This window comes from Pseudomonas sp. RIT-PI-AD, assembly GCF_025642785.1.
In the GTDB taxonomy this organism is placed as follows: Bacteria; Pseudomonadota; Gammaproteobacteria; order Pseudomonadales; family Pseudomonadaceae; genus Pseudomonas_T.
On the sequence record NZ_JANZKU010000002.1, the window covers coordinates 57,672 to 288,357 of the forward strand.

Consider the following 230,686-nt stretch of genomic DNA (forward strand, 5'->3'; position numbering starts at 1 on the left):
ACATCCTGATCACCGGCACGTCGCGGGGCATCGGCCTGGGTCTGGCGCGCGCCTTCCTCGACGAAGGTGCGCGGGTCCACGCCGTCGCCCGCGGCGAAAAGGGCGCGGACGGGTTGCGCGCCCTGCAAGCTCGCCACGGCGCTCGCCTGCGTTTGCTGTTCGACGACCTCGCCGAGCCGGCGACGGACGAACGGGTCCTGGCCGCACTGGGCGACGAGGCGCTGGACTTCTCGGTGTTCAACGCGGGTATCCAGGGCCCCGCGCATCAGGATCCCGCGCGGGCCGAGGGCACGGAGATCGCCACGCTCTTCATGACCAATGCCATCGCCCCGCTGCGCCTGGCGCAGCGCATCGCCCCGCGGGTCAAGCCGGGTGGCGTGGTCGCCTTCCTCAGTTCGCAGATGGGCAGCGTGTCCCTGGCCCGTGCCGGCGACATGCCCCTGTATGGCGCGAGCAAGGCCGCCTTGAACAGCCTGCTGCGCAGTTGGTCCGCCCGCTGCGCGCCGCTTCCGTACAGCCTGCTGGCGCTGCATCCGGGTTGGGTCCAGACCGACATGGGCGGCGGCGCCGCGCCGCTCAGCGTCGAGCAAAGCGTGGAAGGGCTGATGCGGGTGCTGCACGCCCAGACAGGACGCAACCGCTGCGAATTCTTCGACTACCAAGGCGCACGGATGCCCTGGTGAGCCCAGGCCGTCAGACGGCTGCCATCGGCTCGACTGGACGGGCCGCCGCCATTTGTATAACAATGAGAGTAATTATCATTTGATAGCTCTCCTCGCGCCTCCATGCCCACCCACACCTTCACCCTGCAACGGCTCTACACCGATCACCATGGATGGCTCAAACTCTGGTTGCGCAGCAAACTGGGCAACGCGGCGGATGCCGCCGACCTCGCCCAGGACATCTTCCTGCGCCTGCTGTCCCGCCGCGAGCTGGGCGAGATCGGCACGCCGCGAGCCTTCCTGCGCACCGTCGCGCGCGGCCTGGTGATCGATCACTGGCGCCGCGAGGAACTGGAACGCTCCTACCTGGAAAGCCTCGCCCACCTGCCTGACGCACAGGCGCCGTCCCCGGAAGAACGTGAGATGGTCCTGCAACTGCTGGAGAACATCGCCCGCCTGCTCGAGGGCCTCAAACCGCGGGTGCGCACCGCTTTTCTCCTGGCCCAGTGCGAAGGCCTCGGCCATCGGCAGATCGCCGAACACATGGGCATCTCCCTGCGCAGCGTCGAGCGTTACGTCGCCGAAGCGCTGTACCACTGCTACCTGCTGCGCGCCGCCGAAGAAGCCACCTCGTGAGCCTGCGTTCGCCCCCGCCCGACGACGCGCGGATCCGCCAGGCCATTGCCTGGTCGGTGCGCCTGCGCTTCGCCGCGGGCGATCCGCAACTGCTGAGCGCCTGCTCCGCCTGGCGCGCCGCCGATCCGGGCCATGAGCAAGCCTGGCAGCGGATCCAGGCCCTGCACGGCGAACTGGACGGCAGCTTCCGTGCCCTTCCCTCCTCCGTGGCCACCTTCGATACCCTGGAGCAAACCGCCCAGCGGCTGGGGCGGCGCAAGGCCTTGAAGCTGCTTTCGCTCGGGCTCACCGGCGTCGGCGCCGCCTGGCTGGCGCGCGACCTCACCCCCTGGCCACGCTGGACCGCAGACTACGCGACCCGCACCGGCGAACGCCGCACCCTCGACCTAAGCGATGGCACCCGGCTGCTGCTGAACACCGACAGCGCGGTGGACGTCCGCTTCGACGCCCGCCAGCGCCTGCTGCGCCTGCGGCGGGGCGAAATCCATCTGAGCAGCGGTGCCGACCCTGCCGGCGACCACCGGCCCCTGCGCGTGCAGACCGAGCACCGGCTGTTCGAAGCCCTGGGGACTCGCTTCCTGGTTCGCCAGGACCGCGACGCCACCCGGCTCAGCGTCGAGCAGGGCGCCGTCGCCATCCTGCCCACGGGGGCCGACCCTGTCCGCCATATAGCCGAGGCCGGCCAGCACTATCGGGTCGACCCTTCCCGGGTCAGCCCGCTCGACCGACTGCCCATGGAGGCCGGGGCCTGGACCGAAGGGCTGATCGTGACCCGCGACATGCGCCTGGCCGACTTTCTCGCCGAGGTGGCGCGCTACCGCGACGGCCACCTGGGCTGCGCCGACGCCGTCGCCGACTTGCGCCTGTCCGGCGTCTATCGCCTGGACGACACCGACGCCCTGCTGGCGCTGTTGCCGCGCAGCCTGCCGGTACGCGTGCGCGCCCATACCCGCTGGTGGGTGACCGTCGAAGCACGTGTGTGAAAAAGAGACGTGGAAGCTGGCGGGTTTCTTTCGCTCGTCCGGCATAGAGGTCGATCTCTTCATTTTCTTCCTCGACCCTTACGGAAACCCACCATGACCGGACCGCTGTCCCGCCCGCGCCTTCCCACTCCCCCGACAGCCGCTTCGCCGCTGGGCCTCGCCGTGCGCGGCGCCTTGCTGTGCATCGCTCTGGGCGGCCTCGCGCCGCTGCCGGGCTGGGCGCAGCCGGGCGCCGACCACGCCACGGCGAGCCACGCCTACGCCATACCCGCCGGCTCGCTGGACGAAGTGCTGAACCAGTTCGCCCGGGCTTCGGGGATCAGCCTGTCGGCCACCCCGGAGCAGACCCGCGGCCTGACGTCCGCCGGGCTGCAGGGCGATTTCAGCGTGGAAAGCGGCCTGCTGCGCCTGCTAGCCGGGACGCCCTTGGAAGCCGTGAGCGAGGACGGCCAGCGCTATTTCCTCCGCGAGGCTCCGGCCGACGGTGCCCTGGCGGTGCCGGCTACGGAAGTCTCCGGGCTGGCCATCGGCAACGCGCTGGGCAGCATCGACGGCTATCTCGCCACCCACAGCAGCGTCGCCACCAAAACCAGCCTGCCGCTGCTGGAAACCTCGCAGTCGGTCTCGGTGGTGACCCGCGAGCAGATCGACGACCAGGCCTCGAAGACCGTGCAGCAGGCCATGCGCTACACCCCGGGGATTTTCACCGGGCAGATCGGGGCGTCGAACCGTTACGACTACGTGGTGATGCGCGGCTTCGCCGACGGCAGCGTCGACAATATCTACCTCGACGGCCTGCGTTCCATGGGCGACAGCGGCACCTTCAGCTCGATGCAGATCGATCCCTACTTCCTCGATCGCATCGACATCGTCAAGGGCCCTTCCTCGGTGCTCTACGGGCGCAGCCTGCCGGGCGGCCTGGTGGCCCTGACCAGCAAGAAACCGCTCTACGAGCCCTATCACCAAGTCCAGGCCACGGTCGGCAACCTGGGGCAGAAAGGCACCGGTTTCGACTTCAGCGGCCCGTTGGACGACGACAAGCGCATCGCCTACCGCCTGACCGGGCTGGCACAGAGCGCCGACACCCAGTTCGAGCACGTGGCCGGGGAAAAACGCTATGCCATCGCGCCGAGCCTGGCCATCGACTTCGACGAAGACACCACGCTGACGCTGCAGGGCTACCTGCAACGCGACCCCGAGGGCGGCTACCACAGCGGCGTGCCCGCCGATGGCAGCCTGCATACGCGCAACGGCCAGCGGATCTCGGAGCGCTTCTTCGACGGCGAGCCGGATCGCGACACCTTCGAGCGCGACCAGCGGATGCTCGGTTATCAGCTCGAACACCGCTTCGACGACGTGTGGAGCGCCCGACAGAACCTGCGGGTACTGGACTCCAGCGTCGAACTCGAACAGATCTACGGCTACAGCTGGACCTCACCCACCAGCGACCTGTTGAACCGTTACTACTCCGGCGGCAAGGAAGAGCTGCGCGCCTACAGCCTCGATAACATGGTCCAGGCCGATTTCTATACCGGCGCCGCCAAGCACACCCTGCTGTTCGGACTCGACTACCAGCGGCGCAAGACCGACGTGCTGTGGACTTCGGGCAAGGCATCCGACCTGAACGCCTTCGACCCGCACTACGGCGACAGCGCCGTGACCTTCTACCCGGAAAGCCGCTATACCCGCCGCCTCGACCAGACCGGCCTGTACCTGCAGGACTTGGTCGAGCTGGACAACTGGCGCTTCTCCCTGGGCCTGCGCCAGGACTGGGTGAACATCTCGGTGGAGGACCGCACCGCCGATAGCCGCAGCGACGAGGACCGGCAGAAGTTCAGCAGCCGTGCCGGCGTGCTCTACCGCTTCGACAACGGCGTAGCGCCCTACCTGAGCTATTCGGAGTCGTTCAACCCCAACGCCTATTCGGACGTCGCGGGCGATCCGCTGGAGCCCACCGAGGGCAAGCAGTGGGAGGCCGGGGTCAAGTTCGAGCCGGAAGGCGGGCGCAGCCTGTTCACCGCCGCCCTGTTCCATATCACCCAGGAAAACGTCGCCTCGAAGAAGCCCCAGGAGAACTTCTACACCTCCTTGGGCGAGATCCGCTCCCAGGGGCTGGAACTGGAAGCCCATAGCCAATTGACCGACCGCCTCAAGCTGCTCGGCAGCTATACCTTCACCGACATCACCTACAGCCGGGCCGCCGACGGCAACCAGGGCAACACGCCGAACCAGGCGCCGCGCCACATGGCCTCGGTCTGGGCCGACTACGACTTCGCCGCCGGGCTGCTCGACGGCCTGAGCACCGGTGCCGGGGTGCGCTACGTCGGCAAGAGCTGGGCGGACAAGGAAAACACCGAGCGGGTACCCTCCTACACCCTGGTCGACGCGGCCGTGCGCTACGACCTCGGCAAGCTCGGCCTGAGCGGCCTGGAGGCGCGCCTGAACGCCAACAACCTGCTCAACGAGAAGTACGTCGCGTCCTGCTATAGCCTGGACTTCTGCTACTTCGGCGAGACCCGCAACGTTACCGCCACCCTGAGCTACGCCTTCTAAGGCCTATACGAAAAGTCACCGAGCGCAGGTACTTTCCGTACAGCGCCTGGCGAAAGGCTCGCCGCCCCTGGCACGATGTGGGGGCGGCTCGGCTGGAGTCCGATTCGATGCGTTTTCTCCTGGTGCTCCTGCACCGCTACCTGGGCCTGGCCACCGCTCTGTTCCTGGCCATGGCCGGCCTGACCGGCAGCCTCCTGGCTTTCCAGCACGAGCTCGACGCCTGGCTCAACCCCTCCTTTTACCGCACCCTCGCCTCGGCCGAGGCGCTGCCGGCGCCCGTGCTGATCGAGCGCCTGGAGGCGCGCGAGCCGCGCTTCAGGATCTGGTACATGGAGTACCCGGAGGCGCCCGGACACAGCGCGATGGTGGCCTTGGCGCCGCGCATCGACCCGAGCACCGGGGCCGCCTATCCGGTGGAACACAAGGTGGTCTATCTCGACCCGGCCGATGGGCGCTCGCTCGGCGAGCGTCACTGGGGCGCCTGCTGTTTCCAGGCGGAAAACCTGGTGCCGTTCGTCCTGGAACTGCACCACAACCTCAGCCTGCCGGGCAATTGGGGACTCTGGTTGATGGGACTGGTGGCGATGCTCTGGGTACTCGATTGCCTGGTCGCGCTCATCCTGACCTTTCCCCGCGGCACGCCATTCCTCGGCAAGTGGGCCAAGGCCTGGAAGGTCAAGCGCGGCAGTCGCTACCGGTTCACCTTCGACCTGCACCGCGCGGGCGGCCTCTGGCTCTGGCTGCTCCTGCTGCCGGTGGCCGTCAGCAGCGTGGCGATGAACCTGCCGAGCCAGGTGTTCAAGCCGGTGGTCTCGCTGTTCTCGCCGATAACCCCGAGCGTCTACGAAGCCCGCGGGCAACTGCCGCGCGACACCCTGGGCGACACCCGTATGGACTTCGCCGCGATTCATGCGCGGGCACTGCAAGAAGCGCGACGGCTGGGCATTCCGCAGCGGCTCGGCGAGCTGTACTACAGCACCGAATACAACTTCTTCGGCGCCGGCTTCGGCGACCACCACGGCGCGGGCGGCAGCGCCTGGCTGTTCTTCCATGGCACCGATGGCCGCCTGCTCGGCGAGGAGATCGCCGGGCGCGGCAGCCTGGGCGAGCGGTTCTACCGCTTGCAGTTGCCGATCCATGGCGGCGGCATCGCCGGTTTGCCCGGGCGCATCCTGATCGCCGTACTCGGCCTGGCCATCGCCGGCCTGTCGATCACCGGGGTCTACATCTGGTGGCGCAAGCGCGGCGCCCGCCGTCACGGCGAGGCCCGGCGGCGCAATGCCATCGAGCCCAGCCGCGATCAGGCGTCGCGCAACTGGTAATGCACGAAGAGGTTGGCGAAATGCCGGCCATGCAGCGGTTCGGCGCGCCCGTGCAGAAGCCGCGCGCCCTCGTAGAACACCATTTCGCCGGGTTCCAGCAGCACCGAATGCATGCGTCCGAAGTGATCCTCGATCTGCAGCGGCCAGGGCTGGTCGACGTCCTGTGACACGTTGACGATGGCGCTGGCGATGTGGGTGATGCCGCGGTCGCGGTGCATCTTGAGGGTGGCGCTGTTCAGGTAGCGGCGGATGCCGTAGACGAAGGTCGGCGTGACGAAGTCGCCGATCCAGGCTTCCATCAGCGGTTGCAGGGTGGCATGGATGTCCTGCTTGAGCGCCTCGTCGAGGGGCACCAGTTCGCTGGGGGTCGCGCCGGGAGCGGCTTCGATGAACCCCTTGACCGACTCGCTCTGCACTTCGCCGGCGTGCTCCCGGTAAAAGCGCTCGATGCGCGCGAACAGCGTGGCCGGCACCGCGAGCTTAAGGAAACCCGAAGTCGTGCGCGGCGGCAGGTATTCGTTGGGGGTCTTGCGGAACATCTTGCCCTTGCCCTTGTTGCGGAACCACTTGGTCAGGATGACCTTGTAGCCCTTCTCCACCGGCATCCCCCAATGCATGCTGTCCGGATTCGGGCTGCCGTCGGCGCGCAGGCTGTTCCAGATCACCGCGTCGCCCTGCTTCGGACGCACCTCGCAATCCAGCTCGGTGAACCGGGTCGAGCCGCCTTCGCGGGTGCTGTTGAGGAAGATCATGAAGGTCCAGGTGCGCTGGCCGGCCTTGGCAGCGTAGGTCTCGAATTCCGGGCTGTTCGGCTCGAAGTAGTCGGTATGCGCCTTGAACTGCTGGCCGATGTCGTAGCGCTGCGCCTGGATGGTTTCCGACCAGCTCGAATCGATGCCCATCACCTGGCAGATGCGCCGGTCCACGTCCCGCGCCAGGGGATGGTCGAGCATGCCCAGGTCGCAGGTCCGGCTGGTGCGGTAGCCGGCGTACTCGCCGCTGTCGTTGGTGGTGGTGGAGGCCCGCAGGTGATCGTTGATCAAGGTGATCAGGGTCAGGCATTCGGCTTCGTCGAGGAAGCCGGGGAGCATGAACAGCTCCAGCCGGTCGCTGGGATAGCGCACCGCGAAGGGAATCTCGACGCGGTCCGGCGCCTGGGTCAGCTCGGTCTCCTGCGGAGGCTGCACCGCCTTGGGCGGGACCGGGGTAGGCAACGGACGCAGGCCCAGGGCATCGGCCACCAGGTCCGGGGCGAATTCATGTTCGATGAGAATGTCGTACATCCCCTCCTTCGAGCAGCCGCGCTCGATATTCAGGGCGATCCAGGCCTTCCAACTGTCGTCGAATTCGGTTTTCAGCATGAACGGGGCTCCTAGCGCATCGCCGCACAGTATCGCCCGATCCGCCTGCCCAAGGCGACAGGCCTCGGGCAGATCCTCGGGAGGTGCGGCGTAGCGCCCGCCCTAGAGCTTGAATCGGGTGACCAGCTGGTTCAGCGCCACCGCCAGGCGCGACAGCTCGCTGCTCGCCGTGGAGGTCTGGCTGGCACCGGTGGAACTCTGGATCGACAGGTCGCGGATACTCACCAGGTTGCGGTCCACTTCACGGGCGACGTGGGACTGCTGCTCCGAGGCGGTGGCGATCTGCGAGTTGCGTTCGTCGATCAACTCGATGGCCCGGGCGATTTCCTCGATGGCATTGCCCGCGTCGTCCGCGGCGGTCTGGGTGCTCTGGGTCTGCGCGCTGCTCTGCTGCATGGCCGCCACCACCGCCTCGGTGCCGGTCTGGATGGCGGAAATCATCTGCTCGATCTCCAGGGTCGAGGTTTGCGTGCGATGGGCCAGGGCCCGCACTTCGTCCGCCACCACGGCGAAACCGCGGCCCTGCTCGCCCGCCCGCGCCGCCTCGATGGCGGCGTTCAGCGCCAGCAGGTTGGTCTGCTCGGCGATCGAGCGGATCACACTGAGCACCTTGCTGATGCTCTGCGCTTGCTCGGCGAGGCCCTGGATCTGGGTGGAGGTACCCTCCACCTGGTCGGACAACCGGCGGATCGCTTGCAAGGTATCGCGGACCCGCTGGTTGCCGATGGCCGCCGAGTCGGTGGATTGCCGGGCGGCCTCGGACGCGGAGGCGGCGTTGCGGGCCACTTCTTCCACCGCCGCGCTCATTTCGTTCACCGCCGTCGCGGCCTGTTCGATCTCGGCGTTCTGCAGGTGCAGCGAGCGGCTGCTTTCCTCGGTGATCGAGGTCATCTGTTCGGCCGCCGCCGCCAATTGCCCGGAGGAATCACTGATCTGGCGGATAGTGTCCCGCAGGTTGTTGCGCATGGTGCGCAAGGCCGCCATCAAACGCGACGCCTCGTCGCGGCCGGTGACTTCGATCTCCCGCGACAGGTCGCCCTTGGCGATGCTTTCGGCCACGCGCAGGGCCGCCTCGATCGGCTGCACGATGCTGCGGATCAGCAACCATGCCAGGAGAATGGTCAGCAGGATCGCCGCCACGCTCATCACCAGCACGAACACCTGGCTGCCTTGATAGGTGGCCAGGGAATTCACCCCCGACTGCTTGGCGCCCTTGGCGTTGTAGTCGCGCATGTTGTCCAGGGCGGCCTGGGCCGCCTGGGCCCGGCCGCGCTGTTCCTTGTTGGCCCACACCATCGCGTCCGCCTTGAGGCCTCGCTGCTCGAGGTCGAGGAGATGCCTCAACCCCTCGGTGTAGTTCTTCATGGCGGCTTTGATGGTGGTGTAGTTCTGCCGATCGCCCTCGTCGGAGATCAGGTTCTTCTCGTATTCATCCAGCAGCCGATTCATGTTGGCCTGGGCCTTGTCGATCCTCTGCAGCGAGGTCTGCCGTTCCGCCGGGTCTTCCACGGACAGCAGGCGCAGGCTTTCCAGGCGCATTTCCAGCAAATTGATCTGGACTTCGTCGATGTTCTGCACGCTCGGCAACCAGTTGGTTTCCACATCCTGCTCGCTGCCGTGCAGGTCTTTCATCTGCAGCAACGAGAAGATACCCAACACGATCACCATGAGCGTGATGAGTGCGAAACTGATCGAAGCCCTGAGCGTGATATTCAAATTGCGGAGATTCATCGGAGCAGGTCCTCTACGGTGGATTCCTTGATCCTAGATGAAGTGTGGCGGTTCGCCTGCTTTTAGCCGTGCATCTCCAGCGCCGCCGGGGACTTCCGGGCGGCGGCCGGCCGATCCGCTCCACGGGGCGCCGCGAGACACTAGCCGGGAGCCGTGGGATACCAGCGCGGCGTATAGATCCACTCGCCGCCGCCGTCCCGCGCGAACCCCGTGGTCGTCGAGGAGCCGACGATCACCAGGGTGCGCATGTCCACCTGCTCCGGGCGTAATGCACCCAGGCGAGTGGCGGTGAGGGTTTCCCCGGGGCGCCCGACGTCGCGGCCGAGCACTACCCGCGTGTCGTCGTCGCGATGGCACCGGAGGATCTCCAGCGCCCGCCCCAGTTGCCAGGGGCGCGCCTTGGAAATGGGGTTGTAGAAGGCCAGCACCAGATCCGCCGCGGCCGCATGTGCCAGGCGTGTTTCGATCACCGCCCAGGGCTTGAGGTTGTCCGACAGCGACATCACGCAGAAGTCATGGCCCAGCGGCGCGCCGGCGCGGGCGGCCGTGGCCAGGGCGGCCGATACGCCGGGGAGGATGCGCAGGTCCACCGCGTGCCAGCGCGGGTCGCGGCTTCCGTGGAGCGCTTCGAGCACCGCGCTGGCCATGGCGAACACACCGGGATCGCCCGAGGAAATCACCACCACCCTGCGGCCTTCGGCGGCGATTTCGAAGGCATGCCGGGCCCGTGCCAGTTCCTCGCGATTGTCGCTGCCATGCAGCCTCTGCCCGGGGCGGAAAGGCCCGGCCATCTTCACGTAGGTCTCGTAGCCGAGCAGATCCTCGGCTTCGTCCAGCGCACGGCGCGCCGCCGGCACCATGAGCCCGGCGGCGCCCGGCCCCAACCCGATCACCGTCAAGCGCCCACGGGCCCGACCGATGCCGAAAGGGTCGACCGGTTGGTCGCTCAGGTACAGGCGCACCTCGGGGGTTGCATGGACCAATGGCGGCAAGGCTTGATCGTCGGCGAGGAAACGCAGCGGAACGGCCAGCTCGCCGGCCGCCCATTCCAGCGCGGGAACGTTCGCCTGCGCGGGGGCGGCGACCAGGCACGCCAGCGCCGCAAGCGCGAGTCCGGCCTCGGCCAGCGCCCGCCGGACCTGATCGGCGGCGATCGGGGGCGACACCCGGGCCACCACCGTGCGGGGGTGGATCAAGAGTTCGTCGCGACGGCCATCGCGCAGCCGGGGCGTGACCCGGATGGTCCGCGACGCCGCCTCGGCCACCGGCAGTTGCGCCGCCTCCAGCCAAGGCGCCTGGCCCTCGATGCGAACGCTCGCGCCGCCGAGCAGGTCGGCGACGAACCGCTTGCCTTGCTCCAGGTCGGCCAGGGCGTACCCGGCGGGAGGGTTCAGCAGGCAGGTGCCGAAGCGCAGTTCGCCGCTGGTGGTGATCGCCGGCGCCACCGCGAGGGCGGACGCCAGGGTGCGGGCCAGCTCGTTGACGCCGCCGAGCCCGCCCAGCAGCGGCACCACCGCGCTGCCGTCCTCGGCCACCGCCAGCACCGGCGGCTCGGCGCCCTTGCGTTCGAGCAACGGGGCCAGGGTGCGGATGACGATGCCGGCGGCGCACAGGGCGATGATCGGCGTCGCCTCCAGGTACAGCCCGCGCAGGGTCTCGCCGAATTCGGCGTAGCCCAGGTCGGCCCCCTCCACCCGCCCCGAAAGCCCGAGGACCCGTGCGCCCGGCACCGCCGCCTGGAGACGCCGCGCGGTCGCCAGGCCAGCCTGGCCAAGCAGAATGATCGCCGGTGGCGGAAACGCCCTGGAGTCTCGTTGCATCAGCCTTGCCACCGTTCGCCGGGTATCACGATCATCGAAAAATAAGGCGAGGCCATGGGGTCGACCTCGTCCAGGGGAAGAATGCGCTGATTGACCATGGTCGCGCGCTCGACATACAGCGCGCGCTCCGCCAGGCCCAGCTCGGCGAGCACCCCGCGCACCTTGGCGAAATTGCGCCCCAGCTTCATCACCACCGCCGCCTCCGCGCGCCCCAGTCGCTCGCGCAGCTCCGCCTCCGGCAACACGCCGGAGAGCACCGACAGGCTTTGGTTGCGATACACCAGCGGCGCCCCGAGCACCGCCGCGCTGCCCAGCATGGAGCAGACACCGGGAACCACCTCCGCCGGGTAGCGGCCGGCCAGGCGGTCATGCAGGTACATGTAGGAACCGTAGAAGAAGGGATCGCCCTCGCAGATCACCGCCACGTCGCGGCCGCCATCGAGATGCTCGGCGATCGCCAGGGCGGCGGTGTCGTAGAAGTCGGCGATGATCCGCTCGTAGCACAGCGGCGGTTCCAGGGCCTCGGTGGTCACCGGGTAGACCAGCGGCAGGCGCGCCTGGGCCTCGCGCAAATGCGCCTCGACGATGCCGAAGGCGTTGCCGCGCTTGCCGCGGGCGACGAAATAGGCCACCACCGGCGCGGCTTGCAGCAGGCGCAGCGCTTTCAAGGTGATCAGTTCGGGATCGCCGGGGCCGACGCCCAGGCCGATCAGGCGGCCGCGGGACGCCATCATTCGCGCTCCGAGGCCAGGGCGTTGACCGCCGCGGCCGCCATCGCGCTGCCGCCCCGGCGGCCACGGACGGTGACGAAGGGCACGCCACGGCTGTCGGCGGCCAGCATGGCCTTGGACTCGGCGGCGCCGACGAAGCCCACCGGAAAGCCGAGGATCAACGCCGGCCGCGCCGCGCCGGCGTCGAGCATTTCCAATAGATAGAAGAGCGCGGTCGGCGCATTGCCGATCACCACCAGGCTGCCCGCCAGGTGCTCGCGCCAACGCTCCAGGGCCACCGCCGAGCGGGTATTGCCGCATTCCATCGCCAGCTCGGCGATGCCCGGATCGTGCAGGGTGCAGACCACCGGGTTATCCGCGGGCAGGCGCGCCCGGGTGATGCCTTCGGCGACCATCCGCGCATCGCAGAGGATCGGCGCGCCGGCCGCCAGCGCCGCGCGCCCGGCCGCCCCGGCACCTGGCGAGAACAACAAGTCGTCCACCACGTCCACCATGCCGCAGGCGTGGATCACCCGCACCGCAAGCTTTTCCAGGTCGGCGGGAACGTCGTCCAACCGGGCTTCGGCGCGAATGATGGAAAACGACTGGCGATAGATCGCCTGGCCGTCGCGAATGTAATCGATCATCGGGGCGACTCCGTGGACTCGGCCAGCCCGAGGGCGGCCTCTTCGATACTCAGGCTACGCGCCAGCGCCTGACCGAAGCCCGGCTGGCCGGCGACGCGGCGGAACAGGTCATAGCGTCCGGCGGCGACCGCCAGCAGCGTGAAAGGCGCCACGTGGGCGGCGGCGCAGGCGCGCGGGCAGGCGCTCAGGTGTACGCCTGGCAGCGGTCGTCCGGCGGGCCAGAGCTGCGCCAGCCGACGCGCGTCGGCCTTGCTGTCGGCCAGGCCGCGGGCGCAATCCACCGAGCCGCTGCAAGCGATCAGCCGGGTCGCGGGCTCGCCTTTGGCGCACGCCAGCCCCAACCCGGTCATGGTTTGGAGGACTCCCAAGGCGCGCGCCTCCGGCACATTGGGCAACAGCAGGCTCTGCCAGGGCGTCAGGTGCAGGCTGCCATCGCCGAGGGCCTCGGCCAGGTCGGCCAGGCCCAGCAGGCACTCGGCCCGCAGGCGCCCCAGGTCCGCCACGCCGCCGACGGTATGCAGCCCCGGCTGGCGTTGCGGGCGCACGCCGATATGGGCGTCCACGGCGGCGGGCACGCGGCGCCAGGCGTTCAACCACCCGCCCCGCATCAGCGGAAAAGGCAGGCGCGCCCGCAGCGCCTCCAGCAACGCGTCCGGCGACCAATCCTCCAACACATGGCGCATGCGCGTGCGCTGGGCGTCGGCTCGCTCAAGGAACAGGTCCAGCAAGGCCACCAGCAGCGTCTCGGCTTCCGTCACCGGCAGTGCCGCGAGGGCGGCGGGCGCTTCCGCCGACACCGGTACGCAGCCGGCGAGGCCGAAGGCCAACAACGGTTGGTCGTCGTGGCCGGGGATCGCGGCGAACCAGATGTCGTGGGGATGCTCAAGCATCGCCATGCCCTCGCCGCCGTCCAGGGACAATGCGAACTTCGGCGAAAGACCATGGAAGCGCGGGTGGGCCTGCACGCAGGCGAGCAGGCGCTCGGCCAGTGGGCGGACGTCAAGGCAGGCCGTCGGGTCGAGGCCCGCGGCCGGGCTGAGCAGCAGATTGCGCACGTCGTCGGCGCCGGCCACCCGCGGCCCGAGGCCGGCGTCCAGCAGGCGGGCGATCAATTCGTCGGCATGCTCGGCACGCACGCCGCGGATTTGCAGGTTGGCCCGGTTGGTCAGTTCCAGCGTGCCGCTGGCACAGGCCAGGGCCGCTTCCGCGAGAGCCCGCGCCTGGGGCGCCGGCAGCCGGCCACCCGCCAGGCGTACCCGGCAGATGCCGCCATCCCGCGCCGGAACGATGCGCAGCAGGCCGGGGCACGCCGAGGGACGCGGGGCGGGAAAACGGCGAGCGGTAGGGGTCTGTTCGTTCAAAGGCCTGTCCGGTTGGTTAGCGCGCCGACCGGACCGGGCAGGGCCCCGTGGGGAACCCCGTCGGCATCGGTACACCCCGCCCGATGTTGGTACATGCGACCCTGTTCGCCGGCAGGTCTCCTGGCTCGCAGGTCGTCGCCCGTGCGCGCCTTCCCGGACCGGCCAGTGGCGGATTGCGCATGGACTCGCTGCTTACAGTTGCGGGGGCAGCCACGGCTCGATCCCGTGTTCCCTCGCGCATCCCGCCACCTCCCGAGAGGCGGCCGCCGGCCTTGCCGAGCGGACGGATACGCGGCCCCGAAGGGCACCGGCGAACGGGTATTATGCCCGCTTTGTCGCACGCCGGGAAAAGCTTAGCGGCCCGGTGGAGCGCTACAGGCGAATCGAGGAGAGGCGGATGGCGCCCTGGTTGACGGTGGTGGGGATCGGCGAAGACGGCTATGGCGGGCTCGGCAAGGCCGCCCGCCGCGCCTTGCGCGAGGCGCGGGTGGTAATCGGCGGCGAGCGGCACCTGGCCCTGCTGCCGCGCTGCATCGCTGCGCAGCGCTTGCCCTGGCCCCGACCTTTCGCATTGACGCCGGTTTTGCAGCGCCGCGGCGAAGCGGGAGTCTGCGTGCTGGCCAGCGGCGACCCGATGTTCTACGGCGTCGGCGCCAGCCTGGCGGCGCAATTGCCCGCGGCGGAAATGCGCGTGCTGTCGGCGCCCTCCTCCTGCGCCCTGGCCGCCGCCCGGCTCGGCTGGGCGCTCCAGGACGTGAGCACCCTGTCCCTGGTCGGTCGTCCCTTACAGGCCCTGCATCCGCGCCTGCATGACGGCGCCCGCCTGCTGATCCTCAGCAGCGACGGCCACAGCCCGGCCGCCGTAGCCGGCCTGCTGACGGCGCGGGGCTACGGACCGAGCCGACTGAGCGTACTCGAACACCTGGGGGGCGAACGCGAGCGGCGCCTGGACGGGCGAGCCGAAACCTGGGGCGAAGTACAGGTCGCGGCGCTCAACGTACTGGCGGTGGAGTGCCTGGCGGGCGCGCAGGTTCCGCGCTTGCCCCTCGGCCCCGGGCTGCCCGACTCCGCCTATCGCCACGACGGGCAATTGACCAAGCGCGACGTGCGCGCGATCACCCTGGCGCGGCTGGCGCCGGCCCCGGGCGAGCTGCTCTGGGACGTGGGCGCCGGTTGCGGCTCCATCGGTATCGAATGGATGCGCAGCCATCCCGCTTGCCGCGCCCTGGCCATCGAGGCGAACAGCGAGCGGCAGGCGCTCATCCTGCACAACCGCGACGCCCTCGGCGTGCCGGACCTTCGCTTGGTGGCCGGCCACGCGCCGGAGGCACTGGCCGACCTGCCGGCGCCGGACGCGGTGTTCATCGGGGGCGGCGTCAGCCTTCCCGGCGTGCTGGAAAGGTGCTGGGAGCGCCTCAAGCCCGGCGGCCGCCTGGTGGCCAACGCAGTGACCTTGCAGAGCGAGGCGCGCCTGGTCGCCTGGCGCGAACGCCATGGCGGCGAACTGAGCCGCATCGCCCTCGCCCAGGCCCGCCCGCTGGGCGACTTCGACACCTGGCGTCAGGCGCTGCCGATCACCCTGCTGGAAGCGACCAAGCCGTGGAGTCCCCATGAGTAGCGACCTCGGCACGGCACCTTCGGCGGTAGCCAGCGGCAGGCTCGGAAAATCCTTCGAAGGCCCGGCGTTCATCGGTCCCGCCCACGGCATGGGCCCTCGCCGGTCCAGGGCGGGCCTTGCGCTGGAGGGCAGCGGGCTCGAAGCCAGGCCAAGAGGGCAACGGACTCCGGCGCACGGTCTTCTAGCGAAGCCATGCGGACCGAGCCCGAGACGCCTGGAGACGCTCGCCCTGGCGCGGCCCGGCTCCATCGGCACGCAGGCCAGCAGATGAGCCGGCGCATCCTGCTGCTCGGTGGAACCGGCGACGCCCTGCGCCTCGCCCACCGCCTGGGCCCCGGACACCTCTACAGCCTGGCGGGTCTCGGCCGGGTGCCCGACGACCTCGCCTGCGAGATCCGGGTCGGCGGTTTCGGCGGTGCCGAGGGACTCGCAGGGTTCCTGCGACAGGCCGGCATCGACCTGCTGCTGGACCTGACCCACCCCTACGCCGCCCGTATCAGCGCCAACGCGGCCCAAGCCGCGCAGGTCACGGGCGTGCCGCTGTGGGCCTTGCGGCGCCCGGCCTGGCACGCCCGCGAAGGCGACGATTGGCGGGACATCGCGGACTGGGCCGAATTGATCGACGCGCTAGACGCGTTCCAGCGTCCCTTCTTCACCCTGGGCCGCGAACCCCTCGCGCATCTGGACGGCATTCCCGGCCACCAGTATTGGACCATCCGCTGCCTCCAGGGCCAGCCTCCAGGCCCTCGCTACCGCGTCCTGGGCGATCGCGGTCCCTTCGAGCTGGACGCCGAACGCGTGCTATTCCAGCACGGCGATTTCGACGTGTTGATCAGCAAGAACAGCGGCGGCGCCTCGACCGAACCCAAACTCCAGGTGGCGCGGGAATTGGGGCGGCCGGTGCTGATGCTGGCTCGTCCTCCTTTGCCCCTCGCCGACCGGACGTTCGAGGATATGGAGAGTCTCTGGGGCGCATTGCAGGCATGACTGTGCGTGTCCTCACAGCCCTGATTCCACATAAAAGCTAGAATCCCTGCTCCCAGGGAGGACCTATGCAAACAATCGCTGACATACAGACTTATCCACGTAGACCGACGCGAGTTACTCAATACAAATATTCTTTAAGCGCCCCACAATTTTCTCTTTGGAAAAGCGGTATGGAAGCGTCTTTACGCAGCCAAGCCGATTGAAAAAAATACGACAACATTGTCAATGATATAGCAGCCACCTATAACAGGCATTTCCAGGGTCCAGGTATTTGCGAGGCGGGGCTTTTTGTTATCCCTTACATAGACAGCAGACTATTACGTGCGCTCTTATATACAGAGACGGGTCCCGCTGCATGGCAAGATGCTTGGAACACAAGACCCATGCAAATTGGCAACCCTGGCAATCTTGGTATAAATGACGTTTTAAGCAAAGATAAATTCACGGGCGAAAATATGAAACTTATTCTCCCCGGGGAATATCGCTATATAAGCCATGACAGCATCAGAACACGCCCAAGAGAAAATATAATAGCGGGCACCGCCTATCTATTAATGAGAGCCTGCACTTTCGCTACCCTAACCTTAAGGGAAGAAGGCCAGGTGCGTGAATTCACCATCACGCACGAATACTCCAATCTTGAAAAAATTTCCAAGGCGGCCGGCACCACGGTAGATACCCTTCGCACACTCAATCCGGGGATCAACCCTAAGGCACTGAGAGCCGGGCAAAAACTCTACTACGTTCAAGCAATCAGAAAACGTGTCTATACTCAATGGAGCGGCTGGATTTCAATTTCATTGCATCCATCTATAATGTCAACGGAGATGCGACTTACAAAGACAAACTCGAATTTTTCTTTAACGCCATTTGCACAGGAATCTAAGATGCCTATAACCTCAAAAATATTTTTCTTGTTATTTTTTAGCCTTCCAGGTTTTGCTCACAGTGAAAACCTAGAAACTGACTTCTTCGAAGGTCGTTACCACGGGCAAGGACGCGGATGTGGTGGGGTACTGACCATCCGCGCAAAAAATATTTCCTGGCATTCGGATGCACTTAATTGCGAAATAACAAGCTACACCACCTCTGAAGAACAACACGATGACTATCATCACCACATCATTTATCACATAAAAGCCAAAAACAAGGCCTGCCGCCTGCATGACATAAAACTTGGGCACGACAAATATTTCCCTAATTATGTTGGTGGTTGGTATACGAGCGGTTACTTCACAGCCAAGGCATTCGAGAACCGCCAAGATCCCGCTAGCGCAAGCTATGCATGCGTACTCATAAAAGATTTCAACTCCAAGAACAACCCTGAACCTAGATATCTACCGATTTCGGAGTAGGTCGGCGTCTCAGCCATTAATAACATCAACCTGTCTGCTCAATGTAGAATATCTAGTAATGCGTAATCGTTTAACAGACCTGGCCAGATCAACAGAATAACTATGCAGACCCTCATGCTTTTAAAAAGCTTATAGCCAACACAGTGAGGCATGCATGATTTTTTCATGAAGAGCTTAAAGAATGTTTGCTCATAAATTTATTTTTGTGTTAGCACTAGGCCGATATACTTATAGCTTGGCCGGAAACGATAGTTTGAACGCCAATTTTTCGAGGGCCGTTATTATGGTCAAGGCCGCGGTTGCGGCGGTGTGTTGATTGTGAAGTAATGAGCTACGGCACGATGGAGGAAGAGCATGACGCCTATGATCATCCATTGTCTACCGTATCAAACACAAGAATAAAGTGTGTCGCTTGCAAGCCCTTTAGCTGCTTCATGACGAGTGCTTTCCGAACTATGTGGGTGGCTGATATGCGAACGACTACCTTACTGCAAATGAATTCAACAGTCGCCATGAAGCCAATAGCGCAAGTTATGGATGTGTAGTTCATGAAGGATTTCAACTTAAAGAACAACCCCAAAACCAAAACCATGATACTTAGCAATGTATTCAAACAGCTTTTTCATTGGGCGATATCAAAAGGAAACACTACTACACTAATTTTCATAGGCGTAATGGGCTTTGCAGGGACAGCTACCCCCAAGGACGACGCGCCGAACACCAGTCTTTTTGAAGGCCGTTATCACGGGCAAGGGCGCGGCTGTGGCGGCGTATTGACCATTCGCTCAAAGTATATATCTTGGCATTCGGAAGCTTTGAGCTGTGAAATAAGGAGCTACACAAACTCAGAAGAAGAACACAATGGTTATGGCCATCGTATTATTTACCGGATAAAGCAAAAGAACAAAGCGTGTCGCCTGTATGCCATCGAGCTGGGGCATTCAGATCAATACCCTAGCTACCTATTGGGCTGGTATATTACTGGTTTTTTCACGCAGAAAGAATTCGATGATCGTCAAGAGCCTGCCAGCGCCCGCTATGCTTGCGCGCTTATCAAAGACTACAACCCACACAACAACCCTGAACCTACGGATTTGCCGGTCGCAAAATAGCGACTGCTCAATAAGCGGTTCTGTACGAATGCCTGGCCGCTTATCAATATCCCAAATGAACGCTTTCAAGCTCACGGCGATGAGAAAGATACAAGGAAACTTGGCGCCATTGGCGAGACTGATATTCCCTACGCCGAACTTACGTTCGTCCAGCTCGGCCCATCGCAGTTCGACTTCCAGCAATACGTTCAATAAACGCGGGTGAGCGAACGGGCTTGCTCCATACATGGGTGTTCCATAGGTGTAATAGCCAGCTTCCCCAGGCGCCTGCGGTAGGGGGAAATAACTTTGCCGTCTTGATAAGGAATGTTTCCCCTAATTCTTCCCTGTAGAGATGAAAGACGATTAAGGTCAAACCCCTCTCCACAGTCAAACGGCGGCTGCGCTTCTGTGAAACGGTGCACTGTGCGCTGCGTCGCCCTTCTAATCCAATGACCGGTATTCCGCGCCGAGCCGCTCTGCGAGAAGTCGACCGCGTCCCAACCGAATCGGCCCGCTTTCGATGTCGATCAGCAGGCTCGGACAACAGGGGATCAGTTGAGCGGGCAGGTGCCGCAAGCGGCCGTCGGTGAAGATCAGCAGGCGTTGGCGTTCGGTGGGCCTCTGACGCTGGCGGCGCACCAGCCAGTCATGGGCCTGCCGCAGGGCGTCCTCCAAGGGTGTGCCGCCGCCCGCGCCGAGTCGGATCAGCCAAGCCTGCAGCCTGGCGGACGCCGGTCGGTCCAGCCAGGACCAGCGGGCGTCCCGCCCACCGGCCTGCAACACGGCGAGACGTACCCGCTGGCGGTATGCCTGTTCGAACAGTCCGCTCAGCAGCGCCTTCGCTCGGCCGAGGGCGCCGTGGCGACCTGTGCTGGCGGAGGCGTCCAGGATCACCACCCAGAGCGCCGGGGAATCCGCACGGCGCGGCGACCGGATCAGGTCGGAACGCTGGCGGGGCCGACCGCCGGCCAGGGTCGCCGGCCAGTCGATGCGGCCGCGCAGGCCTACGCCGGAACGCGCGCCCTGGGTTCCGCCCTGGTTCTCCCCGGGTCGTTGTCTGGCATCCGCTCCGGCCAGGGGCGCGGAACGGATGCTCAGGTCTTTTTTAGCCAGGCGGGCAACTCACGGGGAGCGGCCGGCGCAACCGGCTGCGCCGGCAACTCGCCCCATTGGCCCTCGCCCGTCGAGGCCTTCGAGGGCCGGTCGGTGGCCTGGGGCGGCGGCGCAAGCGCCTGGCCGCCATCCGCGCCGGGCTGGCCGCGATGGGCCAGGACGAAAGCCTCCACCGCGTCCAGGTCCTCCTGCGCCATGCGCTCGGCCCCGCGCCAGGCCGCATGGGCCCGTGCGCCTCGCAGCCATACCAGGTCCGCGCGCAGCCCCTCCACGTCGGCGTCGAAACAACGCTGGGCGATGCTTTCCAGGCTGGCGTCGTCGAGGGGGATCCCGGCCAGCCGTGCACGGGCCTGCGCACAGCGTGCGATCAACTCAGTCTGGCGCGCCTGCCACAGGGCCAGGAACGCGTTGGGATCGCTATCGAATGCGAGGCGACGCCGGACAATTTCCGCGCGATCCGGCGGAACGGGCGATCCCTCGAGGCTCACCTTGAAGCCGAAGCGATCGAGCAACTGGGGACGCAGCTCGCCTTCCTCGGGGTTCATGGTACCGATTAGCACGAAACGCGCCGGGTGCCGATGGGACAGGCCGTCGCGCTCCACCAGGTTGACGCCGCTGGCCGCCACGTCCAGCAGCAGGTCCACCAAGTGGTCCGGTAGCAGGTTCACTTCGTCGACGTAGAGCACACCCTCGTGCGCCTTGGCCAACAGGCCGGGGGAAAAGCGCACCTGCCCTTCGCCCAGGGCCGCGTCGAGATCCAGGGTGCCGACGATGCGCTCCTCGCTGGCGCCGAGCGGCAGGGTGACGAAGCCGCCCCGCTCCAGCAGGTCCGCGACGCCCCGCGCGAGGGTCGACTTGGCCATGCCGCGAGGCCCTTCGATGAGCACCCCGCCGATGGCCGGATCGATGGCGGCGAGGCAGAGCGCCAGCTTCAGGTCATCGGCAGCGACCACGGCGGCGAGGGGAAAATGCGGAATAGACGACATGGAGGGTCCTGGGTATGGCGAAACGGGAATGGTAGCGAAGGCCGCCGGGCTCGGCACCTTCTCGATAGCGGTCGGTGATTGAAAGGCTCGAATCGATGCAGTAAGTTGGTCGGCATCACGGAGATCGCCATGCCGCACGCCCCTTCCCATTCGTCCTTCACCCGCCCGGTTGCCGTATGCAACGTGCCGGCGTGCGCGCGGGTCGGGGCCGGGCTTGGTTATCCGTTCTTCGGGTATTGGTTTAGCCACGGCGCCTGATACCCCCCAGGCGCCCCAGCATCCGGGTCGCCGCCAGTGTTTTCGAACCCCCGGTCGGTTACCCGACCGGGGGTTTTGTTTTTTCGCGCCGAATCCCGGCGCATTTTCCAGGAGCATCGCATGACCACTTACCGCCGCTATTACCCCCGTTCCTTCGCTAGCGGGCGATTTAGCCGCTCGACCGCCGACCGCTCACCCTCGAACCGAACACCTAGTTAGTGACCGGCGCGCACCGCGCGCCGGCGGGAATCCCTCATGAACGCTTCCGTCGCTCCTCTGCTGTCCTCCGCTTCCGCACAACCGATAGAGCCGCCGCACACCGCGTCGAATCGAGACACCCTGCCCCTGCCCAACCCCGCCGAGCTTCGCCAGCGGCTTCCGCTATCCCCCGCCCTGGCCGCGCGGATTCGCACCGATCGCCAGGCCATTCGCGCGATTCTCGACGGTCGCGACGAGCGCCTGCTGGTGGTGGTCGGCCCCTGCTCCCTGCATGACCCCGATTCCGCCCTCGAATACGCCGAACGCCTGGCCGACCTGGCGGAGCGGGTTTCCGACCGGCTGCTGCCGGTAATGCGCGCTTACGTCGAGAAACCCCGCACGACGGTGGGCTGGAAAGGTTTGCTCTACGACCCTCACTTGGACGGCAGCGACGACCTGACCGAAGGCCTGGCGCTGTCCCGCCGACTGATGCTGCAAATCCTCGAGCGCGGCCTGCCGCTGGCCAGCGAGGTGCTGCAACCCCTGGCCGCGGGTTACTTCGACGACCTGCTCGGCTGGGCCGCCATCGGCGCGCGAACCAGCGAATCCCAGGTGCATCGCGAGCTGGTCAGCGGCCTGGACCTGCCGGTGGGCTTCAAGAACGGCACCGACGGCGGCATCGCCATCGCCTGCGACGCCATGCGCTCGGCCGCCCGCCCGCATCGGCATTTCGGCATCGACGCCCTGGGCCGTCCGGCGCGGGTGGCGACCGCCGGTAATCCGGACACCCACCTGGTGTTGCGCGGCGGCCACCAGGGCCCCAATCACGACGCGCGAAGCGTGGGCGAGGCCCGCGAAGGCTTGCGGCGCCAGGGCGTCCCGGCGCGGATCATGATCGATTGCAGCCACGCCAACAGCGGCAAGGACCCGCTGCGCCAGCCGGAGGTGTTCGCCAGTCTGCTGGAACAGCGCCTGGCCGGCGACCTGTCGCTACGTGGGGCGATGCTGGAAAGCCATCTGTTCGACGGCTGCCAGCCGCTTTCCGGCCCCCTGCGCTACGGCGTGTCGATCACCGATGGCTGCCTGGGTTGGGAAGCCACCGAAGCGCTGCTGCTGGATGCCGCCCGACGCTTGGGCGGCCGGCGCGGTTAGGTTCATTGCTCCTCGATGTCCAGCAGCAGGTTCTCCAGGCGCTCGCGGTACTCGCCGGGCTGCTCCCAGAGGCCGCGCTGCTGGGCCTCGACAAGCCGTTCGGCGATGTCCCTCAAGGCGTCCGGGTTGTGGTGCTGGATGAACGCGCGGGTGTCGTCGTCCAGCAGGTAGGCATCGGCCAGCAACTGGTACTGGTGATCGTCCACCAACTCGCTGGTGGCGTCGAAGGCGAACAGGTAGTCCACGGTGGCTGCCAGTTCGAAGGCGCCCTTGTAGCCGTGGCGCTTCATCCCGGCGATCCACTTGGGGTTGGCGGCGCGGGCCCGCACCACCCGTCCCAGCTCCTCCTTGAGGGTGCGGATACGCGGCCGGTCGGGCTGGCTATGGTCGCCGTGATAGCTGGCCACCGGCGCGCCGCCCAGGGTTTCGGCGGCCGCCAGCATGCCGCCCTGGAACTGGTAATAGTCGTTGGAGTCGAGCAGGTCGTGCTCGCGGTTGTCCTGGTTCTGCACCACAGCCTGGAGCAGCCCGAGCCGTTGGGCGAAATCCGCCCGCGCCGGGCTGCCGGCGTCCTCGGCGCCGTAGGCGAAGCCGCCCCAGTTCAGGTAGGCCTCGGCGAGGTCGGCGCGGTTCTGCCAGGCGCGCTCTTCGATGACCCCCTGCACCCCGGCGCCATAGGCGCCCGGCGCGGCACCGAAAATCCGCCATCCCGCCTGGCGCCGCGCGTCGTCCGCGCTCGCGCCTTGCGCCTGCAATCGCGCGCGTTCGCTGCGCACGCGGGCCGCCAGCGGGTTGAAATCATCCGGTTCGTCCAGCTCGGCCACCGCTTGCACCGCCGCGTCGAACAGGCGGATCAGATTGGCGAAGGCATCGCGGAAGAATCCGGAGACCCGCAGCGTCACGTCCACCCGCGGATGATCGAGTGCGCCAGGCGGGAGGATTTCGAAATCCTCCACCCGCTGGCTGCCGGCCTGCCAGACCGGCCGCACGCCCAGCAGCGCCATGGCCTGGGCGATGTCGTCGCCGCCGCTGCGCATGGTGGCGGTGCCCCATACCGACAGGCCGAGCTGACGCAGGGGTTCGCCGTGGTCCTGCAGGTGGCGCTCCAGGAGCAGGCGCGCCGACTGCAAGCCGAGGCTCCAGGCGGTGGGGGTCGGCAGGTTGCGCACGTCCACCGAATAGAAGTTACGCCCGGTGGGCAGTACATCCAGGCGCCCGCGGCTGGGCGCGCCACTGGGGCCGGCCGGGATGAAGTGTCCCTCCAAAGCCTGTAGCACGCCGGCGATCTCCGCAGCGCCGCACGCGTCCAGGGCCGGGGCCACACGCTCGCATACCTGCCTCAGTACCGCCGCGCTGGCGGTCCAGCCCGGCTCGGCCTGGCCGTCGCCGCGGATCAGCGCCAAAGCCAGCTTTTCCAGGCGCTCGCGGGTGTCGCCGGCACTGCGCCAGGCGCTGTCATCCAGCGCATGCAACACGGCGGGACGCGGCCCCTGCCAGGGTTCGGCCATCTCGCAATCCAGGGGATCGAAGCCCAGCGCCAGGTCGTCGGCCAGGGCGCGCAGCAGGCTGGCGTTGCCGCCCCGGCCATCGGCCCGGGGAATGCGCACCAGGGCCAACAGGGTGTCGTCGCGCAACGTCCCCTCCGGCGATTCGCCGAAGATGTGCAGGCCGTCGCGGATCTGCGACTCCTTGAGGTCGCAGAGGTAGGTATCCAGTTGCGGAAGCCAGCTATCCGGATCCTCGCTGAGCTGGAGGCCCAGCTCGCGATCCAGGTGGGTCTCGCGCACCAGGGCCAGAATCTCCCCGCGCAGCCGTTCGGCCCGGCGTGGGTCGAGCAGGCAGGCGTCGTAGTACTCGTCGGCGAGGCGTTCGAGGTCGCGCAGCGGGCCATAGCTTTCCGCGCGGGTCAGCGGCGGCATCAGGTGATCGACGATCACCGCCTGAGTACGCCGCTTGGCCTGGGCGCCCTCCCCCGGGTCGTTGACGATGAACGGGTAGATGTTCGGCCAGGGCCCGAGCACGGCATCGGGCCAGCAGCCTTCCGAGAGGCCGACGCCCTTGCCCGGCAACCACTCCAGGTTGCCATGCTTGCCGACGTGCACCACCGCGTCCATGGCGAACACCTGCCGCAGCCAGAAGTAGAAGGCCAGGTAGCCGTGAGGCGGCACCAGGGCCGGGTCATGGTAGATGGCGCTGGGGTCGAGCTGGTAGCCACGGGCCGGCTGGATACCGACGAAGGTCAGGCCGAAGCGCAGCCCGGCGACCATCATCCGTCCGCCACGGCACATCGGGTCGGCCTCCGGCTCGCCCCAGCGTGCCTGCACCGCCAGGCGATTGGCCTCGGGCAGGCGCTGGAAATGCTCGCGATACTCGGCCATTGCCAGGCTCTGCCGGGCCGGACGCTGATCGAGGCTGTCGAGGTCGTTGCTCACGCCGCCGAGCAGCTCCTGGATCAGCGCGGTGCCGTTCTCCGGCAGGCCTTCGACCGGATAGCCCCGGTCGCGCAGCGCGCGCAGGATGTTCAGCGCGGCGGCCGGCGTGTCCAGGCCGACGCCATTGCCGATGCGGCCGTCGCGGGTCGGGTAGTTGGCCAGCACCAAGGCCACCCGTTTGTCGGCGTTCGGCAGCCGCGCCAGGCGACACCAGCGCCACGCCAATTCGGCGACGAAGGCCATCCGGCCGGTATCGGCCCGGTAGCAGACCACGTCGCTCTGGCTGCGCTCGCTGCGCCAGGCGAGGTCCTTGAAACTCACCGGACGGGTGACGATGCGCCCGTCGAGTTCGGGCAGGGCGATGTGCATCGCCAGGTCCCGGGCACCCAGGCCCTGGGCGTTATCCAGCCAGACCTGACGGTTGTCCAGAGCGCAGATGGCTTGCAACACCGGCACCGGACGCCGGAACGGCGAGCGCCCCGGCGCTTCCGGACTGGACTGGGCGAACCCGGTGGTATTGACGATCAGCGCGGCCTGCGCCTCGTCGAGCAGCGCTTCCACCTCCGCCAGGCAGGCCGCTTCCTTGAGGCTGGCGACGGCGATGGGCAGAGGGTCGAGCCCCTGGGCCTGCAACTGGACGCAGAATGCGTCGATGAAAGCGGTGTTCGCCGCCTGCAGGTGGGTACGGTAGAACAGCAAGGCCACCACCGGCCGCTCCGCCGCCCATTGGCGACGCCAGGCCTCCAAGGTCGGTCGCGCGATCTCCGGGTGGTAGAGCGCCACCCGGGGCAAGGCCCGCGGGGCCTCCCAGGGATAGTCGCGGCCGAGCCAGCGCGTGGCGAGGAATCGGTAGAACTGGCGGGCATTGTCCAGGCCGCCCTGGCGCAGGAACTGCCAGGCCCGTTCGGCGTCCCCGGCCGGCACCGTGCCCAGGGCGCTCAGCTCAGGGTCGGGCCGGTCGTCGCCCGGCACCAGGATCAGTTGCACACCGCGCCAGCCGAGCTCCACCAGACGTTCGATGCCGTAGCGCCAGTAACCGATACCGCCATGCAGGGACAGCATGATCACCCGCGCATGCTGCAACACCTCTTCCACGTACAGGTCCACCGAGGCGTGGTTGCGCAACTGGCCGGGGTTGGCCAGGCGCAGGCTCGGATAGTCGTCCGGCAGGTCCCGCGCGGCCTCGGCGAGCAGCGACAGGTGCGAATCGCCGCTACAGAGCACCACCAGTTCGGCGGGGGTCTGGGCCAGGTGAGCGATGCCGTCGTCCGGCACGAAGCCACCCGGCTGGGTGCGCAGCAGGTGCATGCTTCAGCGCCGCGCCATGCTCAGAGCGCCGCGCGCAGTTCGGCGGCGATCGCCGCGCGGTCCAGTGCCTGGCCGATCACCACCAGCCGCGTGGTGCGGGGCTCGTCGGTGCGCCAGGCGCGGTCGAAATGCTTGTCGAAGCGTTTTCCGACGCCCTGGATGAGCAGGCGCATGGGCTTGCCGGGAATCGCCGCGAACCCCTTCACACGCAGGATCGCGTGACGCCCCACCAGGGTCGCGAGGGCATCGAGTAGACGCCGGTCGTCGACCTCCGGCAGGTCCAGGTCGAAGGAGTCGAATTCGTCGTGATCGTGTTCTTCGTGGGGTTCGTGATCGTGATGGGTGGCGCGGCCGTCGATGTGGCGCTCGGCTTCGGCGTTGAGCCCGAGCAACACGTCCAGCGGCAAATGCCCCTGGTGGGCCTCGACGATCTTCACCGCCGGCGGCAGTTCCCGGACCACTTCGGCGCGGACCCGGGCCAGGGCATCGGCATCCAGCAGGTCGCTCTTGTTCAGGATCACCAGGTCGGCGCTGGCCAACTGGTCTTCGAACAGCTCGTGCAGCGGCGACTCATGGTCGAGGTTGGGGTCCTGGCGACGCTGCGCGTCCACTTGGTCGGGATGGGCGGCGAAGGTGCCGGCCGCCACCGCCGGGCTATCGACCACGGTGATGACCGCATCCACCGTGCAGGCATTGCGAATTTCCGGCCACTGGAACGCCTGGACCAGGGGCTTAGGCAGGGCGAGGCCGGAGGTTTCGATGAGGATCTGGTCGAGGTCGTCGCGGCGCGCGACCAGTTCGCGCATCACCGGGAAGAATTCTTCCTGCACGGTGCAGCACAGGCAGCCGTTGGCCAGTTCGAAGACGCGCCCGGCGGCTTCTTCCTCGCTGCAGCCGATGGCGCATTGCTTGAGCAGGTCGCCATCGATGCCCAGCTCGCCGAACTCGTTGACGATCACCGCGATGCGTCGCCCTTGCGCGTTGTCCAGCATGTGCCGCAGCAAGGTGGTTTTGCCCGCGCCGAGAAAGCCGGTGACGATGGTGACGGGAAGTTTGCCCAGAGTTTTCATGTGCGGCGCGGTCCTTTCTGAACGAAGCGGATCGGGCGGGCATGCCTGACGAGCGCGCGCAGCGGAGACCCGCGCCACGGATTCGCCACCGGATCACCCCGCCCGGTTTGTCATCGGAGGCCGTGCGGACACGACCGTCGAGGCAGGTCTCCTGGCTCACGGCTTGCGCGTTGCGCGCCTGTCCGCCTTCCCACGGTGGAACCGCAGTGGCATCCGGACAGGCCTGGGCCGTTCACAGTTGCGGGGGCAGCCGCGGCATGACCGCGTTCCCTCCTGCGGCGAGCGCCGCGCTCGAGCGCGGAACCGGCCTGCAGGCCCGGGCCGCAGCCCGGGAAACCTCGAACCGGCAAGGCTACGCAGTGCCCCGATACAGGTCAATCGCCGCGGTTGACGCTCGCGACGCATTCATGCTGTTCTAGAAAGCTGTTCCAGGTGTCTCGCGCCGTCGCGCGCGAGGTGAAACGGGAAGCCGGTGCGCGGGGTTCGACCCTCGGCAAGTCCGGCGCTGCCCCCGCAACGGTAAGCGAGTGATGGGATCGAACGTCCACTGTGCCCCTGGCATGGGAAGGCGATCCCGGTGATCGGCCGATGGTCGAAGCTCGCAAGCCCGGAGACCGGCCTGGAGCTCTGTTTGGCAACCCGCGGTGGGCGGGCGCGAGCTGAAGCCGGTCCGTTCCCGACGTCCGGCTTTCGTGCGTTCCCCCTCGTCGCGCCCCGCTTCGTCGAAGAAGGAACGTCCGTCCATGTCCAGCAGCACCCTACTCCAATCCACCGCCGCGCTCCCCCTGTCGCAACGCCTGCCGCTCGCCATCGGCAGCTGCCTGCTCGGTGCGCTGCTGATCTATTTCGCCGGTTTCTCCCATATCGATGCGGTGCACAACGCCGCTCACGACACCCGCCACAGCACCGCCTTCCCCTGCCACTGAGGACGTCGACATGTTCAAGCGTATCGCCCAGACCGCGGGCCTGGCGGGCCTGCTCGCGGCCATCCTGCTGACCTTGCTGCAAACCCTGTGGGTCACCCCGCTGATTCTCCAGGCGGAAACCTACGAACAGAGCGAACCCGCCGAGCACGTCCACGACGGCGTCGCCGCCCACGAGCACGAGCCGGAAGCCTGGTCGCCCGAGGACGGCTGGCAGCGCACGCTTTCCACCAGCGGCAGCAACCTGGTGGTAGCGGTCGGCTTCGCGCTGATGCTGGCGGGCCTCTACAGCCTGCGTACCCCGCTGCGTCTCTGGCAGGGCCTGGCCTGGGGCGTGGCTGGTTTCGTCACCTTCAACCTGGCGCCGGCCGCCGGCCTGCCGCCGGAACTGCCGGGCACCGCCGCCGCCGACCTGCTGTCGCGCCAGTACTGGTGGATCGGCACCGCCAGCTCGACCGCCGTGGGCCTGGCCCTGCTGACCTTCGGGCGCTCCTGGGGGCTGCGGATTCTCGGCCTCGTCCTGCTGGCGATCCCGCACCTGATCGGCGCGCCGCAGCCGGATGTCCACGAGAGCCTGGCGCCGGAACACCTGGAGCGCCAGTTCGTGTTCGCCTCCCTGGCCACCAACGCGCTGTTCTGGCTGGCATTGGGGCTGATCAGCGTCTGGCTGTTCCGCCGTCCCAGCGCCCCCGACGCGGCGTGAATCCATACGTCGCCGGCCTAGGCTGCCGGCGCGGCTGCGATCCAGCGGAACTGCGTGCGCTGCTGGATCGCGCGCTGGCCGAATGCGGCCTGCACGTCCGCGACCTGGCCGGCCTCGCCAGCCTCGACCGCAAACGCGACGAGCCCGGGCTGCTCAGTCTCGCCCACAGCCTGGGCCTGCCCCTGGCGTTCTTCGAGGCTGGCTTTCTGGCGACCTATGCCGACCGCCTGCAACGACCGTCGCAACAAGTGCTGCGTGAAGTGGGCAGCGCCGGGGTCGCCGAAGCCTGCGCGCTGGCCCAGGCCGACGCGCTCGGGCTGGCCCCGGCCCGCCTGCGGCTGGAGAAGCGCAACAGTGCCCGGGCCAGCGTGGCCATCGCCCGGGTAGCCACGGAAGGAGATGCGCCGTGACCGTGTATTTCATCGGCGCCGGCCCAGGCGATCCCGAACTGATCACCCTCAAAGGGCAGCGGCTGATTCGCAGTTGCCCGGTGATCCTCTACGCGGGTTCGCTGGTGCCGCGGGCGGTGCTGGAAGGTCACCTCGCCGAGCGCGTGATCGACACGGCGCCCTTGCACTTGGAGCAGATCGTCGGCCATCTGCTCGAAGCCCACCGGCGCGGCCAGGATGTGGCGCGGGTCCATTCCGGCGACCCTTCGCTGTATGGCGCCATCGGCGAGCAGATCGAGCACCTCCGCGCCGCCGGGATTCCCTACGAGATCGTCCCCGGGGTCACCGCGACTTCGGCTTGCGCCGCCTTGCTAGGGGTCGAGCTGACGCTACCGGACGTGGCCCAGAGCCTGATCCTCACCCGCTACGGGCAGAATCGCTCCATGCCCGAGGGCGAGCGGCTGGCGGACTTGGCGCGCCATCGCACCACCCTGGCGATCCACCTCGGCGTCAGCCATCTGAAACGCATCGTCGAAGAGCTCATCCCCCACTACGGCGCTGATTGCCCCGCGGCCGTCGTGCATCGCGCCAGTTGGCCGGACCAGGATTGGGTGACCGGCACCCTGGCCACCCTCCCGGCCTTGAGCGAGGCCAAGGGCTTTCGCCGAACGGCCCTGATCCTGGTGGGGCCGGTACTGGCCGCCGAGGCCTTCGGGCGCTCATCGCTCTATAGCGCCGATCATCGGCATCTCTATCGGGGCGGCGACGAGTCCTGAGGGGCTGGCCGACGGCACAGCCGATAGCGGTTCGCATCGACCTTGCCGCGGTTGTCCTCGATCACCACACGCATGTCGAACGCCTCCAGCCACTGGTTGAAGCGGCTGGCGAACAAGCGCTGGCGAAAGCGCGGATAGGGCTCATCGGTGGCCAGCCAGGCATGCACGGCGGGCAGCGTGAACGACCAGTCGAAGGGTTCGCAGACGAAACCCGCGTCGCGCAAACGGGCGACGAGGTCCTCGTCGCCCTGGCTCAGACGGCGGCACGTATCGAGGAAAAGGGCGAGGGTATCTCGGTGGGGTTGCTCGGGCATGGACGGAGCTTAAGGTGCCCCCGCCCGAAAGGCGAGGCCATGGCTGGCTTCGCCCTCGGGCTTATCTCACTGGGCGCGTGCCGGCGGGATATTCCCGGGGATGCTTTCGCTGGTGGTGCCGCTTCCGGTGGTCTTGCCATCGGTACCATCGGTGCCGGAACCGGAGTTCTTGTCCAGGGTGATCTTGTTCTCGTGCTCCATCACCGTACCCTGCTCGGTGTCGTTGCCCATGGGCTGGGCATTCAGAGTGTCGTCGGTGCGGGGCGTGGTGGGCGAACCCGCGCCGGGACCTTCCGCCGCGCCGGGAATCGGCGATTGGGCATGGGCGGTAGAGGCCAGGCCAACGGAGACGAGCAGAGCGAGAATCGAGACAAGGTTTTTCGAAGGCATGATGACTCTCCAGTGGATGTACCTGCAGTGGAGAACGAAGGGTCGACAAGAGTGCCGATGTACCGACGAGTGGGAGGTGTGCTCACGCTGGGGCTCGCCGGTTATGGCCAAGCGTTGAAAACCCTCGTCGTCGTTCTTGCTCGCCGCTGCGCCGGTGGACCCGGCCGGGCTGTCGGTATCACAAGCTGAAGCCTTAGTGCCTCTGTTCCTGCTCGATCAAGGACACATTCGCGAACAGATCGAACGGGCAGAAATCGAAAGTATCGGAACACCAAAGATGAAGAGCCGATATCGAGGGCTACTTCAGTTTCCATGTCACCTATGACTCACCGGCAACTTCCTGGTGTACAGGAACAATGGCGGCATTATCGAAATGGACAGTTGCATGCCCTATCGATTTGCCGATCTCCAATCGCTGCAGAATCGAATAAGAGCTTCGACTGGAAAGTCGGTATCGCGCGCGAGTGAACTCACTGAGCGTATAGGCTGCGCCCATTGAACCCGTCCCTCGCCCAACGCTTGAAGCTTGCCAGAGCATAGAAGGCGGGCTACCAACACCCTTCTATATGTGCGCCAACACCCGACAAGCTCCCTCTCCATTGAGATGGAGCTTGTCGGGCCGAAATAACCACGAATCAGCTCGTGACAGAGTTCAAGGAGTCGGCTTGCTTTCGAAAAGTTCTGCGCATCGATCGCAGGCATAGAGCCAGACTTCTCCGCCACAACTGATCTGGCCGGTGGCACCGGCGCGGATTTGCCAGTCGCAGGAGCGGCCTTCGTAGGTCACCACACCTTCGATGTAACAGGGCGCGAAGTTGTAATGGTCGTGCAGCGTCTTGCTGTCCACGAGCTGGGCCCGGGTGAAGAAGTCCTGCACTTGCTCATTATCCAGATCGACGTCGGTGGCCCGGCATCGCTGGACATTCTCAGAGTTGAAATCCTCGACGTAGAAATCCTTGGCCTTTCCAATATCCAGCCCTTGGGCCGTGCAGGCCGACGGCGCGAGGCCGAGCGCCAAGGCTATGGTGAGTGGCTTCATTTCCATGTGGCGGTGCTCGCTTCTCCGGGACTCTTGTAGGACACGTCGGGATGCCGGTAGACATCGCTCGTAGTCAGGCTGAAATGTCGATACAGCTCGCTCACCAACCATTGCAGTGAGTTGTTCTGCTGCGCCGTGACGGCCTCGAAGCGAGTCGCATCCAGGCTCTTGCCCACCAGCTCAATGCCCACCGAGTCGCTGTTGATCGGGTAACGCTCGGGGTAATCCTTCTGACGTTCATGAGCGTCGAGCGCCTTGATCTGCTGCCTCCAGCCCATCGCAAGCATGCTGGCCATGGCCACGCTGTCGCAGTTGCTCTTGTTGATTTCTAGGCATTTCGACCTGATCAATTTACCTACGTGGTAACAGCGTCGATGCACGCTGGCGGTCTGGTAGATCTGGCCGTTCTTGTCGATGAGAAAATGCGCGCCGTTGCCGCCACTCTTGTAGCCGTTGAAGGTGTTCTGGGCAGTCGAGGAATCGGTCTGATGAACAACGATGGCGTGCACGCCCGCCAGTTCGCCATGCTCGATTCCGGTGAAGCGCATTTGGATGACCTGGGCATCGATCAACATGCCGTCTTTATCCAGGCTGGACATACCTGTCTCCTTGAGCGAGTGCAAAGCCGTCCATGGCTATAGCACATCGTTGGTCATCCTGCCCCAGCGTCGGCTTATGGCTTCATCCGTTCGGTGATGGTCGGCGTTACGGCTTCCACAGCGTGGTGCCACCGTTCAGCGTCCGGTCGAGGTAGGTCGCCGCGCTGATCAAGGCGAGGTGGGTCAGGGCCTGGGGGGTGTTGCCCAGGTGGTGGCCGTGCTTGTCGAATTCCTCGGCGTAGAGCCCCAGGGGGTTGGCGTAGCGCAGCAGTTGCTCGAACTCCAGGTGCGCCTGTTGGGTACGGCCGGCGCGAGCCAGGCATTCCACGTACCAGAAGGAGCAGGCGGCGAAGGCGCCCTCCTCGCCGGCTAGGTTGTCCGAGGGCGTGTCCGCGGTGCGGTAGCGATAGACCATGCCGTCGCGCAGCAGGTGCTGTTCGATGGCGTCGAGGGTGGACAACCAGCGGGGATCGGTGGCGCTGACGAAACGCACCAGCGGCATCAGCAGCATCGACCCATCCAAGGCATGGCTGCCCAGGCTCTGCACGAAATGCTCGCGCTGCGGATCCCAGAAGTGCTTCCAGATGTCCTCGTGCACCGCGGCCCTGGCGGCATCCCAGCGCCCGAACGGGGCCGGCAACGAGCGTTTCGTCGCCAGGCGGATGGCGCGGTCGAAGGCGACCCAGCACATCAGCCGCGAGTGCAGGAAGTGCTGCTTCTCGCCGCGCATCTCCCAGATTCCCACGTCCGGCTCGTTCCAGCTCTCGCAGAGGGCGTCGACGATCCGTACCACATGCTGCCAACCCTCATGGGAAATGGCCTCGCCGTATTTGTTGGACAGATACACCGCGTCCAGCAGTTCGCCGTAGATGTCCAACTGGACCTGTTCGTAGGCCTGGTTGCCGATGCGGACAGGCTGCGCCCCGCCGTGCCCGCGGAGATGCGCCAGGTTTTCCTCGGGCAACTCCTGCCGCCCATCGATGCCGTAGAGGATGCGCAGTTTGCCGGACGTTTCGCAGCATTCGCTGACCTGCCGGCGGATCCAGCGCATGTAGGCGTTGGCTTCGTCGACGTACCCCAGGCGCATGAACGCGTAGACGGTGAAGGACGAGTCGCGGATCCAGCTGTAGCGATAGTCCCAGTTGCGGCTGCCGCCCGGCGTTTCCGGGAGGCCGAAGGTGGCGGCGGCGAGGATCGCGCCGCTGCGCGACGTCAGCAGCTTCAGCGCCAGGGCCGAGCGATTGACCATTTCCCGCCAGCGGCCGCGGTAATTCGAGCGACCGATCCAATCCCGCCAGAAGGCCTGGGTTTCCTCCAGACATTGCACGGAGCCGTCGACCCTGACCCGCGCATCTTCGTCGGCGCCCAGCACGAAATCCGCGTGTTCGCCGTGGCCCAGGCGAAAGTGGGCGATCGCCGAGTCTTCCTCTACCGCCAGCGGCACGCTGGAAGCCAGGCGCAAGGCTGGCTGGTCGGCGGCGTCGAAGCGAACCGACCGGGAATCTCCCGCCATCGCCGCGCGGGTATGGCTGCGCCCGTAATCGTGGCGGACCCGGCAACGCAGGCGTATCTCCGCCGTGCCCTGGACCACCTCTACGCGCCGGACCAGGCGCGGCAGGCCCGGCGCGTCGCAGATCGGCATCAGGTCGGTGATCACCACCACCGCCTCCTCCGCCAGCCAACGGGTCTGTAACACATTGGTGTCCGGCACGTAGATTTGCTGGCGGCGCGCCTCGGTCAGTACCGGCGCCAGTTCGAAAACCCCGGCGTCGGGGGTATCCAGCAGGGCGGCGAAAATCGACGGGCTGTCGAATTCCGGCCAGCACATGAAATCCACGCTGCCGTCGTCGGCGACCAGCGCCGCGCTGCGGAGGTCACCGATGATCCCATGGGCTTCGATCGGTCGTTGCTGCGCCGGCTCCGGGTCGGACGCGCCGGAGGATTGCCCATTGTCCTCAACCATTGTTACGGAACTCCGGGTAGAGGCACATGCCACCGTCGACGAACAGGGTGGCGCCGACCACGTAGTCGGAAGCGTCCGATGCCAGCCAGACCACCGCGTTGGCGACGTCCTGCACGTCGCCTATGCGCCCGTAGGGGATCAGCTCGAGGAGCCGGTCGCCCTTATCGCCCTGGGTCTGCTCCGCGTTGATCGCGGTTCGGATGGCGCCGGGCGCCACGCCGTTGACCCGGATGCGCTCGCCTGCCACTTCCTGCGCCAGGGTCTGCATGAGCAGGTCGACGCCGCCCTTGGAGGCGGCGTAGTTGACGTGCCCGGCCCAGGGGATCCGCTGGTGCACCGAGCTCATATGGATGATCTTGCCGGCGGCGCGCGACACCTCGGGCCGTACGCCCTGGCGCTTGAATACACGGATCGCCTCGCGGGCGCAGAGGAACTGCCCGGTCAGGTTCACCTGGATCACCGCGTTCCAATCCTCCAGGCTCATGTCGGCGACGGGTGCATCCTTTTGCATGCCCGAGTTGGCCACGAGGATGTCCAGGCGGCCGAAGGCATCGAGGGTCTGCTGGAACAGATGCTGGACCGCCCGCTCGTCCGAGACGTCGCCGCCGATGGCGATGGCCTTGCCGCCCGCGGCGACGATATCATCCGCCAGACGCTGCGCCGGCTCCGCCTGGGAGTGGTAGTTGATCGCCACCGCTGCGCCATTGTCGGCCAGCGCGCGGGCGCATTCGTAACCGATACCCGAGCTGGCGCCCGTCACCAGGGCCACCTGGCCGTCCACTCTGATCTGCATTGTCGCCTCCGATAAATGTACGGGCTTGAACAAGCAGACTGGCCGCTTCCAGCGGGAGTTCAGCCGCTCCGTCCGGGGCGCGGCAATCCGCCCTCTAGGCAGCGCCGAACCCATACGGCCAGCATCGGTCATCTACTAGAGCCTTTCACTTGCTTCATGGAGTACGAAGACGTGACCCGTGCCAACCCGAGCGGCAAACCGCCCGCCCATTTCAACCTGCTGGTCGGCACCTACACGGCCGGTGCGAGCGAAGGCATCCAGGTGTTCCATTTCGACGACGCCGCGGGGCGCATAGGCGAACTGCGGTTCACCGCGCCCTGCAGTAACCCCTCCTGGCTGACCCTCAGCGCCGACGGCCGCCAGCTCTACGCGGTCAGCGAGGATGGCGGAGAATCCCCGGATATGCCTGGGGAGCGCCGCGGCCAGGTGAGCCACTTTCAGTTCGACGCGGCGAGCGGCCGGCTCGACCTGCACGGTAGCCAAGCCTCGAAGGGCGACCACCCGACCCACTCGAGCCTTTCCCCCGACCAGCGCTACCTGTTCGTCGCCAACTATTCTGCCGATGCCGAACCCGGCTCCCTGGTGGTGCTGCCGGTCGCCGCCGACGGCACCCTGGGCGCGGCCCGGCATGTGCACCGGCACCCGGTAGGCAGCCACGGCGATGCCGAACGCCAGGCCCATGGCCACGTCCATTGCGCACGGATCAGCCCCGACGGTTGGCACCTGTACGTCGCCGACCTCGGCGCGGACCGGGTCTTCGTGCACCGCTACGACGTGCACCACCCCGCCAATCCGTTGCAGACCGCCGGGCCCGCGTCGTTCCAGGCGCCGACCGGCAGTGGCCCGCGCCATCTGGTCTTCAGTGCGGACGGCCGCTTCGCCTACTTGACCCTGGAACTGAGCGGCGAAGTCATGGCCCTGGCGGTGGAGCGCGGCGAACTGCGCGCGATACAGACCGAACGCCTGGCACCGCCGGGCTTCGGCGGCGCGGTGGCCGCCGGCTCCCTGCACCTGTCGGCGGACGGCCGCTTCCTTCACGTGCTCGACCGTGGAGACCATAACCATCTGGTGGTTTACCGGGTCGATCCCGCCAAGGGCACCCTCGAATGCCTGCAACGACGCAGTTGCGAAGGACGCGAACCGCGCGAGATGGCCCTATCGCCATCCGGTCGCTTCCTGCTGCTCGCCAATCAGGGCAGCGATCGAATCCATGTGCTCGCCCGCGACCCCGAGAGCGGGCGGCTCGGCGAAACCCTGCAAACGGTGAGCGTCGGCGCCCCGTCCGACTTCGTATTCGTGGCCCTTCCATGAAAAACCTCGAAACGCCTCTACTCAAATTCGCCCTCTATGGCGCCCAGAGCAGCATCGGCAGCGCGCTGCTGGTGCAACTGCTGAACCGCCAGCACGAAGGGGTCGCGATCCTCAGCGACCTCAATGCGCTGACCGCCCGCCCCGGCTTGCGCGCGAAGTCGGGCGACCTCTTCGACGCGTTGAGCGTGAGCGAAAGCGTGGCCGGCATGGATGCGGTGATCGCCGTGCTCAGCAGCCCGCGCCTACCCGCCGGCGACCAGCAGGATGACAGCCGCACGCCGCGCCGCCAGTTGGAGGCCATCGAAGCCCTGGCCCTGGGCATGCCCCGGGTGAAAGTCGACCAGTTGCTGCTGATCGGCGATTTCGCCTGGCTGGATGGCCCCGCCCAGCTGGGCGACCTCGCCGAGCGCGTCCAGGACGCCCTGCAGCGCAGCACGCTGCGCTGGACCCTGGTCAACGCGCCGGCAGTGCAGGACGGCCTGAGCATCGACGACTTGCGCAGCCCTGGCGAGACGCCAACCGAGCAGGTACGCCAGGAACTGCTGAGCTTCGCCGCCTGCGCGGTGGACGAACTGGAAAACCCGCAGCACCTGGGCAAACGGATGAACGTGCGCCTTTGAGGTGACACGCCCTCAGGGCGACGCACCTTCCCGGTCGTCACCCTGGGCTCAGCCTCTCCGGCACGCCGAGAACGCCTTCAGTCGTGCCGAGCGGTACCGGGGCGCGTGATCGCTCGGCTCGACGCCCTACACGCGCGCTCCGTTGCCCTGCCCCGACCGTGCGGGTAGACGCGATCGGCATGCCCTTCGTCTACCGGGGTTCTGGTGGCGCCTATTCGCCATGAATCACGGCGTTCCCTCTGCATCCACCGCTACCGTCGCGGGGCAAGAGCCGTGCCGAGGCCAGCCTATCCGCCCGCGGCCTGGGCCCATGCCAGGAAAAGGCCGAAGCCGTACAGGCCGAACAAATGCAGCGGATAGAACCCGTAGCCCCAGCGGCGCACGGGGGGAACGCGAAAGGTCGGGCGCCGCCGCAACAGCCAGAGGCCGAGGCAGGGCCCCGCCAAGGCGCTGGCGGCGACCAGTAGCATGAAGGGCTCGAGGACGGGCGGCTCGAGCCGCGCCATCTCCCGCAGGTTGGGTGCCAGGCTCAGGGCGCTCGCCAACAGCCAGGCGGCCGCTCGCCCGTGCAGGCCCATCCAGATCGCCGCAGGCAAGAGCGCGCCGCACAGGCCATACATCAAACGCTCCTCGCCGAGCACGCCGGCGACCAGCACGGCCGCGCCGGCGAAGGTCAGGGCGAGTCGCGTGCGGTATTTCAGGCCCCAGGCGATGACCAGCCCGAGCGCCAGGGTCGGCATGACGTTATAGGGGTGACCCAAGCCGGTGTAGCGCTGGTAGGGCCACTCGGAAAGCGCCGCGAACACCAGCATCCAGCCGAGATAGCGCGCATGGCGGGCATTGGGAAAAGCGCCGCCATCGTCCCGCTCGACGTTCGCGGCGATGGCCGTGCAGAACAGTGGGAAGGCCAGCCGCCCCGGTACGAACAGCCCGTTCAGGTCGGGCCAGAGATAGCGCAGGTGGTCGAGGAACATGGTCGCCATGGCCAGCCACTTGACTAGGTCCAGGGCACCGTCGCGCGGCTTCAAGCGGCGCCACGCCCGGCGGCGGGCGGCGCAGGCGGAACATTCGCTGCCTGCGCGCCCTCGAACGCGCTGAACCGGGGTTTCGTCCCGTCGGTCACAACGCAGAGGTCTACATCCACGAGAGGAGTACACGACATGATCGATTCACTGTATGGGGGCGTCGCCGGCCTGATCATCCTGCTGCTGGATATCTGGGCGATCGCCAGTGTGGTGCGCAGTTCGAGCAGCACCGGCGCGAAGACCCTCTGGGCACTGTTGATCTTGATCTTCCCGGTGGTCGGCCTGGTGATCTGGGGCTTCGCCGGTCCCCGCGGCGTCACGCCCGCGAGCTCGCCCGAACACAGTAAATGAAAAAGGGCCGGCCTGTCCCAGCGCCGGCCCTGGCGTTTCCGCCTACAGCGCGGGAGCGGACAGATCGAAGCTGGAGTCACGCAGCGGCTCTTCTACCGTGGGAATGGCGGAGCCGGTGGTGAGGATCACCTTGCGGCAATCCTCCTGTTTCTTGTTGAACAGCTCGTAGCCTTTGGCCGCCTGCTCCAGCGGCATACGGTGGGTGATGATCGCCTCGGGGCTCAGGCGCCCCGCCTCGATGTGTTCGAGCAGTTCGGGCAGGTACTTGTGGGTATGGGTCTGGCCCATCTTGATGGTCAGCCCCTTGTCGAAGGCATCGCCGAACATGAAGGCATGGATGAACCCGGCGTACACCCCCGGCACGCTGACCGCGCCGCCACGGCGCACGGCGGCGATGCACTGGCGCAGTGCCTTGCCGCTGCTGCCTTCCAGCTTCAAGGTGGTCAGCACGGTTTCGGTGGTGCTGCCCTTGGCTTCGAAGCCCACCGCGTCCACCACGCCGTCGACGCCACGATGACCGGCGGTCTGCTCGGTGATGAGCTGCGCCGGATCGTCTTCCTCGTCGAAATTGATCGGGATGACGCCATAGGCCTGCCGCGCGTATTCCAGACGATAGGCATGGTGGTCGACCATGAAGATCTGCTCCGCGCCGAGCATCCGCGCGCAGGCGGCGGAAAGCAGGCCCACCGGGCCGGCGCCGAAGATCGCCAGGCTGGAACCGGGGCCGATGCCCGCGTTGATCACCGCCTGCCAGGCGGTGGGCAGGATGTCCGAGAGGAACAGGACCTTCTCGTCGGCCAGGGTGCTGGGCACCTTGAAGGGGCCGGCGTTGGCCTTGGGCACGCGGACGAACTCCGCCTGTCCGCCAGGCACGCCGCCATACAGGTGGCTGTAGCCGAACATCGCGGCACCCGAGGGGATGGCCTTCTTGTTGAGGATCGCGCCACGCCCCGGGTTGGTGGTTTCGCAGGCGGCGTACAGCGACTGGTCGCAGAAGAAGCAACTGCCACAGGCGATCACGAAGGGGATCACCACCCGGTCGCCGCGCTGCACGGCACTGACCCCGGAACCCACCTCCTCGACGATACCCATGAACTCGTGGCCGAAGATGTCGCCATGCTCGACGGCAGGAATCTTGCCGCGATACATGTGCAGGTCCGATCCACAAATGGCGGTGGCGGTCACCCTGAGAATGATGTCGTCGGGTGCCTGTAGCACCGGATCGGGAACGGTGTCGACACGCACGTCGTGGACACCGTGGTACGTCAATGCACGCATGAAATTCTCCTGTGATTCGTTGGGTCGGACTGGCGCTCTCTAAACAAGAAGGGCGCAACCCCTATTGGTTCAGCGCCAGCGGACGGGTGGCATGGGATTCAGCCTTCCCCGCGCAGGAAACGCTGGTGATAGGCGGGGATCATGTCCAGCGCGTAGCGCGCCGCCTGGTCGAGCACGCTGCAGCGGTCGCCGGGAAAGCGTTCCTTGCGGGTGAAGACGTGCAAGCGCTCCCCATTGCGAAAGCCCCAGGCGAACCACAGGGTGCCGGGGGGAATGCCGTCCTGGCCTTCGGGACCGGCGATGCCGGTGTTGGCGATCACCAGGTTGGCGTCGCTGTCGTGCAACGCCCCCACCGCCATTTCCCAGGCCACTTCCTGGCTGGTCAGGTTGAAGCGATCCAGGGTTTCCTGGCGCACGCCCAGCAGGCGTTTCTTCGCCTCGGGCGAATAGACCACGTAGCCGGCATCCAGGCAGGCTCCGCAGCCGGGGATGGTGGCCAGCAGGGACACGATGGAACCGGCGGTGCAGGACTCGGCAGTGGTCAGCACCAATTCGTGGTGCTGCAGGTAATCCATCACGCGTTGGATGGCGTTCATGAAGGCTCCTTGCAGGGATCGCGGGGTCGGCGAGGCATGCCCTCAGGCGCGCTCGAGCTTGCGCGCGATCTTGTCCTTGGTCAGTACCCGCTCGCGGCGCAGTTGGTTGAGCTTGTCGTCATCCAGGTTCGCCGCGCGCTCGGCCTCCACGATGGTCTTGTCGAGGCGCTGGTAGCGCTCCAGCAACGAGCCGAACTCGGCATCGGTCCGGGCGAGGGTTTTCAGCGCTTCGCCGAACTCGGGGAAATCCTGGGCGAGGTCATGTTGGACGGGCATGTTTCGGGCCTCCAGCAGAGCCGCGGGTGCGGTAGGGATGTCTTTAGTAAGTGAGGCCACCGACCAGGCAGAGTTTCATTTTTCCACCCCGCGCGGGAGCGACCCTGGCGCCCGTCATGCGCAGCGACGACCCTCATCCCGCCGAAACTTTTCCGCATCGCGTCAAGTCCGTCCCCTAGACACCCCGACTCACAGAAGGAACCCGTCCATGACAGACTCCAAGCAAACCCTTCCGCCGCAGCACCAGGACCACCAACCCGGCCTGGAAAGCCAGATGACCCCGGCCCCGGCCTATCGCGCCGAGGATTACCGGGCGGCCGGAAAGCTGGCCGGCAAGGTAGCCCTGATCACCGGGGCGGACAGCGGGATCGGCCGCGCGGTGGCGGTGACCTTCGCCAAGGAAGGCGCCGACATCGTCCTGCTGTACCTCGACGAGCACGACGACGCCGCCAAGACCCGCCGCGACATCGAAGGCCTGGGCCGACGCTGCCTGAGCTTCGCCGGCGACGTGGCCGGAGCGGCGTTCTGCGCCAAGGTGGTGGAGGAAACCCTGGGCACCCTGGGCCGCCTGGACGTGCTGGTGAACAACGCCGGCGAACAGCATCCCCAGGAGAGGCTGGAAGACATCAGCGAGGAGCAATGGGAAAAGACCTTCCGCACCAACATCTTTTCCATGTTCCAACTGACCAAGGCCGCCCTGCCGAAGATGAACAAGGGCGCGAGCATCATCAACACCACCTCGATCACCGCCTACAAGGGCAACCCGATCCTGCTGGACTACTCCTCCACGAAGGGCGCCATCACCGCCTTCACCCGCTCACTGGCGCTGAACCTCGCGCCCAGGGGCATCCGGGTCAATGCCGTGGCGCCGGGACCGATCTGGACGCCGCTGATCCCCTCCACGTTCACCGCGGAACAGGTAGCCAAGTTCGGCGCCGATACGCCCATGGGGCGCCCCGGCCAACCGGAGGAACTGGCACCGGCCTACGTGTACCTGGCCTGCGACGACTCGTCGTACGTCAGCGGTCAGGTCATTCATGTGAATGGCGGTACCGTGCTCAACGGCTGAGGCGCCGCGTCGCCATCCGCTCCCGCCGGAAGACCGCCCGTGCGGCGGTCCTTCCCGGGACCGGCGCATCGACCGCACCCGATTCAATAGTCCTTGGCGATGGAAACCACGTTCGCCAGGTGGACCTCCGTCAAGCTGCAGGGCATTTCCTCGGGCTCGGGAATGCCGGTCAACTCGCTGATCAGCGCCCAATGCTGGTCCAGCTCGCCATTGATCGCGGCCATGCGGGTGATCATGCGTTTGCTGGCGTCGCGTACCACGCTGTCCTCGCTGCGCAATAGCTCGAAGGACATGGCGGTCATGGCAGCGGTCAGGTGGGTCAGACTGCGGGCGGTCAGCGACAGCAAATCGACGAGCGACTGAGGCTTGGCAGTTGCATTGGCATCCATTCGAACAGGCTCCTGCAATCCATGGGGAAAGTGCGGAGGCTAGTCGAAAAAACCGGAGAAGTCCCCTTTCGCCGTGCGTGATGGAGGCTAACGTCATCGACCCGGCATGGGCGGGACGCGGACCGGTGCAGGCGAACCGCGGATTCGTCCTTTGCCGGGAGCGGAAGCCCGCTCCCGGCGAGGGGCGTGCCTATCGGCGTTTCACTCCGTGACCGGCGTGAAGATCGTGAGCGCCAGGGGCGGCAGCAGCAGCGAGAGCGATTGAGGTTGGCCATGGCTGGCTTCTTCCTGGGTGTGCACCCCACCGCCGTTGCCCAGGTTGGAGCCGGCGTAGCGCTCCGCGTCGCTGTTGAACAGCTCGCGCCACAAGCCCGGCAAGGGGACGCCGATCCGGTAGCCCTCGCGCGGCACCGGCGTGAAGTTCGCCACCACCAGCAACGGCTTGCCGTCGGCGCTCCAGCGCAGCCAGGCGTAGACGCTGTTCGCCGCGTCGTCGCCGATCAACCATTGGAAACCTTTGGCGTCGCCGTCCAGTTGGTGCAGGGGCGCATGTTCGCGGTACAGCCGGTTGAGGTCGCCCACCAGCTTCTGCACCCCCAGGTGCTCGCCGTATTGCAGCAGGTACCAATCCAACTCGTGGTCATGGTTCCACTCGCGCCACTGGCCGAACTCGCAGCCCATGAACAGCAGTTTCTTGCCCGGGTGGGTCCACATGAAGCTCAGGTAGGCGCGCAGGTTGGCGAACTTCTGCCAGCGATCGCCCGGCATCTTGTCGATCAGCGAGCGTTTGCCGTGCACCACCTCGTCGTGGGAGATCGGCAGGATGAAGTGCTCCGAGAATGCGTAGAGCAGCCCGAAGGTGACTTTGTCGTGGTGGAAGCGCCGGTTGATCGAGTCCTCGGCGAAATACTGCAGGCTGTCGTGCATCCAGCCCATGTTCCACTTGTAGGCGAAACCCAGGCCGCCTTCCTGGGTGGGCCGGCTGACGCCCGGCCAGGCCGTGGACTCCTCGGCGATCACCAGCGCGCCGGGCGCTTCCACCGCGACCACATCGTTGAGGTGGCGGAGGAAATCGATGGCCTCCAGGTTCTCCCGGCCGCCGAAGCGGTTCGGCACCCACTCGCCCTGCTTGCGCGAATAGTCGCGGTACAGCATGGAGGCGACGGCATCCACCCGCAGGCCGTCGATGTGGAAGTAACGCAACCAATACAGTGCAGAGGCCAGCATGAACCCGTGCACCTCGGTGCGGCCCAGGTTGTAGATGTAGGTATCCCAGTCCTGGTGAAAGCCCTCCATGGGGTTTTCGTATTCGTACAGCGCGGTGCCGTCGAAGCGACCGAGGCCATGGGCATCGGTGGGGAAATGCGCCGGTACCCAGTCGAGGATCACGCCGATGCCGGCCTGGTGGCAGGCGTCGACGAACGCCGCGAAGTCCTCGGGCTTGCCGAACCGTGAGCTGGGCGCGAACTGCGACAGCGGCTGATAGCCCCAGGAGCCGCCGAAGGGATGCTCCATGATCGGTAGCAGCTCGATATGGGTGAAGCCCAGTTCGGCGATGTAGGGGACCAGGCGTTCGGCGAGCTCGTGCCAGTCGTAGCTGCGGCCCTCGTTGCCCCCCTCGTGGCGCCAGGAGCCGGCATGCAGCTCATAGACCGACAGGGGCGCGTCATGGGCCTGGCGACGGGCGCGCCCCTCCATCCACGCGCTGTCGCGCCATTCGTGCTGCAAGGGGCCCGCCACCACCGAACCGGTGGCGGGCGGCAACTCGGTGGCACGCGCCATGGGATCCGCCTTGAGGGGCAGGATGCCGTCGCGGCTGAGAATTTCGTACTTGTAGACCTCGCCCGCCTCGAGCCGCGGGATGAACAGCTCCCAGACGCCCGAGTCGTGACGCAGGCGCATTGGATGCCGACGGCCGTCCCAGTTGTTGAAATGCCCCACCACCGAGACCCGTCGCGCATTGGGTGCCCAGACGGCGAAGCGGACGCCCGCCACGCCGTCGAGATTCATCGGCTGCGCGCCCAGGCAATGGCCGAGGTCGCGGTGGTTGCCCTCTCCGAACAGATAGAGATCAATATCGCCGAGCAGGGCGCCGTAGCTGTAGGGGTCTTCGGTTTCCTGGACCCCGCTGGCCCAGCGGATGCGCAGGCGATAAGCCTGCCGGCGAGCCAGGCGACCGCAGAACAACCCGGGGATTTGCGGTTGCTCCATCGGCCCGAGCACCTCGCCGCTCTCGCCGTCGATCAGCTCCACCGCCAGGGCGTTCGGCAAGTAGGCGCGAACCACCACCCCCTCGCCTTCGCGGTGTTGGCCCAGCACGGCGAAGGGATTGGGGTGTTCGGCGCGCGCCAAGGCGTTGGCGTCCGCTGCCGAGATACCCAAGGCATGGCCGCTGGAGAATTCCTGTTCGTGTTTCATTACTTTTTCGCCCCCGATAGATGCTGTAGCAGTTCCACCAACCCTTGTAACGGGACACCGATCCAGGTGGGACGGTGGGCGGCTTCGTAAACGATTTCGTAGGCTGCCTTTTCCAGGCTGAACAATGCGAGGGCAGCACCCTCGCCGTCCCGTTCGTGCCAGGTGTGCGGCAGGTCGGCGGCGGCCAACCGGTAGGCCTCGAGGAATGCGTTGCGGGCATCGCGCCGGTAGGTCTGGGAAATCAGCGCACGCGCTTGCTGGGCTTCCGGCGATTGGTCGGCGCCCTGGGCATTGCGCATCGCCATGGCTGCCGCGTAGTCGATGGAACGCAGCACCCCGGTGACGTCCTTGAGCGGGCTGTGCTTGGCGCGGCGCTCGGCCAGCGGCCGCGCCGGCTCGCCCTCGAAGTCGATCAGGTAGGCGTCACCCTGAACCACCAGGACCTGGCCCAGGTGCAGATCGCCATGCACCCGCATGCGCAGGCCGCCGGCGGAACGCTTGGCCAGCTCGTCCACGTAATCCAGCAGGCGAGCGCGGCGGCCTTGCAGGGTCTGCAGCGCCTCGCGCTCTTCCGGGCTCAAATGAGCCTGTTGCGCCTCGGCGGCATCCAGGGCCTGTTCGACCTGGGCACGGATGCTGGTGGCCCAATGCGCGGTGTCGGCTTTCTCGCTGAGCTCGACGCCGAAATCCGGGTTGTCGGTCTCCGCCGCCAAGGCGATGTGCATTTCGCCGAGGCGCTGGCCGAGCATGGCGGAGAAGCCTTGCAGCTCGCCCAGGGCGCCGAATTGGTTTTCCTGGTTGGAAACCCCGGCGCTCATCTGGTCGCGCACTGCCCTTTCGAGGGTGTCCTGGGTCCACTGCCAGGCATCGCCCTGGTTGTTCAGGTAACCCTGCAGGATCATCAAGGCATGGGACTCACCCTCGGCATCGAGCCGGCGGACTTCCCCGAGCACCGGCGCAATGTGGGCGAAACCACGCTCAGTGAGGAAGCCGCCCACTTCGAGTTCCGGGTGGATGCCCGGGAACACCCGGCGGATCAGCTTGAGCACCATGCGGCCACCGATGACCACCGAGCTGTTCGACTGCTCGACCGACAGGTACTTGATTTCCGCGTCGTCCGCGATGTCGTACTCGGCCAGCTTGGCGCTGGGCAGGAAGTGCAGCTCGCCGTCGGCCAGGGGCAGCACGTCGCCCTTGCGCAGTTGCCGCACGACGTTGCGCACGAAATCCTCGAGAGTGAAGGCATCGGTCATCAGGCCGACCTGGCGGCCACGGCGAACCCGCGCCAAGGCCAGTTGCTGGGGCAAGACGCTGCCCGGTTCGTCTTCGGTGACGAAGCCGAGCGGCAACTGATACCGGTCGCGCTGTTCGCCCTGCTGCACTTCGACTTCCGCCAGCAGCAGAGGCCGCTTGGCATCGCCGAACGGCGTCGCATAGGCCACCCTGACACTTTTCGCCTGGCCGTCGGTGCCGGAGAACCAGCGCCGCTTCGGCAGGTAGGCCGGCAGGGATTCCTGCTCCAATACACGCCGCGAGGCCGGCGCCAGCAGGTCTTCCAGGCCGCGCTTGAGGACCAGGGTCGACAATTCAGGCAACCGGTCCACCGGCTCCACGTGCCAGCTGGGCATCTGGCTGGCGTCCGCGAGGAGGAACCAATAGAAGCCGTAGGGCTGCAAGGTCAGCAGGTAGGAAAGCTGACCGATCGGCGGGAAGGCGCTGCCGCCCACCATTTCCACCGGCACCTTGCCGGCGAAGGCGGACAGGTCGAGCTCGACCGCCTGGGCCGCGCGGGACACGTTGGCCACGCAGAGGATGGTGTCTCGCTTGCCGTCGACCCCGGTGTATTCGCGCAGGTAGGCGAGAATGCGCCGATTGGTCGGCGCCAACATCTTCATGGTGCCGCGGCCGAAGGCCTTCTGCTGCTTGCGCACGGCGAGCATGCGCCGGGTCCAGTTGAGCAACGAATGCGGGTCGCGGGCCTGGGCTTCGACGTTGATGGTCTGAAAGCCGTAGAGCGGGTCCATGATCGGCGGCAGCACCAGGCTGGCGGTGTCCGCGCGGGAGAAACCGCCATTGCGGTCCACCGACCACTGCATCGGGGTGCGCACGCCATCACGGTCGCCGAGAAAGATATTGTCGCCCATGCCGATTTCGTCGCCGTAGTAGAGCGTCGGCGTACCGGGCATGGACAGCAGCAGGCTGTTCAGCAGCTCGATCCGGCGACGGTCCCGCTCCACCAGCGGTGCCAGGCGGCGCCGGATACCCAGGTTGATCCGCGCGCGTCGATCCGCGGCGTAGTAGTTCCACAGGTAGTCGCGTTCCTTGTCGGTGACCATCTCCAGGGTCAGCTCATCGTGGTTGCGCAGGAAGATCGCCCACTGGCAGTTGCTGGGGATGTCCGGCGTCTGCCGCAGGATATCGGTGATCGGGAACCGATCTTCCTGGGCGATGGCCATGTACATGCGCGGCATCAATGGGAAATGGAAGGCCATGTGGCACTCGTCGCCGAGCACGCTGACCGCGCCGTCCTTGTCCGTCACCTCGCGCCCGCCGAAATACAGCTGGGTATCTTCCGGCCACTGGTTGGCCTCGGCCAGCAGCATGCGGTCCGGGTAGTTGGCATCGATCTCGGCGCGGATCTGCTTGAGGACGTCGTGGGTTTCCGGGAGGTTCTCGTTGTTGGTGCCGTCGCGCTCGATCAGGTAGGGAATGGCGTCCAGGCGCAGGCCGTCGATGCCCATGTCCAGCCAGAAACGCATGATCGAGATGATTTCCTTCATCACCTGCGGGTTATCGAAGTTCAGGTCGGGCTGGTGCGAGTAGAAGCGGTGCCAGAAGTACTGGCCGGCCACCGGGTCCCAGGTCCAGTTGGACTTCTCGGTGTCGAGGAAGATGATTCGGGTGCCATCGTATTTCTGGTCGCTGTCGGACCACACGTAGTAATCGCGGGCCTTGGAGCCTTTCTTCGCCTTGCGCGCACGCTGGAACCAGGGATGCTGGTCGGAAGTGTGGTTGATCACCAACTCGCAGATCACCCGGATGCCGCGAGCGTGGGCTTCGGCGATGAAGCGACGGGCATCGGCCATGTCGCCGTAATCCGGATGGATGCCACGGTATTCGGCGATGTCGTAGCCGTCGTCGCGACGCGGGGACGGATAGAACGGCAGGAGCCAGATGGTGTTGACGCCCAGCTCGGCAATGTAGTCGAGTTTCTCGATCAGGCCGGGGAAGTCGCCGATGCCGTCGTTGTTGGAGTCATAGAACGACTTCACATGCACTTGGTAGATTACCGCGTCCTTGTACCAGAGCGGGTCTTCGATGAAGGCTGCGGGCTTGCGTGTACGGGGCGCTTTCTTGGTTCTTTCCATCGTTGAGGTCCTGTCGGGGCGATTCATCGCACCGTCTCCTGCCGCGTTCCATTGATGGCTGCAAGGCAGCCGCTCATACCCTTTGTTGCGAACTGATCCGCCAGATGCCGAAGGGCTGATGCCAGGGCTCGATACGCATCCATTGCGTCTTGCCATACCAGGTCCAGGTATGCCCGGTCATCAGGTCTTCGCCCTGGGTCTGTGCGTCGTTGGGCAGGCCCAACTCCCACAGGGGTAATTCGAAATGCGCTTCCTGGGCGTTGTGCGGGTCGAGGCTGACGGCGACCAGGATGAAATTCTGCAGATCGGCGGTGCGTTTGCCGAAGTAGAGGATGTTGTCGTTCCAGGCGGTATAGATCTGCAGGCCCAGGTGGGTCTGCAAGGCCGGGTTCTGCCGCCGAATCCGATTGAGCTGGGCGATCTCCGCCACGATGTTGCCGGGCGCGTTGTAGTCCCGCGGCCGGATTTCGTATTTTTCCGAATCCAGGTACTCCTCCTTGCCCGGCACCGGCTCGGCTTCGCACAGCTCGAACCCCGAATAGAGGCCCCACAGGCCGGAACCCATGGTGGCCAGCGCGGCGCGGATGAGAAAGCCGGCGCGCCCATTGTGCTGGAGGAAGAACGGGTTGATGTCCGGCGTGTTGACGAAGAAGTTCGGCCGGTAGCAGTCGCGCAGCGGCGGCTCGTTGAGCTCCTGGAGATAGTCTTCCAGCTCCGCCTTAGTGTTACGCCAGGTGAAATAGGTGTAGCTCTGGCTGAAACCGACCTTGCCCAGGCGCGCCATCATCGCGGGCCGGGTGAAGGCCTCGGCGAGGAACATGGTCTCCGGATATTGCCGACGAATGTCGCCGATCATCCATTCCCAGAATGGCAGCGGCTTGGTATGGGGGTTGTCCACGCGAAAGATCTTCACGCCAAGTTCGACCCACCCGGCCACCACGTCGCGCAGGGCACGCCACAGATCGGGAATGGCATCCTCGGCGTAGAAATCGACGTTGACGATGTCCTGGTATTTCTTTGGCGGGTTCTCCGCGTAGCGGATGGTGCCGTCCGGCCGCCAGGCGAACCAGCCCGGATGTTCCTTCAACCAGGGGTGGTCCTGGGAACACTGGATGGCGAAATCCAGGGCGATTTCCAGGCCGTGATCGGCCGCGGCGCGGACCAGCTCGCGGAAGTCGTCGAAGCTGCCCAGTTGTGGATGGATCGCCTCGTGCCCGCCCTCCTCGCTGCCGATGGCGTAGGGGCTGCCGGGATCGTCCGGGCCCGCGTGCAGGGCATTGTTGCGGCCCTTGCGGTGGGCGCGGCCGATGGGATGGATCGGTGGGAAATAAAGCACGTCGAAGCCCATGTCGCGGATCGCCGGCAGGCGTTCCAACACGTCTCGAAAGGTGCCGTGCCGCTGAGGATCGTCGGTCTGCGAGCGCGGGAAGAGTTCGTACCAACTGGCGAATTGCGCCAGGGCGCGCTCGACGTCCAGGGGATATTCCGCGCTTCGAACCCGGTGGGCATGGGGATCGACCAGGGCCATCAGGCGCGCGGTGTCTTCCTCGAGGAACAAGGCGACCCGCTCATCGTCGTCGGCCAGGGAGGCGAAGCGCTGCAACAGGGCATCCAGGCGGGGCCGCGCCTCACCTTCGGCACGCTCGCGGGCCTCCGCCAGCAGCAGGTTGCCCTCCTGCAGCTCGAGGGCAATGGGCACGCCGGCCGCGTGTTTCTTGCTCAATTCGTAGCGGTAGGAACCGAAGCGGTCCCACCAGGCCTGTATGGCGAACCGGTAGCGGCCCACGCGCGGCGCCTGGAAGCTCGCCTGCCAGGCGTCGTTGCCCAGCTCCCGCATGTCGACGCGTTGCCAGGCCGATGGATTTTCTCCGCTGGATTCGTCCTCGAAGCGCCACAGCACCGCGGCGGCGAGCTTGTCGTGACCGTCGGCGAAGATGCACGCGTCCACCACGATGTCCTGGCCGACGATGGCCTTCGCCGCGAAACGGCCCTCATGCAGGCTGGGCATTACCGATTCGATGGCGATGCGCGGCAATTCGACCGCGCGCTCAAGGCTGAGATGACCAGGCTCGAACGCCTCCTTGCGTGCAACTTCTTCGGTAAAACGGGCAACAGACATCGGGCAGCGCTCCTTAGGCCTTGTGGGCACTTTCGAGTATGAGTCCCTTGCCAGAACGGACCGATGCCACCGGAGATGGCCTGTTCACCGAACTGGATGGAAGAAGAAAACGCCATACGATCCAGCGGTATGGCGCCCTGTTAATTCCGAACGAAGGGGTTGTCAAAAGTTCAGGCGAACGCGGCGGCAGAGCCGGCGCAGCGCGTGCCGGCCATGCGCCTGTGCATGCCGGACGAGGCCCGCACGATCAACGACTGGCGGTTTTCCTCGAGGCGCGCGATGGCTTGGCTTTCTCGCCCTTGCCCTCGGGTTCCTTCTTCTCGGGCTTCTCCTCGGCCTTGCTGGCGCTCTTGCGCGCGGGGCGTGCGCTCTTGCCGCCGCTCAGGCTGCGTTTGAGCAGCTCGGTGAGGTCGATGACATCGGCGCTCTGGCGCGGATCCTCCTCGGGCCCCTCGACGCTTTCGATCTTGCCCTCCTGTGCCTTGCGCTCCACCAGGGCCATGATCTTTTCCTGAAAGGTATCGTGGTAGAGGCTGGGGTCCCAGTCCTCGCTCATGTCCGCGACCAGGCGCTTGGCCATTTCCAGTTCGCGTTTGTTGAGGTCGCCCTTATCGGGAATGTCCTTGAGTTCGAGGGCTTCGATACCGCGGACTTCGTTGCCCCACCGCAGGGTGAGCAGCATCAGGGCATCGCCCTGGGGCATCACCGCCGCCAGATGCTGGCGGGTGTGCAACACCACGTTGGCCACCGCCACCTTGCCGCTTTCCACCAGCGTCTCGCGCAGCAGGGCGTAGACCTTGCCGCCGCGCTTGTCGGGCGCCAGGAAGTAAGGGGTGTCGATGTAGGGCAGGTCGATCTCGGAACTGTCGACGAAGGCCAGGATGTCGATGGTCTGGGTGGATTTCGGGTGGGCGGTGCGGATCTCTTCTTCGCTCAGCACCACATAGCGGCCCTTCTCGTACTGCACGCCCTTGACGATGTTGTCCTTATCGACGTCCTTGCCGGTGACCTTGTTGATTCGCTTGTAGCCCACCGGGTCCATGCTGCGCTTGTCCAGCCAGTCGAAGTCCACGCCCTGTCGGTCGAGCGCGGACACCAGCGCCACCGGGATATGCACCAGACCGAAACTGATCGCGCCTTTCCAAATCGCCCGTGCCATATCTGTGCTCCTGTGACCATCGTTGTTTTTCGAATCAGAGACGGACGCCATCCCGGTAGATCACGTCGCCATCCGGGGTGATGTCGGCGATCTGATCGAGCATGTTATCGGCCAAGGTTTCCGCATCCGCCTCGCAGACGCAGCCGGGTGCGACGACCCATAGGACATGGGCCTCGGCACCGGGGTACTTGGGCTGATATTCGATCAACCCGACATAATCGCGGCCGCTGCGCATGGCATCGGTCCAAGCGGTGTGGTGGACGAAATCGCGAAACATGATCGCTCTCCTGATACGGCGCTTCCCTACTCTGAACCTCGCGGCAGAGAAAGGGTTCGCCCGTCAGGGTTCGTGTCGGTCCAGATGCTCGACACAGCGCGGCACCAGGAAAAGGATGGTCAGGGCCAGCAGGGTACTGAGGATGGCCGTCACTTCACGCCCCATGCCCACGGCGATGCCGATCGCGGCGGTCAGCCAGATACCCGCCGCGGTGGTCAGCCCCTTGACCTCGGCCAGGTTCTCGCCGTGCTTGAGAATGGTGCCCGCGCCGAGGAAACCGACCCCCGCGACGATACCCTGGACCACCCGGCTCATCGCATCGCCCTGGGCGCCGATTTGCATCGGGACCAGCACGAAGAGTGCCGACCCCAGCGCCACCAGCATGTGCGTGCGAACTCCGGCCGCCTTGCCCTTCTGGCTGCGCTCGAAGCCCAGCAGGCCGCCCAGCAGGGCCGCCAGAACCAGGCGGATGACGATCTGGGTCGCCTCGGTGAGACTGGGAAGGTCGGAAAATTCCGCAATGAACGCGTCTCTGATTTCGTCGGTCCAGGTGCCCATCGGCATACTCCGTCGTTCGGCAGGTGGCCTTCGACCTTCTGTCATGAAAACCGGGCATGAAGAAAGGGCCCGGAAGCCCGATGCGAAGGCGCGAAGATGAGGTCTTCATTCGGACAGAAACGGACGAAAGGAGGTTCATCCCGTCAGATCGATGCGTCGACGGGGGAACCAATGCTCGCAAGGGGGAGGTCTAGACCTTTACGACGTATCCGCAACGCCAAGCGCGGAGGTAACGAAGATGGACGCTGAAAGCTATATCCTGTTGATGCTCGCCGGTTGGTTATTGATTTCCGCCGCCATGCTCTGGGGCATGTTGCGAATGGCACGCAGCCATGCCCAGCGCGCTTCCCTGGCCCGCCACTCCGACTCCGTCGCGGAACAGCCAGCCGAACAGCCCGTCGAGGCGGTCCCGGCGACGTTGGATGCAACCGAGCGCAAGGCTCCCATAAAGACTCCCGCACAGAAAAGCCGGAAAGGCTTCAAGGAAAGGTTTCACCTTGAGTGGCCTGGCCATCATCGGCACGTTCCGCATTGATAGCGAGCGGCGCTAGACCCGCACCAAGCGTCAGCGACTGACGCTCAGGCAAGGCAACGAACTGGCGAAGAAGCGAATTTTGCGTCTGTAAAATGAGCATTCCGAGCCTGTTTAGCATCGCCAAGCGCCAGGCACTTCCGTACAGCGCCTAGGCCTCGACCCTGGCGAGCGCCTTGCCCTCGAGTGAAAAACTGTAGCGATGATTGGCCTCGTGCAAGATGAGGCCATGGCTGCTCAGGCGGCAAATCACCTGCCTCACGCCCCCCAAGGATAGGGGTACGCCCGCCTCGACCAGATCGTCATGCAGCGCGCGAGCGGACGCCCCGCCGTTCTCCAAGGTGGCCCGATGCAAGGCTTCGAGAATCTTCAATCGCGGCAGGCTGGTCTTGAGTCCCGCTTCTCGCAGTCGCTCCTTCAACTGCCGTTTACATTCGTTTTCCATGCTTGCGCTCCTTCGCCCATCCCGTTCTGCTTCGGTCGTCTTTCGCCAAGCGGGTGTGGCCAGGTCATTGTTTTTTGGACGACTCTATCGGTCTAGACGAACCAAGCCCTACGAAATACATGGGTTAGCGAATGGACTTCGCCTGAGCGGGGTCGCAGCCCCTCATCGATTCGAAGCACGCCAGCCGCCGATGCGAGGGCATCGCCCATCCCGCTCACCGTCGAGCAACCTCCGGCTCAGCCATTTGCCGTTGCCCGCGTACCGCCCCTCCGCTGGAAAAGGAAATCCCGTCGATTGCCCGTCTCCCCCGAGGCTTTCATCGCGCGCCTGCTCCCAGCCGTCCAAGGCTGGGGCGGATGCCAGGGGCCGGACCGATTTGGTGGGCCGCCTGATTTCGGATAGCGTGGGCCACTCATAGGATGAGGAACCGGAGAAGCCATGCACCCGATCGCTGCCATTGCGTGCCAACGCGCCTCCTTCGATCTCCCCCGCGACGTCAGCTATCTGGACGCTGCCGCATGGGCTCCATTGCCCATCCAGGTGCGTCGGGCTGGCGAAACCGGACTTCTCACCAAGAGCCAGCCATGGGCCTACTCCCGCGATGTCGTGCCGGTCTGGGCCGAGCGCGCGCGTTCCGCGGCGGCCGGTCTGATCGGCGCGCAGGTCGACGACATGGCGATTCTCGGCTCGGTCAGCCAGGGCATGGCTACCGCGGCCCTCAATCTCGCGCCCGCGGCGGGCGGCCGGGTCTTGCGCATGGCGAACGAATTTCCCTCGCTGTGCCTGGCGTTCGACCGCTTGGCAGGCGCGCGCGGCCTGCTCGTAGAGGAAGTACCGCGCCCGGCGAACGGGGACTGGACCGCCGCGCTGCTCGCGGCCATCACGCGACCCGCCGCGGCGCCGTTGGCGGTCGCCACCCTGACGCCGTTGCATTGGACGGATGGCGCCTCGGTCGACCTCGAGCGGCTCGCACCGGCCATTCGCGCCACAGGAGCCGCGTTCGTCGTGGATGCCACCCAGGCGGTCGGTGCCCAGGCTGTCGACGTCGCCAGGCTGCAACCCGACTTCCTCGCGTTCCCCACCTACAAATGGACGCTCGGTCCCTACGGGATGGCGCTCCTCTACGTCGCGCCGCACCGCCAGGAGGGGCTGGCGCTGGAAGCCAACAGTGGGAACGGTCCTTCCGCCATCGGCGCCCGTCGCTATGACCGCGGCGAGCTGTACGATCCGGTCGCGCTGCCGATGGCCGCCACGGCCCTGGAGCTGGTCGCCGAGTGGGGCGTCCCGGCCATCGCCGCGCGCCTGGGCGCGCTGACCGACGCATTGGCCGAAGGCCTGCAGGCCTTGGGCTTCCAGGTGGCGCCCCGCGCCTCGCGGTCGGCGCAGATGATTGGCGGTCGCCTGCCCGGCGGCCTACCCCATGACCTGATCGACCGGCTGCGGGCCGAAAAGGTTTTTGCCAGCCTGCGCGGCGACGCCTTGCGCCTCAGCCCGCACGTCTGGGTGGACGAAGCCGACTGCGGCCGGGTGCTCGACGTGCTGGAGCGTCTCCTCCGGGACGATTAGCCCGTCGGCGGTCAGGATGTTCCTGTGAGGGCGTCCTGGCGGGATTGGATGGAAACCGCTCAGGCCGGGCAATCGCAGAGAGCGGACTTGCGTGCCGGGGAGCGCGCCGACACACGCCATTGCCGGCCGGGCCTTCGGGCTCGCCATGCCTTCAGCCGGGGCCACGATCGTCGAAACGGGACTGGGTCTCGAGCAGCCAGTTCATCACCTGCTCGACCGGACCCGAGCGTCTGTGCCGGGGCGTCACGACGTAGAAGTCCGAGTTCCCCCTCAAGGATTCGGCGTATACCCGTACCAAGCGACCCTCCTGCAGATCCTGCGTCAGGAAGAACCGGGTGGCCAGGGTGATTCCCTGCCCTGCTATGGCCGCCTCGATGGCATGGGAGGTCTGGCTGAAGCGCACGCCTTTGGTGGAGAACGACGAGGTACCGCCGAGGACGCGCTCGATGAATTCGGGCCAGAAATTGTGGGTGTCGTGCAGCAGGATGAAACGCTCGAGCGCCTCGACGCGCCGGGGTACGCCCAGCGTTTCCAGAAGGAGCGGACTGCAGACCGCGATGATCTCCTGCTCGAACAGCAGCTCGGCATGCAGGCCGGGACCGAAGGGAGGCTTTCCATACCGGACCGCGATGTCGACACCGTCGGCCTGGAAATTGGAAAGGCGCTCGGTCGCCAGGATGTGCAGGTCCAGGGAGGGATGCCGCGCCATGAAGTCGGGCAGGCGGGGGATCAGCCACTTCGATGCGAAGGTAGGCGTCACGCTGATGGTCATGCGCCGGGGCTCGGGGCGCAGGCGGCCGGTCGCCTCCGCGAGGATCTCGAAGGCCCTGGCGATATCGGCACAGTAGGCTCGCCCGCTGCCGGTCAGAGCCAGCGAACGCGGCAGTCGGTCGAACAACTTCAGGCCGAGATCGAGCTCGAGCCCACGGACCTGTTGGGCCACCGCGCCCTGGGTCACACCGAGCTCTTCCGCCGCCAGGCGGAAATTGAGATGGCGAGCGGCGGCCTCGAAGGCTCGAAGGGCATTGAGGGAAGGCAGGCGTCTCTTCGGCGAAGTCATACAGTAGTTTTTCTACATCAAAACGAGTTTGAAACTGGTTCGAAGCCGGATCCCGCAGATGTTACATATGAGTGCCTATCGAGGATACCGGCATTTCCGGAAGCTTAGGGAGGCACTATGACTGTAGAAAAAGTGGCGATTATCACGGCGGGCGGCAGTGGCATGGGAGCGGCCGCGGCACGGCAGCTCGCCGCCGATGGCCATCGGGTGGCGATCCTGTCGTCGTCCGGCAAGGGCGAGGCCCTGGCCGAGGAACTGGGAGGACTGGGGGTGACCGGCTCCAACCAGTCCAATGGGGACCTGCGGCGCCTCGTCGACAGCACCCTGGAAAGATGGGGCCGCATCGACGTGCTGGTGAACAGCGCCGGGCACGGCCCGCGTGGGCCCATCCTCGAGTTGACCGATGAGCAGTGGCACACGGGCCTCGATGTCTACCTGATGAACGTGATACGCACCACCCGCCTGGTGACGCCGATCATGCAGAAGCAGAAGTCCGGGGCGATCATCAACGTCTCCAGTGCCTGGACATTCGAACCCACGGCGATGTTTCCCACTTCCGCGGTGTTCAGGGCAGGCCTGGCCGCCTTCACGAAAATATTCGCGGATACCTATGCCGCCGAGAATATCCGCATCAACAACGTCCAGCCCGGCTGGATAGACAGCTTGCCGGCCACCGAAGAAAGGCGCCGGGACATTCCCATGCGGCGCTACGGCAAGAGCGAGGAGATCGCCGCGACCATCGCCTTCCTCGCCTCCGACGGCGCCGCCTACATCACCGGGCAGAACATCCGCGTCGATGGCGGCCTGACCCGGTCCATCGGATGAAGAGGACTGCCTATGCGGCCTTTCTGCTGCTCGGGGTGATCTGGGGCAGCAATTTCATTTTCGTGAAATGGGCCGTCAGCTCGATTACCCCGGGGCAAATCGTTTTATGGCGGGTCATCTTCGGTTTCCTGCCCGTGTTCGGGTATGCGCTCGCCACCCGGGCGCTACGGCTAGCGCATTTGCGATACAGCCATCACTTCCTGGCGATGGCCTTGCTTGCGACGGCGATCTATTACCTCGCCTTCGCGCAGGGTACGGCCCTGCTCCTCTCCAGCGTCGCGGGCATGTTGAGCGGCGCGATCCCGTTGTTCACCTTCGCCTGCGCCTGGCTGCTTCTGCGCGAAGAGCCCCTCAGCCGCCGCTCGGCCCTGGGCGTCGCCCTGGGTTTCCTCGGTGTGCTGCTGATCGCGAGGCCCTGGAGCGGCGCGGACCAAGTGAACCTGGACGGCGCGCTTTACATGGCCGCGGGCTCGCTGAGCGTGGGTTGTTCCTTCGTGTATGCGCGCAAGTTCATCAGTCCGCTGCAATTGCCCGCGGCGGCCCTGACCACCTACCAGATGGGTTTCGCCACCCTGGCGTTGCTGCTGGTGACTGAATTCGAGGGCATGGCGGCGGTGTTCTCCGACACCCGCGCGTGGATCGGATTGGTCTTCGGGCTCGGCTTGCTGGGCACCGGGCTCGCCTACATCATCTATTACTTCATCGTGGCGAAACTCGGCGCGGTCGCTGCGTCCAGCGTCACCTACATACCTCCACTGGTTGCCATGGCCATCGGTGTGCTGGGCGTGGGTGAACGGCTTGACGGGCGGGATCTGCTCGCCATGGCCCTGATCCTGGCCGGCGTGGCGATCTTGCAACGCGCCCGGCCAAGGAGGCCCCAGGCGGCGCCGGAATGAGCGGCGCCGGGATGACGCGGCCAGCGGGTCCGATCGCGCCACCGGGCGGCGCAGGCCGCCGGGAGCCGCCCTCCTCCCGCTGCCCTCGCCCTGGGTTGCGGGCCCGTCACCGGATCGCCTGCACGAATATTCCAGAAATCCACGGCGCCTTGGGCGAGACTCTATGCTTTGCCGGTATCGCCGAACCGCCTGGAACCGCCATGGGTACGTCTAATTGGGTCGATCTGAATAGAGATGCCGAAACCGGCATCGAGCTGGTCCGCGCGCACTTCGAGGGCCATGCCTACGACCCGCACTTTCACGAAAGCTACCTGATCGGCTTCACCGAGCAGGGTATCCAGCAGTTCCACTGCCGCAACGTGCTCCACAGCAGCCGTCCGGGCCAGGTGTTCCTGCTGGAGCCCGGGGAAATCCACGACGGTCACGCGCCGGACCGGGACGGCTTCACCTACTCGATGCTCTATCTGGATCCGCAGTGGATCGAGCGCGAGCTCCGGACGCTGTTCGAGGACGCACCGAGCGACTGCCAGCCGACCTTCACCCAGACGCTGGGAGACGAGCCCGCGCTGAGGGACGTCATCGCCGAGGCGTTTCGAGCCTTGCAGTCCCGGGAACTGCGCATCGTCCGCCAGGCCACGCTGGACGCGCTGCTGGGCAGCCTGTCGCGGCACCTGCGCTGGAAACCGAGGCACGACGCCTTCGACCCGCGCCACCCCGTGGTCGCCTTTCGCGCGCGCGACTACCTGCACGCGCACATGGACCAGGACCTCGGCCTGGATGACCTGGCGCGGGCCTGCGGCGTGGATCGTTTTCGTCTGTCGCGGGCGTTCAAGGCGGCCTTCGGTCTGGCGCCGCACGCCTATCTGGTGCAGCTACGGCTGGCCAAGGCGCGCCGCCTGCTGGCGTCCGGGCATGCGCCCAGCCTCGTCGCCATGGCCCTGGGGTTCGCCGATCAGAGCCACATGGGCCGCTGGTTCCGGCGTGCCTATGGGCTGACACCCGCCCACTACCGCAAACGCTGCTCGAACCTTCCAGACGCCTGAACGGGCGGTGGCGACAATCGATCACCCGAAATCGTTTGGAGCCTGCCCATGCCCCCCATCCCGATGCTTCCGCACCTTCATGAACCGCGCCGGCAAACGCCGAGGGCGCGGGATGCCGCGAGGGCGCCACGATGAAGCAGCTGTTGCCGTTCGCCTTGTTCGCCTTCGTCGCCTCCATAACCCCCGGCCCCACCAACATCCTGATACTGAGCAATAGCGCACGCTTCGGGCTGGCCGCGACCTTGCCGCTCGTTTTCAGCGCCTGCGGCGCGGCCGCGCTCATCGTGTTGCTGGTGGGCCTCGGAGCCGGCGAGTGGCTGCTGGGACATCCTCAATTGCAGCAAGCGATGGCCTGGCTCGGGCTGGCTTGGCTGATGTACCTGGCTTGGCAGATCGCCAACAGCCCGGCCGACCCCATCGAGGCGGATACCGATGCCAAGCGCCTCGGACCGGCCGGCGCGGCCGGTTTGCAACTGGTCAATCCGAAAACCTGGATGATGGCCTTCGCCGTGGTGAGCCTGTTCGCAGGCGCCGGTTCGACTTCGATTGGCTACGGGACCTACGCCCTGGTATTCCTGCTGATCTCCATCCCCTGCCTGAGCGCCTGGGCGCTATTGGGCCGAGGCGCCGCCAGGTTCCTGCGGGCAGGGTCGCGCATGAAGGCGTTCAATGTCGCCATGGCCCTGCTGCTCGTCCTCTCCGCCGTCATGGGCGTATGGAAAGCCGACTAGCGCCTTGGGCCATCCACGGCCTCGTCCGCGCGCGCTGTGCGCCCCTGAGCTTCGTTCTGCAGGGCTTCGATCTCCACCTCCTGCATCGCAGGCTTGGAGCGATACCTCGACGGCGCCCGCGCGCCTCGACTAAATTGCTCCCGATCACCCAACGACCCTGGGATGCAGACAGGTCCAGGAGGACCCGCATGAGCCGTGTGCAAACGGAAGAAAGCCACCGAATCAAATGGGCGACCCTGTCCCATCGCGATGGCCAATACGAAGTCGTCACTCCCGCCGGCGTGCAGCCAGGCGGTTTGCTATCGGTCCAGGAGGATTGGTCGTTCTTTCTCGAGGGCCGTCTTTCGTTCGAGTTTTCCACTCCGGATTATTTCTCCGACGCCGACATCGGCCACCTCACGATCGGTATCGGCAGCATCACGGACCCCGAATCCGGCAAGCCGTCCCTGCAAGGAAAAGGCATCGTCATCGGCAACTTGACGGAATATGGATGCAACGGCAGTTGCACCCAGACCGATCATCCGAACACCGTGGCCATCGAGAGTTACTGGGCGACGGGCAATTGTGTCCATGGCCAGGACACCCAGTACCCGCTCGAACTGCAAAACGACGTCGGGTATCGAGTCGAGATTGGCGTATCCCCTGTCAGCGAGACCATCCGATACACCCTGTGGACCAAGACCCGCCAGCGCAAATGGAAAAAGCTGTATACCGCCCATATCCATGACCCGTTCTTCGCCAACTCGGGGAATCGCGCAGGCTGGTGGATCGGCGAGGTATTTTCCGTGCATGCATGGTCGGTCAAGTTCCGCACTATCGACTGGAGCTTCGTCTGAAGCGCGGCGATGAATACGCCCATTGCGCGTTCATCGTTGCCGACGGCGACTGCGGCCTTCGCGGTTCCTGCCCGGTTGCCGCTGCCGGGCTGCGTTCCGCGGGGAAGACCGGCGAGCGGCCATTTCGTCGAATCCGTGCATGAAAGGCAGCAACGGTGCCAGCGTGCTTCGGGATCGGCTGCGCACCCGACACTCCGGATGCGCAGCCGTCGGGTCGTCACATCGGACGGCGGGCGGAATCCCGACCGTCGTCCGTTGCGTATCAGAAGCGGAACGCTGCTGCCCGATGCCTCAGCGACTTCCCATGTCATCTCACGAACCGATTGACGTAGTCCGCACCGAGCCCGATGCGCTCGTAATGTGCCCGGCAGCTTTCGATCTTGGTGAACACATCTTCGTAGCCGATCGCGCTGCCCTGGTCGTCGAGATACACGTAGCCGCCGGTCGCATGGAAGAGCGTGATCATTTCCTTCACGTCCTCCGGCACGAAGAGCGTATGGATCTCGCCCGGCGGTTCGAAGGCATAGCCGCCCGCCTCCGCCACCCAGTCGTGCTCGAGGTAATACCAACGGCCCTTCAAGGGAAACGCGTGCACCGGCCCCGTGTGGTGGTGCACCGAAAGCACGCCGGAACGCCTTACCCGCAACAGGTTGATGAAATATCCCTGGGTCGCATGCAGCATGATGGGCTTGAAGCTGACACCTTCGGACTGCGGCACCCACAGATGGTCGTCGTCCTCCATTCCGCTGATCATGTTGGGCAGCACGAGCCCGTCCGCGATGTGGTAGTGGCGTGGATGGGCGAACGCGGCGGGCTCGGGCAAGCCATTGTTTCGGTTAATCACTGGATCTCTCATGGGGTAAGTACCTTTCTTTTTATGTGATGCGTCATGTCATCAGCCATCCACCCGCGACATCGATGACCTGGCCGGTGACGAAACCTGCTTCTTCGCGTGAAGCGAGGTAGAGGCACAGCGCGGCGACTTCGCGCGTCGTGCCGAGCCGCTTCAACGGTGTCTGGGCGACGTACAGCGCGTTCGCTTCGGCGCCCGCAACCGCGACCATTTCCGTATCGATACGCCCCGGCGCGATCGCGTTGACGGTGATGCCGAACGGTCCCAGCTCACCTGCCAGCTGTCGCGTGAGGCCGATCACCGCGGCCTTGGTCGCCGCGTAATGCAACGCGCAGACATCCAGGTAGGCCTTGCCCGCGACGGATGACATCGACACGATGCGGCCGAAGCGTCGGCGCTTCATCCCGGGAACCGCGAGCTTCGAGAAGTAGAAGAGGCTGTTCAGGTTCACATCGACCACGCGACGCCACTCGTCGATGCTGATTTCATCGACGGGCAAGCCGCGGCCGTGGGTTTTGGGCGATATACCCGCGTTGTTCACCAGCGTATTGATCGACCCAACCAGCGATTCGGCGCGCACGAACGCGGCTTCGCAGGATTCGAAGTCCGCTATGTCGGCCGGAACGAAATGCACGCGGGCGTACTCCTTGCGCATAGCGTCTTCGGCGGCGCGCCCGAGCGTTTCGTCGCGGTCTACGTAGACGACGTGGGCGCCGCCCTCGAGGAAGGCCCGCACCATGGCCAGCCCTATTCCCCTGGCGCCGCCGGTGACCAGAACGCTGCGGTCGGCGAACGGCATCGGCATTCCGACCTCGAGTTCGCTCACAGCACGACCACCATTTTTTCCACCTTCTGGGGATGCTCGATCGAGTAGTCCATCATCGCGGGCAGCGTATCGAGCCCGTTGGAAACCGAGATGATCTGCTCGACCTTGCCAACGTTACGCCTCAGCAAGGCAACCGCGTCGGCGAAGAGGTTCGAGCTGTTGCGTGAGCCGATGATGTCGATCTCCTTCGCCACCACGGTGCTGATGGGTATCGGCAGGTCCTTGCCGGACATCCCGATCAGCACGTAGCGCCCGGCCGCCCGCAACACCTCGATACCCAGCTTGATGGCGGGCTCCACCGCGACCGCGTCGATGACCGCGGTCACGCCTCCTTCGGAGTACTCGCGGATGACGCGCGGATCGTCCCGCTCGGGGTTGAACACTTGGTCGGCGCCGAGCGCCGTGGCTTTTTCCAGGCGCGACGGCATGACGTCGGAGACGATGACCCGCGCGCCGAGGTCTTTGCAGGCGAGCAGCGTGGCCAACCCGATGGGCCCCGCCCCCAGGACCAGGACGATGTCTTCAGCTTGGATGCGCCCGCGCCTCACGGCCTGGACCGCGATGGACAGCGGCTCGGCGAAGGTCGCCACGGCGGCCTCCAGGCCATCGCTCGCGTGCATGAGGTACTCGGGCACCACCACCCGCTCTTGGAAGGCACCGGGTCGGTGGACGCCGAAAATGGCCAGGCTCTCGCAGCAGTTGTAGCGACCCTGCCGACAGGCATAGCAAGTGCCGCAGCGGAGCAGCGGCTCGATCACCACCTGGCTTCCTTCGGGGAGCTTGACTTGGCAATCGGGGCCGTAGCGCAGAATCCTTCCGCAGAACTCGTGCCCTTGGACCATCGGCAACCGGGCGTAGGGATGATGGCCGAGGTAGATGTGGTGGTCGGATCCACAGATGCCCACCGCACTCACTTGCAGCAGAACCTGCCCGGGTCCGACTTCCGGCTCTTCGATCTCGGTCAAGGTCAATTGCCGGGGCTTTTCGGTCACATAAGCTTTCATGCGTCTGCCTCTTGTTGTTATGGCCTGATGATGCGCGGATGGCGCGTGATGTCAGCCGAGCGATTCAGCGTTCGCTGCAAGAACGGGATTGGGGCGAAACGTGTAATAGAGCCCTTTCACGCAGATCGCCGAAGCCGCCAGGCCCGCGGGCACGGCGAGGGCCAGAAAGATTCCCTCTGGTTGCCAGCCCCGCGACAGCAGGATGCCGCCCATCGACGCGCCAACCACCCCGCCGAAGCGCCCGACTCCCAGCACCCAGCTCACGCCGGTGGCACGGTATTGGGTGCGATAGAACTGGGTCGCGAGAATCACCGTCTGCACTTGGCAGCCCATGGCGAAACCCGCAAGGAAAACCAGCATTTCCTGGACGGATACGTCATTCAAGGGATGGAAAGCGATGGCGATCATGCAAAGCGCGGAGGCGGCATAGGACAACGAGATCACGATGTAGCCGCTCATCCGATCCATCAGCCAGCCCATGACGATATTGCCCAGCGTACTGCCCGTGAGAAACAGCCCGGTTACGATTGCAGCCTGCGTCACGGGCACGCCCGCCTCTATCATCATGGTGGGGAGCCAGCCGGTCACCGTATAGACGATGATGAGTCCCATGAAATACGTCAGCCACAACATGAGGGTGCCGAGCGCATTGTTATTCGAAAACAATGCGAAAACCGGCGAGGATGTTTTGTATTGCGGATTCACACTTTCGGGCAGTATGAAGTTCGCGTTGGTGAAATCGACCGTCGAGGAAATCTTTCTGAGGATTCGGGCAATGTGCTCCGCGGGCGCATTACGACACACCAGAAAGCGAACGGACTCCGGCAGGACCCAAATCAAAAAGACCGCGCATATCAATGGCAGCACACCGCCGATGACCAGCAAGCTTCGCCATCCAAACGCCGGGACAACGCTGGAGGCGACGAAACCGGCCGATGCCGAACCGATGGAAAGTCCACAGAACATCAATGTCGACAGGATCGACCGGCGCCGATGCGGGACATACTCGCTCATCAGCGTGACCGCGTTCGGCAATGCCGCGCCGAGTCCCAGCCCGGTCACGAAACGGAAGAAGGTCAGCGCGCCAAGCGACCAGGCCACCGCGCTGGCCAATGTCATCAAGCCGAAAAGCAGAGTCGAAATCACGATCACTTTTTTGCGACCGAATACATCGGCGAGTGGGCCGGCCGTCAATGCGCCGAATGCCAGCCCCAGCAAAGCGGCGCTCATCACGGGCGCGAGCGCGGCTTTCGACACCTGCCATTCCGCGATCAGCGACGGTGCGATATAGCCCATCGCGGCCGTATCCAGCCCGTCGATGAAAACGACCAAAAAGCAGAGAACGAGAATCTTCCATTGAAAGGCTGAAAAACGGTTGCTGTCGAGAAAGTTCTCGACGTCGATTGTTTTTGTGTTCACCGACGGCCTCCTTATAATTCTTGAATGGCGTGAGCGGTTTTACTTGTTGTTCTACAACTATCTTTCAGATCCCCAGCAAACCTGGTTATCCGAAAACGAAGGTATGTTCCTTGTAGTCAACCCATGAACTTCGAACGCGTTTCAGACGAACGCCTACATGCAGCAACTTGTAAAAGACGATTCCTCCATTCTGGTTCATGGACTGATCATGGAATCCCTCCAATACCCTGAGAAGCAAAACTTCCTAAACACCCCATTCCGCAACGATTAACACGGGAGATGTTCGGGCTTGGCAGCGATAAGCGTCGGCGATAAGCCGACACCGGGCCCGCCGCACGTCCGGAATAACGCATGCCCTTGCTTGCCTTTTCGACGGCCGTCCCCGCGAACGCCGTTGGGGCCGATTTGCAGTTAGAACCGATGAAGGGAGAGGCCCTTCGCCCCTCATCCGAGCGATCGCGCGGCTTCGCTGGAGGTCGTCTCCGGCGGGCATTCTCGACATCCACGATGAACGCATCCGCCCTTTCTGCGCTCGGCCTGGCAGGCCTGTCGGGGCGGCTATCGAATACGAACGATGCGCTGCGTGCGGCCCCCTTCCGCTTCATCAGAGGACTCCTGCCAGTCGAAGCCTTTCGATATCCGAATGTGGGTAGCCAAGCTCCCGCAGGATCGACTCGGTGTGCTGGCCGACGCTGGGAATGGCATCCATGCGCGGCTCGAACGCATCGTTAGCCCCCGGCGGCAGCAATGCCCGGATCGAGCCGGCGGCGCTCTGTACCTCGGTCCAGCGGCGACGCGCCTCCAACTGGGGATGCCTCCAGACGTCATGCATGTCATTGACCCGCGCGTTGGCGATGGGCGCGCCGTCGAGGCGCTCGATCACTTCGCGCGTGGTGAGGCGGGCAAATGCCTCGACGATGATCGTGCGCAGCGCCTCGCGGTTGTCGGAACGGTTGGCATTGGAGATGAAGCGCTCATCGACCAGTAGCGAGGGTTGCGAAATCACTTTCTCGCAGAACAGCGCCCACTCGCGTTCGTTCTGCAAGCCGAGCATCACGGTCCCCCCGTCACCCACCGGAAAGGGTCCATAGGGATAGATGGTCGAATGCGCGGCACCGGCCCGGGCCGGCGGCTTGGCCTCGTCGTAGGCGTAGTACAGCGGATAGCCCATCCATTCGACCAGGCTCTCCAGCATGCTCACGTCGATGCGGCTGCCCAGGCCGGTCTTGGTCCTGAGCAGCAGCGCGGACAGCACGCTCGTGTAGGCATACATGCCGGCCGCGATATCGGCAATCGAGCAACCGGCCTTGGCCAGTTCGTCCGTGCCGGGACCGCCGGTGACCGAGAGGAATCCGCCTTCGCTCTGGATCAGCAGGTCGTAGGCTTTCTTCTGCTCGTAAGGGCCGCCTTCGCCATAGCCGGAAATGTCGCAGACGATCAGCCGCGGAAACCGGGCGTGGAGCTGTTCGAAGGACAACCCCATGCGCGCCGCCGCACCCGGCGCGAGGTTCTGGACCAGCACGTCGGCCTTTTCCAGAAGCTGCTGGAGAATGAATTCCGCCCCGTCCTTCTTCAGGTCCAGCGCCAGGCTTTCCTTGGAACGATTGGTCCAGACGAAATGAGAAGACAGGCCCCTCGTGCGCGTGTCGTAGGCCCGGGCGAAGTCTCCACTACCCGGACGCTCGATCTTGATGACCCGGGCCCCCAGGTCCGCCAACTGGCGAGTGCAGAATGGCGCAGCGATAGCATGTTCCAGGCTGACGACAGTCAGACCATCCAGGGGCCTGGGATGATTTGCCTCAGATGCCATCTTCAGAGCTCCGGTGACGGTGAGAAGAGGATGTCAGCCGCCGGATGCGCACGATGATTCTCGGCCGCCCATGGCGGGCCTCGATGTCATGGAACGGCATGCCCGTCGCCTGAAATCTCGTTGTTGTCGGGCAATCATGCGAGAGGGTCTGGTGTTTTGAGAATTTGCGTTTACTAAATGGAGCGTTCTGAATAATTTAACGCCACGACGCACAAGAGCCCCCGCCATGCACCTGGATCTCACCGACCTGCGCCTGTTCATCCATATCGCCGAAGCGCCCAGCCTGACCCAGGGTGCCAAGCGCGCCTTCATGTCCGCCGCCGCAGCCAGCGTGCGGATCAAGGCCATGGAATCCCAGCTCAACACCCTTCTGCTCTACCGGGACAGCCGGGGTGTCGAGCTCACCGACGCTGGCCAGCGGTTGCTCAAGCACGCCAGGCTGATCATGCGCCAGGTCGGTTATCTGAAGACCGAGTTCGACGACTACGGCGCCGATGCCTCCGGGCATATCCGCATTTTCGCCAATACCACCGCGGTCACCGAATTCCTGCCGGAAATCCTGGCGGGCTTTCTGGCCAGGAGTCCAGGCGTCACCGTCGATCTGCAGGAACGCATGTCGCGGGATATCGTCCGCGGCGTACTCGAAGGCTCGACGGACCTGGGCGTTATCGCCGGTCCGGTCACCGCCACCGGGCTGCAGGTGATCCACTTCAGCACAGACAAGCTGGTTCTGGTGGTACCCAAGGGTCATCCCCTCGACAGTTCCGCGCCCACCCGGCTGGTCGAGGCGCTCGAATACCAGCACGTCGGCCTCCACGCGGGCAGCACCCTGCAGGAGTTCATGACCGAACAGGCGGAACGACTCGGCCGGCACCTGACCTGGCGCATACAGGTGGCGAGCTTCGAGTCGATCTGCCGCATGGTCGAGGCCGGCGTAGGCATCGGCGTGATTCCGGAATCGGCCGCACTGCGGCACATCAAGACCATGGACCTGTCGATCGTCCCCTTGGACGAGCCCTGGTCGGTCCGCGAGCGAAGCATCCTGGTACGCGAGCTCCAGGCGTTACCAGGCTGCATCCGGGCCTTGGTCAGCCTGATAACCGCTGGGAACGCCGCCCCGTCGACTCCGTAGGACGCCGGACCTGGCCAGCCTCCCCTACGCCGATGCCCCAGTTCGAACGGCAGCTGTGCCATGTCGTTTGCCAAACCCGTCGCTGCGGCCCTCCCCCACTTTGCTTCGCGCGTCCGGTCCTTGACCGCAAGGCCGATGTCGGACGTGCGACCGCAAAAGTCCGCGGGCCAGGCGCAGTTGGTCGCGGCTTTTTCTCGCTCGATGACGAAAGCGCGTGCAAGGCTCTAGGCGAAAAGTCACCGAGCCCAAGTCGGTTTCGGACAGCGCGTGGCGCCGTGGATTACCGATGTTCAATGCAAATATGGCCCATTCAGGGTGCTGAAACGGTCATTTGCGATATACTTCATTGTCTCCACTTGAATTCAGCAGCCTTAATGTTATCCGAATGAATAGAAACGAACGCATCGCACGCGCCATCCAGCTCAGTGGCAAGCCCAAAGTCGAGATCGCCAGGCTTTGCGAGGTGGCACCGTCCGCCGTTACCCAATGGGTCACCGGCGAGAGCAAGACCCTGAAAGCCGAAAGCGTGTTCGCCCTGGCGAAAGCCACAGGCTTCAGGGCCGAATGGCTGACGTTCGGGACGGGGCCCGAGAGATCCACTGAGACCGGGCATGAGCACGCCCAAGGGGAACTGATCGGACTGGTTTCAGCCTGGGATGCGGACACTCCCCTGGAAGACGATGAAGTCGAGCTCCCCTATTACGCGGAGGTCGAGCTCGCTGCCGGGGACGGGATGAACGAGGTGGTCGAGATCGCCGATAGAAAGCTGCGTTTTTCCAGGCAGACATTGAAAGCGGCCGGTGTCGAGCCGGAGTGCGCCGCAGTCGCCCGGGTCAAGGGAAGGTCGATGGAGCGCCTCATACTCGATGGCGCGGCCATAGGCTTCGATACCAGTTTCACCCGCGTCGTCGATGGCGAAATCTACGCCTTCAACCAAGACGGCCTGCTGCGGGTCAAGTACCTGTACGCGCTGTCTGGTAACGCCGTGCGGATTCGCAGCGAGAACCATGAAGAGTATCCCGACGAATTCCTCACGGCCGACCAATTCAGGGCCGTCAACATGCTTGGGCGGGTGTTCTGGTGGTCGACCGTACGCCGCGCACCGCGCCGCTAGCCGATAAGCCGTCACACCCGGACGCGCCGTGTGCGAGCTTTTCGTTTCACGCCAGGCCTCGGGGCCACTGTGGTATCGCGCTTTCCACCTACCGCGCAAACAGCGCCAGGCGGTTGCCAAGGCCCGGCAGTGCCTCGAGCGCACTGTGTTCGCAATGGTCGAAACCCACGTTCGGCGACGGCCTTGCGCCGCGTGGGCCGGAAGATCGGTTCCCGGTGCAGGTCCCTCCGCACGATCCAGGCCGTGCAGAGGGACATCCGTCATCGCACTCGGGCGCTGCCGTCCTGCGGGACATCCTCCTGAAAACCGCCCCCTAACGCACCGATCAGCACGATGGACTGATCGACCCGCTGCCCCTCCAGTTCCACCAGTTGGCGGTCGGCCTGCAATAGCTGCTGCTGGATGTTCAAGGTGAACAGGTAGCTGGCATCGCCGGACTCGTAACGGTGCATGGCGATGTCGAAGGCGGTCTGCGCCATGTCCCGCGCCTGTTGCTGGGTGCGCGTCTGCATCGCCAGGGCTTGCAGCCGGGTGACGGACAGGCCCACTTCGTGCAACGCATCCAGCAGCGTCTGGTTGTAGCGGGCGATCATCGCGTCGTAATCGGCGTTGCCGGCCTTGAGGGTCGAGCGCAGGCGGTCGGCGTCGAAGATCGGCAGCGAGACGGCCGGGGCGAGGCCCCAGAAGCGGCTGGCCGATCCGAGCAAATTGTCTCCGCTCAGGGCGTTCACGCCGGCGGACGCGACCAGATCGACGTTGGGATAGAAACGGGTCTTGATCGCCACGATGTCGTGGCTGGCGGCCTCGACCCGCCAGCGCGCGGCGATGATGTCGGGACGCCGCCCCAGCAGTTCCGCCGGCACCTGCGAAGGCAGGGCCAGCGGCCGCGCCGCCAAGGAGGCGGGCCGCTCGATGTCCAGGGCGCGGTCGACATCCTTGCCGAGCAGCGCGGCCAGTTGCAGCGCAGCGACCTTGACCTCCATGCCGGCGCCTTCCTGCGCGGACCGGGCGCTGGCGTGCAGGCCACGCGCGGAACTCAGCAGGGACAGGTCGGACTGGCCCAGCCGGTGGGCTTGTTCGGTCAGCTCCAGCAGTTTGGCGGTACGCTGCTCGTCGCGCCCGGCCAGGTCGGCGACCCGCCATGCCTGCGCTAGCCGGTTGTAGGCTCGCACGACGTTCACCGTCAGCGCCAGGCGCGCGGCGTGGTAGTCCACTTCGGCGGCGTGGGCTTCGCTGACGGCGGCGGACCAGGCGGCACGCCGGCCGCCCCAGAGGTCCGGTTCCCAGGCCAGGTCGAAGGACAGCGAACGCAGGGTGGCGTAGTTCTGCCCCTGTCCGCTGTCGTTCTGGCTGCGCGACTGGCGGGCACGGCTGACGCCGCCTTGAGCGTCGATTCTCGGGTAGCGGTCGGCATTCGCGCCCTGCACCTGGGCATTGGCCTTGGCGACGCGCGCGCTCACTTCCTGCAGGCCTGGGCTGTTGGCCAACGCTTCCTCGACCAGGGCGGTGACGGCGGGATCGCCCAGCGCGTTCCACCATGGGCCGTCCGGCCATGCGGCGGGCGACAACTCGACGTCCCGAAGGGCGCGCGCGGCCTGGAGGCTGTCGGCGGACGCCAGCCGCCCCTGCGGGGTGATACCCGAATAATTGACGCAGCCGGCCAGCAGCAGCGGCACCAGCAAGGCGGGCAGCCGCGACCTGGAAAGTCGATGCGACATGGTTGCTCCTGTCGATGGATGGGGATGAGTCATGCCAGTGCCTCCCGCGCGACGGGTTGCGCCGCCCTATGCCGGGAACCGATCAGCACGTAGATCGTCGGCAGGATGAACAGCGTGAAAAGCGTACCGATCAGCATGCCGACGACGATGACCAGGCCGAGGCCGAAGCGGCTGTTGGCACCCGCGCCACTGGCGAACAGCAGCGGCGCCAGGCCGACCACCATGGCGGCCGTAGTCATCAGGATCGGCCGCAGGCGAACCTGCGCCGCGTGCTGGATGGCTTCGAGCCGGCCGAGCCCTTCGTGCAGCTGCATCTTGTTGGCGAACTCGACCATCAGGATGCCGTGCTTGCTGATCAAGCCGATCAGCGTGATCAGCCCGATCTGGGTATAGATGTTCAGCGAGGCATAGCCCAGCGCCAGCGGCAGCAGCGCGCCGCAGATCGACAGCGGGACGCTGATGAGGATGATCAGCGGGTCCACCAGGCTCTCGTACTGCACCGCGAGCACCAGATAGATGGCGATCAGGGCCATGGCGAAGGTGAACACCAGCGCGCCGCCTTCCTGCACGTACTGCCGGGCATCGGACTGCCAGTCGTAGGTGAATCCGGCCGGGAAGTCCGCCGCCCGTTCGTGGAGAAAGGCGACGGCATCGCCGACCGAGACGCCCGGCGCGGGGATGGCCTGGAAGGTGGCCGAGTTCTGCTGGTTGAACTGGGTCAGCGCGTTGGGCTCCACCTTGACGCTCAGGCTGGCCAGGGTCGAGAGCGGGATCGGCGTGCCGTGCCGGTCCTTGACGAAGTAGCGCTTGAGCGCGTCCGGCGTCAGCCGGTCGGCGGGCAGCGACTGCGGGATCACGTCGTAGGCGCGTCCGTAATAGGAGAAGCGGTTGACGTAGCCTTCGCCGATCAGGCTGTTCAGGCTGGCCCCGATGTCCTGCATGCGGATGCCCATGCTGTTGGCCTTGGCACGATCCACCCTGACTTCGACCACCGGATTGTTGAAGTCCAGGTCGCTGTCCACCACCGCGAACAGGCCGCTTTCCTGCGCCTGCTGCTTCAAAGAGGCCATGACTTCATAGACCGCCAGGTGGTTCTGGTCGCTGCGGATCACCATCTGTACCGGCAGGCCGCCGGTGGAACCGGGCAGCGGCGGCAACTGGAAGACGAAGATACGGGTGCCTTCCACTTCGTTGACGCGCTGCTGCAGGTCGGGCTGGATCGCATCGGCGCTGCGCTCGCGCTTGTCCCAGTCGAGCAGGTTGACGCCGCCGACACTGTTGGCCAGCCCGTCGGAGCCGTTGGCGATCCAACTGCTGTAGCCCTCGGAGATGGAGTCGAGCTGTTCGTGCAGCTTGGCCGCATAGGTTTCCAGGTAGGCGAGGTTGGCGTGCTGGGGTGCCTTGATCGCGGTGAACAGGATGTTCTGGTCTTCCGGCGACGCCAGTTCGCTTTGCGCGGCCCGGTACAACCAGGGCAGCGATATGACCACGGCCAGTGCCAGCGCCAGGCTGATCCAGCGGCGGTGCAGGGAATGGCCGAGCAGGTTCGCGTAGCGTCCCGACAGGCGCTGGAAGAAACGCTCCGCCTTGACCGCCATGTAGCCTTCGTTGCTCTTGGCCTCGAGCAGCCGGGTGCTCATGATCGGCGACAGGGTCAGCGCGACGATGCCGGAGATCACCACCGCGCCGGCCAGGGTCAGCGCGAACTCCTTGAACAAGGCGCCGGTCAGCCCGCCCATCAAGCCGATGGGCGCATAGACCGCGGCCAGGGTCAGGGTCATCGCCACCACCGGGCCGGCCACCTCGCGGGCGCCGAGCAGCGCGGCCTCGAAAGGCGACTTGCCTTCCTCGATGTGCCGATGCACGTTCTCCACCACCACGATGGCGTCGTCCACCACCAGCCCGATCGCCAGCACCATGGCCAGCAGCGTCAGCAGGTTCAGGCTGAAGCCGAACGCCTGCATGAGCATGGCCGCGCCGAGCATCGACAGCGGAATGGTCACCAGCGGGATCAGCACGGTACGCAACGTGCCCAAGCACAGGTAGATCACGGCGATGACGATGATCACCGCCTCGATCAGGGTGCGCGCCACTTCGTCGATGGAGGACTGGATGAACTTCGCCACCTCGAAGGGGATTTCCACCTTTACGTCCGGCGGCAGCGTCGCCTCGATGGCGGGAATCAACTGGCGCACCCGCTTGACGATGGTCAGCGGGTTGCCGCCCGGCGCCGCATCCAGCCCGACGAACAAGGCCGGCACACCGCTCATCGAACCGCTGGTCTCGGTGGCGGCGGCATTGAGTTCCACCGTGCCCACGTCGCGCACGCGGATGATCCGCCCGCCCTGGTTGGATAGCACCATGTCGCGGAAGTCATCGACGTTGCCCAAGTCGGTGTTGACCTTCAGGTTGCTGATGACGTACTGGCCTTTGATCTGGCCGGGCGCGGCCTGGAAGTTGTTGGCACGGATGGCGTCGGCCACGTCGGCGCCGGTCAGGCCATAGCCGGCCAGGCGCGCGGGATCCAACCACAGGCGCATGGACAGCTTCTGCTCGCCCATGACGCTGATCTTGGCCACCCCTTCGATGCCTGCCAGCATGGGCTGGACCACGCGCGAGATGTAGTCGCTCATGTCCGGCACGGACTGGCTGCGACTGGAAAAGGCGATGTAGGCCACGCTGGTGAACGCCCCCGAGGTGCGCTCGATCACCGGGTCGTAGGCACCTTCCGGCAACCTGTACTTAATCTGGTTGACCTTGGCCATGACTTCGGTCAGCGCGGCAATGGAGTCGCTGTTGAGCTGCATGCGCACCGTCACCAGGCTCTTGCCCTGGGTCGAGCTGGACGACAGGTAGTCGATGCCCTCCACCGAGGCGACCGCCTGGCTGATCGGCTGGGTGACGAAACCCTGCATGAGTTCCGCCGATGCGCCCGGATACAGGGTCGTGACGGTGACGGTGGAGGTTTCCAGCGCGGGATACTGCTGGATGGGGAGCGAGAAGAAGGCGCGTGCGCCCAGTAGCAGGATGATGGTGCTGACCACCAGTGCCAGTACCGGCCTGCGCAAGAAGATGTCGGTGACATGCATGTCGTCGGCCCTCGCCCGTCAAATGCCGAGGGCGCTGGCGACAGGGCGTACCGCCATGCCGTCGCGCAGCCGCAACTGGCCCGAAACCACCACCTGCTGGCCTTCGCTCAGCCCCTCGAGGACCTGGGCCTGGCCGTCGCGGTGTTCGCCGATGCGCAGGTTGATCCGCTTGACCGTCAGCGCCTCGTTTTCCCCTGCACGGGCGACGAAGGCGAATTCGCCATAGGCGCTGTAGGCGACGGCGGTTTCCGGGATCAGCAAGGCTTCGCGGGCCGGCAATGCGACCTGCACGCGCGCATACATGCCGGGCCTGAGCTTGCGGTCGGGGTCGTCCAGGATCGCCTGGACGGAAATGGTGTGGGTGTTCTCGATCCTCGGATCGATCGCGCTGATGCGGCCGCTGAAAGCGACGCCGGGCCAGGCATCCACTTGCACGCTGACCCCCTGGTCCTGGCGAATGCTGCCACCCTCCTGTTCGGCCACGGTGAAGTTGACCCGCAACTGGCTCAGGTCGGTCAGGCTGGTGATGGGCGCGCCGGGATCCAGATGCTGCCCCAGATCGACCTGCCGCAGCCCCAGGGTGCCGTCGAAAGGGGCCTTGATGTACTTCTGCGCGATGACGGCGCGCAGATGCTCCAGCGCCGCGCGGGCCGTGTCGTGCTGGACCTGTGCGTCCTCGAAGACTTGCCGGCTGGTGCCGCCCGTGGCGAGCAATTCGCGCTGGCGTTGCAGGCGCGCGCTGGCGGCCGTGAATTCGGCCTGCAACTGGGTGAGCTGGGCCTGTTCCGGCCCGTCGTTGAGCCGTGCCAGCACCTGTCCGGCACGGACGCTCTGGCCGGAATCGAACGACAGATGGATGACGTTGCCCGCGACCTCGGGCGAGATCAGCACTTGCCGTCCCGCCTCGATCTGGCCGATGGCGTCCAGCTGCGGCACGACCGATACGCGCTGGACCCGGGCCAGCGCGACGCTGGTGGCGCTGGAGGGCGGCGTGCCGGGTGCGGACTGCGCGGGTTTCAGCCATGACCACAACAGCACGGTCGTCAGGACGGCGGGAACAGTGAGCCGTGAGGCCACTTTCAAAGAACGCGATTGCATGAGGACTCCAAAGTCATAGAGAAGAAATCGCATGCCGTATCCGCAGGGCGGATTCGGCTCGGTTCACCCCGTGCATGGCGGCAAGCACGGGTATTTTAATTATTACAGTACGCAAACATACGTACATTTAAGGCAAAAAAATCCCTTGAGGACGGCTATTCCCGGCGACCACGAACGACTCGCGGTCAGCGGGGAGGCATGGCCATGTCCGGCGGCGAACACGGCAACGCGGCCGTGCGTATCACTTCACGGGTTAGAGCAGATGCTGGGCCGTGGTCTGGTCAGTCACCGGATCGTTTTCCAGGGCGCCGAGCAGCGAATCCAGCAGGCCCGGGAAGCGCCGGTCCAGATCCTCGCGGCGCAGCGACAGCAGGTTCTCGCGCCCATAGGGCCGTTGCCAGATCACGCCGCTGTCGCGCAGCACGCGCCAATGATGGGTCATGGTCGATTTGGACTGGCCTTGCAACAGCGAACCGCAGGCGCGTTCGCCCCCAGAGGCCAATGCCCGGACCACCGCAAGGCGCAGCGGATTGCCCAAGGCGGTGAGTACGTTTTCCAAGCGAATCTGTTCACAGTCGGGATGATTCGGAATCATGAAAAGTCCTGTCGTTGCATGCCGCAGCCTGCCTGCGGCACGGGATCAGCGTCACTTTGCCAGCGTGGCCGGATTTGGCCCAGCAGAACGGAAGGGGCGCCCGGCTCGACGCGCGCTCACCTCCGACAAGGCCGCCCAATCGAAATCGCCCTGTCCATGCGCCACGCCGTCGAGCAGGTTGTCCTTGAGCACGCTGGCGAACGGCAATGGCACCCGCGCCGCCTCGCCGGCCTCCAGGGCCAGGCGCACGTCCTTCAGGCCCAGCGCCAGCTTGAATCCGGCCGGCTCGAAGCGGCCTTCGGCCATCAGCCGGCCATAGCCCTGATAGACGGGAACCGCGAACAGCGTCGAAGTCACCAGGTCGATGAAGTCGGCCGGCGCGATGCCATGGCCGGAGGCCAGCGTCGTCGCCTCGGCGGTGGCCTCGATGGCCGCGGCGATCATCAGGTTGACCGCCAGCTTAGCCGCGCTGGCCTGCGCCGGGTCGTCGCCCAATCGCCAGGTGCGTTGGCCGAGCACGTCCAGCAGCGGCTGCACAGGGTCGAGGTCTTCGGGCCTGCCCGCCGCCAGGATATTGAGTTTTCCGGCCGCCGCCACGTCCGCGCGCCCCAGCACCGGCGCGGCGATGTAGCCCACCTGACGCGCCGCGTGCAGTTCGGACAGCCGCCGCGTCAGCGCCACCGACACGGTGGCCATGTTGAGATGGATCGCGCCGGGACGCAGCGCGTCGAGCACCCCTGCGGCGATGAACACGTCCTCCACGGCCGCATCGTCGGCCAGCATGGAAATCACAACGTCGGCCTGCGCCGCGTCCGCCGGATCGCCGACGACGTGCGCGCCCAATTCGAACGCCGGGCGGCTCGAGGCCGCACTGCGACTCCATACGCAAAGCGTGTGGCCGGCGCGTATCAGGTTGCTGGCCATGGGCAGGCCCATGGTGCCCAGCCCGATGAATCCTATTTTCATGTGTGATCTCCCGTCGTCAGTCATGAGCCGCGTTGCCGTGCATGTCAGTGGTTGCCGATCGGAGGAAAACGTCCTGCCGCTCTGGCCTTGCGATGGTCGGCCCGACCCCCTCGCGCGTCAGCGTCGAAGCACCGGGCACGTCCGGCGGGTAACCGCCGCGTTCGTCACTTCGATCAGGCGCCCATCGGCTTTGGCCTCCAGTAATCCTGATCAGCCTGCTCCCACGCCAAGGTGAAGGGAACATAAGGGTAGCCCGCACAGCCTCCGGCGCAGATCGATCCCAGCTCCCGCAAGTATTCCTGCGGTGCGCGTCAGGCCAGTCCCCTTCGGCCCGGTCGGCATCGGCATGAGCCGTCATCGCCAGTGGGTTGACGGCCAATGTGATGGCGATGGCTATGGCGAGCACCTTGGTCATGGGCATTCCTTCGGTCTTTTCGATGCCAAAACATCTCGCCAGCCTTCCTGGCCACCAGGCACTCGGAGCGAGTCGGCATCACCGCCTTAATTGTACATAAATATACGTACAATCGAACAGTACCTATTGTGGAATTCCCGGATATGGCGCTTCCACGCCGCCGCGACGGGTCGAAAGGCCACGTTTTCCGCCTTCCTTCCTACCGGCCCGGCCGGGCAGCCGCACGCCCTCCCTGGCCCACCTCGAAAGGACCTTCCATGCAATTCGGCATCTATTCCGTGGGCGACGTGACTCGTGACCCACCAACGGCACCACGCCCAGCGAAGCCGAGCCTATCCAGACGGTGATCCAGATCGCCCGCAAGGCCGAGGAAATCGGCATGGACGTGTTCACCACCGGAGAGCACCACAATCCGCCCTTCATCACGCCCGCGCCACCGGTCACGCTGGCCTACATCGCCGCGCAGACCCAGCGCATCATCCTGTCCACCGCCACCACGCTGATCACCACCCACAACCCGGTGCGCCTGGCCGAGGAACACGCGCGGCTGCAACATCTGACGGGCGGGTGCGTGGACTGATGCTCGGGCGTGGCAACAGTTCGCCGGCATATCCCTGGTTCGGCAAGCGCATCGGCGAGCCCGTACCGTTGGCACTGGAGAACTACAACTTGCTGCACCGCTTCTGGCGCGCGGAAGCCGTCGACTGACAAGGCCAGCACCGTACGGCATTGCAAGGCTTCACATCGACCCCGCGCCCGCTCGATGGCGTGCCGCCGTTCGTCTGGCAGGCCTCCATCCGCACGCCGGAGTTCGCCGAACAGGCCGCCTTGCAAGCAGTGGCCCACGCGAGTGGTGAGGCGGACGCGCGCTGAGCGCCACCGTGTCCGCCCGGTACGCCGCTGACGACCCCAGCAATGCAACAATGCGAGCAGCGTTTCCAGCGCAATCGACTCGGCGATCAGGCGGTTGCCTTCGTCGTCGGGATGCAGGTGGTCGCCGGCGTCGAGATCGGCACGCAGACGCTACGCGTCGTCCGGGTCGCGCAGCAGCACGTCGAGGTCGATGACGGCGGCGAATTCCTTGGCATTCGGCATCAGGCATTGACCTGTTGCCGCACAGCCTTTTTCTAGGGCGTGAAAAAATCTCGAACGGCGAATCCGCAAACGCACCCTTGAATGTCGTCAGCGTAACGCCCCACCAGCGGCACGCCACGCCCACTGGCGTGAGCCACCAACTCCATTGAGTTGATATCGATTTTGCATCACTCGAAATTCAGCAAGCTTAAATAATCATTAAGCGAGCTTGACTTGGTATTTCAGCATGCTTAACATACGACCTACCTAGCACGGTGTCCTGACCCCTTCCGGGCCAAGCTCTTTAACAATTCGGAATCACCCAAATGCGCATACCTTCGGCCGTATAGCGATAAGGCCGAGAACGGCGGAGCGCATGCCCAAGAGGCCCACGGAAATCGGTACCCGCCGATCTCTCGAGATCCAGCCGATAAGGGCCGCATAACCGAGCCGGTATCCCGGTGCCCATTCAACGAGTGGTCAGCGGGATGTAGGCGCCTGCATCACCTTGCCGGCCAAAGAAGGCCATCAATCCAGAAATTAGGAGTTGGAAAATGCCCGTAAATATCAGCAACCTTACCCTCTCGGTCCCCGCGCCCCGGTCGGCTGAAAATCCCGTAGCCGTCTTGGTGTCGGGCGCCGAAGCGCTGGCGAAATACCCTCAATTCGTCGCGGCGCTGCCGGGCGGCTCCGTCCGCCTGTCCGCCCCAACGAAGGCGGCGACCACCGAAAGCGTCAAGCGCACCCGTTGCGAGTGGCGGGAAAACGATTACTGGTCTCTCGACAGCGCCCCTGATCATTGGAGCAAGCAGGAGATGATGCTCACCAAGATCAACAGCGAAGAGCGGGTCGTCATCGCCCAGGCGCATGTCAAGAACAGCGATCGGCCATTGCTCAAGGTGTTCTGGGACGCCGGCACCGTCACCATGGGATATCGCCTCAAATACAATGACAAAGACCCCCAGAACGTCGATTTACTGACCGGCGTGGAGCTGAACCAGACGTTCGAAGTCGTCGTACACCTGAGCTCCACCGGTGCGCTGACGGTTCGACCTTCGCTCAACGGCAAGGGCAAAGCCAGCGTCGAACTGCAACTCGACTCGTCCTGGACCAAACAGAAACTGGTGTTCCACGGAGGCATCTACAACCAGGTCGCCTACGATGACCACACCTCGCCCGACGATGGCACTGTCTGCGTCATCAGCCGCCTCACCCTCGCCCACGAATGACGTAAGCTGATTCACCGCGACGACAGCGGTTGGAACAAAAAAGGGCGATCCCCAGGGATCGCCCTTTTTCATATCCGCTCCGGCAACCGGCTCCATAGCCCTGCTCGCGGACGGCTTTCATATGGCTACCCATGCCGGCGCCTTGGGGATCGCTGCTGCGGCGTATACCTATGCCAAACGAAATGCACTCAGTGCTCGCTACAGCGTTGGCACCGGTAAAGTCGGAGACCTTGGCGGCTTCGCATCGGCGCTGATTCTGGGACTGGTTTCCCTGGGAATCGCTATAGAGTCCGTGTTTCGCTTGCTTCAGCCTAAGAATGTCGGATTCGGCACAGCCACGCTCATCGCAGTCGCCGGCCTCGCCCTCAACATCGTAAGCGCGTTACTGCTTGGTCACGGCCATAGCCATGATCATGGTCGTCACGGCGACGATAACAATCTCGGGTCCGCATACACGTGATGGCTGATGCCTCGACGTCCGTCCTTGCCATCGCCGCCCTGCTCGCCGGGCGCTATCTGGGCTGGGTATGGCTCGATCCCGCCATGGGTGTCGTCGGCGCCATTGTGATCGCGCGCGCGATGGGCCTGGACCCTGATGGGCGCGACTGCTGGCGTTCTGCTGGAGCAGACCGACGATCCTGTCGCGGAGGAAATCCGCGAGCGGGTGGAGCAGCCAGGCGACGCCAAAATCACTGACCTGCACGTCTGGCGTGTAGGTCCCGCAGCCCGTGCTGCCATAGTGAGTGTTGTGGGTGAAGCTACGACGAACGCAGATACATCCGCGAACGGCTGAAGCCGATACACGAGGTTAGTCATCTCACGATTGAATTTCGAGCGGCCTCGTCTCCTGCATAGCACCTCCCCCCGGTGCCTCGCCCTTACGTGGGTCCGATTGCTGCGGGCCTCACGAACGGAGGCCCTTATCCTCTCTCCCTGCAATGCGGCCAGGGCTGCGTGCGGATCAGTGCAGCACCTATTTGGCGATTCAGTGAGGTAACCAAGTCAATTGCCCTTCCTTGGCGGTCAATGTGGACGATCAGCCTAGGAGGGATGTCGTCAGCAGGATGACGTTTCTACGGCAACGCCGCCGAATCGGTTACCGTGGCGGCTCACCCAAGAAGAAGGTCGCCCGGGTATGGAAAACGTCTCCGCCCCAACTGCCGCCGTAGGCGGGGCATTAAGAAAAGCGATACGGCAGCAGCTTCCCGACGACCATGAGGGCGATATTTTCGTCAGGGTAGAAGGTGAGATGCACGGCGCCATCGGGAAAGAGGCTTCGTTTGCTGGCCGCATCATGCACCGGTCGGAGTACCAACCATGATCCTTTATACCGCCCTGGCCATCGCGCTGGGGCTGGCACTGTGCGCGATGATCGACCGGTTGCCTGCCAAGCGACTGCGTATCGCCACCTCGCTTGTATCTCTGGCATCTGGCGCAGGGATGGCCTTCATGTCACACACAGATGCTGGTTTCGCGTTCGGCATGGCCTTGCTCGGGGCAGGGATCGGCTCGCTGGCACCAGAGCGCCCTGAGCCCCCGAAGTGGCGTAGGCCTGACGGACCTGAATGACCGACTGGACCGCAACACGTTCAGCGCGCTTTTTTATCCCGCTTAGCATTTCGTCATGTCGATTTTCTTCGCCTCGGCCTGTGCCCCTCGTCGCCATTCGTTACCCAGCCTCCGAAGATCCTCACCGTTTCGACCTCTACCCTCCAGCACCTGGCGCAGCCGGTACCGTTCGAGCGCAGCGGCCTTCTCCCTTAGTTTATCTCCCGCTCCTCGCGGCCCAGCCTCGCCAGGTTGCACGCCATCGCGCCCTATCTCGTCTTCCACAGCTGATCGATCCGGGTTATGTAGCTCCCGCTCGTCAGTCATCCCCATTCCGGCGCCATCAGACCCAGGCCGTGGCGGTTCGGACGTCAATGTCATCTCCGATCAATCGATCCCTTCCGGTCACTATTTCCTGCCTTGTCCGGCGGCTGTGACACGCGTCTACGACAGCGCCGCCGAATCGGCTATCGTGGCGCACTTCAAGGAAGGAAGTCATCTGGACATGGAAAACGTCTCTGTCCCCATCGTGGGACCTGGCGGCATTACTGGCCGCCGTACCACCGTCGAGCTCTGCTGCCGCCCCTACACGACCGCAGCCATCAACCGAACGATCTTCCACGCAAATGGCGTCGTGAACAGCGAAGCTGTGTTCGCGGCTGAGCGCATGCTGGACCACATGGTGTCTGGGATGGCGCGAGCCGATAGTCGACCGGTGAAGGTGCACATCGCTGTTATCGGCCCGCTGACCGCCATTCAGGCCAACGCCCTCAATGACGCCAGTGTCTCCCTGAGCATGCAGGCAGGGACGCTCGTCGGCATCGCCAGCGGCGGGGCGCTAAAGCTGGTTCTTCCAGGCCCTTTCGGCACCAAGGTCGGCGGCTTTGCTGGAACCTCCCTGGGCAAAGCGACTCAATCGCACGTCCGCCGCAACCTGCCCTATTATCACGCCGGCGATTTGGTCATCAGCGCGGAAGGGGAAGCCAGCGGCGGCATCGGCCCCCAACACTCTTACGGCGCCTCGCAAATTCTCCAGCGGACTGCTTATGACGGTATATGACCTGCTGGCTTTCCCGCTGGTTGCTGCTCTGTATTGGGCGGCCACCTTAGCGCCACCTGGAGGCTGGCGCCTTATACTCTGCGCCGGCTACCTCGTCTGTGGCGTTGCTCTACCCTTCTTTCCTCATAACGAGCTCACCGCATCCTTATCGCTGGCGCTGTGCGTAGCTGCCGTGATCGCCTGCCGCCTTGAATCCGCCAAGCCGCCAGAATGGCGTAAGCCTGGCGATCCGGACTGAGCTACCCCGCGGCGCCCGGCCACAAGGCATTTAAGCGGCCTTTATCCCGCTCCACACTCTTTGCGGTCGATAAACGCAATACCACCGTTCGATGCGAGACTACATGGATGCGTTCGCCGTCGTGGGCTGGTGTGTATGTGGAATAACTACACGGACGGACTTGACCCTGCTCATTCAAGCCTCCTCGCGGTCAATCAAATAAATGCGTGTTCCATTTTTTGTTTGACCTACCCAATCAGGGCCTGGCCCGGGTTTTGAGTAAAACGAGTGTCCGGTGTCATATACACTTCTAGACCTAACACTCCAGTAGCTCTCCCAATCGGAGCACGCCATATCTACGCATTCAGCGGGCAGACCGCTAGCCTGACAATTGGCTTCTACAAATGCCTCTATCTCCTCATAAACTTCATCTGAAGTGAGATCAGGTCGGCTTCTCTTGTATTTCATATGACTCTTCCTAGATACATTCCAAGCCTGATTTAGGGTAGTTCGGTTTGTGTCACCTCCTATACCGACCGTAAATCAAACTCAGCTGACCACGCCATCGGCGGCATCATCGCCACCAGTTCCTCCTGGGTCGGCACAGCGCGGGCGTCCTTCCTCACCTCGGATAACCCACCCCTCAGCAGCAGTCGCACCACTCGACGCCCACCTGCCCTCGGCTCGGAATTCGGGTTGGTGCTGGTGGCCAGGTGCGCAGCGACAGTACGCCGTCGTAGTTGCGCTCGCTGGCGATGCCGTCCATCCAACGCTATACCGCCGCAGTCATCCGGCTAACCAACACTGCTTCGACCTCGGCCGGGTCCTGCGGCGTGAACGACAGTCGCGTCAGGTCCACGCCCATTGCGGCGATCGCCTCGAGACTGTCGCCTTCGCAAAGGAATTCGTCGTCCGTCAGTATCGTTTTCATGGTTTGAGCCCATTCCTGCTCGGGATGGGCGATCGATGCAGGCCGACATCGGCAACGCCGGTGGAGAACAACGGCATGGCGATCTGGATGATCGAGTCCGGCGCGGCCGCTAGGTAAGGAAAGGCACTGTCGTAGCCGAGCGGCGTCCAGTCGTTTACACGCACTGTAGACGAAGCCCTCTGCGGCGGTGATCGGCGTGACTTCGGCACCAGCATGCCCGCCTTTGTAGTAAGGCAGCCACGAAGAGCGTACCGGTTCACCGGCGTATTCGGCGCCTCCTGCCAGTGAGTCAGCCCAAGTCAAAGAGATATTTCGCTGTCGGCCTCGCCGGTACTGAGATTGTAGGAGCGCTAAAGCTGGCCAACCCAGCCACACCATAATGGTGGCGGCCGGGAAAAATGCCGCCGAGGGGGGGTAGCGGTGAATACCGAGTCCTTGAAGCGGGTCCATGGACTCTTGAGATCCTGCCGTGCGGTATCCAACGTCCGCACCCTGCGCTGCCAACGCACGTAGCGATGCCTGTGAGGTGGCCACCTGGGTGACGAGGACTAGACCGCGACGTTGGAACGACACCGATCAAGGCGTCTGATAGCATCTTCGCCGACTTTCAAAGGATTCCTCCATGGGCAGCATACCGACCTTCCATACCTCGCGACTCTTGCTGACGCCCCTTCAAGCTTCCGACGCCGCTGCCATCCAGCAGCTCTTCCCCCACTGGGAAGTGGTGCGTTATCTCGACAGCCGAGTCCCGTGGCCCTATCCCGATGACGGTGCCGAGCAGTATGTGCAGAACGTCGTGCTGCCTGGTATCAGAGAGGGCAAGGAGTGGCACTGGATGATCAGGCTTTCTGAAAAGCCCGAGCAGTGCATCGGCAGTATCAGTCTCTACGACCAGCCGAGAAACAATCGCGGTTTCTGGCTCTCGCCGCCCTGGCAGGGGCAGGGCTATATGCAAGAAGCCTGTGAGGTTATCAACCGTTTCTGGTTCGAGACGTTGCAGCGTCCGCTGATGCAGGTGCCCAAAGCCGTCGGCAACACCGGCTCTCGAAGGGTGTCGGAGCGCGAGGGCATGCGGTTGATTGAAGTGACGGAGGGTAATTTCGTCAGCGGGTCGCTGGCCAAGGAAATCTGGGAGCTGCGGCGGGAAGATTGGTTAAATCACTCCGGCGTTAGGTCTTGAGCCATAGAGCCCGCTTGGCGCAGCGACTTGCCCGGATCGCCGGTAAACAGAACCGCTCTCTAGCTGGCAGAAGCAGGATTACAGCCCTCGTTATGCCGATGGTCCAGGCAACGCCTATTTCCACTGCGTCGGAGGCAGCGTGCCATTGATAGTCGCCAATGGAGGCGCGCGTATCGAGGTACGCGCGACCTGATGGAACAGCGGGCAAGTCATCGGGCCAGCGCCGCCGGACCAGATACACCCGGGGAAGCGCTCGGCGCTTGCATTACCTAATTATTCCCACGCCTCGCGCGCAGAGCATGGGTTGATTCGCTTGGGCCTGGGCTACAGCAAGCAGGAGTATCCCATCGAGCACGCCCAATCGCCGATGGACCATATCGACGAGAAATGACCCTGATACAGCGCGGAGGAATCCCCAACACCAAGCTGCAAACCGGCTTGAAACTCTGAACGCGGTGGCCGTTTTCCCAAAATATTCCCAAAACAAAAAGGGCGACCCTTTCGGATCGCCCTCTAAGCCCCGCGCGACGCGGGTTTTGTTTGGTAGGCACAATTGGATTCGAACCAACGACCCCCACCATGTCAAGGTGGTGCTCTAACCAACTGAGCTATGTGCCTTCGTTGGACGCGCATTCTACGGAGCTGGCAAAAGGTGTCAACAAGTTTTTCGCTAACCAACTGAAAAAATAGCTTTTTTGCTGTTCGCCCCGGTGTTCCGAATTTCAAACGGAAGGCTGGCCCCGCTCTAACAAGTCGGGTAGCATCCTCGCATCCGTAAAAAATAAAGAACAGAGGTTGCAAAATGGCGCACACCGCTTATCCGCAGTCCTATTACGCCGCGTCCGCCAACCAAGCTCCCGAGCGGCCGGCGCTGGAAGGCGAAACCCAAACGGACGTGTGCATCATCGGAGCGGGTTATACGGGTCTGTCCACCGCGCTGTTCCTGCTCGAGCAGGGATTCAAGGTCACTCTGCTCGAAGCCGCCAAGGTGGGGTTCGGCGCCTCTGGCCGTAATGGCGGGCAGATCGTCAACAGCTATAGCCGCGATATCGATGTCATAGAACGCAGCGTCGGACCCAAGCAAGCGCAACTGCTGGGCCAGATGGCCTTCGAAGGTGCACGTATCATTCGCGAGCGGATCGCCACCTACGGCATTCAATGCGATATCAAGGACGGCGGGGTCTTCGCGGCGATCAACCCGAAGCAGATGGGCCATCTCGAATCCCAGAAGCGCCTATGGGAGCGTTACGGCCATACTCAGCTGGAATTACTCGACGCCACGCAAATCCAGCGCGTGGTGGCGACCGATCGCTACCTGGGAGGCATGCTGGATATGAGCGGAGGCCACATTCACCCCCTCAACCTGGCGCTCGGCGAAGCGGCCGCCGTCGAGTCCCTGGGCGGCGTCATCCATGAACAGTCGCCGGCGATCCGGATCGAGCGCAGTGCCAACCCTGTGGTGCATACCCCGAAAGGCAAGGTACGGGCGAAGTTCGTGGTGGTGGCCGGTAACGCTTATCTGAGTGGTTTGGTGCCCGAGCTGGAAGCCAAGTCCATGCCTTGCGGGACCCAGGTAATCGCCACCGAACCCTTGCCGGAGGCACTCGCGCATAGCCTGCTGCCCCAGGATTACTGTGTCGAGGATTGCAACTACCTGCTCGACTATTACCGGCTCTCCGGCGACAAGCGACTGATCTACGGCGGCGGTGTGGTGTACGGTGCCCGCGATCCTGCGGACATCGAGACGATCATCCGGCCGAAGATGCTTCAGACTTTCCCGCAGTTAAAGGACGTCAAGATCGACTTCGCCTGGACCGGCAACTTCCTGCTGACGCTGTCGCGCCTTCCGCAAGTGGGCCGCCTGGGAGACAACATCTACTACTCGCAAGGGTGTAGCGGCCATGGGGTGACTTATACCCATCTCGCAGGCAAGGTGTTGGCTGAAGCGCTCAGGGGACAAGCGGAGCGTTTCGACGCCTTCGCTGGACTGCCTCATTACCCCTTCCCCGGAGGCCGCCTGTTCCGCATACCCTTCACGGCATTGGGTGCCTGGTACTACAGCCTGCGCGACAGGCTGGGCGTGTAGGCGCCGCGCCCAACGGCAATCAATCGCCCAATTGACGCCTGGCTACCGCGGCCGCGTCGCCCTGGCCAGCCCTTTCCAGGGCATCCGCGCCCTGGAGCCAAATTTGCCGGTCGACATCCGCCGGCACCTTGGCGGGAGACTGAACCAGAACCGCCCAGTGGCCGGCATCGCTCCAGGCCGACGCGAACTTGGAAAAGCTCATCGGCAGGCGTCGCTCGGCACCGGCCCTGAGCCAGACAATACGTTTGATGCGGTCATAGCCGATCAATAGCGCAAATCGATTCGCGGCCATCCAGCCCTCGTTGAGATGAACCAGGACAGGATTGCCCGCCGCGACCTGCACGAACAAATCATCGAGATTCGGTTGCAGCGGATAGACCAACAAACCATGCCGGACAGCCTCATCCCTCATGCGCTGGCGCAAATCGCTTTCATCGCCCGGGAGGTGCAGGGGCCTTTCCAGCAAGCCCGGCGTGATCACTTCACCCTGGAAGGTCAGCAAGCTGGCAAGGCTCGCCGGAGCGCTTTGATAGGAACGCTGCTGGAAAAATGGTACGCCGGCCAGCTCCACCGTTTCGGGCAACGCGTGCAGCCTGGGGGATAACGCCGGCCCGGCACATCCCGCCAGAAGGATCAGCCCGGAAAGCAAACCGCCGCGAATCAATGCGTGAGGATTTTTCAACAGAAGCACGGTGCGCTCGCCTCGAAAGGTAATCGGTGCGCGATAATACTGGCGCCCTTCGCTTGGGTATACCAAGCCCGGCGTTCTCGACGGAAAACCGCCGGGCGGGTCGGGCGGTTCCAAAAACCGATAAGGAAGCGCGCCATTTACGAGCGGTAAACGAGCGCTCCATACCGATGTTGGCGAAGTGCGACGCGCAGGCACCTGCTCGAAAGGCCTGGGCCGGTTTTGCCTTCACTCGTTCAGGCGCAGGCTTCTGTACTGCGGGTCGGCGAGGATTTCCGCGTCGGTGAACGGCAACCTATGCCAGCGTTGACGGGAAAACGCCTCCGTTTGGTCGAGGAAATGGGGCGAGGCCGGGTTGGTCGACTGCGAGAAGGTCAGGAGCCCTTGCGCCTTGGGGCCCGAACTGTCAAAGGTCACCAGTTGGATGTAACTGCTGCCCCCGATCACTTCGCGCTGGCCCTGTAGGTTCGGGCGAGACTGAATGGCGTTGTAGACCCCCAACTCACCCTCCCCGCCTGGGATGGCCAGGCGACGGTTACCCCGCACCGCCACCTGCAATGCGCCTTCCTGTGCCCATTTGAGCGCAGGCGAGGCATCGACCTCTCGCTTGGCAATTTCCAGGGCGGCGCGCACCTGCGCGGCCACGTCGGTTTTCTCCAGCGCGATCCCCCGGGGGGTGCGCAGGGGGTCCTGTGGGTCGAAGGGCACGCGCCAGGCCTTTTCGATTTCCAGGAACCGTTCGGCGAAGGCCTGGAAATACAGCCAGCCTGGGCTGCCGTCCGCACGGCGGCTCCATTGCATGATCGCATCGCACGCAGAGTGCATGTCGCCCTTGTGGGCCGAACACAACTGGGAAAGGTCGGTCTCCAAGAGCTCGGCCAGATGGACCTGGTTGCCATCGACCAAGCCTTTGAGAAAGGCCTCGTCGAGCGGCGCGGCTTCATGGGCTGCCAAGCGCTGCAATGTGAAACGCGCGCGCATCCCCAGTTCGCCGCCCTCTCGGCTTTGCAATGGCGAGTAGCCCACCAGTGGCTCGGCGGGGTTGCTCAGCCAGGCGCTATCGTTGGAGTTCTGCACGAAGTCCCGCCGCTGCAAGACAGGCAGTCGGTTCGCCGGAACGATCCCGGGTTGCGCGGCGCCGGTCTCATGGCTCCATTCGCATTCGCTGCGGGAACCGTCGAGCACGGGCAAGCCCTTTTCCGCGAAGGCGGGATCGACGCAGGAGGCCAGCGCCGGCGGTGCGATCTCGGGCACTACCGAGGCATTCATGTAGAGCGCAGTACCCTGGTCGTCCACCGCCAGGGTGTTGACCCAGGGAATGCCCTGCACGCGTTCGACGGCGGCGCGGAAGGTCGCCAGGCTGTCGGCCTGGTCCATCTCCAGCCACTGCTGCAGCACACGCGTGTTATCCAGATTGGCATCGTGCAAGGCAAACGCCTGGTCCGCGCTCCAATCCAGCAAGCCCGGCCATTTCACCAACGGGCCGAACCGCGAAAGATAGATGTCGTGCTCGAGCGTGCCGAGTCGGCCGTCCGCCTCGCGCACTTCGATGCTCAGGGTACGTTTTCGCAGGGTCTCTGGTTGCCCCTCCACGCGATAGCGAGTCGGGTCGGTCGGGTCCAGTTGCAGGCGATGCAGGGTGAAATGACTGGAGGTATCCACCGTGTGGGTCCAGGCCAGGCTACGGTTGAAGCCGATGTTCACCACCGGCAGACCGGGCAGGGCCGCCCCCATGACATCCATGCGACCGGGAATGGTCAGGTGCAACTGATAGAAGCGCAAGGCACCCGACCAGGGAAAGTGCGGATTGGCCAGCAACATACCATGGCCGTTGCTGGAGCGCTCCGCCCCGATGGCCAGCGCATTGCTGCCACGCTGCAAGGCGAAGTCGTTCCAGTTGCGCGTGGCCAATGCGAATCCCGGGTCGGCTGTCGACACCCGGGCGTCCTGCCGTCCCGGCGGCGCCGCGGCCAGCATGGCCTGGGCGAACCGTCCGATGCCGCCCTCCACCAGCAGACGTCGCGTCAGGCCGACCAAGTCCCGTTCGGAAATCGGGCGAAGCCAGGCTTGCCCCCGGCAAGCGACCGGCTGTTCGACGAAGGGCGTCTCCCGCAGGTACCGGTTGAAGCCTTTGGCGTACCCGCTTAGCAAACCGCGTACCGGTTCGCTCTGGGCGTCCCAGAACGCCGCCAATGCGGCATCGCCGTTCAGCCAGCGAAAGAAGAAATCAGAGCTGACATTATCCAGCTCGGCGGAGGATTGCCCCTCGCGCCCGAAGAAGCGTGCCCGCTCGCCGCGGGCGGTGATCACTTCGTCGGCGAGCAGGCAAAGATTGTCCTTGGCGTAGGCATAGCCGATTCCATAGCCCAGCCCGCGTTCATCCGCGGCCTTGATGTGCGGTACGCCGTAGCGGGTCCATCGAATCTGCGTCGCTTCATCCGAGCCTTTCACCGGCGCGGCATACGCAACGCTGGCCGCCATCACACCCACTACGCTTGCCAGTATCCTGCGCACGCCTGCTTCCTTCCGCTCGTCTCGATCAAGGGGTCCGCCATGGGACCTTCGGTATCGCCGTCAACTGGCCAGCAAGGCCTCGGTGCCGACGCTCGTCGCAGGCAGCCCCTGGCGCCCGATGAAGGCGTAGAGCGATGCGGCGATTTCCTCGGCGCGAATCGGCAGCACCGACAGCAGGGTGTCGCTCAGGCCATGGCTGGCTTGGCAGAAGCCCTGCATGTAAACGGCGGCATTGAAGCCGGGAGCGGCCTGGATGCGGTAATCGCGGCCGACCTGATATTCGTTGAGGTAAGGCTCGACCGATTCGAGCAATTGGCGATGGGCCTGGCGCTCATAGCCGGTGGCGAGAATCACGGCATCATAGCGACGGGTCTCGGTCGCGCCGGTGGCCGTGTCGCGCAGGCTCAGGTCGATGCCTTGCGCCGAAGCCGTCGCCGCGTCCACCGCACACAGGCAGCGCACGGCATGGCGGTGCTGGCCGGATACCTTCTGCCGGTAGAGGATGCCGTAGATGCGCTCGATCAGCGCCAGGTCGACCACCGAGTAATTGGTGTTGTGGTACTCACGGATGAACCGCTCCCGCTCGGCACTTTCCTGGCCGAAGATGAGGTCGGTGAACGCCGGGGAGAAGATGTCGTTGACGAAGGGGCTGTCGTCCGCCGGTTTCAGCGAGGACCCGCGCAGGATCATGTCCACCTGCACCGAGGTGAACCCGTCATTGAGGTCGATGAATGCCTCGGCCGCGCTCTGCCCTCCCCCGATGATCGCGATGCGCATGGGTTTTCCCTGGACGCAAGGCTGCTGCGCCATGCGCTCCAGGTAATGGGAATGATGGAATACCCGCGGTTCGTCGCGCAGATGGGCGAAGGGCTGAGGGAATTTCGGCGTGCCGCCGGCGCTGACCACCACCGAACGGGTGCGCCTGACCTGTTGGCGACCCTGTGCGTCCAGGGAAACCACGCGCAAGTGCTCGACCTGGCCCGCGTTCACCTGGGGCTCGACGGCGATGGCCTGTTCGCCATAGCGGCAGCGATCAGCGAAGTGAGCGGCGACCCAGCGCAGGTAATCGTTGTACTCCATCCGGCAGGGATAAAAGGTGCCCAGGTTGATGAAATCCACCAGGCGCCCCTGCTTGTGCAGGTAGTTCACGAACGAGTAAGGGCTGGTCGGGTCGCGCAGGGAAACCAGGTCCTTGAGGAAGGAGATCTGCAGTTCGCTCTGGCTCACCAGCGTGTTGCCATGCCAACGGTAGTCGGCCTGTTTGTCGAGGAACAATACGTCCAGCGCACCCTGTTGGCGGGCGTGCTCGTCCAGAGCGATGGCCAGGGCGATATTGGAGGGGCCGAAGCCGATGCCGATCATGTCGTGGAGCGTATCGGCGGCGGAAGAAGGTGCCGGATTCATCTGCATGTCCTCGAGTACGGGGTCTCGCCGACAGCGCTCGCCCTCTCGGGAGCGCCTGCGGGCGTCGTGCTCGAAGTAACGAGAGGCCTGTTCGAAAATTTAGCGGCGGACGCTCCGCGTCGCTCAGCTTTCCCACTCGCGCATGCGCATGCGGCAATGCTTCATCGCGTTGACGATGTGCTTTTCCACCATGTCCTTGGATATCCCGAGCCGCTCCGAGATGACCGGGTGCGACAGGCCCTCGAGTTTGCGCAGCAGAAAGGCCTCGCGGCAGACGCCGGAGAGCTCCGCGAGCGCGCGATTGACCAGCGCCAGGCGCTGATCCCGGTACAGCGAGTGATGGGGCGAGGAGCCGGGACACTGGTCTTCGCAATCGAGAACGTCGATCGATTCGCTGGGCCGCGCCTGGTTGCGTCGATGCAAATCGATGGAAATATTGATGGCGGTGCGATAGAGGAAAGCACGGGGCTGTTCGATGACGACTTGACTCGATCGCTCAAGCACGCGCAAATAAGCGTCGTGGGCGACGTCCGCGGCCAGGTGACGGTCCCCCAGCGTCGTGGTAAGAAACTTCACCAGCTCCCGATAATAGTTATCCAAACCCGTTCTCCAGCGAATGTCACGTGCCCGCGAATGGCAAAGTACAGGCGATGCGTCCGACGACCAAGATGCTGGCAGTATGAAACCACTAAATTTATAATAATTCTCATCCACATTTAAAGCCCGATGTTTTCGCCCCCGTCGAAGATCGGACACATCACAGGTAATCGACCAGTCCGATGAACACCTCCTCTCCCGCGCCCGCCGAGAACGACGCCTTGGTCGAGGAGGCGGCTCGTTGGTGCATGCGCATCCACGCAGAAGATTGCAGCGCCCAGGAGCGGGAGGCCTTTCGATGCTGGCTGGCGACGAGCCCCGAGCATGCCCGCGAGTACCTCGCCATGCTGGAAATCTGGGAGATCAGCGCGTTCCTGGAACCGGGCCTGACAGCCGAACCCGCGGCCACAGCGGAATCCCGCATCGACGCCCCGCGAGCGAGCGGATCGCCGCGCCGCGCCTGGCACTCTTACGGGTTGGCCGCGGCCATCGCCTTGCTGGCGCTGCCCGCCGCCGCGTACCTGGGCTGGAACATGGGTTGGCTACCGGACGATTACCGCCGCTACCAGGCCGACATTTCCCAGCGTGAAGTGGTGCTGCCGGACGGCAGCCGGGTCGACCTGAACCTGGATACCCGCCTGTCCTTCAGCAACTACAAGGACCGCCGCAACGTGGCCCTGCAGGAAGGCGAAGCCTTCTTCACGGTCAGCCACGATCCCGCCCACCCCTTCGTGGTGGAGGCCGGTTCCGGCTCGATCACCGTCACCGGCACCCGCTTCAACGTCTGGACCTACCGGGACGACGTGGTGGTGACCGTCACGGAAGGCTCGGTGAAGGTCAACAGCGACCGCAGCCAAGGCCAGAGCAGCGGCCTCACCGCGGGCATGCAGGCGAGTTATGGCAGGGCGGACGTCCAGCCGCACATCGACTCGGCGAATGCGCAGGCGCTGGCCTGGCGCGAAGGCAAGCTGATCCTGGACGACCTCTCCCTCGCCGAGGCGCTGCCCCTGATCAATCGCTACCGCCGGCATCCGGTGGTGCTGGCGGACACGTCCATCGGTCGGATCAGGGTGGGTGGCATCTACAGCATCCACAACATCGAGGGCCTGATCGCCACCCTGCCCAAGGTGCTGCCGGTCAAGCTGGCCCAACTGGACGACGGCAGCACCCTGCTGAGCCGTCGCTGAAACGTTTTTCGCGCCTCGTGGCGCTGCCCCTTCCCGCCTCGCACCGGAGCGGGCGACACCAGTAAATTTATCCGCCACGCATGCGTTCCTCCTTGAGCATTGCGTGCCAGAGAACGTCGCTGTCTGGCCGGTCGAGCCTTTTCTATCCATGAGCGTCCTCCGCCGCCCTGTGTCACTCGCCATCTGCATCGCCTCGGGACTCCTGTTCCTGACCTGGCGTGCGTTTTCCCAAGCCGACTCGCACGCCACCGTCCAGGTCCGCCGCGGCGATATCGAAAGCAGCGTCACCGCGCTGGGCACCTTGCAGCCACGCCGTTACGTGGACGTCGGTGCCCAGGCCTCGGGGCAAATCCGCAAACTCCACGTCGAAGTCGGCGACCAGGTCGAGGAAGGCCAGCTACTGGTGGAGATCGACCCCGCCACCCAGCGCGCCCGGGTGGACGCCGGCCTCTTCTCCATCAAGACCCTGGAGGCTCAACTGGAGGAACAACGCGCCCAGCATGCGCTGGCGCGCCAGCAGTTGCTGCGCCAACAACGCCTGGCAGCCGGGGGCGCCACCCGCGAAGAGGATGTCCAGGCCGCCCAGGCGCAGGTGCGCTCCACCCAGGCGCGCATCGACATGTACCAGGCGCAGATCGGCCAGGCCCGCGCCACCCTGCGCAGCGACGAAGCCGAACTGGGCTATACGCGCATCTACGCACCGATTTCCGGCACCGTGGCGGCACTGAACGCCCGCGAAGGCCAGACCCTGAACGCCCAACAACAGACGCCGTTGATCCTGCGCATCGCCAAGTTGTCGCCGATGACGGTCTGGGCACAGGTTTCCGAAGCCGACATCGGTCGAGTCAAACCCGGCATGCAGGCCTATTTCACCACCCTGAGCGGTACCAACCTTCGCTGGACCGGCGCGGTGCGCCAGATCCTGCCGATTCCGCCGCGCCCCCTGGAGCAGATGAGCCAGGGCGGCGGCAGCCCAGCCGGCCAGAGCGGCAGCGGCCGGGTGGTGCTCTATACCGTGCTGCTGGACGTGGATAACGACGACCACGCGCTGATGGCGGAGATGACCGCGCAGGTCTTTTTCGTCTCCGGCCAGGCCAAGGACGTGCTCACCGTCCCGCTCTCCGCCTTGTCGCCAGCGGGCGAATCCGACAGCCAGCTGGCGCGGGTGCTCGACGCCGACGGTGAGGTACGCGCCCGGCGGATTCGCACCGGCCTGAGCGATCGCCTGTCGGTGCAGGTATTGTCCGGTCTGGAGGAAGGCGAACGCCTCCTGCTCAGCCCTTCCGCCGACCTGGACGGTTGAATGGACAGGTCGACCCCGGCTGCCGACAGCCTCGATCCGCAGGTTCCGCTCATCGCCCTGGACGACGTGCGCAAAGCCTATGGCGGCAAGGATTCGCCGCGCATCGAGGTGCTGCGCGGCATCAGCCTGTCGATCCATCCCGGGGAGTTCGTCGCCATTGTCGGCAGTTCGGGCTCCGGCAAATCCACCCTGATGAACATCATCGGCTGCCTGGACCGCCCCAGTGCCGGCACCTATCGCTTCGCCGGCCTGGATGTGGCCGCCTTGCAGAGCGACGAACTGGCTTGGCTGCGCCGGGAGGCGTTCGGCTTCGTCTTCCAGGGCTACCACTTGATCGCCTCGTCGTCGGCGCGGGAAAACGTCGAAATGCCGGCGATCTACGCCGGCACCCCGGCAGCGCAGCGCCGGCAACGCGCCTTGGCGCTGCTCGAGCGCCTTGGCCTCGCCGGGCGAACCGACAACCGCCCCCACCAGCTTTCCGGAGGCCAGCAGCAACGTGTCTCGATCGCCCGCGCCCTGATGAACGGCGGCTACATCATCCTGGCCGACGAGCCGACCGGCGCACTGGACAGCCACAGCGGCGCCGAAGTGATGAAGCTGCTGGACGAGCTGGCCGCGCAAGGCCACGTGGTGATCCTCATCACCCACGACCGGGAAGTCGCTGCCCGGGCCAGGCGTGTGATCGAGATCCGCGATGGCCTGATCATCAGCGACAGCAGGATCGCCCCGGACATGCCTGCGCCGAATGCCGCCCCAGCGGTTGGCGGCCTGCGCGAGCGCCTGGCCCGGGGCAGCACGACAGCCGGCGTTTGGCGGAACGAATTGCGCGATGCGCTCCAGGCGGCCTGGCGCGTCATGTGGTTGAACCGCTTCCGCACCGCGCTGACCCTGCTGGGGATCGTCATCGGCGTGGCTTCGGTGGTGGTCATGCTGGCGGTCGGCGAAGGCAGCAAGCGCCGGGTCATGGCGCAGATGGGCGCCTTCGGCTCCAACATCATCTACCTGGGCGGCTATTCGCCGACGCCACGCACGCCCGAGGGCGTCATCAGCCTCGCCGACGTGGGGGCCCTCGCCGGGTTGCCACAGGTCAAGATGATCATGCCGGTCAACGGGGCGCATACGGTGGTGCGCTATGGCAACGTCGACCACGTCATGTACACCGGCGGCAGCGGCGTCGACTTCCCGGCCATCCTCAATTGGCCGGTGGTCGAAGGCACCTTCTTCACCGCCCAGGACGAAGCGATGGCTGCGCCCGTGGCGGTGATCGGCCAGAAGGTCCGCGAACGGGTGTTCAAGGGGGTGCCCGACCCCATCGGGCGCTACCTGTTCATCGAAAACGCCCCCTTCCAGGTCATCGGCATCCTCAGCGGCAAGGGTGCCGCCTCGGGGGACTCCGACAGCGACGAACGCATCGTGGTCCCCTACTCCGCCGCCAGCATCCGGCTGTTCGGCAGCCAGGACCCGGAATACGTGATCATCGCGGCGGCGGACGCGGATCGCGTGCACGAAGCCGAACGGGCCATCGACACGCTCATGCTGCGTCTGCACCGCGGCGTGCGCGATTACCAGTTGACCAACAATGCCGCGCTGATCCAGGCGGAGGCCCGCACGCGCAATACCCTGTCGCTGATGCTTGGCGCCATCGCCGCGATTTCCCTGTTGGTGGGCGGGATCGGCGTGATGAACATCATGCTCATGACGGTCCGCGAGCGCACCCGCGAGATCGGCATCCGCATGGCCACCGGCGCCCGGCACCGTGACATCCTGCGGCAATTCCTCACCGAAGCGACGCTGTTGTCCCTGGTCGGCGGCGTGGTAGGCATCGGCCTGGCCCTGCTGATCGGCGGCGCGCTGTCCGTGGCCGACATCGCGGTGGTGTTCTCCCTCTCGTCAATGCTGGGCGCTTTCGCCTGCGCGCTGGCCACCGGGGTGATCTTCGGCTTCATGCCCGCGCGCAAGGCGGCCCGACTCGATCCCGTGATCGCCCTGAGTGGACAATGAGCGTCTTCATCAAGAAACCCGCCCCCCTCGCCCTGTGCCTGCTGCTGAGCGCCTGCGGCGACACGCCGTTGCGCCCCGCCAGCGGCGTGACGGCGCCGGAACGCTGGCAGGCCGCATCCACCGCGGCCGAGCTCGACAGCGCCCGCGACTGGTGGAAGCGCTTTCGCAGCGCGGAACTGGACGCCCTGATAGAACGGGCCCGCGCAGGTAGCCAGGACGTCGCCGCCGCCAGCGCGCGGGTACGCCGCGCACGGGCGGACATCCGGGTTGCCGGCGCCGCGTCCTGGCCGGAGGTGAGCGCCGACCTGCAGGCCGAGCGGGAACGACTGCTCAGCGGCACCGGCAATCGCGACCTGGATGCCAGCGAGGACGATCCGAGCATCGAGCTGTTCGACCTGTCCTTCAGTGCCAGCTACGAGGTGGATTTCTGGGGCGCCCGGGCGGCCTCGCAAGCCCGCGCCGAACAGGCCTGGCACGCCAGCGCGTTCGACCGGGCGGCCCTCGAACTGAGCGTGCTGGCCAGTGTGGCCGATACCTACCTGCGCATCCTGGCGCTGCGCGAACGCAGCCGTATCGCCGAGCTGGACCTGGACAATGCCCAGCAGGTGCTGCGACTGGTGGAGACCCGCCATGAGTCGGGAGCCGCCACGGCGCTGGAGCTCGCGCAACAACGCAGCCTGGTGGCACGCCAGCAACGCCAACTGCCCCTGATCCGGCAGGAACTGGAGGACACGCGAGTGGCCCTGGCCAGGCTGCTCGGCGAGCCCGTCCAGCGGATCGACCTGGGCACCTCGACCCTCGCCGACCTGCGCTGGCCGGAGATCGGAGCGGGCCTGCCCAGCGAACTGCTCGGCCGCCGCCCGGACATCGCCGCCGCCGAGGCCCGGCTGGCAGCCGCGGACGCCGACGTGCAGGTCGCCCGCGCCGCGCTGCTGCCCCGCCTGAACCTGGGCGCCAGCCTGGGCAGCGGCGCCGAGCGCGCCTCGCACCTGCTGCACAGCCCCTTCTATACCCTGACGGCGGGCCTGACCGCGCCGGTCTTCAATCACGGGCGCCTCGCCGCCCAGCGCGAGGGCGTCGAAGCGGAGCGCCAGGCGCTGCTGCACGAGTACCGTGGTGCCATTCTCGCCGCCTTCGCCGACGTCGAGACCGCCCTGAACGCGATCGAGGGCCTGGATCGCCAGCGGCACTGGCAGTCCCTGGAGCGGGACGAAGCCGAACGCGCCTTCCGACTGGCCGAGGAACGCTACCGCGCGGGCGCGGAAACCTTGCTCAACGTGCTGGAAACCCAGCGGACCCTTTATCAGGCACAGGACGAGCAGGTGCGCCTGCGTTTGGCGCGCTTGCAGGCCTCCGTGGCCCTTTACAAGGCCCTGGGCGGAGGCTGGAGGGAAGCGCCGCGGAAGGGCTGAGCCCCGCCCCGACTCAGGTCCGGCGATTGCTCAGGTTGCGCGCATACCAGGGCCGTCGCGGGGTGCGCCGCAGCAGCTCGGGCACCGAACGATCGCCGCTGAAGATGATGCGCAATGCCAGCTTCATGGTCTCGATTTCCATTTCCGCGGGCTGTTCCACCGCGCTGCCGGGATCGCCGCAGCCGTGGGTCGACGCGCCCAGCCAGGGATCGCCGACTTCGACCCAGCGTCCTGGAGCGAACCAAGGCACGCCGGCGACCTCGAGCCGCACCACTTCGCCCGGATGGTAGCGCTCGTGGGCGCGATACCAATCGTCCAGGCGGTCATCGATCCAGCCGTGGAAATACCAGAACACCGGGTTCACGTGGGAAGAGAACGGATCGCCGAGAAAGTCGTTCTCCGCATCGAACCAGCGAGGCGCGAAATCCGACGGGTCGCGATCGCCCATGACCGGCATGCCGTTAGCGGGGTCGCGGGTGACGCTGGCCCAGCGCATGTGCAGCCAGTCGTGCATGCCCAGCTCCATTTCCGAGCCGAAGGCGCCGAGGGTCAAGCGCGACAGGTAGCGCGGGTCGCGGTAGCGCGACTCCCAGACCTGGAAGTTGCTGTGAAAGGTCTCGGCGCTCTTGATGTCGTGCAGCCATTGGCTGAGATCCTCGTCGTCCGTCGCCACCCAGGCGGGCGGTACCGAGAAACCATCCTGGTTATCGTAGTAGCGGGCGAAGGCGCGGCGATCGTACTCCAGGGGTTGCAGCGGCAGCGGCAGGCGCCGCCACGATGGCAGCGCCTGCAGGCTGCGAGCCCTGGCCAGCATGTGCCGGTGCATGAAGAAGAAATCCACGCCGGAACCGTTGCGGTGCTTGATCGGGCCCCGTGCGTCCCGCTCCGCGCCGCGCGGGCCGGGTTGCCAGCCGATGCCGCGCAGGGCTTCGCGCTTGTCCTCGGGAAGACGGTGCCATTTGTCCCGCGTGGCATGCCAGAGCTGATGGAACAGGCGGTGCCGGGGCGAAATCAACCAGGCCAGCAACGCGGGATTCAGGCCGATGCGTTCCCGCGCCGGGGGGAAGGGACGCTTGCTGGCGACGAATCGGCAATCGGTCTCCGGCGCGCCCAAGGGCCGGTCCAAGCGACGGATGCGGCCGCTGAGGGTGCCGCTGCCGGCCTCGCCCCAGTCGTCCCAGACCTCGTCGAGCACCGCGCTGCATTCGTGACTCGGGGAGTCCGTCGGGCTGTCTCGGCCGATTAATTGCCAGCGCACCTCGCTGGCACTCGCCTCGGCCAGGTCGCCGAGCACCCGGTACTCCGGATCGGCGTCGCCGCGCAAGGTGGACGCCCGTCCCAGGCACCCGGTCAAGCCACGGCCCCGCGGCGCGATATCGAGGAACAGCTCGACCGGCTCAAGGGGAAGCCCCTCCAGGCCCGCGTCGGCGCCGAGGAAGCGCAGGCTCCAGATGCCGCGCAGCTTGTCCGCCAGGCGTATGGCATCGGTATCCGGCAGGTCGACACTGGCCTCGCCGGGGGTCACCGGTTCGTCCACCCGAATCAGCTGACGCGGCGTATAGACGGCCGCCGGGATCACCGCGCCCGTCAACGCCAAGCCAGCCATGAATCCCCGTCGCGATACCGCCATCGTCCTACCCGATCCAGCCCAGCCTGCGTTATCCAGCAAGGACGTTCCATGGGACGGCAAATTTAAAGGGCATGCCTCGCGACGCGGGACGGGCGACCGTCGCTAAATTTTCCCGTCGATGGCTCGTCACACCCTGACGAATGCACGGCCATGGGTTAAGGCCGCGCGCATTGCAACCCGCCCGGCACCGGACCCCAATGACGACATCGCGAACGAAAAAAGCGCTTTTCCTGGGCCTGGCCCTGCTGGTGGTCCTGGGGATCGCCGGCGCACTCCTGGCCTGGAAATACCCCTGGCTCGATCCCGACAGCCCCTCCCGGGAACAGGTGAAAAGAGCCCACGAACTGCAGGAGCGTATCCTTTCGTTCGACAGCCACATCACCGTGCCCCTGGCGTTCGGCAGCGAGGGCAACGAAGCGGACAAGGATGGCGACGACCAGTTCGACCTGGCCAAGGCCGGACGAGGACGCCTGTCCGGCGCGGCCCTCACCGTGTTCGGCTGGCCGGAGCTATGGAATGGCCCGAACGCGCCGCATCGGCCCACGCCCGGCTTCGTCGAGGAAGCTCGGCACCAGCAAGAGATGCGTTACCGGATCATCACCGGCATCGCCCGCGACTTCCCCCACCAGGTGGGCATCGCCTATACCCCGGACGACTTCCGTCGCCTCGCCGGCGAGGGCAAGTTCGCCCTGTTCATCAGCATGCTCAATGCCTACCCGCTGGGCGACGACCTCGACCAGTTGGATAAATGGGCGGCGCGCGGCATGCGCATGTTCGGCTTCAGCTATGTCGGCAACAACGACTGGGCCGACTCGTCGCGCCCGCTGCCATTCTTCAACGATTCGCCCGACGCCCTGGACGGGTTGTCGCCGATCGGCAGGCAGGCGGTCGGCCGGCTCAACGATTTGGGCGTGATCATCGACGTCTCGCAGATGTCCAGCAAGGCGCTGGAACAGGTCGTCGCCCTCAGCCGCGCGCCGGTCGTCGCCTCCCACTCCGCGGTACGCGCCCTGGTGGATATTCCGCGCAACCTCAGCGACCGCGAACTGCAACTGATCAAGAACAGCGGCGGCGTGGTGCAGATCGTCGGTTTTTCCAGCTACTTGCGCCCCTTGAGCCAGCCCAGCCGCGACAAGCTCGAAGCGCTGCGCGCGCGCTTCGGCCTGCAACCCCTGCCCAACCTGGCCATGGCGCTGATGCCGGGCGATCCGGCCATCGCCATCTGGCCGGAAAAGAAATTCGGCGAATACGCCAAGGCGCTCTATGGAATCCTCGACGAGGAACCCAAGGCCAGCACCCGGGACCTGGGCGACGCCATCGACTACGCGGTGAAAAAGATCGGCATCGACCACGTCGGGATCAGCTCGGACTTCAACGACGGTGGCGGCCTGGAGGATTGGAAGAACGTCGGCGACAACCGCAACGTCACCGCCGAACTGATTCGCCGCGGCTACAGCGACGCGGACATCGCCAAGCTCTGGGCCGGCAACTTCCTCCGCGTGTGGGGCGACGTCCAGGGGCGCGCCGCGCCCGTCGCGACCCCCTGACCCTTTCCGCCATCAAGAAGTAAGGAACGCCACCGTGGACGATCGGAGAAACTTTCTCAAAAAAGCCGGCCTGCTCGCCGCCGGCCTACAGCTCCAGGCCTGCGCCGCGACACCCGGGCCCCGGGACACGGGTTCGTCCGGCGCCGCGCCGACCTCGGCGGAGCGCTGGCAGCGGGTTCGCGCCGAGTTCGAGCTGGACGATCGCTACATCCACCTGGCGGGCTTTCTCATCGCCTCGCACCCACGGATCGTCCGCGAGGATATCGAGGCCCATCGGCGACGCATCGACCGCAACCCCGCCGAGGAAATGGATTACCGTTCCATCTGGCGCCACGAAGACGAGTCCCGCGCCTGGGCCGCCCGCTACCTCGGCGTGAAGACCTCGCAGATCGCCCTCACCGGCAGCACCACCGAGGGGATCGGGCTGGTCTACAACGGGCTGATCATCCGGCCCGGCCAGGAAGTCCTGACCAGCCACCACGAACACTACGCCACCAAGGGCGCGCTGCGCTTTCGCGCGGACAAGGACGGCACGCCCATCCGCACCATCCGCCTGTTCCAGGACCCGCACCGGGTGTCGGTGGACGAAGTGCTTGCCTCCGTAAACGCCAATCTCAGCCCGCGCACCCGGGTCCTGGCCCTCACCTGGGTGCACTCCGGCAGCGGGGTGAAGCTGCCCATCGGCGAGATCGGCAAGCTGGTCGCCGAGCGTAACCGCCAGCGCGACGAGCGGGACCGCATTCTCTTCTGCGTCGACGGCGTCCATGGCTTCGGCGTGGAGAACGTCGGCTTCGACGAGCTGAACTGCGACTTCTTCATGGCCGGCACCCATAAATGGATGTTCGGTCCCCGCGGCACCGGGATCATCTGTTCGCGTTCGGAAGGCATGGAAGCGCTGCATCCGACCATCGAGAGCTTTTCCGCCAGCGAGGATTTCGGCACCACCATGACGCCCGGCGGCTTCCACGCCTTCGAACACCAGTGGGCCCTGCGCAAGGCCTTCGAGTTCCACCTCGCCCTGGGCAAGCAGGACGTCCAGGCGCGCATCCACCAGCTCAATGCGGAGCTCAAGCAACACCTCAGGCAAGTGCCGGGGTTGAGCCTGGTCACGCCGGACAGCCCCGAACTGTCGGCCGGCTTCACCTTCTTCCGTCTGGCCGGCGTCGACCCGGAGCGAGTGGCCGAGTACCTAAAGACCCATCGGGTGCTGGCCGACGCCACGGATCGCGACGCCGGTCCGCTGGTGCGCATGGCGCCCGGCCTGCTGAACGACAGCGACCAGTTGGAACGGGTCGCGAGCCTGCTGAAGCGCGGATTCCCCGCCTGAGCCGAGCTTAAATTCGCTCCTCCGTAACTCGTCCTCAAACCAGTAGCGCGCGGCAGCCAGTCGCGCTGCCGCCCCGCCCTACAGCGGCGCCCCGCCGCTTCCGAGGAAGACCATGACCGCAGAACCCCGCAGCGCCGTCCGTGAACTGCTGAGTATCCTCAAGCCGTTCTGGCCGATCGTCACCCTGTCCATCCTGCTCGGCATCCTCGGCGGCCTCAGCGTCACCGCGTTGTTGGCGACGATCAACCGGGGCCTGCACAGCCAGGACGGTTTCGGCCCCGCGCTGATCGGCGCGTTCGCCGGGCTCTGCCTGCTGGCCCTGGCGAGCAGCATCGTTTCCGACATCGGCAGCAACTATGTCGGGCAGAAGATCATCGCCGGCCTGCGCAAGGACCTCGGCGCCAAGGTGCTCTCGGCGCCCATCGAGCAGATCGAGCGCTACCGCATCCATCGCCTGATCCCGGTGTTGACCCACGACGTCGACACCATCAGCGATTTCGCCTTCGCCTTCGCCCCGCTGGCCATTTCGCTCACCGTGATCCTCGGCTGCGTGGGCTACCTGGCCTTGCTGTCCTGGCCGATGTTCCTGATCACCGTGCTGGCCATCGGCCTGGGCTCGCTGGTGCAATACATCGCCCGCAACAAGGGCATTCAGGGCTTCTATGCGGCGCGCGAGGCCGAAGACGAGCTGCAGAAGCACTACCAGGCCATCGCCGAAGGCGCCAAGGAACTGCGCATCCACCGTCCGCGACGCCACGACATGTTCGTCCGCAAGATCCAAGGCACCGCCGACCGCATCTGCGACACCCACGTACGCTCGATCAACATCTTCGTGATCGCGAAAAGCCTCGGCTCGATGCTGTTCTTCGTGGTGATCGGCCTGGCCCTGGCGCTGCAGACGCTCTGGCCGGAGCGCGACCCCAGCGTGATGAGCGGCTTCGTGCTGATCCTGCTCTACATGAAAGGCCCGCTGGAGAGCCTGATCAGCAACCTGCCCATCGTCAGCCGCGCGCAGATCGCCTTCCGCCGCATCGCCGACCTGTCCGCGCGCTTCTCTTCGCCGGAGCCGCACCTGTTGTTGAGCGCCGACCCCAGCCCGCTGCGCACGCTGCATTCCCTGGAACTGCGCGACGTGCAGTACGCATTCCCCGAAGTCGAGGGCAGCGAACCTTTCCGCCTGGGGCCGGTGAACCTGGATATCGGTCGCGGGGAAATCCTCTTCATCGTCGGGGAGAACGGCTGCGGCAAGACCACGCTGATCAAGCTGCTGCTGGGGCTCTACACGCCCATGCAGGGCGAGGTGCGCCTCAACGGCAAGCCCGTCGCGGCGGAAGACCGGGACGACTACCGCCAGTTGTTCACCACCATCTTCGCCGACTACTACCTGTTCGACGAACTGGCCCAGGGCGAACATCCGCTTCCGGCGGATGCGGGAAAATACCTGGAGCGCCTGGAGATCGCCCACAAGGTGAGCATCCGCGACGGCGCCTTCAGCACCACCGACCTCTCCACCGGGCAGCGCAAGCGCCTGGCGCTGGTCAATGCCTGGCTGGACGAACGGCCGGTGCTGGTGTTCGACGAATGGGCCGCCGACCAGGATCCGACCTTCCGCCGCATTTTCTACACCGAGCTGCTGCCGGACCTGAAGCGCCTGGGCAAGACCATCATCGTGATCTCCCACGACGACCGTTATTTCCATGTGGCCGACCAACTGGTGCGCATGGACCGCGGCCAAGTCGTGGCCACCCCGGCGAACGCCGAACTCGACCTCACCTGCTGATCGATGCGACCGGCCACCCGGTCGCCCAAAGGACTGCGCCGATGCCCCGACCTCTTCCCCTTTTCATCCTCGCGGCCACCCTGGCCGGCCCCTTCTCCAACCAGGCCGAGGCGGCCGCTTCGCCGAAAGCCGGACAGCGGTTCCGCGACTGCAAGAACTGCCCGGAAATGGTGGTGGTGCCGGCCGGTCGCTTCGTCATGGGCGCACCCGAGGGGGAAATCGGGCGGGAGCCGGACGAAGGCCCCCAGCACGAGGTCGTCATCGGCAAACCCTTCGCGGTGGCCAGGTTCCAGACGCTCGCCAGCGAGTGGAATGCCTACCTGCGGGATACCCGGGTGCGCATCGGCGACGGCGATCCCAAGGATGCTCCCGGCTGCAAGGCCGGCAAACCGTCCTACGCCCAGGGTCCGAAACAGCCGGCCGTCTGCATGGATTGGAGCGAAGCCAACGGCTATGTCGCCTGGCTGGCGAAAAAGACCGGCAAGCCCTATCGCCTGCTCAGCGAGGCGGAACGCGAATACGCGGCCCGCGGCGGCGACCAGAACGCGTTTCCCTTCCCCTTCGACAGCGAGGGCCAATACGACATCGCCCGCCATGCCAACACCTATGGCGCCGCCGATGGCTACAACTTCAGCTCCCCCGCCGGCAGTTTCCCGGCCAACGCCTTCGGCCTCTACGACATGCACGGCAACGTCTGGGAATGGGTGGCCGACTGCGTGAACCGCGACTACGTGGGCGCGCCGACCGATGGCGGCGCCTGGCTGAAGGGCGAATGCGACCTGCGCATGATCCGCGGCAACGACTGGAGCAGCGCCCCGGTGTTTTCCCGCTCCGCCAACCGCAACCACACCATCCCCGAAGACCGCGCCGACTGGCTCGGCTTCCGCGTCGCCCGCGACCTCTAAAGCCCCGGGCACGCCGCGCCAGGCGGCGCCCCGGGGCGTCCCCGACGCCTCATGGCCGGGGCGTTTTCCGCTAAATCCGCCCGCCGACGCTTCGTCTTCCCAGACATAAGCCTCGGCGCCCCCGTTCCTTGCGAGTAGTGGACATGAATCAAACGAGCGACATCAGCGACGACGACCTGCTGGCCTTGCTGGCCGCCGACGAAGCCCTGGCGGTGCAGCGCATCCCGCCACGGCCGGCGGAAACCTCCGCCCCGCTCTCCCATGCCCAGCAACGTTTGTGGTTCCTGCAGCGCTACGATCCCGAGGATGCGTCCTACAACCTGCCACGGCTGCTGCGGATCGATGGCCGGCTGGAGGCCGAAAGCCTCGCCGCCGCCCTGCGCAAGGTAATCGACCGCCATGCCATCCTACGCACCGCGTTCGTCGAGGGCGAGGCCGGGCCGGAGCAACGGATTTTCGAAACCCGCTTCGAGCTGTCGCGCATCGACCTGTGCAACCTGCCCGCCGAGCAGCGCGAGGCGCGCCTGGCCGAAGCCCTGCGCGAGGAGTGCGAACGCCCCTTCGACCTCACCCGCCCCGGGCAGCTGCGCGCGCGGCTGTTCCACCTGGAGCCGGAAAAGCATGCGCTGGTGATCACCCTGCACCACATTGTGTCGGATGCCTGGTCCAACCCGCTGCTGCTGGCCGACCTCGCCGAGGCCTATCGCCTCGCTACCGGAATCCATCCCGAGGCCGCGCTGCCGCCGCTGCCGATCCAGTACGCCGACTATGCCCGCTGGGAGCGCGACCAGGACGGACGACAGGCCGCCTCGCTCGCCTACTGGCAGGATTACCTGGGCCAGCACCTGCCCCCGCTGGAGCTGCCCGCCGATCATCCCCGCGCACTGGATGGCGAACGCCCCGCCGGGTATTCGGCCTTCACCCTGGATGCCCGACAGAGCGCCGCCATCCAGCGGGCGGCCGCCGCCCAGGGCAGCACCGCTTTCGTGATCCTGCTCGCGGCCTGGCAGCTCTTGCTGCATCGCTACAGCGGCCAGGACGAGTTCGCCGTCGGCGTGCCCTACGCCAATCGCGACCTGCCGGAAACCCAGGGGCTGGTGGGCTGCTTCATGAGCACCCAGCTCTACCGCGCGCGGCTGTACCCGGCCCTGCGCGTGAGCGAACTGCTGGCGCGCCTGCGCCGCGAATCCCTGGCCGCCCTGGAGCATGCCGACGTGCCCTTCGAACGCCTGCTCGAAGGATTCGACGTGGACCGTTCCGCCCAGGATATGCCGCTGTTCCAGACGCTGTTCAATTGGCAGGTGGACGCCAGCGGCGGACCGGCGCTCGACTTGCCTGGCCTGAGCCTGCGCGTGCAGGAAGGCGAGCTGACCCAGGCCAAGTTCGACCTGTCCCTGGACGTGGCCTCGACGCCGGCAGGAATCGCCGCGCAGCTGGAATACAACGCCGCGTTGTTCGAGCCGGCGACCATCGAGCGCCTCGGTCGCCACTGGACCAATTTGCTGCAGGCCATGCTGGATCACCCCGAGGCCCGCATCGACGAGCTGCCGCTTCTGGATGACCAGGAGCAGCGCACCCTGGTGCAGGGTTGGAACGCCCGCCGCGACGCTTTCCCGGGCCAGGGCGAGCTTTGCGTTCACCGGCTATTCGAGGCGCAGGTGGCCCACCAGCCACAGGCGACGGCCCTGCTTCTCGGCGACCGACACCTGAGCTATGCCGAACTGAACGCTCGCGCCAACCGCCTGGCCCACGCGTTGCAGGCCCGCGGCGTGGGTCCCGACGCGGTGATCGGCATCGCCGTGGAACGCTCGCTGGAAATGGTCATCGCGCTGCTCGCCGTGTTGAAGGCCGGCGGCGCCTACGTGCCGCTCGATCCCGACTACCCGGGCGAGCGCCTGCGCGGCATGATCGAGGACAGCGGCATGCACCTGCTGCTGACCCAGCCCCATTTGCTGCCCAGCCTGTCGCTTCCGGAAGGCCTCGACTGCCTGTGCGTGTCGGCGGACGCCACGGAACTGGATGCCTATCCGGCGGAGAATCCGCGCTCCGCGGTGGGCCCGCAGAACCTGGCCTACGTGATGTTCACCTCGGGCTCCACCGGCCGCCCCAAAGGGGTCGGCATCGCCCACCAGGCCTTGACCCGCCACGCCTGGGTATCCCTGGAGTTCTTCGGCCTCACGGGGGACGACCGCATCCTGCAATTTTCCACCTTCAACTTCGACGGCTTCGTCGAGCAGCTCTATCCGGCGTTGATATGCGGCGCGTCGGTGGTACTGCGCGGCCCGGAGCTCTGGGACAGCGAGACCTTCTACGCGACCCTGATCGAGCAAGGCATCAGCGTCGTCGACGTGACCACCGCCTACTGGTTCATGCTGGCGCGGGACTTCGCCAGCGCCGGGCCCCGCCCCTATGGGCGACTGCGCCAATTCCATGCCGGCGGCGAGGCGATGCCGCCCGAGGGTCTGGGCCTCTGGCGTCAGGCAGGGCTGGGCGGCGTGCGCCTGTTGAACACCTACGGGCCGACCGAAGCCACGGTCACCGTGACCAGCCACGACTGTACGGCCTACGTGAACGGCACCCAGCGCATTCCGCTGCAAATGCCCATCGGCCATGTGCTCCCCGCACGTTCCATCCACATCCTCGACCAGGGGATGCAGCCCCAACCCATCGGCGTGGTTGGCGAGCTGCTGATCGGCGGCGACTTGCTGGCCCGCGGTTACTTCAAGCGCCCCGGCCTGACCGCCGAACGCTTCATCCCCGACCCGTTCGGCGCGCCCGGCAGTCGCCTGTACCGGACCGGCGACCTGGCACGCTACCGCGACGGCGGCTTGATCGAATACGCCGGGCGGATCGACCACCAGGTGAAGATCCGCGGCTTCCGCATCGAACTGGGGGAAATCGAAGCGCGGCTGCTGGAAAACCCGCAAATCCGCGAAGCGCTGGTGACCGCCATCGACAGCCCCGGCGGGCTGCAACTGGCGGCCTACCTGGCCCCCCACGACGAGCGCCTGGCCAGCGACGAGCCCGCGCTACCGGCCTGGCGCGAAGCGGTGAAGACGCGGCTGCGCCAACAGCTCCCGGACTACATGCTGCCCACCCATCTCATGGTGATGCGCCGCCTGCCCCTCTCCCCCAACGGCAAGATCGACCGCAAGGCACTGCCGCTTCCCGAAGCCGGCGACATGCAGCCCGCCTACCGCGCCGCGCAGACGGAGCCGCAGCGGCAACTGGCGGCCATCTGGCAGGACGTGCTCGGCCTGGAGCAGGTGGGGCTGGACGATCACTTCTTCGAACTGGGCGGCCATTCCCTGCTCGCCACCCAGGTGATCAGCCGCATACGCCAGCGCCTTGGCTGGGACCTGCCGCTGCGCAGCCTGTTCGAGCAACCGCGCCTGGAAGATTTCGCCGCCCTGGCGGCAGCCGCGCGGGAAGACGAGACGCCACCGTTGGAGCGGGTCCCGCGCGATCGCCCCTTGCCGCTGTCCTACGCGCAAATGCGCCAATGGTTTCTCTGGAAGCTCGACCCGCAGAGCCCCTCCTATAGCATTCCCCTGGCATTGCGCCTGCGTGGCACCCTGGACGTGGACGCCCTGCAGCGCAGTTTCGCCGCCCTGGTCGCGCGCCATGAAATCCTTCGCACCCGTTATCTCGAACGCCAGGGCGATGTGTTCCAGCAGATCGAGGCGGTCGACGCCTGGGTACCGCCCCTGCAACGCCGCGACCTGGCCGAGAACGCCTCGCTGCAGGCGCTGATCGAAGAGGAAGCCTCGCGCCCGTTCGACCTTGAGCGGGAGCCACCGATGCGCCTCGTGCTGGTGTGCCTGGGCGCGGATGATCACGCCCTGGTCGCGGTGCTGCATCACATCTGTTTCGACGGCTGGTCGGTGCCGGTGATGGTCGACGAACTGACCCGGCTCTACGCCGCCGACGTCCGGGGCCAGGCGCCCGCGCTGCCCGAACGGGCCCTGCAATATGCCGACTACGCGGTCTGGCAACGGCGCTGGATGGAGAGCGGCGAACTGCAACGCCAGCTGGACTACTGGCGGACCCGCCTCGGGCAGGCACACGACCCGCTCGAACTGCCCACCGATCACCCGCGCCATGCCCAGCGCACCCACTCCGGCCGCTCCTTCAACCTGGAACTGCCGCCTGCGCTGGCCGCCGACTTGCGCCGCCTCGCCCAGGAGCAGGACACCACGCTGTTCACCCTGCTGCTGGCCAGCCTGCAGATCCTCCTGCATCGCTACAGCGGGCAGACGGACATTCGCGTCGGGGTGCCCAGCGCCAATCGCAACCGCCTGGAAGTCGAGGGCCTGATCGGGTTGTTCGTGAATACCCTGGTGCTGGGCAGCGAAATCCAGCCCGACTGCGCCTTCGATCGTTTCCTGCAAGGGGTCAAGCAGGACGCCCTGGCGGCCCAGGCCCACCAGGACCTGCCCTTCGAGCGGCTGGTGGAAGCCTTGCAGCCGGACCGCCAGCTCGGCCACACGCCGCTGTTCCAGGTGATGTACAACCACCGCTCGGGACAGGGGCCGAGCGCGCCCCTGAACCTTCCCGGCCTGCAAATCTCGGCCCTGGAGGCCGAGAATCCCGGCGCCAAGTTCGACCTGATGCTCAGTACCTTCGAGGAAGGTAACGCGCTGGCCGCCAGCTTCAGCTACGCCAGCGAACTGTTCGACGCCTCCACCATCGAGCGCATGGCCGGCCACTGGCAAACCCTGTTGCGCGCGTTGGTGGCCAAGCCGAGCGAACGCCTCGATCGGCTGCCGCTGCTGAGCGCGACGGAAAGCCAGGCCCTCCTGCGGCAATGGAACCCCCAGCCGGCGCCCCACGCCTCGGCGGATTACCTGCACCGCCGCTTCGAACGCCAGGCGGTACGCGCCCCTCAGGCCATCGCCGTGAGCGATGGCGACCGGCACCTGAGCTACGACCAAGTGAACCGGATGGCCAATCGGCTGGCACGGCGCCTGGGCGAGCGCGGCGTCGGCCCCGAGAGCCTGGTCGGCGTCGCCCTCGGCCGTTCGGCAGAGCTCATCGTCGCCCTGCTGGCGGTGCTCAAGACCGGCGCCGCTTACGTCCCGCTGGACCCGGACTACCCGGTCGAGCGCCTCGAGTACATGATCGAGGACAGCGGGCTGGAGCTGGTGCTGACCCGGCGCGACCTGCTGGAACACTTGCCGCCCATGCCGGCGAGGGTTTCCTCGCTGTGCCTGGACGCCGACCCTGACCTCGCGGCGTGCAGCGATGCCAACCTCGGCGACGAGCCGGTTGCGCCGGACGCGCTGGCCTATGTCATCTACACGTCCGGGTCCACCGGACGGCCGAAAGGCGCGCAGATGACCCATGGCAACGTGACGCGGCTGTTCGAAGCCACCGATGCCTGGTTCGGCTTCGACGAGCGCGACGTCTGGACGCTGTTTCACTCCTTCGCCTTCGACTTTTCCGTATGGGAAATCTTCGGCGCGCTGCTGCATGGCGGACGCTTGGTGATAGTGCCCTACGCGGTCAGTCGGGCACCCGACCAGTTCGCGCGCCTGCTGCGCGAGGAAGGGGTCACGGTGCTCAACCAGACCCCTTCGGCCTTCCGGCCCCTGGCCCGGGTACTCTGCGAGTCGCCCGACAGCCCCTCGCAATTGGCCCTGCGCTTCGTCGTGTTCGGCGGCGAGGCACTGGAACTGGAAATGCTGGCCCCCTGGTTCGCCCGCTTCGGCGACCGCACGCCGCACCTGATCAACATGTACGGCATCACCGAAACCACCGTGCACGTCACCTACCGTCCGTTGCGGGCGACCGACCTGTCATCGGGCGTGCGCAGCCCCATCGGCCACGCCATTCCCGACCTCGGGTGGTACCTGCTGGACGACAGCCTGCAACCCGTGCCGCCCGGATGTTTCGGGGAGTTGTACGTCGCCGGCGCGGGCCTCGCCCGTGGCTACCTGAGACGCCCGGGCCTGACGGCCGAACGTTTCATCCCCTCGCCCTTCGCCGAAACGCCCGGCCAACGCCTGTACCGCACCGGCGACCTCGCCCGCTGCCGCGCCGATGGCGAATTCGAATACGTCGGACGCAACGATCAACAGGTGAAGATCCGCGGCTTCCGCATCGAGCTCGGCGAAATCGAGGCCCGCCTCCAGGCCCACGAGGCCTTACGCGAAGCCCGGGTGGTAACCCTCGCAGTCGATGGTACCGACCAACTGGCCGGCTACCTGGTCCCCCGCGATGCGGCGCTGCTCGGTGCCGACGAGGAAGCGCGCGATGCCCTGTACGAAAGGCTGCGCGCCCACCTGCTCGAACAGTTGCCGGACTACATGGTGCCCGCCCACCTGATCCTGCTGGCGGCGCTTCCCCTGACCAGTAACGGCAAGCTGGACCGCAAGGCCCTACCAGCCCCCGCGCTGAACCGTCCGCGCCGGTACGTCGCGCCTGCCAGCGAGATGCAGCGGCGGCTGGCGGCGATCTGGGAGGAGGCCCTGGACGTCCAGGGCATCGGTGCCACCGACAACTTCTTCGAGCTGGGCGGCCACTCCCTGCAACTGATCGCCGTCATCGCCCGCATCCGCGACAGCCTGGGCGTGGACATCCCGGTCAAGGAGTTCTATGTGCGCGGCGCCCTCGACCGTCTCGCCGACTGGCTGGAAGCGCATCTCGCCCAGCGCCCGGCGGAAAACGACCTGGACCTGATCCTGGATGCCTTTGCCGAACTGGAGGAAACCCATGTCTGAGCACAGCGAGCGCCAGCTCACCGAAATCGGCGCCCGCCTTCGCGGCCTGTCCGGCGAACAACGCAAGACCCTGTTCCGCCTGCTCCGGCAAAAAGGCGTGGACGTCGCGCGCTTGCCGATCCAACCGGTGCTCGCGGGCGAGCCCTTGCCGCTGTCCTACGCCCAGCAGCGGCAGTGGGTGCTCTGGCAATTGGACCCGGATGGCGCCGCCTATCACATCCCGTCGGCCCTACGCCTGCGCGGGCACTTGGATGTGGCCGCGTTGCAGCAGAGCGTCACCGCCCTGATCGCCCGTCACGCGGTGTTCCGCACCCGCTTCGTGCAGACCCAGGGCGACCCCGTTCAGGTCGTCGACCCCGCCCGCCCCTTCGAGCTCGCCGTGGAAGAGGTCTCCGCGGAGGTCGATGGCCACCGGCTGAAGGATGTGGTCGAAGCGGAGTTCCAGCGGCCCTTCGATCTGCACCAAGGGCCGCTGCTGCGGGTGCGCCTGCTGCGCCTGGCGGCGGACGACCATCTGTTGCTGCTCACCCTGCACCACATCGTGTCGGACGGCTGGTCGTCCGCGCTGCTGGTCGAAGAGCTGCTGCACGGCTACCGACGCGCCCATCAGGGGCTGGCGTCGGAATTGGACGCCCTGCCGATCCAGTACGCCGACTATGCCGCCTGGCAACGCCAGTGGATGGACGCCGGCGAAGGCGAGCGCCAACTGGCCTACTGGAAAGAGTACCTGGGCGAGGAACAGCCGGTGCTGCGCCTGCCCATGACCGGCACGCGCCGAGCCGCCGCCGTGACACCGGCCGGGCGCATCGACATCCCGCTCGATGCCGACCTGAGCCAGCGCCTGCGGCGTTTCGCCCAAGAACAGGGGCTGACCCCGTTCATGCTGTTGCTGGCGTCGTTCCAGGCCCTGTTGCACCGTTATTCCGGGCAGGCCGACGTGCGCATCGGCGTTCCCGTGGCGAACCGCAATCGCGCCGAAACCCAGGGCCTGATCGGTTTCTTCGTCAATACCCAGGTGACGAAGGCGCTGTTCGCGCCGGGCACCCGCTTCAGCGACCTGCTGGCCAGCACGCGCGAAGCCGCCCTGGATGCCCAGGCCAACCAGGACATCCCGTTCGAGCGACTGGTCGAGGCCTTGCAGCCGGAGCGCTCCCTCGATCATCACCCGCTGTTCCAGGTGTTGTTCAACCACCAGAACGACGCCCCTTCGAAGCGTACCGTGGCCGACCTCGACGGCCTGCTGATCGAACCCTTCGACGTCGGCGAACAACAGGCGCAGTTCGACCTCACCCTGAGCACCCAGGACGACGGCCAACGGTTCCGCGCCGCGTTGATCTACGCCGGCGACCGCTTCGAAACGCCCCTCATGGAGCGCATGGCCGAGCATTGGCGCAACCTGCTGCGAGCGGCCATCCAGGCGCCGACGACGCCGATCTGCGCACTGCCGATGCTGGCGGACGCCGAACGCCGCCAGATCCTCGAGGACTGGAATGCCACCGCCTGCGACTTCCCCGATCCGGTGTTCGTCCATCGGCTGTTCGAGCGCCAGGCCGCGGCTACGCCCCACGCCTGCGCCTTGCGATTCGCCGGGAACAGGCTCGAATACGCCGAATTGAATCTACGGGCCAACCGTCTCGCCCATCGGCTGATCCACCACGGCGTCGGCCCGGACACCCTGGTCGGCATCGCCATGCAACGCTCGGTGGAGATGGTCGTCGGCCTGCTGGCGATCCTCAAGGCCGGCGGCGCCTATGTGCCGCTCGACCCGGATTACCCCGCCGAGCGCCTGGCCTACATGCTGGAGGACAGCGGGGTCCGCTTGCTGCTGAGCCAAGCCGAGGTGCTCGAAAGCCTGCCGTTGCCGAGCGGCGTCCATGCGCTCTGCCTGGACAGCGATCGCGACGGCCTGGAGCCCTCCTTCGCCGACGTCGCCAATCCAAAGCCCGCGCTGAGCGCGGAGCATCTCGCCTACGTGATCTACACCTCCGGCTCCACCGGCCGGCCCAAGGGGGCCGGCAACCACCATGCCGCCCTGTACAACCGCCTGGCCTGGATGCAACAAGCCTACGGGCTGGCGCCCGAGGACCGGGTCCTGCAGAAGACCCCGTTCAGTTTCGACGTCTCCGTGTGGGAATTCTTCTGGCCGCTGATGACCGGGGCCTGCCTGGTGATCGCCGCGCCGGGCGAACACCGCGACCCGGCCAGTCTGATCGCCACGATCCGGCGTGAGCAGGTGACCACCCTGCATTTCGTCCCCTCGATGCTTTCGGCATTTCTCCATGAACCGGGCGCGGACCGTTGCGAAGGGCTGAAACGGATTCTTTGCAGCGGCGAGGCCCTGCCCCTGGAGACCCAGGCGCTGGCGCTTTCACGGCTGCCCCAGGCGCAGCTCTACAACCTCTACGGCCCCACCGAAGCGGCCATCGACGTGACCCACTGGCACTGCCGGGAAGAGGGTCGCGACAGCGTGCCGATCGGACGGCCCATCGCCAACCTGCGCACCCACATTCTCGATGCCGCCCTGGAGCCCGTGCCCATCGGCTGCTCCGGCGAGCTCTACCTAGGAGGCATCGGGCTCGCCCGCGGCTATCACAGGCGCCCGGGGCTCACCGCCGAGCGTTTCGTGGCCGACCCCTTCCGCCCGGGCGAACGCCTGTACCGCACCGGCGACCTGGCGCGCTACCGCGAAGACGGCGTCATCGAATACCTGGGCCGCCTGGATCACCAAGTGAAAATTCGTGGGTTGCGCATCGAACTGGGCGAGATCGAGGCGCGCCTGCGGGAGCACTCCGCCCTGCGCGAAGCCGCGGTGCTGGCGATCACGCTGGGCAGCAGCAGCCAGTTGGCCGCCTACCTGGTGCCCCACGATTCCCGGTGCGCGGCGCAAGACCTGATCGACACCCTGCGCACTTACCTGGCGGAAAGCCTGCCCGAACACATGGTGCCGACCCAGTGGCAGATCCTCGAGCGAATGCCGCTGTCGCCCAACGGCAAGCTGGATCGCAAGGCGCTTCCACTTCCCCAAGCGTCGCCTGGGCGGCAAGCCGGGCTGGAACCCCAGACACCGATGGAGCGGGACTTGGCGGGACTCTGGAAGGAGGTCCTCGGGCTCGAGCGGGTGAACGCCGACGACAACTTCTTCAGCCTGGGCGGCGATTCGATCATCTCGATTCAAGTGGTCAGCCGTGCGCGCCAGTTGGGCATCCGCCTGGCTCCAAGGGACCTGTTCCAGCACCAGACCATCCAGGCCCTGGCGCGGGTCGCACGGCGTGCCGAGCATGTCGAGATCGAGCAGGGCGCCGTGGACGGGCCGAGCCTGCTGACACCGATCCAGCACGCTTTCTTCGCCAACGACATTCCCCAGCGCCAGCACTGGAACCAGGCGTTGCTGTTGCAACCACGCCAGGCCATCGAACCCGAGGCCTTGGAACGCGCCCTGCGCACCCTCCTCGCTCACCACGACGCCCTGCGACTGCGCTTCAGCCCGGCGGCTGATGGCTGGACCGCCTGGCATGCCCCGCTCGAGCAGGCCGCCGAGGGCCTGCTCTGGCAACGCACGGCGGCGGACAGCGACGAACTCGAACGGCTGTGCGATGCAGCCCAGCGCAGCCTGGAACTGGAGCACGGCCCCCTGCTGAGGGCCCTGCTGGTCGAGCTCGCGGACGGCCAGCAGCGGCTGCTGCTGGTCTTCCACCACTTGGTGGTGGACGGGGTGTCCTGGCGCATCCTGCTCGAAGACTTGCAAAGCGCCTACCAGGCAGCCGCCCAGGACGCGCCGGCACGACTCCCGGCGAAGACCACGGCGTTCAGGGGCTGGGCCTCGCAGTTGCAAACCTTCGCCCGCGACGAAGCGCGGCAACGGGAAGTCCTGCACTGGGAAAATCTGTTGGGGGAAGCGGCCGCCGGGTTACCCGTGGATCGCGCCGAGGGCCGCGCACTGCGCGGCCTGGCGCACACCCTCTACAGCCGGCTGGACGCTGACCAGACCCGCCGCCTGCTACAGGACGCGCCGGCCGCCTATCGCACCCAGGTGAACGACCTGCTGCTCACCGCCCTGGCGCGGACGATCTGTCGCTGGACGGGCGACGCCCAGGTGCTGGTACAGCTCGAGGGCCACGGTCGCGAAGAGCTTTTCCCCAGTACCGACCTGACCCGAACCCTGGGCTGGCTCACCGCCCTGTATCCGGTGCGGCTCGATGCGGACCCGGACCCGGGCACCTCGATCAAGCGGATCAAGGAGCAACTGCGCGACCTCCCCGACAAGGGCCTGGGTTATGGCGCGCTCCGCTACCTGGGCGATGCCGCCACCCGAGCACGGATGAATGCCCTGCCGGTTCCACGCATCACCTTCAACTACCTCGGGCAATTCGATCGCAGCTTCAGCGACGATGCGCTCTTCCTGCCCGCTCGCGAATCCAGCGGCGCTTGCCACCACCCGGATGCGCCACTGGACAATTGGCTGAGCATCAATGGCGAGGTGTACGCCGGCGAACTGGTGCTGGGCTGGAGCTTCAGTCGGGAAATGTTCGACGACGCCACCATCCAACGGTTGGCCGACGACTACAGCGCGGAACTACAGGCCCTGGTCGAGCACTGCCTGCAAAGGCCGCAAGCGGCACTGACTCCTTCGGACGTCGGCCTGTCCGGCCTCGATCAGACGCGACTGGATACGCTGCCGCCGTTCGACGCGCCCATCGAGGACATCTATCCGCTCTCGCCGATGCAACAGGGGATGCTGTTCCATTCCCTCGAGGATGACCGCGAAGGCCTCTACATCAACCAGACCAGTGTTACCGTGGAGGGCCTGGACGTAGAACGGTTCAGCCAGGCCTGGCAACGGACGACCCAGCGACACGGCATCCTGCGCAGCGCCTTTCTTTCGCGCAACGACTGGCCGGAACCCTTGCAGGTCGTGTTGCGCCAGGTGGAGGTTCCGCTCGAGGTGCTGGATTGGCGCGACCGCGCGAACCCGGAAGCGGCGCTGACCGAACTGGCGGAAGCGGACTGCGCCAAAGGCTTTTCCCTCGACCGCGCGCCTTTGCAGCGCGTGACCCTGGTACGCCTGGATGAACGACGCTGGCAGTTGATCTGGACCAGCCACCACATCCTCATGGATGGCTGGAGCCGGTCGCGGTTGCTCGGCGAAGTCCTTCACCTCTACGCCGGGCATACGCCTCCGCCCATGCCGAGCGACTATCGCGACTACATCGCCTGGCTGCGTGGACAACCGGCCGATGCCCTCGAGCGCTTCTGGAAGGATCAGTTGCAGGCGCTCCCCGGCACCACCCAGTTGGCGCCTTGCGTTCATCCGCAGCCCCAGGGCGGCCTGGACGGACACGAAGCGCTCTACCTCGACTGGGACGCCGCGCGCACCGCTCGCCTGCTGGACAACGCCCGCCGCCAGCGGGTCACACCCAACACCTTGATCCAGGCGGCCTGGCTGCTGTTGTTGCAACGCTATACCGGACAATCCACCGTCTGTTTCGGCGCCACCGTGGCGGGCCGTCCGGCGAGTCTGGAAGGCGCCGAGGACATGCTCGGGCTGTTCATCAACACCTTGCCGATCATCCAGACGCCCCGCGCGGACATGAAGGTGGCGGACTGGCTGCAGGCGTTGCAGACCCTCAACCTGCACGTGCGCGATCACGAGCACGCCGCGCTCGCGGACATCCAGCGCTGGTCCGGCCAGGGCGGACAGCCCCTGTTCGACAGCATCCTGGTATTCGAGAACTATCCCCTCGACCAACGCCTGCGGGAATCGGCGGACAACGGCCTGCGCTTCGGCGAGAGCCAGAATCGCGACGTGACCAACTTCGCCATGGACCTGGCGATCCATCTCGACGACCGTCTGAGCATCGAATTCCTCTACCTGCGCAACCGATTCAGCGCCGAGGGATGCGCCCAGATCCTGCGCAGCTTCGAGCACCTGCTCGAGCAAATCCTCGCACGTCCGCAGGACAGCCTCGGCCGCCTGGAGATGCTCGCCGCTGCGGAGGTCGAGCGTCTGGAAGACGAAAATCGCCTCGAGCCTCGAAACGAAGACCCGCGGCTGCTCGCCGAGCTGATCGGCGCGCATGCCGGCCGCGACCCGCATGCACCGGTGCTGATCTGTGGCTCCCGTCAGCTCGACCGCGAAGCCTTGGAGGACCAGGCCAATCGGCTGGCGCACTACCTGATCGCCCAGGGCGTGGGACCGGAAGATCGCATCGGCGTCGCGCTCGAACGTTCCGTCGAACTGGTGGTGGCGCTCTACGCCGTGCACAAGGCCGGCGCCGCCTACGTGCCGCTGGATATCGACTACCCGGCCGAACGCCTGCACTGGATCATGCGCGATTCGCGCATGCGCCTGCTGCTGACCCGGAGCGACCTGGAAGCGCGGTTGCCCCAGGTGGAGGGTTTGCCCAGGGCCGAGCTGGATCGCCTTTCCCTGGCCGACTACGGCGCCCAATGTCCCGCGCCGCGCGCCGCGCCGGAAAACCTCGCCTACCTGATCTACACCTCGGGTTCGACCGGCCAGCCCAAGGGCGTCGCCGTCGCCCAGGGCCCCCTGCGCATGCACTGCGAGGCCATCGTCCGCCTTTACGAAATGAACGAGCGGACCCGCGAGTTGCATTTCATGTCGTTCGCCTTCGACGGCGCCCACGAGCGCTGGCTCTCGACCCTGCTGGCCGGCGGCTGCCTGGTGATTCGCGACGATGGCTTGTGGACGCCGGAGCAAACCTGGCAAGCGCTGCATCGGCATGCCATCAGCATCGCCTGCTTTCCGCCAGCCTATCTGCAGCAGTTGGCCGACTATGCCGAAAGCCAGGGTAATCCGCCGCCGGTGGACATCTATTGCTTCGGCGGCGACGCGGTGGCCGACGCCACCTTCGAGCAGGTCACCCGCACCCTGCGTCCCCGCTGCCTGACCAATGGCTATGGGCCCACCGAGACCGTGGTCACTCCGATGCTGTGGAAGGTCGAGGCCGGACAACACTGCGAGGCGGCCTATGCGCCCATCGGGCGTCGGGTGGGCCAGCGACGGCTGTACGTGCTGGATGCCGATCTGAACCTGCTTCCCGACGGCGTGGCGGGTGAACTCTACATCGGAGGCGAAGGCCTGGCGCGCGGCTACCACGACCGCCCGGGGCTCAGCGCCGAGCGCTTCGTCGCCGACCCCTTCGCCAAGGGCGCGCGCATGTATCGGACCGGCGACCTGGTACGGCGCCGCGCCGATGGCGTGATCGACTACCTCGGCCGCCTCGACCATCAGGTGAAAATAAGAGGGTTCCGCATAGAACTCGGCGAAATCGAGGCTAGATTGCGCGCATTCGCCGACGTTCGCGAAGCCTTGGTGCTCGCCCGCGAGAGCGAGGGCGACAAGCGCCTGGTGGGTTATGTGGTGGCCGGCGACGACGAGGGACTGGGCAACAGGCTACGGGAACGACTGCAAGCCGAGCTTCCCGACTACATGGTGCCGGTGCAGATCCTGGTATTGCCTGCATTCCCCATCGGCCCCAACGGCAAGCTCGATCGCCGCGCCCTGCCGATGCCGAGTTTCCACAGCCGGGAGTTCGTGGCGCCACGCAACGAACTGGAGCGCCAGCTGGCCGTCATCTGGCAAGACGTATTGGGCGTCGAACGGATCGGTGTGACCGACAATTTCTTCGAACTGGGCGGCGACTCGCTGCGCACCCTGAAGGTGATCTCGCGGGTACGCGCCCGGCCGGAATTGGGACTGGAGTTGAAATTGCGCGAGATGATGGCCAAGCCGACCATCGCGGAACTGTCGGGCTATCGTCCGCAAGATGATGAAAACCCGGCTGGGCTCGATCCCCTGCTGCCGCTCAATCGTCCGATCGAAGGCGTCGCTCCGGTGTTCTGCCTGCATGCGGGTTTCGGCACGGTGTTCGATTACGAGCCCCTGGCGCGACGCCTGGAAGGTCTACGCGGCGTGTACGGCCTGCAATGCCGCATGCTGCTCGATCGAGCCTGGCGCGACGACCGGCTGGAAACCATGGCCATCGACTATGCGCAGTACATTCGGCAAAAACAGCCTCGCGGTCCCTATCACCTGCTGGGTTGGTCGCTGGGCGGCACGTTGGCGATCCTGGTCGCGGCCGAACTGGAAAAGCAGGGCCAAGAGGTCGCCTTCGTCGGGCTGGTGGATAGCTTCCTGCCTTCGCCGGCGGGGGACTCGGAGCCCGACGATTGGCCCGCCGAGCTCCAGCAGTTCCTCCGCGTGGTGTTGATGCAGGATGACCTTCGGCTGGATGCTTCCGCCTTGGGCGACGAGCCCGAGGCCGCCGAGGTGGAGGCGTTGATCGCGCGCGTCCTTGGCGATCTGGGCTCTCCCGGCGAAACCGGGCAGGCCATGCTGGGCGCCGAGGAACTGACCCATACCTTCCTGGTGGCTTGCCGCCTGAAGACGCTTTCCCGCGGCCTGGGAGAACTGCCGAGAATACGCCGCACACCCGATTGCTGGTGGGCCCAGGCGGATACCGATCCGATACGCCGCGGCTTCGAACAACGTTTCCTCGCCGGCCACAGCGGCGAGGTGATCGAAGCGTCCCACTTCGACATCCTCGGCCAGCCACGCCTGCTCCAGCAGCTCCAGGCACGCATCGCGCCGGCGGATCTAACGCTCGCATGACCCATGGGGCGGCCGGGCAGGCCGCCCCTGACACCAAGGATTCCCAATGCCTCTTCATCCCGATATCGAAGCCTTCCTGGAACTGGCCGAATTCAGCCGGCTCAGCGGCAAGAGCCAGCCCATGCACGAAATGCCGGTCGCGCGGGCGCGCAGCGAATTCGAGCAGACCTCCCCGTTGTTCGACAGCGACCCGCCCCGCGCACTGCAGGTGGAGAATCTCGCCTATCCGGCGCGTGACGGTTATCCGCTGCGCGCCCGCCTCTACCGCAAGCCCGAGGCGACGTCCCCCCAGGCGGCGCTGCTGTTCTTCCACGGCGGCGGCTACGTGGTCGGAAGTCTCGATTCCCACGACGCCCTGTGCCGGCGCCTGGCCCTCACCGGAGACTTCGCGGTTTTTTCTGCCGACTATCGCCTGGCTCCCGAGTGGCGCTTCCCTACCGCGGTCTTCGATGCATTGGATAGCGCGAACTGGCTGGCCGAGCACGCGTCGAGCCTGGGCCTGGACAACCAGCGGATCGCGTTCGCCGGGGATAGCGTGGGCGCGAGCCTGGCCACGGTGCTGGCCATCCATGCCCGGCAGCACCCCGGCAAACTGGCGCTGCAGCCGCGTGCGCAGCTCTTGCTCTACCCGGTCACCGACGCCAGCACCTGGCGTGCGTCCCATGCCCAGCATGGCGAGGGGCGCTTGCTGGAGAGCGACACCCTGGAGTGGTTCTATCGGCACTATATGGAAGAAGAAGCTGGGCGCCTCGATTGGCGAGTCTCGCCTTTGCTCACACAGGATCTACAAGGATTGGCCCCCGCGTTCGTCAGCCTGGCGGAATACGATCCCCTGTACGACGAGGGGCTGGCTTATGCCGAGCGGCTGCAAGCCGCCGGCAATGAGGTGGTCGTACGCATCCATCACGGACTGACCCACGACTTCATGCGCATGGCCGACCTGTTGGCCGATGTCCAGGACATCCGCGGCGAAATGGCGCGTTGGCTGACGTCCAAGCTAGGTAGTATTAAGGTTTAATCCTAGATAAAACAGCCACTTATATTATTGAAAAATTACCTGCGGAACCCGCTCTCCCCGTCCAGGTTGGCTGAGCCAGTGGCTGGGCGCGGCGACTTTCCTGGCTTGCCTGCCCTTCATTCCGTCCGCTGTCGCCCTGGGCAACGGCGAAACACGCAACGACGGCCGCAGACCATGTACTGCGTTCCCGGCGACATGCCTGCACGGTGAATGGCGCCGAACAGTACCCCTGGTACTGCACGCGCGACGATGTGAAATCGAACGGTGCATAGGATAGCGATGAGTGCGGGAATCGCCGGCGAACGCCCGCGATGATGCTGGCTATTGCTGCAAAGGGCGGGCGCCATGATGCTCCCGTCAAAGGATTCTGGGACCATCATGCCCATTCGAATCAGATTGGTCCGGGCAACCGATGTCCGAAAAACGCCGCTCCTCAGCGCTGCATGCAGGGCGGCGAGTCAGAGGCGGCGTGCTTTTAACAAGCCGGTGCTTTCCCTATACTGAAAAGCCATTTACCGATCCGAGGTGTTCGTCCCGTGCGCCATTGATGCCGCCGTCCTGATGACGGCCAGTCTCCATCCCTCCCCACAAGCAGGGGGGAGTTCTTGGCATCCTTGGAATAACGCATGACGAATCCCTATTTGGCGCTGGAAGGCGTGTCCTATGTTCTGCCCGATGGCAGAACACTTTTCACCGATCTCAACGAGCAGTTCGATCAACGGCATACCGGACTGGTCGGACGCAATGGCGTTGGCAAAACGGTGCTGGCACGTCTCCTGGCCGGCGAGTTGCAACCTGCCACCGGACGTTACGTCCATTCGGGCCGCCTGCATTACCTGTCGCAGCAAGTGTCCGGCCTGGAAGACAGCAGCGTCGCGGGGCTGGCCGGCGTGCAGACTACGCTGGATGCCCTGGCGCTCATCGAGGCCGGCAGCACGGCTCCCGCAGACTTCGACGCGGTAGGCGATCAGTGGGACATTCGGCAGCGCCTCCAGCACGAGTTGGCGTGCAACGGCCTGGACCACCTCGATGCATCCACCCCTGCAAGTTCGCTCAGCGGCGGCGAAGCCATGCGCGTCGCGTTGATCGGCGCCACGCTGTCAGATGCCGACTTCCTCATTCTCGATGAACCCAGCAATCACCTCGACCGTGAGAATCGCCAGGCACTGATCGCGATGCTGCAACGATGGCCCAGAGGCCTGCTGGTGGTCAGCCATGACCGGCAACTGCTGGAGACAATGACGCGTACTCTAGAGCTCTCGTCGCAGGGCTTGCGTAGCTATGGCGGCAATTACGCCTTCTATGCACAAAGCAAGGCCCAGGAAAGGCAGAAGGCCCTCCAGCAACTCGACCAACGCAAGCATGAACGCAAGCGTGAAGAGCAGGCGCTACGAGAACGACAGGAGCGACAGGAACGGCGGCAGGCACGCGGCGATCGTCAGCGCCGGGAAACGAATCAGGCCAAGATCCTGCTGGATCGCCAGAAAGAGCGCAGCGAAAGTTCCAGCGGCAAGCTACGCCAGCAGCAGGCGGCCATGCGGGAGCAATTGACCCAGCGGGTGCGCGAGGCCGCCCGGCAAGTGGAAGAGGACGTGCCGATTTCCCTGCACCCATTGCCGGTTGCTCAGGCTGCCCGGCGTCGTGTGGCCGAACTGGATGACGTGCAGTTGCCGTTCGGGGCGTCGGGTACGCGCCCTATCAGCCTGACCCTGAGCGGCCAGCAGCGCCTGGGCGTGCTGGGTCCCAACGGTTGCGGCAAGTCCACCTTGCTCAAAGTGCTGGCGGGCGTGCTCGAGCCGCTAGCCGGGCGCTGCGAGATGGCGGTCAAAAGCGCCTACCTCGACCAGCATCTGGCCGCTCTCGATCCGCAACGTTCGGTGCTCGAACAGATGATCGAGGCCAACGCCGGCGCCGGGAAAGACATCCTGCGGATGCAACTGGCGCAATTGGGCCTGGATGCACAGAAAATCCTGGCTCCCAGTGGCTCTCTCAGTGGCGGTGAACGCCTGAAGGCGGCACTGGCCTGCGTGCTGTACGCCGATGTTCCTGCACAGTTGCTGTTGCTGGACGAACCGAGTAACCACCTCGACCTGCCCTCGACCCAAGCCTTGGAGGCCATGCTGCGCAGCTATCAGGGCGCGCTGGTCGTGGTGTCGCACGACGATGCGCTACTGGAAAACCTGGAGCTGACGGAGCGTCTGACGGCAACGCCGCAGGGATGGCAATTGGAACCCTGGTGATCGTGGCTGGGCTACGCCATCGTCTGCTCCCGCGTGCGCAGGCGCATCCAGGCCAAGCTTCGTAAAACGAGGGAGGCGTCTAAGTCATTGAAAGAAGTGGGTCTTGTTTCCCCAATGAACTAGATCCGGCGTCATGGCGGAAATAAAAACGCCGACCAAGGTCGGCGTTCTCTCAACGGACGTGGGTCTTAGAACTGCCACTTCGCATTGATTACCGCGTTGCGGGGCTCGCCATACGAACCGGAACCGAAGGTTCCGATACCGTCGTAGTATTTCTCGTCGAACAGATTGTTGACGTTCAATCCCACCGTCAGGTGCTTGTCGACTTCATAGTTAGCCAGCAACCCCACCACGGCATAGTCATCCTGGGTGGCCTTGCGGTTCCTTCCATCGAACTCCTGCTCGTAGTACATCTCGCTCTGCCAGATGACGTTGCCGCCAATGGTCAACCGGTTGAAATCGCCGGGCAGCCGGTAGGTAGTCCCCAACTTGAACAGGTTCATCGGCTGATTGGTCTCGATCCGACGATGCTCGGAGTCCTTGGATTCACGATAGGTATAACCGCCGAAGATTTTCCAATCGGTCATCACCTCGCCGGAAATCTCAGTCTCTATCCCCTTGGTCGTGGTACCGCTGATAGCCTCGTAGATTTCACGCCCGCTGACCGGATCGGCATCCACGTACTGGGGCAGGTTGTCCTGCTTGACCTCGAACAGCGCCACGCTGGCATTCAGTTTGCCATCGAGGAACTCGCCCTTTACCCCGATCTCGTAGTTATCGCCCTCGAGCGGGTCCAGCGAGGAGTTGCTGGCGGTCTTGTAATACATCTGCGGCAGGAAGATGTTGGTGTAGCTGGCATATACCGAGTAGTTCTCGTTGAGATCGTAGGTAATGCCGGCATAAGGAATGATCTTGCCGCTCTTCTTGTTCTTGTCCAGCACCAAGGTTTCCCCGGTGAAGGCGTCGCTGTTTTCGTCGCGCTCATCCCACCAGGTCACCCGGCTGCCGAGGATGATGGACAAGGGATCGATGGGCTTGAGTTTGGCCGCTACATAAACCCCGGATTGGCGCAGCAGGGACAGATTGTCTTCCAGCTTGGAAAAATGGGGCTTGCCGATCTGGTCGCCGTTCCATTCGAAAATGTTCGGCACCTCCGGATTCATCCGCTCATAGGTCGGGAAGTTGAGATGGGTACGCGAGGTGCTGCCCCCCACCACCAACTCATGCTCCCGGCCCAACAGACTGAACGGCCCGGTCGCATAGACGTCGACCGTATCCTGGTACTGATGGCTATCCAGCCGGTTGACGAACATGAAGCCGCCTGCGCCGGTTTCCGGATCGGGTTTCCCGCCGCTCGCCGAGCCGGTGGTGCCTTCGCGATAGGAATACTGATGGCTGTAGGCGGCCTTCAGGCTCCAGTCGTGGGCAAGCTTCTGCTCGATCAGGCCGGTGAAGTTGTAATGGGTATTGTCCAGGTAACTCCAACGCGTCGCCGGGTTGAACGAGCGCGGGAAGTGAGTCTGGGAGCCATCGCTGTAGAAAAGCGGAATGTGCCCGAAGCTCACGCCGTCCGAATTGTTGTTCTGGTAATCGAGGCTGAGCCGCAGGAGTGTGTCGTCGGTCACATCGAAATCCAACGCTCCGTAGAGCACTCGCTTGTCCTGCTTGTAGTAGTCGACGAACGAGTTCTGCTCCTGGTAAGCCCCGACGAGACGGCCGCGGATCGTACCGCTGTCATTCAGCGGGCCGGACACATCACCCTCGCCCCGATAGCGGTCCCAGGTACCGGCCTCGGTATACAGGTAACTTTGGAAATCGTCGGTTGGGCGCTTGCGCACGAGATTGATGGTGGCCGACGGATAGCCGGCACCGCTCATGAGGCCCGTCGCTCCCCGAAGCACCTCGACCCGGTCGTAAAGCGCCATGTCGAGCAGGCTACCTGTGTACTGCTGGGACTCGTTGACGATCTGGGAGGGGATGCCATCGTACTGATAATTCTGAATGGCGAATCCACGGGAATAGAAGGTATAGCGCTCGCTATCGCGGTGGTTGATGGTGATCCCCGGCGTGAAGTTGAGCACCTCATCCAGGGTCTTGAGATTTTGGTCGTCCATCAACTGGCGGGTGATCACGCTCACCGACTGAGGGGTCTCGCGAAGCGAAAGGGGCATTTTGGTAGCAGTACCGGTTGCCCCGGTCGTGTAGGAGCCGGTCCCCTCGGTGGTTTGACCCAAAGCCGAACTGTTGATCGTGGTGGCGCCGAGCTCCATTGAATCGGTCCCGGCCTTTCCGCTGAGAACGACAGTGCCATTCTCCACTTGGTAGCGGATGCCAGTGCCATTCAACAAACGGCGCAATGCCGTTTCCGGCTCCAGATCACCGTTGACGGCTGGAGCACGTTTACCCTGGACCACCTCTGGCGAATAGAGAATCTGCAAGCCGGACTGTTGCCCCAGTTCCCTCAAGGCTCCCTCCAGCGCCTGGGAAGGGATATTCAACTCGGCCGCGCTGAGCGAATGCGAAAGCCCAAGAGAAAGCGTGAACAAAGCCGCGGTTGCAGGCCGGCGAAGGGGATTCAGCGACAGAATCGCTTGAGCAAGGGGCGATAATTCGTAGCGTTCGACAGACATCTCGATGTCCTTAATATGAGGCAGAGAATAGCGATTCGTTTTGAGAATGCTACTCGTTTAGTTGGCACATATAAGACGTAACCGATCGACAAACCGGAAAAGCTTTTGCGCTTCCTTTTGAATTTATCGAGTACCAAACGAAATTTCTGCCTGCTGCAGGTCACCGGATATGGTGAGGTGGAGCGACCCGCTGCTTGTATAGCCAATGGGTTCACCCGATCCCAGTCGCCTTCGAAGCGAATGGTTAGGTGTAGCATCCATGAAAGCTCAAAAAATGAGCAAAAAAAAGCCCGGCCTAAGCCGGGCTTTTTCAACTCAATCCATTATTTGGATTGGGCTTCCACTTCAGCTTCAACGCGACGGTTGACGGCACGGCCGGCATCGGTGGCGTTATCGGCAACCGGGCGGGACTCGCCGTAGCCGACGGACTGAACGCGGTTACGCTCTACACCATACTGGTTGACCAGGACTTCACGAACGGCGTTGGCACGACGCTCGGACAGTTTCTGGTTGTAAGCATCAGTACCGACGGAGTCAGTGTGACCTTCAACAGTGGTGGTGGTTTGCGGGTATTGCTTCATGAAGTCAGCCAGGTTTTTGATATCGCCGTAGCTTTCTTCTTTGACCTTGGACTTGTCGAAGTCGAATTTCACGTCCAGTTCGACGCGAACGACTTCGGCAACGGCCGGGCAACCATCGGCATCGACGGTCACGTTGGCCGGAGTATCCGGGCACTTGTCGACGTTGTCGCAGACGCCGTCGTTGTCGCTGTCGGAGCAGACATCGGCAACCGGCTCCGGAGCCGCCTCAACAGCGGTTTTCTTGGTGGAGGAACCACCGAAGTTCACACCGACGCCTACGCCAGCAGCCCACTCGCCTTCGTTGGCATCGATGTTGTACATGCCATCCAGGCCAGCGCGGGCATAGAAGTTTTCGGTGAAGTAGTATTTAACGCCAGCGCCGATATCGGCGAAGGTGCTGTGGTCACGACCGGTGCGCGGCGGGACGTTGCTGATGCTCTGATGAGCGAAACCGGCAGAAACGTAAGGACGCAGGCCTACACCCGGCTGACCGAAATGATAGATGGCGTCGAGGCCAGCTTGGCTGCCCTTGATGTTTTTGTTGCCAGTATCATTTTCCGAGCGGATATCGTGGAATTCGCCGTAGGACAGCGCCAGTTCGACGTCGTCGGTCAGATAGTAGCCAACAGAGCCGCCGAAAAGGTTGCCGTTGCTCAGGTCACGAGAGCTGTCGGTGAAGTAGCGCTTACCGAAAGCCTCCACCTCGACTGCGCCTTGGCCTTGGGCCAGCGCGCCGAGCGAAGTTGCGGCAACCAGAGAGCCAATGACAACGCCTAAGGTGTTCTTCAGTTTCATCCGTAAATCCCCATCATGGTGGTGAGTAAGTTGCCGGATAAGCCTCGGACAACTTGGTCAGCGAGTTTACCAGAACCCGCTCGTGGATAAGAGGCAAATTTGCCCGACTAAGTTTCGATCATTTCTGAAAATTTTTCACGGAGCCGGTCTAGGGCCCGCTTGTAGCGCATTTTGGTGGCGCTCAAGCCCATGTGCATAATGTCAGCAATTTCCTGAAATTCCAGCTCCGCTACGAAGCGTAGCACTAAAATCTCGCGATCGATCGGATTTACGTGGATCAACCAGCGATCCAGCCCTCCACGTTCCTCCGGCTTGGGCATCTTCTCATCGGATGCCTCCTCCAACGGATCCAGACTCAATGCATCAAGTAAGCGACGCTTCCGGCGCTCTTTGCGGTATTGAGTGATGCATTCGTTGTAGGTAATGCTGTAGAGCCAGGTTTTGAATTTCGATTTGCCTTCGAAGTTCTTCAGCCCATAAAGGACTTTCAGCATGACCTCCTGACAGACATCGTCCGCATCTCGCTCGTTCCCTAAATATCGCGCACAGACGTTGAAGAGCGTGCGCTGATAACGGCGCATCAACTCTTCGTAAGCCCGGGTGACATGGAACAGTTCGACGTGCGCACGCTGCACCAGCTCTTCGTCTGAGAGCTCGCGGGGATCGTAGCGCAAGGGGAACGATGGAGGAGGCTTGTTCAAAACGGATCGGGCCGACAGTCAGGTCAGGAGCTGCCGGCCCATATCGGCGCCGGCAAACGGCATAGGGTAGCAGGATTGGTGGGTTCGCTAGCGACTGCTTACCTGCTGATCGAGCAGGAGGCGGTTGGACAGGGATACCAGATCGCCCTCCTCCGTCAGCAGGATGGTCTTGACCGTCCCTATCTCTTCTATCTGCCCTTCCACTTCGCCGACCCGGATTTGCTGACCCACTTCGTACAGTTCACGGACGTAAATACCGGAAAGGATCTGACCCGCGATGGCGCGGCTGCCCAACCCCAAGGCCAGCGCAGCGGCGAGCCCGATGGAAATCAGAACGATGGCGATGACGTTATTGAGCAGCTCCGTCTTGACCTCGAGCTGGCCGATGGCCACGGAGAGGCTGATGATGATCACCATGACCTGCGCGATCCTCCCCAGGCCGGTGGCGTAGTCGAGGCCCACCCCTTCGGCGGCTCCCCGCACCAGGCTGTTGGCGAGCTGGGCCAGCAGGACCCCGGCCAGCATGATCAGCGCGGCACCGAACACTTTCGGCAGGTACAGCGCGAAGACGTCGAGCGTCGCGGAAACGCGTTCGAGCCCCAGGGACTCAGCAGCCGATACGAAAAAGATCAGCAGCACGAACCAATAGAAGATCTTGCCGATCAAGGTCGAGACCGGTACTTGAAAGCCTACTCGGCTCAGCATCTTGGTCAGGCCCGTGCCAGCCATCAGGCGATCCAGGCCGATCTTCGCCAATAGTTTCGACAGCAAGGTATCGAGGAGCTTGGCGACCACGAAGCCCAGCAGGATCACGACCAACGCGCCGAACAGACGCGGAATGAAAGCTGCGACGGAGCCCCACATGGTGGTCATCGCATTAACCAGACTTTGGGTCCAGGGGTCGAATTCCATGCTCAATCAGCCTTATCAGCGAAACGGGAAGTAGAGGTACGACGAGAGACGGGCGCTACGTGCGCCGAGCCATTGTTCAGGGCGATCATCAGGGCGGAAAACCAATGCCCGATGAGACTGAACAGATCGCCCGCGCCCACTTGGCGGTTCGCGGTCTTCAGTACGCGATCCAGAGTCGCGTCGTCGTCATGGGTGGACGACGAGACCTTCAACAGATCGCGCAGGGATTCTTCGAATGGATCGCGCATGCCTACCTCGCGGTGGAATATGACGGCTAGACGCCGTCGCCAGGAACGGGGTCACATTTCGAACCCGGCGCGGGCGCCGCGTATTCCGCTGGAAAGCCACAATGCTCAGTGGGCGAATAGCTGATCGCCGCGCGTCAGCGATGCGAGCGAAGCGCGACTCCAGCGCGCCCAGAAACCACCAGAAGGTAACGCCTCGACCGCGACGAGAGTCGATTGACGGGGACGCCACCGACATATCGCCCGCCAAGCTCGATCAGAAGAATTCATAGCCCGATCACCAGCGGCGCGGGAATCCCCAGGAACCCGCGACGAGAAACCGGTTCAGGCCGGCATTTGCAGGGGCTTGGGTGACTGGATGATGCCGTTGTTGTCGGCATAGACGAATTCGCCCGGGCGGAAAGTGACGCCGCCGAAGGTCACCGCGACGTTCAAGTCGCCGATCCCGCGTTTGTCGGTTTTCAAAGGATGACTGGCCAAGGCCTGGACCCCGAGCTCGGTCTGCGCGATCACGTCCACGTCACGAATGCAGCCATAGACGATGATGCCTTCCCAGCCATTCCTGGCCGCCTTTTCGGCCAGCAGGTCGCCCAGCAGAGCGCGGCGCAGCGAGCCGCCGCCGTCCACCACCAATACCTTGCCTTCACCGGGCTGGTCCACCTGCTCCTTCACCAAGGAGTTATCCTCGAAGCACTTGACCGTGACGATCTCACCGCCGAAGGAATCCTTGCCGCCGAAATTGCTGAACATCGGCTCGACGACCTGGATCAGGTCGGGATAGGCATCGCACAGATCGGGCGTGATGTATTGCATGGAAGATGTCTCCTGAGGGGCCTAGAGATCGAGGCCTACGCGGTCGCCGTCATAGGCCAGTGGCAATAAACGCAAGGGCGGGCAATTCGAGTCGAGCGCGACGCCACGGTGCAGGTCGAACGCCATGCCGTGGCGCGCACAGCGAAGCACCCTACCGTCGAGCGTCGCGTTGTGCAAGGAAGCGCCCTGGTGCGGGCAGCTGTTTTCCAGAAGGATGGGCTGATTTTCCACGACGATCAGCAGATAGTGACGGCGATCGATCTGGAAGACCCGTCGATAGCCCTCCTCCAGCCGGATCAAATGCTCCAGTGCGACGAACATGGTTGTCCCCGCTTGACGATTCGAACCGAATAGTCGGCCGTACCGACGCATTAAGCAATCGGCCGTTCCAGCGCGTGGGCGTTCGCCAGCTCCCCTTGGCGTAGCCACTGCTCCGCCAGCGGCCAGACTTCTTCCTGGGCCTGCCTGCTGACCAACATGTCGACATGGCCATAGTCCTGGGAAAAGCCCGCGCTCGTGCCCAGGCATAGATAGTGGCGTGGACCGGAAAACTGCTCGGCCAGTTTACGGCAGGCCCAGGCCGGATCCTGACGGTCGCCCTCCCCGGCTATCGCCAGCACCGGAAGCCGGACCTTGCCGAGCCCGGCCCACCAGTCCGAATCCGCCTCGCCGAAGCGCCCGAACAGACTGTGCCAGCGAAGGCTTTCCACCACCACGCCCAGGGGTTCGTCTTCGGGGCCGCGCTTCCAGCGAGGGCCGGACAGCCCCCCCAGGCGCTTCAGCAGCAGGCGGCAGATCCAGGCCAGCGGGGGAATCTTCAATGCCCAATGGCCCTGGCTGACCTGCGCGCCGAACAGGGCGACCGATGCGGCCAGTTCTTCATCCAGGTAGCCGCCCCCCAGCGCCGCCGCCAGGGTGATCCCACCCAGGGAATGACCAAGCCAATGCGGTGTCTGCCCGGTCTGCTCTCTCACGAATGCCCCTATCGCCGGCAGGTCATAGCGTGCGTAGTCGGCCACGCGGTTGCGTGTGTAGTCCTGGTTACGCGGCGAAAGCCCGTGGCCACGCATTTCCGCGATCCAGACATCGAAACCGGCCTCTACCAGATAGGGCCCGAGGCCGATTCCCCGCGGGGAATACCAGAATCGTCGATTGGAAAAGCTGCCGTGGAGCAGGATGACCGGGACGCCACGCTGCTGCTCGCGCCCCAGTCGTCCCAGGCGGGTGACCGCCAGTTCCACGCTGGAATCGCGGCTGTTGTTCGGTTTCAGGAGATAGACGTCTTCGGTCGTCTCGCGCCGCAATTCGGCACTGACCAGCGTCACGGGGAAAAGCTCGCTGCTGCTTTGCATGGATGCCGTGCACAAAAAAGGGCGGGGTTGCCCCCGCCCTGATGAGATGGATTTTCGTGAATCAGACCGGGCTGGTGGTTTCCGCCAGGAAGAACCAGGTGTCCAGAACGGAATCGGGGTTCAGCGAAACGCTCTCGATGCCCTGTTCCATCAGCCATTTGGCCAGATCGGGATGATCGGAAGGCCCCTGGCCGCAGATGCCGATGTACTTGCCGGCCTTGTTGCAGGCCTGGATCGCATTGGCGAGGAGCTTCTTCACCGCCGGGTTACGCTCGTCGAACAGGTGCGCGACGATGCCGGAATCCCGGTCGAGGCCGAGGGTAAGCTGGGTCAGGTCGTTCGAGCCGATGGAGAAACCGTCGAAAAACTCGAGGAATTCCTCGGCGAGCAAGGCGTTCGACGGCAGCTCGCACATCATGATGACCTTGAGCCCGTTTTCGCCGCGCTTGAGGCCATTGCTGGCCAGCAGCTCGACCACATGACTGGCCTCGCCGAGGGTGCGCACGAACGGCACCATGATCTCGACGTTGGTCAGGCCCATCTCGTTGCGCACTTTCTTCAACGCACGGCATTCCAGCTCGAAGCAGTCACGGAACGCCTCGCTGATATAGCGCGAGGCACCACGGAAGCCGAGCATCGGGTTTTCTTCTTCCGGCTCGTACAGCTTGCCGCCTATCAGGTTGGCGTATTCGTTGGACTTGAAGTCGGAGAGCCGGACGATCACCTTCTTCGGCCAGAAGGCCGCCGCCAGGGTGCTGATCCCCTCCACCAGTTTCTCGACGTAGAAACCGACCGGGTCGTCGTAGCCGGCGATGCGCTTTTCCACACTGTCCTTGAGCTCGGCGGGCAGGCTGGCGAAATTCAGCAGCGCCTTGGGATGCACGCCGATCATGCGGTTGATGATGAACTCGAGGCGCGCCAAGCCCACGCCCTCATTGGGCAACTGGGCGAAATCGAACGCGCGGTCCGGGTTGCCGACGTTCATCATGATCTTGAACGGCAGGTCGGGCATGGCATCCACCGAGTTGGTGCGGATGTCGAACCCCAGCTGGCCTTCGAAGATGAAACCGGTGTCGCCCTCGGCGCAGGAAACCGTGACGCCCTGGCCGTCCTGCAATACCTGGGTGGCGTTGCCGCAACCGACGACCGCCGGGATGCCCAGCTCTCGGGCGATGATCGCCGCGTGGCAGGTACGCCCGCCGCGGTTGGTGACGATGGCGCTGGCGCGCTTCATCACCGGTTCCCAGTCCGGGTCGGTCATGTCGGACACCAGTACGTCGCCCGGCTGGACCTTGTCCATCTCGGACACGTCGTGGATCACCTTGACCGGACCGGCGCCGATGCGCTGGCCGATGGCGCGCCCTTCCACCAGTACCTTGCCTTTTTCCTTCAGCAGGTAGCGCTCCATGACGGTCGCGCTGGAACGGCTCTTCACGGTTTCCGGACGCGCCTGAACGATGTACAGCTTGCCGTCGTCGCCGTCCTTCGCCCACTCGATATCCATCGGGCGGCCGTAGTGTTTCTCGATGATCAGGGCCTGCTTGGCCAGTTCGGTGACTTCCGCGTCGCTCAGGGCGAAACGCGCGCGCTCGGCGCGATCGACTTCGACCGTCTTCACCGACTTGCCGGCTTTCGCCTCGTCGCCGTAGATCATCTTGATCGCCTTGCTACCCAGGTTGCGGCGCAGGATCGCCGGGCGACCGGCCTCGAGGGTGGGCTTATGCACGTAGAACTCGTCGGGGTTCACCGCGCCCTGGACCACGGTCTCGCCGAGGCCATAGGCGCCGGTGATGAACACCACGTCGCGGAAACCGGATTCGGTGTCCAGGGTGAACATCACACCGGCGGTGCCGGTTTCCGAACGCACCATGCGCTGCACCCCCGCGGACAGGGCGACCAGCTTGTGGTCGAATCCTTGGTGCACGCGGTAGGCGATGGCGCGGTCGTTGAACAGGGAGGCGAACACCTCCTTGGCGGCGCGGATCACGTTGTCCACGCCGCGGATGTTCAGGAAGGTCTCTTGCTGGCCGGCGAAGGAGGCGTCCGGCAGGTCCTCGGCGGTGGCCGAGGAGCGCACGGCGACGGCCATGTTGTCGTTGCCGCCGGACATCTCGGCGAAGGCGGCGCGGATATCGGCGTTCAACTGTTCGGGGAACTCGGCTTCCATCACCCATTGGCGGATCTGCGCGCCGGCCTTGGCCAGGGCATTCACGTCGTCGACATCGAGGGCGTCCAGGGTGGCGTGGATGCGTTCGTTGAGGCCGCTCTTCTCGAGGAAGTCGCGATAGGCCAGGGCCGTGGTGGCGAAACCACCGGGTACGGAAACACCGGCACCGGCGAGGTTGCTGATCATCTCGCCCAGCGAGGCGTTCTTGCCCCCTACCCGCTCAACATCGTGCACGCCGAGCTTATCGAGGGAAACTACGTACTCTACCAAGGTGATTTCTCCACATTTAATGGTGGAAACGCTGGCCTGACGGTTGCCCGGAAGGAGCGGTTCCGCTGGATTCTGGCGTTGGTGCCGAAAAATAAGTCACAATGCCGCGCTGCAATGGCCCCAGCAAAAGCGGGCCTATCATAGCCAAGAATCGTTCCTACCTTAAGGCCTTTGGCGTTTATGAAACGAACCGCTTTCTTCATTTCCGATGGGACCGGCATCACCGCCGAAACCCTGGGCCAAAGCCTCCTGGCGCAGTTCGAGACGATCACGTTCACCAAGCTCACCCGCCCGTACATAGACACGGTGGAAAAAGCGCGCGCCATGGTACAGCAAATCAATACGGCTGCAGAGGCGGACGGCGCGCGGCCGATCATCTTCGACACCATCGTGAACCAGGAAATTCGCGACATCATGGCCACGTCCAACGGGTTCATGATCGACATCTTCTCCACCTTCCTGTCGCCGTTGGAACAGGAGCTGACCTCGCATTCCTCCTACTCCGTCGGCAAGTCCCACTCCATCGGGCACAACTCCAACTACATGGAGCGGATCGAGGCGGTGAACTTCGCCTTGGACAACGATGATGGGGCGAGGACTCATTATTATGACAAGGCCGACCTGATTCTCATCGGCGTGTCCCGCTGCGGGAAGACTCCCACCTGCCTGTACATGGCGATGCAGTACGGCATCCGCGCGGCCAACTACCCGCTCACCGAGGACGACATGGAGCACCTGGTGCTGCCCCAGGCCCTGAAGCCCTACAAGGACAAGCTGTTCGGCCTGACCATCGACCCGGACCGCCTCACCGCCATCCGCAACGAGCGCAAGCCCAACAGCCGCTACTCCAGCTATGCCCAGTGCGAGTTCGAGGTACGCGAGGTGGAGGGCCTGCTCCGCCGCGAGAACATCAACTACATCAACTCCACGCATTTCTCGGTGGAAGAGATATCCGCGAAGATCCTCGTGGAAAAAGGCGTCGAAAGGCGCCTCAAATGAACCCTGCGCCCTCTTTCCGGACCCTGTCATGACCCTGATGGATGCCTTGCTGTTCTCCCCGGTGGCGATGCTGATCGCGTTGACCCCCGGCCCGAACAACTTCTGTGCCTTGAACAACGGTGTTCGCCGCGGAATCAGCGCCGCGGTACTGGCCACCAGCGGCCGGGTGGTGGCCTTCGCCATCTTCCTGGTGATTTCCGCGATCGGCCTCGGCGCCATGCTGCTGGCGTCGGAAACCGCCTTCACCGCGATCAAATGGGTCGGGGCCGCCTACCTTCTTTACCTGGGCATCCACGCCTGGCGCAGCCGCGACTTCAGCGGCCTGGACATGGCGGACAGCTCCGGGCAACCGGCCACCCAGGAGCACAGCCTGGCCAGATTGATGCTGCAGGAGTTCCTGATCGGCATCAGCAATCCCAAGGCGATCCTGCTGTTCGCGGCGATCTTCCCGCAATTCATCAAGCCGGGCCAACCGGCCATGGAGCAATTCCTCTACCTCGGCACCACTTACTTGCTCGCCGAGTACGCCGCCTCGCTGGTGTATGCCTCCTTCGGTCGGCAGATTCGCCGCTTCATCAAGACCCGCAAGGGCATGATCCGCCTGAACAAGACCACCGGTGCCTTCTATATGGGTGCGGGAAGCCTGCTGCTGAGCACGACGCGCCTCTGACCTCGCGAAGCGCGCCTTGAAAAAGCCGGATTCGCTCCGGCTTTTTCATGCTCGTCAAATCACCAGCAGGTCCATGAAGCGGTGGACCGGCGTACTTTCCAGGGTCGCCTGGTCGCGGCACAGTTCGAAGATTTGCGCGCTGCGCTGAGCGGGGAAACGGGTCGCCAGATTGGCCTTGAACTTCTCCTCCAGCAAGGGGATGCCGTCGGCGCGACGCCGGCGATGGCCGATGGGGTACTCCACCGCCACCTTGTCAGTGCAGGTGCCGTCGCTGAAGAACACCTGGATGGCATTGGCGATGGAACGCTTGTCCGGCTCCAGATACTCGCGGGTGTAACGCGGGTCCTCGACGATTTCCATCTTGGCCCGTAACTGGTCGATCAGCGGGTGCGCGGCGTGGAAGTCGTCCTCGTAGTGCTCGGCGACCAAGTCGCCATACAGCAGCGGCACCGCGACCATGTACTGGATGCAATGGTCGCGATCCGCCGGGTTGGCCAGCTTGCCGACCTTGGAAATGATGCGGATCGCCGATTCGTGGGTGGTGATGACGATCCTGTCGATCAGTTCGAGCCTGTCGCGCACCTGCGGGTGCAGGATCACCGCGGCTTCGCAAGCGGTCTGCGCGTGGAACTCGGCGGGGAAGCTGATCTTGAACAACACGTTCTCCATCACGTAGGTGCCGAAGCCCTGAGGGAAACTGAACTGGCGCTTGTCCGCCGGCTTGGTTTCCAGGTCCTTGTTGGTATGGCTGAAGGACACGTCGTAGAACCCCCACTGGGGCGCGCTCAGCACGCCGGGGATACCCATCTCGCCGCGCAGCGCGATGTCGGCCAGGCGTACGCCGCGGCTGGACGCGTCGCCCGCCGCCCAGGACTTGCGCGAGCCGGCGTTGGGCGCATGGCGATAGGTGCGCAGCGCCTGGCCATCGACGAACACGTGGGACAAGGCGGACAGCAACTGCTCGCGGGTCGCGCCCATCAATTTGGCGCACACCGCGGTGGAGGCCAGCTTGACCAGGAACACATGGTCCAGGCCCACCCGGTTGAATGAATTCTCCAGGGCAAACACACCCTGGATCTCGTGAGCCATGATCATCGCGTCCAGCACGTCGCGCATGGGCAACGGCGTTTCGCCCCGGGCCACGCGCGTCTGGGAAAGGTGGTCGGCCACGGCGAGGATGCCGCCGAGGTTGTCGGACGGATGCCCCCATTCGGCCGCCAGCCAGGTGTCGTTGTAGTCCAGCCAGCGAACGATGGCGCCGATATCCCAGGCGGCCTTGACCGGATCCAGGCGGAAGCGGGTGCCCGGCACCCGCGCGCCGTTGGGTACCAGGGTACCCTCGACGATCGGCCCCAGGTGCTTGGTACATTCGGGAAAACACAGGGCCAGCAGGCCACAGCCGAGGGTGTCCATCAGGCAATTGCGGGCAGTGTTCAGGGCTTCGCCGGATTCGATCCGGAAATTCAGCACGTAGTCGGCGATGTCCTGGATGACGCTGTCGTAGCCGGGACGGACGTTCAGATCGACGTTGGAACTCATCTTGCAATCCTCTCGCATGTGGAAGGGTTGGTAAGCTGTCCTCAGTCTTCAGGCTGGCCCTGTCTCCTGCTCGGGCAGGGCTCGTTATGGTTGATCCGCGCGTACGGCGTCTTTGCCGCCGGTCTTTCGGGGTAACGCCGGGGAGCGAGGCCCGCGGCGCGTCAATCGATGTTCAGAACGAATCGCCGGGCACCCGCACCCAGCCTTCCATCAGCACCCGGGCGCTGCGGCTCATGATCGCCTTGGTCACCGTCCAGTTGCCGTCGACCCGGCTGGCCTCCGCGCCGACCCGCAGGGTGCCCGAAGGATGGCCGAAACGCACCGCGCTGCGGTCGCCTCCGCCGGCGGCGAGGCTCACCAGGGTGCCGGGAATCGCCGCCGCGGTGCCGATGGCCACCGCAGCCGTACCCATCATGGCGTGGTGCAGCTTGCCCATGGACAGCGCGCGGACCAGCAGGTCGACGTCGGCGGCACGCACCGCTTTGCCGCTGGACGCCTGGTAATCCCGCGGCGGCGCGACGAAGGCGACCTTCGGCGTGTGCTGGCGCTGAGCGGCTTCGTCGACATGGCCGATCAGCCCCATGCGCAGGGCGCCGTGGGCGCGGATGGTCTCGAAGCGGGCCAGCGCCTGAGGATCGCCGTTGATCGCATCCTGCAATTCGCAGCCGGTGTAGCCGAGGTCCTCGGCGTTGAGGAAGATGGTCGGAATGCCGGCATTGATCAGGGTCGCCTTGAACATGCCGACACCCGGCACTTCGAGGTCGTCCACCAGGTTGCCGGTGGGAAACATCGAGCCGCCGCCCTCGCCTTCCCCCTCGTCGGCCGGGTCGAGAAACTCCAACTGGACCTCGGCGGCCGGGAAGGTCACGCCGTCCAGCTCGAAGTCGCCAGTTTCCTGCACCTCACCCGCGACGATCGGCACCTGGGCGATGATGGTCTTGCCGATGTTGGCCTGCCAGATCCGGACCGTGCAGACGCCGTCCCGCGGCACCCGCCCGGCCTCCAGCAGGCCGCTGGCGATGGCGAAGGAGCCCACCGCGGCGGACAGGTTGCCGCAGTTGCCGCTCCAGTCGACGAAGGCCTTGTCGATGGATACCTGGCCGAACAGGTAGTCGACGTCGTGGCCGGGCTTTTCGCTCTTCGCCAGGATCACCGTCTTGCTGGTGCTGGAGGTCGCCCCGCCCATGCCGTCGATCTGCTTGCCGTAAGGGTCCGGGCTGCCGATCACCCGCAGCAGCAGCGCATCGCGCGCCGCCCCCGCCACCCGGGCAGCCTCGGGCAGGTCCTGCAGGCGGAAGAACACACCCTTGCTGGTACCGCCACGCATGTAGGTGGCGGGAATCCTGATCTGCGGTACATGGGCCATGACGGCTTCCTCTATGGGCTCCGCGAAATGCCTGTCGCGGGCTGATGGTTCATCGACGGCGTACCGCCCCGTGCCGGGCGGCAGGGGGCGGTACGCCGACAGGGTCAGACCGAGGCCGCGCGGGCCGCGGCGAGGGCCTCCACCGAGGACTCCAGGAAGTCCTGGGCGAAACGTTGCAGGACCCCGCCGGCCTCGTAGATCGACACCTCTTCGGCGGTATCCAGGCGACAGATCATCGGCACCTCGACGCGCTCGCCGTTCTTGCGGTTGATCGCCAGGGTCAGGGTCGCGCGCGGGGTCCGCTCGCCGATCACGTCGTAGGTCTCGCTGCCGTCGATGCCCAGGGTCAGGCGGGTGATGCCCGGCATGAACTCCAGGGGCAGCACGCCCATGCCGATCAGGTTGGTACGGTGGATACGCTCGAAGCCTTCCGCGGCAATGGCTTCCACGCCGGCCAGGCGCACGCCCTTGGCTGCCCAGTCCCGCGAGGAGCCCTGGCCATAGTCGGCGCCAGCGACGATGATCAACGGCTGCTTGCGCTCCATGTAGGTCTCGATGGCCTCCCACATGCGGGTGACCTGGCCTTCCGGCTCGACGCGGGTCAGCGAGCCCTTCCTGACCTGGCCATCGACCACCGCCATTTCATTCACCAGTTGCGGGTTGGCGAAGGTGGCCCGTTGCGCGGTCAGGTGATCGCCGCGGTGGGTGGCGTAGGAGTTGAAGTCCTCCTCCGGCAGGCCCATCTTCGCCAGGTACTCGCCCGCTGCGCTGTCGAGCATGATGGCGTTGGACGGCGACAGGTGATCGGTGGTGATGTTGTCCGGCAGTACCGCCAGCGGGCGCATGCCCTTGAGGGAGCGCTCGCCGGCCAGCGCGCCTTCCCAATAGGGCGGGCGGCGGATGTAGGTGCTCATCGGGCGCCAGTCGTACAGGGGGCTGACCTTCGGCCCGGTGTCCTCCTGGATGGCGAACATCGGGATGTAGACCTTGCGGAACTGCTCCGGCTTCACCGAGGCCCTGACCACCGCGTCGATCTCCTGGTCGCTCGGCCAGATGTCCTTCAAGCGGATTTCCTTGCCCTGGGCGTCCCGCCCCAGCACATCCTTCTCGATATCGAAGCGGATGGTGCCGGCGATGGCGTAGGCCACCACCAGCGGCGGCGAGGCCAGGAAGGCTTGCTTGGCGTAGGGATGGATGCGGCCGTCGAAGTTGCGGTTGCCCGACAGCACGGCGGTGGCGTACAGGTCGCGGTCGATGATTTCCTGCTGGATCGCCGGGTCCAGCGCGCCGGACATGCCGTTGCAAGTGGTGCAGGCGAAGGCCACCACGCCGAAACCCAGTTGCTCCAGTTCCGGCAGCAGGCCGCCCTCCTCCAAGTACAGGGCGACGGTCTTAGAGCCGGGCGCCAGGGAGGACTTGACCCAGGGCTTGCGGGTCAGCCCGAGCTTGTTGGCGTTACGCGCCAGCAAGCCGGCGGCGACCATGTTGCGCGGGTTGTTGGTATTGGTGCAGCTGGTGATGGCGGCGATGATCACCGCGCCGTCCGGCATCTTGCCCGGCTCGTTCTCCACCACCCCGGAGACACCGCGAGCGGCCAGTTCGGAGACCGGCAGGCGGCGATGCGGGTTGGACGGGCCGGCCAGGGTCCGCACCACGCTGGACAGGTCGAAATGCAGCACCCGTTCGTACTCGGCATTCCGCAGGCTGTCGCCCCACAGGCCGGTTTCCTTGGCGTACAGCTCGACCAGCCGCACCAGGTCGTCCTCGCGGCCGGTGAGCCGGAGGTAGTCGATGGTCTGCTGGTCGATGTAGAACATGGCCGCGGTGGCGCCGAACTCCGGCGCCATGTTGGCGATGGTGGCGCGGTCGCCGAGGCTCAGGTTGGCGGTACCCTCGCCGAAGAATTCCAGGTAGGCGCCGACCACTTTTTCCTTGCGCAGGAACTCGGTCAAAGACAGCACGATGTCGGTCGCGGTGATGCCCGGCTGCGGCTTGCCGGTGAGCTCGACCCCGGTGATGTCCGGCAGGCGCATCCAGGACGCGCGGCCGAGCATCACGCTCTCGGCTTCCAGCCCACCGACGCCGACGGCGATCACGCCCAAGGCATCGACCATGGGGGTGTGGGAGTCGGTGCCGACCAGGGTATCCGGGAAGGCCACGCCGTCCTTCACCTGCACCACCGGGCTCATGCGCTCCAGGTTGATCTGGTGGAGGATGCCGTTGCCCGGCGGGATCACGTCGACGTTCTTGAACGCCTTCTTGGTCCAGTTGATGAAATGGAAACGGTCTTCGTTGCGCCGGTCTTCAATGGCGCGGTTCTTGGCGAAGGCATCCGGATCGAAGCCGCCACATTCCACCGCCAGCGAGTGATCGACGATCAACTGGGTCGGCACCACCGGGTTGACCAGCGCCGGGTCGCCGCCCTCGGCGGCGATGGCGTCGCGCAGGCCGGCGAGGTCCACCAGCGCGGTCTGGCCGAGGATGTCGTGGCACACCACCCGCGCCGGGAACCACGGGAAATCCAGCTCGCGCTTGCGCTCGATGAGTTGCTTGAGGGAGTCGGTCAGGGTGTCCGGGTCGCAGCGCCGGACCAGGTTTTCCGCCAGCACGCGGGAGGTATAGGGCAACTTGTCGTAGGCGCCGGCCTCGATCGACTCGACCACCGCGCGGGCGTCGAAGTAATCCAGCGAGGTGCCGGGCAAGGGCTTGCGGTTCGCAGTGTTCATGGCACGGGACTCAATCACGGAATGTTTCTAATTAGGCCGGAGCGGGGCGCCTGGGCGCCCCGCTCCGTTCAACGCCGGTCGATGCTCACGAACGGGCGTTGTTCGACGCCGGTGTACTCGGCGCTGGGGCGAATGATGCGGTTGTTGGCACGCTGCTCGAACACGTGGGCGGCCCAGCCGGATACCCGCGAGCAGACGAAGATCGGGGTGAACAGTTTGGTCGGGATGCCCATGAAGTGATAGGCCGAGGCGTGGTAGAAGTCGGCGTTGGGGAACAGCTTCTTCTGTTCCCACATGGTCTTGTCGATGGCTTCGGAAACCGGATAGAGGATGTTGTCGCCCACGGCATCGGCGAGCTTCTTCGACCAGGCCTTGATCACCTCGTTGCGCGGGTCGGAGTCTTTGTAGATCGCGTGGCCGAAGCCCATGATCTTGTCCTTGCGCGCGAGCATGCCGAGGGTGCCTGCCACGGCCTCCTCGGGCGTAGCGAACTTCTCGATCATCTCCATCGCCGCCTCGTTGGCGCCGCCATGCAGCGGGCCGCGCAGCGAGCCGATGGCCCCGGTGACGCAGGAATACAGGTCGCTCAGGGTCGAGGCGCAGACCCGCGCGGTGAAGGTGGAGGCGTTGAACTCGTGCTCCGCGTAGAGGATCAGCGACACGTCCATCACCTTGCGGTGCAACTCGCTGGGCCGCTTGCCATGCAGCAGGTGCAGGAAATGCCCGCCGATCGACTCTTCGTCGGTGACGCATTCGATACGCGCGCCCTGGTGGGTGAAGCGATACCAGTAGCACATGATCGCCGGGAACACCGCCAGCAGGCGGTCGGCCACATCGTTCTGCTGGGCGAAGCTGTGCTCCGGTTCCAGGGTTCCGAGCATCGAGGCGCCGGTGCGCATCACGTCCATCGGGTGGGCGTTGGCGGGGATGCGTTCGAGCACCTCGCGCAGTTCGCGCGGCAGCTCGCGCAGACCTTGCAGCTTCTTCATGTAGGCGGCCAGTTGCTCGGCGTTCGGCAATTCGCCGTACAGCAACAGGTAGGCCACTTCCTCGAAGCGTGCCTCGGCGGCCAGGTCGCGGACGTCGTAGCCGCGATACGTCAGCCCGGCGCCGGTCTGGCCGACGGTGGACAGGGCCGTCTGGCCGGCGACCTGACCGCGAAGGCCCGCGCCGCTCAGTACTTTTGCTTCAGCCATCGAATACTCCTCATGAGGCGCCATGGCCGGCTCGGCCGCGCCATGGCTCACAGTGCTTTGCCTGCCCTAAGCGGGCCGGTCGATCAATTGCCTTTGTTCTGGGCGAACAGCGCGTCGAGCTTCTGCTCGAAGCGGTGGTAATCGATGCGATCGTACAATTCCATGCGGGTCTGCATGGTATCCAGCACATTTTTCTGGGTGCCGTCGCGGCGGATGGCGTTGAAGACGTGTTCCGCCGCCTTGTTCATGGCGCGGAACGCCGACAACGGATACAGCACCATGGCCACGTTGACTTCCCGCAGCTCCTCCACGGTGAACAGCGGGGTCGCGCCGAACTCGGTGAGGTTGGCGAGGATCGGCGCCTTCACCTTGTCGGCGAACAGCTTGTACATCTGCAGCTCGGTGATGGCCTCGGGGAAGATCATGTCCGCACCCGCCTCGATGCAGGCGGCGGCACGGTCCAGGGCGGACTCGAGGCCTTCCACGGCCAGCGCGTCGGTGCGCGCCATGATCACGAAGCTGTCGTCGAGGCGGGCGTCCACCGCGGCCTTGATACGGTCGACCATCTCCTGCTGGGAGACGATTTCCTTGTTCGGGCGGTGCCCGCAACGCTTGGCGCCCACCTGGTCCTCAATGTGGATAGCGGCCGCGCCGAACTTGCTCATGGAACGTACGGTGCGGGCCACGTTGAAGGCGGAGGAACCGAAGCCGGTGTCCACGTCCACCAGCAGCGGCAGGTCGCAGACGTCGGTGATGCGGCGGACGTCGGTGAGCACGTCGTCCAGCCCGGTGATGCCCAGGTCCGGCACCCCCAGGGAGCCGGCGGCCACGCCGCCACCGGAGATGTAGATCGCCTTGAAGCCGGCCCGCTGGGCGAGCAATGCGTGGTTGGCGTTGATGGTGCCGACGATCTGCAGCGGCTGTTCGCTGGCGACCGCGTCGCGGAAGCGCTGGCCTGGACTGCGATGGGTAGCGGTTTGACTCATGACTCACCTCGTGGCGTGACGTTCTTGTCGGTGGCACTCGGGCCGGTGTAGTGACTTTCGATGTTGCGTTTGGAGGCGCCGATATGGCGCCGCATCAGCAATTCGGCCAGTTCGCCATCCCGCTCGGCGATGGCGTCGAGAATCCGGTGATGCTCGTGGAACGCCTGGCGCGGGCGGTTGGGCACCGCAGAGAACTGGATGCGGTACATGCGCACCAGCTGATACAGCTCGCCGCAGAGCATGCGGCTGAGGGTCTGGTTGCCGCTGCCCTGGATGATCCGGTAATGGAAATCGAAGTCGCCTTCCTGCTGGTAATAGCCGACGCCGGCCTGGAAGGCCGCGTCCCGTTCGTGCGTATCCAGCACGCGGCGCAGCTCGTCGATCTCGGCCTGGCTCATGCGTTCGGCGGCCAGGCGACAGGCCATTCCCTCCAGGGATTCGCGTATCTCGTACAGCTCGATCAACTCGCTGTGGCTGAGGGACACCACGCGGGCGCCGACGTGGGGAACGCGCACCAGCAGCTTCTGCCCTTCCAGCCGGTGGATCGCCTCGCGCAGCGGGCCGCGGCTGATGCCATAGGCGCGGGCCAGTTCCGGCTCGGAAATCTTGCTGCCCGGGGCGATTTCACCCCTGACGATGGCCGCCTGGATGCGCCTGAAAACGTGCTCGGAGAGGGTTTCCGAATCGCCGCCGAAGTGACCGGGAAACTCAAGGGCGCCTTCGCTCATTGTCGACACCTTATGTGTATTCGCCGGCAAAACTACCCGCGAGCGACCATCCCGTCAAATCGATTCGTGGAATTGTCGACAATCTACAGACGCGTCAAAACGTCCACCCGCGTCGAATGTCCCGCGGGACACGACGTAAGCGTCTGTCGCCACGTGGAAAAACCCCGTGTTAGAATGCCGCCCGCAACGCCGGACGGAGGCTCCTCGCCTGCCGCTCCGCTGGGCGGGTACATGGGCCGTCCTTATCAACGCCGCCGGTCATGCCTCACGACGACCGCGATAGACCCCTAAGGACTTATGAGACTCGCGCCTTCCGCCCTGCTGTTCTGCCTGCTCTGCTCCGGCTCGAGCTTCGCCGCCGACAAGACCGTCTATGGTCTGAACGAATACGCTTCTCTCGCCGATCTGGACCTGCAGGTCCCGGCCAAGCTGGATACCGGCGCCAAGACCGCCTCCCTCAGCGCCCGCGACATCGAACGCTTCAAGCGCGAGGGCGAGCCCTGGGTACGTTTCTACCTGGCCATCGATGACGCCCATGCCCACCCCATCGAGCGCCCGCTGGCGCGGATCAGCAAGATCAAGCGGCGCGCCGGCGACTACGACCCCGAAGAAGACAAGACCTATACCGCACGGCCGGTCATCGAGTTGCAGATCTGCATGGGCAAGGCCCTGCGCAGCATCGAAGTGAACTTGACCGACCGAAGCGCCTTCCAATACCCGCTGCTGATAGGCTCGGATGCGCTCAAACGCTTCGACGCGCTGATCGACCCCAGTCTTAAATACGCGGCCGGCAAACCCGGTTGCGCCACCGTCGCGAATTCTGCCGAGTAATTTCCATGCGCTCTCTTACCCTGCATCTGAAAGTCCTCATCACCATCCTGGTGACGCTGGGCGTTCTGATCACGGCTTACCAGATCTTCATCCAGGGCATTCCGGTGACCGAGGACGAGACGGACGACCTGTGGAACATCGACGCCAAGGTGGAATTCCAGGCCAACCCCCGCGAGCCGGTCAAGCTGCAGATGTTCGTGCCGCCGCTGAACCAGGACTACGTCAGCCTGAACGAAAGCTTCATCTCCAATAACTACGGGGTGAGCATCAACCGCACCGACGGCAACCGCAAGGTGACCTGGTCGGCGCGCCGGGTCAGCGGCAACCAGACCCTCTACTACCGCCTGGTGCTGACCAAGCGCTACAGCGGGGAGAAGCCCAAGGAAAAAGGCCCGATCTTCCGCGACAGTATTGCCGTGGACGGCGCCGAGAAGATCGCTGCGGAAGCCCTGATGGCGCCGATTCGCCAGCACTCCGCGGATGTCGAGACCTTCATCAGCGAGACCATCAAGCGGGTCAACAACCTCAACGACGACAACGTCAAGCTGTTGATGGCGGGCGATGCCTCGACGCCCAACAAGGCGCGCATCATCGAACTGCTTCTGTCCATCGCCCACGTGCCGATGGAGCGCGTCCACACCATCCGCCTGATCGCCGAGCAACCGCAGACGCCCGAGCTGTGGATGCGCAGCTTCAATGGCGAGAAATGGCTGTATTTCAATCCGGAAACCGGCGAGCAGGGCCTGCCGGCGGACCGCCTGATGTGGTGGACCGGCGACGAAAACCTGCTCAGCGTCGAGGGCGGCAAGAAGGCTCAGGTGACCTTCACCCTGAACAACAGCGAGATGAACGCCATTCGCCTGGCCAAGCTGACCGACGAGAACACCGACGTCGACTTCCTCGAATACTCGCTGTACGGCCTGCCCCTGCAAACCCAGCAGACCTACCAGATCATGATCATGATCCCCATCGGCGTGCTGGTGATCCTGATCCTGCGCAACCTGATCGGCCTGCAGACCCTGGGCACCTTCACGCCAGTGCTGATCGCCCTCGCCTTCCGCGAGACCCAGCTCGGCTTCGGCATCGTGCTGTTCACCCTGATCACCGCCCTCGGCCTGTCGCTGCGCTCCTACCTGGAGCACCTGAAGCTACAGATGCTGCCACGGCTCTCGGTGGTGTTGACTTTCGTGGTGGTGCTGATCGCGGTGATCAGCCTGCTCAGCCATAAGCTGGGCCTCGAGCGCGGCCTGTCCGTGGCGCTGTTCCCGATGGTGATCCTGACCATGACCATCGAGCGGCTGTCGATCACCTGGGAGGAGCGCGGCGCCGGGCATGCGATGAAGGTGGCGATCGGCACCCTGTTCGCCGCCACGCTGGCGCACCTGCTGATGATGGTCCCGCAACTGGTGTACTTCGTCTTCACCTTCCCGGCGGTGCTGTTGATCATGGTCGGCTTCATGCTGGCGATGGGTCGCTATCGCGGCTACCGCCTGACCGAACTGTTCCGTTTCAAAGCCTTCCTGAAGGATTGAGCCCATGTTCGGTCTGATCAAGACGTGGAAAGCCCTGGAAGCCAAAGGCATCATGGGCATCAACCGGCGCAACGCGGACTACGTGTTGAAGTACAACCGCCGGCACCTGTACCCCATCGTCGATGACAAGATCATCACCAAGGAACGCGCGATCCAGGCGGGCATCCATGTGCCCGAGATGTACGGGATCATCTCCACGGAAAAGGAGATCGACACGCTCGACAGCATCATCGGCGGGCATAGCGATTTCGTCGTGAAGCCGGCCCAGGGCGCCGGCGGCGATGGCATCCTGGTCATCGCCGACCGCTTCGAGGGCCGCTACCGGACGGTGTCCGGCAAGATCATCAGCCACGAGGAAATCGAACACCAGATTTCCAGCATCCTCACCGGCCTGTATTCCCTCGGCGGCCACCGCGACCGCGCCCTGATCGAGTACCGCGTCACCCCCGACCAGATTTTCAAGAGCATCAGCTACGAAGGCGTGCCGGACATCCGCATCATCGTGCTTATGGGCTACCCGGTAATGGCCATGCTGCGCCTGCCGACGCGCCAGTCCGGCGGCAAGGCCAACCTCCACCAGGGCGCTATCGGCGTCGGCGTGGACCTGGCCACCGGTGTCACCCTCCAGGGCACCTGGCTGAACGCCAAGATCACCAAGCACCCCGACACCACCAATGCGGTGGACGGCGTGCAGTTGCCGAACTGGGACGGTTTCATGCGGCTGGCCGCCGGTTGCTACGAGCTCTGTGGCCTCGGCTACATCGGCGTGGACATGGTGCTGGACCAGGACAAGGGGCCGTTGATCCTCGAGCTCAATGCGCGGCCCGGCTTGAACATCCAGATCGCCAACGACTGCGGCCTGACCCTTCGCACCCATGCGGTGGAAGCCCGCCTCGCCGAGTTGCAGGCCCAGGGGGTGATGGAGACCGCCGAAGAGCGCATGCGCTTCTCCCAGGAGCTGTTCGGCCACGTGCATCCGGCGGAAATCTGAGCCGCGCCTGCTTCTTCCGCTCAAAATGAAAAAACCCGCTCGCCCTTGAGGCTCGCGGGTTTTTTCAGGGGTGCGAATCGGCGCGGCGGAGGCTCCGCGCCTCAGTGGCGTTAGCCGCGCAGCAGGTCGCGGGAAACGTACTTGCCCACCTCGTACTTGCCGATCGCCGCGCGATGCACCTCGTCCGGGCCGTCGGCCAACCGCAAGGTGCGCTGCATGGCGTACATGTAGGCCAGCGGGAAATCGCCGGAGACCCCGGCACCGCCGTGGATCTGGATGGCGCGGTCGATCACCCGCAGGGCGACGTTGGGCGCCACCACCTTGATCTGGGCGATCTCGCTCTTGGCCACTTTGTTGCCGGCGGTGTCCATCATGAACGCCGCCTTCAGGGTGAGCAGCCGCGCCATGTCGATCTCCATGCGCGAATCGGCGATTTTGTCGATGTTCCCGCCCAGGCGCGCCAGCGGCTTGCCGAACGCGGTGCGCTCGACCGCGCGCTTGCACATCAGCTCCAGCGCGCGCTCGGCCATGCCGATCGAGCGCATGCAGTGGTGGATGCGTCCCGGGCCGAGGCGGCCCTGGGCGATCTCGAAACCGCGCCCCTCGCCCAGCAGCACGTTCTCATAGGGCACCCGCACGTTCTCGAACAGCACCTCGGCATGCCCGTGGGGGGCGTCGTCGTAGCCGAACACCGGCAGCGGCCGGACGATCTTCACCCCCGGCGCGTCGGTCGGCACCAGGATCATCGAATGCTGCTGATGGCGCGGCGCGTCCGGGTTGCTCAGGCCCATGAAGACCATGATCTTGCAGCGGGGATCGCAGGCCCCGGAGGTCCACCACTTACGCCCGTTGATGACCCACTCGTCGCCCTCGCGGACGGCGCGCGCCTGCATGTTGGTGGCGTCGCTGGAGGCCACGTCCGGCTCGGTCATGGCGAAGGCCGAGCGGATCTCGCCGCGCAGCAGGGGCTCGAGCCACTGGCGCTTCTGCGCCTCGTTGGCATAGCGCACCAGAACCTCCATGTTGCCGGTGTCCGGCGCCGAGCAGTTGAACGGCTCGGGCCCGAGCAGCGAGCGCCCCATGATCTCCGCCAGGGGCGCGTATTCCAGGTTGGTCAGTCCAGCGCCCAGCTCGGACTCCGGCAGGAACAGGTTCCACAAGCCCTCGGCGCGCGCCTTGGCCTTGAGGTCTTCCATGATCGCGGTCGGTTGCCAGCGGTCGCCTTCCGCCACCTGGCGTTCGAATACCGGTTCGGCGGGATACACGTAGGTATCCATGAATGCGGTGACCCGCTCGCGCAGTTCCTGGACTTTGGGGGAGTAGGCGAAATCCATGGGAGAGCTACCTTCTGGCTGTTCTGGATGATGAGGCGAGGTGATGAAAAGGATGCTAGAGCAGCGACCTGGATTTATCTAACCTATTTTCGGCGTGTATTAACATTCATCACCGATATATGATCCGGGTTTTTCACCAGGCCGGAGCACGCTCGAATGAACCTGAACAAGGTCGATCTCAACCTCTTCATTGTCTTCGACGCCATCTACACCGAGGCCAACCTGACCCGCGCCGGGCAGATCGTCGGCATCACCCAGCCGGCGGTGTCCAACGCCCTGGCGCGCCTGCGCGAAACCTTCAACGACCCGCTGTTCGTGCGCACCGCCCAGGGCATGGTGCCGACGCCCATGGCGCAGAACATCATCGGCTCGGTGCGCAATGCGCTGCAGTTGCTGCGCGTCTCGGTGCAGGAGAGCCGGACCTTCAACCCGCAGCAGGCGAACAAGACCTACCGCATCAGCATGACCGACCTCACCGAGGCGGTGATCCTGCCGGCGCTGTTCCAGCGCCTGCGGCGCCTGGCTCCGGCGGTGCAGATCGAAAGCTTCCTGGCGAAACGCCGCGAGACCACCAAGGAGCTGGCCGCCGGACGCCTGGACTTCGCCATCGATGCGCCGCTGAACACCGATCCCCAGGTCCGCCACGTCAAGTTGATGGAGGATCCCTATGTCTGCGCCATGCGCAAGGGCCATCCCCTGGCGAAGGATAAGTTGACCCTCGACGAGTACCTGTCGCTGACCCACATCCATATTTCCAGTCGCCGCAGCGGCCTGGGCTATATCGACCTGGCCCTGGGCAAGATGGGCATCCAGCGGCGCATCGCGCTGCGCTCGCAGCACTACCTGATGGCCTCCACGGTGATGCAGAACACCGACATGGCGATGACCGTGCCGGAGCGCTTCGCCCGACGCAACGACCTGCACTACGTCGCGCTGCCGGTGAACGACGTGCCCTCGCTGGAAACCCATCTGTACTGGCACGAAAGCACCGACCAGGACCCGGCCAACCGCTGGATGCGCGAACAGATCATCGAAATCACCCAGCAGGCGCTGGCCCAGGAAGCCCGCGCGGAGAAGGCCAAGGCCTGACCGTTTCCGACCCGGGCGAATCGACCCGAACCGCCGCGGCGCACCACACCCGCGGCGGCTTCGTTTCAAACATCACGGCGACCAAGCCCCTCATCGGTCGGACCCGACGGCAGTGTGCTACGCCGCCGGCAAGCCCGCGCAGCGCGATCCACCCCCTGGGCTAGACGTGGGCCGAGGACCGGATACGCCCCGGCTCGCCCCCTACATGCGCCGCGAACCTGATTGGCGCGGGCGCGGACCGGGCGCGACTTCGCGGAATCCGTCGCTTCGCGCAAGGCCGGCGCCGAGAGCCGCGGCGTTGCCTGGGCGGATCACGCCTCCGCCCTACCCGCTCTTCCCAGGGCGAGCACCGCGGCGCCGGTCGAATCGAATCGCCCGCTGGCGCCCCGCCTCAGGCCGAGGCGGCTTCCATCTTCGCGCGCTCCTGGTTGCGCAGCAGGAAGCGCTGGATCTTGCCGCTGGGGGTTTTCGGCAGTTCCTCGACGAACTCCACTTCGCGGGGGTAGGCGTGGGCGGACAGCCGGCTGCGCACGTGGCGCTGCAACTCCGCGGCCAGTTCCGCGGTGGGCCGGTAGCGTTCGGAGAGCACCACGAAGGCCTTGACCAGCTCGGTGCGCTCGGGGTCCGGCTTGCCGATCACCGCCGCCTCGACCACCGCCGGATGTTCGATCAGCACGCTCTCCACGTCGAACGGGCCGACCCGGTAGCCGGAGGTGGTGATCACGTCGTCCGAGCGGCCGACGAAGCTGATGCTGCCGTCCGCGTTGAGTTCGACCGTATCGCCGCTCAGGTAGTAGTCGCCGACGAAGGCGGATGTCGGCATGCCCCGGTAGCCGGCGAACCAGAACATCGGCGAGCGCCGCCGATCCAGGGCGAGGATGCCCGGCTGGCCGGCGGGCAGCTCGCGCTGCGCCTCGTCCAGCACCACCACCCGATGCCCGGGGCTGGCGAACCCGGCGGCCCCGACATGCACCGGGTGCCTCAGGGCGTGGTGGTTGCACAGCACCATGCCCATCTCGGTCTGCCCGTAGTGATCGTGGATGGTCGTACCGAGGCGCTCGGCGAACCAACGGATCACCTCGGGAGTGAGCGGCTCGCCGGCGCTGCTCACCACCCGCAGCCGACCGGCGAGCGTCTTCGCCGCCGTCTCGCCGGCGGCCAGCAGCAGGCGGAACGCGGTCGGCGATCCGGCCAGATTGTCGATGCCGTAGCGCTCGACGATCCGGCAGGTGCTCTCGACACTGAAGGGGCCTTCGTAAAAGGTGATCGGATGACCCAGCGCCAGCGGCCCGGTCACGCCGTAGTAGAGGCCGTAGGCCCAACCCGGATCGGCGAGGTTCCAGAACGCGTCCTGCGGGCGCAGGTCAACCGCGTCGCGCATGTAGCCCATGAAGGCGGCGATCGCCTTGAGCGGTACTTCCAGCGGCTTGGCCGGGCCGGTGGTGCCCGAGGTGAACATCATCAGGAAGGGATCGTCGGCCTTTCGCGGCACCGGTTCGAAATGCGGCTCGAAGCGCTCCAGCTCGGCCCAGAAGCTGTAGTCGCCGTGGCGTATGCCCTCGCCCCTGGGACCGCCGACGGTCACCCGTATCGGCGACGCCTGCACCTCGTCGAGCTTGCCGCGGTGCTGGCCGTCGGTGACCAGTACCCGGGTACCGGCGGCCAGCACACGGTGCTCGATGGCTTTCGGGCCGAAGGCGGTGAACAGCGGCTGGTAGACCGCGCCCAGGCGCCAGGTGCCCAGCACCACGATCAGCAGTTCCGGGGTCCTCGGCAGCAGCCCGGACACACAGTCGCCCGGCTGTACCCCGAGGCTGGCCAGGAACCGCGCGAAGCGTGCGGACTGCGCCTGCAGTTCGCTGAAGGTGTGCACGGAGCGGGCGCCGTTGCGGCCCTCCCAGAACAGCGCGATGCGCCCTGGCAGGACATGCCGGTCGCAGCATTCGACGCAGGCGTTGAGGGCGGTCAGGTCCCTCGACAGGCTGTCGGCCAGGGTGGCGGCCAGCTCGAAGGTTTCGACGGCAGTGGAGTAATCGCGGATGAAAGGCTCGTGGTCAACGGAGTCGCGCATGCGGGAACACCTCGATCGTATTGTTATTGGAATGCCGTGGATGCTCGCCTTGCGGGCCGCCGGACACAATGTCGAAAGCCGCCGTCCTGCCTGAGCGATTCGAACAGTCGCCCCACGTGCTCCGGCCGCCACCCCGCCCGCGAGCGCGGGTAAGGTCGGGCCGGGATCGGCTAGGATGCGCGGTCGGGGCGGCGCTGGACACTCCGGACCGGGGCTGGATGCTCCCTCCGAGCGCCGGGCTCTGCTACGGCACCTCGTCCCGCTCGCCTTCCGCTTCCCTCAATTCGCGGTAGCGGCCCGGCGTGGAGCCGGTCCACTTCTTGAAGGCCTTGTAGAAGGCGCTGGCATCGGCGAACCCCAATTCGCCCGCCAGCTCGCCGCAGTTTGCCTGGCGGTTCAGGCTGGCGATCGCCCTGTCGCGACGCACCTGGTCCTTCAGGGTGCGGTACGACTGCCCCTCCACCGCCAGCTTGCGCCGCAGGGTCGAGGCGGACATGCAGAAGCGCGCGGCGAGCGCCTCGAATGCCGGCCACTGTGCCGGGGACAGTTCGCGCAGGTAGGCCTTACAGCGCATCGCCAGGCTCTGCGGATCGCGGTAGCGCACCAGGATGTTGGCCGGCGCCCCGGCGAGAAACCCCTTGAGTTCGCTCACCTGCCGCCGCACCGGCATATCGAGCACCTCGGCATTGAACAGCAGGCGATTGCGGGGCCGGGAAAAGCGCAGGTTCTCGCTGAACATCACCCGGTAGTCCTCGCAGTACTCCGGCATCGGGCAGCGCAACTCCACCGCCAGGATCGGGATGCGCCGCCCCACCAGCCAGCAGGCCATGCCGTGGACGATCATCCACAGGGTGAAACAGGCGAAGGCGCGCCCGCGACCCTCGGGCTCGTCCAGCAGGATCTCGGCGAATCCGCCACGACGGCGCAACTGCGGGCGGTAGTCGTCCAGCATCACGCCGAACAGGCGCAGCGCCGCCCGCAGCGCGCGCATGAGGGTCGGCTCGTGGAGCGCCGTGCGGCACAGGCAGGCGAAGCTGCCGACCTTCATCCGGCGCCGGTCCAGGGCGAAGAATTCGTCGTCCAGGGCCTCGGCCAGCAGCAGCCAGAGCGCGCCATAGGCTTCCGAGGAAATCCGCGCGTCGGCGTCCTCCAGGCAGGCCACGGGAATGCCGGCACGGGCCAGCACCGGCGCCACGTCCATCCGCCGGCGGACCTCCCGCAAGGCCTCGTTGACCAGTTTCACCGAAATGGTGCCTTTCTCCACGACATCCTCTCCCTCGTGTGTCCGGCAAGCGCGCGCATCGCGCCTACACTCTCCCGTGGTCGCGGGTCCGTCGCGCACCGTAACGGAAGTCATGCCGTCTCCGTCGAGAAATATCATCCGAGGAGACAGCCTCATGCAAAACCTACATCGCTTACTGGCCGGTTGTGCCCTCGCCTGCGCCCAGGTCCAGGCCGACGAGTTGTTCGTCACCACCACCCTCGATCGCTTCGACGGCGTCTGCGACGCCGACTGCTCCTTGCGCGAAGCCGTCGCCTACGCCTCCGCGCAACCCGGCACCCATCGAATCAAGCTGGCCCCCGGGACCTATTCGTTGAGCATCGCCCCGGCCCGCGACGAAAAGGGGATCGTCGAGGAGAACGCCAGCCTCAACGGCGACCTGGACGTCTCCAGCGACCTGACCATCGTCGGCGCCGGCATCGGGCGAACCCTCATCGATGGCAATTTCCTCGACCGACTCTTCGACGTGCAGCCGGGCGGCCGCCTGAGCCTGGAGCGGCTGACCCTGCGCAAGGGGGAGACCACCGGCGATGGCGGTGCCCTGCGCAACCAGGGCGAAGCCCTGCTGGACGCGGTCAACCTGGAAGGCAACCGGGTCCTCGGCGAAGCCCCGGCGGCGGGCGGCGCCATCGCCAACCTGGGCACCCTGTCGCTGAAGAACTCGACCCTGCACGACAACCTGGCGTTCTCCCTCACCCTCGGTTCCGGACAGGGCGGCGCCCTGTACAACCTCGGGCACCTGCGCATCCGCGACACCACGATGGAAGGCAACGGCAGTTCCGACGTGGCGGATACCGGCCGGGGCGGCGCACTGTACAACCAGGGCTCGGCGGACATCGCCCGCAGCGCCTTCATCGGCAATCTGCTGGGCGGCTACGGCGACGGCGCGGCAATCCTCAACGCCGAAGGCGGCGTGCTCTCCCTGAGCAACAGCACGCTCAGCCAGAACCGTCCCCAGTACGGCCGCGGCGCCTTCGCCAACGGGCAGAGCGGCTCGCCGGGCAATACCTTCACCCAGGCGCTGCTGGTGAACGTCAGCATCGTCGACAACGGCAACTACGGGTTGGCCAACTATGCGACCCTGACCGTTCGCAACAGCCTGATCGCGGCCAACCGCTACCTGCCGGACGAAGGCGAGCCACGCCCGCACAATTGTCTGAACCAGAGCGACCGCTATCAGGCTCGCGGCCTGCTGCTGGGCGAGGACGGCGGCGCCTGCAACGCCGATTTGCGCGTCGACGATGCCCTCGCCTTCACCCAAATCCTCGGGCCGCTCGCGAACAACGGCGGTCCCACCCGGACCCACGCTCTGCTAGCCAACAGCCCGGCGCTTGACCGTGGCGTCGATAACTGCACCCTCCACGACCAGCGCGGCACCCCTCGTATGCAGGACGGCAATGGCGACGGCGTCGCCGGCTGCGACCTCGGCGCCTTCGAGCGGGACGCCACCTACTAGACCCAGCGGACAAGGGCCCCTGGACGGCGGCGCGAATCGATAGGCTCGCCGCTGTCCATGCCTCAGGCCTCGGCGGAACCGGCCAAGTGCCGCCGGGTCATGCGTCGGTGGCCTGGAGGCGTCACCGCGTGCGGCCGTCCCGGTTCTCTACGAAAGCGCGCCGATGCTTCGTCGAGAGCCGCTCCAGCACGTCCATTCACGCCGCGCAGCTCCCCCATGTTTGCCAGCCCGGTCCGCGCTCGGCGAGCGCCCATCCACGACCTACGAAGCCGTGCGCGGTTCGGAGGCCAGCTCGGCGATGCTGATTTCGCGCATGCGGAATTTCTGCACCTTGCCGGTCACGGTCATCGGGAACTCGTCCACCACCTTGAAATATCGCGGGGTCTTGAAATGCGCGATGCGCGCCCTGCTCCAGTCGCGCAGCTCGGTTTCGCTGGCGTCATGGCCGGGATGGAACTTGATCCAGGCGACGATCTCTTCGCCGTATTTCTCGTCGGGAATGCCGATCACCTGCACGTCGGCGACCGCCGGATGGGTGAAGAAGAACTCCTCCAGCTCCCGCGGATAGATGTTCTCGCCGCCGCGGATGATCATGTCCTTGCTGCGCCCGACGATGCTCACGTAGCCCGCCTCGTCCATCTGCGCCAGGTCCCCGGTGTGCATCCAGCCGTCGGCATCGATGGCCGCCTCGGTCGCTTTGGGGTCGTTCCAATAGCCGAGCATCACGCTGTAGCCACGGGTGCACAGTTCGCCGACCTCGCCGCGCGGCAGCGTCTGCCCGTCGGGGCCGACGATCTTGCTTTCCAGGTGCGGCTGGGTGCGCCCCACGCGGGTCACCCGCAGTTCCAGATCGTCGTCGGCGCCGGTCTGCAACGACACTGGGCTGGTCTCGGTCATGCCGTAGGCGATCTGCACTTCGCCCATGTGCAATTCCTCGATGACCCGGCGCATCACCTCGATCGGGCATGTCGCGCCGGCCATGATGCCCGAGCGCAGGCCGGACAGGTCGTGGCTGGCGCGCCGCGGATGATCGAGCAGCGCGATGAACATGGTTGGCACGCCGTAGAGCACGCTGGCGCGCTCTTCCGCCACCGCCGCGAGCGTGGCCTCCGGGTCGAAGGCGGCCGCCGGGTAGATCATGGTCGAGCCGTGGGTCAGGCAGCCCAGGTTACCCATCACCATGCCGAAGCAATGGTAGAGCGGCACCGGGATCACCAGACGGTCCCTCTCGGTCAGGCCCAGGCTCTCGCCGACCATGTAGCCGTTGTTGAGGATATTGCGATGACTGAGGGTGGCTCCCTTGGGAAAGCCGGTGGTGCCCGAGGTGTACTGGATGTTGATCGGCTGATCCGGCTCCAGCTCCGCCTGCCGTCGTGCGAGGCGCTGGGTGTCCACGCCCTCCCCCAGCGCCTGCAACCCGGCCCAGGACAGGAACCCCGCCGGCGGGCGGTCGGCGAGGCTGACGACGCCCTGCAACTGCGGCAGCAGGTCGCTGCGCAGCTCGCCGGGAGTAGAGCCGGCCAGCTCGGGCAGCAACTCGAGGACCATCGCGTGGTAGTCCGACGTCTTGAACGCCTCCGCGCAGACCATCCAACGGCAGCCGGCTTGCTTCAGCACGTATTCCAGCTCGCCGACCCGGTAGGCCGGATTGACGTTCACCAGCACCGCGCCGACCTTGGCGCTGGCGAATTGCAGGATGCACCATTCGGCGCAGTTGGGCGCCCAGATTCCCAGGCGATCGCCCCGTTCCAGGCCGAGCGCCAGCAGGCCCAGGGCGCAGCGTTCGACGGCCGCGCCCAGTTGCGCCCAGCTGAAACGCGCCTGCTGATGCCGGACGAGCAGCGCATCGCGCTCGGCGTAGCGCGCGACGGCATCGTCGAAGGCGACGCCGATGGTGGTGGTCAACAAAGGTCGATCCCGGCGACCCTGGGTATGGCTAAGCGCGTTCATGGACGTTCCTTTTTTATGATTGTTCTGCGAACCAGGCGACGGTCGAAGCGGAGGCCGTCGCTTTTACCTTTACGTCAACGTCATGAAAACGCAAGCCCGTCTTTCGACGATCGGGTCCGGCCGCCGAGTTCGTACCGCTTCGCCAACCAACCCGCTTGACAGGTCCTGCTCGCCGACTTTACGTTAACGTAAAGGTAAAACAGCCGAGCGCCTCCCCAATGCCCCAGACCTACAGCATTTCCGACCTGGCTCGCGAGCTGGACATCACCACCCGCGCCATCCGCTTCTACGAGGAACAGGGGATGCTGTCCCCCGAGCGGCGGGGCCAGGAACGTATCTACAGCCCGAAGGACCTGGTCACCCTGAAGCTGATCCTGCGCGGCAAGCGCATCGGTTTTTCCCTCGCCGAATGCAAGGACCTGATCGAGCTGTACGACCCCAGCGGCGGCAACCGCAAGCAGTTGGAAGCGTTCATGGAAAAGATCGCCCAGCGCCGCACACAACTGGCGGAACAACTGCTCGACATCGAACAGATGCAACTGGAACTGGATACCGCCGAGGAACGTTGCCTGGCCGCCATGGCCGAGACGCCCCGCTAGCGCGATCCAGACTGACGGGGCGCCCCGCCTCTCCCGAGACAACCTGCACAGGTGAACCCATGAGCTATCCCTCCCTCAACTTCGCCCTCGGCGAAACCATCGACATGCTGCGCGAGCAGGTCCAGGCCTTCGTCGCCAGCGAACTGGCGCCGCGCGCCGCCGAGATCGACCGCGACAACCAGTTCCCCATGGACATGTGGAAGAAGTTCGGCGAGATGGGCCTGCTGGGCATCACCGTCGACGAGGAATACGGCGGCGCCGGCCTGGGCTACCTGGCCCACGTGGTGGCCATGGAGGAAATCAGCCGCGCCTCCGGCTCGGTGGCGCTGTCCTACGGCGCTCACTCCAACCTCTGCGTCAACCAGATCAAGCGCAACGGCAACGCCGACCAGAAGGCCCGCTACCTGCCCGGGCTGATCAGCGGCGAGCGCATCGGCGCCCTGGCCATGAGCGAACCGAACGCCGGCTCCGACGTGGTCTCGATGAAACTGCGCGCCGAAAAACGCGGCGACCGCTTCGTCCTCAATGGCAGCAAGACCTGGATCACCAACGGTCCGGACGCCCACACCTACGTGATCTACGCCAAGACCGAGCCTGAAAAGGCCGCCCACGGCATCAGCGCGTTCATCGTCGAGCGGGACTGGAAAGGGTTCAGCCGAGGCAACAAGTTCGACAAGCTCGGCATGCGCGGCTCGAACACCTGCGAGCTGTTCTTCGACGACGTGGAAGTGCCCGAGGAAAACCTGCTCAGCAACCTGAACGGCGGCGTGCGGGTGCTGATGAGCGGCCTGGACTACGAGCGCGTGGTGTTGTCCGGCGGCCCGGTGGGCCTGATGCAGGCCTGCATGGACGTGGTGGTGCCCTACATCCACGACCGCAAGCAGTTCGGCCAAAGCATCGGCGAGTTCCAACTGGTGCAGGGCAAGGTCGCCGACATGTACACCCAGCTCGCCGCCAGCCGGGCCTACCTGTACGCCGTGGCCCAGGCCTGCGATCGCGCCGAGACCACCCGCAAGGACGCCGCCGGGGTGATCCTGTACACCGCCGAGCGCGCCACCCAGATGGCCCTCGATGCCATCCAGATCCTCGGCGGCAACGGCTACATCAACGAATTCCCCACCGGGCGCCTGCTGCGCGACGCCAAGCTCTACGAAATCGGCGCCGGCACCAGCGAAATCCGCCGCATGCTGATCGGCCGCGAACTGTTCAACGAAACCCGTTGATTCGCGCGCCGGCATCCACCTGGAGGAATGCCCCATGCAGAGTACCGAACGCTTCAGCAGCCGCGTCGGCGCCTATGACAAAGGCCGTCCGCGCTACCCGCAGGCCCTGGTCGAGCGGCTCTGCCGGGACCTGCCGGATCGGGCGCGGGTCGCCGACATCGGCGCCGGCACCGGGCTGCTCAGCCTTCCCTTCGTCGAGCGCGGCCTGCAGGTGCGGGCGGTGGAACCCAACGTGGCGATGCGCCAGGCGGCGGAAGCCAGCCTCGGCCAGCATGGCAACTTCGTCAGCCTGCCGGGTACCGCCGAAGCCACCGGGATCGAACCGGCCAGCATCGACCTGCTGATCGTCGGCCAGGCCTTTCACTGGTTCGACCGCGAGGCTGCGCGCCGCGAGTTCGCTCGCATCCTCAAGCCCGGGGCGCCGGTGGCACTGATCTGGAACGACCGGCTCTCCGACAGCAGCGCCTTCATGCGCGGCTACGAGGAGCTGTTGCAGACCTTCGGCACCGACTATGCCCAGGTCGAGCACCGCAACCTGCGCCCGGCCCAGTTGTCGCGTTTCTTCGGCCCCGAGGGTTGCCGGCTGCTGGTGTTCGACAACACCCAGGAGCTGGACCACGAGGCGTTGGAAGCACGGCTGAGCTCCTCGTCCTATACGCCGGAACCCGGCCAGCCGGGGCATCGACCGATGCTGGAACGCTTGCGCCAGTTGTTCGACCTCTACCAACACCAAGGCCGGGTGCGTTTCGACTACGACACCCTGCTCTATCTCGCGCCGCTGAGCTGAGACCGCCATGACCATCCTCACCACCCAGATCAACCCGCGCGCCCCCGATTACGCGACGAACGCGGCACACATGCTCGAACAGGTCGGCGCCCTGCGCGAATTGCTCGCCAAGGTCCGCGAGGGCGGCGGCGCCAAGGCCCAGGAACGCCATACGGCGCGAGGCAAGCTGCTGCCCCGCGAGCGCATCGAGCATCTGCTCGATCCCGGCTCCGCCTTCCTCGAAATCGGCCAGCTGGCCGCCCACGAGGTCTACGGCGAAGACGTACCCGCCGCCGGCGTGATCGCCGGAATCGGCCGGGTCGAGGGCGTCGAATGCATGATCGTGGCCAACGATGCCACAGTGAAAGGCGGCAGCTACTACCCGTTGACGGTGAAGAAACACCTGCGGGCCCAGGCCATCGCCCGGGAAAACCGCTTGCCCTGCATCTACCTGGTGGACTCCGGCGGCGCCAACCTGCCGCGCCAGGACGAGGTGTTCCCCGACCGCGAGCATTTCGGACGGATTTTCTTCAACCAGGCCAGCATGAGCGCCATGGGCATCCCGCAGATCGCCGTGGTGATGGGCTCCTGCACCGCCGGCGGCGCCTATGTGCCGGCGATGTCCGACGAGACCGTGATGGTGCGCAACCAGGCGACCATCTTCCTCGCCGGGCCGCCCCTGGTGAAAGCCGCCACCGGCGAAGTGGTCAGCGCCGAGGACCTCGGCGGTGCCGACGTGCACTGCAAGGTCTCCGGGGTCGCCGACCACTACGCCGAGGACGACGAACACGCGCTGGCCCTGGCGCGCCGCTGCGTGGCCAACCTCAACTGGCGCAAGCTCGGCCAGTTGCAGAGCCGCCCGGCGAAAGCGCCGCGCTTCGCCGCCGAGGAGCTCTACGGGATCATCCCGGCGGACGCCAAGCAGCCCTTCGACGTCCGCGAGGTGATCGCCCGGCTGGTGGACGACAGCGCCTTCGACGAATTCAAGGCCCTGTTCGGGACCACCCTGGTGTGTGGCTTCGCCCACCTGCACGGCTACCCGGTGGCGATCCTGGCGAACAACGGCATCCTCTTCGCCGAGGCCGCGCAGAAAGGCGCGCACTTCATCGAACTGGCCTGCCAGCGCGGCATCCCGCTGCTGTTCCTGCAGAACATCACCGGCTTCATGGTCGGACAGAAATACGAGGCCGGCGGCATCGCCAAGCACGGCGCCAAGCTGGTGACGGCGGTCGCCTGCGCGCGGGTGCCGAAGTTCACGGTGATCATCGGCGGCAGTTTCGGCGCCGGCAACTACGGGATGTGCGGCCGCGCCTACGATCCGCGTTTCCTGTGGATGTGGCCGAACGCGCGGATCGGCGTGATGGGCGGCGAGCAGGCCGCCGGCGTGCTCGCCCAGGTCAAACGGGAGCAGGCCGAGCGCGCCGGGCAGGCGTTGTCCGAGGCCGACGAGGCCGCGATCAAGCGACCGATCCTCGACCAGTACGAACGCCAGGGCCACCCCTACTACTCCAGCGCACGGCTGTGGGACGACGGCGTCATCGACCCGGCGCAGACCCGCGAGGTCCTGGCGCTGGCGTTGTCCGCCGCGCTCAACGCTCCGCTGGAACCCACCACCTTCGGTGTCTTCCGCATGTGACGCGCGGGGCGCTGCGGCGCCCCGCCCCCTACCGACACGCACCGCGTACCTGTGAAGAAGCCCATGACAGCCTTCAACTCGATCGAACTGGATATCGACCCCCGCGGCATCGCCACCCTCTGGCTGAACCGCCCGGACAAGAACAACGCCTTCGATGCCGGCATGATCCGCGAATTGATCCTCGCTCTGGATGCCGTGCAGTCCGACCGCAACCTGCGCTTCCTGGTGCTGCGTGGCCGCGGCCGGCACTTCTCCGCCGGCGCCGACCTGGCCTGGATGCAGCAATGCGCCGAGCTGGACTACACCACCAACCTGGACGATGCCCGCGAACTGGGCGAGCTGATGCACAACCTGTATCAGTTGAAGGTGCCGACCCTGGCGGTGGTCCAGGGCGCGGCCTTCGGCGGCGCCCTCGGCCTGATCGCCTGCTGCGACATGGCGATCGGCGCCCAGGACGCGCAGTTCTCCCTGTCGGAAGTGCGCATCGGCCTGGTCCCGGCGGTGATCAGCCCCTTCGTCGTCCAGGCCATCGGCGAGCGCGCCGCGCGCCGCTACGCGCTGACCGCCGAACGCTTCGACGGTGTCTGCGCCCAGCGGCTCGGCCTGTTGGCGGAATGCTACCCCGCCGAGGCGCTGGACCCGGCGGTGCAGAGCTGGATCGACACCCTGTGGCTGAACAGCCCGCAGGCCATGCAGGCCTGCAAGGACCTGCTGCGCGAAGTCGGCAGCGGCGAACTCACCCCGGCGCTGCGCCGCTACACCGAAACCGCCATCGCGCGAATCCGCGTCAGCACCGAAGGCCAGGAAGGCCTGCGCGCCTTCCTCGGCAAACGCAAACCGGCCTGGCAGGACGCGTCCTGATGCCCGCCGCCATCGCCGCCTTTTCCCCGCAGCCAGGCCACACCGGAGCCGCTGACATGATCGATACCCTTCTGGTCGCCAACCGAGGCGAAATCGCCTGCCGGGTGATGCGCACCGCCAAGGCCCTGGGCCTGACCACCGTCGCCGTGCACAGCGGCATCGACCGGGATGCGCGCCACGTGCGCGAAGCCGACATCGCCGTCGACCTGGGTGGCGCCAAGCCGGCGGACAGCTACCTGCTGATCGACAAGCTGATCGACGCCGCCCGCGCCAGCGGTGCCCAGGCGATCCACCCGGGCTATGGCTTCCTTTCGGAAAACGCGGCGTTCGCCCGCGCCATCGAAGCGGCCGGGCTGATCTTCCTCGGCCCGCCGGCCACGGCCATCGACGCCATGGGCAGCAAATCCGCGGCCAAGGCCTTGATGGAGGCCGCCGGGGTACCGCTGGTGCCGGGCTATCACGGCGAGGCCCAGGACCTGGAAACCTTCCGCGTCGCCGCGGCGAAGATCGGCTACCCGGTGCTGCTCAAAGCCGCCGCCGGCGGCGGCGGCAAGGGCATGAAGGTGGTGGAGAACGAAGCGGGCCTGGCCGAAGCACTGGAGTCGGCGCAGCGCGAGGCGCAGTCGTCCTTCGGCGACGCGCGCATGCTGGTGGAAAAATACGTGCTCAAGCCGCGCCACGTGGAAATCCAGGTGTTCGCCGACCGGCATGGCCATTGCCTGTACCTGAACGAGCGGGATTGTTCGATCCAGCGCCGCCATCAGAAAGTGGTCGAGGAAGCACCGGCTCCCGGGCTGTCCGCCGAACAGCGCCGCGCCATGGGCGAGGCGGCGGTGAAGGCGGCCCAGGCCATCGGCTACGTCGGCGCCGGCACCGTGGAATTTCTCCTGGACGAGCGCGGCGAGTTCTTCTTCATGGAGATGAACACCCGCCTCCAGGTGGAACACCCGGTCACCGAAGCCATCACCGGGCTCGACCTGGTGGCCTGGCAGATTCGCGTGGCGCGCGGCGAGCCCCTGCCGCTCACCCAGGACCAGGTGCCCCTGCATGGCCACGCCATCGAGGTGCGCCTGTACGCCGAAGACCCGGAGAACGATTTCCTCCCGGCCACCGGCACCCTGCACCTGTATCGCGAAGCGGCCGCCGGCCCCGGGCGCCGGGTCGACAGCGGCGTCGCCGAGGGCGATAGCGTCTCGCCCTTCTACGACCCCATGCTCGGCAAGCTGATCGCCTGGGGCGAGAACCGCGAAGAAGCCCGCCAGCGCCTGTTGGCGATGCTCGGCGAGACCCGGGTCGGCGGCGTGCGCACCAACCTGGCGTTCCTGCGCCGGGTGCTCGCCCATCCGGCCTTCGCCACGGCGGAACTGGACACCGGTTTCATCGCCCGTCACCACGCCGCGCTGCTGCCGGCGCCGGCGGAACTCTCGGAGGCCTTCTGGCAGGTCGCGGCGCGAGCCTTCCTGGCCAGCGAAGCACAACGCCGGCGCGACGACGATCCCGAGTCGCCGTGGAGCGCGCAGCACGGCTGGCGCGCCGGCCTGCCCGCGGAGACCTCACTGACGCTGGTCTGCCGCGACCAGCGTCGACGCGTCCGGGTCGCTTCCGAGGAGGACCTGGGCGGGGCCGCACGGCGTATCGACGCCGAGCGGCGCGGCGACGTCCTGTACTTGGACTGGCAAGGCGAGCTGCTGGCGGTGACCCACTTCGACCCGATCGCCGCGGCCGAGGCCAGCCATACCCAGCAGGGTGGCCTCAGTGCCCCGATGAACGGCAGCATCGTGCGGGTCCTGGTGGAAGCCGGCCAAGCGGTGGAAGCCGGCACCGCGCTGGTGGTGCTCGAGGCCATGAAGATGGAGCACAGCATCCGCGCGCCCAGGGCCGGCGTGGTCAAGGCACTGTATTGCCGGGAGGGCGAGATGGTCGGCGAAGGCAGCGTGCTGGTGGAGCTGGAAGCCGATGCCTAGCGGTTCCTCCTGTAATCTGCGCCCTTCGATGGCGAACCTTTTGGAGAAGCCCTTATGAACATGCCCACACGGGTACGCCTGGTGGAGGTCGGCCCGCGGGACGGCCTGCAGAACGAAAAACAGCCCATCGGCGTCGAGGACAAGGTGCGTCTGGTGAACGACCTCGCCGAAGCCGGCCTGGGCTATATCGAAGTGGGCAGTTTCGTGTCGCCCAAATGGGTGCCGCAGATGGCCGGCAGCGCCGAGGTGTTCGCGCGTCTGCCGCGCCGCGACGGGGTCGTCTACGCCGCCCTCGCGCCCAACCTCAAGGGGCTGGAGGCAGCGCTGGAGTCGGGCGTGGAGGAAGTGGCGGTGTTCGCCGCCGCCTCCGAGGCCTTTTCCCAGCGCAACATCAACTGCTCCATCGCCGAGAGCCTGCAACGCTTCGGCCCGCTGATGGAACTCGCCGGAGCCCGCCGGGTGCGGGTGCGCGGCTATGTGTCCTGCGTGCTCGGTTGCCCCTATGAGGGCGAGGTGGCGCCGCAACGGGTCGCCGAGGTGGCACGGGAGCTGTTCGCCATGGGCTGTTATGAGGTCTCCCTGGGCGACACCATCGGCACCGGCACCGCCGGCGCGACCCGGCGCCTGTTCGAGACGGTCGGCCGGGACGTGCCGCGCGAGCGGCTCGCCGGGCACTTCCACGATACCTACGGCCAGGCCCTGGCCAACCTCTACGCCAGCCTGCTGGAAGGCGTCTCGGTGTTCGACGCCTCGGTGGCCGGCCTGGGCGGCTGCCCCTACGCCAAGGGCGCTACCGGCAACGTGGCGACCGAGGACGTGCTCTATCTGCTGAACGGTCTGGGCATCGAGACCGGCGTCGACCTCGACCGCCTGATCGCGGCCGGCCAGCGCATCTGCCAGGTGCTTGGCAAGGAGAACGGCTCGCGCGTGGCCCGCGCGCGGCTGGCCAGCACCGGTTGAACGAGAGGCGGGGCCCGCGCCCCGCCCTCCCTCAAGGCTGGAGCGGCGGGAGGTAACTCAAGGTATTGCCCAGCGCCCAGAGCAGGAACAGTACCAAGGGAAAGTGCACCAGCAACTGCACGAAGGAAAAGCCGATCAGGTCGCGGGCCTTGAGCCCCAGCACACCCAGCAGCGGCAGCATGTAGAACGGATTGATCAGGTTCGGCAACGCCTCGGCCGCGTTGTAGATCTGCACCGCCCAGCCCAGGTGGTACTGCAGGTCGTTGGCCACCTGCATCACGTAGGGCGCCTCGATGATCCACTTGCCCCCGCCCGAGGGGATGAAGAAACCCAGCACCGCCGAGTACACGCCCATCAACAGCGCATAGGTGTCGTGGGAGGCGATCTGCGCGAAGAAGGTCGAGAGGTGATGGGCCAGGGTCTGGCCGTCGCCGCCGGCCACCTTGGTCAGGATCGCCGCGATGGAGCCGTACAAGGGGAACTGGATCATCACGCCGGTGGTGGCCGGCACCGCCCGGGCCACCGCGTCGAGGAAGCTGCGCGGACGCCAGTGCAGCAGCGCGCCCGCCATCAGGAACAGCAGGTTGTAGGTGTTCAGCCCGGAGATCGCCTCGATGGCCGGCTTGCTGGCGAACTCCTCGAACAGCCAGCCCGCGGCGAGGATCGCCAGCAGCACGATCAGCAGCGGGCTGTGCTCCAGCCATTCGCCCGGGCGCGTCGGCCGCGCGCTCGGCTCCACGCGGACGCTCACCTCCACGCCGCAGGCATGGGCATCCCGCGCCGCGCTCGCGCCGGGCGCGGTGACATAGGCGACCACCAGGGACACCAGGATCAGCGCCAGCAACATCGCGCCGGACTGCCAGAGGAAGATGGTCTGGGTGAAGGGAATCATCCCGGTGATCGCCAGGATCGACGGAGGCAGGCTGGCCGGGTTGGCCTGCAACTGCGCGGCGGACGACGACAGGCCCAGCGCCCACACCGCGCCGAGTCCCAGGTAGGCCGCGGCGCCGGCGGCGCGATAGTCCATCTTCAGCGATTCGCGACGGGCCAGGGCGCGCACCAGCAGCCCGCCGAACACCAGGCTCAAGCCCCAGTTGAGCAGCGACGCGAGCATCGACACCAGCGCTACCCAGCACACTGCGGAACGACCATTCCGCGGCACCCGCGCCAGCAGATCGATGAGGCGCGAGGCCGGCGCCGAGCTGGCGACGACATAGCCGCCGATCACCACGAAGGCCATCTGCAGGGTGAAGGGGATCAGGCTCCAGAACCCGTCGCCGAAAGCCTTGGCGGTTTCCCGCGCCGGCGAGCCAAAGGCCATCGCCGCCAGGGCGACGACCACGACCGCCACGGCGGCGAAGACCCAGGAGTCGGGGAACCAGCGTTCCGCCCAATTCGAGCAACGCAACGCGAACCGCGCGAAGCGGCTCTCTTCGATCGGTGTAGCCATGGGATTACCTCATCTTGTTATTGTTCTTGTCGACACGCGGGCACCGGGCCGTGAGCTCTTCCGCCGCAGAGGGGGCGAAGGCGCTCCATCCGCCTTCCTCAGGTATAGCAAGCCGTTCGGTCGCCTGGGCCTAGCCAGACGCTGTTCGACAGGCCATCGAACCCGCCCCAGGTGGGACGGCGCGCGAGCCTCTGTCACCGATGCCGAGGGGGGCTTTACAAGACGATTACCGATGCGGCGGCAGCGGCGCCTTTGCGAACGGAGCCGGGCGCCATTTCGCGAAGGGACGCCGCAAGGCGTCCCTTCGGGGCCTGCGCCTCAGTCGCGACGCAGTGCGAGGGCCACGCCCTGCCCTCCGCCGATGCACAGGGTCGCCAGGCCCTTGTGGGCATCGCGGCGGATCATCTCGTGCAGCAGGGTCACCAGCACCCGGCAGCCGGATGCGCCGATGGGGTGGCCGAGGGCGATGGCGCCGCCATTGACGTTGACCTTGTCGGCGTCCCAATCCAGCTCCCGGCCCACCGCCAGCGCCTGGGCGGCGAAGGCTTCGTTGGCTTCGATCAGGTCCAACTGTTCCAGGGACCAGCCGGCTTTCTCCAGGCAACGACGAGTGGCGGATACCGGCGCTATCCCCATGATCGCCGGATCGACCGCCGCGCTGGCATAAGCCTGGATGCGGGCCAGCACCGGCAGGCCCAGGGCCTTGGCCTTGCCCTCGCTCATCAGCAACACCGCGGCGGCGCCGTCGTTGAGGCTGGAGGCGTTGCCGGCGGTGACGCTGCCGTCCTGCTTGAACGCCGCCTTGAGCTTGCCGAGGGCTTCCGCCGTGGTGCCGGCGCGCGGCTGTTCGTCGGTGGCGAAGTTCAGCGGCTCGCCCTTGCGCTGGGGGATCGACACCGGGGTGATCTCGTCGGCGAACCGGCCAGCCTCGATGGCGGCCACGGCTTTCTGCTGCGAGGCCGCGGCGAAGGCGTCCTGGGCCTCGCGGCTCACCGCGAAGCGCTCGGCCAGGTTCTCTGCGGTGATGCCCATGTGGTAGTCGTTGAAGGCGTCCCACAGGCCGTCGCTGATCATCGTATCGACCACCTGCCCATGGCCCATGCGCAGGCCGGTGCGCGCCTTGGGCAGCACGTAGGGCGCCAGGCTCATGTTCTCCATGCCGCCGGCGACGACCACGTCGGCATCGCCGCAGCGGATCGCCTGGGTCGCCAGGTGCAAGGCCTTGAGCCCGGAGCCGCAGACCTTGTTGATGGTCATGGCCGGCACGCTTGGCGGCAGGCCGGCCTTCAGCGCGGCCTGGCGCGCCGGGTTCTGTCCCGAGCCGGCGGTGAGGACCTGGCCGAGGATCACTTCATCCACGGCGGCCGGGTCGAGGCCGGTCTTCTCCAGCAGCGCACGGATCACCGTGGCGCCCAGCTCGGGCGCAGGAATCTGCGCCAGGCTGCCCTGGAAACTGCCGATGGCGGTACGGGTGGCGGCAACGATTACCACATCTTGCATAACGGAACTCCTGAGGGGCGGCCCGCCAGGCGGGCCGCGACGATCGAACCTATTCGGGGAAGCTCATTTCCACCACGTCGTCCGGCACGATCAGGCGGCCGGCGGTCTTGGCGACGATTTCCTCGACGCTCACGCCGGGCGCCCGCTCGCGGAGCACGAAGGCGCCGTCCTCGATTTCCAGGTAGGCGAGATCGGTGAGCACCCGGCGGATGCAACCGCGCCCGGTCAACGGCAGGGTGCATTGCGGCAGCAGCTTGGATTCGCCGTCCTTGGACGCGTGGGTCATGGTCACGATGATGTTGTCGGCGCCGGCCACCAGGTCCATGGCGCCGCCCATGCCCTTGACCAGCTTGCCGGGGATCATCCAGGAAGCGATGTTACCTTCCACGTCCACCTCGAAAGCCCCCAGCACGGTCAGGTCCACGTGACCGCCACGGATCATGGCGAAGGACTCGGCGGAGGAGAAAATCGCCGCCCCGGTGCGCGCGGTCACGGTCTGCTTGCCAGCATTGATCATGTCGGCGTCCACCTCGGCCTCGCTGGGAAAGGCGCCCATACCCAGCAGCCCGTTTTCGGACTGCAGCATCACGTCGATGCCCTCGGGCATGTAGTTGGCCACCAGCGTCGGGATGCCGATGCCCAGGTTCACGTAGTAGCCATCCTTCAACTCGCGGGCCACGCGCTGAGCCATTTGTTCGCGGGAAAGTGCCATGGCACGAAACCTCTTATCGTTTAGCGGTTTTTGAGCGGCGGCGGCGCGCGACGAAAGCCGACGCACCGGACATGCCGCCAGGGATCAGGCGCGCAGCGTGCGTTTCTCGATACGTTTCTCGAAGCTGCCCTGGATGATGCGATCGACGTAGATTCCCGGCGTGTGGATCTGGCTGGGCTCCAGCTCGCCGGGCTCGACGATTTCCTCCACTTCCACCACGGTGATCCTGCCGGCGGTGGCGACGATCGGGTTGAAGTTCTGCGCGGTGTGGCGATACACCACGTTGCCGAAGTGATCGGCCTTCCAGCCCTTGACGATGGCGAAGTCGCCGGTGATGGCCTCTTCGAGGATGTAGTGGCGGCCGTTGAATTCGCGCGCCTCCTTGCCCTCGGCGACCGGGGTGCCATAGCCGGTGGCGGTGTAGAACGCCGGAATGCCGGCCCCGCCCGCGCGCATTTTCTCCGCCAGGGTGCCCTGGGGGGTGAGCTCCACTTCCAGCTCGCCACTGAGCAATTGCTGCTCGAACAGCGCGTTCTCGCCCACGTAGGACGCGACCATCTTGCGGATCTGCCGGTCTTCCAGCAGCACGCCCAGGCCGAAGCCATCGACGCCGCAGTTGTTCGAGACCACGGTCAGCCCGCGCACGCCGCGGCGGCGGATTTCGGCGATCAGGTTCTCCGGGATGCCGCACAGGCCGAAGCCTCCGGCCAGGATGGTCATGTCGTCGGTCAGGCCTGCCAGGGCTTCCTCGTAGCTGCCCACTCGCTTGTCGAGTCCACTCATGATGCTGTGCACCTCTTGTCGTTATCGGAACGGCAGCGCGCTGCCGGGACACCGCGTGGAGCTTCACCGCTGGGCACTGATTTGTTAAGTTTGTTTTTCCAATCGTTTGATCATAAGAACAAATCAATGACCGTCAAGCAATTGCGTGCCTTCCTGGCCGTGGCGCAACACCTCAGCTTCGCCCAGGCCGGCGAGCGCCTGCACCTGTCGCAGCCGGCCCTGAGTCTGGCGATCAAGAGCCTGGAAGAATCCCTGGGCGGCCCGCTGCTGGTGCGCACCACCCGCAGCGTCGCCCTGACGCCCGAAGGCGAGACCCTGCTGCCGGTGGCGCGGCGCCTGCTGGCCGACTGGGACAACGCGGAGGAACTGGTGCGGCAGCACTTCACCCTGCAGCTGGGCAAGGTGTCCATCGCGGCCATGCCCTCCTTCGCCGGCAACCTGCTGCCGATGGCCCTGAGGAGGTTCCGCGACCGTCACCCGCGGGTGAACGTGGCGGTGCACGACGTGATCAACGAAGAAGTGCTGGAGATGGTGCGCAACCGGCGTGTCGAGCTGGGCGTCGCCTTCGAGCCGGAGAGCCTGGAAAGCCTCGATTTCATCCCCTTCTATACCGACCGTTTCGTCGCCGTGGTGCCCGGCGACTCGGCCCTGGTCGCGCGCGACCGGGTGAGTTGGGCCGAGTTGCTGGAAGACCCCTTCATCACCCTGCAGCGCCCGTCCGCGGTGCGCCTGCTGCTGGAGGAAAGGGTGTCCGCCCGGCATGGACGCCTGCCGGTGGCGTTCGAGAGCCACCAGTTGGTCACCGTCGGGCGCATGGTCGCCCAGGGCCTGGGCGTCAGTGCCGTACCGAGCCTGTGCATCCGCCAGATGGAGGAACTCGGCGCCCGTTGCGTGGCCCTGCACGATCCCCAGGTGGAGCGCCGCGTGGGGCTGCTGCGCCGGACCGACCACAAGCTATCGACGGCGGCGCAGGCGTTGAGCGACGTCCTGCTGCAAGTCGTCGACTGGCAGGCCCTGAGCCTGCGTCCGGGCGCCGACTGAGCGCCCGGGTCATGCCCCGCGAAAGGAGCCCGTCGGCCGTGTGCAGAAAATCCGACGGCGCCCCGGTCGGTCGGGATGGAAAGCCGAGACGCTGGAAATCCACCGTGGCGGCAACCAGAATGGCGCGCCGGCCGTCCCGGGGCACCGCCGTTCGCACCCCGGTTTCGCACCCACCCCATGGCCACCAGGCCGGCTTCTCAGCCGCCGTCAGCCCACAGGTTCAACAAGGATTCCCATGGCAAAAGCACTCGCCCGTCACATCCTCGTCAAGACCGAAGAGGACGCGCTGAAACTGAAGAAACGCCTGAGCGAGGGCGACGACTTCGCGCAACTGGCACGCCGTCATTCCCTGTGCCCTTCCGGCAAGCGCGGCGGCGATCTGGGGGAAGTCCGGCCGGGTCAGATGGTCCATGCGATCGACAAGGCGATTTTCAAACAACCGCTACGGGTGGTGCAGGGCCCGATCAAGAGCAGCTTCGGCTATCACCTGTTGCAGGTGTTCTATCGCGAATGAAGAAGATGCCTCAGAAGGCATAAAAGCCCCTTCCAGAATGCTCGTTCGCCGCCCGGCCTGCTTAATGATTCGGTAAGAAAGGTATGGCATATAGCCTTTGAACGTTCAGCGATTTGTGCGTACTTTTTTAAAGCAATTGGTGATTTTGTATTTACTTGACCCAATGATCCCCATTGCTATACGTTTGGGCACGTTTTCAAGGGAGTGAAAAACATGCCGAAAGTCAGCGCCGACGCCCTGGTTCCCCGCGAACGTCGCGATTACATCATGGAACGGCTGACGCGTCAGGGCAAAGTCCTGGCCGTGGACCTGGCCAGGGATCTTGGCGCAACAGAAGACACGATTCGGCGTGATTTGCGCGACTTGGCCTCGAACGGCCAATGCAAACGCATCTACGGTGGCGCCCTGCCGCTGTCCCCGGCCAGCCAGCCCTTGTCCGAGCGCGTGGACGAGACCCCTGGCCGCAAGCAAGCCCTCGCCCGCGCCGCGGTCACCCTGGTCAAACCGCGCCACGTGCTGATCATCGATGCCGGCTCCACCAACGTGGCCATCGCCGCGCACCTGCCGAAAGACATGCCGCTCACCGTGGTGACCAATGCGCCCAGCGTCGCCGACGCCCTGAGCGGCCACGACCAGGTCGTGCTGATCCTGCTGGGCGGCCTGGTAAACAAGCGGATCGGTGCCGCCGTCGGGGTACGCACCCTGCGCGACGTCATGTCCACCCATGCCGACCTGTGCTTCCTCGGCGTCTGCGCGCTGGATGCCCAGGCGGGCCTGGCGGTGTTCGACTCCGAAGAGGCGGAGTTGAAGAAGGCCATGATCGAGGCCAGCGAAAAAGTCGTGGTGGCGGCCACCATGGAGAAACTCGGAACCCGAGCGGCCTTCCATATCGCGGCCGCCCAGCATATCGGCTGCCTGGTCGTGGAAAAGGATACCGAACCCATGCGCCTGAATGAGTTTTCCCGCCTGGGAATCGATGTCCTGAAAGCCTCCCAGTGAATCCTTAAACCATCGGTCATTGACCGTCGTCCGCGCCATTCCCAACGCCATTCACAAGAACTCCAAGGAATTCTCGATTCCGCATAGGCGGGATCCGGAGGGAGAGCTTTCGCCCCTTTCCCCGGGCGAATTGACTGGATCGCACAGGCAGTATCTGGCAAGCAAGCTGTCCCGTAGCACCGCCATCGTCTGGTTGTCATGGCTCATCGAACTTAACCCTGATGAGGTGAACAATGGAAAGTGCACTGGCAGTCGAAGAACTCTATTACCCGGTCAGCCCTGTAAAGATGGTGCACGGCGAAGGTATTTATCTTTATGACTCGGAGGGTCGGAGTTATATCGATTGCGCATCGGCGACATTCAACTTGAGCCTGGGTTATTCGCACCCCGCGGTGATTTCCGCCATGAAGGACCAGGCGGACAAACTCATCCATATCACGTCCTCTTTCCAGAGCGACCCCATCAACCAGTTGGCGCACAACCTGCTCTCGGTATCCCCCGCCAACATGACCCGGGTGCACCCGAAGGTTTGCAGCGGCTCCTCGGCGAACGAAGGGGCGATCAAGATGGCCCAGCGCGCCACCGGCAAGAGCGAAGTGATCACGCTGTTCCGCAGCCACGTCGGGCAGACCATGATGATGGCCTCGATGTCCGGCAACGCCTTCCGCAAGGCGCCCTTCCCGATCCAGTTCCCCGGTTCGCTGCAAGTGCCCGACCCCTATTGCCACCGCTGTTTCTACGGCAAGAAGCCCGGCGAGTGCGGCGCCCACGGCATGCTCTGCGTGGATCGCATCGAGGACTTCATGGAATACGCCAGCAGCGGCCAGGTCGCGGCCATCCTGGTGGAGCCGATCTCCGGCAACGGCGGCAACATCGTGCCGCCGGACGGTTATTTCCAGAAGCTCCGCGCGCTCTGCGACAAGCACGACATCGCGCTGATCTTCGATGAGATCCAGACCGGAATCGGCCGTACCGGGCATATGTTCGCCGCCCAGTATTTCGGCATCGAGCCGGACGCCATCACCACCGCCAAGGGCCTCGGCGGATCGGGCGCCCAGGTCGCGGCGATCATCACCAACAAGCGCCTGGAAGGCCTGCCCTCCCACCACCACTCCTTCACCTACGGCTCCAACCTGCTCGCCGCCGCGGCCGCCAACGCCACGCTGGAAATCGTCAAGCAGCCGGAATTCCTGGCCAACGTGCGCCTGACCGGCAACTACATCCTCGACCGCCTGTACGACATGCAGAAGCGCCACCGCTTCATCGGCGACGTCCGCGGCGTCGGCCTGATGATCGGCTTCGAGATCGAGAACCCGGACGGCTCGCCCAACGTGGCGCTGACCAACGAACTGGCCGACAAGGCCATGAAGTACGGCCTGATCATGCGCACCTCGCGCTACGGCTTCGGCAACGTTCTGAAGATCCGGCCGCCGCTGACCTTGACCTACCGCGAGGCGGAGGAAATCTGCGACCGGCTGGAAACCCTGTTCAGGGAGGAAATGGGCGCATGAAAGACTTCCTCCTCGGCCTCGGCCAGCATGTCCGCAAGGAGTTGCAGCTTTATGCGGACAAGGGCCTGAACCGCTTCGTCCACGGCGACTCGCCCGGCGGCGACGCCCAGTTCGACATCGACGAAATCGCCGAGAAGGCGGTCGTCGACTACGTGAGGGCGCACACGTCGGAACCCATCGCCATCTACACCGAGGATCAGTCGCTGATCGAGATCGGCGAGAACCCGCGCTCGATCCTGGTGATCGACCCGATCGACGGCACCCGGCCCACTTCCGCCGGCCTGGAGATGGGCATGATTTCCCTGGCCCGTGCCCCGTTGGTGGATGGCAAGGCGTGCCTGGACGACGTCGACGCCGCCTTGCTGATGGAGATCAAGAGCGGCGCCTGGCTCTATGGCGACAAGACGCTCGGGCTGGTCAGCGACGGCTTCCGCCAGCGGATTCCCAACCTCAGCCCGACCCGCGAAACCCGCTTCATGTTCTGGTCGATCGAATTCAATGGCCATCCCATGGGCCTGATGGCGGACGCCTACGCCCACCTCGTCGACACGTCGGCGAACAGCGGCGGGGTCTTCATCTTCAACAGCGCCACCTATTCCATCAGCCGCATCATCACCGGCCAGCTGGATGCCTACGTCGACATCGGCAACCGGGTGCTGAAGGACCATCCGCAGACCGAGGCGGCCTTCCGCAAGGCCGGCCGCGGCTCGATCCTGCACCTATTCCCCTACGACATCGCCGCCGCAGTGTTCCTGGCGAAACTCGCCGGGGTGACGATCACCGACGCCTACGGCAACAGCCTGGGCGGCACCGACCTGATGGACATCACCCCAGCCAACCAGCAGTCCTGCATCGCCGCCTCCACCCCCGAACTGCACGCCGCCCTGCTCGCGGAAATCACCTGGGAGCTGGGCCGGCCGCGCGCGCAACACCCCCTATCGGTAACCGGAGAACACGCATGAAAGCGCTCGTATTGAATGGAAGCAATGCCCTGGAACTGAAGGACCACCTCACCCCGGAAATCCGCCAGGACGACGACGTGATCGTCAAGGTGGTGCAGACCGGTATCTGCGGCACCGACCGCAGCATCCTGGTCGGCAAGTTCAGCGCCAAGGCCGGCACCATCCTCGGCCACGAGTCGGTCGGCGTGGTGGAGGCCGTCGGCCGCCAGGTCACGTCGCTGGTCCCGGGCCAGCGGGTGATCATCAACCCGACCCTGTACTGCGGCAGTTGCCCGGCCTGCCTGGAAGGTCACCTGAATTTCTGCCAGAACAAGAGCGGCAACGAGGTCGGCGTCGACCGGCACGGCGCCTTCGCCGAATACATCGCCCTGCCGGCGCGGTTCTGCCATGCGATCCCGGCGGGCATGAGCTTCGACCGCGCGGTGATGGTCGAGCCCCTGGCTTGCGCGCTGAACAACATCGAGGCGACCCGCCTCAGCGCCGGCGAGACCCTGGTCGTCGTCGGCGGCGGCCCCATGGGCATCGTCTCGGCCATGCTCGCCCTGTCCATGGGCGCGCGGGTCTGGGTGGTGGAGCCCGACGCCTTCCGCCGGCGCGCCTGCCAGGCGATCTTCGAAGGCCAGGAACGCTTGTCCCTGGCCGCGCCCGGCGACGCCCGGCTGCTGGGCCTGGCCGACGTGGTCGTCGAATCGGTCGGCAATCTGCTGGAAAGCAGCCTGGAATACGCTAAACCCCGTGGCCGCCTGGTGATCATGGGCTATAACAGCAAGGCCACCGCGACGGTGAAGCCGCTGGAAATCCTCATGCGCGGCCTGAGCATCATCGGCGCCGGCGACTACAACAGCCACATCTTCCAACGGGCGATCCGCATCGCCACCCAGTTGCCGCTGGAACGCATCATCACCGCACGCTTCCCCATGGAGCACTACGAGGAAGCCTTCGCCGCGCTCTCGCCTTCGCCGGACAACCCCTACGCCGCGTTGAAGGTCCTGATCGTCGCAGACAGCGAAAAGGCCAAGGAGGCCGCCTGATGAAAGAACGAGTCGCGTCCATTCTCCCGGCCCTCGGCCGGCCGGTCCTGATCGGCGAGTACCCCTACTACCGGGCCTCGCCGACGGACTGGGAAGCCAACCTGAACCAGCTCAAGCGCAACGGAATAGACGTGGTCTCGTTCTATATACCCTGGCGTTTCCACGAGGTGCGCGGGGCCGACGCCCTGCATTTCGACTTTTCCGGCGCCACCGACCCGCAGCGCGACCTGCTGCGGCTGCTCCGGCTGATCTCCGCCGCCGGCCTCAAGGCCGTGGTCAAGCCCGGTCCCTTCATCCACGCGGAAGTCCAGTTGGGCGGGCTGCCCGACCGGCTCTGCGACGAACAACGCTACTGCCCGATCACCGGGATCACCGGCAAGCCCCTGCTGTCCCAGGGGCGCAGGCTGCCCAGCCTGTTCGATCCGGCGGTACGCCTGCAGGTCGGGACCTGGCTGGAAGAGGTCGAGGACCGGGTGGTCCGGCCCCATGCCGCGCCGGCCGGGCCGATCGTCGCGCTGCAACTGGGCAACGAGGGGATCTTCAGCGACGCCGGCCTGCCGCTGGAGCGGCAGGATGCCTCGGCACCGGCGCTGACCGCCTTCTGGGCCTGGATGCAGGGGCGCGAGCAGGATGCCACCGCGCTGGAGAAACGCACGCTGGGGGAGTCCCTCGACGTGCTGCATAGCGAATGGCCGCGCTGGGCCGGGGTCGCCATGCTCGACGCCTGGCGCTGGCTGGACGGCTTCCACAGCCCGCGGTTGCCGCGGCTGGTCAACGTCCCGCTGGTGCGCCCGGACGCCCAGCAGAACGCCTTCGCCGGCTGGATGGCGCGGCACCTGGCGTTCCGCGACAGCGGCTATCACGTCGGACATACCGAATGGGTCGGCAACGCCGCCAGCGATCGCGGCGCCTTCATGTCGCACCTGCTGGGCATCGTCGCCGGCCGCACCGATACCCTGGAGGCCAACTGGGGCTTCACCTGGGCCGATGCGTCGTTCGCCCAGCCCCATGTGCCGCTGTTCCACGCCCTGCTCGGGCTGCTCCTGGGCTCGACGTCCTGCAGCGTCTATACCGCCTGCGCCACGGAGCACTGGGGCCAGGAGATCGACCTGGACCCGCAGGGCCTGCGAGCCGACGGTTTCGACCCCGCGCTCTACGGGCCGCCCTATTGCCCGGGCGCGCCGCTGCGAGAGGACGGCGGAACCTCGGCTAACGTCGTGGCCCTGCGCTGTCTCTCCGCCTTCCTGCACGACTTCGGCACTGACTTGCTGGACAGCCAGTTGGTGACCGCCGCGACCATCCAGTTGAGCCGCCAGGCGATCATCGAGGCGGCCTCCGTGCGGGCTTGCGACAGTTGGGTGGAAACCCTCTGCGATACCGTGGAAGAACTGCTGTTCAAAGCGGGCCTGCTGGTCGCCCTGGAACTTGAAGACGCCACCCCGGGCAGCCCGACCCTGCGCATCGAGGGCGGAGCGGATGACCTGGAACGCCTGCAGCGCTTCGCCTCGGATGCCCTGTCCAGGGAAAACCAGCCGAGTGTCGCCTGCCGCAGCCGTTACGGCCTGACCGCGGTGATCCGCCGGCAGAGCCAGGATGGCCGGACCCTGTTCCTCGGCCTGTTCAACCCGAGCGCCACGGCGGACGTGGTGACCCTGAGCCACGCCGGCGAGGAAAGCGTCCTGCGCCTGCCGGCCGGCGCCGCCAGCCTGCGGGTCCACGTGGACGGCGAACTGATCGGCGCCCTGGACACCCAGGGCGCCGACCTGCAACCGCGTTGGACGGACTTCCCGCCCCTGGCGGCGACCCACGGGGAGGAGCGGCCATGAGCGCCCAGGCGGAAGGTCTCTACCTGAACGAGCCGGTCCAGGCGGCGTCGGCCCTGGGGGTGGCCGCGTCCTGCTTCGGCTTCGTGGTGATGGGCGCCCTGCAAGCCTTGTACGGGCCAGCCATTCCCCATTTGCTGGAGCGCTTCGGCATCGGCACCGCCGAGGCCGGCATGAGCCTGAGCGCGCACTTCATCGGCGCGCTGGTGGGCGTGCTGCTCTTCCACAAGGTCTATGGCTCGCTGAGCAATCGGCTGTCCCTGGGGCTTTCCTATGGGCTGATGGCACTGGGATGCCTGCTGTTCGCCTACGCCCAGACCTGGCCGTTGGCCCTCGCCGGCGCCTTCGTCATCGGCCTGGGCTTCGGCGGCGGCGACTTCGGGCTGAACTTCATCTTCTCCATCGGCTTCGGCAAACGCAGCGTCGCCATGGTGAACCTGCTCAACGCCCATTTCGGCATCGGGGCCATCGCCGGGCCGGCGCTGGTCGGTTGGTTCGGCGCCGAACACTACCAGGCGATCTTCCTGGGTTTCGCGCTCTGCTCGATCCTGCCGGCGCTGTTCCTCGGGCAGATGGCGCGCTCCCTGGGCGATCCGCCGCCGACCCGGACCGGGCATGCCGCCACGCGCCACGGCGCCTTGGCGATCATGGCGGCGTTCTTCGTGATCTACATCTTCCATGTCGCCATCGAGACCGGGGTCGGCGGCTGGGAGCCGACCCACCTGGAAGCCCTGGGCTATGGCGCCGCCTTCGCCGCCACCGCCACCTCGCTGTACTGGCTGGCGCTCACCGGCGGCCGCTTCTTCGCCGCCTGGCTGGGGCTGCGCTGGAGCTCCGAGCGGATGATGCGGGTGAGTTGCATCGGCATGACCCTGTGCCTGGTCGCGGCGCTGGTTCCGCAACTGGCGGCCATCGCCTACATCGGCGTCGGCCTGTTCATCGCGCCGATCTTCCCCACCGGGCTTGCCTGGCTGAACCGCGTAGTGCCCGCCGCCCGTGCCAGCACCGCCTACGTCATCGCCGCCTCCATGGTCGGCGGCATCGCCTTCCCGCCGCTGATCGGCAAGCTGATCGAAACCCAGGGGGTATCCAGCGCGCCGCTGTTCATGGCGTTGCTGTCGCTGCTGTGCACCGGCGCGACCTTTGCGATCATCCGCGGCACCCGGGCGGCCTTGGGCCCCTCCACCGGAACCCCCTGAAACGAGGAACTACGCGCCGTGGAATACGCCCGCCCGAAGGAACACCGCCCCGAACCGGGCAAGCCGGTACTGCTTTTCGACTTGTTCGGGGTCATCGCCAGGCATCAGTTGGAAGAGGACAAGCGCCGTCTGCAAGGCCTCGGCCAGGCCGACAGCGCGGCCTTCTGGAGCGCCTATTGGGAGCACCGCACGCCCTACGACCGCGGGCAACCGGCCGAGGTCTATTGGCGAAGGGTTGGCCAGGCCTTGGGCAGGGACTACTCGGCCACCCGAATCGACGAGCTGGTGGAGGCCGACGTGGACAGCTGGAGCCGGATCGACGAGGGCATGGTGGATTACCTGCATCGGCTGGACGGCGACGGCTACCGTCTGGCGCTGCTCTCGAACATCCCCCACGAGCTGGCGGAGCGCTATGAAAGCCGTCAGGACTGGCTCGGGCTCTTCGCGCTGCGCGGTTTCTCCTGCCGTATGGGTTGCGCCAAGCCCGACCCGGCCGCCTACCGCTGGTGCTGGGAAAGCCTGGGTTGCCGGGCCGCCGAGGTGCTGTTCATCGACGACCGCGAGGTGAACGTCGCGGCGGCCGAGGCCCTCGGCATGGCCGGGCATGCTTTCGGCGGCCTGGCGGGGCTGCGCGAGTTTCTCAGCCCCGATACCCCGGCCGGGTAGCCGAACGGCCGCCAAGGGCCGCCCGGGGAAACCTGCCCGCTGTTTCGCGCCAGGCCTAGGGCTGGCGCGGCCCGCCGGTCGCCGCGGGCTGCCCGGCGGGCACCGCCTCGTCCGTGCCCCAACCGCCGCCCAGGGCCAGGAACAGGTCGATACGACTCATGGCGACCTGGGTCTCCGCCGCTGCCAGTTGCCCGCGCACGTCGGTGTAGGTGCGAGTGGCCTGCAGATCGGCGAGGAAGGACTCGCGTCCCGCCTGGAAGAACCTGTGGGTCTGCTCGGCCGCCTGCTGCGCGGAGCGTTCCGCCTCGGCCAGGGCATCGCGACGCTCCAGCAAGGCGGTGTACTGGACCAGCGCGGTCTGGGTTTCGCGGATGGCGTTGAGCACCACGCCGTCGAAGTGCGCCAGCGCCGCCTGGGTGGACGCCTCCGCTTCCCGGATGCGCGCACGGGAGCCGTTGGAGGGCACCGTCCAGCTCAGCAACGGGCCGAAGCCCCAACGATTGGTGGCGGGCTTGCCGAGGTTCTCCAGGATCCCGACGCTGCCGACGGTCGCGCCGATGCTGATGTCCGGATACAGCTCGCCGGTGGCGATGCCGATCCCCGCGGTGGCGGCCGCCAGCCGCCGCTCGGCCTGGCGCACGTCCGGGCGCCGCTTGAGCAGCGCCGCGCCGTCGCCCACCGGCAGGACCTGGGCGATCGTCGGCAGGTGGGCGCAGTCGTTCAATCCCGCGGGCAGGCGCTCCAGGGGTTCCGCCAGGAGCATGGACAATCTGAACAGCCCGGCTTGCCGGGCCGCGTCGTAGCGCGGCAGGTCGGCGCGCAGCGACTTGAACTGGGTCTGCGTCCGGGTCACCTGGGTTTCGTCGCCCCGACCGGCGTCGCGCAGGCGCTGGACCAGGGTCAGGCCCTGCTCCTGCAAACCGAGAGAGCGCTCGGCGATTTCACGTTCCTCGTTGGCCGCGCAGACCTGGGTATAGGCGCGCACCACATCGGCCACCAGGGTGACCCGGGCGATGTCCGCGGCCGCCTGGGTGGCGTCGGCATTCGCCCGCGCGGCCTCGATGCCGCGTTGCAACACGCCGAACAGATCGAACTGATACGAGGTACTGAGGGCGATGCTGCCGACGTTGGCCACCGGGACCTTGGCCGGTTGCAGAAAGGCTTCGCCCGATTCCTGGATGCGCTCGACGGCCACCTTGGCGCCGCTGCTGAAGCCTCCGGCCGCCTGGGCTTCGTTCACCTGGGCGCGGGCGCGGGCGAGGTTGGCCGCGGCTATCCGTAGATCGGTATTGGACGCCAGGGCCCGACGCACCAGTTCGTCGAGGCGCGGGTCCTGGTAGAGCCGCCACCAGTCCGCCGGCACCGGCGCCGAGACCACGTCCGCGTCGCCGACGGCCAGCGCGCCTTGCAAGTCCGGGCGATTCAGCGCGGCCTGTTCCGGCAGGTGGTAATCGGGCCCGACCACCTGGCAGGCCGACAACGTCAGGCCCAGTCCCACCGTGGCCAGGCGTAACGAGGCTTTCATCGCGCCGCGCCCTCCCCGGTCCCGTCATCGACGATCGACACGGTGGCGGTGCGGCCGGCGATCATGCGGAAATCGGCCGGTACTTCATCGAAGGCGATGCGCACCGGGATCCGCTGCGCCAGCCGCACCCAGCTGAAAGCCGGGTTGACGTTGGGCAGCAGGTTGGAGCCGCTGCTGCGGTCGCGGTCCTCGATACCGGCGGCGATGCTCTGCACGTGCCCGCGCAGCCGGGTGTCGTCGCCCACCACGCGGATGTCGACGGTCTGGCCGATGCGGATGCCGGAGAGCTTGGTCTCCTCGAAATAGCCGTCGATGTGAAAGGAATCGCCGTCCACCACCGAGAGCACCGGGCGCCCCGCGTTGACGAATTCCTGCGCCCGCGGCGCACGGTCGTTCAGGTAGCCGTCGACCGGACTGCGGATCACCGAGCGGTCGAGGTTGAGCTGCGCGGCGTCCACCGCCACCTGGGCCTCGGCCAGCGCGGATTGCGCCCGCATCTCGCGGGACAGGCTCTCCTCCACCTGCTCGCGGGCCACCAGGTTGCCCAGCTCGCGGTTGCGCCGGGTCTCGCGGCGCGCCTGCTCATAGGTTTCCTGGCGTTCGGCGACATTGGCCTTGGCCTGGCGCAAGGCCAGGCGAAAGCGGTCCTGGTCGATGGTGAACAGCACCTGGCCGCGCTTCACCGCCTGGTTGTCGCGCACTTCCACCGCCTGGATCAGGCCGGAGACGTCGGGCGCGATCTGGATCACGTCGGCGCGGATGTGTCCGTCCCGGGTCCAGGGCGCGAACATGTAGTACATCACCATGCGCCACACCACCACGGCGGCGAAGCACACGACGATCAGGGTCAGGACCACGCGGCCCAGGGTCAGCAAAGGTTTCTTCATGTCATCAGGTATCGACTAAGCGTATCTACCGCGCCCAGCAGCAGTGCGTAGAGACCGACGTTGAACAATGCCCGGTGCCAGACCAGGCGGTAGAAGTGGATGCGCGTCAGCAACGCGTGCACCACCAGGTAAAGCAGATAGGTCAGCCCCATCATCACCAGCAGCGTAGGCAGGAATACCCCGCTGATATCCAGATCGCCGATCACAGGGGCGCCCCCCCGAGGCCGTAGGCGCCCCGAACGTCCTCGACCGCCTCCATCACCGCCTCGACCCCCGGCAACAGCGCCAGGCGCAAGCCACTGAGGGCGTGCAGCAGGTGCGGGCGGGCGTCGTTCTGCGCGGCACCGGGCTCCACGCCCAACGCCTGGCGCGCGCGCTCCATGCTGTTCAGCAGCGCCGGCGGCGCCGGTAAGCGAGCGCGGGCGTCCAGGCAGGCCTGGAAATGGCTGCCCACCTCGCCGACCACCTGGCGCAGTACCCGCTGCGGCTGCTCCGGCATGCGTGGCAGATAGGCCAGCAGGTCGAGCAGGTTGAGCGCCACCCGCAGCTCGCGCAGGGCGATGCCGGTGTCCTGCTTGGTGATCGCCAGGCGCGGCAATTGTTGCATCAGCCGGTCCAGCATGCGGACCCCCATCCGCCGGTGTTCCGCCAGAGTGGCCGGGCGAGAGAGGGCGACGATGTCCTGCCAGGAGAAGCGGGTCAGGCGCCGGGCGGCGAACTCCACGCCGAACGGCCGCACCGCCAACGTCCAGATGAAGGCGAACAACAGCCCCACCGGGCCCGCCAGATTGGAATTGATGAACACCATGAAGTCGGCGTCGTAGGCGCCCTGGATGCTGATGAAGGATGCGGTGTTGACGATGGTCAGCAAAGTGCCCAGGTAGAAACGCGGCTGCACCGTGAGGGTACCGATGCATATGAAGGGCACGGCGAACGCCAGCACCAGCATGGGGAAATCGTGCAGGTTCGGCAGCACCAGAAACAGGTAGAGGCTGGCGAAGAGCACCGACAGCGCCGTCCAGAAGAAGAACCGGTAGATCTGCGGCGCCGGATCGTCCATGGCGGCGAAGAAACTGCAGGCCACCGCTGCCAGGATCACCGCGCTGCCCCCGTCGGTCCAGCCCAACTGGATCCACAGCAGCGACGCGACGCAAATCGCGATGATCGCCGACGCCGCCGAATAGAACATCAGGCCGCGATCGAAGAAAGGAGTGAGCCGGCCCAGCCGCCAGTGACGATAGACCGCCCGCCAGGGTGCCTGGCTTTCGGTGAGGATGGCGTGCTGCAGGCTGCGGCAATCCTGCCAGAGGTCGATCCATTCGCCCAGGCGGTAAAGCGCGTTGGAAAACAGCAATTGGCAGGGATCGTCCAGTTGTTCCTGGGCCGGGCGCATCCGATCCAGGCTTTCGTGCAGCGCCTCCCAGGACTCCAGGGCCGCGCCCGCGCGGGTGCCTTCCAGCCAGGCGCGCACCTCGCCGATCAACGGCGCCAATTCGGCCATCCGCTCGGGCGCGCGGGCCTCCAGGGCCGTCCAGGCATCGTCCAGCGCCGCCACCACCGGCAACAGGTGAATCATCCGCCCGCGCAGTTCCTTGGCGTTGCGCACGGTTTGCGGCCGGGCACCCTCGTGGGGCAACTGGCCGATCATGGGCTCGAGGCTGTTGAAGGTGGTCACCATGGAAGCAGCGAGGGCCGCGATTTCCTCCGGCTTGGCCTCGCGGGCCAGGAAGCGGTCGCTGTAGAGCGCGGCGTCGGCGAACCAGCGCCCGGCGGCATCCATCAGCACCGGCGCCAGCCGGCGTGGCCAGAACATGGCCCCGACCACGGCCGCGCACACGATGCCGAGGAGGATTTCCTCGGTCCGCGAAACCGCCACCTCGAACACCGCCTGCGGGTTGTCCACCACCGGAAAGGCGATCATCGGCAGGGTGTAGCCGGCCAGCATCAGCGCGTAGCTGTTGGCGGTGCGCAAGTGCATCGAGAGGAACAGCAGCACGCCGGTCCAGAGTGCGATCACCAGGGCCAGCAGATAGGGTGTCTGCACCAGCAGGGGCACCAAGAACACCGCGGCCGAAGCGCCGAGCAGCGTGCCCAGCGCGCGATAGAGCGCCTTGGAACTGGTGGGGCCGACGAAGGGGCTGGACACGATGTACACCGTGGCCATGGCCCAGTAGGGCCGGGGCAGCTGCATGATCAACGCGATGTACAGCGCGAGCATCGAAGCGCCGAAGGTACGCACGCCGTAGAACCAATCCCGCGCCGGCGGCACGCTGCTGAAGAAGCCGTTCAAGAGGCCACCGTCCCCGCCTGTCCCGCCGCCTCGAAGGCTTTCAGCACGCGCAGGGTCGCCTCCAGGTCCGCGGGATCGATGCCCTCCAGCACGTCGCGACGCAAGCGGATCAGTTCTTCCTCGATGGCCAAGGCCAAGGCGCGTCCGCTTTCGGTCAGGTTGAGGGATTTGGCGCGGCGGTCGGCCGCATCCTCGCTGCGGCAGACATAACCGGCCGCGCAGAGTTGGTCCAGCAAACGCACCAAGGAAGGCCCTTCCAGGCCCGCGGCATGGGCCACGGTCACCTGCCGAACGCCATCGCCCAGGCGGGCGATCATCAGCAGCGGCACGGCGCAGGCTTCGGAAATGCCGTAGTTGACCAGGGTGTTCTGGCACATGCGACGCCAATGGCGAGCCGCAGCGACCATGCCACTGCTGATGCTCAGGCGGAGCGAATCGGAATTCATAGGGGGGAGACTGCGCGCATACATAGTTTGCTAACTATCAATATCCACGAGCCGCGCGACGCCGTCAATCCGGCGGCGATGAAGCGCCGAGCCACCGGGCATCGCGGCCGGCTTCGGAATGACGCGGAAACGGCTGGCGGTCGATCGCCAGGCCGCTCTCAGCGCGCCCGGAAAGGGTTCAGCGAGTTTCGCCGATGATCCGCACGAACTCCCTGGCCGCCTTGCGCAAGGGCCTGGCGCGCAGCCAGACCGCGTGCACGGGCAATTTCAGCTCGTTCGCGGTGTTGCGGAAACGAATGCGCTGCAACCTGCCCTGGGCGAACAGCGGCTCCACCACCGGCAGGGGAAAATTCCCCCAGCCGATGCCCGCCTCCACCATTTCGATCGCCATCGACAGGCTGTCGGTTCTCCAGAAGGACTCGCCCAACAGCGGACGGGTATCGGCGAGGGGCCGGTCGCGGCTGGCCACCAGGATCTGCCGGATGGGCACCAGATCCTCCAGGTAAAGGGCCTCGCGATTTTCAAGGGCGGGGTGACGGGGCGACAGCGTGGCGACCAAGGATTCGTCCCCCACGTACTGGAACGCTTCGCGGACGTCCACCCCGAGCCCGGCGAAGGCCACGCAGAGGTCCAACCGGGCCTCGTGCAACAGCGCGAGGATGTCGTCCTGTGGGGCGGTCGACACCTCGATTTCCAGCAACGGGTAGCGGCTCGCCAGGGTTTCGATGCCCGCCAGCAGGAAGCGCGTGTCGATATCTGCGGCGATGCCCAGCGAAAGCCGGCTTTCCAGGCCGCTGGACAGTTCGAGGGCATGCACCTGGAGTTGCTTGAGCTGGTGCGCGACCAGGCGGGCATGGGGCATCAGCGATCGCGCCTGGGCCGTGGGTACCGGCTCGCGGTGGGAGCGGTCGAACAGGGCAAAGCCCAGTTCCGCTTCCAGGTTGGCGATACCCATGCTGACCGCCGAGGGCACTCGTCCCAGCGCCCGGGCAGCCGCCGAGAACGAGCCGTGTTCGATGACGGCGAGGAACAGTTGAATGGTGTCGCTGGAAAAACTCACCGCGCTTCCCTTCTATAAAACTGATAGGAGCTAACTTTTTCTATCAGATCGCGTGACTCAAGATAGCGCTGAAATCAGCCCGCCTCCAGTAGGCATCACCAGATTCGTTCGAAGAGAAGGTCATGCAAGGATTCAAACGCAAGATGCTGTACGTGACGGCCTATGAGGCCATCGGCATGAGCATATCCACCCTGGGCCTGGCCCTGCTCTCCGGCACCGCGCCCGCCCACACCGGCCCCTTGGCGGTCATGATCACCAGCGTCGCCGTGGCCTGGAACCTCGTTTACACCTATCTGTTCGAGTACTGGGAAAGCCGGCAGGCGGAGCGCGGCCGCGGCATCAAGCGCCGAGTCCAGCATGCGATCGGCTTCCAGTTGACCCTGGTGGTGTTCCTCATCCCCCTGATCGCCTGGTGGATGGCGATCAGCCTGCGCGAAGCCTTCCTGCTGGACGTCGCGCTGATCGTCCTGATTCCCTGCTACACCCTGGCCTTCAACTGGGCATTCGACCGGCTCTTCGGGCTTCCCGCCTCTGCCCTCCCCACGTCCTGACGTGCCGACCGGGAAGCGCTTCGCGCCCCGGTCGGGTTCGCCTGCCAGGCCGCGCCGATCAGGCGTGCAGGGCCCGGCCCTCCATCGGCGCGCGGCACCAGGCCAGCGCATTCTCCAGCAAGCGCTGCCCATGGGTGGTCAGGATCGATTCGGGATGGAACTGCAGGCCGAGTTGCCGATAGCGCACGTCGCCCAGGGCCATGATCTCCCCGTCGGCCTCGGCCAGCACTTCCAGCCCCGGCGGCAACTCGCTGACCACCAGGGAATGGTAGCGCGCCACCCGCATGCCCTTTTCCAGGCCGGCGAACAAGGGGTGCAGGCCGTCGAAGCACAGCGGCGTGCTTTTGCCGTGCAGCGGCCGCCGCGCGAGGCCCACCCGACCGCCGGCCGCGACGGCGATGGCCTGATGACCGAGGCACACGCCGATCACCGGTAGCCGACCGCGCACCCACTCCAGCAGCGCCAGCATGCAGCCGGCGTCCTCCGGTCGACCCGGCCCCGGGGAGAGCATCAGCAGGTCGTAGTGCTGGCTCAGCAAGTCCGCCTGCAGGTTCGCCAGGCGGACGTCGTTGCGGACCACCCGGACCTCCGCCCCGAGCAGGCACAGTTGCTCGACCAGGTTGTAGGTAAAGGAGTCGAAGTTATCCAGCAGCATGATGCGCATCCCAGCCCTCCTGTTCGCAAGCGGCGGCCAGCAGAGCGGTCAGCACCGCCTGGGCCTTGTTGCGGGTTTCTTCGGCTTCCAGCCGAGGATCCGAATCCAGTACCACACCTGCCCCCGCACGCACCTGCGCCACCCCGTCGCGCACTTCCGCGGCCCGGATGACGATGCTGGTGTCCAGGTTGCCAGCGGCATCCAGGATGCCGATGGCCCCGCCATAGCTGCCGCGGTAGCCGACCTCGTACTCGCGCAGCAATTGCATCGCCCGGACCTTCGGCGCCCCCACCAGCGTGCCCATGTTCAGGCAGGCCCGGTAGGCGTGCAGGGCGTCCAGCCCGGGTTGCAACTCGCCGGATACCCGCGAGACCAGGTGCATCACATGGCTGTAGCGGTCCACCTTGAGCATTTCCCTCACCTGCCGGGTTCCCCGGCGGCACACCCGGGCGAGATCGTTGCGCGCCAGGTCCACCAACATCATGTGCTCGGCGATCTCCTTGGCATCCAGCCGCAGCTCGGCCTCCAGCCGGTTGTCCAGCTCCGGGTCGATGCGCCCGTCGGCGGTCCTTCCGCGGGGGCGGGTACCCGCTATGGGGTAAAGCTCCACCTCCCGGGTCGCCGCGTCGTATTTCAGGGCCGACTCCGGCGAGGCGCCGAACAGGCAGAAATCGCCGACATCGAGGAAAAAGCGGTAAGGACTGGGGTTGCGCCGGCAGAGCTGGCGGTACGCCGCCCAGGGGTCGCGGCAAGGCATGCTGAAGCTGCGCGAGGGTACGATCTGGAATACGTCGCCGGCGCCCACGTGTTGCTTGAGTGCCTCAACCTGCAGGGCGAAGCGCTCATCGTCCAGGTCCACGTCCACCGATATCGACCCCTTTACCGGCCCCAGGGGCTCCGCGTTAGACGCCGCGGGTATGGCACGGGCGGCCTCCCCGGCCAGGGCATGCAGGCGCTCGCTCAGCACCGGCTCGCTCGCCTGGTCGAAGATGAAAACCTGCAGGCGGCTGAGGCGTTGCACGTGATCGATGTCCAGCAGCAGCTCAGGCACCAGAAACAGGTAGTCCGGGCATTGCTTCTCGGCGTCGTCGAGAACCGGCAAGGGCTCGAATCGCTCGGCGAGGTCGAAGCTGAACAGCCCGCCCAACAGCAGCGGCGAAGCGCCCGTATCGCACGTGGAAGCCAAGACCACGCGCAGCGCCTCCAGGATCGACAGGCCATGCAGGCGGCTGTCTTCGTCGGCCTCGCGGCGCTCATCGGGGAAGCGCCAGCGCAGCAGGTCTTCCTCGCGCAGGCAGCTCACGTCCGGCGGACACCGTTCGCTGAGCGGATCGAGCAAGGCCCGGCCGTTGGCGTTCAACGCCCACAGGCTCACCTCGGCGCCCCAGCACTCGATTCGCAGGCAGCTGGTCAGCACCGCGACCGTCCGCCGTGGCGCCTTGCTGTCGACGTCGTAGCAGTCGAACAACATGCGGTTGGCGCCGCCCTGGCGCCATACGGACAGGGCATCCACCGCCAGCGGGCGGTACTCCAGCTGCGCCTGCAGCATTCGGAAATCCGTGTTCACAGGCACCTCCCCAGCGCGGGCAACAACACCCGCAGCTCGCTCATCAAGGTCTGCAACAACGGCGCGGTCAACGCCTGGGGACCGTCGCTGGCGGCCAGTTCGGGGTAGAGATCGGCTTCCACGATGATCCCGTCGGCGCCCACCGCCGCCGCGGCGCGCGACAGCGGAATCACCAGATCCCGGCGGCCCGTGCCATGGCTGGGATCGACCAGCACCGGCAGGTGGGTTTCCTGCTTGAGGACCGCCACGGCATTGAGGTCGAGGGTGTTGCGGGTCGAGGTCTCGAAGGTACGGATGCCGCGCTCGCAAAGGATGATCGAAGGGTTGCCATGGCTGTACAGGTACTCCGCAGCGGCCAGGAACTCTTCGACGGTCGCGGCCGGACCGCGCTTGAGCATGACGGTCTTGCCGGATTGGCCGAGCGCCTTGAGCAAGGCGAAGTTCTGCATGTTGCGCGCACCCACCTGGAAGCAATCCACCCAGGGGAACATGGCGTCGATCTGCCTCGGGTCCATGACTTCGCTGACCACCGGGAAACCGTACTGCGCGCGCGCCGAAGCCATCAGCAACAGGGCCTCTTCGCCCATTCCCTGGAAATCGTAGGGACTGGTGCGCGGTTTGTAGGCGCCCCCGCGCAAGGCATGCACGCCCACCTCCGCCAGCACCTCGCACAGACCGGCGAGCTGCTTGCGCCCCTGCACCGCGCAGGGTCCGGCGATTACCATGAAGCGCTCGCCCCCGAGCCTGTAAGGCCCGAGATCCACGCTTCCCGCAGCCTTGTAGGATTTGCGGGCCAGGCTGTATTTGCCCTGCAATTGCAGGACGCGCTCGACCCAGGGCTGATCCGCGAGTCGTTCGGGAATGCCTTCGCCCCGCAGGATGAAGACCTGCTGGCCGTTGTCGTGAAAATGACTGAACACCGCTTCCGGCGGAACCCATTTGCGGAGCTCGGCCTCGTCCTCTGGACGTCGTAGAACCACGATCATCCTGTATCTCCCTGTCGTTGAAGTCGAACGGCTGCTATGGATAGGTGCGAATGGCGCCCTGGCGGACGCCCTCTAATCGAGCGGCATGGCCTGGCGGGACATGATGTCGAGCATCCTGCGCATGCTGCCCAGGTGCAGGCCCTCGGGCAGGAAGTCGCGACTCTGCTCGGCCCATTCCCGGTGCAGGATTTCGCTCAGTGGAACACTGGATTGGCCCTGTGCCTGCCGCCAGCGCAAACGACGGCAAAGCCGCAGGCATTCCCGGTAAGCGTTCTCGGCGGCGTCCGCGGCCAGCCGGCCGGCGAACAGGCCGCCGTGCCCGGGTAGCACCTGGCGCAACCGCGGCAGGCACTGCAAGCGGGTCAAGGTCGCCAGGTAGGCGTCCCAGTCGTCGAAGACCAGCGGCCGCCAGAGGCCTTCGGACTCATCGAACTCGCCGAGCGCGTCGCCACAGAACAGGCGTTGCCGCCGCGCGTCGTGGAACAGGATCTGGTCGTCGCAGTGCCCGTCGCCGAGCAGCACCCGCAAGCTGTGCGCCGGCCCCAGGTCCAGACGCTGGCCCTCGCTCACCGGCACCACCGGCAGGCTGTCCCAGGGACAGCCTTCGGCGAGGCGCTGGCCTTCGCGCAGCAGCTCGCCGTTCAGGCGCTCCACCACGCGCCGCCACTTATCGGTGCGCCAGGCCTCGCAGGTGCGCGCCGAGGCGAGCACGCGGACCTTCGGCAATCGCGGACACAGGTAGGGCAACAGGCCGCAATGGTCGTAGTGCTTGTGGGTGATCAGCCAGTAATGCACCTGGGTCGGATCCTTCACCCAACCCTGTAGGTCGCGCCAAACCGCCTCGGCGTCGCGGCTCAGGCCGCCCTCCACCAGGGCCCAGCTGTCCTCCCCCAGGCGCAGGAGGAACACCGGCACCTGGGGATCGCCGAGCAGGTACAGGTCCTCGTCCAGTTGGCCGGGCAGCGCGTTTCTCAACATGCTGGCTCGCCGCCGGGCTTGCGGTAAAGCGCGGCCCCCCAGGTGGCCCCCGAACCATAGGTGAGGATCAGCACGCGATCGCCAGGGCGGATGTCGGGCCAGTGCATCGCCAGGGTGACCAGGGTCGAAGCCGAGGCCATGTTGCCCAGCCGGTCGACGGTGACCACGAACTTGTGCGAGGGGATCGCCAGGCGCGCCTGTACCTCGTCGAGGATGCGCAGGTTGGGTTGATGGCAGATCACCTGGTCCACGTCATCGAGGCGCAAGCCATGGGCGTCGAGCAATTCTCCGGCGATGCGTACCAGGGTCTGGCTGGCATGCTCGAACATCGGCCGCCCGCGCATGAGGAATTCGCCACCCCCTTCGCGCAACACCGCCTCGTCGAGGAAACGCGGCGACGCGCTACCGGGCGCGGCGGTCATCAGCAGGTCGAAATACTCGCCGTCGGCGCCCAGGCGCAGGTCGAGCAGACCCTCGTCCGGGCGGTCGCCGGAGCTCACCACCGCGGCGCCGGCGCCATCGCCCAGCAGGATCGCCAGGTTGCGCCCGCGGTCCGAGCAGTCCATGCGTTTCGACAGCACCTCGCCGCAGACCACCAGCACATGCCGGTGCAGCCCGGCGAGAATCAACCCGCGGGCCATCTGCAAGCCGTAGAGGAACCCGCTGCACTGGGCGCGGATATCCATCGCCGGGATATGCCGAACCCCCAGCATCGGCTGGATCAGGCAGGCCTGGGAGGGGTCGTGATGGTCCGGTGACAGCGTATTCACCAGCAGCAGGTCGATATCCGCCGGCTGCAGGCCGGCGGCTTCGATGGCCTGCAGCGCCGCCGGCACCATCAGGGCGCTGACCGCCTGCTCCGGTTCGACGTGATAGCGCGTGCGCACCCCGGTGCGTTCGACGATGAAGGCGTCGGAGGTATTGATGCGGTCGAGCAGGTCGTGGTTGCTGACCTGGCGTTTGGGCAGGCTGAAGCCCAGCCCGGCGATGACGGGATTACCCATGGCGAATCTCCGCGGTGTTCGATGGATGCCCGGACCCGGACGCGCGCGCCGGCCAGGGGGCGGCAGGACATGTCGCAAACCTGGGATGCATGGCGAAGGTCAGCACACCAGGACCTCGCCCAGTTGCCAGACCTGGGCGGCGAAGCCCCAGCCGGTGGCGGCCCCGGCCAGCATCACGCGATCGCCGGGGCCTATGCGGCCCTGGCGCAGCGCGGTGATCAGCGTGTAGGGAATGGAAACCGAGATCATCACGCCGGTCTCGGCCATGGTCATCAGGTACTGGCCTTCCTTGCAGCCGATGCCGTCCGCCCAGGCCTTCACCAAGTAGGGCGCCGGTTGGTGGAAAACGAAGTGATCGATGTCCGAGCTCTCCAGGCCCGCCTTGGCCAGCGCGCGTCGCATGGCCAGCGGTACGTTCTCCGGGACGAACGTTTGCATCTTGGTCTGGCCGTCGTTCAGCAAGGAGAACAGCAGGCGCGGCCTGGCCTCGGCGGAAGGCTTTTCCGGGAGCCGCCAGCGCCCGGTGGCGACTTCGTAGAAACGCGCATCGCTGTGCTCGGACGACCCCAGCAGTTCGCAGGCACCCTCGCTGCGGGTGAGCAAGGCAGCCGCACAACCGTCGGCGAAGATGGTCGAGGACGGCGAGGTGAAATCGAGCATGTTGGACATGTATTCGCTGCACACCACCAGCACCCGGCTCGCCTTGCCCTGGCGGATCAGGCTCGCCCCCAGCCGCAGGTTGAGGAGGAAACTGCTGCACTCCATCTGGGTGTCCAAGGGCAATGCGTTGGCGAGCCCCAGGTGCTTGCCCAGCACGTTGGCGAGTCGCGGGTACAGGCGCCCGCCCACGCCAGGCAGGACCTCGCCGGCATCGGTCATGATCGGGCAGGAGGCGGAGCAGATCAGCACGTCGACCTCATCCGCCGCCACGCCGCTGCACCTCAGCAAACGCTCGGCCGCGCGGGCCGCCGCGCTGAACTCGTTCTCGCCACGCTCGGGACGGAAGAAGCCGCGCCGCTCCACGCCCCAGAACTTCCACCAATTGGCCGGGACGTCCCTTAGCCCATCGAACAGCGGATCATCGTTTTCCCGCCGCGTGGCGGGCAGCTCGCAGGTCAAGGCCGCCAGTCTGACGTTATGCATGGGCTCCTCCCATCAGTTCCAGGGTCACGCCCTCGACCACCATGCCGAAGGGGTCGAAGCTGATCAGCAGCAACTCATCCAGCCGATCGCGCTGCGCGGCCTCCATTTGCCGGGCCAGCTCGAAAGGTCCCAGGCAACGCCCGTTCGGACGACCCTCGCCGAACCATTCCTCACGTATCCAGGCACGGGGCGCGAAGGCATCCGCCAACTCGATCGACGCGTGACGAACCGCTTCCGGCAAGGTCTCCTGGGGCGGCAGGTAGAGGCGCCCCTTGAAATCGCCGGGCGAGCGCATTTCGGTGTTGAGCGGAATGCTCAGCGGGCACCAGTCGCCGACCAGCGGCAGGCGCCGGAACCCGGCGCGCCCGGTGGGTTGGCAGAGCAATGCGAGGGCCCCATCGCACAGGGCGAAACCGGATGCCTCGTCAATCTCTAGCCCCTCGGCGCACTCGCCGCGAACCACCAGCACGTGGCGGTAGCCCTGGTCGCTGGCCAGGCTGTCGACCATGTACAGGGCCCGCGCCAGGCTGGCATCGGTCAGGTCGAACACGTGCGCGCGCTGGGCCCCCAAGCGTTTCTGCAGGGGGTGGGAGATTTTCGGACCGATGATGTCGTGCTGCTCGACCAGATGGTCGGGAGACAACGCCAGGCCGACGATCAGGTCGATTTCGCCGGCCTCCACGCCCGCCCCGCGCAACGCGTCCTCCACGGCGGGAAGCAAGCGCTGGATCAGCGCCTCGCCCGGTTCCGCCTTGGGCCGCTCGCCGCCTAACACGCCCTCGTGACGCACGTACGTCGAAGGCAGATTCACACCCATCGCCTGGATCAACATGCCTGGTTCTCCTGAAGGCATTCCTGATTGAGTATCCCGGCCAACCGGCACAATTCGCCGCGGGCCAGCTTGCCGTTGTCGTTGCGCGGCAGCGCCGCGAGAATCTGCAAGCGCTGCGGCAGCATGTGCGAAGGCAACTCGGCGGCGAGCCGCTGGTCGATCCATTGCGCCAGCAGCGCCGGATTCACCCCGCGGTTCGGATCGAGGGTGACGAACAGCGTCGGGCGCACGCCGTCGTGCTCGCTGCTGCCGGGCACCAGCGCGGCCTCCAGCACTTCCGGGAAGTGCTGGCACACCGACTGCTCGACCTGCACCGGCACCACCCAGCGACCGTTGACCTTGAACAGGTCGTCCTCGCGCCCGCGATAGCGGTAAGCCCCGCTTTCGTCGCGTTCGAACAAATCTCCCGTGCGGTACCAGCCCCCGGCGAACCGGGCCTGGCGCTCGGCGTCGGCGCGCCAGTAGCCCTGGCTGACGCCGGGCCCACGCACCAGCAGCACACCCTGGCGATTCGCGCCTTCGAGGGTGACGCCGGCGTCGTCCAGCAAGCGGCACTGGTAACCCGGCAGCGGGTATCCGGTCCTTTCCGCGAGCGCGGCACCCGGTCGATTGGCGAGGAACACATGGCCCACTTCGGTGGCGCCGATGCCGTCGCAGATTTCCAGTCCCCACTCAGCCCAGAAGTCGAACTCGACCCGCGGCAACGGCGAGCCGGCGGAAAACGCCAGCGTCACGCTTTGCAGGAGAATCTCGGCGTGGGGCCTCAGCAGGGGGTAGATCGCCGGCACGCCGAAGAGCACGTCGGGGCGGAATTCGAGCAGGTTCTCCAGGACGCGCGCCGGCGTCGGCCAGCGCGTATCCAGCAACGCCGAGGCGCCGCAGAACCAGGGGAAGAACAGGCTGTTGCCCATGCCATAGCCGAAGAACATCTTGGGGATCGAATACACCCGCGCGCCTTCCCTCAGGTCGAGGTGATCGCGGGCGAAGGCCTGGCAGAAGCCGAAAGTGCTTTCCAGGCTGTGGATCACGCCCTTCGGCGCACCGGTGGAGCCCGAGGTGTATTGCAAATAGGCGGGAGCGTTCGCGGGCTGGCGGTGAAAGTCGTTCCACGCGGGCTGCGCCGCACCGACCAGCGCGGTGAGGGTGAAATCGTCGAACGCGTCGTCCTCGCCTCGGGCACGCAGGGTGAGAGGCGCCCGGGGACCAGCCAGGGAAGGCGCGTCGGCCTCACGTACCACCAGGGCCGCCTGGCAATCTCCGACGATCTCCGCCAGGGTTTCTTCCCTGGACTTCGGGTTGACCACCGTGGGAATCGCGCCGACCGCGATGCAGGCGAGAAACAGGCAGACCAGCGACGGAGAATCGTTCAGGGCGATGACCACAGGATCGCCCGGTTTCACCACCCGGACGAGCTGACTGGCCAGGGCCAGCAGCGCCGTCGCGCACTCCCCGCGCGACAAGGTCTTGCCCTGGAAACGATAGAGCGCGGCGTGCGGTGCGAAATCGAGGCGAAGCAGGGCTTCCGTCAGATTGACTCGCTTGGCCATAACAAAACAGTCCTTATTTCATCGGTGCCAACGGGATGCGCATACCGGGTCCATCCCGTGCTGGGGCGCAACCACCCGTCCGGCGAAGGGCGGGTGTTTCCTGGGCCGCGAAATTAACCCTGGGTGCCGAGACGCGATATTCGGAGTCCGAACTAAAAAGTTTCGGTGGACGTTTTGGAAAAAATCAGGCGAACGGTGGCCAATTCCAGATAAATCACCGCGATCATCGGGAAAATTTCAAAGTGACCGGGAAGTCGGACGAAGGCGTGGCCGAGTCGATCGGCCATCCCAGGACGTGAAAAAGCAGGAAAACGAACCTTCGAAGCCCGGCGATCCGGTGAAGGTTCGCCGAAGTCCCGCCCTAGAGCGGTGGCGACGACCGAAGCATCACCGACTTCAAGGAAAACGCCGAAGTCACGCTGGCGACCCCGGGGATGCAGGTCAGGGTATGGGTCAGGAAGGCTTGATAAGCGGCGAGATCCTTCACCACCACCCGCAGGACGTAGTCGGCGTCACCGGTCATCTGGAAGCAGCTCATCACCTGCGGCGACTGGACGATGCGTTCCTCGAAGGACGCCAGCAAATCCACCGATTGCTTTTCCAGGCGAACCGAGACGAACACACTCACCGTGCCGGAGAGACGCCCCTCGTCCAGGCGGGCGAAGTAACCCTGGATGTAGCGTTCCTCCTCCAGACGTTTGACCCGGCGCAGGGTCGGCGTCAGCGAAAGCCCGATCCGCTGGGCCAGTTCGCGCCAACTGAGACGGCCATCCTCGGCGAGTGCGCCGAGTATTTTCAAATCCGTGCGATCGAGATCCGACATAGTTCAAAAGTACCAATATTATTTTATTAATAGTTCATTTTAACTAAAAAATGTCATATAGCGACGGCATTTTGAGGCAAAACGCCTATGACGACGGGCCTATACTAAACCCACAAAAAACATAAAAAGAGGTCTCGAAATGGATATTTCCAGCCAGCACCGGATGGACTCGCCTACTGGGTCGCCCCTCCTCCTCGTCCGTTGCGCATCTTTCTTCCCCCTGCCCACACCCTCTTCGCTGTTACCGCCGTAAGGCGCTCTGCCGCTTCATCCGCACATAAAAAACCTCGTCGCCCCGCGTGACGAACACAAGACGAACTTATTCTGGAGAAACAGATGAGTGATTCGGAACGGCTGTGCCTGCATGTCCCGGAACCGAGCGGGCGCCCGGGCTGTAAAACCGATTTTTCCTACCTGAAACTCAGCCCCGCCGGCAGTGTCCGCAAGCCGCCGCTGGACGTCGAGCCGGTGGAGACCCACGACCTGGCGATGCAATTGATTCGGGTGCTCGACGACGAGGGCAAGGCGGTCGGCCCCTGGGCCGAGGAACTGCCTGCGGAGCTGTTGCGCACGGGCCTGCGGGCCATGATGAAGACCCGCATCTTCGATTCGCGGATGCTGATCGCCCAGCGGCAGAAGAAACTTTCGTTCTACATCCAGAGCCTCGGCGAGGAAGCCATCGGCGTCGGCCAGACCCTGGCGCAGCAGGCCGGGGACATGAACTTCCCCACCTATCGCCAGCAGAGCATCCTGATCACCCGCGAAGTGTCGCTGGTGGAAATGATGTGCCAGCTGCTCTCCAACGAACGCGATCCGCTCAAGGGCCGCCAGTTGCCGGTCATGTATTCGTACCGCGACGCCGGCTTCTTCTCGATTTCCGGCAACCTGGGGACCCAGTACATCCAGGCGGTCGGCTGGGCGATGGCCTCGGCGATCAAGGGTGATACGCGCATCGCCTCGGCCTGGATCGGCGACGGCTCGACCGCGGCCTCGGACTTCCACGCCGGGTTGACCTTCGCCCACGTCTACAAGGCGCCGGTGATCCTCAACGTGGTCAACAACCAGTGGGCGATCTCCACCTTCCAGGCCTTCGCCGGCGGTGAAGGCACCACCTTCGCCGCACGCGGCATCGGCTACGGCGTGGCCTCGCTGCGGGTCGACGGCAACGACTTCCTGGCGGTCTACGCTGCCTCCAAGTGGGCGGCGGAACGCGCCCGGAAGAACCTCGGGCCGACCCTGATCGAGTGGGTCACCTACCGCGCCGGCCCGCACTCCACCTCGGACGATCCCTCGAAATACCGCCCGGCTGACGACTGGTCGAACTTCCCCCTGGGCGACCCGATCGCCCGCCTGAAGCAGCACATGATCGCCATCGGCATCTGGTCGGAAGCGGAGCACGAGACCACCCAGAAAGCCCTGGAGGCGGAAATCGCCGCCGCCCAGAAGGAAGCCGAAAGCTTCGGCACCCTGGGCACCGGACGGGTACCCAGCGCCGCGGACATGTTCGAAGGGGTCTACAAGGAGATGCCCGAACACCTTCGCCGGCAACGTCAGGAACTCGGGATATGACCAATATGAACGTACAGAAGACAGAGGTCGCCGCCAGCTCGATGACCATGATCCAGGCGCTACGCTCGGCGATGGACGTGATGCTGGAGCGCGACGGCAACGTGGTGGTGTTCGGCGAAGACGTCGGTTACTTCGGCGGCGTGTTCCGCTGCACCGACGGCCTGCAGGCCAAGTACGGCGCGTCGCGGGTGTTCGATGCGCCCATCTCGGAGAACGGCATCGCCGGCGCGGCGGTGGGCATGAGCGCCTATGGCCTGCGCCCGGTGGCGGAGATCCAGTTCGCCGACTACGTATATCCCGCCGTCGACCAGATCGTCTCGGAAGCGGCGCGCCTGCGCTACCGCTCCAACGGCCAGTTCACCGCGGCGATCACCTTCCGCATGCCCTGCGGCGGCGGCATCTACGGCGGCCAGACCCACAGCCAGAGCCCGGAAGCGATCTTCACCCAGGTGTGTGGCCTGCGCACGGTGATGCCGTCCAACCCCTACGACGCCAAGGGCCTGCTGATCGCCTCCATCGAGAGCGACGACCCGGTGGTCTTCCTCGAACCCAAGCGCCTCTACAACGGCCCCTTCGACGGCCACCACGATCGCCCGGTGACGCCCTGGACCAAGCACGCCGCCAGCGCGGTGCCGGAAGGGTATTACCGGGTGCCGCTGGACAGCGCCGCCATCGTCCGCCCCGGCAAGCAAGTCACCGTACTCACCTACGGCACCACGGTCTGGGTGGCCCAGGCCGCCGCCGAGGAAGCCGGCGTCGACGCGGAGATCATCGACCTGCGCAGCCTCTGGCCGCTGGACCTGGACACCATCGTGGCCTCGGTGAAGAAGACCCGCCGCTGCATCGTGGTCCACGAAGCGACCCGCACCTGCGGCTTCGGCGCCGAGCTGGTAGCGCTGATCCAGGAACACTGCTTCCACTACCTGGAAGCGCCGATCGAACGGGTCACCGGCTGGGACACGCCTTATCCGCACGCCCAGGAGTGGGATTATTTCCCCGGCCCGAAACGGGTCGGCGCCGCCCTCAAACGGGTCACGGAGGTTTAAATGGGTCTCTATGTAATCAAGATGCCGGACATCGGCGAAGGCATCGCCGAGGTCGAGCTGGTGAGCTGGTACGTGGCGGTGGGCGACACCGTCGGCGAAGACCAGAACCTGGCGGACGTGATGACCGACAAGGCCATGGTGGAGATCCCGTCCCCGGTGGTCGGCAAGGTGATCGCCCTGGGCGGCAAGCCGGGCGAAGTGATTCCGGTGGGTGGCGAGCTGATCCGCCTGGAAGTCGAGGGCCAGGGTAACGTCAGCGCCCAGGAGAGCCCCTCCAGCGCGCCCGCGGCGGTACCGGACATCGCCCCGGACATGGCCAAGAGCGATGCCTCGGTGGTCGCCGAGAAGATCGTCCAGCATGCCGAGCCGGCGCCGGTCGCCGCCCCGCGGCCATCCGCTCCGGCGCCCACGGCCTGCGTCGCGCGCAAGACCACCCTGGCGGCGCGGCAGACCGGCGAAGCGCCCCTGGCTTCCCCGGCGGTGCGCAAGCGTGCCTGGGACCTGGGCGTCGAGCTGCGCTTCGTCCCCGGCAGCGGTCCCGCCGGGCGGGTGCTCCACGAAGACCTCAGCGCCTACCTGGAAGGTGCCCAGGCGAACGCCACCGGTGGCGCCGACCACCGCTACGCACAGCGTCATGAGGAAGAGGAAATCCCCCTGATCGGCCTGCGCCGCAAGATCGCGCAGAAGATGCAGGAGGCCAAGCGGCGGATTCCGCATTTCACCTACGTCGAGGAAATCGACGTTACCGACCTGGAAGCCCTGCGCGCCCAGCTCAACCGCAAATGGGGCAAGGAACGCGGCAAGCTCACCCTGCTGCCGCTGCTCGCCCGGGCGATGGTCCTCGCCCTGCGCGAATTCCCGCAGATGAATGCGCGCTTCGACGACGACAACGACAAGGTGCTGCGCTACGGCGCGGTGCACCTGGGAATCGCCACCCAGGGGCCGAGCGGCCTGTCGGTACCGGTGCTGCGCCACGCCGAGAGCCATGACCTGTGGGCCACCGCGGCGGAGATCGCGCGCCTGGCCGAGGCCGTGCGCAGCGGCAAGGCGGGACGCGACGAGCTGTCCGGCTCGACCATCACCATCAGCAGCCTCGGACCGCTGGGCGGCGTGGTCTCCACGCCGGTGATCAACTATCCGGAAGTGGCCATCGTCGGCGTCAACCGTATCGTCGAGCGGCCGGTGTTCCGCGAAGGCGCCGTGGTCGGCCGGAAAATGATGAACCTGTCGTCCTCCTTCGACCACCGGGTGGTCGACGGCATGGATGCCGCCGAGTTCATCCAGGCCATCCGCGGCCTGCTCGAAACCCCCGCATTGCTATTCCTGGAGTGACCATGAGCGAGACCCTCAATACCCAGTTGTTGATCGTCGGTGGTGGCCCGGGCGGCTATATCGCGGCGATCCGCGCCGCGCAACTCGGCGTCAAGACCACCTTGATCGAAGGCGATCGGCTGGGCGGCACCTGCCTGAACATCGGCTGCATTCCGTCGAAGGCGCTGATCCACGCGGCGGAGGAATTCGAGAAGGCCCGGCAGCATGCCGAAGACGGCGCCCTGGGCATCCGCGTGCAATCGCCGAGCATCGACATCGAGCAGACGGTGCGCTGGAAGGACGGCATCGTCGGCAAGCTCACCGGCGGCGTCGCCGCCCTGCTGAAGAAGAACGGCGTGCAGGTGATCAAGGGCTGGGCGCGCATCCTCGACGGCAAGACCGTGGAAGTCCAGCACGAAGGCGGCGATCCGCAGCGCGTGCACTGCGAGCACCTGCTGCTGGCCACCGGCTCCCGCTCGGTGGACCTGCCGTTCATGCCCCTGGGCGGCAACGTCGTCTCGGCGACCGAGGCGTTGTCGCCGAAGACCCTGCCGAAGCGCCTGGTGGTGGTCGGCGGCGGCTACATCGGCCTGGAATTGGGCACCGCCTACCGAAAGTTGGGCGTCGAAGTGGCGGTGGTCGAGGCCCAGGAGCGGGTCCTGCCCAGCTACGACGCCGAACTCAGCGCGCCGGTGGCGGCGAACCTGCGCCGGCTCGGCGTGGAGCTGTACCTGCGGCACAGCGTGCTGGGCCTGAACGACGCCGGCGACGGCGTGCGGGTCCGCGACCCCGACGGCAAGGAAACCACCCTGGCCGCCGACCGCGTGCTGGTGGCGGTGGGTCGCCGGCCACGTACCGAGGGCTTCAACCTGGAAGCCTTGATGCTGGACAAAGCCGGCCATGCGCTGAAGGTGGACGACCAGTGCCGCACTTCGATGCGCGACGTCTGGGCCATCGGCGACCTGGCCGGCGAGCCCATGCTCGCCCACCGGGCCATGGCCCAGGGCGAGATGGTGGCGGAAATCGTCGCCGGCAAGAAACGCCACTTTCAGCCCGCCGCGATCCCCGCGGTCTGCTTCACCGACCCGGAAGTGGTGGTGGTCGGCCTGGACCCGGCGCAGGCGCAGGAGCGCGGGATCGACTGCAAGGTGGCGAGCTTCCCGTTCTCCGCCAACGGTCGCGCCATGACCCTGGATGCCAACGAGGGCTTCGTCCGCGTGGTGGCCCGCAGCGACGATCACCGCATCCTCGGCTGGCAGGCCGTGGGCAAGGGCGTTTCCGAGCTGTCGATCGCCTTCGTCCACTCGCTGGAAATGGGCGCGCGCCTGGAAGACATCGCTGGCACCATCCATCCCCATCCGACCCTCGGCGAAGCGGTACAGGAAGCGGCCATGCGCGCCCTCGGGCACGCCCTGCACGTCTGATCGCCTGCCCGGCACGGGACGGTCCGCCAGGGACCGTCCCGCGCTTTCCGCGTCATGGCGCGCTGCACTCCCCCGCCCGGCTCAGGCAAACTGTGCGCCGCGCGACGGCCGCGCCCACGTCAGCAGCGGGAAAGCGAACCTCCATGGCCATCAAGGGCACCATCTCCAACCGCCTCGTCCACGAAGCCCTGCTCGGCTATGCCCGACCGGGAATGGACGCCGCCGCGCTGCTGCAACGGGAAGGCCTCTCCGCCGCTTGCCTGGAAGACCCCGAGGGCCGGGTCAGCGTCGCCTATTTCGAACGCATGTGGCGACGCCTGGCCAGACGCTTCGACGACGAATTCTTCGGCATGAGTCCACGGCCGATGCGGTCCGGCAGCTTCGCCTTCCTCTGCCGCGCCTGCATGGCGCAATCCAGCCTGGCCGAGGCGCTGCCCCAGGGTCTGGAGTTCCTGCGCCTGATGAGCGACGACTTCCGCGCCGAGCTGCGTCGCCGGGAAGACCTGGCCGAACTGGTGCTGCGCGACGAGGGCGAGCCACGCCGGGCATTCGCCTACTTCACCTTCTGGTTGATCCTGCATGGGCTGGCCTGCTGGCTGAGCGGCCGTCGCATCCCGATCCTGGCGGTGGATCTGCGCTGCGCGGAGCCGGCCTACCTGGACGACTACCGGGTGATGTTCTCGGAGAACCTGCGCTTCGGCCGGCCACGCAGCCGGATCATCTTCGCCGCCGACGCGCTGGACCTGCCGATCCGTCGCAGCGAGGAGGACTTGCGGCGATTCCTCGCCCAGGCGCCGGGCAACATTCTGGTGAAGTACCAGGACCGCGACAGCCTGGCGACACGGATCAAGGCCCACCTGCGCAGCCTGCCATCCGCCGACTGGCCGGACGGCGAGCGCCTGGCCGCCGCCTTTCACGTCTCCGCCTCGACCCTGCGTCGGCGCCTGGCCGAGGCCGGGCAACCCTATCAACGGATCAAGGACGGGGTACGCGAGGAACGCGCCATCGGCTGGCTGGCCGACCCGGAGCTGTCCTTCGCGCAGATCGCCGAACGCCTGGGGTTCGCCGACCTCAGTTCGTTCTACAAGGCCTTCCGCAAATGGACCGGCAGCAATCCGGGGCGCTACCGCAATCTGATCCTCGGCCTGCCGGAGCGCGGCGAGGCCGCGCGCCCCGCCGTACGCCCCTGAGCCGCTTCAGCGGTGGCCGAAATCGACCGGACGCTTGTCGATGAAGGCCGCCATGCCTTCCTTCTGGTCCGCGGTGGCGAACACCGCATGGAACACCCGGCGCTCGAAGCGCACGCCTTCGCTGAGGCTGGTCTCGAAGGCGCGGTTGACGCTCTCCTTGATCATCATCGCCGCCGGCAGCGACTTGCCGGCGATGCCGTGGGCGGCCTTGAGGGTTTCCTCCAGCAACTGCTCCGCCGGGAAGATCCGCGCCACCAACCCGGCGCGCTCGGCCTCGGCGGCGTCCATCATGCGACCGGTCAGGCACATTTCCATCGCCTTGGCCTTGCCCAGGGCATGGGTCAGGCGCTGGGTGCCGCCGATCCCGGGCAGCACGCCCAGGGTGATTTCCGGCAGGCCGAACCGCGCGTTCTCCGCGGCGTAGATGAAATCGCACATCAGCGCCAACTCGCAGCCGCCGCCCAGGGCATAGCCGGACACCGCCGCGATCAGCGGCTTGCGCCGGGCGGCGATGCGATCGGCGGCGGCGAAGTAGTCGTCGAGGTAGATCTGTGGATAGGTCATGTCGACCATTTCCTTGATGTCCGCGCCGGCGGCGAAAGCCTTCGCCGAACCGGTGAGGACGATGCAGCCGATACCCGGGTCGGCCTCGAGCCGGTCGAGCGCGCGATTCAGGTCGGCGATCAGCTGCGCGTTCAGGGCGTTGAGGGCCTGGGGTCGGTTCAGGGTGATCAGGGCGACGCGCTCCTGGACCTCCAGCAGCAGGGTTTCGTAGGTCATGCTCATTCTCCGAGGTTGCGGGCGATCACCAGGCGCTGGATATCGCTGGTGCCTTCGTAGATCTGGCAGACACGCACGTCGCGGTAGATGCGCGCCACCGGGAAGTCGTTCAGGTAGCCGTAGCCGCCGAGGGTCTGGATCGCCGCCGAGCAGACCTTCTCAGCCATCTCCGAGGCGAACAGCTTGGCCATGGAGGCCTCCACCAGGGCCGGCCGCCCGGCTTCGCGCAGGGCCGCCGCGTGATGCACCATCTGCCGCGCCACGGCGATCTGGGTGGCCATGTCCGCCAGGCGGAAAGCCACCGCCTGGTGCTCGGTCAGCGCCTTGCCGAAGGCTTCGCGTTCGCGGGCGTAGTCGCGCGCCACCTCGAAGGCGGCGCGAGCCATGCCCACCGCCTGGGCGGCGATGCCGATGCGCCCGCCCTCCAGGTTGGCCAGGGCGATGCGGTAACCCTCGCCCTCCTCGCCCAGCCGCTGGGAAACCGGCACGCGCAGGTCTTCGAAGGCCAGTTGGCAGGTGTCGGAGGCGTGCTGGCCGAGCTTGTCCTCGATCCGCACGACGTTGTAGCCGGGGCTGTCGGTGGGCACGATGAAGGCGCTGATGCCGCGCTTGCCGGCGTCTGGATCGGTGACCGCGAAGACGATCACCGTGCCGGCGTTCTCCCCCGAGGTGATGAATTGCTTGGCGCCGTTGAGCACGTAGCTGTCGCCGTCGCGACGCGCGCGGGTGCGCAAGGCGCTGGCGTCGGAACCGGCCTGGGGCTCGGTGAGGGCGAAGGCGCCGATCTGTTCGCCGCGCGCCAGGGGTTCGAGGAAGCGGCGTTTCTGCTGCTCGTCGCCAAAGCGCAGGATCGGCACGCAACCCACCGAGTTGTGCACGCTCATGATGGTCGAGCAAGCGCCGTCACCGGCGGCGATCTCTTCCAGGGCCAGGGCGTAGGCCAGATAACCGGTGTCGCTGCCGCCCCATGCCTCGGGCACCAGCATGCCGAAAAAGCCGAGCTCGGCCATCTCGCGGATCGCCTCGGCGGGATAGCGGTGCTCGCGGTCCCACTGTTCGGCGAACGGCCGCAGGCGTTCCTGAGCGAACTGCCGGGCCATCTCGCCAATGCTGAGTTGTTCTTCGCTGGGCAACATGGTCAGGTCCTCACCGGGGGATTTCGATGGCCATGGCGGTGGCTTCGCCGCCGCCGATGCAGATCGCCGCCACGCCGCGGCTCAGGCCACGGTTGCGCAGGGCCGCCAGCAGGGTCACCAGGATCCGCGCGCCGGACGCGCCGATGGGATGGCCGAGGGCGCAGGCGCCGCCGTTCACGTTGACCTTGGCGTGGTCCAGGCCCAGCTCGCGCATGGTCACCATGGCCACCACGGCGAAGGCTTCGTTGATCTCGAACAGGTCCACCTGGTCCAGGCTCCAGCCGGTGCGGGTCATCAGCTTGCGGATGGCGCCGATGGGCGCGGTGGGGAACAGGTTCGGCGCCGCGGCGAACGCGGCGTGCCCATGGATCACCGCCTGGATTTCCAGGCCACGGCGCTCGGCCTCGGAACGGCGCATCAGCACCAGGGCGGCGGCGCCGTCGGAAATCGAACTGGAATTGGCCGCGGTGACGCTGCCGCCCTCGCGGAACGCCGGCTTGAGCGTGGGGATCTTGTCCGGGCGCGCCTTCGGCGGCTGCTCGTCCTCGCTCACCTGGCGGGTCTCGCGGCCCTGGGCGACGTCCAGGGCGACCACCTCGTCGGCGAAGCGACCCTCGGCGATGGCGTCCCGCGCGCGTTGCAGCGAGGCCAGCGCGTACGCGTCCTGCTCCTCGCGGCTGAAGCCGTGGGCGGCGGCACAGTCCTCGGCGAAGGTGCCCATCAGGCGGCCCTTGTCGTAGGCGTCCTCGAGGCCGTCGAGGAACATGTGGTCGAGCACCCGGCCGTGGCCCATGCGGTAGCCGCCGCGGGCCTTGTCCAGCAAGTAGGGCGCGTTGCTCATGCTTTCCATGCCGCCGGCCACCACCACCTCGGCGCTGCCGCCGCGCAGCAGATCATGGGCGAGAATCGCCGCCTGCATGCCGGAGCCGCACATCTTGTTCAGGGTGGTGCACACCGTGCCTTCGTCCAGGCCGGCGCCCAGCGCCGCCTGGCGTGCCGGTGCCTGGCCGAGGCCGGCCGGCAGCACGCAGCCCATCAGGGCTTCCTCGACGGCCTCGGGCGGCAGGCCGCTGCGCGCCACCGCGGCGCGAATGGCCGCGGCGCCGAGTTGCGGGGCGGTCAGGCCCTTGAGGTCGCCCTGGAACCCGCCCATGGGGGTGCGGGCGCTGCCGACGATGACGATGGGATCGTTGTGCATGGTGTTCTCCTTCACTTGGCAGCCATCCGCAAGGCGCCGTCGAGACGGATCACCTCACCGTTGAGCATGCTGTTTTCGATGATATGGCGGACCAGCGCGGCGTATTCGTCCGGGCGGCCGAGGCGTGGCGGGAAAGGCACCCCGGCGGCGAGGCCGTCGCGCACCTCCTGGGTCATCCCGGCCATCATCGGCGTCTCGAAGATGCCGGGGGCGATGGTCATCACGCGGATGCCGAAGCGCGCCAGCTCGCGTGCGGCCGGCAGGGTCAGGCCGACCACCCCGGCCTTGGACGCGGCGTAGGCGGCCTGGCCGATCTGCCCGTCGTAGGCGGCGATGGACGCCGTGTTGACGATCACCCCGCGCTCGCCGTTGCCGTCGGGCTCGCCCAGCGCCATGGCTTCGGCGCCGAGGCGCAGCATGTTGAAGCTGCCGATCAGGTTGATGCCGACGATACGGCTGAAGCTGGCCAGGGCGTGGGGGCCCTGCTTGCCGAGGATCTTCTCGCCGGTGACCACGCCGGCACAGTTGATCAGCCCGTGCAGGCCGCCGAACAGGCTCTGCGCCGCCTGCACCGCCGCGCGGGCGGATGCCTCGTCGGCGATATCGGCGACCACCCCGTGGGCGTTCGCGCCCCACTCGGCGGCCTTCGCCTCCAGGGCCGGGCCGTTCAGGTCGACCAGCACCACCTTGGCACCGGCCGCCAGCAGCCCCTGGGCAGTGGCCGCGCCCAGCCCGGAACCGGCGCCGGTGACCAGAAATACCCTGTTCTCGATTTGCATGACGGATTCTCCCAAGCCTTCGCGCGAAAGGCCCATCATCGGCAGCCGGGCCACAGCGGACAATGGCCGATCTTTTCAATCTGCCTGACCGTTTTGGCCAGCTCCCGACGTTCCCGAGACGGGACGTGCATTGGACGCCAGCGCCGAGCGACGCGGTGGGAGCGCCCGGCTTCGCCGGGGACTGCGGCAGTCCTGGGAAAGCACCGGTCAGGCGACCTGTTCACGCCGTCGCCGGCCCAAGACGCCCCCGTGAAGGGCGGGCCGGGCCCTTCTCCAGGGCTCGGGCGCCTCGTTTACCCTTGCGACGCGGCGCCTCGCCGTTTCAGGGGCACTGGATGCGGTGCATGCACCGCCGCCCCTGGCCGGTGGGAGAGCGGGACTCAGGCCGCCGCTTCGGCCTCCAGCGCGGCTTTCACCGACGGACGCGCCTCGATGCGTTGCAGGTAGCCGGCGAATGCCGGCCAGCGGCCCAGATCGACCTTCAGCGGGCCCATCCAGCGCAGAATCGTGAACAGCAGGGCGTCGGCCACGCTGAAACGCTCGCCGAGCAGGTAGTCCCGCTCGCCCAGGGTCGCCGCGATCAGTTCCAGGCGCGCGTTCAACTTGTCCCTGAAGAAGGTCTTCACCTCCTCCGGGATCGACTTGTTGAACAGCGGGCTGCAGCCGCCGGTATGGATTTCGCTGGAGATGAAGGCCAGCATTTCCTGCAGGCGGACCCGCTCCCAGCTGCCATTGGCCGGCGCCAGCCCGGTTTCCGGCTTGAGGTCGGCCAGGTATTGCAGCAGGGCCGGCGCCTCGGTGAGCACCTGCCCATTGTCCAGCACCAGGGCGGCTACGTAGCCCTTGGGATTGACCTTGCGGAAGTCACCGCCCTCGGCGGTTTCCTTGGTGGCGTTGTTGACCTTGATCAGCTCGAACGGCAGATCCGCCTCGCGTAGCGCGATGTGCGAGGCGAGCGAGCAGGCGGAAGGGGCGAAATACAGTTTCATGATGAGCTCCGGCAGTGGGGCCCGCGGCACGCGCGACCCGGTGCGCTACTGTCGCCGCTCCGGTGGGCCTGGGTAAACTTAATCTTTCAGACCGCTGCCATAAGGAAATCTACTGCCAGGCTCAACCTCATGCATTGGCGTTTGCTCGTGGCGGTGGCCGACGCCGGCAGCATCAGCGGCGCGGCCGAGTGCCTGGGCGTGACCCAGTCGGGCGCCAGCCAGGCGCTCAGATCGCTGGAGGACGGGCTCGGCGTGCGCCTGCTGTCGCGGGAACACCGCCGCACGCTGCCCACCCGCGTGGGCATCCAGGTGATCGAGCAGGCGCGGGTGATGCTGGCCGCCCTGGAGCGGATCCAGGCCGGGGCCGATGCCGCGCGCGGCCTGGAGCGCGCCTCGCTGCGCCTGGCCAGCTTCCCGGCGGTATCCGCCACCCTGCTGGCGCCGTTGCTGCAACGCTTCCGCCGCGCGCACCCGGGCATCGAGGTGATCGTTCTGGAGGCCAGCGACGAGGAAGTCGAGGACCTGCTGGCGACGAACGCCGTCGACGTCGGCGTGCTGCTCAACCCGCCCCCTGAACGTCAAGCGACTCCCTTGGGGCGGGATGCCTGGGTGGCGGTGGTTGCCGCGCGGCATCCCTGGGCCCGACGCGGCCTCGTCGAGGTGGCCCTGCGGGAACTGGTCGACGAGCCCTTCGTGCTGGCCACCGGCGGTTGCAAGGTGAATGCCCGCAGCCTCGCCCGGGAGGCCGGCTTGCGCCTGGGCCAGGTGCGCGCCGAAGTGCGCGACTGGAACAGTGCATTGGCGCTGGTGCGGGAAAACCTCGGGGTCACCCTGGTGCCGCGGATGGTGCTGCCGGACGCGCTTCCCGGCCTGCGGGTACTCGCCTTGAGCACACCGCTGCATCGCGAATTCGCCCTGGTGGCGGCGCCGGCCGCCGGTACCTCGGCGGTCGTGCGGGCGCTGCTGGATAACCTGGGCGCGTCCTACGGCACGCAGGGCGACGGCAGCCCTGCCCCGGCGACCGGCCAGGACGCATGCCGGATCACGACCCACCCGACAGGAACAGGCTGACCGCGACGATCAGACAGACGCCGGCAAAACCCACCTGAATGAAACGGGCCGGCAGGCGCCCCGACAGCCGCCGTCCGACCAGCATGCCGGCCACGCTGGCGGCGATGAACGACGCCCCCATGGCATCGATCCTCACCCCCGCGCTCAAGGCACCGAAGGCGGCGAAGCCGGAGACCAGCGCGATCACCATCAGCGAAGTGGCGACGATGCCGTGCAGCGGGACGTCGCTGACCCGGCGCAAGGCCGGCACGATGAGGAAACCGCCGCCGACGCCGAGCAGGCCGCTGAGCAGCCCGGCCAGGGCGCCGATGGCGGCGAGGATCGCACTGACCCGCGGCGTCCAGCGAAAGCGTCCGCTGGCGGGGTCCAGCCGGCAGGGCGGGCGCGGCGAGTCGGCCGCCGGGTCGCAGGCCACGTGGCCGAACGCCTGGCGGACCAGCCGCAAGGCCACCAGCGTCATCACCAGGGCGAACGCCGTCGTCAGCACCCGATGCGGCAGCCGTTGCGCCAGTTCCACCCCCAGGGGCGACAGCAGGGCGCCCGCGGAGGCCATCAGCAGGGCCGCGCGATAGCGCACCAGGCCCTCGCGCAGGCCCTGGACAGCGCCGGTGGCGGCCGCCGCGGCCACCGCGAGCAGGGCCACCGGCGCCGCCGTAGGCATGCTCCAGCCGAGTCCGATCACCAGGGCCGGCACCGCCAGGATGCCACCCCCCGCACCGGTCAGGCCGAAGGTCACGCCGACCGCCAGTCCGTAGACCACCGCCAGCACGCTCAGCACCGCGAAGCCTCCGTCGCCGCGCCTTTCCTCTCCCGCATCAGAAGCAATCCAGCGGCAGCTTGAAGTAGCGCCGACCGTTGGCCGCCGGCGGCGGCAGGTTGCCGGCGCGCATGTTCACCTGCACCGCCGGCAGCATCAGCCGCGGCAGATCCAGGCCGCTGTCGCGGCGGGTGCGCATGGCGACGAAATCCGCCTCGGCGGTTCCCCGGCCGACGTGGATGTTGTGCGCCCGCTGCTCGCCCACCGTGGTCTGGCAACAGTGGTGCTCGCGACCCGGCGCCTTGTAGTCGTGGCAGAGGAATAGCCGGGTGCTCGCCGGCAACGCGAACAGGCGCTGGATCGAGCGATACAGCTGGCGCGCGTCGCCGCCGGGGAAATCGCAGCGGGCGGTGCCGCTGTCGGGCATGAACAGGGTGTCGCCGATGAAGGCGGCGTCGCCCACCAGGTAGCTGACGCAGGCCGGTGTGTGCCCGGGGGTGTGCAGCACCCGTACCGGCAGGCACCCGACGTGAAAGCATTCCTCGTCGGCGAACAGCCGGTCGAACTGGCTGCCGTCCTGGGCGAACGCTTCCTCGGCGTCGAACAGGTCGGCGAACGCCACCTGCACCCGGGGGATTTCCGCGCCGATGCCGATGCGGCCGCCCAGCCGTTCGCGCAGGTAGCGGGCGGCGGACAGGTGGTCGGCATGCACATGGGTCTCCAGCAGCCAGTCCACCTGCAGGCCATTGGCGCGCACGTGATCGATCAGGCGGTCGGCGCTGGCATGGCCGATGCGCGCGGCGGCGGGATCGTAGTCCAGCACCGGGTCGATGATGGCGCAGCGCTGGCTGGCCGGATCGCTCAGCAGATGGCTGTAGGTACTGGTATCGGGATCGAAGAAAGACTCGATGCGCATGGTCGCTCCTTGTTCATGGCGTGCTTGCGGGTTGGCGCCGGCGTCGTCGTGGATGTCCGTTCGGCAACCGCGCCGCCGCCGGCGTTCCCGCCGCCCGGGGAACGGCCGCGCGGGAGCGGCCGCGGGCCTCCGACTAGGGAAGCGAAGCCAGGGCCTGGTCGAGATCGGCCATCAGGTCTTCCACGTGCTCGACCCCCACCGACAGCCGCAGCAGGTTCTCGCCGATGCCCATGGCCGCCTTCTGCTCGTGGCTCAGGGAGCAGTGCGACATGCTGTAGGAATGGTTGATCATGCTTTCCACGCCGCCCAGGGAATCGGCCAGGACGAAGATCGACAGGCGTTCGATCAAGGCCGAGACGGCCGCGCGATCCGCGTTCACTTTCAGCGAGACCACCGCCCCGCCGCTGCGCATCTGGCGCTGGCAGAGGGCGAATTGCGGGTGGCTTTCCAGGCCGGGGTAGTAGACCTGCTCGACCCGCCCATGGCTTTCGAGGAAGCGCGCCAGGCGCAGGGCATTGGCGCACTGCCGTTCCATGCGCACGTCCAGGGTCTTCAACCCGCGCAGCGCCAGGTAGCAATCGAAGGGCCCCTGGATCGCGCCCACCGCCATGCCCACCGCCCGCAGGCGCGCGAGCAGCGCCTCGTCGGCCGCCACCACCACGCCGCCGATCAGGTCGGAATGGCCGCCGATGTACTTGCTCGCCGAGTGCATCACCAGGTCCACGCCGAACTCGATGGGGCGCTGGTTCCAGGGCGAGCAGAAGGTGTTGTCGACGCAGGTGAGGATGCCGTGGGCACGGGCGAACTCAGTCACCGGGGCGATATCCACCAGTTGCAGCAAGGGGTTGGTCGGCGTCTCGATCCAGATCAGCCGGGTGTTCTCGCGGCGGCTGTCGGCCAGGGCATCCAGGTCGTTGAGATCGACGTAGCTGGTGCTCAGCCCGGCACTGCGCCCGCGGTAATCCTCCAGCAGGCGGAAGGTACCGCCGTAGACGCCGGACATGACGATCACGTGGGAATCCTTCGGCAGCAGCTCCAGCACACTGGCGGTGGCGGCCATGCCGGAGGCGCAGGCCAGGGCGCCATGGCCGCCTTCCAGGGCGGCGATACAACTCTCGTAGGCGTGGCGGGTGGGGTTGGCCCCGCGGCTGTAGCTGTACTCCGGGTTGTCGTCCAGGCCACGCTTGACGAAGGAACTGGCGGTGACGATGGCCGGGAAGATCGCGTTTTCGGCGTAGGCCGCCTGCTCGCCCGCGTGGATCACGCGGGTGGAGAAATGCTTGCTCTGGGTCATGCTCGTCTCGGGGTGGGCTGGAAAAGAGGATCGAGTCGTTCGGCGTAGGGGGCGATATCGCCGATGTGCCGCGCCACCCAGTCGCGGTCGTAGTAAGTATCCAGATAACGCTCGCCGCTGTCGCACATCAAGGTGACGATCGAACCACGAATGCCGTGCGCCTGCATCTGCCGGGCGACCTGCAGCACGCCCCACAGGTTGGTCCCGGTGGAACCGCCGGCCCTGCGCCCGATCAGGCGTTCCAGCCAGTACAGGCAGGCGATGCTGGCGGCGTCGGGCACCTTGAGCATCTCGTCGATCACCTCCGGCAGGAAGGAGGGTTCCACCTGCGGCCGGCCGATGCCTTCGATGCGGCTGCACTGGACGCTGGTCAGGGAGCGATCGGCGCGATGGAAGCTGTCGTAGAACACCGAATGCTCGGGGTCGACCGCCACCATCCGGGTGGCGAAGCCGCGGTAGCGGATATAGCGGCCCAGGGTCGCGGTGGTGCCGCCGGTGCCGGCGCCCATGACGATGGCGTGGGGCAGCGGGTGCGGCTCCTCGCTCATCTGGCGAAAGATGCTCTCGGCGATATTGTTGTTGCCGCGCCAGTCGGTGGCCCGCTCGGCATAGGTGAACTGATCCATGTAGTGGCCGTCGCTTTCCCGCGCCAGGCGCTGCGCGTGGGCATAGACCTCAGCGCCGTGGTCGACGAAGTGGCAGCGCCCGCCGAGCAGTTCGATCTGCTCGATCTTCTTGCTTGCGGTGCTGCGCGGCATCACCGCGGTGAACGGCAAGCCGAGCAGCTTGGCGAAATAGGCCTCGGACACCGCCGTGCTGCCGGACGACGCCTCCACCACCGGCGTGCCTTCGCGCACCTTGCCGCTGCAGATGGCATGCAAGAACAGCGAGCGGGCCAGGCGATGCTTGAGGCTGCCGGTGGGATGGGTGCTTTCGTCCTTGAGGTAGACGTCGATACCCGGCAGGCCGGGGATGTCCAGCTTGTGCAAATGGGTGTCGGACGAGCGCAACTGGTCGCTGGACAGCTTGCTCACGGCGGCGCGGAGCCAGGCGTTCATCGGCGAGCCTCCCGCCCGCGGGCCGCGGAGGGGCGCCGGCCCGGCCGCTGCAGGTCATGCCGCGAGAGACGCGGCGGCGGCGCGGGACGGAAAAGCAAGGACGGGAACATGCGCGTTTCTTCGTGGAAAGGACGGAAAAATATTACGGCCTGAATCCGAGAAAATTATTTTCAATTTTCTCCATTTGGCGCTATTGAGTAGAAAATTTTTCCCAAATGACAACGGTACGTGTATGGATCATTTCGACCGCCACATTCTCTCGCTGCTCCAGCGGGACGCCTCCCTGCCGCTCAAGGACCTCGCCGAAGCGGTCAACCTGTCCACCACGCCCTGCTGGAAACGGGTGAAGAAACTCGAGGAAGAAGGCTATATCCGCGCCCGCGTGGCCCTGGTGGACCCGGCGCGCCTGGGCCTCGGACTGTCGGTGTTCGTCCAGCTCAAGACCCAGCGCCACGATAGCCTCTGGCTGGAGAAATTCGCCGCCATCGTCGTGCAGTTCGAGGAAGTCCTGGAGTTCTACCGCATGGCCGGCGAATGGGACTACATGCTGCGCGTGCTGGTCAGCGACATCAGCGCCTACGACCGCTTCTACAAGAAGTTGATCACCAGCACCGACGGCCTGACCGACATCACTTCCAGCTTCGCCATGGAGCAGATCAAGTACACCACCGCGCTGCCGTTGCCGCGCTGAGCCGGACGCCCGGCGCGCCGGGCCCGGGCGTCGACCAGGTCGTGCAGGGCAGGAAGCGGGTGACCTGGGGATCGTCCGTTCACCGCCATGGGGTCATCCTGGCCGGCCTCCTCCAGGGGACGGATCCGCACGCATGGGGTGAACCGCGTGGAAAACCCGGATAGCGAGATCGAGGCCCCTCCTCCAGTGAAGCCAACGGCCCTACGCGTGGACCTTCGGCGCTGGGCGAGCGCCGCTCAAAGCTGGCCCATCAGGCGGAACCAGAGGTAATCCAGCGGCAGCAGGACCAGGAAGGTCACGCCGGCCAGGACCAGGCTCAGGCGTAGGGCGGCGGCGAAGGGTATCCGGCCCATGCCCATGGCGACCACGATGGGCGAGGCCTGGTAGGGCAATAACGGCGTGGAGAAGCCGATCACCTGGATCATCAGGACGCTGAGCAAGGGCAGGCCGGAGGCGCTGGCCAGGGAGTGGGCCAAGGGCGTGAACAGCGCGGGCACGCCATTGGCGGTGACGACGAAACCGAGCAGCACCGCGACACCGGTGATGGCCGCGAAGCTGCCCAACGGGCCGATCGCCCCCAGGGGCAGGACGTGCAGCAGGGCCTGACCGATCGCCTCGCCGAGCCCGCTTTGTGCGACCAGGGCGGCGAGGCCGAGGATGGCCGCCACGTAGAGCGCGGTGCGGTGATTCACCTCCTTGCCGAACTCCTCGCCGCTGACGAAGCCGATCCGCGGCAACAGGCAGATGCAGGCGGCGCCCAGGCCGACCCAGGCGGGCGAGATGCCGTGCAGGGCGTCGGTGAACCAAAGCCCGAGGGTGACCGCCAGCAGGAGCGCCAGCCGCTTTTCGTCGGCACTCAGGGGTTGCGCGGCCTCGGCCTCCACCCTGCCCTCCAGGCGATCCCGGAACAACCCGCAGACGCAGGCGCCCAGGGCGACGCCCTTGAGCAGGCCGAGCACCGGCAGATGCAGCAGCAGGTACGGCAGGTAGGCCAGGTGCAGGCCGTAGGAGGACTCGATGGCACCGGCCATCACCAGGTTGGGCACGTTGGCCGGCAGGATCGAGGCCGACAGCTGGAAGGTGCCGAACCCGACCGCCAGACCCAACCCGATGCGTCCGGGGCGACCCTCGCCGAGGCCGGTGCGGTCGGCCAGCGCCAGGACGATGGGCATCAGCAAGGCGATCCGGCCCATGTTCGAAGGCATCACGAACGCCAGGGCATAGGTCAGGCCGATCACCCCGAACACCAGGCGCGGGTAGGAGCCGGACAGTCCCGGCGCCAGCCAGCGCGCGCAGCGGTCGGCCAACCCGGTCTTGCGGATGGCGATGCCGATGACGTAACCGCTGAGCACCAGCCAGAAGGCCGACGAGGCGAAGCCGGAGAAAATCAGCGCGGCGGGCGCGACCTTCAGGACCATGGCGAGGGTGAAGAACAGCAACGCGGTGAGGTATTCGGGCAGGCGGGCGGTGGCCCAGAGACCGATGGTCGCGGCTACCAGGCCGGCCGTGAGCAGGAGCGATACATCCATGAAGATTCCTTATCCCTTCGGGCAGTTCGTTCGCGGCGGGCACGGGCGTCGCTCCCGGGGCAAACACAGCGGACGAGAGAAATACCTGCCCGCGGGCCCACAGACAAGCCTTTTACCGAGCGAAGCCTCATTTGCGGCTCCACGCACGGCACCCTGCCGCGCCTCAGGCCGGTCCCGCGCCCCGCGGCCGCGCCCGCCGATGACGCGCGCGTCAGTGGAAATCCCGGCTGCGTATGTCCAGGCCGGTCAACATCGGGGTGAGGTCATGCAGGCGCCCGGCGATCAGGTGCCGCACCTCGCCTTGCGTTTCCAGGCGCCCATCCACCTGCAACAGCCGCGCGCCCACCAATACCCGCCGCTGCCGCTCGGCCAGGTCGTGCCAGACGATTACGTTGACCATCCCGTACTCGTCCTCCAGGGTCACGAAGATCACCCCGCTGGCGGTCTGCGGCCGTTGCCGGCCGATCACCAGGCCGGCGACGCTCACCGGCCGGCCGTGCTCGACCCCCGCCAACTCCCGCGAATGACGACAGCGGCGGCTGCGCAGGTCTTCGCGCAACATTGCCAGCGGATGCGGGCCGAGGGTGGTGCCCAGGGTGGCGTAGTCGGCGTGCAGGTCCTCGCCCGGGGTCGGCCGCGGCAACTCCACCGGGGGTTCGTCCCCGGCCGGCAAGCCGGCGAACAGCGGGTACTGGGTCTCGATCCCGGCCACCGCCCAGCGCGCCCGATGCCGATGCCCGGCGAGCCCCTGCAGGGCGCCGGCATCGGCGAGCCGCTCCAGCGCGCGGGCCTCCAGGGCGGCGCGGACGCCCAGCTCGGCCACCTCGGCGAAGGCGCCGGCGGCCCTGGCGCGTTCGATACGCCGGGCGTCGGCCTCGGCGAATCCGGCGATCATCCGCAGCCCCAGGCGGATCGCCGGCTGCCCCGCTCCGTCGCCTTCGAGGCTGCAATCCCAGTCGCTGTGGCGCACGTCGACCGGCAGGGTCCGGATGCCGTGGCGACGGGCGTCCTGCAGCACCTGGTCGGGGCTGTAGAAGCCCATCGGCCAACTGTTGATCAGGGCACAGGCGTAGGCGGCCGGCTCGTGGCATTTCAGCCAGCAACTGGCGTAGGTCAGCAGGGCGAAGCTGGCGGCATGGGATTCGGGGAACCCGTAGCTGCCGAAGCCCTTGATCTGCTCGAAGATGCGCAGGGCGAAATCGGCGCTGTAGCCGTTCTTCAGCATGCCCTCGGTGAGACGCCGGCGATGGGGCTCCAGGCCGCCGTGACGCTTCCAGGCCGCCATGGAACGGCGCAACTGGTCGGCCTCCCCCGGCGAATAATCGGCGGCGACGATGGCCAGTTGCATCACCTGCTCCTGGAACAGCGGCACGCCGAGGGTGCGCTTGAACACCTTCTCCAGTCCCTCGGGATAGGTCACCTTTTCGTCCCCGTTACGCCGGCGCAGGTAGGGATGGACCATGTCGCCCTGGATCGGCCCCGGGCGGACGATGGCCACCTCGATGACCAGGTCGTAGAAGGTCTTCGGGCGCAGCCGCGGGAGCATGGCCATCTGCGCCCGCGACTCGATCTGGAAAACCCCCAGGGTATCGGCGCGGGCGATCATCGCGTAGGTCGCCGGGTCCTCCTGGGGCACCGTGGCCAGGGTGAGATGCCGCCCCCGATAGCGGCTCAGCAGGTCGAAGCAACGGCGCAACGCGCTGAGCATGCCCAGGGCGAGGATGTCCACCTTGAGCAGGCCGACCAGGTCGAGGTCGTCCTTGTCCCACTGGATCAGGGTGCGCCCCGGCATGGCCGCGTTCTCCACCGGTACCAGCGTATCCAGCGCCTGTTCGGAGATGACGAAACCGCCGGGGTGCTGCGACAGGTGCCGGGGGAAGCCGATCAGCTCGCCGGTGAGCGCCAGGACCCGACGCAACACCGGGCTGTCCGGGTCGAAACCGCTTTCCCGCAGCCGCTCGACGCCTGGCGGACCGCTGCTCCAGTGCCCGCAGCAACCGGCCAGGGCGTCGACCTGGTCGGGCGGCAGGCCGAGGGCCTTGGCCAGGTCGCGCACCGCGCCGGCGCCGTGGTAGGTGCTGGCCACCGCGGTGAGCGCCGCCCGGTTGCGGCCGTAGCGTTCGAATACGTACTGAATGACCTCTTCGCGGCGCTCGTGCTCGAAGTCCACGTCGATGTCCGGTGGCTCGTTGCGCTCCTTGGAGAGGAAGCGTTCGAACAGCAGGTCCACCCGCGCCGGGTCCAGTTCGGTGATGCCGAGGGCGAAGCACACCACCGAGTTGGCCGCCGAGCCACGCCCCTGGCAAAGGATGTGCTTGCGACGGGCGAACGCGACGATGTCGTGAACGGTAAGGAAATAGCTCTCGTAGCCCAGGTCCTCGATCAGGCCCAGCTCCTTCTCGATCTGTGCCTGGGTTCCCGGGGGAATCTCCTTCGGCCAGCGCAGGCGGGCCCCGGCGTCGACCAGATGGCGCAGCCAGGTGGTCGCCGTATGGCCGGCGGGCACCAGCTCGTGGGGATATTGGTAGCGCAACTGGTCGAGGTCGAAGGTGCAACGCCGGGCGATGGCCAGGGTTTCCGCCAATAGCGACGCCGGGTAGAGATCGGCCAGGGCCGCGCACGGGCGCAGATGCCGCTCGCCGTTGCCGAACAGGTACGCCCCCGCCTCGGCCACCGGCAGGTGGTGGCGGATCGCGGTCATGCAGTCCTGCAGGGCGCGACGCCCGCGCGCGTGCATGTGCACGTCTCCCGCGGCCACCAGCGGCAGGCCCAGGGCGGCGGCCTGGGCCTGGAGCCGCCGCAGCCGGGTGGCGTCGTCCGGCCCACGGTGCAGCTCGACCGCCAGCCAGACGCGCCCGGGGAAGCGCTCGCGCAGCCAGCGCCCCTCGCGCGCCGGATCCTCGCCCGGCTGCGGCACCCAGAGCGCCAGCAGACCATCCAGCGCTTCGTCGAAATCCTCGCGCAACGACCGGTACTCGCCTTTCGCGGCCCGGCGGCGGGCCAGGGTGATCAGCCGGCACAGCCGCTGGTAGCCGGCCAGGTCTTCCACCAGCAGGACCAGCTTGGGACCCTCTTCGAGGCGGATTTCGCTGCCGACGATCAGCGGCAGCCCGGTATCGCGGGACGCCTGCCAGGCGCGCACGATGCCGGCCAGGGAACACTCGTCGGTGATCGCCAGGGCCTGGTAGCCGTGGCGTGTGGCCCGTTCGAAGAGTTCGCGGGCGCTGGACGCGCCCCGCTGGAAACTGAAATTCGACAGGCAGTGCAATTCGGCGTAGCCCGGGCTCATGCGAACCACCCGTGGAGCAGCAACGGCCCGTCCACCCCGACCGGGCGGAAGGCCCAGCCCCGTTGTCCGCCGCGGGTTTCCACCAGGTAGTAATCGCGCCGCACGTCGGCGCCATCCCACCAGCCGGACTCGATGCGTTCGGGCCCGGCGAGCACCCGCAGGGAAGCCTCGCGCAGCGCCACCGGCTCCGGCAGTAGCCAGCCGGGCCGCGGCGTGGCGGGCGGCAGCGGGCTTGCCTTGGGGGCCGATTCCGCCCGCCAGGCCGCTTCCGGGCGGTGGTCCGCGCGGGCGCTCAGGCCATGCACCGCGTCATCGCCGAGGCGGGCGCGCAAGCGCTCGCGCAGTTGCTCCCAGGGCAGGCTCTGCTGGGGCCGCTCGTCGAACAGTTGGCGGTGCTCGGGCACGAAGGCCGGCAGGTCGCGCGCCAGCAGGCGCATCGCCTGTACCGGTGCCGGCACCTGTTGCCGCTCCAGACGGCCACGGGCCAGTTCGAAGAGCAGCGCCGGGTCGCGCTCGGCGCCCAGCAGGCCGACCGGCACCTGAGTCTCGCCGCCGCCACGGTGCTCCAAATGCAGGGTGAAGCGCTGCACCCCGCTGTCGCGGCCGGCGAGAAAGGCCGCCAGGTCGGCGGTCAGCCGGCGCAGGGGAAACAGCAGGGCCTGGTGCGATTCCACCTCGAAATTCAGTTCCAGGCGCCCGGCGAACTCATCCGGCGGCACGTAGCATTCGAGGGCCAGCGGGCGCTCGCCGAGCAGGGTATCCAGGTGCTGCAGCAGGTGCGCGGGGAAGCGCCGCGCCAGGGTCGCCCGGGGCAGCGCCAGCACCTGCCCCAGCACACGCAGGCCCATGCGCGCGAAGGCCGTGGCCACCTGGGGCTCGAGGCCGAGCCGGTCCACCGGCATTCGCTCCAGGGCCTCACGCAAGGCTTCGGCGGACAGGACCGCCAGGCCGTCGTGGACGTTGGCCAGGGCCCGCGCCGCCGCCGGGTTCGGCGCCACCACCAGGCGGTGACGGAAACCGAGGGCCGCCAGCTCGTCGCGCAGGCGCGCCTCGAAACGCGGCCAGGGGCCGAACAGCGCAAGGCTGGAGTGGATTTCCAGCAGCAGCGCGCGCGGGTAGCGCAGGCTCACCTGGGAGCTGAAGCGATAGGCCCAGGCGGCGAGGAACTGCTGCCAGCGCTCGATTTCCGCCGGATCCTGCTCGACGCTGGCGAAGGCGCGGGTCAAGGCATGGGCGGCCGCCAGGGATTGGCCACGGCGCAGGCCGAGCGCCCGCGCCGCCGGGTTCAACGCCTGGATCACCCGGTGCTGCGGGCTGCCGCTGAGCAGGACCAGAGGTGCCTCGGGGTCGGCAAGCCGGCGCGACACCGCATCCAGCGCCAGTTGCGGCAAGACGATACAGGCCCAGAGCATCGCCCTTCACCCCGCCGCCAAGGGGATCGCCTGGCCGGGCGCGAGCCCGCCGCGGCACTTGAGCACACGCAACTGGCGCGGCTGCGCATCGACGGCGATACGCAGCGCGGCCGGCGAAGGATTGAAGGCGTCGCGGGCCGGGCGGAAGGCGAAGGCCAGGGTCTGTCCGCTCTCGGCGGCCACCTGCAGGCGGCGCAGGGCACGGTCGTCGGCCTGCGGCGGCCAGCAGAGCACGGCGCCGCAGCTCCCCGAACGCAGGCATTGCTCGGCCGCCCACAGCGCATCGCGCCCGCGGGCCTCCACCACCGCCAGTTCGCGCAGGTCGATCCCGGCGGCCAGCCAGGCCGGCGCATAGGGGATGAAGGGCGGCGCCACCAGCACCACCCGCTCCGCCGCCCGGGTCAGGCGCGCCAGGGTCGGCCAGAGCAGGCTCAGTTCGCCAAGGCCCTCGGCGGGCACCAGCAGCTCGGTAAGGGCGGCTTCCGGCCAGCCACCGCTCGGCAGGGCCGCATCCAGCCCGGCATGGCCGCTCGGCTGGAGGCCGGCGGGCTTCTCGGTCGGGCGGCCTTTCCACACCCGGCGCGCATCCAGCAGCGTATCCAGGGCAACCACCGCGCCGATCATCGCCCTGCCCTCAAACGTCGCCCACGGCGAGGGGATAAACCCCACCGGCCAGGTGCTGCGGCCCCGGGTGCCAACCACGGGCTCGGGGGCGAAAAGGACGGATAGAAAAGGTAAGTCTTCATACTGTATATAATTACAGTACAGCGTAGCGATTGGCCAGCTGTCCTGACGAAACGCCCTGCCCCCGCGCGGCGCGCTCTTGCCGCACAGGCCGAAACCGTTATTGAAGGCAAGGCTATCGGTGCCACGCGCGACGCCGCGCTTGTATATCGACGATCCGAGGAAGACGACCGGACATGGCCATCGCCTCATGCTCCAGGCCGCCAATCCCAACCCGCATCGATAACGGCCCGTGTATCGGCCATTCGCGCATGAAGACGCGCCGGTCGGGTTTCGAGAGGACGATGAGTCCGGGCGGCGCCCAGGCACGGGCGACCTATTCGAGCCCGTGGGGATAACCCACCGATGCCAAGGGCGCCTTCCGCAGGTGAAACACCGATGAAGGAGACCACGACGGCGACCCACCGCTCACGAGGCCAAGGCCCCGCAGGCGATGTGGGCGAGATCGGTGTCAGGGCTCGAACCGGGCGCCGAGCCCAGGTCAGCCAGGCGGGCTCTCAGTGCTGAAACATGCTCGCCCGGGCCAGCGAACGGCCCGGCGAGGGCCGGGCGTCACTGTCTCGAAAGTCCCTGAGCAGGCTTTCGAGGCTGCCGATAGAGGCTATCAGCCTTGGCTGCGCCTTGGATCGGCGCTCCGTGGGTAAGTGCGTTCTTCCTGGATGGTGCCGTCTTCCTTGTGGATTTTCACCGAAGCGGTCTTGCCGTCCATGTAGCTGGCAGTGAGTTCGAGGATTTCGTTCTTGGTGTCGGCGAGCTTGGACGCGCGTGCAGCGCCCACTTTGCGCAGTTCCCAGCCTTTGTCCACTTTACTGATGTGGTAGCTATCCATAGGAGTCTCCTGTCAGGGCCGCAGTTGGGGAAGCGGGCAGCCTTCGACTACCCGGCCCTTGTTACGACCGCCTCCACGGGCGAAACGATCCCCTGGGTTCCAAGGCTCAGTCCTGGGCTGGCTCGAGGCCGTGGGCGTCGGCCTGGCGTTCCAGGAAGCGGTAGAGGCGGTCGTCCAGGGAATGCGCGACGTTGAAGCGCAGCCAGGGTATGGGGCGGGCGTCGGGCATGAACAATTGCCCGGGGGCCAGCAGGATCTTCTCCGCCTTGGCGCGGGTGGCCAGCAGCGTGGCGTCGTCCATCAGCCGGTGGCGGGCCCAGAGGAACAGGCCGGCGCGCGGCTCCAGGTAGATTTCCATGCCGACGTTCTCCAGCCGGCGGGCCACCGCCTCGTGGGCCTGGGACAGGTTGTCCTGCAGCTGCTTCACATGCTTGCGGTGGCGTCCCTGCAAGAGGATGTCCAGGGCCAGTTCCTCGGTGATCTCCGAACTGGTCAGGCCGCTGGCCATCTTCAGCGGCACCAGTTCGTCGATCAGCTCGCGGTGGGCGGCGATGAAGCCCACGCGCAGGGCCGGCGCGATGGCCTTGGACAAACTGCCGATGTAGATCACCCGGGACAATTGGTCCATGCCGGCCAGGGCCTGCTGGCCGCTGGGGTCGAGGTCGGCGTAGATATCGTTCTCGACGATCAGGAAGTCGTGCTTCTCGGCCAATTGCAGCAGCCGATGGGCCACCGCCAGGGACAGGCTGGTCCCGGTCGGGCATTGCAGGCGCGCATTGGTGAAGAACACCTTGGGCCGGTGCCGGACGAGGGCCGCCTCCAGGGCGGCGAGGTCGAGGCCGTCGCGGGTCCGCGGCACCCCCACCAGGTTGGCGCCCTGCAAGCGCAGGTTGAGGAACAGGTTGTGGTAGCCGGGCTCGTCCACCAGCACGGTGTCGCCGTGCCCGACCAGGTAGCGCGACACCAGGTCCAGGGCCTGGCTGGCGCCGCTGGTCAGCAGGATGTGTTCCGCGCTGGCGACGATCTGCGCCGCCGCCAGCTTGTCCGCCAGCTTGCCACGCAGGCGCTCGTTGCCCTTGGTGTGGCCGTAGCCGGAAAAGCCACTGGGGTCGCCGCGGCCGAGCGCGCGCAACCCGCGTTGCAGGCCATCGTGATCGGTCCACGCGTGGGGCAGCAGGCCGACGCCGGGCCGCAACTCCATGCCCAGGGGCTGGAACACCTTGTGCAGCAGCAACTGGGCATCGAAGTCGAATTCGCTGCCGGCCGTGGCGTCCACCGCCGCGACCGGGGCAGGCGCCTCGCCGGCCTGCCCGCGCACATAGAAGCCGGCGTTGCGCACCGGCGTCAGGTGACCGAGCGCCACCAGCCGGTCGTAGGCCTCGACCACGGTGAAATGACTGACCCCATGGGTCTGGGCGAACTTGCGGATCGACGGCAACTTGCTGCCGGGGCGCAATCTTTGCTCGGCGATCGCCCGACCGATGCCGGAGACGATCTGGCTGACCAGGGGGGCTTCCGAATCGGAATCCAGGAACAACATGGGGTGCATCCATCCAGACCAGGGTTAAAGGCATCTGTATCGGTGAAAACACCATAACAGCCATGCCGGTGCGGAGCCGTCCCTGTGCATGGTGGCTCGCGGCACGCTGCGCCAAGCTCGCGACAAACCGAACCGTTCCCTCGGCGGAACACAGCCTCGATAAGGACGTGCCATGCACGAGACAGCTTATAACATCGACCGCGCGAGCATCTCCCCCGAAGAGTGGAGCACCCGCTGCGACCTGGCCGCGCTTTATCGGCTGGTGGCGCATTTCCGCATGACCGACCTGATCGACACGCACATCTCGGCGCGGGTGCCCGGCGAGGAAGGCCACTTCCTGATCAACCGCTACGGCGTGCTGTTCCACGAAATGCGCGCCTCCGACCTGGTCAAAGTCGACCATGACGGCCAGGTGGTCGACCCGCGCCTGGGCCCGGACAGCGTCAACCGCGCCGGCTTCAACATCCATTCGGCGATCCATGCCGCGCGCGCCGACGTCCATTGCGTGGTGCACACCCACACCTCCGCCGGGATCGCCGTTTCCGCCCAGGAGGACGGGCTGCTGCCGATCAGCCAGCACGCGCTCAAGTACTACCGGCGGCTGGCCTATCACGACTACGAAGGCATCGCCCTCGACCCTTCCGAGCGCGCCCGCCTAGTGCGCGACCTCGGCACCCACCAGGCGATGATCCTGCGCAACCACGGCCTGCTCGCGGTCGGCGGCTCCATCGCCGAGGCGTTCAACCAGATCTATTTCCTCGAGCGCGCCTGCCAGGCCCAGGTACAGGCCCTGGCGGGCGGACAGAAGCTGCGCTTTCCGAGCGAAGAGGTCTGCGAACTCACCGCCCGGCAATCGGCCGACGAACTGGAGCGCGACCTGCATTTCCTCGCCTGGAACTCGGTGCTGCGGCTGATCGCCGATGCCGAGGGCGACTACCGTACGTGAACCCTTCCGGCCGACCCGCAGGATAGCGGGGCCGGACGATCGACAGGCCAAGAGCCCGGAGCCGGACGCTCGACCTACCCTCGCGTGAGACGTGATTGAAATCTGCCAACAATGATTACTAAGAGGTGGACATGAAGAACAGAACGATCGGAGCGATGCTCCTCAGCGCACTGGCATCCCACGCGATGGCCAGCGATATCACCGTCATTTCCTTCGGCGGCACCAGCAAGGACGTGCAGACCGAAGCCTTCTACGCACCCTTCGAGAAGGCCACCGGCAACAAGGTCCTGGCCGGCGAGTACAACGGCGAGATGGGCAAGATCAAGGCCATGGTCGACACCCAGAGCGTCACCTGGGACGTGGTCCAGGTGGAAGGTCCGGAACTGCTGCGCGGCTGCGAGGAAGGCCTGTTCGAGCAACTGGACGGTGCGAAGATCGGCACGCCGGCCGACTTCGTGCCGGGCACCCTGTCGGAATGCGGCGCCGGCCTGCTGGTGTGGTCCATGGCCATGGCCTACAACGGCGACAAGCTGAAAAGCGCGCCGACCGGCTGGGCGGACTTCTGGGACACCCGCAAGTACCCGGGCAAGCGCGGCCTGCGCAAAGGGGCCAAGTACACCCTGGAAATCGCCCTGATGGCCGACGGCGTGCCCTACGCCGACCTGTACAAGGTGCTCTCCACCCAGCAGGGCGTGGATCGCGCCTTCCACAAGCTGGACGAGGTGAAACAGAACATCCAGTGGTGGGAATCCGGCGCGCAACCGATGCAGTTCCTCGCCAGCGGCGACGTGGTGATGAGCACGGCGTTCAACGGCCGGGTCTTCGCCGCCCAGCAGGAAGGCGCCAACATGCAGATCGTCTGGAACGGCAGCATCTACGCCATCGACTCCTGGGCGATTCCCAAGGGCAGCAAGAACAAGGCGGTCGCCGAGCAGTTCATCGCCTACTCGCTGCGCCCGGAGAACCAGAAGCTCCACACCGAGCGGCTGGCCTACGGCTCGACCAACCTGAACACCGTGTCCCATCTCGACCCCGCCCTGGCCGCCCGCCTGAACACCGCGCCGGACAACCTGGCGCAGGCGGTACCGATCGACAACGGCTTCTGGGTCGAGCACGGCGAGGAACTGGAGCAACGCTTCAACGCCTGGGTCGCCAAGTGACCGGAACGCGCCGATAGCGCCCAGCCGACTGGGTCGGCGCCGGGTACCGCAAAGTGCCCGGCGCTGGCGAATCGCCCAGGGCGCGCGCCCTCCGGGCCGCGGTTCGCATCCACCGCGGCGATCGCTGGAAAGCATTTCTGCGCGGCAGCCCTGTCCCCCTCTCGAGAGCCCCGTACACCCCTCGTCGAGAAGAGCAAACCAACTTCGGCCCCGCCTGGTCGCATTCTCTACCCTCCCCGACCAGGTATTCGATATGAAGCAACGTTCCTACCGGACCCAGGCCCTCTACGGGTTCGCCGTGCTCGGCCTGGGCACCGCCCTGCTGACGGCCTGTAGCCACTCGCCGGACAAACGCCCCGTGAGCGAAGAAGCGGTCAGCAACGCGAAGATGATGGTCCGCGCCGACCTGGACATGCAGGGTGTGCTGAACGCCTTCGCCAGCCTCGACCCGAAAGCCATCGAGAACATCACGCCGACCCAGGCGCGCCTGGAGCCCACCCTGGCCGACGCGGTGAAAAAAGTCCTGCGCGGCCAGGACAAGAGCACCGACCCCAGTGTGCTGGTGCCGGGCGTGACCAGCACCGATCGCAGCATCCCCGGCGCGGCCGGCCCGCTCCAGGCGCGTATCTACACGCCCCAGGGCCAGGGCCCCTTCCCGGTAGTGGTGTATTACCACGGCGGCGGCTGGGTGATCGCCGACCGCGAAGTCTACGACGCCGGTGCCCGTGGGCTGGCCAAGCAGGCCAATGCGGTGGTGGTTTCGGTGGACTACCGCCGTGCCCCGGAAAACAAATTCCCCGCCGCCCATGAGGATGCGCTGGCCGCCTATGCCTGGGTGAGCAAGCACGCGGAAAGCCTGAACGGCGACCCGACGCGCCTGGCCCTCGCCGGCGAGAGCGCCGGCGGCAACCTGGCCGTGGCGACCGCCATCGCCGCCCGCGACCAGAACATGACCCCGCCGCGCCATGTGCTCTCGGTGTACCCGGTGGCGCAGAACAGCACCAGCACGTCCAGCTACCAGAAATACGCCGACGCCAAGCCGCTCAACCGGCCGATGATGCTGTGGTTCATCGCCAACGCCACCCAGTCCGCGGCCGATCTCAAGGACCCGCGCATCGACCTGGTGGACGCGGACCTCAAGGGGTTGCCGCCGGTGACCATCATCAACGCGGAAATCGATCCGCTGGCCGAGGACGGCCGCATGCTGCAATCCGCCTTGGAGAACGCCGGGGTCAAGGTGGAGCGCAAGGTCTACGAGGGCGTCACCCATGAATTCTTCGGCGCCGCGGCCGTCGTCGACAAGGCGCGCCAGGCCCAGTTGTACGCCGGGCAGCGCCTGAAGGATTCGCTCAAGTAAGAAGGCATGCGTCCTTCTCCGCGCCCAGGCGCATCAAGAAGGACGCAGCGCTCATCGCGCCGATGCCTGGCGACCGGGTCAGGTGCTCAGGTGGCTGGCGAACTGACCCACGGCATTCACCACCTGTTTGGCGCCGTCCTGGATTTCCAGGATCTTCGAACCGGCTTCGTTGGCCAGGTCCAGCCCCGCCTCCGCCTGCCCCTTGCTGCTCGCCATGCTGCCCACCGCGGCCTGGGCCAACTGTTGGTTCTGCTGCACCACCCCGACGATTTCCTCCGTGGCCTGGCTGGTGCGTCCGGCCAGTTGGCGAACTTCGTCGGCCACCACGGCGAAACCCCTGCCCTGCTCGCCGGCCCGGGCGGCTTCGATGGCGGCGTTGAGGGCCAGGAGGTTGGTCTGTTCGGCGATCCCGTTGATGGTCTTGACGATGGAGCTGATGACCAGCGACTGCTTGCCCAGGGCCTCGATGCCGTTGGAAGCCTCCTGCAAATCCGAGGCGATCTGGCGCATCACGCTGACGGTCTGCTGCACCACCTCCGCGCCCTTCTGCGCGCTCACATCGGTTTGCAGGGAAATGTCGTAGGCGATGGCCGCGGCATCGGCCACGGCGCGTTCCTGATTGACCTGGTCGGTGACCACGGTGGCGAACTTGACCACCTTGTACAGCTCGCCACGGGGGTTGATGACCGGGTTGTAGGACGCTTCCAGCCAGACGTCGCGTCCGGCGCTGTCGATCCGCTTGAAGCGACTGGCCACGTATTCCCCCCGATTCAGTCGCTGCCAGAACTCGGCGTACTCGGCCGAGTTGTAGTCCTCCGGGGTGCAGAAGATGCGGTGATGCTTGCCCTTGACCTGCTCCAGCGTGTAGCCCATCGAGCGCAGGAAGATATCGTTGGCCTTGAGCACCTCGCCGTTCAGATTGAACTCGATGACCGCGGTGGAGCGCAGCAACGCCTTGATGAAGCTCTCGTGTTCGGTGGCGTTTTCCACGGTTTCGGTGATGTCGGTGGCGAAACACACCGACTTGTAGACATCGCCGCGCTCGTCCTTCAGGGGCTGCCACACCGCGCGCAGCCAGGCTTCGCGCCCGTCCCCGCGCAGCAGACGGTAGTAGCCGCTGATATGGGCCCCGCGCTTGATGGCGGCCTTAAGGTCTTTGTAGCAGTCCAGCTTCTTCACGTAGTCGGCGATGATGTCATCCAGCGGCTTGCCTTCGAGCTGGCCGCGGGTATAGCGCATCGTGTCCAGGAACTTCTGGTTGACCCGCTCGATGCGCCCCTGCGCATCGATGGAAAGGGACAGGGTTTCCTCTTCCATGGCATTGAGCAATTGCCGGAACTCGGCATTCTCGGCATGCAGCCGAGCCAGCTCCTGCTTGAGATGCGTATTGAACATGTGCCACCTGCCGTCCGTTGATGATCCTGATCGTCTCGCCATCGTCCGATCCGCAAAACGGAACGACGGGACGTACTGACCGGTCTTGTCCTTCCGCTGAATCGGCCGGCACCCAGGGCGAATCGCTGAGCGGGCCGGCGACCCCTTTCCCCATTAAAGATGGCGGGGTCGAAACCGCAAGAGACAGGCGTCGGGTCGGTCCGCGGCCGCATCACCTGCCGCGCTCGACAGGGGAAGCGCGAAGGTCCTAATGCGCCCTGTGCGACGAACCCGCCTCGCCAGGGTTTGCCCGAGGGGTTGGCGCCTAACCCCTGGCCTTCGCCGATCCATTCGCACTCGGACCGGCCGCGCTTGCGCCGCAACGGACCCAGGGCAGCCATGCCACGGGCCTGTGGCGGGAAGACGCACGGGCCTTTCGCCCCCCATTGCCGAGCGCATGCGGCCCGCCGCCAAGACCCGGCCTTCGCTCGGCGAGGTGCTTGTGGGGCATCGGTCGCGACCGGTATGATGAGACTCATTCTCACATAGAAGATTGGCGCCGGACGCCAACTCGCATCAGGGGCACCCATGTCTGCTGCCGACAGTTCCCTCCAGGACGCGGTGCGTCTGCTCTATCGCGACCATCACGGCTGGCTCCATGGATGGCTCAGGAGGCGCCTGGGCTGCGCCGACAACGCGGCGGATCTCGCCCAGGACACCTTCGCCCGCCTGTTGGCCTCGCGGCGGGTGCTCGATGCCCGCGAGCCGCGCGCCTACCTGACCACCGTGGCCAGGGGACTGATGATCAACTGGTACCAGCGGCAATCGCTGGAGCGCGCCTACCTGGAAACCCTGGCCGCGTTGCCGGAGGCGGTCATGCCGCCGCCGGAACAGAAACTGATCATCCTCGAAACCCTTCACGAGATAGACAGCCTGCTGGCCAGCCTGCCGGACAAGGCGCGTCGAGCCTTCCTGCTGTCGCAGATCGAGGGCCTCGGGTATGGGGAAATCGCCCAGCGCCTGGGCGTTTCCCTGGGCTCGGTCAAACGCTACATGCAGCAGGCGTTTCGCCGCTGCCTCGAGTCGATGGCGTGACCCGGGCGATGGCCGACGAGCCTATTCCCGCCGCGATCCTCGACGAGGCCGCTGCCTGGCTGGCACACCGCTACAGCGGCGAGCACGGCGCCGTCGACGAGCGCGCCTGCGCGGAGTGGCGCCAGCGCAGCCGACAGCATGCGCTGGCCTGGGAACGCGCCGAACGCCTGCTGGAGCGGCTGGGCAGCCTGCCACCCGAATTGAGCCTGCCGGTGCTCGGCCGGGAACGGCAGCCGGACCGTCGCCGCGCGCTCAAGCAACTGGCGGTGCTGCTGGGCGCCGCGCCCGTGGCCTGGGCCGCCTGGCGCGAGGAGCCCTGGCGGACGTGGACCGCCGACCAGCGCACCGCGGTGGGCGAGCAGCGGGAACTGCTGCTGCCCGGCGGCACCCGCTTGACCCTGAACACCGATACCGCCCTCGACCTGCACCCGCTTGCGGCGGACCTGCGGATATGCCTGCTGCGCGGGGAAGTCCTGGTCGAGACGGCGCCAGGCTCCGCCCTGCCCATCCGCCTGACATCCGCCGAGGGGGCGGTCCGCGCCTCGGACGCACGCTTCAGCCTCCGCCAGGAAGACGGCCGGACCGGCTTCGCGGTGATCGCCGGCGCGCTCGAAATCGCTCCCGCCCAGGGCGCCGTGGTCATGCTCCGCGGCGGCCAGGGCGGAACCTTCGACCGTACGGGGATAGGCCATCGCGCGGAGGTGGATGCCAGCGCGGTCGCCTGGACCCGCGGCATGCTGATGGCGGATCGCATGCGCCTGGTCGATTTCGCCGAGGAAATCGCGCGCTACCACCGCGGCATCGTGCGGTGCGATCCGGCCATCCGCGACCTGCGCGTATCCGGCGCCTATCCGCTGCGGGATCGCGGGCGAACCCTGGCGATGCTGCAGGCGACTTACCCGGTGGTGGCCAGCACCCACACCGGCTATTGGGTCACGCTGTCGCCGGCCTAGCGCGGCCTGCGGGCTGTCATGCGTAATTTTTTGCATCCGGGGTGAGACCTTTTTGCATTTCGCCTGGCAAGGGAGGTGAAACCCTCACTCGCCATGGCCGCCCGGCCATCAAGGAACTTCTGCAATGATCGCCGTTCCAGCCGCCCCTTCCGCCTCCCGTTTTCCGCTTCGCTTGCCCGGTCCCACGCTGAGGCTGGCCGTGCATACGGCCCTGCTGGCCCTGGCCCTGGGCGGCGCGGGGCAACTGGCCCAGGCGGCCGGAGCCGCCACCGACGGCAGCCTGCGGAACTACGCGATCCCTTCCGGGCCACTGGGGCGGACCCTGGCGGCCTTCGCCAGCGAGACCGGGGTTGCGCTGTCCTTCGATCCCGCGCTCACCGAAGGCCTGCAAAGCCCCGGCCTGAATGGACGCTACGCCTCCGACGACGCGTTGCGCCGCCTGCTCGAGGGCAGCCACCTGCAACTGCAGCCGCGCGCGGACGGCAGCTACACCCTGGCGCCAGCCGCGCCGGACGGGGCACTGGAAGTGCCGGGCACGCTGGTCACCAGCCAGGGGGGTGGCGCCGGCGAGCTGCCGGCGGACTATGCCGGTGGTCAGGTGGCCCGCGGCAGCCGCCTCGGCGTGCTGGGCAATACCGACATGATGGACACCCCGTTCAGCACGACCAGCTACACCGCGCAGACCATCGAACAGCAGCAGGCGCGCAGCGTCGCCGACCTGCTGGAGGCCAACGACCCCTCGGTCCGCGTGGTGGGCGGCCGCGGCGACATCGTCGACACCTACACCATTCGCGGCTTCGCCGTTAACAACCAGGATATCGCCCTGAATGGCCAATACGGCGTCCTGCCCTACTGGCGGGTGCCGATCGAGTTCGCCGAGCGGGTCGAGTTGCTCAAGGGCCCGAGCGCGCTGCTGAGCGGGATGTCGCCGGGCGGCAGCGTGGGCGGCACGGTCAACGTGGTGCCCAAGCGTGCCGCCGACGACCCGCTCACCCGGGTCAGCGTGGACTGGAGCCAGCGCACCCAGTTCGGCACCCACCTGGACGTGGGACGCCGCTTCGGCGCGGACAAGGCCTTCGGGGTGCGCTTCAACGGGGTCTACCGCAATGGCGACACCGCCCTCGAGCACCAGAGCCGGGAGTTCCCGCTGGCCTCGCTGGCGCTGGACTTCCGCAGCGACCGGTTGCGCCTGTCCACCGACCTCCTGTACCAGAAGGAAAGCCTGGAGGGCGTGGTGCGCCCGGTCCTCGTCGGCAGCGCCACCCGCCTGCCCAGCGCGCCGGACTCCGCCCGACGCTTCAGCCTGCGGGACTCCTACCTGGATCAGAAGGATCTGTCGCTGGTCACCCGGGCCGAATACGACCTGACCTCCGACCTCACCGCCTTCGCCAGCCTGGGCGGGCGCCAGAGCGACTATGAAACCATCGCCTCGAACGGCTTCCTGGTCGGCAACCAGGGCGACCTGGTGAACAGCCTGGCCCGCCAGCGATTCGACCGGCGCACCTACTCCGGTGAGGCCGGGATTCGCGGCAGCGCGTGGACCGGCGCGGTCAGGCACGACTGGACGTTGAGCGCGAACGCGCTGCACGAACGCGAGCGCATGGTGTACCTGTTCGACGGCATGCAGCCCGGCAACCTCTACCGGAGCGCCGAGCATACCGAGGTGCCCGACTACTCCGCCCTCGACGGGCGGATTCCGAAGACCGGGGAGACCGACCAGGGCGGGGTCGCGCTGGTGGACAAGCTGTCGTTCCTAGACGACCGCGTGCAAACCACGTTCGGCATACGGCGCCAGCAAATCCAGTCCGACACCTACAGCGCGGCGACCGGCGCCAGGACCGCCCGCTACGACGAATCGGTGTGGACGCCGATGGTGACGTTCCTGGTCAAGCCGCTGGACGACCTTTCGCTGTACGCGAACTATGTCCAAGGCCTGAGCCAGGGCCAGACGGCGCCGGTGGTCGCGGTGAACGCCGGGGAAACCCTGGCACCCTACAAGGCGAAGCAGTACGAGATCGGCGCCAAGTACGATTTCGGGCGCTTCGCCACCACGTTGAGCCTGTTCCAGATCGAGAAGCCCAATGCGATCACCGATGGCGACGGCTACTTCCGCGCCCGCGGCGAGCAGCGCAACCGTGGCCTGGAGCTCAGCCTGTTCGGCGAGGTCGCCGATGGACTACGGGCCATGGCCGGCGCCAGCTACATCGAGCCGGAGCAGAACAACACCGGCGTCGCCTCGAGCGAGGGCAAGGACGCGCCAGGCGTGGCCCGTCGCCAGGCGAACCTGGGCCTGGAGTGGGACGCGCCCTTCCTCGCCGGATTGACGCTCGACGGACGCTGGATCCACACCGGTAGGGCCTACCTGGATGCCGACAACCGGATCGAAGCGCCGCGCTGGAATCGCCTCGACCTGGGGGGCAGTTACCAGTTCCACGTGGCCGGCAGCCCCCTGGTGGCCCGCGCCAACCTGGAAAATGCCCTGGGCAAGGATTACTGGAGCGCTTCCAGCGGCTATGCGACCCTGAGCCTGCCGCGCACCCTATCGCTTTCCCTGACCGCCGATTTCTGAGCGCCGCCCCGCCTACCGGGCGGGCCCCGTACGAGCCCCCATGAGAAACGATCGACCATGACCCGAAGAGCCCTGCGCGCCTGGTACCTGGTGCACAAATGGACCAGCCTGATCGCCACGGTCTTCCTGCTGCTGCTCTGCCTGACCGGCCTGCCGCTGATCTTCCACGAAGAAATCGAGCATTACGTCGGCGATCATCCCGAAGCCCGGCCGCTCACCGCCCAATCGCCGCGCATCGACTACGACGACGTGCTCGCCAGGGCATTGGCGGCGCGGCCCGGCGAGGTGGCCCGGTTCCTGTTCTTCGAGAAGGACGAACCCCTCGGCGCGGTGCTGACGGCGCCGACCCTGCTCCCGCCACCGGACGATGGCCACGTGCAGCCTTTCGACGCCCGCACCGGGGAGTTCTTCGATCCGCTGCCGCCGCCCGGCGGCTTCATGAACCTGATGCTGCGCCTGCACACGGACCTGTTCATCGGCTTGCCGGGCTACCTGTTCCTCGGCTTCATGGGGCTGCTGCTGGTCGTCGCACTGGTGTCGGGCGTGGTGGTGTACACGCCGTTCATGCGCAAGCTGGACTTCGCCACGGTACGCACCGGGCGCAGCCAGCGCCTGAAATGGCTCGACCTGCACAACGCGCTGGGGATCGTCACCCTGGCTTGGGTTCTGGTGGTCGGCGTCACTGGCGTGATCAACACCCTGGCGCTGC

Annotated in this window: 186 protein-coding genes, 1 tRNA gene, 1 pseudogene and 3 riboswitches (2 of these 191 only partly in view); of the genes and pseudogenes, 88 read left to right on the forward strand and 100 right to left on the reverse strand. The window is 66.1% G+C overall.

Features of this window, described 5'->3' with window-relative positions; genetic code table 11:
* The 5 genes from OGL92_RS02110 to OGL92_RS02130 all read left to right on the forward strand — a co-directional run.
* Positions 1–683: the 3' portion of an SDR family oxidoreductase gene (locus OGL92_RS02110; protein ID WP_263139732.1), read on the forward strand. The gene continues 7 nt to the left of window position 1, outside the view; the window shows 683 of its 690 coding nt (coding positions 8–690); the start codon falls outside the window, past its left edge; it ends in the stop codon at positions 681–683.
* A gap of 102 nt (positions 684–785) precedes the next feature.
* Positions 786–1,298, forward strand: a complete 513-nt coding sequence (locus OGL92_RS02115; protein WP_263139735.1) for a sigma-70 family RNA polymerase sigma factor — start codon at positions 786–788, stop codon at positions 1,296–1,298.
* A complete protein-coding gene (locus tag OGL92_RS02120; RefSeq protein WP_263139737.1) occupies positions 1,295–2,281 on the forward strand; it encodes a FecR family protein in 987 nt (328 codons plus the stop codon). The genes OGL92_RS02115 and OGL92_RS02120 overlap by 4 nt, the downstream gene beginning before the upstream one ends.
* A gap of 93 nt (positions 2,282–2,374) precedes the next feature.
* Entirely contained in the window at positions 2,375–4,834 is a 2,460-nt protein-coding gene (locus tag OGL92_RS02125; RefSeq protein ID WP_263139738.1) for a TonB-dependent siderophore receptor, read from the forward strand.
* A gap of 107 nt (positions 4,835–4,941) precedes the next feature.
* The gene (locus OGL92_RS02130) at positions 4,942–6,156 is read left to right on the forward strand and encodes a PepSY domain-containing protein (protein WP_263139739.1); all 1,215 of its coding nucleotides are present in this window, start codon (positions 4,942–4,944) and stop codon (positions 6,154–6,156) included.
* Here OGL92_RS02130 and OGL92_RS02135 read toward each other — a convergent pair.
* The 6 genes from OGL92_RS02135 to cobG all read right to left on the reverse strand — a co-directional run bounded on the left by OGL92_RS02135 (position 6,135) and on the right by cobG (position 13,786).
* Entirely contained in the window at positions 6,135–7,517 is a 1,383-nt protein-coding gene (locus tag OGL92_RS02135; RefSeq protein WP_263139740.1) for a 2OG-Fe(II) oxygenase, read from the reverse strand. The genes OGL92_RS02130 and OGL92_RS02135 overlap by 22 nt on opposite strands.
* Before the next feature lie 102 nt (positions 7,518–7,619).
* A complete protein-coding gene (locus tag OGL92_RS02140) occupies positions 7,620–9,248 on the reverse strand; it encodes a methyl-accepting chemotaxis protein (protein ID WP_263139746.1) in 1,629 nt (542 codons plus the stop codon).
* A gap of 140 nt (positions 9,249–9,388) precedes the next feature.
* On the reverse strand, positions 9,389–11,068 hold the full coding sequence (gene cobJ / locus OGL92_RS02145; protein WP_263139754.1) for a precorrin-3B C(17)-methyltransferase: 1,680 nt from the start codon (positions 11,066–11,068) through the stop codon (positions 9,389–9,391).
* The gene (locus tag OGL92_RS02150; protein ID WP_263139758.1) at positions 11,068–11,802 is read right to left on the reverse strand and encodes a precorrin-2 C(20)-methyltransferase; all 735 of its coding nucleotides are present in this window, start codon (positions 11,800–11,802) and stop codon (positions 11,068–11,070) included. Before OGL92_RS02150 ends, cobJ begins: the two co-directional genes overlap by 1 nt.
* Positions 11,799–12,425 (reverse strand): precorrin-8X methylmutase, encoded by a 627-nt coding sequence (locus OGL92_RS02155; RefSeq protein WP_263139760.1) that lies wholly within the window; start codon positions 12,423–12,425, stop codon positions 11,799–11,801. The genes OGL92_RS02150 and OGL92_RS02155 overlap by 4 nt, the downstream gene beginning before the upstream one ends.
* Positions 12,422–13,786, reverse strand: coding sequence for a precorrin-3B synthase (gene cobG, locus OGL92_RS02160; RefSeq protein WP_263139761.1), 1,365 nt, complete (start codon positions 13,784–13,786; stop codon positions 12,422–12,424). Before cobG ends, OGL92_RS02155 begins: the two co-directional genes overlap by 4 nt.
* 113 nt (positions 13,787–13,899) lie before the next feature.
* Positions 13,900–14,020: riboswitch (cobalamin riboswitch) on the reverse strand.
* Positions 14,021–14,183: 163 nt separating this feature from the next.
* Here cobG and cbiE point away from each other — a divergent pair.
* The 4 genes from cbiE to OGL92_RS02180 all read left to right on the forward strand — a co-directional run bounded on the left by cbiE (position 14,184) and on the right by OGL92_RS02180 (position 18,858).
* The gene (cbiE, locus tag OGL92_RS02165) at positions 14,184–15,404 is read left to right on the forward strand and encodes a precorrin-6y C5,15-methyltransferase (decarboxylating) subunit CbiE (protein ID WP_263139763.1); all 1,221 of its coding nucleotides are present in this window, start codon (positions 14,184–14,186) and stop codon (positions 15,402–15,404) included.
* Positions 15,405–15,671: 267 nt separating this feature from the next.
* A complete protein-coding gene (locus tag OGL92_RS02170) occupies positions 15,672–16,391 on the forward strand; it encodes a cobalt-precorrin-6A reductase (protein ID WP_263139765.1) in 720 nt (239 codons plus the stop codon).
* A gap of 383 nt (positions 16,392–16,774) precedes the next feature.
* Positions 16,775–17,746: a LysM domain-containing protein gene (locus OGL92_RS02175; protein ID WP_263139767.1), complete on the forward strand. Its 972-nt coding sequence runs from the start codon at positions 16,775–16,777 to the stop codon at positions 17,744–17,746.
* Positions 17,747–18,294: 548 nt separating this feature from the next.
* Positions 18,295–18,858 (forward strand): hypothetical protein, encoded by a 564-nt coding sequence (locus OGL92_RS02180; RefSeq protein ID WP_263139768.1) that lies wholly within the window; start codon positions 18,295–18,297, stop codon positions 18,856–18,858.
* A gap of 423 nt (positions 18,859–19,281) precedes the next feature.
* On the opposite strand, the gene OGL92_RS02185 is transcribed toward OGL92_RS02180, so the two are convergent.
* On the reverse strand, positions 19,282–19,953 hold the full coding sequence (locus tag OGL92_RS02185; RefSeq protein WP_263140260.1) for a VWA domain-containing protein: 672 nt from the start codon (positions 19,951–19,953) through the stop codon (positions 19,282–19,284).
* Positions 19,935–20,939 (reverse strand): AAA family ATPase, encoded by a 1,005-nt coding sequence (locus tag OGL92_RS02190; RefSeq protein WP_263139769.1) that lies wholly within the window; start codon positions 20,937–20,939, stop codon positions 19,935–19,937. The genes OGL92_RS02185 and OGL92_RS02190 overlap by 19 nt, the downstream gene beginning before the upstream one ends.
* Before the next feature lie 513 nt (positions 20,940–21,452).
* On the opposite strand from OGL92_RS02190, the gene OGL92_RS02195 reads away from it, so the two are divergent.
* Positions 21,453–22,547, forward strand: coding sequence for a 3-deoxy-7-phosphoheptulonate synthase (locus OGL92_RS02195; protein WP_263139771.1), 1,095 nt, complete (start codon positions 21,453–21,455; stop codon positions 22,545–22,547).
* Between the two features lie 2 nt (positions 22,548–22,549).
* On the opposite strand, the gene cobN is transcribed toward OGL92_RS02195, so the two are convergent.
* Positions 22,550–26,287 carry a cobaltochelatase subunit CobN gene (cobN, locus tag OGL92_RS02200; RefSeq protein WP_263139773.1) on the reverse strand — a complete coding sequence of 1,246 codons (3,738 nt, stop codon included), beginning with the start codon at positions 26,285–26,287 and terminating at the stop codon, positions 22,550–22,552.
* A gap of 20 nt (positions 26,288–26,307) precedes the next feature.
* Positions 26,308–27,357: a cobalamin biosynthesis protein CobW gene (cobW, locus tag OGL92_RS02205; RefSeq protein WP_276583684.1), complete on the reverse strand. Its 1,050-nt coding sequence runs from the start codon at positions 27,355–27,357 to the stop codon at positions 26,308–26,310.
* Between the two features lie 144 nt (positions 27,358–27,501).
* Positions 27,502–27,629, reverse strand: a riboswitch (cobalamin riboswitch).
* 141 nt (positions 27,630–27,770) lie between these two features.
* Positions 27,771–27,995: riboswitch (cobalamin riboswitch) on the forward strand.
* A 105-nt stretch (positions 27,996–28,100) separates the two neighbouring features.
* On the opposite strand from cobW, the gene OGL92_RS02210 reads away from it, so the two are divergent.
* From OGL92_RS02210 to cobM, 4 genes are read left to right on the forward strand one after another with little or no spacing between them, the layout of a single operon-like run.
* Positions 28,101–28,283: a CbtB domain-containing protein gene (locus tag OGL92_RS02210; protein ID WP_263139782.1), complete on the forward strand. Its 183-nt coding sequence runs from the start codon at positions 28,101–28,103 to the stop codon at positions 28,281–28,283.
* Between the two features lie 10 nt (positions 28,284–28,293).
* Complete coding sequence (locus OGL92_RS02215) at positions 28,294–28,983, forward strand: CbtA family protein (RefSeq protein ID WP_263139784.1); 690 nt, start codon at positions 28,294–28,296, stop codon at positions 28,981–28,983.
* Positions 28,980–29,393 carry a cobalamin biosynthesis protein gene (locus OGL92_RS02220; protein ID WP_263139788.1) on the forward strand — a complete coding sequence of 138 codons (414 nt, stop codon included), beginning with the start codon at positions 28,980–28,982 and terminating at the stop codon, positions 29,391–29,393. The genes OGL92_RS02215 and OGL92_RS02220 overlap by 4 nt, the downstream gene beginning before the upstream one ends.
* Complete coding sequence (gene cobM / locus OGL92_RS02225; protein ID WP_263139790.1) at positions 29,390–30,148, forward strand: precorrin-4 C(11)-methyltransferase; 759 nt, start codon at positions 29,390–29,392, stop codon at positions 30,146–30,148. Before OGL92_RS02220 ends, cobM begins: the two co-directional genes overlap by 4 nt.
* Here cobM and OGL92_RS02230 read toward each other — a convergent pair.
* From OGL92_RS02230 to OGL92_RS02255, 6 genes are all read right to left on the reverse strand, one after another.
* Positions 30,124–30,462: a hypothetical protein gene (locus OGL92_RS02230; RefSeq protein WP_263139792.1), complete on the reverse strand. Its 339-nt coding sequence runs from the start codon at positions 30,460–30,462 to the stop codon at positions 30,124–30,126. The genes cobM and OGL92_RS02230 overlap by 25 nt on opposite strands.
* A 66-nt stretch (positions 30,463–30,528) precedes the next feature.
* Complete coding sequence (locus OGL92_RS02235; RefSeq protein ID WP_263139793.1) at positions 30,529–30,852, reverse strand: hypothetical protein; 324 nt, start codon at positions 30,850–30,852, stop codon at positions 30,529–30,531.
* Between the two features lie 652 nt (positions 30,853–31,504).
* The gene (locus tag OGL92_RS02240; protein WP_263139795.1) at positions 31,505–31,897 is read right to left on the reverse strand and encodes a hypothetical protein; all 393 of its coding nucleotides are present in this window, start codon (positions 31,895–31,897) and stop codon (positions 31,505–31,507) included.
* Positions 31,888–32,490, reverse strand: coding sequence for a peptidoglycan recognition family protein (locus tag OGL92_RS02245; protein ID WP_263139796.1), 603 nt, complete (start codon positions 32,488–32,490; stop codon positions 31,888–31,890). The genes OGL92_RS02240 and OGL92_RS02245 overlap by 10 nt, the downstream gene beginning before the upstream one ends.
* 106 nt (positions 32,491–32,596) lie before the next feature.
* On the reverse strand, positions 32,597–34,453 hold the full coding sequence (locus OGL92_RS02250) for a glycoside hydrolase family 15 protein (RefSeq protein ID WP_263139797.1): 1,857 nt from the start codon (positions 34,451–34,453) through the stop codon (positions 32,597–32,599).
* Entirely contained in the window at positions 34,446–35,246 is an 801-nt protein-coding gene (locus tag OGL92_RS02255; protein ID WP_263139799.1) for a glucose 1-dehydrogenase, read from the reverse strand. The genes OGL92_RS02250 and OGL92_RS02255 overlap by 8 nt, the downstream gene beginning before the upstream one ends.
* Positions 35,247–35,417: 171 nt before the next feature.
* Between OGL92_RS02255 and OGL92_RS02260 the strand changes: the two genes are divergently transcribed.
* Positions 35,418–36,557, forward strand: coding sequence for a lactonase family protein (locus tag OGL92_RS02260; RefSeq protein WP_263139800.1), 1,140 nt, complete (start codon positions 35,418–35,420; stop codon positions 36,555–36,557).
* The gene (locus OGL92_RS02265; protein WP_263139801.1) at positions 36,554–37,177 is read left to right on the forward strand and encodes an NAD(P)H-binding protein; all 624 of its coding nucleotides are present in this window, start codon (positions 36,554–36,556) and stop codon (positions 37,175–37,177) included. The genes OGL92_RS02260 and OGL92_RS02265 overlap by 4 nt, the downstream gene beginning before the upstream one ends.
* Positions 37,178–37,464: 287 nt before the next feature.
* Here the strand turns inward: OGL92_RS02265 and OGL92_RS02270 are convergent, their stop codons facing one another.
* Positions 37,465–38,205 (reverse strand): conjugal transfer protein TraX, encoded by a 741-nt coding sequence (locus OGL92_RS02270; RefSeq protein ID WP_263139802.1) that lies wholly within the window; start codon positions 38,203–38,205, stop codon positions 37,465–37,467.
* Positions 38,206–38,340: 135 nt separating this feature from the next.
* Here OGL92_RS02270 and OGL92_RS02275 point away from each other — a divergent pair, with 135 nt between their 5' ends.
* The gene (locus OGL92_RS02275) at positions 38,341–38,553 is read left to right on the forward strand and encodes a PLD nuclease N-terminal domain-containing protein (RefSeq protein ID WP_263140262.1); all 213 of its coding nucleotides are present in this window, start codon (positions 38,341–38,343) and stop codon (positions 38,551–38,553) included.
* 42 nt (positions 38,554–38,595) lie between these two features.
* Here OGL92_RS02275 and OGL92_RS02280 read toward each other — a convergent pair whose 3' ends face one another.
* From OGL92_RS02280 to OGL92_RS02290, 3 genes are all read right to left on the reverse strand, one after another.
* On the reverse strand, positions 38,596–39,831 hold the full coding sequence (locus OGL92_RS02280) for a zinc-dependent alcohol dehydrogenase (protein WP_263139804.1): 1,236 nt from the start codon (positions 39,829–39,831) through the stop codon (positions 38,596–38,598).
* 98 nt (positions 39,832–39,929) lie between these two features.
* Positions 39,930–40,427, reverse strand: coding sequence for a CinA family protein (locus tag OGL92_RS02285; protein ID WP_263139805.1), 498 nt, complete (start codon positions 40,425–40,427; stop codon positions 39,930–39,932).
* A gap of 42 nt (positions 40,428–40,469) precedes the next feature.
* Complete coding sequence (locus tag OGL92_RS02290) at positions 40,470–40,703, reverse strand: DUF465 domain-containing protein (protein WP_263139808.1); 234 nt, start codon at positions 40,701–40,703, stop codon at positions 40,470–40,472.
* Between the two features lie 208 nt (positions 40,704–40,911).
* Here OGL92_RS02290 and OGL92_RS02295 point away from each other — a divergent pair, with 208 nt between their 5' ends.
* Positions 40,912–41,772, forward strand: coding sequence for an SDR family oxidoreductase (locus tag OGL92_RS02295; RefSeq protein WP_263139809.1), 861 nt, complete (start codon positions 40,912–40,914; stop codon positions 41,770–41,772).
* Positions 41,773–41,855: 83 nt separating this feature from the next.
* Here OGL92_RS02295 and OGL92_RS02300 read toward each other — a convergent pair whose 3' ends face one another.
* The 7 genes from OGL92_RS02300 to OGL92_RS02330 all read right to left on the reverse strand — a co-directional run bounded on the left by OGL92_RS02300 (position 41,856) and on the right by OGL92_RS02330 (position 52,060).
* A complete protein-coding gene (locus OGL92_RS02300) occupies positions 41,856–42,161 on the reverse strand; it encodes a hypothetical protein (protein WP_263139810.1) in 306 nt (101 codons plus the stop codon).
* A 201-nt stretch (positions 42,162–42,362) separates the two neighbouring features.
* Positions 42,363–44,579, reverse strand: a complete 2,217-nt coding sequence (gene glgB, locus OGL92_RS02305) for a 1,4-alpha-glucan branching protein GlgB (protein WP_263139812.1) — start codon at positions 44,577–44,579, stop codon at positions 42,363–42,365.
* Positions 44,579–47,947, reverse strand: a complete 3,369-nt coding sequence (gene treS, locus OGL92_RS02310; RefSeq protein ID WP_263139814.1) for a maltose alpha-D-glucosyltransferase — start codon at positions 47,945–47,947, stop codon at positions 44,579–44,581. Before treS ends, glgB begins: the two co-directional genes overlap by 1 nt.
* A 73-nt stretch (positions 47,948–48,020) precedes the next feature.
* On the reverse strand, positions 48,021–50,066 hold the full coding sequence (locus OGL92_RS02315) for an alpha-1,4-glucan--maltose-1-phosphate maltosyltransferase (RefSeq protein WP_263139816.1): 2,046 nt from the start codon (positions 50,064–50,066) through the stop codon (positions 48,021–48,023).
* 247 nt (positions 50,067–50,313) lie between these two features.
* Positions 50,314–51,225: a Ku protein gene (locus tag OGL92_RS02320; protein WP_263139817.1), complete on the reverse strand. Its 912-nt coding sequence runs from the start codon at positions 51,223–51,225 to the stop codon at positions 50,314–50,316.
* 34 nt (positions 51,226–51,259) lie between these two features.
* Complete coding sequence (locus OGL92_RS02325; protein ID WP_263139819.1) at positions 51,260–51,502, reverse strand: hypothetical protein; 243 nt, start codon at positions 51,500–51,502, stop codon at positions 51,260–51,262.
* Between the two features lie 63 nt (positions 51,503–51,565).
* Positions 51,566–52,060, reverse strand: a complete 495-nt coding sequence (locus OGL92_RS02330; protein WP_263139823.1) for an MgtC/SapB family protein — start codon at positions 52,058–52,060, stop codon at positions 51,566–51,568.
* A gap of 238 nt (positions 52,061–52,298) precedes the next feature.
* Between OGL92_RS02330 and OGL92_RS02335 the strand changes: the two genes are divergently transcribed.
* A complete protein-coding gene (locus OGL92_RS02335) occupies positions 52,299–52,595 on the forward strand; it encodes a hypothetical protein (protein WP_263139827.1) in 297 nt (98 codons plus the stop codon).
* Positions 52,596–52,743: 148 nt separating this feature from the next.
* Here the strand turns inward: OGL92_RS02335 and OGL92_RS02340 are convergent, their stop codons facing one another.
* The gene (locus OGL92_RS02340; RefSeq protein ID WP_263139831.1) at positions 52,744–53,037 is read right to left on the reverse strand and encodes a Fur family transcriptional regulator; all 294 of its coding nucleotides are present in this window, start codon (positions 53,035–53,037) and stop codon (positions 52,744–52,746) included.
* Between the two features lie 438 nt (positions 53,038–53,475).
* Here OGL92_RS02340 and OGL92_RS02345 point away from each other — a divergent pair, with 438 nt between their 5' ends.
* Positions 53,476–54,603 carry an aminotransferase class V-fold PLP-dependent enzyme gene (locus OGL92_RS02345; protein WP_263139833.1) on the forward strand — a complete coding sequence of 376 codons (1,128 nt, stop codon included), beginning with the start codon at positions 53,476–53,478 and terminating at the stop codon, positions 54,601–54,603.
* Positions 54,604–54,754: 151 nt separating this feature from the next.
* On the opposite strand, the gene gcvA is transcribed toward OGL92_RS02345, so the two are convergent.
* Positions 54,755–55,663: a transcriptional regulator GcvA gene (gcvA, locus tag OGL92_RS02350; RefSeq protein ID WP_263139834.1), complete on the reverse strand. Its 909-nt coding sequence runs from the start codon at positions 55,661–55,663 to the stop codon at positions 54,755–54,757.
* A 117-nt stretch (positions 55,664–55,780) separates the two neighbouring features.
* Between gcvA and OGL92_RS02355 the strand changes: the two genes are divergently transcribed.
* The 5 genes from OGL92_RS02355 to OGL92_RS02375 all read left to right on the forward strand — a co-directional run bounded on the left by OGL92_RS02355 (position 55,781) and on the right by OGL92_RS02375 (position 59,994).
* On the forward strand, positions 55,781–56,488 hold the full coding sequence (locus tag OGL92_RS02355; RefSeq protein WP_263139835.1) for an SDR family oxidoreductase: 708 nt from the start codon (positions 55,781–55,783) through the stop codon (positions 56,486–56,488).
* A complete protein-coding gene (locus OGL92_RS02360; RefSeq protein ID WP_263139837.1) occupies positions 56,485–57,384 on the forward strand; it encodes a DMT family transporter in 900 nt (299 codons plus the stop codon). Before OGL92_RS02355 ends, OGL92_RS02360 begins: the two co-directional genes overlap by 4 nt.
* Positions 57,385–57,584: 200 nt before the next feature.
* Positions 57,585–58,427, forward strand: coding sequence for an AraC family transcriptional regulator (locus OGL92_RS02365; RefSeq protein WP_263139840.1), 843 nt, complete (start codon positions 57,585–57,587; stop codon positions 58,425–58,427).
* A 131-nt stretch (positions 58,428–58,558) separates the two neighbouring features.
* Positions 58,559–59,158, forward strand: coding sequence for a LysE family translocator (locus OGL92_RS02370; protein ID WP_263139842.1), 600 nt, complete (start codon positions 58,559–58,561; stop codon positions 59,156–59,158).
* Positions 59,159–59,346: 188 nt separating this feature from the next.
* Entirely contained in the window at positions 59,347–59,994 is a 648-nt protein-coding gene (locus OGL92_RS02375; protein WP_263139844.1) for a hypothetical protein, read from the forward strand.
* Between the two features lie 307 nt (positions 59,995–60,301).
* On the opposite strand, the gene OGL92_RS02380 is transcribed toward OGL92_RS02375, so the two are convergent.
* The 5 genes from OGL92_RS02380 to OGL92_RS02400 form a co-directional block, all read right to left on the reverse strand.
* Complete coding sequence (locus tag OGL92_RS02380) at positions 60,302–60,748, reverse strand: 2,4'-dihydroxyacetophenone dioxygenase family protein (protein ID WP_263140263.1); 447 nt, start codon at positions 60,746–60,748, stop codon at positions 60,302–60,304.
* Between the two features lie 133 nt (positions 60,749–60,881).
* A complete protein-coding gene (locus tag OGL92_RS02385) occupies positions 60,882–61,673 on the reverse strand; it encodes an SDR family NAD(P)-dependent oxidoreductase (protein ID WP_263139845.1) in 792 nt (263 codons plus the stop codon).
* Positions 61,670–62,638 carry an alcohol dehydrogenase catalytic domain-containing protein gene (locus OGL92_RS02390; RefSeq protein ID WP_263139847.1) on the reverse strand — a complete coding sequence of 323 codons (969 nt, stop codon included), beginning with the start codon at positions 62,636–62,638 and terminating at the stop codon, positions 61,670–61,672. The genes OGL92_RS02385 and OGL92_RS02390 overlap by 4 nt, the downstream gene beginning before the upstream one ends.
* Before the next feature lie 90 nt (positions 62,639–62,728).
* Positions 62,729–64,096 (reverse strand): MFS transporter, encoded by a 1,368-nt coding sequence (locus tag OGL92_RS02395; protein WP_263139856.1) that lies wholly within the window; start codon positions 64,094–64,096, stop codon positions 62,729–62,731.
* Positions 64,097–64,700: 604 nt separating this feature from the next.
* Complete coding sequence (locus OGL92_RS02400; protein WP_263139857.1) at positions 64,701–65,906, reverse strand: CaiB/BaiF CoA-transferase family protein; 1,206 nt, start codon at positions 65,904–65,906, stop codon at positions 64,701–64,703.
* A 226-nt stretch (positions 65,907–66,132) separates the two neighbouring features.
* On the opposite strand from OGL92_RS02400, the gene OGL92_RS02405 reads away from it, so the two are divergent.
* Positions 66,133–67,038: a LysR substrate-binding domain-containing protein gene (locus OGL92_RS02405; protein WP_263139862.1), complete on the forward strand. Its 906-nt coding sequence runs from the start codon at positions 66,133–66,135 to the stop codon at positions 67,036–67,038.
* A 385-nt stretch (positions 67,039–67,423) separates the two neighbouring features.
* The gene (locus OGL92_RS02410) at positions 67,424–68,152 is read left to right on the forward strand and encodes a helix-turn-helix transcriptional regulator (protein ID WP_263139865.1); all 729 of its coding nucleotides are present in this window, start codon (positions 67,424–67,426) and stop codon (positions 68,150–68,152) included.
* A 260-nt stretch (positions 68,153–68,412) separates the two neighbouring features.
* On the opposite strand, the gene OGL92_RS02415 is transcribed toward OGL92_RS02410, so the two are convergent.
* The 5 genes from OGL92_RS02415 to OGL92_RS02435 form a co-directional block, all read right to left on the reverse strand.
* The gene (locus OGL92_RS02415; protein WP_263139868.1) at positions 68,413–69,870 is read right to left on the reverse strand and encodes an efflux transporter outer membrane subunit; all 1,458 of its coding nucleotides are present in this window, start codon (positions 69,868–69,870) and stop codon (positions 68,413–68,415) included.
* Positions 69,871–69,899: 29 nt separating this feature from the next.
* On the reverse strand, positions 69,900–72,959 hold the full coding sequence (locus OGL92_RS02420; protein WP_263139871.1) for a MexW/MexI family multidrug efflux RND transporter permease subunit: 3,060 nt from the start codon (positions 72,957–72,959) through the stop codon (positions 69,900–69,902).
* A gap of 18 nt (positions 72,960–72,977) precedes the next feature.
* Entirely contained in the window at positions 72,978–74,057 is a 1,080-nt protein-coding gene (locus OGL92_RS02425) for an efflux RND transporter periplasmic adaptor subunit (RefSeq protein WP_263139872.1), read from the reverse strand.
* Positions 74,058–74,310: 253 nt separating this feature from the next.
* Entirely contained in the window at positions 74,311–74,652 is a 342-nt protein-coding gene (locus OGL92_RS02430; protein WP_263139874.1) for a helix-turn-helix transcriptional regulator, read from the reverse strand.
* A gap of 51 nt (positions 74,653–74,703) precedes the next feature.
* Positions 74,704–75,618 carry an NAD(P)-dependent oxidoreductase gene (locus tag OGL92_RS02435; protein ID WP_263139875.1) on the reverse strand — a complete coding sequence of 305 codons (915 nt, stop codon included), beginning with the start codon at positions 75,616–75,618 and terminating at the stop codon, positions 74,704–74,706.
* Between the two features lie 758 nt (positions 75,619–76,376).
* Here OGL92_RS02435 and OGL92_RS02440 point away from each other — a divergent pair.
* From OGL92_RS02440 to OGL92_RS02480, 9 genes and pseudogenes are all read left to right on the forward strand, one after another.
* On the forward strand, positions 76,377–76,613 hold the full coding sequence (locus tag OGL92_RS02440; RefSeq protein WP_263139876.1) for an LLM class flavin-dependent oxidoreductase: 237 nt from the start codon (positions 76,377–76,379) through the stop codon (positions 76,611–76,613).
* Positions 76,613–76,741: an LLM class flavin-dependent oxidoreductase gene (locus tag OGL92_RS02445; protein ID WP_263139884.1), complete on the forward strand. Its 129-nt coding sequence runs from the start codon at positions 76,613–76,615 to the stop codon at positions 76,739–76,741. The genes OGL92_RS02440 and OGL92_RS02445 overlap by 1 nt, the downstream gene beginning before the upstream one ends.
* A gap of 21 nt (positions 76,742–76,762) precedes the next feature.
* Positions 76,763–76,906: a hypothetical protein gene (locus tag OGL92_RS02450; RefSeq protein ID WP_263139891.1), complete on the forward strand. Its 144-nt coding sequence runs from the start codon at positions 76,763–76,765 to the stop codon at positions 76,904–76,906.
* A gap of 42 nt (positions 76,907–76,948) precedes the next feature.
* Positions 76,949–77,164, forward strand: coding sequence for a hypothetical protein (locus OGL92_RS02455; RefSeq protein WP_263139897.1), 216 nt, complete (start codon positions 76,949–76,951; stop codon positions 77,162–77,164).
* 497 nt (positions 77,165–77,661) lie between these two features.
* Positions 77,662–78,336, forward strand: coding sequence for a polysaccharide lyase family 7 protein (locus OGL92_RS02460; protein ID WP_263139899.1), 675 nt, complete (start codon positions 77,662–77,664; stop codon positions 78,334–78,336).
* An 85-nt stretch (positions 78,337–78,421) separates the two neighbouring features.
* Positions 78,422–79,191, forward strand: a pseudogene (gene dmeF, locus OGL92_RS02465) (CDF family Co(II)/Ni(II) efflux transporter DmeF); the annotation flags it as partial.
* 280 nt (positions 79,192–79,471) lie between these two features.
* Complete coding sequence (locus tag OGL92_RS02470) at positions 79,472–79,657, forward strand: hypothetical protein (RefSeq protein WP_263139901.1); 186 nt, start codon at positions 79,472–79,474, stop codon at positions 79,655–79,657.
* Positions 79,654–79,905 (forward strand): hypothetical protein, encoded by a 252-nt coding sequence (locus OGL92_RS02475; protein WP_263139903.1) that lies wholly within the window; start codon positions 79,654–79,656, stop codon positions 79,903–79,905. The genes OGL92_RS02470 and OGL92_RS02475 overlap by 4 nt, the downstream gene beginning before the upstream one ends.
* A 412-nt stretch (positions 79,906–80,317) precedes the next feature.
* Positions 80,318–80,944, forward strand: coding sequence for a hypothetical protein (locus tag OGL92_RS02480; RefSeq protein WP_263139905.1), 627 nt, complete (start codon positions 80,318–80,320; stop codon positions 80,942–80,944).
* A gap of 989 nt (positions 80,945–81,933) precedes the next feature.
* Here OGL92_RS02480 and OGL92_RS02485 read toward each other — a convergent pair.
* Positions 81,934–82,092, reverse strand: coding sequence for a hypothetical protein (locus tag OGL92_RS02485; RefSeq protein ID WP_263139908.1), 159 nt, complete (start codon positions 82,090–82,092; stop codon positions 81,934–81,936).
* A gap of 622 nt (positions 82,093–82,714) precedes the next feature.
* Here OGL92_RS02485 and OGL92_RS02490 point away from each other — a divergent pair.
* Positions 82,715–83,272: a GNAT family N-acetyltransferase gene (locus OGL92_RS02490; RefSeq protein WP_263139911.1), complete on the forward strand. Its 558-nt coding sequence runs from the start codon at positions 82,715–82,717 to the stop codon at positions 83,270–83,272.
* 541 nt (positions 83,273–83,813) lie between these two features.
* Here OGL92_RS02490 and OGL92_RS02495 read toward each other — a convergent pair.
* Positions 83,814–83,890 (reverse strand) — tRNA-Val (locus OGL92_RS02495).
* A gap of 184 nt (positions 83,891–84,074) precedes the next feature.
* Between OGL92_RS02495 and OGL92_RS02500 the strand changes: the two genes are divergently transcribed.
* Positions 84,075–85,358, forward strand: coding sequence for an FAD-binding oxidoreductase (locus OGL92_RS02500; protein ID WP_263139914.1), 1,284 nt, complete (start codon positions 84,075–84,077; stop codon positions 85,356–85,358).
* Positions 85,359–85,377: 19 nt separating this feature from the next.
* Here the strand turns inward: OGL92_RS02500 and OGL92_RS02505 are convergent, their stop codons facing one another.
* The 4 genes from OGL92_RS02505 to OGL92_RS02520 form a co-directional block, all read right to left on the reverse strand.
* A complete protein-coding gene (locus OGL92_RS02505; protein ID WP_263139922.1) occupies positions 85,378–86,049 on the reverse strand; it encodes a hypothetical protein in 672 nt (223 codons plus the stop codon).
* 225 nt (positions 86,050–86,274) lie between these two features.
* Entirely contained in the window at positions 86,275–88,560 is a 2,286-nt protein-coding gene (locus OGL92_RS02510; protein ID WP_263139928.1) for an acylase, read from the reverse strand.
* Between the two features lie 60 nt (positions 88,561–88,620).
* Positions 88,621–89,964: a SidA/IucD/PvdA family monooxygenase gene (locus tag OGL92_RS02515; RefSeq protein WP_263139931.1), complete on the reverse strand. Its 1,344-nt coding sequence runs from the start codon at positions 89,962–89,964 to the stop codon at positions 88,621–88,623.
* Between the two features lie 123 nt (positions 89,965–90,087).
* Positions 90,088–90,564, reverse strand: coding sequence for a sigma-70 family RNA polymerase sigma factor (locus OGL92_RS02520; RefSeq protein WP_263139935.1), 477 nt, complete (start codon positions 90,562–90,564; stop codon positions 90,088–90,090).
* 179 nt (positions 90,565–90,743) lie between these two features.
* Between OGL92_RS02520 and OGL92_RS02525 the strand changes: the two genes are divergently transcribed.
* The 4 genes from OGL92_RS02525 (at position 90,744) to OGL92_RS02540 (ending at position 96,464) form a co-directional block, all read left to right on the forward strand.
* The gene (locus tag OGL92_RS02525) at positions 90,744–91,748 is read left to right on the forward strand and encodes a FecR family protein (protein ID WP_263139938.1); all 1,005 of its coding nucleotides are present in this window, start codon (positions 90,744–90,746) and stop codon (positions 91,746–91,748) included.
* Between the two features lie 148 nt (positions 91,749–91,896).
* Positions 91,897–93,051, forward strand: coding sequence for an efflux RND transporter periplasmic adaptor subunit (locus OGL92_RS02530; protein ID WP_263139940.1), 1,155 nt, complete (start codon positions 91,897–91,899; stop codon positions 93,049–93,051).
* A complete protein-coding gene (locus OGL92_RS02535; RefSeq protein ID WP_263139943.1) occupies positions 93,052–95,052 on the forward strand; it encodes a MacB family efflux pump subunit in 2,001 nt (666 codons plus the stop codon). It begins immediately after the preceding gene.
* Positions 95,049–96,464 carry an efflux transporter outer membrane subunit gene (locus OGL92_RS02540; RefSeq protein ID WP_276583686.1) on the forward strand — a complete coding sequence of 472 codons (1,416 nt, stop codon included), beginning with the start codon at positions 95,049–95,051 and terminating at the stop codon, positions 96,462–96,464. The genes OGL92_RS02535 and OGL92_RS02540 overlap by 4 nt, the downstream gene beginning before the upstream one ends.
* A gap of 13 nt (positions 96,465–96,477) precedes the next feature.
* Here OGL92_RS02540 and OGL92_RS02545 read toward each other — a convergent pair whose 3' ends face one another.
* The gene (locus tag OGL92_RS02545) at positions 96,478–98,094 is read right to left on the reverse strand and encodes a PvdJ/PvdD/PvdP-like protein (RefSeq protein ID WP_263139944.1); all 1,617 of its coding nucleotides are present in this window, start codon (positions 98,092–98,094) and stop codon (positions 96,478–96,480) included.
* Between the two features lie 197 nt (positions 98,095–98,291).
* Between OGL92_RS02545 and pvdM the strand changes: the two genes are divergently transcribed.
* The 8 genes from pvdM to OGL92_RS02585 all read left to right on the forward strand — a co-directional run bounded on the left by pvdM (position 98,292) and on the right by OGL92_RS02585 (position 122,265).
* Positions 98,292–99,641, forward strand: coding sequence for a pyoverdine-tailoring dipeptidase-like protein PvdM (gene pvdM, locus OGL92_RS02550; protein WP_263139946.1), 1,350 nt, complete (start codon positions 98,292–98,294; stop codon positions 99,639–99,641).
* 34 nt (positions 99,642–99,675) lie between these two features.
* Positions 99,676–100,968: an aminotransferase class V-fold PLP-dependent enzyme gene (locus OGL92_RS02555; RefSeq protein ID WP_263139955.1), complete on the forward strand. Its 1,293-nt coding sequence runs from the start codon at positions 99,676–99,678 to the stop codon at positions 100,966–100,968.
* A gap of 112 nt (positions 100,969–101,080) precedes the next feature.
* Positions 101,081–102,748 carry a cyclic peptide export ABC transporter gene (locus OGL92_RS02560; RefSeq protein ID WP_263139961.1) on the forward strand — a complete coding sequence of 556 codons (1,668 nt, stop codon included), beginning with the start codon at positions 101,081–101,083 and terminating at the stop codon, positions 102,746–102,748.
* 41 nt (positions 102,749–102,789) lie between these two features.
* Positions 102,790–103,653 carry a formylglycine-generating enzyme family protein gene (locus OGL92_RS02565; RefSeq protein WP_263139964.1) on the forward strand — a complete coding sequence of 288 codons (864 nt, stop codon included), beginning with the start codon at positions 102,790–102,792 and terminating at the stop codon, positions 103,651–103,653.
* Positions 103,654–103,796: 143 nt separating this feature from the next.
* On the forward strand, positions 103,797–110,375 hold the full coding sequence (locus tag OGL92_RS02570; RefSeq protein WP_263139965.1) for a non-ribosomal peptide synthetase: 6,579 nt from the start codon (positions 103,797–103,799) through the stop codon (positions 110,373–110,375).
* Complete coding sequence (locus tag OGL92_RS02575) at positions 110,368–119,007, forward strand: non-ribosomal peptide synthetase (protein ID WP_263139967.1); 8,640 nt, start codon at positions 110,368–110,370, stop codon at positions 119,005–119,007. Before OGL92_RS02570 ends, OGL92_RS02575 begins: the two co-directional genes overlap by 8 nt.
* 46 nt (positions 119,008–119,053) lie before the next feature.
* On the forward strand, positions 119,054–120,025 hold the full coding sequence (locus tag OGL92_RS02580; RefSeq protein WP_263139971.1) for an alpha/beta hydrolase: 972 nt from the start codon (positions 119,054–119,056) through the stop codon (positions 120,023–120,025).
* A gap of 626 nt (positions 120,026–120,651) precedes the next feature.
* Positions 120,652–122,265: an ABC-F family ATP-binding cassette domain-containing protein gene (locus OGL92_RS02585; protein WP_263139973.1), complete on the forward strand. Its 1,614-nt coding sequence runs from the start codon at positions 120,652–120,654 to the stop codon at positions 122,263–122,265.
* Positions 122,266–122,453: 188 nt separating this feature from the next.
* Here the strand turns inward: OGL92_RS02585 and OGL92_RS02590 are convergent, their stop codons facing one another.
* From OGL92_RS02590 to ppsA, 9 genes are all read right to left on the reverse strand, one after another.
* Positions 122,454–124,895: a TonB-dependent siderophore receptor gene (locus OGL92_RS02590; protein ID WP_263139975.1), complete on the reverse strand. Its 2,442-nt coding sequence runs from the start codon at positions 124,893–124,895 to the stop codon at positions 122,454–122,456.
* A gap of 323 nt (positions 124,896–125,218) precedes the next feature.
* The gene (locus tag OGL92_RS02595; RefSeq protein ID WP_263139977.1) at positions 125,219–126,271 is read right to left on the reverse strand and encodes an OmpA family protein; all 1,053 of its coding nucleotides are present in this window, start codon (positions 126,269–126,271) and stop codon (positions 125,219–125,221) included.
* A 107-nt stretch (positions 126,272–126,378) separates the two neighbouring features.
* A complete protein-coding gene (gene sigX, locus OGL92_RS02600) occupies positions 126,379–126,972 on the reverse strand; it encodes an RNA polymerase sigma factor SigX (RefSeq protein WP_263139979.1) in 594 nt (197 codons plus the stop codon).
* An 87-nt stretch (positions 126,973–127,059) separates the two neighbouring features.
* Entirely contained in the window at positions 127,060–127,884 is an 825-nt protein-coding gene (locus tag OGL92_RS02605; RefSeq protein ID WP_263139981.1) for a mechanosensitive ion channel domain-containing protein, read from the reverse strand.
* Between the two features lie 2 nt (positions 127,885–127,886).
* Positions 127,887–128,132: a CrfX protein gene (locus OGL92_RS02610; protein ID WP_263139985.1), complete on the reverse strand. Its 246-nt coding sequence runs from the start codon at positions 128,130–128,132 to the stop codon at positions 127,887–127,889.
* A 321-nt stretch (positions 128,133–128,453) separates the two neighbouring features.
* Positions 128,454–128,942, reverse strand: coding sequence for a ribonuclease E activity regulator RraA (gene rraA, locus OGL92_RS02615; protein ID WP_263139992.1), 489 nt, complete (start codon positions 128,940–128,942; stop codon positions 128,454–128,456).
* 21 nt (positions 128,943–128,963) lie between these two features.
* The gene (locus tag OGL92_RS02620; protein ID WP_263139996.1) at positions 128,964–129,263 is read right to left on the reverse strand and encodes a Rieske (2Fe-2S) protein; all 300 of its coding nucleotides are present in this window, start codon (positions 129,261–129,263) and stop codon (positions 128,964–128,966) included.
* 50 nt (positions 129,264–129,313) lie between these two features.
* Positions 129,314–130,294: an alpha/beta fold hydrolase gene (locus OGL92_RS02625; protein ID WP_263139998.1), complete on the reverse strand. Its 981-nt coding sequence runs from the start codon at positions 130,292–130,294 to the stop codon at positions 129,314–129,316.
* Between the two features lie 61 nt (positions 130,295–130,355).
* The gene (ppsA, locus tag OGL92_RS02630; RefSeq protein ID WP_263140000.1) at positions 130,356–132,731 is read right to left on the reverse strand and encodes a phosphoenolpyruvate synthase; all 2,376 of its coding nucleotides are present in this window, start codon (positions 132,729–132,731) and stop codon (positions 130,356–130,358) included.
* Positions 132,732–132,911: 180 nt separating this feature from the next.
* Here ppsA and OGL92_RS02635 point away from each other — a divergent pair, with 180 nt between their 5' ends.
* Together OGL92_RS02635 and OGL92_RS02640 are read left to right on the forward strand one after the other, a co-directional pair.
* Positions 132,912–133,730 (forward strand): pyruvate, water dikinase regulatory protein, encoded by an 819-nt coding sequence (locus tag OGL92_RS02635; protein ID WP_263140003.1) that lies wholly within the window; start codon positions 132,912–132,914, stop codon positions 133,728–133,730.
* A 28-nt stretch (positions 133,731–133,758) separates the two neighbouring features.
* Positions 133,759–134,400 carry a LysE family transporter gene (locus tag OGL92_RS02640; protein ID WP_263140004.1) on the forward strand — a complete coding sequence of 214 codons (642 nt, stop codon included), beginning with the start codon at positions 133,759–133,761 and terminating at the stop codon, positions 134,398–134,400.
* A 54-nt stretch (positions 134,401–134,454) separates the two neighbouring features.
* Here OGL92_RS02640 and prpD read toward each other — a convergent pair whose 3' ends face one another.
* The 6 genes from prpD to OGL92_RS02670 form a co-directional block, all read right to left on the reverse strand.
* Positions 134,455–135,939, reverse strand: coding sequence for a 2-methylcitrate dehydratase (gene prpD / locus OGL92_RS02645; protein WP_263140007.1), 1,485 nt, complete (start codon positions 135,937–135,939; stop codon positions 134,455–134,457).
* 172 nt (positions 135,940–136,111) lie between these two features.
* Positions 136,112–137,305 (reverse strand): 2-methylaconitate cis-trans isomerase PrpF, encoded by a 1,194-nt coding sequence (gene prpF / locus OGL92_RS02650; RefSeq protein ID WP_263140009.1) that lies wholly within the window; start codon positions 137,303–137,305, stop codon positions 136,112–136,114.
* Positions 137,306–137,409: 104 nt separating this feature from the next.
* Complete coding sequence (gene acnD / locus OGL92_RS02655; protein ID WP_263140012.1) at positions 137,410–140,031, reverse strand: Fe/S-dependent 2-methylisocitrate dehydratase AcnD; 2,622 nt, start codon at positions 140,029–140,031, stop codon at positions 137,410–137,412.
* Positions 140,032–140,099: 68 nt separating this feature from the next.
* Complete coding sequence (prpC, locus tag OGL92_RS02660) at positions 140,100–141,227, reverse strand: 2-methylcitrate synthase (RefSeq protein WP_263140017.1); 1,128 nt, start codon at positions 141,225–141,227, stop codon at positions 140,100–140,102.
* Between the two features lie 83 nt (positions 141,228–141,310).
* Positions 141,311–142,213 carry a methylisocitrate lyase gene (prpB, locus tag OGL92_RS02665; protein ID WP_263140020.1) on the reverse strand — a complete coding sequence of 301 codons (903 nt, stop codon included), beginning with the start codon at positions 142,211–142,213 and terminating at the stop codon, positions 141,311–141,313.
* Complete coding sequence (locus OGL92_RS02670) at positions 142,210–142,941, reverse strand: GntR family transcriptional regulator (RefSeq protein ID WP_263140023.1); 732 nt, start codon at positions 142,939–142,941, stop codon at positions 142,210–142,212. The genes prpB and OGL92_RS02670 overlap by 4 nt, the downstream gene beginning before the upstream one ends.
* A 297-nt stretch (positions 142,942–143,238) precedes the next feature.
* Here OGL92_RS02670 and OGL92_RS02675 point away from each other — a divergent pair, with 297 nt between their 5' ends.
* Genes OGL92_RS02675 through OGL92_RS02685 form a run of 3 tightly spaced genes read left to right on the forward strand, consistent with a single transcriptional unit; the run spans position 143,239 to position 146,295 of the window.
* Entirely contained in the window at positions 143,239–143,772 is a 534-nt protein-coding gene (locus OGL92_RS02675; protein WP_263140025.1) for an ATP-dependent zinc protease, read from the forward strand.
* Between the two features lie 5 nt (positions 143,773–143,777).
* Positions 143,778–145,304, forward strand: a complete 1,527-nt coding sequence (locus OGL92_RS02680) for an inactive transglutaminase family protein (RefSeq protein WP_263140027.1) — start codon at positions 143,778–143,780, stop codon at positions 145,302–145,304.
* A 4-nt stretch (positions 145,305–145,308) separates the two neighbouring features.
* Positions 145,309–146,295, forward strand: a complete 987-nt coding sequence (locus OGL92_RS02685) for an alpha-L-glutamate ligase-like protein (protein ID WP_263140029.1) — start codon at positions 145,309–145,311, stop codon at positions 146,293–146,295.
* Positions 146,296–146,405: 110 nt separating this feature from the next.
* Here the strand turns inward: OGL92_RS02685 and OGL92_RS02690 are convergent, their stop codons facing one another.
* Positions 146,406–147,629 (reverse strand): acyl-CoA dehydrogenase, encoded by a 1,224-nt coding sequence (locus OGL92_RS02690; RefSeq protein ID WP_263140032.1) that lies wholly within the window; start codon positions 147,627–147,629, stop codon positions 146,406–146,408.
* A 156-nt stretch (positions 147,630–147,785) separates the two neighbouring features.
* Between OGL92_RS02690 and OGL92_RS02695 the strand changes: the two genes are divergently transcribed.
* Positions 147,786–148,718, forward strand: a complete 933-nt coding sequence (locus OGL92_RS02695) for a LysR family transcriptional regulator (RefSeq protein ID WP_263140034.1) — start codon at positions 147,786–147,788, stop codon at positions 148,716–148,718.
* A 391-nt stretch (positions 148,719–149,109) separates the two neighbouring features.
* Here OGL92_RS02695 and OGL92_RS02700 read toward each other — a convergent pair whose 3' ends face one another.
* Together OGL92_RS02700 and OGL92_RS02705 are read right to left on the reverse strand one after the other, a co-directional pair.
* A complete protein-coding gene (locus OGL92_RS02700) occupies positions 149,110–150,759 on the reverse strand; it encodes an AMP-binding protein (protein ID WP_263140266.1) in 1,650 nt (549 codons plus the stop codon).
* 274 nt (positions 150,760–151,033) lie between these two features.
* Positions 151,034–152,053, reverse strand: a complete 1,020-nt coding sequence (locus OGL92_RS02705) for an AraC family transcriptional regulator (RefSeq protein WP_263140043.1) — start codon at positions 152,051–152,053, stop codon at positions 151,034–151,036.
* A 133-nt stretch (positions 152,054–152,186) separates the two neighbouring features.
* Here OGL92_RS02705 and OGL92_RS02710 point away from each other — a divergent pair, with 133 nt between their 5' ends.
* On the forward strand, positions 152,187–153,527 hold the full coding sequence (locus OGL92_RS02710) for a CSLREA domain-containing protein (RefSeq protein ID WP_263140050.1): 1,341 nt from the start codon (positions 152,187–152,189) through the stop codon (positions 153,525–153,527).
* A 261-nt stretch (positions 153,528–153,788) separates the two neighbouring features.
* Here the strand turns inward: OGL92_RS02710 and OGL92_RS02715 are convergent, their stop codons facing one another.
* Positions 153,789–155,477 carry an AMP-binding protein gene (locus OGL92_RS02715; protein WP_263140052.1) on the reverse strand — a complete coding sequence of 563 codons (1,689 nt, stop codon included), beginning with the start codon at positions 155,475–155,477 and terminating at the stop codon, positions 153,789–153,791.
* Between the two features lie 218 nt (positions 155,478–155,695).
* Here OGL92_RS02715 and OGL92_RS02720 point away from each other — a divergent pair, with 218 nt between their 5' ends.
* From OGL92_RS02720 to OGL92_RS02750, 7 genes are all read left to right on the forward strand, one after another.
* Positions 155,696–156,076: a MerR family DNA-binding transcriptional regulator gene (locus OGL92_RS02720; RefSeq protein WP_263140054.1), complete on the forward strand. Its 381-nt coding sequence runs from the start codon at positions 155,696–155,698 to the stop codon at positions 156,074–156,076.
* 59 nt (positions 156,077–156,135) lie between these two features.
* Positions 156,136–157,299: an isovaleryl-CoA dehydrogenase gene (locus tag OGL92_RS02725; protein WP_263140057.1), complete on the forward strand. Its 1,164-nt coding sequence runs from the start codon at positions 156,136–156,138 to the stop codon at positions 157,297–157,299.
* 34 nt (positions 157,300–157,333) lie between these two features.
* Positions 157,334–158,086, forward strand: coding sequence for a class I SAM-dependent methyltransferase (locus OGL92_RS02730; RefSeq protein WP_263140059.1), 753 nt, complete (start codon positions 157,334–157,336; stop codon positions 158,084–158,086).
* Between the two features lie 7 nt (positions 158,087–158,093).
* Positions 158,094–159,701, forward strand: coding sequence for a carboxyl transferase domain-containing protein (locus tag OGL92_RS02735; RefSeq protein ID WP_263140062.1), 1,608 nt, complete (start codon positions 158,094–158,096; stop codon positions 159,699–159,701).
* A gap of 63 nt (positions 159,702–159,764) precedes the next feature.
* Positions 159,765–160,562: a gamma-carboxygeranoyl-CoA hydratase gene (locus OGL92_RS02740; protein ID WP_263140063.1), complete on the forward strand. Its 798-nt coding sequence runs from the start codon at positions 159,765–159,767 to the stop codon at positions 160,560–160,562.
* Between the two features lie 56 nt (positions 160,563–160,618).
* Positions 160,619–162,526 carry an acetyl/propionyl/methylcrotonyl-CoA carboxylase subunit alpha gene (locus tag OGL92_RS02745; protein ID WP_263140068.1) on the forward strand — a complete coding sequence of 636 codons (1,908 nt, stop codon included), beginning with the start codon at positions 160,619–160,621 and terminating at the stop codon, positions 162,524–162,526.
* A gap of 54 nt (positions 162,527–162,580) precedes the next feature.
* A complete protein-coding gene (locus OGL92_RS02750; RefSeq protein ID WP_263140072.1) occupies positions 162,581–163,486 on the forward strand; it encodes a hydroxymethylglutaryl-CoA lyase in 906 nt (301 codons plus the stop codon).
* A 31-nt stretch (positions 163,487–163,517) separates the two neighbouring features.
* Here the strand turns inward: OGL92_RS02750 and OGL92_RS02755 are convergent, their stop codons facing one another.
* From OGL92_RS02755 to OGL92_RS02770, 4 genes are all read right to left on the reverse strand, one after another.
* Positions 163,518–164,936 (reverse strand): TIGR00366 family protein, encoded by a 1,419-nt coding sequence (locus OGL92_RS02755; protein WP_263140077.1) that lies wholly within the window; start codon positions 164,934–164,936, stop codon positions 163,518–163,520.
* Between the two features lie 318 nt (positions 164,937–165,254).
* A complete protein-coding gene (locus OGL92_RS02760; RefSeq protein WP_263140079.1) occupies positions 165,255–166,436 on the reverse strand; it encodes an acetyl-CoA C-acetyltransferase in 1,182 nt (393 codons plus the stop codon).
* A gap of 49 nt (positions 166,437–166,485) precedes the next feature.
* Positions 166,486–167,148, reverse strand: a complete 663-nt coding sequence (locus tag OGL92_RS02765; RefSeq protein ID WP_263140081.1) for a CoA transferase subunit B — start codon at positions 167,146–167,148, stop codon at positions 166,486–166,488.
* Positions 167,149–167,232: 84 nt separating this feature from the next.
* Positions 167,233–167,931, reverse strand: a complete 699-nt coding sequence (locus OGL92_RS02770) for a CoA transferase subunit A (protein WP_263140083.1) — start codon at positions 167,929–167,931, stop codon at positions 167,233–167,235.
* A 126-nt stretch (positions 167,932–168,057) separates the two neighbouring features.
* Here OGL92_RS02770 and OGL92_RS02775 point away from each other — a divergent pair, with 126 nt between their 5' ends.
* The 9 genes from OGL92_RS02775 (at position 168,058) to OGL92_RS02815 (ending at position 177,677) form a co-directional block, all read left to right on the forward strand.
* Entirely contained in the window at positions 168,058–168,972 is a 915-nt protein-coding gene (locus OGL92_RS02775; protein ID WP_263140084.1) for a LysR family transcriptional regulator, read from the forward strand.
* Between the two features lie 235 nt (positions 168,973–169,207).
* A complete protein-coding gene (locus tag OGL92_RS02780; RefSeq protein WP_263140087.1) occupies positions 169,208–169,486 on the forward strand; it encodes a peptidylprolyl isomerase in 279 nt (92 codons plus the stop codon).
* Between the two features lie 213 nt (positions 169,487–169,699).
* Complete coding sequence (locus OGL92_RS02785; protein WP_263140089.1) at positions 169,700–170,485, forward strand: DeoR/GlpR family DNA-binding transcription regulator; 786 nt, start codon at positions 169,700–169,702, stop codon at positions 170,483–170,485.
* Between the two features lie 287 nt (positions 170,486–170,772).
* Positions 170,773–171,996 carry an aspartate aminotransferase family protein gene (locus OGL92_RS02790; RefSeq protein WP_263140271.1) on the forward strand — a complete coding sequence of 408 codons (1,224 nt, stop codon included), beginning with the start codon at positions 170,773–170,775 and terminating at the stop codon, positions 171,994–171,996.
* A complete protein-coding gene (locus tag OGL92_RS02795) occupies positions 171,993–172,958 on the forward strand; it encodes an inositol monophosphatase family protein (protein WP_263140090.1) in 966 nt (321 codons plus the stop codon). The genes OGL92_RS02790 and OGL92_RS02795 overlap by 4 nt, the downstream gene beginning before the upstream one ends.
* Positions 172,955–173,989, forward strand: a complete 1,035-nt coding sequence (locus tag OGL92_RS02800; RefSeq protein WP_263140091.1) for an alcohol dehydrogenase catalytic domain-containing protein — start codon at positions 172,955–172,957, stop codon at positions 173,987–173,989. The genes OGL92_RS02795 and OGL92_RS02800 overlap by 4 nt, the downstream gene beginning before the upstream one ends.
* Positions 173,989–175,815 (forward strand): beta-galactosidase, encoded by a 1,827-nt coding sequence (locus OGL92_RS02805; RefSeq protein ID WP_263140093.1) that lies wholly within the window; start codon positions 173,989–173,991, stop codon positions 175,813–175,815. The genes OGL92_RS02800 and OGL92_RS02805 overlap by 1 nt, the downstream gene beginning before the upstream one ends.
* Positions 175,812–177,011, forward strand: coding sequence for an MFS transporter (locus OGL92_RS02810; RefSeq protein ID WP_263140098.1), 1,200 nt, complete (start codon positions 175,812–175,814; stop codon positions 177,009–177,011). The genes OGL92_RS02805 and OGL92_RS02810 overlap by 4 nt, the downstream gene beginning before the upstream one ends.
* An 18-nt stretch (positions 177,012–177,029) precedes the next feature.
* Complete coding sequence (locus OGL92_RS02815) at positions 177,030–177,677, forward strand: HAD family phosphatase (protein WP_263140102.1); 648 nt, start codon at positions 177,030–177,032, stop codon at positions 177,675–177,677.
* Between the two features lie 55 nt (positions 177,678–177,732).
* Here OGL92_RS02815 and OGL92_RS02820 read toward each other — a convergent pair whose 3' ends face one another.
* The 6 genes from OGL92_RS02820 to OGL92_RS02845 all read right to left on the reverse strand — a co-directional run bounded on the left by OGL92_RS02820 (position 177,733) and on the right by OGL92_RS02845 (position 183,885).
* Positions 177,733–179,202: a TolC family protein gene (locus tag OGL92_RS02820; protein ID WP_263140104.1), complete on the reverse strand. Its 1,470-nt coding sequence runs from the start codon at positions 179,200–179,202 to the stop codon at positions 177,733–177,735.
* A complete protein-coding gene (locus OGL92_RS02825) occupies positions 179,199–180,089 on the reverse strand; it encodes an HlyD family secretion protein (RefSeq protein WP_263140105.1) in 891 nt (296 codons plus the stop codon). Before OGL92_RS02825 ends, OGL92_RS02820 begins: the two co-directional genes overlap by 4 nt.
* Positions 180,086–180,295 (reverse strand): DUF1656 domain-containing protein, encoded by a 210-nt coding sequence (locus tag OGL92_RS02830; RefSeq protein WP_263140106.1) that lies wholly within the window; start codon positions 180,293–180,295, stop codon positions 180,086–180,088. The genes OGL92_RS02825 and OGL92_RS02830 overlap by 4 nt, the downstream gene beginning before the upstream one ends.
* Entirely contained in the window at positions 180,292–182,379 is a 2,088-nt protein-coding gene (locus OGL92_RS02835) for an FUSC family protein (RefSeq protein ID WP_263140108.1), read from the reverse strand. Before OGL92_RS02835 ends, OGL92_RS02830 begins: the two co-directional genes overlap by 4 nt.
* Positions 182,376–182,825, reverse strand: a complete 450-nt coding sequence (locus OGL92_RS02840; RefSeq protein WP_263140110.1) for a MarR family transcriptional regulator — start codon at positions 182,823–182,825, stop codon at positions 182,376–182,378. The genes OGL92_RS02835 and OGL92_RS02840 overlap by 4 nt, the downstream gene beginning before the upstream one ends.
* 178 nt (positions 182,826–183,003) lie before the next feature.
* On the reverse strand, positions 183,004–183,885 hold the full coding sequence (locus tag OGL92_RS02845; protein WP_263140111.1) for a LysR family transcriptional regulator: 882 nt from the start codon (positions 183,883–183,885) through the stop codon (positions 183,004–183,006).
* A 122-nt stretch (positions 183,886–184,007) separates the two neighbouring features.
* Between OGL92_RS02845 and OGL92_RS02850 the strand changes: the two genes are divergently transcribed.
* Positions 184,008–184,436, forward strand: a complete 429-nt coding sequence (locus OGL92_RS02850; RefSeq protein WP_263140112.1) for a PACE efflux transporter — start codon at positions 184,008–184,010, stop codon at positions 184,434–184,436.
* A 58-nt stretch (positions 184,437–184,494) separates the two neighbouring features.
* Here OGL92_RS02850 and OGL92_RS02855 read toward each other — a convergent pair whose 3' ends face one another.
* From OGL92_RS02855 to OGL92_RS02895, 9 genes are all read right to left on the reverse strand, one after another.
* Positions 184,495–185,100, reverse strand: coding sequence for an aminodeoxychorismate/anthranilate synthase component II (locus OGL92_RS02855; RefSeq protein WP_263140113.1), 606 nt, complete (start codon positions 185,098–185,100; stop codon positions 184,495–184,497).
* Positions 185,078–186,640, reverse strand: a complete 1,563-nt coding sequence (locus OGL92_RS02860) for an anthranilate synthase component 1 (RefSeq protein WP_263140116.1) — start codon at positions 186,638–186,640, stop codon at positions 185,078–185,080. Before OGL92_RS02860 ends, OGL92_RS02855 begins: the two co-directional genes overlap by 23 nt.
* 14 nt (positions 186,641–186,654) lie before the next feature.
* Positions 186,655–187,644: a 3-deoxy-7-phosphoheptulonate synthase gene (aroF, locus tag OGL92_RS02865; protein WP_263140123.1), complete on the reverse strand. Its 990-nt coding sequence runs from the start codon at positions 187,642–187,644 to the stop codon at positions 186,655–186,657.
* A gap of 72 nt (positions 187,645–187,716) precedes the next feature.
* The gene (locus OGL92_RS02870; protein WP_263140131.1) at positions 187,717–188,622 is read right to left on the reverse strand and encodes an MBL fold metallo-hydrolase; all 906 of its coding nucleotides are present in this window, start codon (positions 188,620–188,622) and stop codon (positions 187,717–187,719) included.
* Positions 188,616–189,626 carry a ketoacyl-ACP synthase III gene (locus tag OGL92_RS02875; RefSeq protein ID WP_263140135.1) on the reverse strand — a complete coding sequence of 337 codons (1,011 nt, stop codon included), beginning with the start codon at positions 189,624–189,626 and terminating at the stop codon, positions 188,616–188,618. The genes OGL92_RS02870 and OGL92_RS02875 overlap by 7 nt, the downstream gene beginning before the upstream one ends.
* Before the next feature lie 99 nt (positions 189,627–189,725).
* Complete coding sequence (locus tag OGL92_RS02880; RefSeq protein ID WP_263140137.1) at positions 189,726–190,769, reverse strand: 3-oxoacyl-ACP synthase III family protein; 1,044 nt, start codon at positions 190,767–190,769, stop codon at positions 189,726–189,728.
* Positions 190,762–191,601, reverse strand: a complete 840-nt coding sequence (locus tag OGL92_RS02885) for a beta-keto-ACP synthase (RefSeq protein WP_263140140.1) — start codon at positions 191,599–191,601, stop codon at positions 190,762–190,764. Before OGL92_RS02885 ends, OGL92_RS02880 begins: the two co-directional genes overlap by 8 nt.
* On the reverse strand, positions 191,595–193,148 hold the full coding sequence (locus OGL92_RS02890) for an AMP-binding protein (RefSeq protein ID WP_263140141.1): 1,554 nt from the start codon (positions 193,146–193,148) through the stop codon (positions 191,595–191,597). The genes OGL92_RS02885 and OGL92_RS02890 overlap by 7 nt, the downstream gene beginning before the upstream one ends.
* A 361-nt stretch (positions 193,149–193,509) precedes the next feature.
* Complete coding sequence (locus OGL92_RS02895; protein WP_263140143.1) at positions 193,510–193,971, reverse strand: Lrp/AsnC family transcriptional regulator; 462 nt, start codon at positions 193,969–193,971, stop codon at positions 193,510–193,512.
* A gap of 336 nt (positions 193,972–194,307) precedes the next feature.
* On the opposite strand from OGL92_RS02895, the gene OGL92_RS02900 reads away from it, so the two are divergent.
* From OGL92_RS02900 to OGL92_RS02920, 5 genes are all read left to right on the forward strand, one after another.
* Positions 194,308–195,540 (forward strand): 3-methyl-2-oxobutanoate dehydrogenase (2-methylpropanoyl-transferring) subunit alpha, encoded by a 1,233-nt coding sequence (locus OGL92_RS02900; RefSeq protein ID WP_263140145.1) that lies wholly within the window; start codon positions 194,308–194,310, stop codon positions 195,538–195,540.
* On the forward strand, positions 195,537–196,586 hold the full coding sequence (locus OGL92_RS02905) for an alpha-ketoacid dehydrogenase subunit beta (protein WP_263140147.1): 1,050 nt from the start codon (positions 195,537–195,539) through the stop codon (positions 196,584–196,586). Before OGL92_RS02900 ends, OGL92_RS02905 begins: the two co-directional genes overlap by 4 nt.
* A complete protein-coding gene (locus OGL92_RS02910) occupies positions 196,587–197,918 on the forward strand; it encodes a dihydrolipoamide acetyltransferase family protein (RefSeq protein WP_263140149.1) in 1,332 nt (443 codons plus the stop codon).
* A 2-nt stretch (positions 197,919–197,920) separates the two neighbouring features.
* The gene (lpdA, locus tag OGL92_RS02915; protein ID WP_263140151.1) at positions 197,921–199,321 is read left to right on the forward strand and encodes a dihydrolipoyl dehydrogenase; all 1,401 of its coding nucleotides are present in this window, start codon (positions 197,921–197,923) and stop codon (positions 199,319–199,321) included.
* 143 nt (positions 199,322–199,464) lie between these two features.
* The gene (locus OGL92_RS02920; RefSeq protein ID WP_263140158.1) at positions 199,465–200,511 is read left to right on the forward strand and encodes an AraC family transcriptional regulator; all 1,047 of its coding nucleotides are present in this window, start codon (positions 199,465–199,467) and stop codon (positions 200,509–200,511) included.
* A 6-nt stretch (positions 200,512–200,517) separates the two neighbouring features.
* Here the strand turns inward: OGL92_RS02920 and OGL92_RS02925 are convergent, their stop codons facing one another.
* From OGL92_RS02925 to gstA, 5 genes are all read right to left on the reverse strand, one after another.
* Complete coding sequence (locus OGL92_RS02925) at positions 200,518–201,291, reverse strand: enoyl-CoA hydratase (RefSeq protein WP_263140164.1); 774 nt, start codon at positions 201,289–201,291, stop codon at positions 200,518–200,520.
* Positions 201,292–201,293: 2 nt separating this feature from the next.
* Positions 201,294–202,427, reverse strand: coding sequence for an acyl-CoA dehydrogenase (locus tag OGL92_RS02930; protein WP_263140167.1), 1,134 nt, complete (start codon positions 202,425–202,427; stop codon positions 201,294–201,296).
* 10 nt (positions 202,428–202,437) lie between these two features.
* Complete coding sequence (locus OGL92_RS02935; RefSeq protein WP_263140171.1) at positions 202,438–203,625, reverse strand: acetyl-CoA C-acyltransferase; 1,188 nt, start codon at positions 203,623–203,625, stop codon at positions 202,438–202,440.
* A gap of 11 nt (positions 203,626–203,636) precedes the next feature.
* Positions 203,637–204,404, reverse strand: coding sequence for an SDR family NAD(P)-dependent oxidoreductase (locus OGL92_RS02940; RefSeq protein WP_263140174.1), 768 nt, complete (start codon positions 204,402–204,404; stop codon positions 203,637–203,639).
* A gap of 380 nt (positions 204,405–204,784) precedes the next feature.
* Positions 204,785–205,393, reverse strand: coding sequence for a glutathione transferase GstA (gene gstA, locus OGL92_RS02945; protein WP_263140176.1), 609 nt, complete (start codon positions 205,391–205,393; stop codon positions 204,785–204,787).
* A 129-nt stretch (positions 205,394–205,522) separates the two neighbouring features.
* On the opposite strand from gstA, the gene OGL92_RS02950 reads away from it, so the two are divergent.
* Positions 205,523–206,464 carry a LysR family transcriptional regulator gene (locus tag OGL92_RS02950; RefSeq protein WP_263140178.1) on the forward strand — a complete coding sequence of 314 codons (942 nt, stop codon included), beginning with the start codon at positions 205,523–205,525 and terminating at the stop codon, positions 206,462–206,464.
* Here the strand turns inward: OGL92_RS02950 and OGL92_RS02955 are convergent.
* The 4 genes from OGL92_RS02955 to OGL92_RS02970 form a co-directional block, all read right to left on the reverse strand.
* Positions 206,436–207,233, reverse strand: coding sequence for a sulfite exporter TauE/SafE family protein (locus OGL92_RS02955; protein WP_263140272.1), 798 nt, complete (start codon positions 207,231–207,233; stop codon positions 206,436–206,438). The genes OGL92_RS02950 and OGL92_RS02955 overlap by 29 nt on opposite strands.
* Before the next feature lie 46 nt (positions 207,234–207,279).
* Entirely contained in the window at positions 207,280–208,137 is an 858-nt protein-coding gene (locus OGL92_RS02960) for an MBL fold metallo-hydrolase (RefSeq protein WP_263140180.1), read from the reverse strand.
* A 133-nt stretch (positions 208,138–208,270) separates the two neighbouring features.
* Positions 208,271–209,431 carry a PLP-dependent aspartate aminotransferase family protein gene (locus tag OGL92_RS02965; RefSeq protein WP_263140182.1) on the reverse strand — a complete coding sequence of 387 codons (1,161 nt, stop codon included), beginning with the start codon at positions 209,429–209,431 and terminating at the stop codon, positions 208,271–208,273.
* Positions 209,428–210,489: a PLP-dependent cysteine synthase family protein gene (locus tag OGL92_RS02970; protein WP_263140185.1), complete on the reverse strand. Its 1,062-nt coding sequence runs from the start codon at positions 210,487–210,489 to the stop codon at positions 209,428–209,430. Before OGL92_RS02970 ends, OGL92_RS02965 begins: the two co-directional genes overlap by 4 nt.
* Positions 210,490–210,721: 232 nt before the next feature.
* Here OGL92_RS02970 and OGL92_RS02975 point away from each other — a divergent pair, with 232 nt between their 5' ends.
* Positions 210,722–211,180 (forward strand): Lrp/AsnC family transcriptional regulator, encoded by a 459-nt coding sequence (locus tag OGL92_RS02975; RefSeq protein WP_263140193.1) that lies wholly within the window; start codon positions 210,722–210,724, stop codon positions 211,178–211,180.
* A 236-nt stretch (positions 211,181–211,416) separates the two neighbouring features.
* On the opposite strand, the gene OGL92_RS02980 is transcribed toward OGL92_RS02975, so the two are convergent.
* From OGL92_RS02980 to OGL92_RS03005, 6 genes are all read right to left on the reverse strand, one after another.
* On the reverse strand, positions 211,417–212,709 hold the full coding sequence (locus OGL92_RS02980) for an SLC13 family permease (RefSeq protein WP_263140205.1): 1,293 nt from the start codon (positions 212,707–212,709) through the stop codon (positions 211,417–211,419).
* Between the two features lie 211 nt (positions 212,710–212,920).
* Entirely contained in the window at positions 212,921–215,998 is a 3,078-nt protein-coding gene (locus tag OGL92_RS02985; protein WP_263140208.1) for an error-prone DNA polymerase, read from the reverse strand.
* The gene (locus OGL92_RS02990; protein WP_263140212.1) at positions 215,995–217,410 is read right to left on the reverse strand and encodes a DNA polymerase Y family protein; all 1,416 of its coding nucleotides are present in this window, start codon (positions 217,408–217,410) and stop codon (positions 215,995–215,997) included. Before OGL92_RS02990 ends, OGL92_RS02985 begins: the two co-directional genes overlap by 4 nt.
* A 6-nt stretch (positions 217,411–217,416) precedes the next feature.
* A complete protein-coding gene (gene imuA, locus OGL92_RS02995; RefSeq protein WP_263140273.1) occupies positions 217,417–218,031 on the reverse strand; it encodes a translesion DNA synthesis-associated protein ImuA in 615 nt (204 codons plus the stop codon).
* A gap of 727 nt (positions 218,032–218,758) precedes the next feature.
* Positions 218,759–218,983, reverse strand: a complete 225-nt coding sequence (locus tag OGL92_RS03000) for a DUF2188 domain-containing protein (protein WP_263140213.1) — start codon at positions 218,981–218,983, stop codon at positions 218,759–218,761.
* A gap of 106 nt (positions 218,984–219,089) precedes the next feature.
* Positions 219,090–220,523 carry a PLP-dependent aminotransferase family protein gene (locus OGL92_RS03005; RefSeq protein ID WP_263140215.1) on the reverse strand — a complete coding sequence of 478 codons (1,434 nt, stop codon included), beginning with the start codon at positions 220,521–220,523 and terminating at the stop codon, positions 219,090–219,092.
* 172 nt (positions 220,524–220,695) lie between these two features.
* On the opposite strand from OGL92_RS03005, the gene OGL92_RS03010 reads away from it, so the two are divergent.
* The 3 genes from OGL92_RS03010 (at position 220,696) to OGL92_RS03020 (ending at position 223,986) form a co-directional block, all read left to right on the forward strand.
* Positions 220,696–221,469: a class II aldolase/adducin family protein gene (locus tag OGL92_RS03010; RefSeq protein ID WP_263140217.1), complete on the forward strand. Its 774-nt coding sequence runs from the start codon at positions 220,696–220,698 to the stop codon at positions 221,467–221,469.
* A gap of 131 nt (positions 221,470–221,600) precedes the next feature.
* Positions 221,601–222,629 (forward strand): ABC transporter substrate-binding protein, encoded by a 1,029-nt coding sequence (locus OGL92_RS03015; protein WP_263140220.1) that lies wholly within the window; start codon positions 221,601–221,603, stop codon positions 222,627–222,629.
* A 253-nt stretch (positions 222,630–222,882) separates the two neighbouring features.
* Entirely contained in the window at positions 222,883–223,986 is a 1,104-nt protein-coding gene (locus OGL92_RS03020; RefSeq protein WP_263140223.1) for an alpha/beta hydrolase, read from the forward strand.
* A gap of 78 nt (positions 223,987–224,064) precedes the next feature.
* On the opposite strand, the gene OGL92_RS03025 is transcribed toward OGL92_RS03020, so the two are convergent.
* A complete protein-coding gene (locus tag OGL92_RS03025) occupies positions 224,065–225,381 on the reverse strand; it encodes a PAS domain-containing methyl-accepting chemotaxis protein (protein ID WP_263140225.1) in 1,317 nt (438 codons plus the stop codon).
* A gap of 567 nt (positions 225,382–225,948) precedes the next feature.
* Here OGL92_RS03025 and OGL92_RS03030 point away from each other — a divergent pair.
* The 4 genes from OGL92_RS03030 to OGL92_RS03045 form a co-directional block, all read left to right on the forward strand.
* Entirely contained in the window at positions 225,949–226,455 is a 507-nt protein-coding gene (locus tag OGL92_RS03030) for a sigma-70 family RNA polymerase sigma factor (RefSeq protein WP_263140226.1), read from the forward strand.
* On the forward strand, positions 226,452–227,408 hold the full coding sequence (locus OGL92_RS03035; RefSeq protein ID WP_263140229.1) for a FecR family protein: 957 nt from the start codon (positions 226,452–226,454) through the stop codon (positions 227,406–227,408). Before OGL92_RS03030 ends, OGL92_RS03035 begins: the two co-directional genes overlap by 4 nt.
* 124 nt (positions 227,409–227,532) lie before the next feature.
* Positions 227,533–229,977 (forward strand): TonB-dependent receptor, encoded by a 2,445-nt coding sequence (locus OGL92_RS03040; RefSeq protein ID WP_276583692.1) that lies wholly within the window; start codon positions 227,533–227,535, stop codon positions 229,975–229,977.
* A 57-nt stretch (positions 229,978–230,034) separates the two neighbouring features.
* Positions 230,035–230,686 carry the 5' portion of a PepSY domain-containing protein gene (locus OGL92_RS03045; RefSeq protein WP_263140241.1) on the forward strand. It continues 500 nt past the right edge of the window, so the window shows 652 of its 1,152 coding nt (coding positions 1–652); its start codon is at positions 230,035–230,037; its stop codon lies off the right edge, out of view.

Excerpts from the sequence above, each read along its gene's own strand:
- cbiE (WP_263139763.1), top strand. The coding sequence starts at position 14,184 with ATGGCGCCCTGGTTGACGGTGGTGGGGATCGGCGAAGACGGCTATGGC.
- OGL92_RS02570 (WP_263139965.1), top strand. The coding sequence starts at position 103,797 with ATGAATCAAACGAGCGACATCAGCGACGACGACCTGCTGGCCTTGCTG.
- OGL92_RS03020 (WP_263140223.1), top strand. The coding sequence starts at position 222,883 with ATGAAGCAACGTTCCTACCGGACCCAGGCCCTCTACGGGTTCGCCGTG.
- OGL92_RS02635 (WP_263140003.1), top strand. The coding sequence starts at position 132,912 with ATGAAACGAACCGCTTTCTTCATTTCCGATGGGACCGGCATCACCGCC.
- prpD (WP_263140007.1), bottom strand. The coding sequence starts at position 135,939 with ATGAGTTCCAACGTCGATCTGAACGTCCGTCCCGGCTACGACAGCGTC.
- OGL92_RS03010 (WP_263140217.1), top strand. The coding sequence starts at position 220,696 with ATGCACGAGACAGCTTATAACATCGACCGCGCGAGCATCTCCCCCGAA.
- OGL92_RS02745 (WP_263140068.1), top strand. The coding sequence starts at position 160,619 with ATGATCGATACCCTTCTGGTCGCCAACCGAGGCGAAATCGCCTGCCGG.
- OGL92_RS02415 (WP_263139868.1), bottom strand. The coding sequence starts at position 69,870 with ATGTCGCATCGACTTTCCAGGTCGCGGCTGCCCGCCTTGCTGGTGCCG.
- OGL92_RS02925 (WP_263140164.1), bottom strand. The coding sequence starts at position 201,291 with ATGACCTACGAAACCCTGCTGCTGGAGGTCCAGGAGCGCGTCGCCCTG.
- OGL92_RS02360 (WP_263139837.1), top strand. The coding sequence starts at position 56,485 with ATGAAGAGGACTGCCTATGCGGCCTTTCTGCTGCTCGGGGTGATCTGG.
- OGL92_RS02215 (WP_263139784.1), top strand. The coding sequence starts at position 28,294 with ATGTTCAAGCGTATCGCCCAGACCGCGGGCCTGGCGGGCCTGCTCGCG.
- gstA (WP_263140176.1), bottom strand. The coding sequence starts at position 205,393 with ATGAAACTGTATTTCGCCCCTTCCGCCTGCTCGCTCGCCTCGCACATC.
- OGL92_RS02770 (WP_263140083.1), bottom strand. The coding sequence starts at position 167,931 with ATGAGTGGACTCGACAAGCGAGTGGGCAGCTACGAGGAAGCCCTGGCA.
- OGL92_RS02230 (WP_263139792.1), bottom strand. The coding sequence starts at position 30,462 with ATGCCCGAGCAACCCCACCGAGATACCCTCGCCCTTTTCCTCGATACG.
- OGL92_RS02240 (WP_263139795.1), bottom strand. The coding sequence starts at position 31,897 with ATGGAAATGAAGCCACTCACCATAGCCTTGGCGCTCGGCCTCGCGCCG.
- OGL92_RS02315 (WP_263139816.1), bottom strand. The coding sequence starts at position 50,066 with ATGTCTGTTGCCCGTTTTACCGAAGAAGTTGCACGCAAGGAGGCGTTC.
- OGL92_RS02990 (WP_263140212.1), bottom strand. The coding sequence starts at position 217,410 with ATGCTCTGGGCCTGTATCGTCTTGCCGCAACTGGCGCTGGATGCGGTG.
- OGL92_RS02735 (WP_263140062.1), top strand. The coding sequence starts at position 158,094 with ATGACCATCCTCACCACCCAGATCAACCCGCGCGCCCCCGATTACGCG.
- glgB (WP_263139812.1), bottom strand. The coding sequence starts at position 44,579 with ATGAAACACGAACAGGAATTCTCCAGCGGCCATGCCTTGGGTATCTCG.
- OGL92_RS02725 (WP_263140057.1), top strand. The coding sequence starts at position 156,136 with ATGAGCTATCCCTCCCTCAACTTCGCCCTCGGCGAAACCATCGACATG.
- OGL92_RS02975 (WP_263140193.1), top strand. The coding sequence starts at position 210,722 with ATGGATCATTTCGACCGCCACATTCTCTCGCTGCTCCAGCGGGACGCC.
- OGL92_RS02890 (WP_263140141.1), bottom strand. The coding sequence starts at position 193,148 with ATGGCCAAGCGAGTCAATCTGACGGAAGCCCTGCTTCGCCTCGATTTC.
- OGL92_RS02130 (WP_263139739.1), top strand. The coding sequence starts at position 4,942 with ATGCGTTTTCTCCTGGTGCTCCTGCACCGCTACCTGGGCCTGGCCACC.
- OGL92_RS02900 (WP_263140145.1), top strand. The coding sequence starts at position 194,308 with ATGAGTGATTCGGAACGGCTGTGCCTGCATGTCCCGGAACCGAGCGGG.
- OGL92_RS02250 (WP_263139797.1), bottom strand. The coding sequence starts at position 34,453 with ATGGTTGAGGACAATGGGCAATCCTCCGGCGCGTCCGACCCGGAGCCG.
- rraA (WP_263139992.1), bottom strand. The coding sequence starts at position 128,942 with ATGCAATACATCACGCCCGATCTGTGCGATGCCTATCCCGACCTGATC.
- OGL92_RS02420 (WP_263139871.1), bottom strand. The coding sequence starts at position 72,959 with ATGCATGTCACCGACATCTTCTTGCGCAGGCCGGTACTGGCACTGGTG.
- OGL92_RS02885 (WP_263140140.1), bottom strand. The coding sequence starts at position 191,601 with ATGTTGATCCAGGCGATGGGTGTGAATCTGCCTTCGACGTACGTGCGT.
- OGL92_RS02430 (WP_263139874.1), bottom strand. The coding sequence starts at position 74,652 with ATGATTCCGAATCATCCCGACTGTGAACAGATTCGCTTGGAAAACGTA.
- OGL92_RS02785 (WP_263140089.1), top strand. The coding sequence starts at position 169,700 with ATGCCGAAAGTCAGCGCCGACGCCCTGGTTCCCCGCGAACGTCGCGAT.
- OGL92_RS02680 (WP_263140027.1), top strand. The coding sequence starts at position 143,778 with ATGCGCTCTCTTACCCTGCATCTGAAAGTCCTCATCACCATCCTGGTG.
- OGL92_RS02920 (WP_263140158.1), top strand. The coding sequence starts at position 199,465 with ATGGCCATCAAGGGCACCATCTCCAACCGCCTCGTCCACGAAGCCCTG.
- OGL92_RS02535 (WP_263139943.1), top strand. The coding sequence starts at position 93,052 with ATGGACAGGTCGACCCCGGCTGCCGACAGCCTCGATCCGCAGGTTCCG.
- prpC (WP_263140017.1), bottom strand. The coding sequence starts at position 141,227 with ATGGCTGAAGCAAAAGTACTGAGCGGCGCGGGCCTTCGCGGTCAGGTC.
- OGL92_RS02470 (WP_263139901.1), top strand. The coding sequence starts at position 79,472 with ATGGAAAACGTCTCCGCCCCAACTGCCGCCGTAGGCGGGGCATTAAGA.
- cobN (WP_263139773.1), bottom strand. The coding sequence starts at position 26,287 with ATGCACCTGCTGCGCACCCAGCCGGGTGGCTTCGTGCCGGACGACGGC.
- OGL92_RS02565 (WP_263139964.1), top strand. The coding sequence starts at position 102,790 with ATGCCCCGACCTCTTCCCCTTTTCATCCTCGCGGCCACCCTGGCCGGC.
- OGL92_RS02255 (WP_263139799.1), bottom strand. The coding sequence starts at position 35,246 with ATGCAGATCAGAGTGGACGGCCAGGTGGCCCTGGTGACGGGCGCCAGC.
- OGL92_RS02280 (WP_263139804.1), bottom strand. The coding sequence starts at position 39,831 with ATGCGTGCATTGACGTACCACGGTGTCCACGACGTGCGTGTCGACACC.
- OGL92_RS02840 (WP_263140110.1), bottom strand. The coding sequence starts at position 182,825 with ATGAATTCCGATTCGCTCCGCCTGAGCATCAGCAGTGGCATGGTCGCT.
- OGL92_RS02525 (WP_263139938.1), top strand. The coding sequence starts at position 90,744 with ATGAACACCTCCTCTCCCGCGCCCGCCGAGAACGACGCCTTGGTCGAG.
- OGL92_RS02715 (WP_263140052.1), bottom strand. The coding sequence starts at position 155,477 with ATGAACGCGCTTAGCCATACCCAGGGTCGCCGGGATCGACCTTTGTTG.
- OGL92_RS02755 (WP_263140077.1), bottom strand. The coding sequence starts at position 164,936 with ATGGCTACACCGATCGAAGAGAGCCGCTTCGCGCGGTTCGCGTTGCGT.
- OGL92_RS02800 (WP_263140091.1), top strand. The coding sequence starts at position 172,955 with ATGAAAGCGCTCGTATTGAATGGAAGCAATGCCCTGGAACTGAAGGAC.
- OGL92_RS03000 (WP_263140213.1), bottom strand. The coding sequence starts at position 218,983 with ATGGATAGCTACCACATCAGTAAAGTGGACAAAGGCTGGGAACTGCGC.
- OGL92_RS02340 (WP_263139831.1), bottom strand. The coding sequence starts at position 53,037 with ATGGAAAACGAATGTAAACGGCAGTTGAAGGAGCGACTGCGAGAAGCG.
- OGL92_RS02590 (WP_263139975.1), bottom strand. The coding sequence starts at position 124,895 with ATGTCTGTCGAACGCTACGAATTATCGCCCCTTGCTCAAGCGATTCTG.
- OGL92_RS02695 (WP_263140034.1), top strand. The coding sequence starts at position 147,786 with ATGAACCTGAACAAGGTCGATCTCAACCTCTTCATTGTCTTCGACGCC.
- pvdM (WP_263139946.1), top strand. The coding sequence starts at position 98,292 with ATGACGACATCGCGAACGAAAAAAGCGCTTTTCCTGGGCCTGGCCCTG.
- OGL92_RS02855 (WP_263140113.1), bottom strand. The coding sequence starts at position 185,100 with ATGCGCATCATGCTGCTGGATAACTTCGACTCCTTTACCTACAACCTG.
- OGL92_RS02790 (WP_263140271.1), top strand. The coding sequence starts at position 170,773 with ATGGTGCACGGCGAAGGTATTTATCTTTATGACTCGGAGGGTCGGAGT.
- OGL92_RS02825 (WP_263140105.1), bottom strand. The coding sequence starts at position 180,089 with ATGAAGAAACCTTTGCTGACCCTGGGCCGCGTGGTCCTGACCCTGATC.
- OGL92_RS02910 (WP_263140149.1), top strand. The coding sequence starts at position 196,587 with ATGGGTCTCTATGTAATCAAGATGCCGGACATCGGCGAAGGCATCGCC.
- OGL92_RS02540 (WP_276583686.1), top strand. The coding sequence starts at position 95,049 with ATGAGCGTCTTCATCAAGAAACCCGCCCCCCTCGCCCTGTGCCTGCTG.
- OGL92_RS02850 (WP_263140112.1), top strand. The coding sequence starts at position 184,008 with ATGCAAGGATTCAAACGCAAGATGCTGTACGTGACGGCCTATGAGGCC.
- OGL92_RS02780 (WP_263140087.1), top strand. The coding sequence starts at position 169,208 with ATGGCAAAAGCACTCGCCCGTCACATCCTCGTCAAGACCGAAGAGGAC.
- OGL92_RS02135 (WP_263139740.1), bottom strand. The coding sequence starts at position 7,517 with ATGCTGAAAACCGAATTCGACGACAGTTGGAAGGCCTGGATCGCCCTG.
- prpF (WP_263140009.1), bottom strand. The coding sequence starts at position 137,305 with ATGGCCCATGTACCGCAGATCAGGATTCCCGCCACCTACATGCGTGGC.
- OGL92_RS03015 (WP_263140220.1), top strand. The coding sequence starts at position 221,601 with ATGAAGAACAGAACGATCGGAGCGATGCTCCTCAGCGCACTGGCATCC.
- OGL92_RS02765 (WP_263140081.1), bottom strand. The coding sequence starts at position 167,148 with ATGGCACTTTCCCGCGAACAAATGGCTCAGCGCGTGGCCCGCGAGTTG.
- OGL92_RS02605 (WP_263139981.1), bottom strand. The coding sequence starts at position 127,884 with ATGGAATTCGACCCCTGGACCCAAAGTCTGGTTAATGCGATGACCACC.
- OGL92_RS02150 (WP_263139758.1), bottom strand. The coding sequence starts at position 11,802 with ATGATGGCGTCCCGCGGCCGCCTGATCGGCCTGGGCGTCGGCCCCGGC.
- OGL92_RS02710 (WP_263140050.1), top strand. The coding sequence starts at position 152,187 with ATGCAAAACCTACATCGCTTACTGGCCGGTTGTGCCCTCGCCTGCGCC.
- OGL92_RS02750 (WP_263140072.1), top strand. The coding sequence starts at position 162,581 with ATGAACATGCCCACACGGGTACGCCTGGTGGAGGTCGGCCCGCGGGAC.
- OGL92_RS02380 (WP_263140263.1), bottom strand. The coding sequence starts at position 60,748 with ATGATCAGCGGAATGGAGGACGACGACCATCTGTGGGTGCCGCAGTCC.
- OGL92_RS02795 (WP_263140090.1), top strand. The coding sequence starts at position 171,993 with ATGAAAGACTTCCTCCTCGGCCTCGGCCAGCATGTCCGCAAGGAGTTG.
- OGL92_RS02560 (WP_263139961.1), top strand. The coding sequence starts at position 101,081 with ATGACCGCAGAACCCCGCAGCGCCGTCCGTGAACTGCTGAGTATCCTC.
- OGL92_RS02870 (WP_263140131.1), bottom strand. The coding sequence starts at position 188,622 with ATGTTGAGAAACGCGCTGCCCGGCCAACTGGACGAGGACCTGTACCTG.
- OGL92_RS02300 (WP_263139810.1), bottom strand. The coding sequence starts at position 42,161 with ATGGATGCCAATGCAACTGCCAAGCCTCAGTCGCTCGTCGATTTGCTG.
- OGL92_RS02265 (WP_263139801.1), top strand. The coding sequence starts at position 36,554 with ATGAAAAACCTCGAAACGCCTCTACTCAAATTCGCCCTCTATGGCGCC.
- OGL92_RS02500 (WP_263139914.1), top strand. The coding sequence starts at position 84,075 with ATGGCGCACACCGCTTATCCGCAGTCCTATTACGCCGCGTCCGCCAAC.
- OGL92_RS02375 (WP_263139844.1), top strand. The coding sequence starts at position 59,347 with ATGAGCCGTGTGCAAACGGAAGAAAGCCACCGAATCAAATGGGCGACC.
- OGL92_RS02335 (WP_263139827.1), top strand. The coding sequence starts at position 52,299 with ATGGACGCTGAAAGCTATATCCTGTTGATGCTCGCCGGTTGGTTATTG.
- OGL92_RS02625 (WP_263139998.1), bottom strand. The coding sequence starts at position 130,294 with ATGCAAAGCAGCAGCGAGCTTTTCCCCGTGACGCTGGTCAGTGCCGAA.
- OGL92_RS02295 (WP_263139809.1), top strand. The coding sequence starts at position 40,912 with ATGACAGACTCCAAGCAAACCCTTCCGCCGCAGCACCAGGACCACCAA.
- OGL92_RS02435 (WP_263139875.1), bottom strand. The coding sequence starts at position 75,618 with ATGAAAATAGGATTCATCGGGCTGGGCACCATGGGCCTGCCCATGGCC.
- OGL92_RS02805 (WP_263140093.1), top strand. The coding sequence starts at position 173,989 with ATGAAAGAACGAGTCGCGTCCATTCTCCCGGCCCTCGGCCGGCCGGTC.
- OGL92_RS02675 (WP_263140025.1), top strand. The coding sequence starts at position 143,239 with ATGAGACTCGCGCCTTCCGCCCTGCTGTTCTGCCTGCTCTGCTCCGGC.
- OGL92_RS02180 (WP_263139768.1), top strand. The coding sequence starts at position 18,295 with ATGAAGGATTTCAACTTAAAGAACAACCCCAAAACCAAAACCATGATA.
- OGL92_RS02620 (WP_263139996.1), bottom strand. The coding sequence starts at position 129,263 with ATGTTCGTCGCACTGGAGCATTTGATCCGGCTGGAGGAGGGCTATCGA.
- OGL92_RS02880 (WP_263140137.1), bottom strand. The coding sequence starts at position 190,769 with ATGCATAACGTCAGACTGGCGGCCTTGACCTGCGAGCTGCCCGCCACG.
- OGL92_RS02330 (WP_263139823.1), bottom strand. The coding sequence starts at position 52,060 with ATGGGCACCTGGACCGACGAAATCAGAGACGCGTTCATTGCGGAATTT.
- OGL92_RS02485 (WP_263139908.1), bottom strand. The coding sequence starts at position 82,092 with ATGAAAACGATACTGACGGACGACGAATTCCTTTGCGAAGGCGACAGT.
- OGL92_RS03005 (WP_263140215.1), bottom strand. The coding sequence starts at position 220,523 with ATGTTGTTCCTGGATTCCGATTCGGAAGCCCCCCTGGTCAGCCAGATC.
- OGL92_RS02365 (WP_263139840.1), top strand. The coding sequence starts at position 57,585 with ATGGGTACGTCTAATTGGGTCGATCTGAATAGAGATGCCGAAACCGGC.
- OGL92_RS02490 (WP_263139911.1), top strand. The coding sequence starts at position 82,715 with ATGGGCAGCATACCGACCTTCCATACCTCGCGACTCTTGCTGACGCCC.
- OGL92_RS02875 (WP_263140135.1), bottom strand. The coding sequence starts at position 189,626 with ATGGGTAATCCCGTCATCGCCGGGCTGGGCTTCAGCCTGCCCAAACGC.
- OGL92_RS02245 (WP_263139796.1), bottom strand. The coding sequence starts at position 32,490 with ATGTCCAGCCTGGATAAAGACGGCATGTTGATCGATGCCCAGGTCATC.
- OGL92_RS02610 (WP_263139985.1), bottom strand. The coding sequence starts at position 128,132 with ATGCGCGATCCATTCGAAGAATCCCTGCGCGATCTGTTGAAGGTCTCG.
- OGL92_RS02235 (WP_263139793.1), bottom strand. The coding sequence starts at position 30,852 with ATGCCTTCGAAAAACCTTGTCTCGATTCTCGCTCTGCTCGTCTCCGTT.
- OGL92_RS03025 (WP_263140225.1), bottom strand. The coding sequence starts at position 225,381 with ATGTTCAATACGCATCTCAAGCAGGAGCTGGCTCGGCTGCATGCCGAG.
- cobW (WP_276583684.1), bottom strand. The coding sequence starts at position 27,357 with ATGAAAACTCTGGGCAAACTTCCCGTCACCATCGTCACCGGCTTTCTC.
- acnD (WP_263140012.1), bottom strand. The coding sequence starts at position 140,031 with ATGAACACTGCGAACCGCAAGCCCTTGCCCGGCACCTCGCTGGATTAC.
- OGL92_RS02685 (WP_263140029.1), top strand. The coding sequence starts at position 145,309 with ATGTTCGGTCTGATCAAGACGTGGAAAGCCCTGGAAGCCAAAGGCATC.
- aroF (WP_263140123.1), bottom strand. The coding sequence starts at position 187,644 with ATGATCGTGGTTCTACGACGTCCAGAGGACGAGGCCGAGCTCCGCAAA.
- OGL92_RS02720 (WP_263140054.1), top strand. The coding sequence starts at position 155,696 with ATGCCCCAGACCTACAGCATTTCCGACCTGGCTCGCGAGCTGGACATC.
- OGL92_RS02460 (WP_263139899.1), top strand. The coding sequence starts at position 77,662 with ATGCCCGTAAATATCAGCAACCTTACCCTCTCGGTCCCCGCGCCCCGG.
- OGL92_RS02940 (WP_263140174.1), bottom strand. The coding sequence starts at position 204,404 with ATGCAAATCGAGAACAGGGTATTTCTGGTCACCGGCGCCGGTTCCGGG.
- OGL92_RS02775 (WP_263140084.1), top strand. The coding sequence starts at position 168,058 with ATGACCGTCAAGCAATTGCGTGCCTTCCTGGCCGTGGCGCAACACCTC.
- OGL92_RS02530 (WP_263139940.1), top strand. The coding sequence starts at position 91,897 with ATGAGCGTCCTCCGCCGCCCTGTGTCACTCGCCATCTGCATCGCCTCG.
- lpdA (WP_263140151.1), top strand. The coding sequence starts at position 197,921 with ATGAGCGAGACCCTCAATACCCAGTTGTTGATCGTCGGTGGTGGCCCG.
- OGL92_RS03030 (WP_263140226.1), top strand. The coding sequence starts at position 225,949 with ATGTCTGCTGCCGACAGTTCCCTCCAGGACGCGGTGCGTCTGCTCTAT.
- OGL92_RS02860 (WP_263140116.1), bottom strand. The coding sequence starts at position 186,640 with ATGCTGCAGGCGCAGCTGGAGTACCGCCCGCTGGCGGTGGATGCCCTG.
- OGL92_RS02820 (WP_263140104.1), bottom strand. The coding sequence starts at position 179,202 with ATGAAAGCCTCGTTACGCCTGGCCACGGTGGGACTGGGCCTGACGTTG.
- OGL92_RS02515 (WP_263139931.1), bottom strand. The coding sequence starts at position 89,964 with ATGAATCCGGCACCTTCTTCCGCCGCCGATACGCTCCACGACATGATC.
- OGL92_RS02125 (WP_263139738.1), top strand. The coding sequence starts at position 2,375 with ATGACCGGACCGCTGTCCCGCCCGCGCCTTCCCACTCCCCCGACAGCC.
- OGL92_RS02455 (WP_263139897.1), top strand. The coding sequence starts at position 76,949 with ATGCAACAATGCGAGCAGCGTTTCCAGCGCAATCGACTCGGCGATCAG.
- OGL92_RS02730 (WP_263140059.1), top strand. The coding sequence starts at position 157,334 with ATGCAGAGTACCGAACGCTTCAGCAGCCGCGTCGGCGCCTATGACAAA.
- OGL92_RS02580 (WP_263139971.1), top strand. The coding sequence starts at position 119,054 with ATGCCTCTTCATCCCGATATCGAAGCCTTCCTGGAACTGGCCGAATTC.
- OGL92_RS02290 (WP_263139808.1), bottom strand. The coding sequence starts at position 40,703 with ATGCCCGTCCAACATGACCTCGCCCAGGATTTCCCCGAGTTCGGCGAA.
- OGL92_RS02985 (WP_263140208.1), bottom strand. The coding sequence starts at position 215,998 with ATGAGCCCGGGCTACGCCGAATTGCACTGCCTGTCGAATTTCAGTTTC.
- OGL92_RS02285 (WP_263139805.1), bottom strand. The coding sequence starts at position 40,427 with ATGAACGCCATCCAACGCGTGATGGATTACCTGCAGCACCACGAATTG.
- OGL92_RS02115 (WP_263139735.1), top strand. The coding sequence starts at position 786 with ATGCCCACCCACACCTTCACCCTGCAACGGCTCTACACCGATCACCAT.
- OGL92_RS02345 (WP_263139833.1), top strand. The coding sequence starts at position 53,476 with ATGCACCCGATCGCTGCCATTGCGTGCCAACGCGCCTCCTTCGATCTC.
- OGL92_RS02475 (WP_263139903.1), top strand. The coding sequence starts at position 79,654 with ATGATCCTTTATACCGCCCTGGCCATCGCGCTGGGGCTGGCACTGTGC.
- OGL92_RS02740 (WP_263140063.1), top strand. The coding sequence starts at position 159,765 with ATGACAGCCTTCAACTCGATCGAACTGGATATCGACCCCCGCGGCATC.
- OGL92_RS02425 (WP_263139872.1), bottom strand. The coding sequence starts at position 74,057 with ATGCAATCGCGTTCTTTGAAAGTGGCCTCACGGCTCACTGTTCCCGCC.
- OGL92_RS02640 (WP_263140004.1), top strand. The coding sequence starts at position 133,759 with ATGACCCTGATGGATGCCTTGCTGTTCTCCCCGGTGGCGATGCTGATC.
- OGL92_RS02545 (WP_263139944.1), bottom strand. The coding sequence starts at position 98,094 with ATGGCGGTATCGCGACGGGGATTCATGGCTGGCTTGGCGTTGACGGGC.
- OGL92_RS02960 (WP_263140180.1), bottom strand. The coding sequence starts at position 208,137 with ATGCGCATCGAGTCTTTCTTCGATCCCGATACCAGTACCTACAGCCAT.
- treS (WP_263139814.1), bottom strand. The coding sequence starts at position 47,947 with ATGGAAAGAACCAAGAAAGCGCCCCGTACACGCAAGCCCGCAGCCTTC.
- OGL92_RS02445 (WP_263139884.1), top strand. The coding sequence starts at position 76,613 with ATGCTCGGGCGTGGCAACAGTTCGCCGGCATATCCCTGGTTCGGCAAG.
- OGL92_RS02810 (WP_263140098.1), top strand. The coding sequence starts at position 175,812 with ATGAGCGCCCAGGCGGAAGGTCTCTACCTGAACGAGCCGGTCCAGGCG.
- OGL92_RS02175 (WP_263139767.1), top strand. The coding sequence starts at position 16,775 with ATGCAAATTGGCAACCCTGGCAATCTTGGTATAAATGACGTTTTAAGC.
- OGL92_RS02405 (WP_263139862.1), top strand. The coding sequence starts at position 66,133 with ATGCACCTGGATCTCACCGACCTGCGCCTGTTCATCCATATCGCCGAA.
- OGL92_RS02595 (WP_263139977.1), bottom strand. The coding sequence starts at position 126,271 with ATGAAACTGAAGAACACCTTAGGCGTTGTCATTGGCTCTCTGGTTGCC.
- OGL92_RS02410 (WP_263139865.1), top strand. The coding sequence starts at position 67,424 with ATGAATAGAAACGAACGCATCGCACGCGCCATCCAGCTCAGTGGCAAG.
- OGL92_RS02965 (WP_263140182.1), bottom strand. The coding sequence starts at position 209,431 with ATGACCCAGAGCAAGCATTTCTCCACCCGCGTGATCCACGCGGGCGAG.
- OGL92_RS02140 (WP_263139746.1), bottom strand. The coding sequence starts at position 9,248 with ATGAATCTCCGCAATTTGAATATCACGCTCAGGGCTTCGATCAGTTTC.
- OGL92_RS02980 (WP_263140205.1), bottom strand. The coding sequence starts at position 212,709 with ATGGATGTATCGCTCCTGCTCACGGCCGGCCTGGTAGCCGCGACCATC.
- OGL92_RS02895 (WP_263140143.1), bottom strand. The coding sequence starts at position 193,971 with ATGTCGGATCTCGATCGCACGGATTTGAAAATACTCGGCGCACTCGCC.
- OGL92_RS02190 (WP_263139769.1), bottom strand. The coding sequence starts at position 20,939 with ATGTCGTCTATTCCGCATTTTCCCCTCGCCGCCGTGGTCGCTGCCGAT.
- OGL92_RS02325 (WP_263139819.1), bottom strand. The coding sequence starts at position 51,502 with ATGTTTCGCGATTTCGTCCACCACACCGCTTGGACCGATGCCATGCGC.
- OGL92_RS02760 (WP_263140079.1), bottom strand. The coding sequence starts at position 166,436 with ATGCAAGATGTGGTAATCGTTGCCGCCACCCGTACCGCCATCGGCAGT.
- OGL92_RS02670 (WP_263140023.1), bottom strand. The coding sequence starts at position 142,941 with ATGAGCGAAGGCGCCCTTGAGTTTCCCGGTCACTTCGGCGGCGATTCG.
- prpB (WP_263140020.1), bottom strand. The coding sequence starts at position 142,213 with ATGAGTCAAACCGCTACCCATCGCAGTCCAGGCCAGCGCTTCCGCGAC.
- cobJ (WP_263139754.1), bottom strand. The coding sequence starts at position 11,068 with ATGCAACGAGACTCCAGGGCGTTTCCGCCACCGGCGATCATTCTGCTT.
- OGL92_RS02320 (WP_263139817.1), bottom strand. The coding sequence starts at position 51,225 with ATGGCACGGGCGATTTGGAAAGGCGCGATCAGTTTCGGTCTGGTGCAT.
- OGL92_RS03040 (WP_276583692.1), top strand. The coding sequence starts at position 227,533 with ATGATCGCCGTTCCAGCCGCCCCTTCCGCCTCCCGTTTTCCGCTTCGC.
- OGL92_RS02170 (WP_263139765.1), top strand. The coding sequence starts at position 15,672 with ATGAGCCGGCGCATCCTGCTGCTCGGTGGAACCGGCGACGCCCTGCGC.
- OGL92_RS02690 (WP_263140032.1), bottom strand. The coding sequence starts at position 147,629 with ATGGATTTCGCCTACTCCCCCAAAGTCCAGGAACTGCGCGAGCGGGTC.
- OGL92_RS02210 (WP_263139782.1), top strand. The coding sequence starts at position 28,101 with ATGTCCAGCAGCACCCTACTCCAATCCACCGCCGCGCTCCCCCTGTCG.
- OGL92_RS02575 (WP_263139967.1), top strand. The coding sequence starts at position 110,368 with ATGTCTGAGCACAGCGAGCGCCAGCTCACCGAAATCGGCGCCCGCCTT.
- OGL92_RS02970 (WP_263140185.1), bottom strand. The coding sequence starts at position 210,489 with ATGAACGCCTGGCTCCGCGCCGCCGTGAGCAAGCTGTCCAGCGACCAG.
- OGL92_RS02935 (WP_263140171.1), bottom strand. The coding sequence starts at position 203,625 with ATGCACAACGATCCCATCGTCATCGTCGGCAGCGCCCGCACCCCCATG.
- OGL92_RS02370 (WP_263139842.1), top strand. The coding sequence starts at position 58,559 with ATGAAGCAGCTGTTGCCGTTCGCCTTGTTCGCCTTCGTCGCCTCCATA.
- gcvA (WP_263139834.1), bottom strand. The coding sequence starts at position 55,663 with ATGACTTCGCCGAAGAGACGCCTGCCTTCCCTCAATGCCCTTCGAGCC.
- OGL92_RS02585 (WP_263139973.1), top strand. The coding sequence starts at position 120,652 with ATGACGAATCCCTATTTGGCGCTGGAAGGCGTGTCCTATGTTCTGCCC.
- OGL92_RS02195 (WP_263139771.1), top strand. The coding sequence starts at position 21,453 with ATGAACGCTTCCGTCGCTCCTCTGCTGTCCTCCGCTTCCGCACAACCG.
- OGL92_RS02930 (WP_263140167.1), bottom strand. The coding sequence starts at position 202,427 with ATGTTGCCCAGCGAAGAACAACTCAGCATTGGCGAGATGGCCCGGCAG.
- OGL92_RS02155 (WP_263139760.1), bottom strand. The coding sequence starts at position 12,425 with ATGATCGATTACATTCGCGACGGCCAGGCGATCTATCGCCAGTCGTTT.
- OGL92_RS02950 (WP_263140178.1), top strand. The coding sequence starts at position 205,523 with ATGCATTGGCGTTTGCTCGTGGCGGTGGCCGACGCCGGCAGCATCAGC.
- OGL92_RS02905 (WP_263140147.1), top strand. The coding sequence starts at position 195,537 with ATGACCAATATGAACGTACAGAAGACAGAGGTCGCCGCCAGCTCGATG.
- OGL92_RS02355 (WP_263139835.1), top strand. The coding sequence starts at position 55,781 with ATGACTGTAGAAAAAGTGGCGATTATCACGGCGGGCGGCAGTGGCATG.
- OGL92_RS02400 (WP_263139857.1), bottom strand. The coding sequence starts at position 65,906 with ATGGCATCTGAGGCAAATCATCCCAGGCCCCTGGATGGTCTGACTGTC.